Raw genomic sequence first — 215,256 nt, 5'->3', positions numbered from 1 at the left:
CACGCCGATTATCGCCGCCGGCAATGGCGTCATCGAGAAGGTCGGCTGGGCCGGCGGCTATGGCAAGCAGATCATCATTCGCCATGCCAATGGCTACGAGACTTCGTACAATCACCAGAGTGCCTTTGCCAAAGGTATGGAGCCGGGCATGCATGTGCGTCAGGGCCAGACTATCGGCTATCTCGGCCAGACCGGCCTGGCCACAGGTCCGCACCTGCACTACGAGTTGATCGTCAATGGCACCAAAGTCGATCCGATGCGCGTCCGTCTACCGGTCGGCAAGGTGCTGAAGGGCGACGATCTCGTCGCCTTCAAGCGCGAGCGCGAGCGCATCGACGATCTGCTGAAACAGGAAGATGGCAATTCGCTGAAGGTCGCCAGCGCCAAGATCGAAGGCTGAGACTCAGCCTTCGCCCTGCCGAGGTTCGGCGCGCCGCGACCACGGCAGCGCTTCGCCCGAAATCGTCATCCAGGCAATGACAGCGGAAAGCAGGCATAGCAGCGCCGTCACCAAGGAGACGGCGGAAAAGGCTGCGTCGCTGGCGGCGATCCTCGCCGCATCGAGTGCCGGCGAAAGTCCTGCTGGTGGCGGTTCGCCGAAGCCAGGCACGCCGGGCGCGGCATTTACCTCCAGGGCATTGGCGTAGATCCAGGCAGCGAGCGACCCCATCGCCGCCACCGCGATCAAGCCGCCGATGCGTGAGACGGCGTTGTTGATGCCGGAAGCCGCGCCGGTGTCCTTGTCTTCCACCGCCGTCATGATGGCGGTGGACAATGGCGATACGACCAACGCCATGCCGAGCCCCATCAGCGCCATCAAGGGGAAGATGCCGGTCCAGAAATGGTGAAAGCCGGCATAGGCGAGCAAGGCCAGCCCGGCGAAGGCAACCGCCACGATCAGGCTGCCGCAGGCAATGGGAAAACGGGGCCCGATCCGGTCCGACAGCTTGCCGACGGGCCCCGACAGAAGCGCGATCGCCGCCGACAGCGGCAGGAAGATGAAGCCGACCTCGGCGGTGCTCAGTCCCCAGCCTGCAATCAGCAGCATCGGCAGATAAAAAAGATTGGCTGACAGTGCGAAATAGAGAAAGAACGTCGCGACGTTGGCGCCGGCGAAAGCACCGATGCGAAACAGGCTGAGATCTATCATCGGCTCGCGCTGCCGCCGCTCGAACAGGATGAAGACGACAAGCAGCACGGCGCCGGCGGCAATGCTTGGACCGGCCATGTGGCTCTCGCCGCTGGCGCTCATTGAAGTCAGCCCATAGGCGAGCGCGCCGAAGGCCAGCGTCGCAAGCGCCCCGCCGGCAAGGTCAAGGCTGCGTTTCTCCGTCGGCGCATCGGCCGGAATCTTGGCGAGCAGCAGATAGATCGAGATCAGGCCGAGCGGCAGATTGACGGCAAAGATCGCCCGCCAGATGCCGCCGCCGAAAGCCGAGAGCACCAGGCCGCCGAGCACGGGGCCGAGAGCGGTGGTCAGCGCCGAGGCCGCCGCCCAGATGCCGATCGCCCTGCCGCGTTCCTTCTTCGGATAGGCCTTGGCGATAATGGCGAGACTGCCCGGCACCATGATCGCGGCGCCGATGCCCTGGAGCGCGCGAAATGCGATCAGCACGACAGCGTTCGGCGCCAGCGCACAGGCAAGCGAGGTCACGACGAACAGCGCAATGCCGGCCACGAAAGCATGGCGCAGCCCGAACCGATCGCCTGCGGCACCGCCGGCAAGGATCAGCGCTGAGAGTGTCAGCGCATAGGCATTGGAAATCCACTGCGCCTCGGCAAGGCTGGCGCCGAGGTCGACGCGGATCGCCGGCATGGCTATCGCCAGGATCGATCCGTCGATGAAGCCGAGCGCCGAGGCCAGGATCGCCGCGATCAACACATAACGCCGCTGCGATTGCGGGCAGAACGTGCCGTTCGCGACCGGAGCGGTCAGCGGAACGGCGGCGGCTTGATTGGGCGCATGCATGCCACCCTCATTAGACCGTCGGCGCGGCGGCAACAACCGGCCAGCGGCTTGTTGTCCTTGAAACCAGCCATATTGCCAGGGATTGCATCTGCCCCGATGCAAACCGCGGCAGTCATGCTAATGCATGTCGCGCAAAAGTGACCTCGGCTTTTGCGACAACGACATGCATCAGGCAAGATTTAAAGCGCGTCGCAGGAATCCGTTTCGACGAGACGCGCTTTAGGTTTTCCAGGACCCGCGGGCAGGAGAAATCGATGAAGCGTCCGCTCGAAGCATCGGTTGAGGGGCGCGGCCGTATTGTCGGTATCACCGATGGCGTGTTCGCCATCGCGCTCACCCTGATCGTGCTCGAGATCAGGGTGCCGGCGCATGACGTGATCCACTCCGAACATGATCTGCTCGCCGCCATCGCGGCACTCGCGCCACGCTTCCTCACCTATGCCTTGAGCTTTCTGACCCTGACCATCTTCTGGTTCGGCCAGCAGGCCCAGCATGGTTTGATCGCCAAATCCGACAGACGGCTGGCCACGCTGAACCTCTGCTTTCTCGCCTTCATCGCGCTCTTGCCGTTCTCGACCGACCTTCTGGCCGATTTTCTGGAATTCAGGACCGCTGTGCTGGTTTACTGGCTCAACCTCTTGATGCTCGGCATCACGCTGTTCGTCAGCTGGTGGTATGCGGAGAAGAGCGGCCTTGTCGCGGAGGACGTCGATGCGGAAACGAAACGCACGGTCTACCTGCGCATCGTCAAGGCACAGATCCTGTGGGCCGTCGGCGCCGCACTTTGCCTGATCACCCCGTTGGCGAGCGTCGGCTTCATTCTGGTGGTGCAGTTGATCTACGCGGCAACGCCGAATGTGAAGTGGGTGCGCAGGATCATTGGTTGAGATTTATGTTGAGATTCAGGTCAGGCCGGCATCGCTTGAATATCGACATACCCTACTCGACGAACTCCACCGGCACGCCCGGCGAGACCAGCTTGGCCAGTTCACGCGCGTCCCAATTGGTCAGGCGCACGCAGCCATGGCTCTCGGTCTTGCCTATCTTCGAGGGCTCCGGCGTGCCGTGGATGCCGTAAGTCGGCTTGTCCAGGGCGATCCACACCGATCCGACCGGGCCATTCGGCCCAGGCGGAATGGTCAGGATCTTGTTGTTCTCGCCCTGCTTGAAGTTGATGTTGGGGTTGTAGGTGTAGTTCGGATCGAGCGCGACACGCGACACGGCATGGATGCCGGTCGGGGACGGCGTGTCCGACGAGCCGATGGTGGCGGGGTAGGCCGCGACCAGCTTGCCGGACGCATCATAGGCAAAGACTTCCTTCTTGCCCTTGTCGGCGACGATGCGGGCAACCGGGGTAGAAACCAGTTTGCCGAAATTCGCGACCTTGATGATCGTGCCCGGACGATTGAAGTTGGCGTCCGGATTGAGCGCCTTGAGATAGTTCTCGTCCATGTGGAAGCGCTCGGCCAGCGCCTCGGTGACGGAGGTGAAGCCCATGCGGTCGAGTTGCGCCTTCTGGCTGTAGTCTTCCGGGATCGACGCGACGTAGGGGCCGGCCGCATCCTCCGCGGTGATGGTGTAGTTGGCGAACGCGTCGCCACCGGACTGCGACAATGCGGCCTGGATGCCGACCGAATCGGTCGATTTGAGGCTGCTGCCGTTGATCTGATTGTAGGCCGCCAGCGCCTTGTCGACATTCGAACCGAAGCGCCCGTCGATGACGCCAGGCGAAGCCCCGCCCCGGTCGAGCAGCACCTGCAGTGCCGCGACATCCTGGCGTGCGCCCAGCGAAAGCGACGGATCGACCGACGTCTTGCCGCCAGCCTTTGGCGGCAATGCCGCCTGGTCCGAGGGCGCTGCCTGGTCCGTCGGGTCTGCCGGCCGGACGGGGTCTATCGACGCCTCGTTCAGCGGTTGGCGCTTGATTATACCCGGCTGCGGCGCGTCGGGATAATTGTTGTCGTAACTGCCGTCGTCCTGCGGTGCCGGCGGATAGGCATCGACTGAACCACTTCCGTCAGGATCGTATTCGTCGGCGGGCGGTGGAATGACCCGGCCTTCCTCTTCCAGCTGTCTGCGGCGGAAGCGTGCCATATCCTGGGGGTCGTCGAGATAGTAGCGGTCATCGTCGGCGGGTGCGCGGCCAAGTTCGCGCATCCGGCTCTCTCGGCGCAGCGCCCGCCGGTCGAGCCGTGTCTGTGGCGGCTGGATGGCGATCACCTTGCCGGTGTCCGAATCGACGATGACGCGATTGCCCCTGGCATCGTAATAAATGTCGAGATTGCCGTCCTGCGCGAGCAGAATGCCGCCGCTCCCGGACGTGCGGACAGGCTGGGCGGCACCGTCATGCGTCGGCGCGGCGAACGCATTGGAAAACACCAGTCCCGCGGCAAGCGCCGAAAGGGTGAAGATACTGCGCAGCATCGTGCGAAACTCTCCGGTCCGTATGTGCCGCCGCCCGGCATTGTTCAGTTCGGCGAACCCTTCGCCAGCAAACCAGTTACCCATCATATGGTTCCAACATGAACCGGGCATGAAGATGGCGGTTTTCCGGCGCCTCGAGGAATATTGGCTAGCTTGCGCCAAGCCCCAATTCCTTGCGCGCCTGCTTCGTCAGCTTAAGGGCAACAAGGCGGTGGCTCTCGCGCAGATAGTCCTCCAGCGCACCATCGTCCATGCTCTGGCTTGTCTGACGCTGGATCCACTTCATGCCGCGGGAGGCAAGATAGGGCGCGGGGCGCAGGCCCGGCTGCTCCTTGAGCACGTCATAGGCGATGTCGGAGCATTTGAAGGTGACGAAGAGCTGCCGACCCTGATCCCAGCCACCGATCGCAAACACCTTGGTCCCGACCTTCCAGACATGGGCGCCGCCCCATTGCACCACGTGGTTCGTTGCAGGCAGCGAAGCACAGAAGCCGTTGTAATCGTCCAGCGTCATCAATCCCCCGCCAATTGCATGAAAACGCCGCGCGTCCGGTGGACGCGCGGCGTCTGAGTCAGGCCGCGACCTCGGCCGCGACGATCGCCGGCTTGGAGCGGAAATTCAGCCGGTCGGAACCGGCCGTGACCTTGACCGTCGAGCCGTCCAGTATCTCGCCGAGAAGGATCTTTTCCGCCAGCGGATCCTGCAGTTCCTTCTGCATCACCCGCTTCAGCGGCCGGGCACCATAAGCGGGGTCGTAACCCTTGGCCGCCAGCCACTCGATCGCCTCGGGATCCAGCGACAGCGTGATCTTGCGATCGGTCAGCAGGCTCTCGAGCCGCTTGAGCTGGATCTCAACGATACGGTCCATGTCCTTGCGGCGCAGCCGGTGGAACAGGATCACCTCGTCGACGCGATTGAGGAACTCCGGCCGGAACGATGCCCTGACCACGCCCATCACTTCGTCTCGTACGGCATCGACATCCTGGTCCTCGCCGAGATTGACGAGATATTCGGCTCCCAGGTTCGACGTCATGATGATCAGTGTGTTGCGGAAGTCGACGGTGCGGCCCTGCCCGTCGGTGAGCCGGCCGTCATCGAGCACCTGCAACAGCACGTTGAAGACATCCGGATGCGCCTTTTCGATCTCGTCGAACAGCACGACCTGATAGGGCCGGCGCCGCACCGCTTCGGTCAGCGCACCGCCTTCCTCATAGCCGACATAGCCGGGAGGCGCGCCGATCAGCCGGGCGACGGAGTGCTTCTCCATGTATTCGGACATGTCGATGCGCGCCAGCGCCGTCTCATCGTCGAACAGGAAATTGGCCAAAGCCTTGGTCAGTTCCGTCTTGCCGACGCCGGTAGGCCCGAGGAACATGAACGAGCCGATCGGCCGGTTCGGATCCTGAAGGCCCGCACGGGCACGCCGCACCGCCTTGGAAACGGCCTGCACCGCTTCGCCCTGGCCGACGACACGCTTGCCGATCTCGTCTTCCATGCGCAGCAGCTTGTCACGCTCGCCCTGCAGCATCTTGTCGACCGGAATGCCGGTCCAGCGCGACACGATATGGGCGACGTGGTCGGGCGTGACCACTTCCTCGACCATGCCGGCCTTGCCGTCCTGGGCTTCGGCCTCCTTCAGCTTCTTTTCCAGTTCCGGGATCTTGCCATAGGCAAGCTCGCCGGCGCGCTGGAACTCACCCTTGCGCTGGGCAATGGCAAGGTCGTTGCGCGCTTCGTCGAGCTGCTTCTTCAAGTCGGCCGCTAGCCCGAGCTTCTGCTTCTCGGCCTGCCACTTCGCGGTGATCTCAGTCGATTCCTCTTCCAGGCCGACAAGTTCCTTTTCCAGGCGGGCGAGCCGGTCCTTCGAGGCATCGTCCGTCTCGACCTTCAACGCTTCGCGTTCAATCTTGAGCTGCATGATGCGGCGGTCGATCTCGTCCAGCGCTTCGGGCTTGGAATCGACCTGCATCCTGAGCCGCGAGGCGGCTTCGTCGACGAGGTCGATCGCCTTGTCCGGCAGGAAGCGGTCGGCGATGTAGCGGTTGGACAATGTCGCCGCCGCCACCAGTGCCGAATCGGAGATACGCACCTTGTGGTGCTGCTCGTATTTCTCCTTCAGGCCGCGCAGGATCGAGACCGTGTCCTCCACTGTCGGCTCGTCGACGAAGACGGGCTGGAAACGGCGGGCAAGAGCGGGATCCTTCTCGACATGCTTCCTGTATTCATCGAGCGTGGTGGCGCCGACGCAGTGCAGTTCGCCGCGCGCCAGCGCGGGCTTCAGGAGATTCGACGCATCCATGGCACCATCGGCCTTGCCGGCGCCGACCAGCGTGTGCATCTCATCAATGAACAGGATGATGTTGCCACTGGCCGAAGTGACCTCCGAAAGCACAGCCTTCAGCCGCTCCTCGAATTCGCCGCGATATTTGGCACCGGCAATCAGCGCGCCCATGTCGAGCGCCATCAACTGCTTGTCCTTCAGCGATTCCGGCACGTCGCCATTGACGATGCGCAGCGCCAGCCCTTCGGCGATCGCCGTCTTGCCGACGCCCGGCTCGCCGATCAGCACCGGGTTGTTCTTGGTGCGGCGCGACAGCACCTGGATGGTGCGTCGAATCTCGTCGTCGCGGCCAATCACGGGGTCGAGCTTGCCCGCGCGTGCGTCCGCGGTGAGGTCGCGTGCGTATTTCTTCAGCGCGTCATAGCCCTGTTCGGCACTCGCCGAATCGGCGGTGCGGCCCTTGCGGACGTCGTTGATGACCTGGTTCAGCGCCTGCGCGGTGACACCGGCCTTGGCCAGGATTTCGGCCGTCTTGGCCGATTTCTCCATGGCAAGCGCCTGCAGCAGCCGCTCGACGGTGACAAAGCTGTCGCCGGCCTTCTTGGCCAGTTCTTCGGCGGTCGAGAACACCTTGGCCAGCGGCTGTGCCAGATAGAGCTGGCCATTGCCGCCCTCCACCTTGGGCATCGCCTCGAGCGCCGTCTCGACGCCGAGCTTGACATCGCGGACATTGCCGCCGGCGCGCTCGATCAACGACGCGGCCAAGCCTTCGTCATCGTCGACGAGCACTTTCAGAATGTGTTCGGGGGTGAATTGCTGGTGGTTGCGCGAGAGCGCCATGGTCTGCGCGGACTGGATAAAGCCGCGCACGCGCTCTGAGTATTTCTCAAGGTTCATATTTGTCTCCTTCCATCACCGGCCCGCTTTGCGGCACCGGATCAGATTGCGGTGACGGACCCGCCCATTCGAGCCGGATCCTGTTCAGGCCAGATATGGTGCATGGACCCTTGCCCCTCAAGATGTCGCAATATGGCAGGTGCATAATATTCCACGTCAGCCCAAACGAAAACGGCGGAGATTTCTCTCCGCCGCTCAAGGCCTTGAATGCCGTTCGCTCAGTTGTCGATGTCGGAAACCACGGGTTCGGCACCGCCGCTGTCGACCGGAGCCGCCGCTGTCTCGGCCGCGTCCCCATTTTCGCTGCCGCTCTGGACCTGATCGGCATTGGTGCGCGGACGGCGCGGACGCCGTGGACGGCGGGCAGCACCGCTTTCGCCGGCAGCCTCATTGAGTTCGGCCTGGGCGGCCAGACCTGCCGGTGAAAAATTCTCGAACCGTGGAGCCGGCTCGGCCGCCGCGACGGTCTCGGGCGGCGGAGCGGCCTCTGCCTGGACTTCCGTCTGCCCCGGGGCCTCGTTGCGCTGTTGCTGTCCGCCCTGTTCGGGTGAAGCGTGGTCGCGCTGGCCGTAGCCGCCATTGGGGCGGCGATCGCGATGGCGCCCGCCACCGTTGTCGCGGCCGCCATTGTTGCGACCGTTATTGTCGCGCCCGCTGTTGTCGCGCCCGCTGTTGTCGCGATTGTCGCGACCGTTTTCCCGGTTCAGCGCAACCTCCGCAGGCATGCCCTCGATCACCGGCTGCGGACCTGCGCCATGGTTGATTACGGGAAGCTGTGGATCGGAACCGGCATTGCCGCTGCTATTGCCGGCCCCACTGCCGGCATTGTCGAACTCATCGCGATCGTCATCGCCGTCCTCGTCGAACTCGTCGCGTGCCTGCTGGACGTTCTGGATCGGCATCTGCGCCTGCGCGGCGGCAATGATGCGATTGTAGTGTTCAGCGTGCTGGAGGTAGTTCTCCGCCATCACCCGGTCGCCGGAGCTGTGCGAGTCACGGGCAAGCGTGGCGTATTTTTCGGCAATCTGCTGAGCCGATCCACGGATTTTCACGTCCGGGCCGTTGCTCTCGTAATTGCGCGTAAGCGGATTCGGCCCCTTGCGGTTGTTGTTATTGTTGTTGTTATTGTTATTGCCACCGCCGCCGCCATTGTTGTTGCGACCGCGCATGCGCCTGTTCTGCTGTTGTGGCCTCATTCGACTCTCTTCATCTTGAAATTTTGAAAAACTCCTCACGAACGGAGGCGCTCATGCAGCCAGCCGTTTCGTTTCTTCACCGGCGTTCGCCCGCATCGATTGCGTTGGCGCCACGTGTCATCCTGTTTCCGGTTACATCACTTGCCGGACGATTCCCGCACGAAGCTTGGGCGTCGTTTGCGCAAGAAGGCAGCTATTTCCAAGGAAAAACCGAATCGCTAAGAGCACTGCCTGCTTCGTCTCATCCGGTTAGGCGACCCTAGCCGCATTCCCCGGTATTGCCAAGCGCTTTTTTTGCACTGCGTCAAGACGTTGCCCGTTGAAAAACAAGAACCCTGTCGTTTCCGCCGAGATCGCTAAAAACCTCGCCAGCCGCGTAACCGGCTGCGCGAAATATATCGTTGACGTCGTTGCTTTGCGTGTGGCCGATCTCGACCGCAATCCTGCCTTCGGCTTCCAGAAACCTTGCCGCCTCGGCGGCGATGATCCTGTAGGGGTTCAGCCCATCCACACCGCCATCAAGGGCAAGGCGCGGGTCGAAATCGCGGACTTCGTCCTGCAGATTTCCAATCTCTTGTGTTGGTATATAGGGAGGGTTTGCGGCAATTACATGGTACCGGCCGGAAACTTTTTCAAACCAGTCCGACTGAACCGCCGTGAACCGGCCGCCGAGGCCGAATTGCCCGGCATTGCGGGCCGCCGTGGCCAGAGCGCCGGCGGAGATGTCGACACCGGTGGCGGTCGCGGCCGGCACGACGCTCAGCAACGCCAGGGCGATCGCGCCCGTGCCGGTGCCGAGATCGAGGATGCGGCATGTGCCCTCCCGCGCGGCCATTGCCTTGACGAAGGGCAGCACCGCCTCGACCAGCGTTTCGGTGTCCGGTCGCGGCTCCAGCGTCTCCGGCGACAGCGACAAGCGCAAACCGTAGAACTCGCGATAGCCGAGGATGCGATGCACCGGCTCGCCACGGGCTCGCCGTCTCAGGGCGCCGTCGATCGCGGCGATGGCGTTCCCGTCGATCTTGCACGCGGGGTCGGCGATCGCCTGGGTGCGCGTCGTGCCTGAATAGTGTTCGACGATCAGCCGCGCATCGAGCGCGGGATCATTGATGCCGGCTGCGGCAAGCCGGGTCCGCGCTTCCCGCAGCAGCGGCCCCAGCGCCGCGGGCGGATGGTCAGCCATCGATGCCGATATCGGCCAGCAGCTTCGACTGATGATCGGCGATCAGCGCGTCGACGATTTCGTCGAGTTCACCCATCATCACCCGGTCGAGTTTGTAGAGCGTCAGGTTGATGCGATGGTCGGTGACCCGGCCCTGCGGAAAATTGTAGGTGCGGATGCGCTCGGAGCGGTCGCCGGAACCGACCTGCGACTTGCGCGACTCGGAACGCTCCTCATCCGCCTTGCTGCGCTCCATGTCATAGAGCCGGGCGCGCAGGATCTGCATGGCCTTGGCCCGGTTCTGGTGCTGCGACTTCTCCGCCTGCACCACCATGATGCCGGTCGGCAGATGGGTGATGCGGACCGCGGAATCGGTGGTGTTGACGTGCTGGCCGCCGGAGCCCGAGGCACGCATCGTGTCGATGCGGATGTCCTCGGCCCTGATATCGATGTCGACCTCTTCGGCTTCCGGCAGCACGGCGACTGTGGCGGCTGACGTGTGGATGCGCCCGCTGGCCTCGGTGGCCGGCACGCGCTGGACGCGATGCACCCCGGATTCGAATTTCAGATGGGCGAACACACCTTTACCGGAGATCGTGGCGATGATTTCCTTGAAGCCGCCGGCATCGCCGTCGCTGGCCGATACCGTTTCGAACCGCCAGCCGCGTTCGGCGGCATAGCGCTCATACATGCGAAACAGGTCGCCGGCGAAGAGTGCCGCCTCATCGCCGCCGGTGCCGGCGCGAATTTCAAGAATGGCGTTCTTGTCGTCGGCGGCATCCCTGGGCAGGAGCAGGATCTGGATGTCTTTCTGCAGCGTCTCGATGCGCTCCTCGACGCCGGGCAGATCTGCTTCGGCAAGCGCTCGCATCTCAGCGTCGGTGCCCTTGTCGGCGAGCATCGCTTCGAGGTCGGCCTGCTCGTGCTCGGCAGAGCGCAATTCCCTGACCTTGGCCACCATCTCCTGCAACTCGGCATATTCCGATGCCATCCTCACATAGGCATCCGGCGCCGGCCCGGCCGACATCTGCGCTTCGAGCATCTCGAAACGCTTGACGACTTGATCCATACGATCGCGGGGCAAATTGACCATGATGAGGGTGCTACAACGGGATCGAGCGGTCGTCGGCGAAGGCCTGCAGCAATGCCCGCATCGGCAGCCCTTGCGCCGGCGCCATCAGATTGTCGTCGAAGAAAGCCTTCAGCTCCTCCAGCGGCAGCTCCGTCAGCATGGCCTTGACCGGACCGATCGAGGCCGGCGACATCGAGATCGAGCGGAAACCGAGGCCGATCAGCGCCATCGCCGAGATCGGCTTGCCGGCGAGTTCACCACACAGGGTGACCGGCGTATGATTGCGGGCGCCGGCGTCGGCGATCTGCTTGAGCACGCGCAGGAATGGCGCCGACAACGTATCGAAGCGGTTGGCCAGTTGCGTGTTGCCGCGATCGACCGCCATGACGAACTGGAACAGGTCGTTCGATCCGACCGAGACGAAGTCGACCGCCTTCATCAGTTCGTCGAGCTGGAACAGAAGCGACGGCACTTCCAGCATGGCGCCCAGCTTGAGACTGGTCGGCAGATGATGGGCGAAGCGTGAGAGATGCCGCACCTCGCGGTCGATGATTTCGCGCGCCTGGGCGATTTCGCCGAGCTCGGTTACCATCGGCAGCATCAGCTTGAGCTCGCGCCCGCCGCTGGCCTTGAGCAAGGCGCGGATCTGGGTGCGCAGCAAGCCCGGCCGGTCTAGCGTCAGGCGGATTGCCCGCCAGCCGAGCGCCGGATTCTCTTCCTGGATCGCGCCCTTGAAATAGGGCAGCACCTTGTCGCCACCAATGTCGATGGTGCGGAAGGTGACCGGCTTGCCGCGCGCGGCCTCTAGCACGTCGCGGTAGAGTTTTTCCTGGGCTTCGGCGCGTGGAAAGGTCGACGCGACCATGAACTGCAGTTCCGTGCGGAACAGGCCAATGCCGGCGGCGCCCGCCTCCGCCAACTGCGGTAGGTCGACGGCAAGCCCGGCATTCATCAGCAGGTCGACCTGGACCCCGTCCCGGGTCGTCGACGGCTTCTTGCGCAGTTCGCGGTAGACCTCCTGCCGACGCGCCCGGAACCGCACCTTCTCGGCATAGGCGGCTTCAAGATCGGATTGCGGCCGCAGATGGATCGCGCCTTCCTCGCCGTCGACGATGATGGCATCGCCGTTTTCCGCCATGGAAACGGCGCCTTTCATCTGGCCGGCGACGGGAATGCCCATGGCGCGCGCGACGATGACGACATGGCTGGTCGCCGCGCCATCCTCCAGCACCAGCCCGCGCAGCTTGTCGCGAGGATAGTCGAGCAGTTCGGCAGCGCCCATCGAGCGGGCGACGATGATGGCGTCCTTGGGCAGCGAGGCCGCGACATCCTCGGGTCCACGTCCCATCAGCTGGCGCAACAGCCGGTTGGCAAGATCGTCGAAATCGCTCATCCGCTCGCGCAGATAAGGATCGGTCATGTGCAGCATGCGGGCGCGCATGTCGCTCTGAACTTTTTCGACCGCCGCCTCGGCAGTCAGGCCGTTACGGATCGCCTCTTCCAGCCGCCGTACCCAGCCCCGGTCGTTGGCGAACATGCGGTAGGCTTCCAGCACCTGGCGATGCTCGCCCTCGAAGGCGACATCGCGGCGCTCCAGCATGTCGTCGATGGAAAGCCGCAGAGAACCAAGCGAGGCTTCGAGCCGCCGGACCTCCTCCTCGCTGTCCTCGTTGAACAAATTGGTGACGACGATACGCGGCTCGTGCAGCACGACATGACCGAGCCCGACGCCATCGTTGAAGGACAGGCCGGTGAAGCTGACAGGCCGGCGCAGGTCGAGTTCGAGGCCAGGCCGGGTCAGCCGCGCCAGATCGCCGGTGGCGATCATCTCGGCGATGACCATGGCCGTGGTTTCCAGCGCCTCGACCTCATCGTCGCGGTAGTGGCGCATGGTCTTGTTCTGGACGACCAGGACGCCCAGCGTGCGCCCTGCCCTGAGCACCGGCACGCCGAGGAAGGAATTGTAGATCTCCTCCCCGGTCTCCGGCAGGTAGGCGAAGGCCGGGTGTTCTTGCGCGTTGGACAGGTTGAGCGGCCTGGCACTCGCGGCAATGGTGCCGACCAGGCCTTGCCCTAGCCGCAGCTGAGCCAGATGGACGGCGTTCGGGTTCAGACCTTCGGTGGCGTAGAGCTCCAGCACCGAATCGGCGCGCAGCACGTAGAGCGAGCAGACTTCCGCGACCATGTTGGAGGCGATGTCGCGCACAATCCGGTCGAGCCGCTCCTGCGGCTCCAGCGGCTCCTGCATGAGCTCGCGGAGCCGTTTCAGCAAAACGCGCGGGCCAACGGCCGTGTCACGCATCGCGGCTTCTTCTCCAATAGACTTCTTGCCGGGGCAGTTTCCGCCGCGCCCGGCAAGTGCGCAACAGCTGATTCAGTCCTGCTACTGCTTATCCAGACCGTAGACGGAATGCAAAGTGCGAACCGCAAGTTCCGTATAGGGACCGTCGATCAGTATCGAAATCTTGATCTCGGAGGTGGTGATGGCGCGGATGTTGATCGCCTTGTCGGCCAGCGCCTTGAAGGCGGTGGCGGCGACGCCGGCATGGCTCCGCATGCCGATGCCGATGACCGAAACCTTCGACATGCCAGCTTCCGACTGCACGACATCGTAGCCGATCTCGGCTTTCAGCCGGTCGAGCACGGCCAGCGCCTTGTCGACATCGCCCGACGGCACGGTGAAGGTCATGTCGGTCAGCTTGCCGTCCTCGGAAATGTTCTGGACGATCATGTCGACATTGATGTTGGCCTCGGCCAGCGGTCCGAAAATGCCGGCGGCGACGCCCGGCCGGTCGCCGACGCGGCGCAGCGAAATCTGGGCCTCGTCCTTGGCATAGGCAATTCCGGTGACGACCTGCTGTTCCACGATCTCTTCCTCGTCGCAAATGAGCGTTCCCGGAGGATTGAGCAAATCCCCCATTCCGGGCGCATCGGGATCGTCGAAGGACGACCGCACGAAGGTACGCACCCTGTGCACCATGGCAAGCTCGACCGAACGCACCTGCAGAACCTTGGCGCCGAGCGAGGCCATTTCAAGCATTTCCTCGAACGATATCTTGGCCAGCCGCCGCGCTTTGGGCTCGATGCGCGGGTCGGTGGTGTAGACCCCATCGACGTCGGTGTAGATGTCGCAGCGGTCGGCCTTGACCGCGGCGGCGATCGCCACGGCGCTGGTATCGGAGCCGCCACGTCCGAGTGTCGCGATGCGGTTGTCCGGCCCGATGCCCTGGAAACCGGCGATGACAGCCACCTGGCCTTCGCCGAAGCGCTTGACCAGGAAGGCGCCGTCGATGTCGAGGATGCGCGCCGCGCCATGCGCGTTGTCGGTCTTGATCGGAATCTGCCAGCCCTGCCAGGAGCGCGCATGCACGCCCATGTTCTGCAAGGTGATGGCGAGAAGGCCAGCCGTGACCTGTTCGCCGGAAGCGACGACCGCGTCATATTCGCGTGCATCGTGCATCGGTGAGGCCTCGCGGGTCCAGCCGACCAGCTCGTTGGTCTTGCCGGCCATCGCCGAAACCACCACAGCCACTTCGTGACCGGCGTCGACCTCGCGTTTGACGTGACGTGCCACGTTGCGGATGCGAGCGATGTCGGCGACGGAGGTCCCGCCGAATTTCATCACGATACGCGCCATGGAAGCGAAATGCCTTTGACTGGAGCCGGCCCGCGGCCGAAAATGGAAGAACAGCGTCCGGCTGCCGCCGGCCACTGAATGCGCGGCCTCCATAGCCAAATGAGGAAGGTTTCGCAAGGCTGACGGCGGATTGCGTAACAGCACGACATATTGCCTTCCGGGCCGGCGCCGCTTACCAAATGCTGCCTGCGGGAAATTGCTTTTGGTTCGGCATAACGGATGATTGCTCGGCTTCGGCGCGCCATGCGATTGCAATCGCTCCCGCTTGTTGCGGGCTTTGCGGTGCTGGCACTGATCGTCGGCACCCGTGCGGTGCTCGTCGAGAGCCAAAGGGCCAGTCGTGCCGCCGCACGTGAGACAATCGAGTACCAGGAGCAGCTTTCCGGGCTGCTTTCATTGGCGCAGGAGGCCCAGAGTGGTCAGCGCGGCTACCTGCTGACCGGTGAAAAATCCTATCTGGAGCCTTACCGGAAGGCCGTCGAGGCAATTCCGGGACAAGTGGCGCGGGTCGACAGCGCGACCGCTCCCGACGATCAGATCGCCCAGCAGATCGGCCACATCAAGGACGCGCTTTCGCAACAGCAGGCCGACCTGGCCGAAACCATAGCTCTTTACGAGCGAGGGGATGCGGCAAAGGCCCTGCAACTGGTCCGCAGTGGCCAGGGCAAGGCCGCCATGGACGAGATGCGGGCCAGCATGGACACAATCCGGCGTATCGGCGCCGCCGCGGTGGCCGCGCGCGACGAGCGTACCGACCGGGTCGAGGCCTGGTTGCGGATCGGCTCACTGGCCGCGTTGCTGGCGACTTTCCTGCTTGCCGCCTACACCATACGTCAATCCCGTCGCCGCTTCCACGAGGTGGTCGTCGCCCAGCAAGAGCTGATGCGCAAGAACATCGAACTCGGCAACGAGATCCAGACGCGTGAAAAGGCCGAATCCCAGATACGCCAGATGCAGAAGATGGAGGCTGTCGGACAGCTGACAGGCGGCATCGCCCACGACTTCAACAACATGCTGGCGGTGATCCTCAGCGCCATGAACCTTGCCCAGCGCAAGCTGAAGCGGGGCGAGCATGACATCGAAAAACTCGTCGAGGCCGCGACCGACGCGGCCAGCCGTGCCGCCAACCTGACCTCCCGCCTGCTTGCCTTCTCCCGCCTGCAGCCTCTGGCGCCGCAGGTTGTCGACATCAACGGGCTGTTGACCGGCATGTCCGATCTTCTGCGCCGCACCTTGGGTGAAGGCATCCGCATCGAGACAGTATTAGCGGGCGGCCTGTGGAAAACCCACGCCGATCCCAGCCAGATCGAGAACGCGATCCTCAATCTGGCCGTCAATTCCCGCGACGCCATGGACAATGAGGGCAAGCTGACCATTGAGACTGTCAACAGCCACCTCGACGACGGCTATGCATCGACGCACGCCGAAGTCACGCCTGGCCAATATGTGATGATCGCGGTAACCGACACCGGCGCGGGCATGTCGCCCGAGACCATCGCCAGGGCTTTCGAACCCTTCTTCACGACCAAGCCGGTCAACAAGGGCACGGGACTTGGGCTGAGCCAAGTGTTCGGCTTCGTCAAACAATCGGGCGGCCACGTCAAGATCTACTCCGAGCCCGGCGAAGGCACGACGATCAAGATCTACCTGCCCCGGTTTTTCGGAGCCGAGGAGCCGGCAGCGCCCGTCGGGCGCGACAAGAGCGCCGCCAAGGTCACCGAGACGATCCTCGTCGTCGAGGATGACCCCCGCGTGCGGGCCTCCACGACGGGTGTTATGCGCGAACTCGGCTACATCGTCATCCATGCGGGAAGCGGACCGGAAGCCCTTCAGAAGCTCGCCGCGACACCAGGCATCGCCCTGCTTTTCACCGACATCGTCATGCCGGTGATGAACGGCCGCAAGCTCGCCGAGGAAGCGCTCGCGCGCCAGCCCGAGCTGAGAGTGGTCTTCACCACCGGCTTCACCAGGAATGCCGTGGTCCACAACGGCATGCTCGATCATGACGTGCACTTCCTGGCCAAGCCGTTCACCATCGAGCAGTTGGCGGCCAAGCTGCGTGATGTTCTGGACACGAAATAAGCCGGGCCTTTGATCGCCCAGCCACTTTGTCAGCAGAGGAAAATGTTGCCTTGACATTCGATGCCTCACGCCCGACTTCCTAGCGCATGACCCCGAAATCGACTTCGATTTCGGAAAGGGATCATGCGCAGAATCAAAGTGCTACAGCGTCCTTTGCGCGTCCGAAGGACGCGCGGCGCTGTAGCGTCCGAGGAGACCAACCGATGCCTGAGCCCCGACGATCGACGATCGATGCCGGAGAGGTGGAACGCTTTTCCGCCCTTGCCGCCGAATGGTGGAACCCGAACGGCAAGTTTCGTCCGCTGCACAAATTCAATCCGGTCCGGCTTTCCTATATCCGCGACCAGATCGCGGCGCGCTTCGGCCGCGACCCGCGGGCGGCGCGGCCGTTCGAGGGCCTGCGCATCCTCGACATCGGCTGCGGCGGTGGCCTTTTGTGCGAGCCGATGGCCCGGCTCGGTGCCGAGGTGGTCGGAGCGGACGCGTCCGAAACAAACATCGAAGTGGCGAAACTGCATGCCGCCGAGGGCAATGTCAGCGTCGACTATCGTGCCACGACGGCGGAAGATCTCGCCGAGGCCGGCGAAAAATTCGATGTCGTCCTCAACATGGAAGTGGTCGAACATGTCGCCGATATCGACCTGTTCGTCGCCAAATGCGGCGAGATGGTCAAACCCGGCGGCATCATGTTCGTGGCCACCATCAACCGCACGCTCAAGGCGCTCGGCCTCGCCATCATCGGCGCCGAATATGTGTTGCGCTGGCTGCCGCGCGGCACCCACCAATTCGGCAAGCTGGTGCGCCCCGAAGAGCTGGAAAAGGCGCTACGCGGCGCCGGCCTGACCATCATCGACCGTACCGGCGTCACCTACAATCCGCTTGCCGACCGCTGGGCGCGGTCGAAGGACATGGACGTCAACTACATGGTGCTGGCGGAAAAGGGATCGATCTGACAGCCAATCCTCAGCCAGCCGGGGCCGAAACCCGGCGGTGACGCCGACGGCAGTGCGGCGTGCCTCGAAGCCTTCAGGCTTTCTGGCTCTGCGCCTTGGTGGTGATGAACACGCCCGCGGTGATGATGACGGCGCCGACCCAGGTCAGCAGTTGATAGTGTTCACCAAGGAAGATCGTTCCGGCAAACAGCCCGACCGCTGCCGCGACATAGCCGATCTGGCTGAGATAGACCGGACCGCCAACCGCCTGCAGCCGGAAGAAGAAAGCAAACATCGCCGATGCCGCGGCCATCTGCGCCACGACGATGAGCGGCACGACGCCAAGCTGGACGAAGGCCTTGCCTCCGAGCAAGGTCAGGATACCCACGAGCAGCATCGCCGCGGACGCCAGATGGCTGCCGACCGCGAGTTCGATCGGACCGGTTCCTTCCGGCCAGTCGATGGTGCGGTAGATGTTGCCGGCGGCAAGGCTGACCGGGATCAGCAGCCCCATCATCACCCAGAACAGATCGGCCGGCTGGCCGGCCTCGCCGCGCGTCGCCGCCACCATGACGGCGCCGACGAAGCCGACGGCGATGCCTGATATGCCCAGCATGTTGGGGCGCCGGACGCCGAGCAGGATCGAAAACACCAATGTGATCACCGGCGACAGCGTGAACATGATGCCGGTGTAGCCGGCGCCCAGATGCGGAATGGCCGAAAACATCAGGAGATTGGGGACGGCATAGGACACTGCCGCGGTGACGAAGAAATAGCGCAGTTTGTGCGGGGTGAGCCGGATGCGCTCACCACGCGCCAGGAGCACGCACAAAAGCACGCCGCCAGCGCCGAGCGAGATGACAAAGGCCCAGACCATGGCTGGCACGCCGGCCGCCGTGGCGAGCTTGCCGAAGGGCAGCGTCAGGCCCAGCAGGCCGCCGGTGACAACCAGCAGGCCTAGTGCCGAATCCCAGAGATATTTCATGATGGAATCCTATGGGTGGCACAGCCTCTTGGCCGGCGTTGAATATTGAGATAAGATAATGGAAAGATTCTTAACGTCAAGATATACATTATGGTGAGATAGATGGACCGCGCTGGGAAAGCCATCGAGCAATGGCAGCGGGAACGGCCGGACCTGGATGTATCGCCGATGGCCGTGATCGGGCGTCTGAATGAGGTCTCCTCGCTGATAGCACGCGATCGCCTCGCCCCGCTGTTTGCCCGTTTCGGACTGCAGGCGGGAGAGTTCGATGTATTGGCGACGCTGCGCCGCTCCGGCTCGCCTTACGCGCTGACGCCGACCGCTCTCTATGAAGCGACGATGGTGACATCAGGCGCCATGACCAACCGGCTCGACCGGTTGGAAAAGGCCGGATTGATCCTGCGTGCACCGCACCCCAACGATCGGCGCGGCATCGTCGTGCGGTTGACCGAAAAGGGGCTCGCCTTGATCGACGAGGCCGTTGCGGCCCATGTGGCGAACGAGCATCAGATCCTGTCCGGTCTGACACAGACCGAACGGGAAACGCTTTCGCACCTGCTGGAAAAATTGATCGGCAGCGTGAGCTGATCGCTCAGTTCCGGTCGTCCGGAAACACCGGGATCGGCATGAACTCGACACCGTCCTCGGCCAGGGCCTTGGCCTCCTCCAGCGTCGCCTCGCCATAGATGCCGCGCGCATCGGTTTCGCCGAAATGGATCTTGCGCGCTTCCTCGGCGAACTTGTCGCCGACATAGTCGGCGTTTTCGCGCACCTTCTCGGCCATCGCCTTCAGCTGCGCCAGCGCCTGCTTCTGCGCCTCGCCCATGGCAAGCGCTATGGTTTCCTGCTTGCGGGCCGTGGAAACGGCCGGGGCCATCAGCGCCTTCTCGACCTTGTGCGAGCCGCAACTGGGGCAATCGACAAAACCGCGCTTCTTCTGCGTGTCGAAATCGTCATTGCTGCGAAACCAACCCTCGAACTCATGCTCGTTTTCGCAGATCAGGGAAAAGCGGATCAAGATGCGGCGCCCCTGAGACGCGGCCCCTCGCCGGTATTGATGGTGAAATCCCGCGCATTCCTGAGATTGGGGATCTTCTTGCGCGCGGCAAGCGACTGCGCCGGGTCGATCTCCGCGACAATCACCGCTGGCTCGTCATGCGCGGCTTCGGCGATGATGCGGCCCCACGGATCGACGATCAGCGAATGCCCATAGGTCTCGCGGCCGTCCTCGTGCAGGCCACCTTGCGCGGCGGCGACGACATAGGCGCCGTTCTCAATGGCGCGTGCCCTGAGCAGCACATGCCAATGCGCTTCGCCGGTCTGGCGGGTGAAGGCCGCCGGCACGGTCAGCACCTCGGCGCCGGCCATCGCTTCGGCACGGAACAATTGCGGAAAACGCAGGTCGTAGCAGACGGCAAAGCCTAGTTTCGCATCGTTGATCGGAATAACGACGGCTTCGGTCCCCGGCTCATAGGCGGCGGATTCGCGCCAGCTTTCGCCGTTATCGAGGTCGACGTCGAACATGTGGATCTTGTCGTAGGTGGCGAGCGTCGCGCCATCGGGTCCGAACAGGAGCGCGCGGTTGGCGAGCTTGCCGTCGGCGCGCAGTATTGCGGTCGAGCCAACGTGCAGGAAGATGCCGAGCTCACTGGCGAGCTTCCGCGCGGTTGCGACAACGATGTCCTTGTCCTGCGAGGTGAAGGAGGCGGCACGCGCTTCCTTGTCGCGGATCAGCGCGCCGGTCATCTCCGGCGTCTGGATATAGGTCGCGCCCTGGCCCGCGGCCTCGCGCACCAGCCGCTCCATATCGGCCGCATTGCGCTCGGGGCTCTCGCCTGAACGCATCTGCACTGCCGCCGCCTTGAAAACACCCGCCGTCTTGAAAACACCCATTGTCATACCCCTCAAATCGACGAGCCGTTGGCGAGCAGTTTGTCCAGTCGGCCTTCTGCCTCCAGATCATGGAGGTCGTCGCAGCCACCGACATGTGTGTCGCCTATGAAAATCTGCGGAAAGGTCGTGCGCCCGTGGGCCCGCAACATCATCTCCTGGCGCAGTTCCGGGGAGAAGGAAGCGTCGTGCTCGGTATAGGCGACGCCTTTGCGCTCCAGCAACCGCTTGGCCGCCGTGCAGTAGCCGCACATCATGCGCGTATAGATCGTGACATCGACCATGACGAATTCCGCTTCCGTTGCCGACTTATATAGTCACGGACTCGTCCGCCCGGAAGTCCCCCGGCAACACACGGGCAAAGGTCAGCACGTCGACGGCGGCCGCACCTCCCCTTTTCAGCGCCTTGGTGGCGGCACGCACGGTGGCGCCGGTGGTGTAGACATCGTCGATCAGAAGAACCCTGCGGCCGGCAATCTCGATCTCGGCCTCTGCCGGCACGCGAAAGGCGGCGCGTACGTTTTCCTCGCGCTCCTGCCGCTCCAGTCCGACCTGCTGGCGGGTGAGTTTCACGCGCCGCATGGCGGAGGGCGAGAAAGGCAGCCCGCTGAGCTCGCAAACCGCGCGCGCCAGTTCCGCCGATTGATTGAACCGCCGCCTGAAAAAACGGCGCCAATGCAGCGGCACCGGCACCACCACATCCGCGTCGGCGATGAGCTCGGCGCCCACACGGACCATCCAGCGCGCCATCCAGGGTGCGAGATCCGTGCGGTCCTGGTATTTCAGCCCTTGCACCATCTGGCGGGCAACGCCGGAGTAGACGACTGCGGCCCGTACCCGTTCGAAGGGCGGCGGATCCGCGATCGCCTCCGCCGACAGAAAACCATCGCCCATGTGATGGGTGAACGGCGTGCCCATCACCGGACACCAGGGCCGCTCCAGCAGCCGCAGCTTCGGCCAGCAGTCGCCGCACAACACACCGGGCTGCGAGACCTGCCGGCGGCAGCCGGCGCAGACCGGCGGAAACAGGATGCGCGCCGGCCAGCCCAGAGCCGACCGGGCAGCAGACCCGGCTAGCTTACCGATCTCGACGGACTTGATCTTGGGCATCGGATCGGCCACGTGATTGGTTGCTCGGCACCACCATACCAACCATATCAGGGCGCCGACATACAAGGATCAATCCCTTGCAGCCTATAATGGACACCTCTCTGTGGCTGGCGCACAAGCGGCGCGCGCTCATCCATCCGGTTGACGGCGCCGACTTCCTCATGCGCCGTGCCGCCGAGGATCTCGCCGACCGGCTGGGCGCCGTCGAGCGAAAGTTCGCCAAGGCGGCGGTGCTGTTTTGCCAGACATCGGCCGCGGCCGATGTCCTTGCGCGGAGCGGCAAGGTGGCGGATCTCGCCCGTGTCGAGACGGCCGCGGCTTTCCTGAACGGTGCCGCCGGCCTGATTGCACCGCCGGAGACCGTCCCGTTCGAGCCGCAAAGTCTTGATCTGGTGGTATCGCTTTTGTCGCTGCAGGCGATGAACGACATCCCGGGCATGTTGATCCAGATCCGTCGCGCGCTGCGGCCGGACGGACTTTTCCTCGGCGCCTTCGCAGGCGTCGGCACGCTTGCGGAACTGCGCGAAAGCCTGCTTGCCGCCGAGACAGAGCTCTACGGCGGCGTCAGCCCTCGCGTCATCCCGTTCACCGACGTACGCGATGCCGGTGCGTTGCTGCAGCGCGCCGGTTTCGCGCTGCCGGTCGCCGACGTCGAGACGGTGACGGTGCGCTATGCCAACCTGTTTGCCCTGATGGCGGATCTGCGTGCCATGGGCGAAACCAGCGCGCTGGCCGATCGCAGCCGGCGGCCGGGCACGCGCCAGCTGTTTGCCCGCGCCGCGGAAATCTACGCCGAACGCTTTTCCGACCCCGACGGTCGTATCAGGGCAAGCTTCTCGACGGTCTGGATGTCCGGCTGGGCGCCCGATGCATCGCAGCAAAAGCCGCTGAAACCCGGTTCAGCCAAGGTTTCGCTGAAGACTATACTGGAGGGACCTGATGGGCATTGACCTGTTCGCAGGCACCAGCCTCATTGCGCAAAGGCGTTGGCAAGCCTGCTGGAGTTGTCGCTGAACAGCCAGGTCAGCGAGTTGAAGACCTGGCCGATACCGCCGATGATCGTCAGCGACAGCACGGCGATAATCAGACCATATTCGACGACCGTGGCGCCGTTTTCGTCCTTCAGAAAACGCAGCAGCACTGTTTTCATGACCTCGATCCCCGTTGCGGAAACTTTATCGCGGACCTGTTAAGAAAGGTTAACGGCAAAGGCTTAACAGGCGGTGAAGTCGCCGACCGTCGGAAATGTCCTGGCCTGGTCAGCAGTCGCCACTGCTTTTGCCATCGGAACGGATAATGCAGACGCCTCCCGGATCGGCCTGCAGCACGCTGCGGCGTACCGTATAGGTGCTGCGATGGCTGATCGAACCGGTAGCCGTCATGTCCAGGCCGGGGAAACCGTCTCGGGCCGTTTGCGAACGCGCCTGGTTGTCGAGGAAAGGGGTCGCGATCAACGCCAGCGCCACGGCGGCCGATCCGAACAGCAGCGTGAGGCGCAGGACGCCCATGCCCGCATCAGCGACACGAAAGCCGCGCTCGGGCCGGATCGAATCCCAATCCCTGTCCAGGCTCATTCTATCGCTCCCCAGCGAAATGGCGGCGGCCGCACGAAAAACGGCCATGCATCAATTTTTCATGATGAGATAAATCTTCCATTAACGCTGGCTGATATGGACGGTGGTCCAACCAGATCCTCAAAGGAGATCTATCAGGAAGGGGATCAGTGGCGCATCGGCCGGCGGCATCGGATAGTCGCGCATCTGTTTGGGCCGCACCCATTTCAGCGCCTGCCCTTCCCTCGGCTGGGCGATGCCGCGGAAGCGGCGGCAGACAAAAAGCGGCATCAGCAAGTGGAAGTCGTCATAGGAATGGCTGGCGAAGGTCAACGGCGCCAGGCATGGGATATCGGTCTCGATACCGATCTCCTCCTGCAGTTCACGGATAAGGCATTGTTCCGGCGTCTCGCCGGCCTCGACCTTGCCGCCGGGAAACTCCCACAGGCCTGCGAGTTGCTTGCCTTGCGGCCGCTGCGCCAGCAGCACCCGACCATCGGCATCGACCAGCGCGCAAGCGGCGACCAGGAGCAGGCGCTTGCCGCTGGATTTCACATCATTCATGCCCGACTTCACCCATGAACAGCGGGCCGGCGGTAGTGATAGCGATAGACTTCCTCGAAGCCGAGCGCGCTGTAGAGCGCCAGCGCCGGCGCGTTGCCGGCCTCGACCTGCAGCCAGGCTTCCCGTGCGCCGCGCAGCCTCGCCCATTTCAGCGCCGACAGGATCAGGTTGCGGCCGTGGCCCTTGTTGCGCGCCGCCTTGTCGGTAGCGACCTCGAATAGGCCGGCCAGATCGCCGTCATGCACGCAGATCAGCGTCGCCAGCGGCTCCGTCCCATCCTCGAGTGCGAACAGCCCGGCTTCAGGCTGGATAGCGCCGATGATCTCCGACAGGCCCGGCCGCAGCGACACGTCCGAGCCGCTGACCTTGAGCAATGCGCCGATGAAGCGGCTGATGTCCTTGAGCGGGATCTGGTCCATGGCGGCGTCGAGCTGCGCGTCGGCCAGCGGCAGCCGCATGACCAGCGATTCGTCGAACCGACTCCAGCCCTCCTTGTCGAGATGACTGGCAAGATCGGGACCCGACAATGGCGACATGCGGAACGTCAGAGGCCGGCCGTACGCGTCGAAACGGCGGCTCGCGCGGCCGATGCGGTCGGCGATGTGCTGGATGTCGCCGGGATCGAGCGGATTGACCGAGTTCAGCCGCTTGGCCGGATGACCGGCGGTCAGGCGCACCACCCAGGTGCCGTCATAGTGGACGGCGGCCGCGGGCCAGGCGCGAAAGCCGGCCGCCTCATAGCGGCGCACGGTCGCGAGCATGCTTGCGGGATGACGCGAAACCAAGGCGATCAGCTCCGGTAGTCGCCATTGATGGCGACATATTCCTTGGTGAGATCGCAGGTCCACACTGTCGCCTTGCCGCGGCCGATGCCGATATCGGCGCGGATGCGGATGTCGTCGCGCTTCATATAGGCCGAGGTCTTTTCTTCCGAATAGCTGGGGTCGCGCTCACCCTCATGCGCCAGCCTGTTGTCGCCGAACCAGATCGACAGCCGGTCGCGATCCGCGGGCTCGCCGGCCTTGCCGACGGCCATGACGACGCGGCCCCAATTGGCGTCCTCGCCGGCGACCGCCGTCTTGACCAGCGGCGAATTGGCGATCGACAGCGCGATGCGTTTGGCCGAGCGGGCCGACTTGGCCCCGGTGACGGTGACCTCGACCTGCTTGCGGGCGCCCTCGCCGTCGCGCACCACCTGCAACGCCAGCGACTTCAGCACCTTGCCGAGCGCCCGGCGGAACTGACCAAGGCGGGCGTCCCTGGGATCGGTGATCTCGGGCGCGCCGCGCCTTGCCGCCTTGCCGGTGGCAAACAACAGCAGCGTGTCGCTGGTCGAGGTATCGCTGTCGACGGTGACAGCATTGAACGTCTTGGCCGTCCCGCGCGACAACAGGTCCTGCAGGACAGGAGCCGCGATCGGCGCGTCGGTGGCGATGAAGGACAGCATCGTCGCCATGTCGGGCGCGATCATGCCGGCGCCTTTGGAAATGCCATTGATGGTCACATCGGCGTCGCCGAGCTTGACCGTCGCCGTCGCCACTTTCGGATACGTATCCGTGGTCATGATGGCCTTTGCCGCCTCTGTCCACAGGTCCGGCTTGCCGTCGCTGACCAGCCCGGCGAGCAGATGGCTGAACTTGGCCGTGTCGAGCGGTTCGCCGATGACGCCGGTCGAGGCCAGGAAAACCTCGCCTGCCGTGCAGCCCGCGGCCTTCGCCGCCGCTTCGCCCGTCAGCGCGGTGGATTCGCGACCCTTCTGCCCGGTGAAGGCGTTGGCGTTGCCGGAATTGACGACCAGCACCCGCGCCTTGCCCGAGCCAAGGTTCTGGCGGCAGAAATCAACCGGCGCCGAGGGACATTTCGACCTGGTGAACACGCCGGCGACCGCGGTGCCTGCATCGAACACCATGGCCAGCAGGTCGGTGCGGCCCTTGTACTTTATCCCTGCTTCGGCGGTGGCGATGCGCACCCCTTCGATTTCTGGCATTTTGGGGTATTTCTTCGGCGCAAGCGGGGAAATCGTCGTGGACATTCAGACCTCGGGCGGGAAAATCGCAAGGGAAGGCCGGTTTGCCCGATACGGCGAGCCGGTGCAAGCGCGTTTTCGTCGCTCCCGCGGAGGGCAAACCCGTTCAGGATCAAGCTTGCATTTCAAATCTGTTGGCGTCGCCGGGGTCCGTGGCGCTATGATCTTCCACATTGGCAGGCGGGATCACTTATCGTTGCCAGCGAATTGAAACGAGGACGAAAGGCATGGCCGAGGAGGCGGATACGGCGCGCAGATCGATCGGTGCGCGGCGCAATCCCGACAGCGCGGACGCCATTCTGGAGGCGGCCGAGGCAGTGCTGGTCGAAGGCGGCTATGCCGGCTTCTCGATCGAGGCCGTGGCGCGCCGCGCGCGCGCCGGCAAGCCGACCATCTATCGCTGGTGGCCAAGCAAGGCGGCATTGCTGCTCGAAGTCTATCAGCGCCAGAAACGCGTCGACATCCCAGACAGCGGAAGCTTGGAAGAAGACCTCGTCGGCTTCCTGAAAAACCTGTTCGCGCATTGGCGCGACACGCCTTCGGGCAGCGTGTACAGGTCGCTGATTGCCGAGGCGCAATCGGACGAGACCGCCGGCGCGGCGCTCGCCGGCTATGCCACGGGGCGCCGGACTCACAACAGCCAGATCGTGGACCGCGCCAAGGCAAGGGGTGAAATTGCCGACGATATCGATTCAGAGGTGGTCGCCGATCTGATCGGGTCCTTCGCCTGGAAGCATCTTTTGACCAACCGCCTCGACGTGGATGAAGCCACGATACGAACCGCTGTTGGCTATGTCACGCGAGGCATCGTCACGCCCAGGCGCTAAAAAACGGCAAAAAATAGGCGAGGCGAGCAATCACTCGCCGCGCCTTCGCGATTGCGTCCTACTTGGCGCTTTCCAGCGTGTCGACGGCCTTCTTCAGATTGGCGTCGGGGATCTCGACCTTGGCGCCGCCGCGCAACGACTTGACCAGCGCGAAATACTTGTCGCGGATGACCGCCTGCTTGGCCTGGTCCTTGACGTCGTCGAAGGCCGGCGGCTGCTTGGCGCGCTTGTCCTCGAGCTTGATGACATGCCAGCCGAACTGCGTCTGCACCGGCTCCTTGGTGTATTTGCCGACCTCGAGCGCGAAGGCCGCCTTGTCGAACTCCGGCACCATCTGGCCAGGTCCGAACCAGCCAAGATCGCCGCCATTGGACTTGCCCGAGGGATCGCTGGTGTGCTCGTTGGCGAGCTTCTGGAAATCGCCGCCGCCGTCGAGCTGCTTGATGATCGCCTCGGCCTCTTCCTTCGTCTTCACGAGGATGTGACGGGCATGCACCTCGTTGACCGGCGGCGTGTTGGCGATTTCCTGGTCGTAGCGGGCGCGAACCTCGGCGTCGGTGACCTTGTCGACCACACCCTTCTCGACCATCTCGCCATGCAGCGCGCGCTGCTGCAGGAAAGCCATGCGGCGCTGGAAGTCAGGATCCTTGTCGAGACCGTCGGTGACCGCCTTGGCTGCCATGACGCGGATTTCGATGGCCGCCGAAAGTGCCGCGGCGCGGCGCTGCTCGGGCGGCAACTGCGCGAACTGCTGCGACAGCTCGCCTTCGGCAAGCACCAGATCGGCTTCGGTCAAGGGCTGGCCGTTGACGGTGGCGATCACCGTATTCGGGTCGACCGGCGCCGCGGCCGGGGCAGCCGCATCCGCCGGGGCGGCGGGGGCGGCCGGAGCGGGAGCGGTCTCCTGCGCCGTGACAGGCGACAGGCAAAGAGCCGACAGGCCGAGGGCCAGGCCAAGGCTGGCAAGCGACGCACGGCTGAACAACAAGGACATAAGGATGACTCCGGTCAGGGATTGTAGGGAGGGTGGCTTCCAGATCAGCCAGATTGTGGCGGAATTTGGCGCGACCGGCAGGGCCAGCGCGGCGTTGACATCAGTTGAGCCCCCTCTTATCTGTCCATCGACTTGGCGTCCAGAACCGTTTTCCGGGCGCTTTTTGTGTTTGCCCGTATTCAGGCGGTGCGTTCACGTGGATGTGATGGGGCCGGCCGGCGCCTGTCTCAAGATTGAGAATTCTATCGAAAGGACCATTGGATGGTCAGTCTCGGCGGTCTCGCCCGTAAGGTTTTCGGTTCCTCCAACGACCGTCGGGTCAAATCGACCCGCCCCCGTGTCGAGGCGATCAACGCCATGGAAAACGAGATGCGGGCGCTCTCCGATGCCGAGCTTGCCGGCCGCACGGAAAAATTTCGCCAGGATATCGCCAACGGCGCCAGCCTCGACGATCTGCTGATCCCAGCCTTCGCAACCGCCCGCGAGGCCGCGCGCCGCGTGCTTGGCATGCGCCCCTTCGACGTCCAGCTGATCGGCGGCATGGTGCTGCACAATGGCGGCATCGCCGAGATGCGCACCGGCGAGGGCAAGACCCTGGTCGCGACGCTGCCGGTCTATCTCAACGCGCTCGCCGGCAACGGCGTCCATGTCGTTACCGTCAACGACTACCTCGCCACCCGCGACTCCGAATGGATGGGCCGCGTCTACAAGTTCCTCGGCCTCTCGGTCGGCGTTATCGTCCACGGCCTGTCGGACGAGGAGCGTCGCGTCGCCTACGCCTCCGACGTCACCTACGCCACCAACAATGAGCTCGGCTTCGACTATCTGCGCGACAACATGAAGTACGAGCGCGCCCAGATGGTGCAGCGCGGTCACAATTACGCGATCGTCGACGAGGTCGATTCCATTCTGGTCGACGAAGCGCGCACGCCGCTGATCATTTCCGGTCCGCTCGAGGACCGTTCGGAAATGTACAACACCATCGACACCTTCATCATCCAGCTGCAGCCGCAGGATTATGAGATCGACGAGAAGCAGAAGACCTCGATCTTCACCGAGGAAGGCACCGAGAAGCTGGAGAACATGCTGCGCGATGCCGACCTGCTCAAGGGCGAGTCGCTCTACGACGTCGAGAACGTCGCCATCGTCCACCACGTCAACAACGCGCTGAAGGCGCACCGGCTGTTCCAGCGCGACAAGGACTACATCGTGCGCAACGGCGAGATCGTCATCATCGACGAGTTCACCGGCCGCATGATGCCCGGCCGCCGCTATTCGGAAGGCCTGCACCAGGCGCTGGAAGCCAAGGAGCACGTGGCGATCCAGCCGGAGAACCAGACGCTCGCTTCCGTCACCTTCCAGAACTACTTCCGCCTCTACAAGAAGCTTTCCGGCATGACCGGCACGGCGCTGACCGAAGCCGAGGAATTCGGCAACATCTACGGTCTCGAAGTCACCGAGATCCCGACCAACCTGCCGGTCATCCGCAAGGACGAGGACGACGAGGTCTACCGGACGGTCGAGGAGAAGTACAAGGCGATCGTCAGGGAGATCCGCGAAGCCAGCGCCAAGGGTCAGCCGACACTGGTCGGCACGACCTCAATCGAAAAGTCCGAGCAGTTGGCCGAGCGCCTGCGCAAGGAAGGCTTCACGGATTTCGAGGTTCTCAACGCCCGCCATCACGAGCGGGAAGCGGCAATTGTCGCCCAGGCGGGCAAGCCCGGCGCCATCACCATAGCCACCAACATGGCCGGCCGCGGCACCGACATCAAGCTCGGCGGCAATGCCGAGATGCGCATTGCCGAGGAGCTGGGCGACATGCCGGAAGGCCCCGAACGCGAAGCGCGAGAAAAGGAAATCAATGCCGACGTCGAGCGCCTGAAGGAAAAGGCGCTGGCCGCCGGCGGCCTCTACGTGCTCGCCACCGAGCGCCACGAGTCACGCCGTATCGACAATCAGCTCAGAGGCCGCTCTGGCCGCCAGGGCGACCCCGGCCGATCGAAATTCTTCCTGTCGCTGCAGGACGATCTGATGCGCATCTTCGGCTCCGAGCGCATGGACGGCATGCTGCAGAAGCTCGGCCTCAAGGAAGACGAGGCCATCATCCATCCCTGGATCAACAAGGCGCTGGAAAAGGCGCAGAAGAAGGTCGAGGCGCGCAACTTCGACATCCGCAAGAACCTGTTGAAATATGACGACGTCTCCAACGACCAGCGCAAGGTGGTGTTCGAGCAGCGCATCGAGCTGATGGACGGCGAGGGCCTTTCGGAGACCATCGGCGAGATGCGCGCGGGCGTCATCGACGAGATCGTCGCCAAGGCCATTCCCGAGAACGCCTATGCCGAACAGTGGGACGTCGCCGGCCTGAAGGCCGAGGTCGCCGAATTCCTCAATCTCGACCTGCCGATCGAGGATTGGGTGAAGGAAGAAGGCATCGCCGAGGACGACATTCGCGAGCGCATCTCTCAAGCCGCCGACGCCGCGGCAAAAGAACGCGCCGACCGTTTCGGTCCCGAGGTGATGAACTATGTCGAGCGCTCCGTGGTGCTGCAGACGCTCGACCATCTGTGGCGCGAGCACATCGTCAATCTCGACCATCTGCGTTCGGTCGTCGGCTTCCGCGGCTACGCCCAGCGCGATCCGCTGCAGGAATACAAGAGCGAGGCGTTCGAGCTGTTCCAGGCGATGCTCGGCAATCTGCGCCAGGCCGTCACCGCGCAGCTGATGCGCGTCGAACTGGTCCGCCAGGCCGCCGAAGCGCCGCCGCCTGAAGCGCCCGACATGTTCGGCACGCATATTGACGGCACCACCGGCGAGAATGATTTCGAAGGCGGCGAAACGGCCCTTCTGGTACGCCAGGAAAGCACCGCCATCGTCGCTCCCGAGGACCGCGACCCGAACAACCCCGCAACCTGGGGCAAGGTCGGCCGCAACGAAGCCTGCCCCTGCGGCTCCGGCAAGAAATACAAGCACTGCCACGGGACTTTCGCGTAAAGACCTGCAGGATCGGTGTTCCCCGGACTTCTGATCCGGGGGCGGCTCCCATATTGTCAGATCAGCCCGGAATCGCGCGCCGCGGCGGTTGCCTCGCCGCGCGAAACGGCGTCCAGCTTGCCCAGCACCGCTGAGACATGATGATCGACGGTCTTCGGTGAGATGGTTAGGTGCTCGGCGATTCTCTTATTGGAGAAACCGCGCTCGATCAGGTGCAGAACTTCCATTTGGCGGAGCGTCAGGCCAGCGTGATTGGCGCGTGTGCTCTGCCGCGGTCCCCTGGCGATGTTATGGACGCCATTCTGCCGCATGACGGCGCGGACGTGCTGGGCCACCGGCCGGGCACCGAGCCCCTCGAATATGTCCAGGGCCAGGCGCAGCGCCGGCTCGTCGCCGTACAACAGGGCGAGCGCCCGTTCGAACGGAGCGCCCAGCCGGGCCCACAGCATCGCGGCACCACGCCAGTCGCCGGTGAGCAGCAGGCGATAGGGCTCCGCCATGCCGGTCGTGTCGCCAGGACTGCTTTCAGGTGACAAGAGCAGCCGCCAGACGGCCAACTCGGCGAACATTGCCCTCGTCGGCGACAGGCTTTCGGCCAGGTCGATCAGGCGAAGTGCCTCTTCGGTGTCGCCTTGCCCGAGCCATGCCAGTTCGGCCATCGATGCCGTGTAGGGGACCAGCCGCTGCAGCTCCATTCCCTTGTCTAGGAACCGCTTCATTTCGTCCAGCAAGGGCGCGGCCGGATCGCCTCGTCTTATGCGCAATTTCGCCAGCGCGACCAAGGATGGGTAGCGCACCAGGGCCGTGGTCGCACTATCGTCGATGACGTCGTGAGCCATCGCGGCCGCATCGTCCCAAAGGCCGCGTCGCAAAAGCAATTGCGCCTGCACGCCCCGCATATAGTCGCGCCAGGTCGCGAGATCATTCTCGACGCAATAGGCAATGCCCCGGTCGAGAAAGGATTGCGCCCGGACAAGGTCGAGCTGGTTCATTTCGGCGCAGGCGCAATTGGTGAAGCCGCGTGCGGCGTGCTCCTGGAAATTCTGCCCGAGCGCGATGTCAAGGCTGCGGGCGAGGTGCAGACGGCCCTTGGCCAGGTCAAGCCACTGCTCGGCGGAGCCAAGATTGTTGAGCGCATGACAGACTATCTCCGGCTTGTTCAACCGTTCGGCCAAACCGACTGCCTTGCAGCCGAGCAGCAGCGTCTCGTCGAGCTTCTCGGCGAGCATCGCCAGCTGCGAGAGATTGGAATAGGCCATGGCAAGCTCCGGACTGGCCGGCGCCTGTTCCAGCAATTCCACCGCCTGTGCCCCGAACAGGTCCGCCTGTTCTCGGTCACCCACCAGATAGGCGAAGCGCGACAGGCATCTGAGGCTGTCGCCCTCCCTGAGCGTGTCGCCCAACGCCTGCTGCAACCGCCGCGCCTGGCCCTGCGCCTCGATGGCCATATCGATGCGGCCGATCAGATGGCATTCAAAGGCATAGCCTTCGTAAAGCCTCGCCCGGTCGCCCATAGGCAGGCTGTCGGCGTGCCGCAGGGCGACCTCGTAATAGCCGGCCGCATCGCGATGCGCGCCGACGCGGGAAGCCTCGCGCGCCGCAAGCGGGGCAAGCTCGCGCACCGCTTCCAAATTCTGGGCCTCCACCGCATGGTGGACAAGTCTTGCCGTAGCCACCTCGGCGTTTTCCTGCAGTGCGGAAAGCGCGCGCTGGTTGAATTCGCGCCGATGGCTTGGCGTCAGCGCCATCTCGACGGCGCGACGGGCGATCTCGTGGCGGAAGGCATAGCCATCGCCGAGATCGTCGAGCAGGCCGTTCGAGACACATTCCGCCAGTTGGCCTGCGCTGGCGACACCACAGAGGCCGCGCAGCGCCCAGACATCGGCGCGGCGTGGAAACACCGACACCGCGTCGAGCATAGAGCGCCCGCCCGGCGACAGGCGCTCGGCACGCGCCAGCACAGCGTCGCGGACGCTGGCCGGCGGGATCATCTCGCTTTCGGCAGCCAGCAACTCGGTGACGAAGAAGGCGTTGCCCGCGGTGGCGCGATAGATTGCGCTGCCGTCGCGGTTGGCGGCTTCGGCAAGCGACAACACCGCCGCTTCGCTAAGCAGCGGCACTTCGATACGCTGGACGTTGGCGGCCGGAATTTCACCGAGCACCCGACGCGCGCGCATCTGCCCTTCGCTGCGGTCGGTGCGTGCCGTGAACAGCACCAGCATATGCGTGTTGGCGATGCGTCGGCCCAGGAAACGGACGAAATCCAGGGTCGCGTCGTCGGCCCAGTGCATATCCTCGATGACCAGCAGGCCCGGCCGAGACCTCGCCTCGAAAACCTCGAGAGCGTCTGAAAACAGGGGCAGCCGCTGGCCTTGCCGGTCATCGATCGCCCGGGGCAGTGCCCACTGCGCATCCCGGGCCAGATCGTAGAGCGGTCCCAGCGGATCGGGGATCGACAGATCCTCGCAGGCGCTGCGGAATATGGAAACGTGCTGCCCAACACCGCTTACGAACGCCTCGACGAGTGCCGTCTTGCCGGCGCCGGCCTCGCCCAGCAATGCCGCCACGCGGCCGCGACCGCGCGCCGCCGCCGCGAGCAGTTCCTCCAACTGATCAAGTTGCGCCTGCCGCTCCAGAAGCATCGTTACTGGCCCATGAGTATCGTCGTCTGCCCCATCCCCCAGGATACCCACGCTTCGGTATCCGCAGTGTGGCTCCAAGATCGAACGTCGAAAACATAGGGAATCGTCCCGCGAAATATGGGGAAAGGCTCCGATGCGCGCTTTCGAAGGCCATGGTTTTTCTCCGACCGCGCTCATTTCGAGCGTGAATCAATCGTAAAAGGAAGCCATTCCATGCCTCGCTATCTGATCGAACGGACATTCCCCGACGGACTCAACCTGCCGATGAACGACATCGGCGCAACGGCGCTTGGCGGCATCATCATGCGCAATGCCGAGAAGGGGGTCACCTGGGTGCAGTCCTTCGTCTCGCCCGACAAGAGCAAGAGTTTCTGCATCTACGACGCCCCCTCGCCGGAGGCCATCCGCAGCACGGCGCAGAAGAATTCCCTGCCGGTGGACAAGATCACGGAGGTGAGGGTCCTGGACCCCTACTTTTATCGCTGATCCAATGGAGCAAGGATGGAGCCATGAGCGTGAAATTGTCCTGGGCAATGATAGCGGGCGGTTTTCCCTGTTGTTCCCTCCCGAAACGGCCGCCGGCATGGCGTTCGACCCTGCACCCCACCGGCGCGGTCTCGCATCGCGGATTGTCTCCGCGCTGCTATCGCCATTGCGAGGCCGGCGCGGGCGCCTGCCTCCGCAAGACGATTATTTGAGACGGGACGTCGGTCTGCCGGAGCACGAGATGCGGCGGGACTACTGGGAATATTGGTGGTGGCACCAATGAGACCGCGGTCCGGTTAGACGGGATGGACGAGGATCGAACCCGTCCCGTACTGCCAATCCCATGCCGCGGGCGTCTGCAGCCAGGCCTGGCCTTGCTGGCCGGCCTGGGCGCCTGCCGGATCATCAACAATCAATGGAGAACAAAATGAACGTCAATTTCTGGCGCCTTGCCGCGCTGTTCATCACGTCGATCGCCTCCACCGCCGCATCGGCGGGGAAGGACAATCCGCTTGCCGACGAGGTGCGGGCGGCCAACAGCCGCTTCGCGAACGTCGCGGCGGCCACCGCCGAGGGCTATGCGCCGATTCCTTGCGCCAGTGGCATCACTGGCGGCGCCATGGGCATTCATTACGTCAATGGCGCCTATCTGAAGGACGATGCGATCGACCTCGCCAAGCCGGAGGCCGTGATGTACGAGCCGATGTCCGATGGCACGCTGAAGCTGGTGGCCGTCGAATACATCACCGCGAAGGGTCCGGCCTCGCTCGGAGGCCAGTTGTTCAACTTCAACAGCGCTCCCAACCGCTATGGCCTCGGCCCTTTCTACGAACTTCATGTCTGGGCCTGGAAGCAAAACCCGACCGGCGCCTTCGCCGACATGAACCCGAACGTCTCGTGCGACGCCATGAAAAAGGCCGACTGACGGCACCCGGCCTGCCGGTCCAGTCCCGGCAGGCCTTTCGCGCGCATCGCGAGGAGAAATCATGCCCGAAATCGATGTCGTCCTGGCGAGGCCGCGCACCCGGCCTTCGCGCCTGATGGCCGTTACCGCTTGGCTTGCACACGGATGGCACCTGCGGCATGGCCGGCGTCGCTTGGAGGCCATGCCCGGTTTCATGCTGAAGGACATCGGTATCAGCCGTTGCGCGATCGACCATGTCGCAACGCGCGGAGAGGCGCGCCGCCGGTAGATCCGACTGGGCGACAAACGGCGCCGCGCCTGTGCGGCACCTTCACCGTTCGTCGACCCTCAGCCATTACGCACGCCCTTCCCACCCACGCTTTCTTAAGGTGTCTTCGCTACACCAAAGCCTGAAAAGAGGCGGAAAACGGAGAGAAATCGGGGTGCGCTTTTCCGCGGCCACGACTGCCGGGCGGTTCTTGCCGCAGCGTTTGGCGCTGCGCGTGGAGCCTTTGCTTGGCCGTCTGGACGCCGTGCTGTTCACCGCCGACGAACGCGGCGAGGCCGGCCGCATGTCGGTCATCGCCTTCTCCATCCGCATCGTCAGTGCCGTCATCGCCTTCATCAGCCAGGTGCTGATGGCGCGTTGGATGGGTTCCTTCGAATACGGCATCTTCGTGCTGGTCTGGGTGACGATGGTCATCGTCGGCAACCTCGCCTGCCTCGGCTTCCACACATCGGTCATCCGCTTCATCCCCGAATACCGCGAGCGCGGCCTGATGGATGAATTGCGCGGCATCGTCGTTGCGAGCCGCCTGTTCGTGCTGATCGCCTCGACGGTCATCGCCGGGCTCGGCGCCCTCGGCGTCTGGCTGGCCGCGCCCTGGATCGAAAACTACTACGTGATACCGTTCATCCTCGGCGTCATCTGCCTGCCGATGATCGCGCTGTCGGATTTGCTGCAAGGGCTGGCGCGCGCCAATTCATGGGCGTTGTTCGCGCTGTCGCCGACCTACCTGATCCGGCCGGTGCTGATCCTGCTGTTCATGGCGCTGATGCTTTGGGCGGGCTACGCCGCCGACGCGCGGACGGCGATCTTCGCCTCGATCGCCGCTACCTACGCCACCACGCTGACCCAGCTCATCGGGGTCACCCAGCGCATGGAAAGGCAAATTCCGGCCGGCCCGATGAAAGTGCATTTCGCGCAATGGTTCGTCGTCTCGCTGCCGATCTTCCTGGTCGAGAGCTTCTTCTTCCTGCTCACCAACGCCGATGTGCTGATGGTCGGCGCCTATATGGATCCCAATGACGTCGCCGTCTATTTCGCCACGGTCAAGACGCTGGCGCTGGTGCATTTCGTCTATTTCGCGGTCAAGGCCGGCGTCGCCCAGCGCTACGCGCAGTTCACCCATGGCGAGCCGCAAAAGCTTGCCGCCTTCGCCCGCGAGACGGTATCATGGACCTTCTGGCCCTCGCTGCTGATGGCGTTTCTGGTGCTGGCGCTGGGCGAACCGATGCTGGTGCTGTTCGGCCCCGAATTCACATCGGGCTATCCGCTTCTGTTCCTGCTCGTCTTCGGCGTCGTGGCGCGCGCCGCCGTTGGCCCCTGCGAAAGCCTGCTCACCATGAGCGGCAACCAGAATGTCTGCGCCGCCGTCTATGCCATGACACTGGCCTTCAACATCGGGCTCAATGTGGTGCTGATCCCGCTTTTCGGCCTGTGGGGCGCAGCCATGGCCACCGCCTTTGCCATGATCTTCGAGGCCGGCGCACTGTCCTTCACGGTCTGGCGCAAGCTCGGCATCGTCATGGCGATCTTCGTGCCAGCCAAAGGAGCCGCCTGATGGCCGCCATCCCTCTGCTCGAGGAAACCAGCGGCGGTCCCGCCGGTGCCATGGTGTCCGGCCTTGCCGGGCTGGCGCGCGACGCCGATCCCGCTCATATCGAGATCCTCGCCAACAACCGGCCCGAGCGCAAACTCGCCATCTACCCGGCGTCGGCCGGCTTCGACCTGGTCGAGGAACTGGACTATCTCTGCGCCCGCACGATCGAGCCGAACGTCTTCTTCAACCCGCGTTTCCTGGCGCCGGCCATGCCCCGGCTGGAAGATCGCGAGGTGCGCCTTGCCGTGATCCGCGACGGCGATGAATACCGCAACCGGCTGCGGCTGCTGGTGCCGATCTCGGTGGAACGGCCGGTGGTGCCGCTCGGCGTGCCGGTCATGCGCACCTGGTCGAGCCCATTCGGCCCGCTCGGCACGCCGCTGATCGACCGCGACGATCCGGTCGGCGTGGTCGAGGACTTCTTCTCGATGCTGTCGCGCCCGCATCTCAAGCTGCCGAAAGTTCTGGTCCTGCCCGACATCAGGCTCGACGGTCCGGTGTCGAGCCTGGTCGCCACCGTGGCCGAGACGCGTGGCCTGGCGCTGGTCACCACGGGCCAGACTTCACGCCCCGTGCTGGAGAGCGAACTCGACGGCGACGATTATCTCAAGGCTTCGCTGCGCGCGCACCACTATCGCGAATTCCGCCGCCTGAAGCGGCGCCTCGGCGATCTCGGCAAGCTCGAACATGTCGTGGCACGCGGCCCCGAGGAAATCCGCCACGCCATCGAGCACTTCCTGACGCTGGAGGCGTCCGGCTGGAAAGGCCGCGAGCGCACCGCCATGGCGATCGACCGCTTCCGCGCCGCCTTCGCCCGCGAGGCGGTGCACCGGCTCGCCGAACAGGACATGTGCCGCATCCATTCGCTGACGCTCGACGGCCGCACCATCGCTTGCCTGATCGTCTTCGTCGAGGCTGGCGTCGCCTACACCTGGAAGACGGCCTATGACGAGACGCTGGCCGCCTATTCGCCGGGCACGCTGCTGATGATCGAGGTCACCAGGCAGCATCTCGACGATCCCAACATCATGATGACCGATTCCTGCGCCGTGCCCGACCACCCGGTGATGAGCCGGCTGTGGAGCGAGCGCAAGCCGGTCGGCACATTGGTGATCGGGTTGACAAGGGACGCCGACCGCCTCGCCCGCCAGGCCGCCTCGCAGCTGCATCTCTACCGCGAAACCCGCAACATGGCGCGCCTGCTGCGCAACCGGATGAAGAGTTTGCTCGGGCGGCGCTAGACCTGCGCTGGCGTGGGTGATGCAAAACCGTAGATTGCGACAACTGCCCTGTGGGCCGCGCTGCTGGTCGGCCTTGCAATCCCATTCAGAAATGTCTTCTGGCATGGCGGGCCTAGGACAGTCGAACGGCCGACATGCGTTCCAGCGGCTGTCGTGTCCGGGGACGGCCTCCGCAGGCCGTCCTGATCTCGCAAGTCCGTCATGTTGGTGCAACGTCGACCCTCCCGTTTGACTGAGAGCAGGCGTTCTCGGAAGGAAGTACCTTCGCCAGATAGTCACCGACCAGGGTGGAACTCGCGGCATCGAAAGTGGCGCCGACATAGCCGTCCGGCCGGATGAGCAGGCAGCCGCCCTCGGCCAAGCTGAGCTGATTGGAGGGGTCGCGCAGTTCCGCGCCTTCGCCCACCGTGACCACTCGCAGGCCCGCGCGCGCAGCCACGATCGGCCAGTAGTCAGGGCTCGATAGAAGCAGGGTCCAGTGCGTGCCGGTCATCACGTCGAACAGACGGCGGGGCTGTCCAGCGGCGCCAGTTAGGGTCGCGTCCGGCATGCGCTCACCGGCCCGCGGGCCAATCGTCCGACCACCTCCGTCGTGAGAAAGTGATGAGTGGGGATAGCCGATGTCGAGCTGATGTGTGTCGCGGCCGCGCCGCATGCCGCCTTGTTCGCGCTGACGGTCGAGCAACTGGGTCGAAAGCCCCAGGACATCCGCCGCAACGGCGCGTCGCTCCTCCTCATAGGTGTCTAACAGCGCTTCGGGGGCGCCAGCCAAGACTGCGGCCAATTTCCAACCGAGATTGTAGGCGTCCTGAACGCTGGTGTTGAGGCCCTGTCCGCCCGTTGGCGGATGGATATGCGCGGCGTCCCCGGTTAGCAAAACCCGTCCGACCCGGTAGCGGTCAGCCAGACGCGCGTTCATCGCGTAGGCGGATGCCCAGGCCACCGACTGAACATCGATGTCGCTACGGCCAGTCCGCTCGGCGATCATCCGCGTCAATCCATCCGCGGAAAGGTCAGGCTCGCCGTCCAGCGGGATCGGCGCCTGCACCTGGAACAGGTCCGTGCCCGCGAGCGGGCAGATCATGACGAGCCGCTCCATGTCGCCGTCATTGAATTGGTGCCAGGCAGCGCGGTCGAGTCCGCTCAGATGGGCATCCGCCACGATTGCATGGACACCCAGCGTCTTGCCGGGAAAGGCAATGCCGAGCGCACTGCGGATCGAACTGCGGCCACCGTCAGCACCAACCAGATAGCGCGTATGGACCCGCTCCTCGCCGTCGGGCGACTTGAGGCGGGCGCCGACGCCATCATCGTCCTGCTCGAAGTCGATCAATGCGGTGCCGAACTCGACACGATGGCCCAGCTCCGCGAGGCGCTCGCGCATCACGCCCTCTGTAAGGAACTGCGGGATCATGAGCGCGATGAAATAGGGGACGTCGGGCGAGGGTTCGGGCGCCTCGAAAACTGCCTTTTCGTCATAGCCGCCGTCGTTGCGATACTCCCTCATCGGCGGATAGACACCGCCGGCTGCCATGATGCGGTCGATTATGCCCAGATCCTCGAACACCTCCTGCGTGCGTGGCTGCAAGCCCTTGCCGCGCGAGCCGGCGAAGGGACGTTCCATCTGCTCAACGATGCGGAACAACACGCCTCGCCTCGCCAAGTCGATTGCAAGCGTCAGCCCGGCTGCTCCCGCGCCGCAGATCAGGACGTCAATTTCAGCTCGCTCTTCCATTTTCGGCTCCAATGTGCATAATGCACATATTAAAGGGAGCCAAGCCGGTGTCAATAAAGAAAGTGCATAACGCACATATTAAAGTGTTGTTGCCCGAGCTGCATCGCTCGCTGATTGACATCGTCACCATCATGAACCGACCCGAGCGGGATGTGGAATTGCTCACCAAGGCGGGCCTCACGCTCGAGCGTGCCCTCTTCCCGCTGCTCGTTCTTGTCGAGAGACTTGGCCCGATCGGCGTTGTCGATCTGGCTGGCCGCGTCGGTCGCGATTACACGACCGTCAGTCGACAGGTGTCACGACTGGAGGAGCTGGGACTGGTCACGCGGCGCTTGAGCGCTGCTGACAAGAGAGTTCGCGAGGCCGTTGTCACACCGCAGGGAAAAGCGGCGACGGACGCGCTGGATGCGGCGCGGGAGCAAATAGCCGTTGCGAAATTCGCCGACTGGGACCGCAAGGACTTCGACGATCTAGTCCGCTTGATGCGAATGCTCGTCGATACGATGAAGGATTAGACCATAACCCAACAGCAAGTGTCGCACGTTGCAAGGAACGACCTGCGCCCTCACTCAGTAATATGTGTCTTATACACACGTCTGATGAAAAGTACAGCAGGCGCGACATGTCTGCTTACGCTGCACTTTCTCGACAGAAGCGAGCGGCTGAAACCGGCGCGCGCCTTGTTGTCGCCCACCACAGCGTGCCGAACGGAACGGCGAAGCGCTGGTTGGCGCGTTCGTCCGCCTTCGCCGACGTCGATTGGGGAAGGCCGCGGCCTGGGCAGAAATGGCCGGCCGTTTGCCGCTGCTTTCCGGCGCCGAAGAGGATCTGGTTTGCGAGACCGGATTCTCGGATGTCGAGCTTCTTCTATGCCGCCTTCTCGTTCCGTGGCTAAGTGGCGGCGGCAAGCATGGCCTGAGCGCCTCCCGCGATAACTGCCCCAAAATGGCTAAGCTTTGCTCTGATTTTGAAGGATGGTGCCCCTAGCCGGGATCGAACCAGCACTCCTTGCGGAACTCGATTTTGAGTCGAGCGCGTCTACCAATTCCGCCATAGGGGCTCAGGCCGCGCGGCCTGGATGGGCGCGGACTATACGGTCGGAGGCCTGTTCGTCAACAGGCCAATTTCCAAACCAGCCTCTGCCGCGACCAGACGGCACCTTTCCAATTTGTAAGACCGCAGCCATTGTGCAGCGCGAAAAACCTTTCTAGACAGACGGGCCGTTCCATAGGAGAGCCGATGCTTCGCGGACTGTATGACTGGACCCTGTCGCTGGCGGCGCGCAAATCCGCCGAATGGTGGCTGGCCTTCATCGCTTTCGTCGAGAGCTCGGTGTTCTTCATACCGGCAGACGTTCTGTTCCTGCCCATGGCGCTGGCGCGCCCCGAACGCGCCTATCGCTACGCGCTGACCGCCACCGTTGCGTCCGTGCTGGGCGGCATCGCCGGCTGGCTGATCGGCTACTATGCCTACGACACAATAGCACGGCCGATCCTGGAGCACTTCGGCGGCCTTGCCACGTTCGAGAAGTGGCAGTCTTCCGGCACCGGGCTAATGCTGGTGCTGCTCGTCACATCCGGCGTTGCGCACCTGCCGCCGATCAAGGTGGTCACTATTCTGGCCGGCGCGCTCCACATCAACCTTGTTGTCTTCATCGTCTCGGCCATCATCGCGCGCGGCGCCCGCTTCCTGCTGCTGGCGTGGCTTTTGCGCCGCTATGGCGAGCCAATCCGCGAATTCATCGAAAAGCGCCTGGGCCTGATCGTCGGCGCCGCCGCGGTCGCCCTGATTTTGCTCTATATCCTGATCAAATACGCCCTCTGAGGTTTGATGCTTAAAACCGCGCAACGGTTTTGGCAGCGCGGCGAGCAGACTTTGCGGACGGCGAACACAACGGACGAAAGACGCCATGACAGCGACCATGAATGCCGATACCGGCCACCAGCGGACACGCGCGGCCCTGTTTCTCGCCGTCGCGATGGCCGCGACCGTTGGCTCGGCGCTCGGCTTCCAGCACATTGGCGGCTACATCCCCTGCCACCTCTGCCTGGAACAGCGCACGCCGTATTACATCGGCGTGCCGTTGATGGTGCTGGCGGCGATAGCGTCGATGCTGCGCGCACCCGCATGGCTGACGCGCGGCCTGTTGGCCATTGGCGGCCTCCTGATGCTGTACGGGCTCTATCTCGGCGTCTATCACTCCGGCGTCGAATGGGCCTGGTGGCAGGGTCCTGCCGATTGCACGGCGGGCGCCGGACCGGTCGACACCGGTGGCAAGGGCGTCCTCGACGCGCTCGACAAATTCGTGCCGCCCTCCTGCGACAAGGCCGCCTTGCGCATTCTCGGCCTGTCGCTGGCCGGTTGGAACGCCATCGCCAGCCTGATCCTCGCCGCCGTCGCCTTCCGTGGCGCGCTGGCCCGCGACTGATGTAGCGAACGCGCCGACTTGAGATCCTTCAAAGAATTCGGCAGGCTGGGTCGGATAAAGTGATTTTCGAGAACCGGAGCGGAGCGGCCATCAACTTCGTGAGCCCCGGAAGCGCAGACAATTTGCTCCAGACGGCCAACCTCCCGAATTCTTCGAACGAACTCAAGGCTCCAGTTCGACATCCCAGTAGAGATAATCCATCCAGCTTTCATGCAGATGGTTGGGCGGGAACAGGCGGCCGTTATTGTGCAGATCATGCACCGTCGGCTGAAACGGCTTCTGCAGCGGCCACATCTTGGCGTGAGCCGGCATCATGCCGCCCTTCCTCAGATTGCAGGGCGAACAGGCGGCCACGACATTCTCCCATGTCGTGGCGCCGCCACGGTGACGCGGGATGACATGGTCGAAGGTCAGGTCCTCGGGGGTACCGCAATACTGGCACTGGAAACGGTCGCGCAGGAAGACGTTGAAACGGGTGAAGGCCGGATGCCTGGACGGCTTCACATAGGCCTTCAGGCTAACCACGCTCGGCAGCTTCATCGAGAAGGTCGGCGAGGATACGGCGTGCTCGTATTCGGCCACGATGTTCACCCTGTCGAGGAACACCGCCTTGATGGCGTCCTGCCAGGACCAGAGCGACAAGGGGTAATAGCTGAGCGGACGGTAATCCGCATTCAGCACCAGCGCTGGAAGCCCATCCGGAGATACGGCAACCGTCACCTTGTTGACCTCCTAGTTCTAGAACCGTTCGGCGTGGATACTGTAAGCCTGACATGACAGGGATGTGAAGCGGATTGTCGCTGGCACGAAGCGCCAAAAACACATGATTTTTAGGCTTTCTTGCGGATTCAGGCCGGCGGCGCGGCGTCCCGGCCCCTGGTTTCGCGATAATAGGACCAGAAAAGCCGCGATGCGACACCTCGCCACGGGCTCCATGATTCGGCCAGCGCGATCAGTGTTTTCTCCGCTGGACGAGGGTCGATGCCGAGCGCATGGCCGACAGCGCTCTGCAGGGCGACGTCGCGCGCCGGGAAAATGTCGGGATGCCCGGCCGCAAACAACAGATACACTTCCGCCGTCCACGTACCGATACCGGGCACCGCCGTCATCCTGGCGATCGCCTCCATGGCATCGAGCGAACAGAGGTGATGCAGATCGAGCCCATCGGCCACGGCCTGGGCGACCGCGATCAGGCCGCGCTGCTTGGGCCGCGACAGGCCGGCCTCGCGAAACATGTCCTCGCCGGCGGCAAGGATCGCCCGCGGCGTCAGCGGATCGACGAGTTTCGTCAGCCGGCCGAAGATCGCATCGGCGCTCGCCCGCGACACCTGCTGCGAGACGATGATCGAGGCCAGGCTCCTGAAGCCCGGCTCCGAAAGCCTGAGCGGCACCTCGCCGGCCATGCCGCGCACTTTCCCCAGGCGCGGGTCGATGAGGCAAAGCGCGTCCAGCCCCCGCTCAACGTCGTCCAGTGTCGCGATGCGCTGCATGGTATCCTTGTCCGAAGATGTGCAGCAAGGTAGCAACCGCCAAAACCACAGCACAACCCGATTGCCGCTCGAGACATGACGCTCCTGACATTCCGCTTCGCGCCCAGCCCCAACGGCGAACTGCATCTGGGCCACGCCTATTCGGCGCTGCTCAACCAGAAGCTCGCAAATACCAGTGGCGGCCGCCTGCTGCTGCGCATCGAGGATATCGACACCACGCGCTGCACGCCGGAGTTCGAGGCGGGCATGATCGCCGATCTGAAATGGCTGGGCCTCGACTGGGAAAAGCCCGTGCGCCGCCAGTCCGAGCATTTTGCAGAATATGGAACGGTGCTCGGGCGCCTGATCCGCGAGGAACTCGTCTATCCCGCCTTCATGAGCCGCGGCGAGATACGTGCCTTCATCGCCGACGGCGAAAAGCGCGGGCGCGACTGGCCGCGCGATCCCGACGGTGTGCCGCTCTATCCCCCGGCCGACAAGGCGCTTTCGATGAAGGAACGCAACCGGCGGATTGCCGAGAATGCGCCCTTCGCCTGGCGGCTGGACGTCGGCGCCGCCATGGCGCGTGCCGGCAGGGACCTGGCATGGGCCGAATTCAGCGACGGGACGCTGTCCACGACGCGCTCCGTCGAGGCGCGTCCCCAGGATTGGGGCGACGTTATCGTGGCGCGCCGCGACATCCCGACCAGCTACCACCTCGCCGTAGTCATCGACGATGCCCTGCAAGGCGTCAGCCATGTCGTGCGCGGACAGGACCTGTTTTCCGCGACCGGGGTGCAACGCCTGCTGCAGGAGATTCTGGGATTGCAGCCACCCGCCTATTTCCATCATCGGCTGATCCTCGGGCCGGATGGGCGAAAACTGTCGAAGAGCTTCAGGGATACGGGCCTTGCCGCCTTGCGCGACGCAGGCGCCTCGCCGGAGGAAGTCAGAAGGATGATTGGGCTCTGACAGGAGAAACGCTCTCCGGACACGCCACCCGTTCAACCTCCTTGACGCATGGATCAATCGTTTCGTTTTGCGCGCGGGGTTGAACAGGACTAGAGCATCCTCACGGTCAATTCTCACCAGCGCGGCGATCCCGGAAAATGTCCAGCATCAAGCGGTTCATCCCCGCCACCTTCGTTGTCCTGTGGGCGACCGGCTTCATCGGCGCGCGTTACGCCATGCCATGGGCGGAGCCGTTCACCTTCCTCGCCGCGCGTTTCGTGCTCGCCGCCATCCTGCTGGCCGTGCTGATGCTGGTGCTGGGCTCGAAACGAGCCACCCGCGAGGAGGCTCTGCATGCCACCGGCGCCGGCGTGCTGATGCATGGCATCTATCTCGGCGCCGTCTTCTGGGCCATCCATCGAGGCATGCCGGCCGGTTTTTCGGCCCTGATCGTCGGCCTGCAGCCGCTGATCACCGCGGTGCTTGCCGGCAAGTTTCTGGGCGAGGCCATCCTGCCGCGCCACTGGCTTGGCCTCGCTATCGGGCTGGTCGGCATCGTCATCGTGCTGTGGCCGAAACTCGGGGCGCTCGGTGGCGGCGTGACGGCGGCGACACTGGCCGCCTCGCTGGTCTCGGTGCTCGGCATGAGCGCCGGCACGATCTGGCAAAAGCGTTTTGCGTCCGGAGGCGACCTCGTGGCGGCCACCATGTGGCAATATGTCGGCGGCGCTTCGCTGATGATCCTGGCTTCGCTTGCCTTCGAAACCCAAACCGTCGTCATCAATGGCGAATTGGTCTTCGCCATGGGCTGGCTGCTGCTGGTGCTGTCGCTCGGCGCCATCTTTCTCCTGATGGTGATGATCCGTGACGGCGAGATGTCGAAAGTGGCCTCGTTGTTCTACCTGGTGCCGGCGGTGACGGCCGTCATCGCCTGGGCCTTGTTCAACGAGCAGCTCAATGCGCTGCAGATCGTCGGCATGGCCATCACCACTTTCGGCGTGGGCCTGGCAACCGCCCGAACAGGCAAACTTCAGCCGACCCGGGCACGCGCCTCTAGATAACGGCTGATCGCGGCGTTGAGCTCGCCGCCGAGGATGAAGATCGCCGAGACGATGTAGAGGAAGACCACCGCGATCATGATCGAGGCGAGACCGGCATAGGTCGTCACATAGGACGAGAAATGGTCGAGATAGGTGGCGAACATGGTCGAGCCGATAAGCCATGCGGCCAGTGTGAAGATGATGCCGGGTATCAGCGAGACGAAACGGCGCTTGCCGGCCGGCAGCCAGTAATGGACGGCAAACAGTCCGCCGATGATGACGGTTGAGGCGATGACGTACCGCCACAGCGTGATCGTGCCCGTATAGGGTTTGATCCATTCGAAATGGGCTTCCGCCAGCCGCGCCAGCAGGGGCGCGAACACCAGCAGCACGCTTATCGCCAGGAACCCGGCGGTAGCGATCAGCACGAAGAAGATGCTTTGCACCCGGCGATAGATGATGCCGCGCGTTTCCGTGACCCGATAGGCGCGGTTCAGCGAGGTGCGCAGCGCCTCGATGCCGTTGGAGGCAAAGTAGGCGGCAAGCAGCACGCCATAAGTCAACAGATCACTGCGCCTGACGGTCAGCACGTTCAGCACCTCGTGTGCGATCGGCTTGGCGATCTGGTCCGGCCAGGTGTCGAAGACCAGGTGCACGGCTGTGTCGGCAAAGGCCTGGGCACCAAGGAAGCTGCCCAGCGTCGTGGCGAAGATCAGGAATGGAAACAGCGCCATCAGCGAAGTGATCGCCAGATGGCTGGCCATCGCCCAGCCGTCATCGGTATTGAAGTGGCCGAGCGCGTCGTAGAGCACGCGGCGCAGGGCGACAATGTTCCGCAGCAAGGACGCGCGCTCCCCTCGATTGTCTCGACGCCGCGAATATGGGAAATGAATGCGGCAAATGGCAACCCTTCGTCAAACCCCGAATTCTCCAGCGGCAGAGTTGCGCACCATCATCGTCACCGGTGCATCTTCCGGCATAGGCGCCTATTGCACCCGTGCATTGAAGGCTGAGGGCTGGCGGGTGTTCGCGACGGCGCGCAAGCCGGAGGACATCGCCGCCCTCGAAGTCGACGGCGTCGAGGCTTTTTACCTCGACTATAGCGAACCGGACTCCATAGCCGCTCTGGCGGCGGCGGTGCTCGACCGCACCGGCGGCAGGCTCGACGCGCTGTTCAACAACGGCGCCTACGCGCAGGCAGGCGCCGTCGAGGATCTGCCCGTTGCGGCGCTCAGGGAGCAGTTCGAGGCCAATTTCTTCGGCTGGCACGACCTGACCCGCCGCCTGGTTCCGGTGATGCGACGCCAGGGCCACGGCCGCCTCGTCCATTGCTCGTCGATCCTCGGTCTCGTGCCTGTGCGCTTCCGCGGCGCCTATTCGGCCTCCAAGCATGCCTTGGAGGCCCTGATGCTGTGCCAGCGCCAGGAACTGGCCGGCAGCGGCATCCATGTCTCGCTGATCGAGCCGGGGCCGGTGAAATCGAAGATCGCCAGCAATGGCCTGCCCTGGTTCCTCAGGAATATCGACCATGAGAATTCCGCGCATCGCGCCGACTATGCCGCGCAACTGGAGCGCATGCGCGCCGGCGGCAGCCAATCGGCGCGGAAGCCCGGGCCTGAAGTGGTCCACAAGGTGCTTCGCCATGCACTTCTGTCGCGGCGCCCACGCCCGCACTATGTGGTAACAATGTCGGCCAGGATCGGCGCCATGCTTAAACGCATCCTGCCGGCCTCGATGCTCCACCGCCTGCTCGCCAAGCGCGCCTGAACAAGCAAAGAACTGGAAACGCAAAAATGGCCACTGCCTTCAACATCCTTGCCATTCTGGTCATGGCCGCCGTGGTGGTCGTGCTGATCAGGGGGCTCATCAACATGATGCGCGGCGGCTCCGGTGTGACCTCCAACAAGCTGATGCAGGCCCGCGTCCTGCTGCAGGCCGTGGCGCTGGCGCTGATCCTGCTGGCCGTGTATTTCACCCGCAAGTGAGGCTTTTCGGGAGGCGATGTGGTCAAGCTCAACAAGATCTACACCCGCACCGGCGATGATGGCACTACGGGCCTTGGCACTGGTGAGCGGCGGCTGAAATCCGATCTCAGGGTGGACGCCTACGGCACGGTCGACGAAGCCAATGCCTGCATCGGCATGGCTCGCGTGCATACCGAACAGAGCTACCAGGCGATCGACGCCATGCTCTCGCGCATCCAGAACGATCTCTTCGACCTCGGCGCCGACCTCGCCGTGCCTGATGACGGCAAGCCGCTTGGCTACGAGCCGTTGCGCATCGTTGCCACGCAGACCGACCGTGTCGAGCACGATATCGACGTCCTCAACAAGAAGCTCCAGCCGCTGAAATCCTTCGTGCTGAACGGCGGCACGCCGGCAGCGGCGGCGCTTCATCTCGCCCGCACGGTGGCACGGCGCGCCGAGCGGCTGATGGTCGCCCTGGCTCAGGACCCGGCCGAACACGTCAACCGCGACGGGCTGAAATACATCAACCGCGTCTCGGATTTCCTGTTTGTCGCCGCCCGGGCGGTCAATGACAACGGAAATGCCGACGTGCTATGGGTTCCCGGCAAGAACCGCTGAACGGACCAGAGGCGGGAGGGGCTGGCGACCGATGTTCATCCCGCTTTACGACACCAACAGGCTGCGACACATCAGGCTGCAATATGTGACCATCGGTCTGATTGTCGCCAACGCCGTGATCCATTGCGCCACGGCGCTCGGCGGCGAGAACTTCACCAATGCCGCCGTGCTTGGTCTCGGCTTCATCCCGTCCGTCGTTCACGACACGGCCGAACTCGACCCCCGCTTTGTCATCATCCCCGAGAGCCTGAGCTATCTCACCTATTCCTTCCTGCATGCCGATATTTTCCATCTCGGCGGCAACATGCTGTTCCTTTGGGTTTTCGGCGACAATGTCGAGGACGCGCTCGGCCACATCCGCTACCTGATCTTCTATCTGCTGTGCGCCATCGCCGGAGCCGCCTTCCAGGGGCTGGTCGCCTGGGATTCGCAGGCGCCGCTGATCGGCGCGTCGGGTGCCATCGCCGGCGTGGTCGTCGCCTACCTGATCCTCTATCCCAGGGTGAAGGTGTGGGTGCTTGCCTTCGCCCGCATCCCTTTGCGCATTCCAGCCTTTATTCCGCTCATCCTGTGGGTGCTGTTCCAGATCGTGATGTTCGCGGCCGGCGGCGAGGATCAGATATCCTGGGCCTGCCACATCGGCGGCATCATTGCCGGCGCGGTTCTGGTGCTGGTCCTGCGCAGCCGCGGCGTGCCGCTGTTCGCACCCGCCGACGAGGATGCCGTGGTACCGAGCCCTGAACAGCCGCCGGTGGTCGGCGAACCAGCGGCGCCCCAAACGGCCGCCACCACGACGCGCTGGGGACGTGGAAATCCTTCTGGCCCAAACTGAACCGATTTGAGCGGCTTTCAGCGTATTGACGGCAGGGGTTGCCACAATTACGGAAACGTCTCCGCCGCGGCCCAAGGCGTTTAAGGAGCAGCCAGGGCGGGCAAAGACCAGAATTTCCATCCGGCCAGAATTCCGTCTGGCCGGAATTCAGTCAGGAATGTCGGCTTTCGACAACTCAGAAGGGGCGCAGGCTGCTATAGCGCGCCCAACTAGCGTGAAGAGGTGACAGGCAAATGAAGATCCTTGTGCCCGTGAAGCGGGTTGTGGACGCGAACGTCAAGGTGCGCGTGAAGGCTGATGGTTCGGCGGTGGAACTGGCCAACGTCAAGATGGCGATGAACCCGTTCGACGAGATCGCGGTGGAAGAGGCGATCCGGATCAAGGAAGCCGGCAAGGCCGAAGAGATCATCGTCGTGTCGATCGGTCCGCAGCAGGCGCAGGAAACCTTGCGCACCGCGCTCGCCATGGGCGCCGACCGCGCCATCCTGGTCAAGACCGACGAGCAGACCGAGCCGCTCGGTGTTGCCAAGGTGCTGAAGGGCGTCGTCGAGGCGGAACAGCCAGGCCTTGTCATTCTCGGCAAGCAGGCGATCGACGACGATTCCAACCAGACCGGCCAGATGCTGGCGGCCCTGCTCGGCTGGGCGCAGGGCACCTTCGCCTCCAAGGTCGTGATCGAGGGCGATCATGCCAAGGTGACGCGCGAAGTCGACGGCGGCCTGCAGACGGTGGAGCTGAAGATGCCGGTGATCGTCACCGCCGACCTTCGCCTCAACCAGCCGCGCTATGCCTCCCTGCCCAATATCATGAAGGCCAAGAAGAAGCCGCTCGACGAGAAGAGCCCGGCCGATTACGGCGCCGACGTCAAGCCACGCCTCAAGGTCATCAAGACCGAGGAGCCGAGCGGCCGCAAGGCGGGTGTCAAGGTCAAGAGCGTCGCCGAACTGGTCGACAAGCTCAAGAACGAAGCCGGCGTGCTCTGAGATCGGAAGGAACAGACAACATGGCAATTCTCCTCATCGCTGAACACGACAACGCCACCCTTTCCGACCAGACCGCCAAGGCGCTTTCGGCCGCCCTGCAGATCGGCTCGGACGTTCATGTGCTGGTGGCCGGCAAAGGCGCCAAGGCTGCCGCCGACGCAGCCGCCAAACTGAAGGGCGTGAGCAAGGTGCTGCTCGCCGAAGCCGACGAACTCGCCGAGCGCCTGGCCGAGCCGACGGCGGCACTGGTCGTCTCGCTGGCTGGCGCCTACGACACAGTCATCGCGCCGGCGACGTCGGCCGGCAAGAACATCGCGCCGCGCGTGGCGGCCCTGCTCGATGTCGCGCAGGTCTCCGAGATCATCGAAGTGGTCTCGCCCGATACCTTCAAGCGGCCGATCTATGCCGGCAACGCCATCCAGACGGTGCAGTCGAGCGACGCCAAGAAGGTCATCACCGTGCGCACCGCCTCCTTCCAGGCCGCGCCCGACGGTGGCTCGGCTTCGGTCGAGACGGTCAATGCGGCAGCCAATCCCGGCCTGTCCACCTTCGTCGAGAACAAGCTGTCGGAGACCGACCGTCCGGAGTTGACCTCGGCCAAGATCATCATCTCGGGCGGCCGCGCGCTCGGTTCCTCGGAGAAATTCCAGGAGGTCATCCTGCCGGTCGCCGACAAGCTCGGTGCCGCCGTCGGCGCCTCCCGCGCCGCCGTCGATGCCGGGTACGCGCCGAACGACTGGCAGGTCGGCCAGACCGGCAAGGTCGTCGCCCCCGATCTCTACATCGCGGTCGGCATCTCCGGCGCCATCCAGCACCTTGCCGGCATGAAGGATTCCAAGGTCATCGTCGCCATCAACAAGGACGAGGAAGCGCCGATCTTCCAGGTTGCCGACTACGGCCTCGTCGGCGACCTCTTCGTCATCCTGCCGGAGTTGCAGAAGGCGCTTTGACGCTTCCGCGCAACCGTATTAAATTGCGAAGGGTGGGGTAGACGAAGTCGCCCCACCCTTTTAGTTTGCACCGCACAATAAGCAGGCCACAAAGGCTGAAAGCAATTCCAGCAGCAGTGCGCAGGGGTTTTTGCGCCGGGAATTGCGGGAAAACAAAGAGATGGGGCGGTTCGCGATCCAGCGAAAAACGCTCCGGACGGGATCGGGTAATGAGCAAGATCGAGACGATCGGCATCATTGGTGCGGGCCAGATGGGCGGCGGCATCGCCCACGTCTCCGCGCTTTCGGGCTATAAGGTGCTGATCTACGATATATCGCCCGACCGCATCGAGAAGGGCATTGCCACAATCAGCGGCAACATGGCCCGTCAGGTGGGGTCCGGCAAGCTCGACGAGAAGCTGCGCAATCAGGCCATGGCACGCATCGCGTCGGCACCGACGATGGCCGATCTCGCCGGCGCCGATCTGGTGATCGAAGCGGCGACCGAGGACGAAACCGTCAAGCGCAAGATCTATGCGCAGCTCTGTCCGCAGCTCAATCCCGAAGCGATCCTGGCGACCAACACCTCGTCGATTTCGATCACACGGCTAGCTGCCCAGACCGACCGGCCGGAGCGGTTCATCGGCATACATTTCATGAACCCGGTACCGCTGATGAAGCTGGTCGAACTGGTGCGCGGCATCGCCACCGAGGACCAGACCTTCGAGGCGGCCAAGACCTATGTGAAGCAGCTCGACAAGACGATCACCGTCTCGGAAGATTTCCCGGCCTTCATCGTCAACCGCATCCTTCTGCCGATGATTAACGAAGCGATCTACACGCTCTATGAGGGCGTCGGCTCGGTCGATGCCATCGACACCGCCATGCGGCTCGGCGCCAACCATCCGATGGGACCGCTGCAGCTTGCCGATTTCATCGGCCTGGATACCTGCCTGTCGATCATGCAGGTGCTGCATGACGGCCTGTCGGATTCGAAGTACCGGCCTTGCCCGCTGCTGGTCAAATATGTCGAGGCCGGCTGGCTCGGCCGCAAGACCGGGCGCGGCTTCTACGATTATCGCGGCGAGCATCCCGTTCCGACGCGCTGACGTGATTGCCGCTCACGAGGCCGCGGCGAGTGGCTTGGGCGGTTCTGACCTGTCATCGTCGCTGACCTTGCCGTCCGGCGCCACCGAAACGCATCCCCGGCCGGCGGCCTTGGCTGCATAGCAAGCGGCGTCGGCCCTTGCGATGATCTCGTCGACTTCGCCGCAATTGGCGCAGATCGCCGTCAACCCGATGCTGGCGCCGATCCCGTGCGGCCGGCCATCCCAGGTGAAGTTCAGGCCCGCTATCGCATCGATGATGGAACGCGCCGCGATCCTCGCGCCGGTGATGGAAGCCGATTTCAGGATCACGGCGAATTCGTCGCCACCCAGGCGCGCGACGATGTCTTCAGGACCAAGCACGCCGCGCACGGCATCAGCGACCCGCTTCAGCAGGGCGTCTCCGGCAGCGTGACCTCCCGTGTCGTTGACCAGCTTGAAATGGTCGAGATCGATGAACATGAACTGATGGCGGCCCCCTGTCGTCGTGCCGTCCTTGCGCGCCTGATCGACCATCCCCTCCATGGCGCGGATGAAGCTCGAGCGGTTGGCAAGGCCGGTCAGTGCATCATGCGCGGCGGCATGGGCAAGCTGTCGCTGCAGGGCACGCGCATCGGTGAAGTCCTGGAAGACGATCACCAGACCGCAGAATTCGTTGCGTTCGTTGAGGATCGGCGACACGACCTGGCGGATGCTGCAGCGCGTGTCGTCGCGGCGGATGAGGACCGCGCGGCTGTTCTGGTCGGAGCGCGCCTCTTCGCCTGTCACCGGCCGCGTCATCCCGATCCTGTGGCCCGTCTCCTCGTCGACTGCCCAGTAGACATGGCTCAGCGTCTTGCCCAGCGCATCGTCACTGGAAACGCCGGTCAACTTTTCGGCCACCGGGTTCATGAAAGTGACGCGGTTCGCGGCATCGGTGCAGATGACGGCATCCCCGATCGATTGCAGCGTCACCCTCAGCCGCTCCTTCTCGTCGGCCAGCATCGCCGCCGAGACGATGAGCCGTTCTTCGGCCTGCTTTCGCCGGGTAATGTCCATCAAGCTGCCGATCGCTCTGACCAGGTGTCCGTCCGCATCGCGCTCGATGGCCTTGCCGCGGTCGAGGATCCAGATCCAGCGGCCGTCCTTGTGGCGCATGCGGAACTCGGCTTCGAAAAATTCCGTCTCGCCGGCGAGATGGGCGCGATCGGCCTCCGCGACCGTGGCGCGATCGTCTGGCTGGATCATCGTCAGCCAGCGATCGGGGTCGCCATCGAGCTCGCCATCCCCGTAGCCCAGCATCTTGACCCAGGTGGAGGAATAGGTGGTGCCCCCCTTGCGCATGTCGAAATCCCAGACACCTTGACCGGCGCCGGCCAGCGCGAAGTTCCAGCGCGTTTCGGCCTCTGTGATGCGCGCCTCGGCCTGTTTGCGCGCGTCGATGTCCTCGATCTGCGAGACGAGATAGAGCGGCCGGCCGCTTTTCTCGTCGCGAATAACCGAGCCGGCAAGATGAGCCCAGACGGGTGTGCCGTCCTTCTTGAGATAACGCTTCTCGAAGTGGAAGGCATCGACGGTGCCCGCCTTCAGGCCGGCCATCGTTTCGCTTCCGATCTGCACATCGTCGGGATGCGTGAGCTGGAAGAAGGTCAGCGCCTCGATCTCGTCGCGGCTGTAGCCAAGCATGGCGGCAAAGGCCGGATTGGTCTGGAGAATACGCCCGTCGAGACCGACGATAGCGATGCCGATCGCCGAGTCCTCCATGGCCCGGCGGAACCGCTGCTCGCTGTCCGTGATCTGCCGTCGATCCTCCGAGATTCGACCGATGAACAGATAGGCCGCGAAAAGCGCGCAGACCGTCACCGCGACCGATATTTGGAGGCAAAGTCTGAGGGCTTGCGCGCCAAGGTCCAGCCTTGACAGTACAAGCGAGGCGGCCACTACGGCCAGACCGGCCACAAGCAGCGTGAGAGCTGCATGCTTGTGCCGTCCCGGCCCGATGATACCTCGCAATGTCACGATTCGTGCCACCCCCGTGGGCAATCGCTTTTTCCCGTTAAAACCCTGAAGGATCGATTTTAAGGAAAGGTTGCGCCAAGGGCATAGGCGACATGGAAAACCGGCAAACAATTGCCGGCATGATTAAGGATCGGTATTCACGGGGTGTAGGCGTGGGTATCCTGCTACCAGCGCACGAAAAACCGCCCGCCGAGCGCACCAAGCAAAGCGAGAGCCGCGATGGCGATCGTGTACCAGGTGGCAACGAAAAGCGGCGAATCGTCGAAGCAGTGCGCCGCATAGAAAGTCGCCGCCAGCGCGCCGGCAAGCAGCCCCGCGACCGCGCCGGCAAGCACCGGCCGTGTCGGCGCGCCATAGCGCAGCATCCACAGGAAGATGGCCAGCGGGCCGATGCCGATCAGCGGGATGAAGCCCATGCAGATCATCATGTTCGAGCCGATCATGCGCGTGCTCCACAGGGCCTGCGGCACCACGAAGAGCTCCAGCACCACGGCCACCGCGACCAGCAGCGGCGCCGCGATCATCGCCGCCATAGCCCGGCCTGTCGCCGCGCCCGGCGTCGACAGGGCACGGATCAGGGCAAAGGCGCTGGTGGCGAGCACGATGGTGAAAACGAATTTGGACAGGAAACGCACCGTGTGCGCGGCCACCATGAAATCGGGGCGCGGCCCGATCGTCATCATGAAGACAGCGGCTGCGACCAAGGCGGCCGCACCAGCCGCCAGCCACCAGGCCGAGCGCAATGGCATCGCCTTGCTGCGGGCATCGGCGTCGAGCGCCTTGATGAGATCGTCGGTCTTCATGTCATTCCCGCCCGAACCGCCCCTGCCCGAATCGCCTGGCTATGGCGGTAAGTCCCCGGTGCAGCGACACCCGCACCGCCGTCTCGCTGATGCCGAACTTAGCCGCCGTCTCGCCGATCGAGCGGCCCTCAACGGATACGGCTGAAACCACGGAACGCTGTGCCGGCGGCAGCCCGTCGAGCGCCCGGTTGATGTCGCGCTCGCTGACGGTTTCCGTTTCGGGCTCGGCGAACGTCTCGGCGATGTCGTCGACATCGATCTCGATGCGCCGTCCGCGCCGCCGGAACGCATCGATCAGCTTGAAACGGGCAATCGCATAAACCCAGGGCAGCACCGGCGCGTCCTGGCGCCAGGTGTGCCGTTTCACATGAATGGCCAGCAAGGTTTCCTGCACGACATCCTCGGGATCGACCCCGCCCTGCACGATCTTGCGCCTGACGAAACCGCGGACCAGCGCGGCAATCCGGTGCAGAAAGTCGGCATAGGCCTTTTCATCCCCCGCGATCGCGGCCCGCATCAGCCGGGAAAGCTCGGCCTCGTCCTTGCCGCTCACAAGAGTTCACTCCCCGATCTTCGCGCCTCGGCACTGATTTGTTACGTGGCCGGCGAAATAATGTCCAAGCCAAACTACGGGCAAATCACGAAAGTTTGCGGGATGGCCCGCTAAATTCGCTGACGGGTTCTCTGGTTCCCAGCTCATGCGTGAGGAGCGGCGCGGGACCAACCTTCGATTGACGTAAGGTAAACCCTTCTGTAGCGTCAAAGGATCGGAGGGCGGCCGAAATGGATTTCATTGAACGCTTTTTTGGATTTTCTCCCGACAATGGCTCGGGAACTTTCGAGAGCAGCCTTGTCATTGCGGCCATGGTCCTTGTCGCCGCCGTCTACTTCTACAGAAGACAGGGATCACTGAAGAAATAGCCTCTGGACAACCGGTGGAGACAGGTCCGCCAGGAAAACATTACCGTTGCGTCCTCTCAGCGTGGGAAACACGACATGGCAGGATCTCTGGTCGACCACATCAGAACCGCGGCCTTGCTGTTGTTCGCCGCCGAATTCTGGAAGCGTCTGGCCACCGGGCTGAAGGTGCTGTTTGCCACGATATGCAGGCTGCTTTGCCGGCTGGCCAAGGGCCAGCGGCTGCCCAGCCCAGCGCAGAACGATTGCTGCATCCAGCTGCCGCCCGACATCTACAAGCGCGCCGATCCTCTTCTCTATGCACAGTACTATCTGATGGCGCAGGGGCTCGCGGTCACCTGGGACAACCCCGACATCGACATTTTCGACGGCACCCTGCCGGTCAGCGGCGCGCTTCAGCCAGCACATGCATATCGCGTTCGCGTGCGCGTCTGGAACGGGTCCTATGACGCCCCAGCGGTGGGCGTCGGGGTGGCACTGTCCTACCTGTCATTCGGCGCCCAGACCATTTCCCGTCCGATCGCCAACGTCGCCATAAATCTCGGAGCCAAGGGCACGATCGATTGCCCTGCCTATGCCGAGTTCAGTTGGACCACGCCCGCCACCGGCGGCCACTACTGCCTTCAAGCACAGCTTTCCTGGGGCGATGACGCCAACCCCAGCAACAACCTTGGCCAGAAGAACGTCAACATTGCCGAGATGCGCTCACCGGCGAAGTTCGTCTTCAGCGTGCGCAACGAGGCCTCGGTCGTCCGGCGTTTCCAGATCGAGGCGGACTGCTACGCTCTGCCGAAGCTGCGGCCATGTATCCCGTCACGCGGCCAGGGTCGAGACGAGCGCACGGACACCCCACAGCCGCGGCTCGCCGAAAGCAAGGCGCGCTGGGCCGAGGCCCTCGAGGAACAGGCGTATGGCCGGTTTCCCGTGCCGGACGACTGGTCGGTCAGGATCGTCCCAAGAACGCTTTTGCTGCAGCCGCGCCAGCTGACCGAGATCGCTGTCGAAATCGAACCGAAGGACACCGCGTTCCGCGGCTCAAAGACCTTCAACGTCCACGTCTTCACGATCGGCGAGAGTGGATCGCGCACCATGACCGGCGGCGTGACGCTCACCGCCACGAAAGGCTGAGGCGCTCCGATGGCTTACAAGCACTATACGAGCTGCTTTCTCTATCCGGTCGGTGGCAAGCCCTACAACGAGGACGATCGGCTGGCTTTCCTCGCCGGCCAGGCGCTGCAGATCATCGTGATCACCGGGTTGGCGGCCGCCTTCGGCCTGCTGCTGGGGCCGGTCGGTGCGGCACTTGCCGCGGCAATCGCATTTCTGGCGTCCGCCACCGCGACGATCGACAAGGCCGCCGGGGAATGGCTCAACCACCGCCTGGTCTGCCTCGACAAGGACAATCCGAAATGCGCCGTCGGCATCGTCTCCTACAATCCGTTCCGCAGCGATCTCGGCGCCTTCGACAACGACCAGTATTTCGACGTCATACTGATGCCGCATCCGACGACGGAAATTCTCAACGCCGAGACCAACGAGGCGGCCTTGGCGGCGGCCAATCGCTACAATGCCGACGGCACCGTCGCGGCGGAATTCGCCGCCAGCGTCGCGGCCCATCCGGCCAACGATATTCTCAATGACGGCTTTCAGGGTCATGAGCTGCTGCTGCCACGCGACGACCTGAAGACGGATCTGGGCTACGCACCGGCCGACGATCATGCCCGCTGGGGCCTGCACTGCGAGGCCGAGGGCGACTTCTGGATCAAGATGCGCCAATGGGCGCCGGCCATCGTCATCCTGCTGACGGCGGCCCTGGTCGTCACGGTGGCCGCGGCGGCCGCCGGCGCCAGTGCCGCAGCGGCTGTCGGCTGCGCCATAGGATCGTTCTTCCTGGGTGCGCTGGGCTGCGCCATCGGCTCGTTCCTGGGAGGATTGCTCGGAGCGGCCATTGGCGGCGCCATCGGCGGAGCGGCATCCTATTTCGGCGGGGTCAAGCCGGTCCTGCAGGGATTGTTCAACTGGAACCCCGGCAATGTCGAGGACGCCAATGTCGGCGACAAGGCGCTCGGCCCCATCAGGATGGGCGATCATGTCGCCGTCCTCGGCGAACATGTCTATGACGGCTACCACAAGGGCTGGCACGAGTTTCATCCGCTGATGGCGGTGGTCAAATTCGATGCGGCCGCCAGTGTCGACGCGAAACACTATCTGCAGTGGGATCCGGACTTTGCCGACACGGGCACGGTTCCGCCCAAACCGCCGGGCGAGACCACCGACCTGACCGCGCAGGATATCCGTGACGGGCTTGGCAGCGCGGCGTTCCGGACGCGCTGCGACAATCTGCGCAGGACCTGGTGCGCCATGCTGAACGAAGCGTTCGATCCCGAGACCAAACGAACACAGCAGGGGCTGGACCAGCGGTGGACCATTCATCCGATGGTCGATGGCTGCATCCCGCAGGAGCAGCCACCAGCCCCGCATATCACACGCGAAACCGTGATGATGCCCGTCGTCTTTCAATCTTGACTAGTGCATTCATGAATTGGTACTCGGACGCACCCCAGTGCGGGACAACCCGAGGAGTACCCTTATGAAATCCCCCCTTCTTGCCCTTGCCAGCGTAGCCGCGCTTGCAATCAGCCTCGCCGCTGGTCCGGCGACGGCCGAAGATGCCGGCATCGTCGTCTATAACGCCCAGCATGAAAGCCTGGCGAAGGAATGGGCGGAAGGGTTCACCAAGGAAACGGGGATAAAGGTCACCTTGCGCAACGGCGGTGACAGCGACTTCTCCAACCAGATCGTCGCCGAAGGTGCTGCCTCGCCCGCCGACGTGTTCCTGACGGAAAATTCGCCGGCCATGGTGCTGGTCGAAAATGCCGGCCTGTTCGCGCCAGTCGACGCCGATACGCTGGCTCAAGTCCCGCAGGACTATCAGGCCACCAGCGGCAAATGGGTGGGCGTGGCCGCGCGCAGCACCGTGTTTGCCTATAACACCACCAAGCTCAAGGCAGACCAGCTGCCCAAGTCGATGCTCGATCTCGCCGACCCGAGCTGGAAGGGCCGCTGGGCGGCTTCGCCTTCCGGCGCCGATTTCCAGGCCATCGTGAGCGCTTTGCTGCAGCTCAAGGGCGAGCCCGCCACGGCCGACTGGCTGAAGGCGATGAAGGAGAACTTCACCGCCTACAAGGGCAACAGCACCGTGATGAAGGCGGTCAATGCCGGTGAGATCGAAGGCGGCGTGATCTACCACTACTACTACTTTGGCGATCAGGCCAAGACCGGCGAAAACTCCAAGAACGTCGCGCTGCACTATTTCAAGAACCAGGATCCGGGCGCTTTCGTATCGGTTTCCGGCGGCGGCGTGCTGGCCTCGAGCAAGCATCCCAAGGAAGCCCAGGCCTTCCTGAAATGGGTGACCGGCAAGAACGGCCAGGACGTGCTGAAGAACGGAACCTCCTTCGAATACGCGGTCGGCAAGGGCGCGCAGTCCAATCCGAAGCTGGTGCCACTGGCCGACCTGCAGGCGCCGAAGGTCGATGCCACGACGCTGAACTCCAAGAAGGTCACCGATCTGATGACAGCAGCCGGCTTGCTTTAGTTGCCGTTCTTCCTAATAAGGACGTCAGATCGTGCTCCCGCGGGAATTCACCTTTCGCGGGAGCGTTTTGTTTCGAGATGCATTCGTCCATGACGACACGCTTCGTTCCTGACCGCGACCGTGGTCCCATGATTGCCGCTGCCGCGTCGCAACGGTATGGCGCCTGAACTGATGCAATCCGCGGTCGATCTCGCGCATCCCGGCCTGCCGCCCAAGATGCGTCGACGGGCGCAGCGGCGGGCGGCGCCTTGGCTTGTCGCCGCCGCCATATTTGTCTCCCTGCTGGCGCTGCTGCCGCTCGCTTTCATCATCTGGATCGCGGTGCAGACCGGCTGGGGGACGGTCTCGGCACTGGTCTTTCGGCCGCGTGTCGGCGAACTGCTGGTCAACACCGGCCTGCTCGTCGTGCTGGCGGTGCCGATCGCCATCACCTTGTCGGTGACGCTGGCGTGGCTGACGGAACGCAGCGACCTGCCCGGTGCCCGGCTCTGGTCCTGGCTCTGCGTGGCGCCGCTCGCCATCCCCGCTTTCGTGCACTCCTATGCCTGGATCACCCTGGTGCCCGGGCTGCACGGCCTGTGGGCTGGCGTGCTGGTGTCCGTGATCGCCTATTTCCCTTTCCTCTATCTGCCGGTGTCGGCGGCCCTGCGCCGTCTCGATCCCGCTCTCGAGGACGCGGCCGCGGCACTTGGCCATGGACCCTGGCGCGTGTTCTGGCGCGTCGTGCTGCCGCAGCTCAGGCTCGCAATATGCGGCGGCTCGCTGTTGGTCGGCCTGCATCTGCTGGCCGAATATGGCCTCTATGTCTTCATTCGCTTCGACACCTTCACGACCGCGATCGTCGATCAGTTCCAGTCGACCTTCAACGGTCCGGCCGCCAACATGCTGGCCGGCGTGCTGGTGACCTGCTGCTTCGTGCTGCTCGGCCTCGAAGTGCTGGTCCGCGGCGAGGAACGTTATGCCCGTGTCGGCTCGGGTGCCGCGCGATACCAGCAACGAATGAACCTCGGCCGCGCCACCCTGCCCAGCTTGCTGCTGCTCGCCGTCACCACATTGCTGGCGCTTGGCGTTCCGTTCGTGACCATCGGGCGCTGGCTCGCCGCCGGCGGCGCAGATGTCTGGCGCTTCGACGAGATCGGCCTGGCACTCGGCCAGACGCTGTTCCTGTCGCTCGCTGGCGCCCTGCTTGCCACTGTCGCGGCCATGCCGATGGCCTGGATCTCTATCCGCGCGCCGGGTCCGTTGCAGCGCTTGCTCGAGGGATGCAATTACATCGTCGGCTCGCTGCCGGGCGTCGTCATCGCGCTGGCACTGGTCACCATCACGGTGCGCATCGCACTGCCGCTCTACCAGACCTTGTTCACCATCCTGGTCGCCTATGCACTGATGTTCCTGCCGCGCGCGCTGGTCAGCCTGCGTGCATCGATCGCGCAAGCGCCGGTCGAGCTCGAACGCGCCGCGTCCAGCCTCGGCCGGCGACCGCTCAATGCGCTGTGGTCGACGACGATCCGCCTGTCGGCGCCCGGTGCGGCGGCTGGCATGGCGCTGGTGGCGCTCGGCATCATGAACGAACTGACCGCGACCCAGATGCTGGCGCCGAACGGCACCCGCACACTGGCCATGGCGTTCTGGTCCTACAGCAGCGAGATCGATTACGCCTCGGCGGCTCCTTACGCCTTCATCATGGTGGCGATGTCGCTGCCCCTGACCTGGCTGCTCTACGTCCAGTCGAAGCGGATGGCAGGACGATGAGCTTTCTCGAACTCGGCAATCTGCACAAGCACTACGGCCCGGTCGCCGCACTGGCCGGCGTCAACCTGAACGTCGCCAGCGGCAGCCGCACGGCGATCGTGGGACCTTCCGGCTGCGGCAAGACGACCTTGCTGCGGCTGATCGCCGGCTTCGAGGCGCCTGACCAAGGCCGCATCGTACTCGACGGCCAGGTGCTGGCCAATGGCGGCGCCGCTGTCCCGGCGCATCGCCGCGGCATCGGCGTGGTGGCGCAGGACGGCGCCCTGTTCCCGCACTTGACCATCTCGGACAATATCGGCTTCGGCATGGCACGGGACGACGACAGGCGCGCCGAGCGCATCGTCGAACTTGCCTACATCGTGGGACTCGACAAGGCGATCCTCAAACGCCGCCCGCACGAGCTCTCCGGCGGCCAGCAGCAGCGCGTGGCGCTGGCCCGCGCCATGGCGATGAAGCCGCGGCTGATGCTGCTCGACGAGCCGTTCTCGGCGCTCGACACCGGCCTGCGCGCCTCGATGCGCAAGGCGGTGGCCGAACTTCTGGAGGCGGCCGGCATCACCACCATCCTGGTGACGCACGACCAGGCCGAGGCACTCTCCTTCGCCAGCCAGGTGGCGGTAATGCGCGATGGGAAATTTTCCCAGGTAGGCACGCCGCGCGAGCTCTATCTCAAGCCGAAGGACAGGATGATCGCCGAGTTCCTCGGCGATGCCATCATCCTGCCGGCGAGCATTTCGGGCGGCTTCGCCAATTCGCCGCTGGGCCGCATCGCCGTCGACGCGCCGGACAGCCGCGATGTCGCCCGCATCATGCTGCGGCCGGAGCAGATCGGCCTGAAACGCACCTCGCGCGAGGGCATGTCGGGCACATCGGACATGCCTTTCGGCGAGGTAACGGAATCGGAGTTCGCCGGCTCGACATGCACGATCGCGGTGCGGCTCCTGAACAATTCCGATCCGCCCGACGCTGCGGCCATCGGCGGCACACCGCTGATCCTACGCAAATCCGGCATGGACGCGCCGGCGGTCGGCGAGATCGTGCGGCTGACCGTATCGGGCAAGGCGCACGTCTTCGCTTGAGCCCGACGATTTTAAGCCGCTGAACCCAAGCGAAGTGGCAAGCTTACGCCGTGATGCGTTCGCCGGTTTCGGCTGAATAGATCGGCCATTGCTCGATAAAATCGCAACCGTGCACCACCACGCACGCGTTGGCGCTGTCGATGAGGATGACGGCGTAGGACGGCGGCGCTTGTTCGACGATCTCGCTCGATCGCTCGAGGGCAAGCTCGAAGCGGGCATGCAGGCCGCGCTGCGCCGAGAACGGAATGCCGGCAACGGTGCCGGCAATGTCGCGATGCACATGGCCGAAGAAGATATGGCGGACGTTGCCATGGGCCCGCAACAGGCCGAGCAACCGATCGGGCTGTTGAAGCGCCAGCGGGTCGAGTTGCGGCAGGCCGAGCGCGACCGGCGGATGATGCAGGAATATGTAAGCGGGCCGCCCGCCCGACTGTTCCAGCCGGGCTTCGAGCCAGGCAAGCCGCCTGTCGCACAGTTCGCCCTCGATGCGCCCTTCCGCCAGGCAGTCGAGAAACAACAGCACTTCGTTGCCGGTATCGTGGACCGATTGCACGAAGCCGTTTTCGTCGACCGGAACGTCGGGAAACGCGGCGATGAGATTGGCCCGCCGGTCGTGGTTGCCCGGCAGCAGCCTATACGGCACCGACAGCGTGGTCAGGGCAGCGCGCAAATCGGCATAGCTCCGCGGCGCACCGGTCTCCGTCAGGTCGCCGGTGAAGACGCAAAGCGCGGCGTCGGCGTGATGCGCATTGATGTGCGCGATGCACTGATCCAGCCGCTGGTGCAGGTCGGCCCCAAAGCGGCGCTCACCTTGCCGACCGAGATGCACGTCGGTGACCTGGATGATTTTCATGTACGTCTCTTTGGCGGCGCGCGTGCTGGAAATCAAAGCGCTGGCTCTGGCACCGAAGCCTTGAAGACATCGAGACGGGTGCCTGTCTCCGACGAGAAGAAGTGCATGTCGTCAGGCGAGATCTTCAGGCCGACGGTGCTGCCGGGCTCGGGGTGAACGGGCTCCGAGGTCATCACCGAAAACGGCGCGCCGTCGAGGTCGACATAGATCACCCGCCCCGCGCCCAATTCCTCGACTAGGTCGACAGTGGCATCGAGCGCGCCGGCCGTGCCTGGTGCCACCAGCCGGACCGCTTCCGGCCGGATGCCCATCGCCACTTTCGTGCCGACCGGCAGGCCGGCGCGAGCCATCGCCAGGCGCCGACTGCCGCCGAGCAGCGACAATCCGTCGAGTTCGGCGGTGCCTTCGAGGATGTTCATGGCCGGCGCGCCGACGAAGGTGGCGACGAAGCGGCTGGCCGGGCGGGTGTAGATTTCACCTGGCGTGCCGACCTGTTCGACCCGTCCCCCATTCATCACCACCAGCCGGTCGGCCAATGTCATGGCCTCTACCTGGTCGTGGGTGACGAAGACGGAGGTGGCATTCAGCCGGCGATGCAGCTTGCGGATCTCCGAACGCATCTGCACGCGCAGCTTGGCGTCGAGATTGGACAGAGGCTCGTCGAACAGGAACACCTTCGGCTCGCGGATCATGGCGCGGCCCATGGCGACGCGTTGCCTCTGGCCGCCCGAAAGCGCCATCGGCTTGCGGTCGAGCAGTTGCTCGAGTTCCAGTGTGCGGGCCACCGCCTGGATGCGCTGGTTGCGCTCGGCCGAGGGAACACCGGCGACTTTCAGCGAATAGCCGATGTTCTGGGCCACGCTCATATGCGGATAAAGCGCGTAATTCTGGAACACCATGGCGCAGCCGCGCTCGCGCGGCTCGAGTTTGTTGACCACCGTGCCGTCGATGGCGATCGTGCCGTCGGAAATTTCTTCCAGCCCCGCGATCATCCTGAGCAGCGTGGACTTTCCGCAGCCGGACGGCCCGAGAATGACGACGAATTCGCCCGAGGCAAAGTCGAGATCCACGCCGTGCACGACCTGCGTCTTGGCATAGTTCTTCTTGACGCCGCGTATTGCGATGGAGGCCATTTTTTGTCTCCTTGTTACTTCTCGGTGGCGATCAGGCCGCGCACGAACCAGCGCTGCATCAGCACCACGACGATCATCGGCGGCAGCATAATGATGAGAGTACCGGCCATGGCGATATGCCACTCCGGAGTGCCGCCGACATTGGGGATGAGCTGCTTGAGCTCGGTCACCGCCATCGCATGCGACTGGTCGGTGGTGATGAGCAGCGGCCATAGATACTGGTTCCATGCCCACAGGAACATGATGGTCCCGAGCGCCGCCATGTTGTTGCGCGACAGCGGCAACAGGATATCGATGAAGAAGCGCAGTGGCCCGGCGCCATCCATGCGTGCGGCCTCCGTCAATTCGTCCGGCACGGTCAGGAAGAATTGGCGATAAAGGAACGTCCCGGTCGCCGTGGCGACCAGCGGCAGAATTAGGCCGGGATAGGAGTTGAGCAGCCCAACGCTGAGCTGGACCTGCACGCCCGAAACCGTTTCGATCAGCCAGCTCAGGCCGGTCACGTCCAGGATAGCCTGATACGGCTCGAGCACGTTGGCGACCACTGCGTAGGTCGGCACGATGCGCACTTCAAGCGGCAGCATCAGAGTGATGAAGATCAGCCAGAAGATCAGCGTGCGGCCGGGAAATCGGAAATAGACGATCGCGAAGGCGGTCAGCGCCGAGACGATCACTTTGCCTGCGGCAACGCCGGTCGCAACGATGAAGCTGTTCAGCAGCTTGGGACCAAGGTCGGCCGTCACCCAGGCGGTCTTGATGTTGATCCAGAAATCGCTGCCCGGCAGGAGCGACATCGGCACGTCGTTGACATCCCTGAGATTATGCGAGGCCGCGATCGCCACGATGGCGAACGGCGCCACGCAGAAAACGAAGCCGACGAACAAGATCAGGTGCGTGAAAAAATTGAGGAACGGGGTGCGCTCGACCATATCAGTCTCACCTGTAGTGGACGCGCCGCTCGATGAAGCGGAACTGGAAAATGGTCAGCACGATGATGAGCAGCATCAGGATGATGCTCTGCGCGGCGGCACCGGAGTAATCGAGGCCTTTGAAGCCGTCGGAGTAGATCTTGTAGACCATCAGATTGGTGGCATTCGCCGGCCCACCGGACGTCATGATGTCGACGATGCCGAAGGAATCCTGGAAGCTTTCCGTGATGTTGATGACAAGCAGGAAGAAGATGGTCGGGGTGATCAGCGGAAACTGGATGTCCCAGAAGCGCCTCATGACACCAGAGCCGTCCATCGCAGCGGCTTCGATCAGGGAACGCGGGATCGCCTGGAACGCAGCGAGGAAGAAGATGAAGTTGTAGCCGACATACTTCCAGGAAAAGGCGATGATGATCGAAGCCATGGCGTCGGCGCCGTCCAGGCCGGGATCCCAGAAGCCGGGCCAGACCTGGTTGACGACGGCCATGAAGCCGGCTTCCGGCGCCAGGATGAAGCGGAATGCCAGCGCCAGGGCGGGCGCGGCGATGCCATAGGGCCAGATCAGCACCACGCGATACAGCCATGAGCCGGCTAGCTGGCGGTCGGTGAGCGCGGCGAGCACGAGCGCGACGAACATCGCAAGCCCGGTGCTGATGCCGGCAAAGACAAGGCTGGCGGTGATCGAGTTCCAGTAATCGGCGTTGGCCAGGATCGAGCGGAAATTGTCGAGACCGACCCAGATGTTGCCGCCGCCCCAGGGCTGCTGCAGCGTCAGCGACCAGTATACGGCCTGGCCGGCAGGCCAGTAGAAGAAGGTGAAGATCAGCAGGAGCTGCGGCACCGCGAAAAGAATGCCGACTGTCCAACTGCCGAAAGTGACGCGTTTTTCCATCGGTCCGCCGTTGCCGCAGGGTGGTCAGCTTAAAGCAAGCGAGAGATTAATAACGAAATGCCCGCCCGTCGACCCAGGCATGATCCCGAAAACTGGAAACCGGTCTTCGGGATCATGCTCAAATGGGTCGGCGGGCGGTCTGGGAAATCCCTGGTCAGGGCAGGGTCTTGCCTGGATATGTCTGCTGGAAGCGGTCGAGGATGGCGTCGCCGTTCTTGACCAGCGTATCGAGGCCTTCCTGCACGCTCACCTTGTTGGCGAAGATCGCCTGCATCTGGGTGCCGAACTCGGCGCGGATCTGGGTGAAATTCCCCAGGCGGATGCCGCGGGTGATTTCGGTCGGCTCGGAGGCGGTCAGGCTGGCGATCGCGACTTCGCGGCCCTTGTAAGGCGCCTTGTCGTAAAAGCCCTGGCCCTTCATGTAGTCGAAGCCCGACTTGGTCACCGGGATGTAACCGGTGTTGGTCGACCAGAACAGGGCGGTCTTCGGATCGTGGATGAAGTTGAGGAACGCGGCCGCGCCCTTGTATTCAGCATCCGACTTGCCGGAGAGAACCCACAGCGATGCGCCGCCGACGAGCGAGTTCTTGCGCTCCGTGCCGGCATAGACGGGCAGTTCGGCGACGTCCCAGTTCATGCCTTCCTTCTGCGTACGGCCAACCGTGCCGTGATCGCCGACCGAGGTCAGGATGACCTGGCAGGTGCCGGTGGCAAAGGCCTGGACCATATCCTGGCCGAGATCCTTCGACTTGATCTTGATCAGGCCGGCATCATACCACTTCTTGAGGTCGGTGACGTACTGCACGAACTTGGTCTTGTTGACTTCGAGGCGGGCGTCGAGGCCGTCATAGCCATTGTTCTTGGTAGCGATCGGCTGGTTGTGAATGGCGGAGAACTGCTCCATCAGCTGCCAGCTTTCATTGGCTGAGATGTTGATCGCCATCGGGCATTCATAGCCGGCGTCCTTCATTGCCTTGAGGTCGGCGCCGACGTCTTCCCAGGTCTTCGGCGCTTCGGTCTTGCCGATCTTGGCGAAGGCGTCCTTGTTCCAGTACATCAACGCCGTAGACGAGTTGAACGGGAAGGACAGCATCTCGCCTTTCGAGGTGGCGTAATAGCGGGCGATGCCGGGGAAATAATCGGCGTAGTCGATCTTGTAGCCGTTTTCTTCCATGAGCTTGTCGGCCGGCTTGTAGGCACCCGACAGCATCATGGTGGCGGTGCCGACGTCATAGACCTGAACGACGGTGGGCTGCTTGCCGGCGCGGAAGGCGGCAATGGTGTTCTGCAAGGTGGCGTCGTAATTGCCCTGGCTGGTGCAGACGACTTCATAGTCCTTCTGCGAGGCGTTGAAATTCTTGCACAGCGTGTCCACGACCCGGGCGAGATCGCCCGAAAGACCAAACCAGAAATCGAATTTTGTCGGTTCCGCGAAGGCAGGCATCGCCAGCGCGGAGCTGAGCACGCCAGCGGCAAGGGCAGCAAAGCCCCGCTTGATGATCGTCATGATTTCTTCCCTCTTGAATGACTGTTGACAAGGGTCTTGCGCAAGTCCTTGCCCGCTCTCTTAGAGAAGGTATGTGACAGTTCTGTTGTGGCCTCCCGGGCCTGTGCACAGCTGGTCTTTTCTCCCCTCCGGCGGCTACAGCGGCATGAAAACGTCACACCGGCGCCTTAGGTAGCTAGGGCGACTTCCAAGGACGTAAAGGCCGTCATTGTTATCCGGCTAAAAGGGATGATGAAATGCTGGTGAAGCAGCTGGCGCACGTGCCCATCACCGACAGGCAGGCGATGCGCGAAGGCCCCCGCGACAGCGCCACGCATTTGCGGCATGCAGCCGCCATTCCGGCTCTTGGCCAGATCGAAATCGGCGGCAAGGCGTCGCGCGCGAACGTCGGCGAGGCCTTGAAGGTGGTGGCCTGGAACGTCGAGCGGCTCCGTCATGTCGATGCCATTGCACGAACGCTTGCCGGGCCGGCCCCCGAAATCGTGCTGTTGTCCGAGGTGGACAAGGGCATGGCACGCTCCGGCAACGGCCATCCGCTCAGCGTGCTTGCCGACCGGCTCGGCCATGCCTTCGCCTATGGTGTCGAGTTCGTCGAACTCGCTGGCGGCAACGAGGCCGAGCGCATGGCAACCGGTGAAGCCGCCAACGCGGAAGGCTTTCACGGCAATGCCGTGACCAGTGGCATGCCGCTGCTGCGACCCTTCCTGGTGCGCCTGGACGCCGCCGGCGGCTGGTTTCGGCCGGAGCGCGGCCAACCGCGCATCGGCGGACGCATGGCGATCGGCGGCCAGGTGCGCATCGGCGACCGCAGGATGACGGTCGTCTCGGTGCACCTTGAAAACCGAACCGATCCGGCTGGCAGGGCAGCTCAGACACGCAAACTCCTCGATGCAATCGACAACTATGATCCGCAAGCGCCAGTACTGCTCGGCGGCGATTTCAACACGCTGACGGCAAGCCACGAGGAGCGCCATGACGACCCACGGGCGTGGATGGCTCGGGTCATGGCCGAACCGGACCGGCTGATCCATGCCGAGCGTCACGAGCCGCTGTTCGCGGCCCTTGCCGAGCGCGGCTATGATTGGCAGGCCGCCAACAATTTGGACCTGCCCACCCAGCGTCGGCCCGCCGGCACCCCGGTTGGCCGAATCGACTGGTTCTTCACGCGCGGCCTCGCGGCCAGCGCGCCGGCGGTTCTTCCGGCGGTGTTGCCGGATGGCAGCCCAAGCTCGGATCATGACGCCCTGACAGTGACCGTCCGCCTGAAATAACCGTCGTCTTCAATCGATGCGGCTGACCTGGCCTGTGCTCTTGCGGTCAGCTTGCGCCGCAAAAGCACGCTATGGTTGCAGGCGGCTTTATCGATCCTTCAACAGCCAAGCATTAATCAGTCATATTTCTTTCTTTATTTCCTGCGGGCCAGGGGGAATAAGATGCTGACGGTCTATAACTGCATCGTGAACCAGCACGATCTGAGGCTGGTTGCACTGGCAGCGCTGATTTGTGGAATTTCCTGTTTTTCAGCCGTCAATCTTCTTCATCACATAGGCCGCTCGACGGATCGAAATCGGCTTGCCTGGCTGACGATCGCCTCCACCTCGACCGGTTTCGGCATCTGGGCAACGCACTTCATCGCCATGCTTGCCTTCACGCCGGGAATCCCCAACGCCTATGATCCCGGACTTTCAGTACTCTCGCTCACTGGCGCGGTGGCGGTTACGGCGGCTGGCATGTGGGTCGCCACCTTGCGCGACGAGCTTGACTACCATCTGGTCGGCGGCGCCGTTCTGGGCGGCGGTATTGCGGCCATGCACTACATCGGCATGGCGGCATTCGAGGTCGAGGGCCGGATCGAATGGAACCTGCTCCTCGTCGCCGTCTCCTTGCTGGCCGGCGTGACGCTCGCGGCGCTGGCTTTGCGCGTCGTCCTGCGCGGCTCGTCGCTGCCTGCGACGCTTGCCGGTGCGGTCTTGCTGACGCTGGCAATCTGCGGCCTGCACTTCATCGCCATGGCTGCCGTCTCGATCTTCCCGGATTCCTCGATCGCCATATCCCAACACACCGTCGCACCGACCTCGCAGGCCTTCGCCGCCGCTGCGGCCACTCTGGTGATCCTAGTGCTTTCGGCCACCGCGCTGTGGATCGACCTTCGCTTCCGCCGCCAAAAGCTTGAGGTCGACCGCATGCACGGCTTAGCCAACGCCGCGGTGGAAGGCCTGATCGTCTGCGATGGCAATCGCATCGTCAGTGTCAACGACAGCATGGCCAGGCTGACCGGCATGGTCGCCACGACACTGAACGGAAGGGAACTTGGCGACCTCTTCGATGAGCGCACCGCATCCGACCTGATCAACTTCCAGGGACAGCCGTGGGAGGCGGAACTGAGCAATCGCGACGGGATGAGAATTCCCGTCGAACTGATCGCCAGAAGCATCGACTATTGCGGCAAGCCTCACAATGTCGTCGCTGTCCGCGACATTCGCGAACGCAAGAAGGCGGAACAGGAAATCCTTCGCCTCGCTCATTTCGATCCGCTGACGGGGCTCGCCAACCGCCGTAGCTTTTCCAGCCGGCTTGATACCGAAATCGCCGCCACGAGCCGAGACGCAAAAGCCGGCAAGGGCGCGAGGGGCGGGCATCTTGCGCTTCTGCTGCTCGACCTCGACCGGTTCAAGGAGGTGAACGATCTTTATGGGCATGGCGCCGGCGACGCGATGCTTCAGAAGGTGGCGAACTGTGTCTCCGGCGTTCTTCGCCACGGACAGATGCTGGCGCGCCTGGGCGGCGACGAATTCGCCATCATCGCCCCCAACCTGCCCGACCCGCAGGCGGCGAGCCGGATCGCCGACGCGGTGCTCGCCGCGATGCGCGAGGAGAACCGGCTCTCGGCGGGTGGCGGGCTGGTATCGGGGAGCATCGGCATCGCGCTCTATCCGCTGGACGCGGAAGACCAGGCCAGCCTCATCAGCCATGCGGATACCGCGCTCTATCGCGCCAAGACCGAAGGCAGGGACACCTATCGCTATTTCGAGGCGTCGATGGGCGCCGAGGCTCGCGACAAGCGCGTCATGGAGCACGAACTGCGCCAGGCAGTAGCGCGCGACGAATTCTATCTCGTCTACCAGCCGCAGAAAGAGATCAGCAGCGGCAAAATGGTCGGCTTCGAAGCCTTGATCCGTTGGCGGCATCCCGAACGCGGCGATGTTCCCCCGTCCATATTCATTCCGCTGGCGGAGGACAGCGGCGCCATAGGCCAGATCGGAGATTGGGTGCTGACCGCAGCGTGCCAGGAGGCCGCCAGTTGGGAAAATCCACTGACGGTGGCCGTCAACGTCTCCGCGGTGCAGTTGCACAATCCGAACTTCAGCCGAAAGGTGCACGAGACCTTGCTCAAGTCCGGTCTCGCGGCAGCCAGGCTGGAACTCGAAATCACCGAGACGGCGCTGGTGAAGGACATGCCGCGCGCGCTGGCGAGTTTGCGACAGGTCAAGGCGCTTGGCGTGCGCGTGGCCATGGATGATTTCGGAACCGGCTATTCCTCCCTCTCCAACCTTCGCGCCTTCCCTTTCGACAAGATCAAGATCGACGGTTCCTTCATCAAGTCCGTCGACACCAACGGCCAGGTTGCGGCGATCGTGCGCGCCGTGCTCGGGCTGGGGCGCGGCCTGGGTCTGCCGGTGCTGGCGGAGGGCGTCGAGACGCTCGGCGAGTTGAAGTTCCTCGACGCCGAGGCCTGCGAGATCGGCCAGGGCTATTATCTCGGCAAGCCGGCGCCGATCGAGGCGTTCGGAGACCTGACCGGCCACGGCAAGCGTGTTCGGGCGCGAGGCGCCGACCGCCAGGATGGCAGCCTCGTATTGCTCAAGCCGAGCGTACGCTCGGCCTAGAGCTCTTTGTTTTTACGCAATTCCGGACGGAGAACCGTTACACACTATCCTGGAGGTGCTCTGGCTCACGACCCGAGCGCCGTCTCGACCAGCCGCTTTGCATCGGGGCCCGCCCATTCGGCTGGACCGTTCATGTGGGCGATCAGGCAGCCTTCGCCGTCGATCAGCATGGTGACGGGCAGGCCGAGCGCCAGACCGCGCGTCTTGAGGTCGTTGAACAGTGTCATCGTCGAATCGCGGTAGTAGCCGAGCGTGTGCACACCGGTATCGGCGAGAAACTTCTTCGGTTTCACGTCGTCGCCGGCATCGACGTTGACGGCGACGACCTGAAAGGCGTCGCTGCCTTTCTCCTTTTGCAGCGCATCGAGCGCCGGCATTTCGGCACGGCAGGGCGCGCACCATGTGGCCCAGAGATTGAGCAGCACGGTCTTGCCGGCATGATCGGCGATCGTCATCGGCTTGCCGTCGGGACCGTGGAAGGCGAGGCTCCTCATCGACTGCGGCGGATCGGCCGGCAAAAGTGCCGCGACCTCGCCGGTGGCCGCGGCCGCGACCTTCTTGGCGCGATCGCTCTTGGCGGCGCAGGCGACATCGTCCTTGCTGTCGCCGGCGGCTGCTTGGGGCGCGGCGTTGTTGCCAGACCGGCTCTCGCTGACATATACCGCGACCGCGCCGGCCAGCGCTCCCGCCACCAGGGCGGCGAGGATCAGGCGCCGGGCCGGGAAAAATCTGTTTCCGTCTGCCATATTCTCAAACTGCTCCGAAGCACGGGTTATAGCCATGAGCGACAAGAAGACCAGCAACCAGATGTGGGGCGGACGATTTGCCTCGGGTCCGGCCGCGATCATGGAAGCGATCAACGCGTCGATCTCGTTCGACCGCAAACTCTACGCGCAGGACATAAGAGGCTCGATCGCTCATAGCGAGATGCTGGCGCAAACGGGCATTATTTCGGCGGCCGATCAAGAAAAAATCGCTCACGGTCTGAACACGATCCTGAAAGAGATCGAGGGCGGCAGCTTCGAGTTTTCGACGCGGCTGGAAGACATCCACATGAACATAGAGGCCCGCCTTGCCGATCTCATCGGTCCGGCGGCCGGCCGGCTGCACACCGCCCGTTCGCGCAACGACCAGGTGGCCGTCGATCTGAGGCTCTGGGTCAAGGACGAATGCTTTCGTGTCGCCGAGGCGTTGAAAGGCTTGATCATGGCCCTCCTGGCGCGAGCCGAGGAACATGCGGCGACCATCATGCCGGGCTTTACCCACATGCAGGCGGCGCAGCCGGTGACCTTCGGCCATCACTGCATGGCCTATGTCGAGATGTTCGCTCGCGACCTGTCGCGCGTGCGCGACGCCATTGAGCGCATGGACGAGAGCCCCCTCGGCGCCGCCGCCCTTGCCGGCACCAGCTTTCCCATCGACCGCCACCAGACCGCCAGGGCGCTCGGTTTCCGCGAGCCGATGCGCAATTCGCTGGACAGCGTCTCCGACCGCGATTTCGCGCTGGAATTCCTTGCCATGGCGGCGATCAGCGCCACCCACCTGTCGCGGCTGGCGGAGGAGATCATCATCTGGTCGACGCCGCAATTCGGCTTCATCAGGCTGTCGGATAGCTTCTCCACCGGCTCCTCGATCATGCCGCAGAAGAAGAACCCCGACGCGGCCGAACTGGTTCGCGGCAAGACAGGCCGCGTCAACGGCCATCTGGTCGGCCTGCTGACGGTGATGAAGGGCATGCCTTTGACCTACGGCAAGGACATGCAGGAAGACAAGGAATCGGTGTTCGACGCGGCCGAGACGCTCGACCTGATGCTGGCCGCGATGACCGGCATGGTTGCGGACATGACGGTCAATGCCGCCGCGATGAAGAAGGCCGCCGGCTCCGGCCACGCCACCGCCACCGACCTCGCCGACTGGCTGGTGCGTACCTTGGGCCTGCCGTTCCGCGAGGCGCATCATGTCACCGGCCGCGCGGTGGCGCTGGCCGAACACAGGAAGGTCAGCCTGGAAAAGCTTTCGCTGGAGGATCTGCAGTCGATCAACCCAGGCATCACTTCCGACATATTCTCGGTGCTGGCGGTGCAGAACTCGGTCAAGAGTCGCACCAGCTTCGGCGGCACCGCGCCATCGGAAGTGAGAAAGCAGATCCGCTATTGGAAAAAGCGTCTCGCCAAGGCGTAATGCCGGATATCGCGATCAGCAATATCCGGGGTGCAATGCACCGAGAACTCGGCTAAAAGCAGCGGCGGACAGAGAGTTTCGGACGGATGGATCGATGACCGGAAGCAGGATTTTGGTGACGCTGACGCTGCTTGCGGCGCTTGCCTTCGTGACCGCCTGCGGCCGCAAGGCGGGCCTGGACACGCCCTATGAGGCGGCTGTCCAGGCACGCAAGGATGCCGAGAAGGCCCACCAGTCCGTGCCGCCGGAACCGGAAAAACCGGTCGTGGACAAGAAGTTCATTCTCGACCCGCTGATCTAGCTTCGATGAAGGCGGGATTGGTCTTTCCAAACCCGATCGCATCGTGCCTCAACTTCCGGAACCACACTCGTGAACCATTTCGACTACCGCGACGGCGTGCTGCATGCCGAGGACGTGGCGATCCCTGATATCGCCGCACAGGTCGGCACGCCGTTCTATTGCTATTCGACGGCGACCCTGACCAGGCACTACCGTGTCTTCGTCCAGGCCTTTGCCGGGCTCGACACACTGGTCTGCTACGCGATGAAGGCCAATTCCAACCAGGCGGTGCTGCGGACCTTGGCCAAGCTCGGCGCCGGCGCCGACGTCGTCTCGGAAGGCGAATTGCGCCGGGCTCTCGCCGCAGGAGTCCCGGCCGGCAAGATCCTGTTCTCGGGCGTCGGCAAGACCGCCCGCGAAATGGACTTTGCGCTCCAAGCCGGCATTCTCTGCTTCAACGTCGAATCCGAGCCGGAACTCGAGCTGTTGTCGGCACGTGCCGTGGCGCTCGGCAAGGTGGCGCCTATCTCGCTGCGCATCAATCCCGATGTCGACGCCAAGACCCACAAGAAAATCTCAACCGGCAAGGCTGAAAACAAGTTCGGCATTCCCTGGCAGCGGGCGCGCCAGGTCTATGCCCGCGCGGCAACGCTTCCGGGCATTAAGGTCACCGGCATCGATACCCATATCGGCAGCCAGATCACCGAGTTGCAGCCCTTCGACGACGCCTTCGCCCTGCTGGTCGACCTGGTCGGAGCGCTGCGCGGCGACGGCCACGCCATCGAGCATGTCGATCTCGGCGGCGGTCTCGGCATTCCCTACCGCGTCGACAACAACCCGCCCCCCTTGCCCGACGCCTATGCCCAGGTCGTCCGCAAGCATGTCACCAAATTGGGTCTGAAGGTGATGTTCGAGCCGGGCCGGCTGATCGTTGGCAATGCCGGCATCCTGGTCTCGGAAGTGATTTTCGTGAAGGAAGGCGACGCCAAGAATTTCCTCGTCGTCGACGCTGCCATGAATGACCTGATCCGGCCGACGCTCTATGATGCCTTCCACGAGATCAGGCCGGTCGTGCAGCCGCCGGCCGACGCGCCGCGCATGATGGTCGACGTGGTCGGCCAAGTCTGCGAAACCGGCGATTATCTCGGCCTCGACCGCGACCTGCCCCGGCTGATGGCGGGCGATCTCGTCGCCGTTTCCACCGCCGGTGCCTATGGCGCGGTCCAGGCCGGCACCTACAACACCCGCCTGCTGGTGCCGGAGGTGCTGGTCGACGGCGACCGTTTCCATGTCGTGCGTCCGCGCCCGACCTATGACGAACTGATCGGGCTGGATTCGGTGCCGGACTGGCTTGCGTAAGCCGCCCTGCCGCGACGCTATAACCGGTTCTGCGCTATAACCGGTTCTGGATGAGTGCCCTTGCGTCGGCGATCCTGTCCTCGTCGCGGCGGTAGAAGGTCCATTGCCTGATGCGCTTGGTTCTGAGCAGGCCGGCCTGGACGAGCACGCGCATATGCTCGGAAAGCGTCGCCTGAGTGATGCCGAGCTTCTCGGCGATCAGCAGCGCGCAGACGCCGTCCTCGACCAGATCGCCATCCGCCTGTGCCCGGAAATGCGCACGTGGATTCTTGAGCCAGTCGAGAATCTGCAGTCTGCGCTCGTTGGCGATCGCCTTGAAGACATCAACCTCTTGCATTTAGCCATTTTGCCAAGTTACTAATTAGTGTCAATCCCAAGGAGATTTTGATGTCGCAGGGCAACGTCGTCACACGCGAACGCATCGCCGCGATGGAACCGCGCATCCGCCCCCATATCAGGCACACACCGGTTCTGCGCGTCGACATGGCCGACTTCGATCGGGGGCCATTGGCGATCGACCTCAAGCTCGAATGCCTGCAGCATTCCGGCTCGTTCAAAGCCCGCGGCGCCTTCACCAACCTCCTGGAGCGGCCGGTTCCCGAGGCCGGCGTCGTCGCCGCATCGGGCGGCAATCATGGCGCTGCCGTCGCCTACGCCGCCATGCGGCTTGGCCACAGAGCAACCATCTTCGTTCCCGAAGTGAGCCCGCAGGCCAAGCTGGACCGCATCCGGGCCTATGGCGCCGACCTCGTTGTCGGCGGCGCCCGCTATGCCGAAGCGCTGGCCGCCAGCGAACGGTTCGCCGCGGAAACCGGCGCCTTGCAGATCCACGCCTTCAACCAGGAGGAGACGCTGGTCGGCCAAGGCACTCTCGGGCTCGAAATCGAACGCGATCTGCCTGAGATCGACACGCTGCTGGTCGCCGTCGGTGGTGGCGGCCTGATCGGCGGCATCGCCGCCTGGTATGCCGGCCGCATCCGCATCGTCGCCGTAGAGCCCGAGGGTGCGCCGACGCTTCATCGCGCCTTCGAGGCCGGCCATCCGGTGGACGCGCCGGCGGAAGGCATCGCCGCCGATTCGCTGGCGCCGAAGCGGGTCGGCGAGATGATGTTCCCGATCGCCGAAGCCTTCGTCGAACGCTCCATCCTGGTCAGCGACGACGACATCATCGCCGCCCAGAAGGCGCTCTGGAACCGCGTGCGCATCATCTCGGAGCCGGGTGGTGCCGCCGCCTTTGCCGCGATCCTGTCCGGCCGCTACGCGCCGACACCGGGCGAACGGGTCGCCGTGCTGGTCTGTGGGGCCAACGCAAACCCCGCCAATTTCTGATTGCAACCATTTCGGCAGGCTTCACGTTTTCTCAAACTGCCTCGCCTTTGCCGTGTTTACTGGTATTCTTCGAGTCGTGAGGCTTGGGCTATCCCGTCCGCCTCGCCGCATGATCCCAAAAGTGGAATCCAAGTTTCGGAACAGATCATGCCCAAAGAGATAGAGCCCATTGCGGTCCTTCAGGACGGAACAGGGCTCCAGGAAGGGCCGATGACCGAACGACCCACCTTCAGCAGCAATCGCGGCCTGGCCGGACGCCTGGCCTTGAGCCGGCTGGCGACGCGGGTCTCGATGGCGATCGAGCGTGGCTGGCCGCTGCTGCTTCCGCTCATTATCGTCGTCGGCCTGTTTCTCAGCGTCTCCTGGTTCGGTATTTTTCCCCGGCTGCCGGACGTGGTGCGCATCGGCCTTATCGCCATGTTTTGCCTGGCAGGTCTGGCGGCGCTTTATCCGCTGCGCTTTTTCCGCATGCCTGGCGCGGCCGAGATCGATCGCCGCATCGAAGCCGCCAACAGACTGCTGCACAGCCCGGTGCAGGTGCAGAGCGACCGGCCCAGCGGCCAGGAAAGCAGTTTCTCGCAGGCGCTCTGGCGCGAGCACCAGAAGCGAATGGCTGGAAAGCTCGACAATCTCGGCGCCGATCTGCCGCGCACGCGCGTGCCGGAGCGCGACCCGTGGGGATTGCGCGCCGTGGCGGCGCTCCTGCTGGTCACTGCCTTTGCCTTCTCCTTCGGGCCGACCGGCGGCCGGCTGACAGATGGGTTCAGCGCACATGGCACGCTCGACGCCGTACCGCCGCGCATCGACGCATGGGTGACGCCGCCGGCCTATACCGGCAAGCCGCCGATCTTCCTGACTGCCGACGCCAACCAGGCGACGCCGACTTTTCATGTCCCCGAGGGAAGCGACGTCTCCCTGCGCGTTACCGGAGGCTCGGGCGAGGAAACGCTTGCCTATGCCGACAAGGACGGCAATGCGCGCGCCATCGACCCCGCAAGCCCGCAAGCCGCCGCCAAGCCGGCAGCAAGCCCGGCGGTGTCGTCCGCCTCGCCTTCGAAGGTGCGCCAGTTCGCCAGCAAGCTGACCGGCGACGGGACGCTGACGCTGAAATCGGGGGAGGATCAGCTTGGCCGCTGGGCTTTCGCCGTCATCCCGGACAAGCCGCCGCAGATCCGCTTCGTCGGCGAGCCCAAGCGCGCCGCCAACGGCGCCTTCGAGCTCAACTATCAGATCGATGACGATTACGGCGCCGCCACCGCCAAGGCGGTCTTCGCGCTGGCCGACCCGCAGCCGCCGGGTGCGCATCCGCTCTATGGTCCGCCCGAAATGCCGCTGACACTGCCGCGCCGCGGCGGCAAGTTGAATGCCGCCAAGACCACGAAAGACCTGACCGAGCATGTCTGGGCCGGCAGCAGCATCAAGCTGACGCTGGTCGCCACCGACGACGCCGGCCACACCGCCTCAAGCGAAACCAAGACGCTCGCGATGCCCGAGCGGCCGTTCACCAACCCGCTGGCACGCGCGGTGATCGAACAGCGCCGCCTGCTTGCGCTCGACGCCAATGCCAAGCCGCGCGTGCTCGACCTGATGGAGGCCATCACGCTGCGGCCTGAAGACACGTTCGATACCATGTCCCACTACCTCGCCATCATGAGCGCAATGAGCCGGCTGAAGCTGGCGGTGAACGACGATCAATTGCGCAGCGAGGTTGCCTACCTCTGGGAGATCGCGCTTGGTATCGAGGAGGGCAACCTCTCGGCGGCCGAAAAGCGGCTGCGCCAGGCCCAGCAGGCACTGCAGGACGCCATCAAGAATGGCGCCAGCGATGCCGAGATCGAGAAGGCGATGAAGGAACTGCGCGAGGCGATGAACCAGTTCCTGCAGGAGTTCGCCGAACGCGCCAAGCAGAACCCGAACGCGCCGCAGATGCAGCAGAACGGCCAGGAGCTGCGCCAGAGCGACATCGACCGCATGATGGACCAGATCGAAAATCTGGCGAAGTCCGGCGATCGCGACAAGGCCCAGCAATTGCTGTCTCAGTTGCAGGACATGATGAACAACCTCCAGGCCGGCCGCCAGCAGCAGGGGGGCGAGCAGGACAGCCAGATGCGTCAGCAGATGGACAAGCTTGGCGAGATCCTGCGGCGGCAGCAGGAGATGATGAACGACACCTTCCGCATGGATCAGATGCAGCGCGGCGAGCGCCAGCGCGGCCGCAACCGCGACGAGCAGCTTGGCCAGAACGATGAGCAAGGTCAATCTGGCGAAAACGGCAAGCCCGGCGAGAATGGCGAGCCAAAGCCTATGACGCCGCAGGAATTCGCCGATGCGCTGAAGCAGCTGCAGGAGGGCCAGGGCCAGCTGAAGAGCGATCTGGAGCAGCTGAAGAAAGGCCTCGAGGGCATGGGCATGGAGCCCAATGAAGGATTTGGCGAGGCCGGCAAGTCCATGGGCAGCGCCGAGCAGGCGCTTGGCGAGGGCCAGGGCGACGAGGCCGTCGGCCACCAGGGCCGGGCGCTTGAGGCGCTGCGCAAGGGCGCCAAGGACATGATGAAACAGATGCAGGCCATGCAGGGCGATCAGGGCGGCAGCCAGGAAGGCGGCCGCCAGCAGGATGCCGACCGCGACCCGCTCGGCCGGCCGCGCGCCAGCCAGGGTCCCGATTTTGGCGATTCGGTGAAAGTGCCCGACGAGATCGACGTCCAGCGCGCGCGCCAGATCCTGGAAGCGATTCGCAAGCGGCTCGGCAATGCGCTCAGCCCCGACATCGAGCGCAGCTATCTGGAACGGCTGCTGGAGCTGAAATAGGAAGCGGCGAGAGGGATCAGCTTGATTTCCATGGAGCCGTCTACCTGTTGACGAACGCCTCGCGGATTGCCTCCTGCATGCCGTCGATTGCTTCGCCTGACGCATTCGGGTTGCGATGCATCACCACATTGGAGGAATCGATGTCGCCGAACCCGTCCGCGGACGTCAGCTCTCGGCAGTCCGCCGGAATGTTGCTGCGTGAGATCGGCGCGATCGCCAACCCTGAGGTGACGGCAAGCTTCAGGCCGCCATTGGTATCGCTTGTATAGGCGACGCGGTATGCAAGGCCGCGCTGCTCCAGCGATTTGATGGCGAAGTCCTTACACCAGCCGGCGCGGTTGTAGAGCGCGATCGGCACCGGGCGCTCCTCATGCATGTGATGCAGGTTCGACGTCACCCAGACCGTCGGATCATGCATCAGCACTTCGCCGCCGGAAGGATCCTGCCATTCGAACACCACGCATAAATCCAGCTCGCCGGCGGCGAGCGCCGCGATCTGCGCCTCCGAATGCGCGTAGCGTACGGTGACCTCGACCTTGGTGTGACGCTTCGAAAATGCGCCGAGCGCGCGCGACAGGATGGCGTGGCCATATTCCTCCGGAATGCCGATGCGAACCGGCCCACCGAGCGGCGCCGCCGCCATCGACGCCGCCGTTTCATCGAGCAGCGAAACGATACGGCGGGCATTGACGATGAGTTCGCCGCCACGCCGCGTCAGCGCGACGCCGCGTGAACCTCGCTCGAACAGGCTGTCGCCGACCAGCTCTTCGAGCTTCTTCATCTGCATCGACACGGCCGATTGCGTGCGGCCGGCCTGCTCGGCGGCCCTGGTGAAATTGCCGGCCTCGGCTATGGCGACAAAGGTACGCAGGAGATCACTATCGAGGGTTGGCCGCATGGCATCCATCATAAGCAGATTTGATCGCTGGCATCATTCCAATTCGTTTGCAACATGTCAAACGCCGAACGATAATCGCCTCACCCATTGGATATGCAGTCGCGAAATCGGCTGCGGACCAATCAAGAGTCCTCACTCGTGCCCGCTACCCGAAAACGGTGGCGGGTTCTTTTTGATCTGGTGAGCGTCGCCGGATCGGATGCGCGGGAGCCTGAACGGATGCAGAATAGGATGGTGCGCGGCATCCTGAGCCTGTGCCTGGGCGTGCTGGTCTTCTCGCTGCAGGATCCGCTCGTCAAAGCCGTGTCGAGCGGCTACCCTGTGACCGAGGTGATGGCGATCCGCTCGATCGTAGCCTTGCCGATTCTGATCGTTCTGGTTCACGCCGATGTCGGGCTGCGGGCAATCCTGTCGAAACGGTTCGGCCTGCTGACGATACGCGCCTTCATCCAGTTCACCTCCTACACGGTCTATTACCTGGCCATCGCCGCCCTCCCGCTGGCCGACGCCGTGGCGCTCTATTTCATGGCGCCGCTCTGCATCATGGCGCTGGCCGGCCCCTATCTCGGCGAGCGCGTTTCCTGGCGGACGCTGTCGACCGTGCTGATCGGGATGCTTGGCGTGCTGGTGATGCTGCGCCCCGGCGCCGGGCTGTTCGACTGGGCGGCCTTGCTGTCGCTGGGCTCGGCCGTGCTCTACGCCTTCTCGCAGCTGATGGCTCGCAAGATCGGCGATACCGAATCGTCCACTGTCATGGCCTTCTACCAGAACGGCGCCTATCTTACCGGCGCGGCCGTCGTCGCCGGCACGTTTCACATTGCGGGCATAACCCACGCCGTCCACCCGAGCCTCGAATTCCTGGTGCGACCATGGATCTGGCCGACGCTGCCGGATTTTCTCAAGATGGCCGCCTGCGGTTTCGTCGCCTCGGCCGGCATGATCCTGCTCTCGCAAGGCTACCGGCTGGCGCCGGCCAACCGCGTCGCCACCTTCGAATATACCGGCATCCTGTGGTCGCCGCTGTGGGGTTTCCTGTTCTTCGCCGAGGTGCCCAGGTCAGCGACGGTGATCGGCGCGGCGCTCATCATCGGCGCCGGCCTGCTGGCACTCAACACCGAGCGCCGCGCCAGCCCGGCACCGGCGCTTGTCGCGAGGGATCCAGCCTGATCAGGCGAAGCAGATCAGCGCCCGTTCGACGCGAGAGCGAATCTCGGCGAGCGTGAAGGGCTTTTGCACGACATCGAGGATGATGCCGTTCAATTCATCGGCGCGCTCGCGCTGGTCGGCATAGCCGGTCATCAGCATGATCTTCATCGCGGGAAAAAGCGCGGCTGCCGCAACCGCCATCTCGATGCCGTCCATCTCGGGCATGCGTATGTCGGAGACGACGAGATCGTACCCGCCTTTTGCGGCGCGGATCAGCGAAAGCCCCTGCGCGCCATCGGCGGCGATATCGATTGCGTGCCCGGCGCGTTCGAGCGCGCGGGCTGCGAGGGTGCGGACGGACTCATCGTCCTCGACGATCAAAAGCTTTGCCATGGCCGGCATATTTGGCGGCGAAACGTTGACTTTTCCTGAAAACCCCGGAGCTCGCCCAGACTAATTTTCCTGACACCGTTAAGGCCTTTTTCAGGATTCACCGGTGCGGGGCGCTCGCCTTACACATCGCCTTTCACCACACCCACGAACGGCAATTCACGGAAGGCATGCGCCACATCCATGCCATAGCCGACGACGAAATAATCGGGGCAGTCGAAGCCGACATAATCGGCATTCAGCGCGGTCTGGCGGCGCATGCGCTTGTCGAGCAGCACGGCGATGGAACAGCTTTTCGCGCCACGCGACAGCATCAGGTCGCGCGTGAAGCTCAGCGTCTTGCCCGATTCCAGAATGTCGTCGATCAACAGCACGTCGCGGCCGGCGACCTCGTTGTCGATGTCGCGCAGCACCCTCACCTCGCCGCTGGTTGTGCCGGCGCCATAACTGGAGATGAAGATGAACTCGACTTCCGGCGACAGGCCGACATCATGCATGGCGCGGATGAGGTCGGCGGCGAAGATGAACGAGCCTTTCAGCACCGAAATCACCAGGAGATCGTGATAGTCGTGCCCGGCAATCTCCTTGGCGAGTTCGAGATTGCGCCGCGCGATCGCCGATGCCGAAAACAGCACTTCGATGTCCTTGCCGCGCACGTTTGGCATTTCTCGCCCTCCAGTTTTTTTCCGAAACGCCTTCACACCGAGCGTGTGTTGAGAGTCAGATCAGACCGAGCCGAAAGCAGTGGTTTCCGAGAACCGGAGCGGAGCGTACGTGAGCACCGGAAGCGCAGGGAACCATCGTTTGCAGGCCGGCTTCACCTGAATATCGACACACGCTATTCGGCGAAGGTGACCAAAACGGTCCTTACCCCGTTCTTAGGCACGTCGAGCCGGCTGGCAAAGCCGAATCTTTCGCCCGATGCCAGCGAATGGCCAGATGTCCCCAGCGTATAGCGGGTTGTGCGGCCGTCATTGCCCGTCACCCGGATTTCGAGTGGCGGCATTGTCGCGGGCCTCGTCCCGTCATTGGCGGCCTCGCCGTCGACGAACAGCACCGGATTGGCGCCGGAGGCATCGATGCGTGACGTCACGCCTGAAATAGTCAGCGCCGACGCTTGCGCGCCGGGCAGGAACGGTGCCTGGCGCACCAGCGCATGGCCGCCCGAGACCCAGAAGGCGGCAAGGGCGGCGCCGATGCCGGCGATCCAGAAGATCGGACCGCCGCGCGAGGCCGGCGGCCGTTCCGCTGGCATTTCCGGCTTGCGCAGCATGTCCATGCCTTCGATGGCCGGGGGGACAATCGCACGCGGCAGCGGCGTCACATTTCCGACTGGTGGGGCCGGCCGCGGCAACACCATATAATCCGCATCGATGATATCAGCCGCCGGGGCGCGCAAGATCCGGTCCGCTGCGGCAATTGCCGCGGGATCGGTCATGATTTCGCCGGAAACCGGGCGCGCGGTTCGTTCGTCAGCCATCATGGCCCCAGTATTGCGCGTGTTCGCTTTTCGTTTCTTTTGCGTAAACACAAATGGTTAACCCTTCCCCACCGGAGCCCTCTTGAAGAGCCTAAACGAGCCAGGAATTAACCGCCGGTTAACCATGCCGGCCGATGGTCTTTTCACAAAACAGGCCGGTTCGCCGCGGCCAGGAAATTCAGGTCGTCGAAATTGATTCGCTTCGAAAATGTCGGCCTCCGCTATGGCATGGGTCCGGAAATCCTCCGCGACATCTCCCTGCACATACCGGAGCGCTCCTTCCAGTTCCTGAGCGGGCCTTCGGGTGCCGGCAAGACGACATTGCTGCGCCTTTTGTTCATGTCGCTGAAACCGACGCGTGGACTGATCACCATCTTCGGCAAGGACCGCTCGCGCATCTCGCGCACCGAACTGCCGCATCTGCGCCGCCGCATCGGCGTGGTGTTTCAGGACTTTCGCCTGCTCGACCACATGACCACCTATGAGAATGTCGCGCTGCCGCTGCGCGTGCGCGGGCGCGAGGAAGCGAGCTACCGCACCGATGTCACCGAGTTGTTGAAATGGGTGGGGCTGGGCGAGCGCATGCATGTGCTGCCGCCGGTCCTGTCCGGAGGCGAGAAGCAGCGCGCCGCGATCGCGCGCGCCCTGATCGAGCAGCCGGAGATCCTGCTCGCCGACGAGCCGACCGGCAATGTCGATCCGCCGCTGGCGCGGCGGCTGCTGCGGCTGTTCATCGAGCTCAACCGGCTTGGCACCGCCGTTGTGATCGCCACGCATGACCTTGGCCTGATGGAGCAGGTTGACGCGCGCCGCATGATCCTGGCCGGCGGAAGGCTTGATATCTATGACTGAGACCGAGCTATCGGCCGACCATTTCGAGGAGCAGGATGCCGAGGCGGTGGAGGCGAGGCCGCGCGCACAACGCAAGATGGCGCCGATCGTGCCGGCGCAGAACATTGCCGGCCGCGCGCTGGTGCTGGTCATCGCCATCATGACTTTCCTGTCCTGCCTGACTTTCGGCGCGGTGACACTGGTGCGCGACACAGCCTCGGTTTGGGAAAACCAGATCTCGCGCGAGGCGACGATCCAGATCAAGCCGGCCGACGGCCTCGACATGGAGGCGGCGCTTACCCAGGCCTCACGGATCGCCGGCGAATTCCCTGGCGTGAAGTCGACCCGGATCATCGACCGCGAAGCGACCGCAAGGCTGCTGGAGCCCTGGCTGGGTTCGGGCCTCAACATCGACGACCTGCCGGTGCCGCGCCTGATCATCGTCACCATCGACGAGAGCAGCCCGCCTGACTTCGCCGCCATGCGCGCCGCGATCACGCCGAAACTGCCGAGTGCATCGCTCGACGACCACCGCACCTGGGTCGACCGGCTGGTGGCCATGGCCCGCACCACGGTGACCATAGGCGTTGCCGTTCTGGCCTTGATGCTGTCGGCGACAGTACTGACCGTGGTGTTCGCGACCCGTGGGGCCATGGACGGCAACGGCCACATCATCGAGGTGCTGCATTTCGTCGGCGCCGAGGCGCGCTTCATCGCACGCGAATTCCGCCGGCATTTTCTGGTCACCGGCATGAAGGGCGCGGCCGCCGGCGGAGCGGCGGCGGTGCTCGTCTTCATCGTGTTCTCTTGGTGGTCGTCACGCAACATGGCAACGCCGCAGGCCGATCAGGCGACCGCTTTGTTCGGTAACTTCGCCATCGGCTCGGCGGGTTACGCAGGTGTCGTCCTGATGGTGCTGGTGATTGGCGCGCTGACGGCGGCAACCTCGCACGTCACCGTCGTTGCCTATCTCAGCGACATCGACGTTCGCCAACCCGATGCATGAAAGGACCTCGTCTTGGCTTGGACGGAAACAGGGCGATCACGGAGAAAGAATTCGCGTAACGCAAAGTGCGTCTTTTACCTATCAAAGGCCGCATTTGAGGATTAACTATATGACCATGGACGTGCGGGATTCGACCGGGACGGCTGGACAGTTGCCAGTGGTGGTTGACCGTTGGCGCGGCCGTGGCAGGGTTAGCCATCTAAGGACCGCCCTGCGCTTCTCCGCTCTCTCCCTACTTGTGCTTGCAACAGTGTTCGCTGGCGGCTTTGGCTGGTTCGCCAGCAAGGTTAGTCATCTGACCACGCCCGCCAACCCGGCCAAGGCCGACGCCATCATTGTGCTGACCGGCGGCCAGTCGCGCCTCGACGCCGCGATGGAGCTGCTTGCATCCGGCAAGGGCGAGCGGCTCTTGATCAGCGGCGTGCACCCCTCGGCCAGCCGGCGCCAGCTTCAGGCGGCCACCGGCGGCGACAAGAAACTGTTTTCCTGCTGCGTCGACATCGATCGCGCCGCGCTCGACACGATCGGCAATGCCGAGGAAAGCGCCAAATGGGTGGAAACCCATGCCTATGGCACGGTGATCCTGGTCACCAACAATTATCACATGCCGCGCAGCCTTTTGGAGATGGGCCGGCTGCTGCATGGCGCCAAGCTCGAACCCTACCCCGTGGTCAATTCCAACCTGGATAATGGAAGTTGGCTGACCAAGCCGCGGGCGGTGCGCGTGCTGTTCACCGAATACACCAAGTACCTGCTGGCGCTGGCTCGCGGGTTTATCCCGGTGAAGCCGACGCCCGAGGGAATCGCGCTGGCCGAGACCGCCGCCGGCGGCTGAGCCGCGTCATTGCTTGGCGACAGCCCCTGAAGCGCCCTTGAGGCGCGCGATCTCTTGTTCAAGGTCTTGGATGCGCCGGTCGCGCTCGCCAAGCGCGGCTGCCACATCAGCCGCCTCGAAGCGCTGCGGTATATGTTGCGGGCAATTGGCATCCCATGCCGAGACGGTGAACAGGATGATCTGCTCGGGACGCGCCTTGTAGTCCGACGGCATCAGCCTCGCCGTCAACTCGGCATCGTCCTCGACAACGCGCGCCGTACCCCAGATCTTGATGCGCTGGCGCATCATGTAGTCGATCAGGAACAGGAAGGCCCTCGGATTGTCGGCCAGATTGCCCTGCGTGATGAATTGCCTGTTGCCGGAAAAATCCGCGAAGCCGATCGTCTTCTCGTCGAGCACCTTGAGAAAGCCGGCAGGGCCGCCGCGGTGCTGGATGTAGGGCTGGCCATCGCCATTGGCCGTCGACAGGAAGATGCTGGTCTGCATTTCGATGAATGCGGCGAGGTCCAGTGTGATCGCCGACTGCCAGCCGCCGCGCTCCTCGACGCGGGCGTAGGACTGGCGCGAGCCCTTGCGCGCCTGGATGGCCTTGACCGTCGGCGTGAAGGCGACATCGCTGGTAAAAGCGTGTGCGTTCATCGAAACCTCCTTGGCTGAATGCTTCTAAAGACCGAGCTCCGACAGCGTCGGATGGTCGTCCGGCCGCCGGCCGAGCGGCCAGTGATATTTGCGCTCGGCTTCGGAGATCGGCAGGTCGTTGATGCTGGCGATGCGCAGCCGCATCAGCCCGTGCTCGTCGAACTCCCAGTTCTCGTTACCGTAGCTGCGGAACCATGAGCCGCTGTCGTCGCGCCATTCATAGGCGAAGCGCACGGCGATGCGGTTGCCGTGGAAGGCCCAGACCTCCTTGATCAGCCGGTAGTCGAGTTCGCGGCTCCATTTGCGCGTCAGGAACGCCTGGATGGCATCGCGGCCTTGCAGGAACTCGGCGCGGTTGCGCCAACGGCTGTCCGCCGTATAGGCGAGCGCCACCCGCGCCGGATCGCGCGAGTTCCAGGCATCCTCGGCCATGCGCGCTTTCTGGGCTGACGTCTCGGCGGTGAAGGGCGGAAGCGGCGGGCGGCTCTCAGACATGGGATTTCCTCTGCGGCATGAGGTGGGGACCGGCGGGCACCGCCGCTCCTATCCGGATTCAGGCAGCATTGCGGGCGGAAACAACCGGAAAATCGATCTCGGTCTGGGCAACCTCATTGATATAGTTGGTCCAGACGTTCAGGGCGACATGCTGGACAATCTCGATGATCTCTCCGTCGTCATAGCCCGCGAGCCTGGCAGCAGCGATGTCCTCCTGGGCGACATGTCCGCGGCTTTGCGCAACCCCGGCGGCAAAACGCACCGCCGCGGCTGCCTTGGGGTCCATGGAGCCGCCATGGCGATTGGCCATCATCTCGGCATCGTCGAGGCTTGCGAGCGTCTTGCCGAGATAGGTGTGCGCGCACAGGCAGTAGTTGCAGCCATTGATCTCGGCGATCGCCAGCGCGATGCGTTCGCGCGTCGGTGCCGGAAGCCGGCCCTTGGCGAGCGCTCCCATCATGCCGAGATAGCCTTCCAGCGCCGCCGGACTGTTGGCGACCATCCGAAACAGGTTCGGCACGACACCAAGCTGTTTTTCCACCGCTTGCAGCATAGGCTGCGCGGCGGCGGGAGCGGCGGCGGTGGACGAAGGCGTAGCGATGCGGGGCATAGGGATTTCCTGGTTGAGGTGTGCCCCACCATATGCAGCCTTCCATGTTGCGGATGTAGATGTCATATTTGCAATCAACCCTTCCATTTTCTGGAAAAAGTGATGGATCGTCTCGAAGCCATGTCTCTTTTCGTCGCGGCGGCGGAAGGCGGCAGCCTTTCCGCCGCCGCGCGCCATTCGGACGTTCCGCTGGCAACAGTCAGCCGCAAGGTCTCCGAACTGGAGCGGCACCTGAAAACACGCCTGTTGAACCGCTCGACGCGGCGGCTGACACTGACCGACGCTGGCCATGCCTATCTCGCTGCCTGCCGCCGCATCCTCGACGAGGTCGGCGACGCCGAACGCACCGCCGGCGGCGAATACAGCGCCCCGACAGGGGAATTGATCATCACCGCGCCGATCGTCTTCGGCCGTCTTCACGTGCTGCCGGTCGTCAACGACTTCCTCGCCGCCTATCCCCTGGTGGATATCCGCCTGACGCTCGGCGACAGGATAAGCCAGTTGGCCGAGGATAATATCGACCTCGCCGTCCGTATCGGCAGGCTGCCGGATTCGCGCATGGTCGCCATCAGGGTCGGTTCGATCGGTCATGTTGTCTGCGCGAGCCCTGCCTATCTGGCCGGACGCGGCATTCCAGAAACTCCGGGAGATCTCGAGGCGCACAGCTGCATTACCTTCGAGGGCCTTGGCTCGCTCGCCACCTGGACCTTCACCGTGGACAAGGCTGATTTTGTCGTGCCGGTCCGATCAAGGCTCCGGGTCAACACCGCCGAGGCGGCGATTGATGCGGCGATCGCCGGTGTCGGAGCGACGCGGGTGCTTTCCTACCAGATCGTCGTCGCCGTACGCTCGGGAACACTGCGCCCCGTACTCAGGGATTTCGAACCCGAGCCTTGGCCGGTAAACCTGGTGCATGCGGGCCAGGGCCGGCTGCCAGTGAAACTGCGCGCCTTCCTCGACTTCGCCGCCCCCCGCCTGAGGGAACGCCTGGCGCAGGCGACCTGGTAGGACGGGCAGTATCGCACCGTTTCCTTTTTCTCCGCGCTTGGTGTAACCAACGCACACTTCCTCACCGGACCTCCCCCATGCTCTATGTCAGATCGCTGGCGTTCAATTTCGTCTTCTACGTCAATCTGATCGTCCAGATGATCCTCTGGACCCCGTACTATTTCCTGTCGCCCCGCCACCGCGCCTGGTTCGTGCCGAAATTCTGGTCGCGCACCTCGATGTGGCTCTATGACAAGATCGCCGGCACCAAAAACGACATCACCGGGCGGGAAAACCTGCCCGAGGGTTCCTTCATCCTGGCGCCCAAGCACCAGTCTTTCTGGGACGCCATCGCCTTCTTCCCCTTCCTCCAGGACCCGCTCTACATCCTCAAGCGCGAGCTGACCTGGATCCCCTTCTTCGGCTGGTACATCTTGAAGATGCGGATGATCCCGGTGCATCGCGGCAGCCGCTCCAAGGCCTTGAAGGCGGTGGTCGCGGCGACCAAGGAAGAAATGGCGCGCAACCCGCGCCAGCTGATCATCTATCCCGAGGGCACGCGCCGGGCGCCGGGCGACGAGCCGGCCTACAAATACGGCATCGTCGAAATCTATTCGCAGCTCGGCGTTCCCGTCGTGCCGGTCGCCCATGTCGCTGGCCTCTATTGGCCGCGCCGCAAGTTCCTGCGCTATCCCGGCACCGTCAAGGCGCGCTTCCTGCCGCCTATACCGCCTGGCCTGGGCAAGGACGAGTTCATGGCGCGGCTGATCGGTGAGACCGAAGCTGCCTGCGACCAGCTTCTCCTCGAGGCATCTCGCGCATCCAACCCGCCGGCCCTGCCGCCAACGGCGGTGAAACGGCTTCGGGAGCTCGGCGCGAAGGCCTGAAGCCTCCTGACCACGGGCCGTCAGCCGTACACCGCCAGCACCGTGGTCAGCACCAGCGTCGCAGCCTCAGGCGCTGGCCTTGTCGAGTTCGGCCATATCGTCCGCGGACAGCTTCAGCGACGCCGCGCGGATCAGGCTGTCCATCTGCTCAGGCTTGGTCGCACTGGCGATCGGCGCGGTGACGCCGGGCCGCGCGATAACCCAAGCAAGCGCCACTTCCGCCTGTTTGGCCGAATGCCTCGCCGACACCGCGTCCAGCGCCGCCAGGATGCGCATGCCACGCGCATTGAGGTAGTCTTTCACCCCGCCGCCGCGCTCGCTTTGGCCGAGATCGGCCTCGCTGCGGTACTTGCCGCTGAGAAAGCCCTTGGCCAGGCTGAAATAGGTGATGACGCCGATATCCTCCGCCACGCAGAGATCGCGCAGCGGGCCATCGAAGGAGGAGCGGTCATAGAGATTGTATTCCGGCTGCAGCACCTCGTAGCGCGGCAGGCCGCGCAGGCTTGCCACGTCAAGTGCCGCGCGCAACTGGCCGGCGTCGAGGTTGGAACAGCCGGCATAGCGAATCTTGCCCTTGGCGAGCAGTTTCTCATAGGCGCCGAGGGTTTCCTCATAGGGCGTGGTCGGATCCGGCCAGTGCGACAGGTAAAGGTCGATGAATTCGGTCTGCAGCCGCTTCAGCGATGCATCGACAGCCTTTTCGATATAGGCGGCCGACAGGTCCTTGTGGCCCTGCCCCATGTCCGAGCCGACCTTGGTGACCACCACGACCTTGTCGCGATTGCCACGATCCTTCATCCATTTGCCGATGATGGTTTCCGATTCACCGCCCTTGTTACCGGGAACCCAGCGCGAATAGGCGTCGGCCGTGTCGATGGCATTGAGGCCGGCTCCGACAAAGCGATCGAGCAGATCGAAAGAAGTCTTCTCGTCGGCGGTCCAGCCGAAGACATTGCCACCCAGAACCAGCGGCGCGATGGAAAGGTCGGTGCGACCGAGACGGCGTTTCTGCAAGACGGATCTCCGTGGTGATTGGGACCGGGCGGATGCCGCCCGCTGGCTGGGTTCGGAGCCTAACCTAGGTCTTGCCGCATCGAGGTCAAAGGCCTGGCCACCCTTTTCCGCGGAGCCAGCGCTTCACAAAGTCGCTATCCGGTGCGCCACATCCTCCAGCCAGTGGTCGCGAATCTCGAGCGCTTCCAGATGCTTCAGCGTGCTCAGCACATAATCCTCGTTGTCGCCGGATCGGCCGATCGCGCCGCGCACCACGGCCGCCGCCTCCGCCGCGTCAAGCGCGCCCGCATATTGCTCATGCTTGCGGTCGACGATGTAGGCCACGGCTTCCACCGTGCCACCGCCGTCGAGGCGAACCTTGAGCGTCCGCTCGAGATAGACGCTGGTGACGAGTTCGCGCTCGCGCAGATAGGCAATGACCTCGTCGCGCAATTCGCCAGGGACGCGGTACGCAAGGCCGACGCAGGAGCCGCCATGGTCGAGGCCAAGCACCAGTCCGGGCCGCTGGCGCGTGCCGCGATGCACGAAGGAATAGACGCAGAGCGAGCGGCGATAGCCATGCAGGCGGGCGCGTCGTGTCTCGACATGAGCGAAACCCGGTCGCCAGATCAGCGAACCGTAGCCGAACACCCAAAAATCGCCCATATCACCGCGCCTGATTGCAAAAAGAATGGCAGCACCGCACCGGTAACCGGTGTTTTTTCCATCCGTCTCTGTCTACCTAGTGTTCGGAACTTGAGAATCCGTCCACACCATCCATGCGTTAATGAGAGCCAAAGCATGACGTCAAGTGACGAACGCCAACCGGGTAACCGTCGCCGTCTGTGGTGGCTTGCCGCGTTCATCCTCGTGCTGTTCGCCATTTACAGCGCCGGCTGGTTCTATCTGGCCAACAGGGTCCGGTCCGAGGCCGACAAGGCGGTTGCCACGCTCAACAAGAGCGGCATCGAGGCCGGTTGCGCCAACCTCCAGGTCGGTGGCTATCCACTGAGCTTTGCCGTCTCTTGCGACAACCTCGCCTACGAGGACGACGCCAAGAGCATTGCTGCCTCGGCCGGCTCCTTCAACGCCGTCGCCCAGATCGTCCAGCCCTTGTCGCCTGTTGCCAATCTACGCGGTCCACTCCGGACCTCCGTCCCCGGCATGATGCCGCTCTGGATCGACTGGGACAATCTGCAGGCCAACGTCAAATTGTGGTACCCGCTGCCCCGGCGTGTAGCGCTGCAGGCCGAGGGCCTGTCGGGCCAGACCGACCCGGCCGACGACACCGATCCGGTGCAACTGTTCAGTGCCGGCAAGGCGTCAGGCCAATTGCAGCCCAACAACGGCGATCTCGACTATGTCGGCAGCTTTGGCGATCTCGAGATCGATGCCGACGCGATCGGCGGGCGGGTGTTGCCGGCGCTCGATGCCAGCGGCGACGTGACACTGAAGAACGGCGTGGCGCTGATCGGCACGCAGGTGAAAAGCCTGCGCGGCCAGCGGATCGAAATCCGCAACCTCGATCTGTCGTCCGGCACGGCGCGGGTCACCGTTTCCGGGCCGCTGTCGGTCGATGCCGAGGGTCTCGTCGACGCCGACCTGATGATCAGGATCAAGGATCCCAAGGCGGTGGCATCTATTCTTGCCGGCGCCATACCCGAGCAGAAGAATGCGATCGAGCAGGGTTTTGGCGCCCTGGCGCTGCTTGGCAGCGAACCGTCGATGCCGCTGAAAGTGGTCAAGGGCAAGGCTTCCCTCGGCTTCATTCCGCTGGGCAAGATCAAACCGGTCAACTAACGGATGGCGGGGCCGGCAAAGCTGCTGAGCGTCGGCGCACTGACGCTTGACACCATTCTTCGTGTCGAATCGCTGCCCAGGCATCAGGGAAAATTCATCGCCTCGGACGGCATCCAGATCGCCTCGGGCATGGCCACGAGCGCGGCCTGCGCCGCGCATCGCCTGGGTGCCGAGGTGTCGCTATGGGCGAGCGCCGGCGACGATCCGGTCGGCGATCTGCTGATTGCCGGGATAGAGGCCGAGGGCGTCGATTGCAGCCATGTACGCCGCGTCAGCGGCGCCCGCTCGGCACTGGCCTCGATCCTGGTCGATGCGCATGGCGAGCGGATCATCGTGCCTTTCTACGACGCGCGCGCGCAGGCCGATCCCGAGGTTTTGCCGTTCACCGACATAACGGCATTCGACACCGTACTGGCCGACGTGCGCTGGCCGGGCGCCGCGGCGCTTGCCCTTAAGACGGCGCGGGCCGCCGGCCGCCCAGCCATACTCGATGCCGATACCGCGCCCCTGGCGGTGCTGGAACGATTATTGCCGCTGGCCTCGCACATCGTCGCCTCGGAGCCGGCGGTCCGCATCATATGCGGCCACGCGCTGGATCTGGAGACCGCCTGCATCGATTTGGCGTCCCGCACCGATGCGTTCGTCGCGGTCACCGGCGGCGCGGCGGGTACCTGGTGGTTCGACCGAAGCGCCGGATCATCCCGCCATGTCGAGGCACCGAGGATCAAGGCGGTCGACACGCTGGCCGCCGGCGATGTCTTTCATGGCGCCTTTGCCGTCGGGCTGGCGGAAGCCATGGCGGTCGAGCACGCACTGCGCTTTGCCAGCGCGGCCGCCGCGCTCAAGTGCCTGCGCTTCGGCGGCCGGCTGGGCGCGCCGGATCGGGCGGAGACGCTCGCCATGATGGCAACGGCCTGGCCGGTTGAAATCACCTAGCTCTTTGCCGGATGCTCGACCGCCTGGCGGCCAAAATCGGGCGCGTCGATATCCTGGCCCGCCTCGATGATCGAGCGGCGCACGGCGCGGGTGCGGGTGAACAGGTCGAAGAGCTTGTCGCCGTCGCCCCAGCGGATGGCGCGCTGCAGGAACGCCAGGTCTTCCGAGAACCGCGCCAACATTTCCAGGATGGCATCCTTGTTGTGCAGGCACACGTCCCGCCACATGGTCGGATCGGAGGCAGCCAGACGCGTGAAATCGCGAAAACCGGAGGCGGAATATTTGATCACTTCCGTCTTGGTCACCGATTCCAGATCGTCGGCGGTGCCGACGATGTTGTAGGCGATGATGTGCGGCAGATGCGAGACGATGGCCAGCGTCATGTCGTGATGCTGCGGGTCCATAGTGTCGATGTTGGCGCCGCAGCGGCGCCAGAATTCCGACAGCCGTTCCAGCGCTTCCGGATCGGTGCGCGGCACCGGCGTGAAGATGCACCAGCGGTTGTCGAACAGGTCGGCAAACCCGGCATCCGGGCCGGATTTTTCGGTGCCCGCCAGCGGATGGCCAGGAATGAAATGGACGCCTTCAGGCACATGCGGCTGCATCTGCGCGATGACCGAGGCCTTTGTCGAGCCGACATCGGTGAGGATCGCCCCCTTTTTCAGCGCCGGCGCGATTTCCTCCGCTACAGCGCCGGATGAGCCGACCGGCACGGAGACAATGACCAGATCGGCATCGCGCACCGCGTCCCCGGCATCGGTGGTGTAGGAATCGCCAAGGCCCAGTTCCTCGGCTCGCTTGAGCGTTGCCGCACTGCGCGTCGAGATGGCGACATGGCGAGCCAAGCCCTCGCGTCGGATGACGCGGGCCAGAGACGAGCCGATCAGGCCGATACCGACCAGCGCGATCTTTTCGAACATCGGTGATGCCATGGTGTTCCAGCTCTTTAGACGTTCTAGCTTTTCAGGAATGTCGTGAGCGCGGCGACAACGCCGCGATTGGCCTCTTCAGTGCCGACGGTCATGCGAAGCGCGTTGGGAAAGCCGTAACCTGAAACGCGCCGCAGAATATAGCCGCGCGCGCTCAGATAATCGTCAGCCGCCGCCGCGGAATGCTTCTGATCGTCGGGAAAATGAATGAGCAGGAAATTGCCGACGCTCGGCGTCACGCGCAGCCCAAGTCTGGTCATTTCGCCGCTCAGCCAGGTAAGCCAGGTCTCGTTATGCGCCACGCTACGCTCGACATGGGCACGGTCGCGGATCGCGGCGATGCCGGCCTCGATCGCTGTCGCATTGACGTTGAAGGGGCCGCGTACACGATTGATGGCGTCGACGATATGCAGGGGACCATACATCCAGCCGATGCGCGCGCCGCCGAGCCCGATCTTGGAGAAGGTGCGGGTCATCACCACGTTCTCGGCGCTGCCGGCCAGCTCGATGCCGGCTTCGTAATCGTTGCGGCGGACATATTCGGCGTAGGCCGCGTCGAGCACCAGAAGCACGTTTCCCGGCAGTCCGGCATGAAGGCGGCGCACCTCCTGGAACGGCACATAGGTGCCGGTCGGGTTGTTGGGATTGGCCAGGAACACGATTTTCGTGCGCGGCGTCACAGCCGCCAGCATCGCATCGATGTCGGCGCGCTCGTCGGTCTCCTTTACAGTCACCGGACCTGCACCCGCCGACTGGATGTAGATCTTGTAGACCATGAAGGCGTGGGCGGTGATGATGGCCTCGTCGCCCGGCGCGAGATAGGTCTGCGCCAGCAGGCCGAGGATCTCATCGGACCCATTGGAACAGATGATGTTCTGCGCATTTAGGCCATGCACCTCGGCGATCGCCTCCCGCAGACGCCGGGCAGTGCCATCGGGATAGATGTCGAGTTTGGCGGCGACTTCGCGCGCGGCCTCGATCGCCCTCGGCGACGGACCAAGCGGGTTCTCGTTCGACGACAGTTTGTAGACCTTGGCGACACCGGCCGGCGCCGTGCTCTTGCCTGGCACATAGGCGTCGATGTCCATGATACCCGCGCGCGGGGTTGGACGTGCCTGATTCGATGTCTGGTTCATTTTTGCAAAATCCGTCGAAAGTGCCTCCTGTTGGAGGCCGCAGCGGAAATACAAGCCATGGCCGATAATGTCGAGTGGTGGCAGAAGGAGCCCAGATGCCGGGTAGTGTCTCGGTTTGACTGGGCGTCTACTCCTGCCTCAACCACCAGTCTGACGCCCAAAATCCTAAGCCGAGCACAATCAACGTAACCGGCCAATAAGCGATCGCCCAGGTAAAGCCGATGATCGCCGCCCATAGGAAGCCCCCTCCATGGCGTTCTCCCATGAAAACTTGAAGGATAAGCACTCCCGCGAGTAACAGGCCGACCCATCCAAGAATGAGAAGTTTAACCTTCAGGACGCGTTCCCCCTTGCCTTCCGCGAGGTATAGGCGGTTTCGCCTGTGCGTCAAATCACCAACGACGTTCTCAATTTCAAACTGAGACACTCCCAGACGCCAGCATTGACGGCAGGGCGGGCGAGTTCTAGAAGGGCAGCGACAGTTCCGTGGTGATTTGGCCGGTCGGCTTGCAGCCACGTTAAACAACTTGCTAAAGGGCCGTTTGCATCCTGTGACCGGCTTTGCAACGGCAATGCCGGTTTTTTGTTGTCCGCGGCCTATGCGTGGATCAAGGTGTGAGATGGATGTTATGGCCGCTCCGCGCGCTGGAAAAACCAACAACGAGGCCGACAACCCGTCGAGCCCGCTGTTGCGCTTCGGCCCAGACAAGCCGCTCAAGCTCGACGCCGGCACGCTGCTGTCACCGTTCCAGATCGCCTACCAGACCTATGGCACGCTCAACGACGCCCGCTCCAACGCCATCCTCGTCTGCCACGCGCTGACCGGCGACCAGCATGTCGCCAGCACCAACCCGGTGACCGGCAAGCCGGGCTGGTGGGAGGTGCTGATCGGCCCGGGCAAGATCATCGACACCAACCGCTTCTTCGTCATCTGCTCCAACGTCATCGGCGGCTGCCTCGGCTCCACCGGCCCGGCCTCGACCAATCCCGCGACCGGCAAGCCCTACGGGCTCGACCTGCCTGTTATCACCATCCGCGACATGGTGCGCGCGCAGCAGATGCTGATCGACCATTTCGGCATCGAGAAACTGTTTTGCGTGCTCGGCGGCTCGATGGGCGGCATGCAGGTGCTGGAATGGGCGTCGAGCTATCCCGAGCGCGTCTTCTCGGCGCTGCCGATCGCCACGGGGGCGCGTCATTCCTCGCAGAACATCGCCTTCCACGAGGTCGGCCGGCAGGCCGTCATGGCCGACCCGGACTGGCATGGCGGCAAATATTTCGAACACGGCAAGCGCCCGGAGAAAGGGCTGGCGGTGGCGCGCATGGCCGCCCATATCACCTATCTGTCGGAAGCCGCCCTGCACCGCAAATTCGGCCGCAATTTGCAGGACCGCGAAGCGCTGACCTTCGGCTTCGATGCCGACTTCCAGATCGAGAGCTATCTGCGCCACCAGGGCATGACCTTCGTCGACCGCTTCGATGCCAACTCTTATCTCTACATGACGCGGTCGATGGATTATTTCGACCTCGCCGCCGACCATGGCGGCCGGCTGGCCGACGCCTTCGCCGGCACGAAAACGCGCTTTTGCCTGGTGTCCTTCACATCGGACTGGCTGTTCCCGACAGAAGAGAGCCGCTCCATCGTCCACGCACTCAACGCCGCCGGCGCCTCGGTATCCTTCGTCGAGATCGAGACCGATCGCGGCCACGACGCCTTCCTGCTCGACGAGCCGGAACTGTTTGCCGCCATCAACGGCTTCATCGGCTCGGCCGCGCGCGCCAGGGGGCTCAGCGCATGACCCCGAAAAGTTGCAGACGTTTCGGATCAAGCTCGTGCGCCAAACAGAACGGCGAAGCCATGACCCCGAAAAGTTGCAGACGTTTCGGACCAAGGCCATGCGCCGTCCACGAGGCGAAGCCATGAGCGTCAACCGCAGCCAACGCGTCGACCTCGAGGTCGTCGCCAACCTCATCCCGCCGCAATCGCGTGTGCTCGACGTCGGCTCGGGCGACGGCTCATTGCTCGAATTGCTGCAGGACACCAAGCAGGTCGACGGTCGCGGACTCGAGCTGTCGCAGCGTGGCGTCAACGAATGCGTGGCGCGCGGTCTCAGTGTCATCCAGGGCGACGCCGACACCGATCTCGAATTCTATCCCGACAAGGGCTTTGACTTCGTTGTCCTGTCGCAGACCCTGCAGGCCACCCGCAACCCGAAGCTGGTGCTCGACGAGCTGCTCAGGATCGGCAACCGGGCGATCGTGTCTTTCCCCAATTTCGGTCACTGGCGGGTGCGCCTGTCGCTGTTCGTCAAGGGCCGCATGCCTGTGACCAGCGACCTGCCCTATTCCTGGTACGACACGCCCAACATCCACTTCTGCACGATCCGAGACTTCGTCAATTTGTGCGAAGAGCTTGGCGCGACAGTGGAGAAGGCGACCGCGCTCGACGCCAACGGCCAGAAGATCGGCCTGTCGATGCCATGGTGGTTCTGGAATTTCTTTGGCCAACAAGCAGTGTTCCTGCTGAAGCGATAATGAAATGGGCGCCGCCCGCAGGCGCAACTGCCAATCCTTGAGGGTGGCCGCGCGTCTTTCAGCGGGTGCGAAAGTGTTGCAGTTGAAGCGCCATGAGCTGGAATTTATCATGCCTGGTCGGTCGAACGACGGCACGACGGGGTGACATGGCAGGTTGTTTTTTGTAGCGTCGCACCGAATCCGATGAGGCCCATCCAGGGGGAAGTCCGATCCATTTAGCCATCCCGATGATCAAAGGACCTGGCGCGAAGGGTGTTTACGCGCTGGAGGCGACCGACGTGATATGATCGGGAAGACCGAACAGGCGCCCCTCGTCACGGTGATCACGCCCACTCACAACCGGCGCGAAACAGTGCTCCGCGCCGTCGAAAGCGTGCTTTCCCAGAGCATGCCGCGATTTGAACATATCGTCGTCGACGATGGTTCGACGGACAGGACCGAGGCGGCGCTCGCCCGCATCCATGACCCCCGGCTGATCTATGTCGGCGCGAAGTGGCGCGGCGCCAATGCCGCCAGGAATGCCGGCATCGAGCTAGCCCGGGCGCCCGTGGTGACTTTTCTTGATTCGGACGATCTCTTCCTGCCGCACCGGCTCGAACGGACGCTGGCATGGTTCGACGACAATCCAGCGCTCGAAGTCCTGCTCTCCTCATATGTCTCGGTGAAGGGTGGCCGCGGCACCGCCTGCGTTAACCGCGGCGCTTTCCTGAACCCGCCAATGCTGGAGCGGGCGGTGGTCGCGCAGACGGCCTTCATAGCCGGATCGGCTATAACAGCCAGACGCGAGGCTTTGCTGGCCATCGGCGGCTATGACAGCGACATTCCCCGGATGCAGGACCGCGAGCTTCTGCTGCGCTTCGCACAGCGCTTCGGCGCGCAATTATCGGAAGATATCGACTGGACGAAGCACAATTCGCAGAATTCGATTTCAGGCCGCAGGGACGGCTATGTCGAAGCCTACGCGATCCTGATGAGTAAGCATCCGCACATCGCTCGCTCCTACCCCCATGTCCCTCCCTTTATGATCACGCGGCAGATCATCGCCGATATTCTCCGGGGGCGAATACCACAGGCATTTGCAGGATACATGGCCAACCGCTCGTCTGATGCGCTTGGTTATTCATTGCCGGAACTGATCAACGGTTATCTCCACGGCCGCCGCTGGCGGCGCGACCTCTACGACGAAGTTCGTGGCAAGTTTGGAATTCCACCGGCCTGACCGGCGACAGCTCAGCGATCGAGCACGGCGCGTTGCAGGGCGCATTCCTTCTCGTCCGGCAGCGAGATGCCGACCGCCAGGGCCTTGGCGGCCAGGCAACGGGCCGCAACGGGGGAAAAACTGCTACTTCCTGTGGTGGAGGCTTGCCGCGGCTGGCGGCGGCTCGATGGCACCCGCCCTGACGTGGGCAGGTTTCAGCGCGGGCGCGTCGGAATCCTTAACGATCGTCAGGGAACGCGGGAAGAACTGATTGTTGTGCTGGCCGCGCCCGATGTTGATGATCGCGGTGCCGGGCAGGCGCTTCTCCAGCAGCGACAGCACGCGCCGCAGCGAGGGTCCGTCGAACGCATCCATGGCTTCGTCGATGATCACCCATTTTGGCTGTCGCAAGGCGAGCCTGGCCACGCCAAGCAATCGCTGTTCGTCATCGCCCAACTCATGGTCCCAGCGTCCGACGCGGTCGAGCGACGACGACAGCCGTCCAAGACCGACCTCGGCAAGCACCGCTGAAATGTCGGCGTCGTTCGCCGGCGCATGCCCGTTCGGGTGATTGAGGACCTCGCGCAGCGTGCCGGCTGGCAAATAGGGCACACGCGGCACGAAGATGATGGTTTCACCCGCCGGCAGGCCGATCCGCCCGCTGCCCCACGGCCACAGCCCGGCAATGGCGCGGAAGAACAGCGTCTTGCCGGCGCCCGGTTCACCGGTGATCATGACGCGCTCGCCGGCATGGATTTCGACATGCTGGTCGGCGAGCTTGGTGCATCCGTCCGGCGATGCCACCTGAAGCTTCTCGAACGTCAGGTTGCCATTGGCGTTGTCGGCGAATTCGATGCGCTTCTCCTTGTCGTGCAGCACATCGGTTTCATCGAGCGCGATGCGGAAGTCGGCGACACGCATCAGCGTGGCGCGCCAGTCGGCAATGCTGCCGATGTTGTTGATGAACCAACGCAGGGAGGAGTGGACCTGGTTGAAGGCCCCGACCGCCATCATCAGCCCGCCAAAGCTGATATCCCCCGAGAAATAGACCGGCGAGGCGACCAGGATCGGCGCCACGACCGTGATCCAGCCATAGGTATCGGTTACCCAGGATAGATTGATCTGGGCGGTGTAGATGCGCCGCATGGCGCCCAGCACCGTGCCGAGGTCGAGTTGCAGCCGTCGCTTGGCGTCATCCTCCCCACGGTACAGCGCGATGGCATCGACATTCTCGTTGACGCGCACCATCGAGGAGCGCAGCTCCGCTTCGCGCGTATAGCGGTCGCTGTTGAGGCTGATGAGCGGCCGCCCGACCAGCCAGCTCAGCCACGAGGCGGTACCGGCATAGAGGAACGCGGCCCAAACCATGTAGCCCGGTATCGCCAGCGACCAGCCGTTGACGTGGAAGACGAAGCCCGAAGACAGTTCCCACAGCACACCGACAAAGGACACGAGCAGGATGAACGACTGCAGCAGGCCGACACCAAGATCGGTCGACAGGTCCGAGAGATGCGCGGCATCCTGTTGCATGCGCTGGTCGGGATTGACGCCGATGGCGCCGGCATTGGCCAGCCGGAAGGCGCGCGCCGGCCGCATCCATTGGTCGATCAGGTCCAGCGTCAGCGCCTCGCGCAACTTCAGCCGGATCATCTGGTTGAGCCAGGTCTGGCCGATATTGAGCACCAGCAGTCCGCCGGCGATCATGGCAAAGACCATCAGCTGATGCAGGAAGGCCGCCATGTCGCGGCGCGCGAGGGCATCGTAGAAGGGCTGGTTCCAGCGGTTGAGCAAGACCTGGCCGATCGACGTCGCGATAATGACGCCCATGATGCCGAGCGACGTCCACAGCAACCACTTGCGAACCGGCGATCCGATCAGCGCCCGCTTGATCGTCGCCACCTGATCGCGCAGGCTGCTGGCGACGGCGACCGGCTGAATGGTGGCCTGATTGTCCAATTGATCAGCCATGGCCGAGGTCCTTGCGTTCAGTAGCGAAGCTGAAACCGGATGAAGGGAGCCGACGGCGGCAGCCCCTCAACCACTCCGCGAGCCCAGCACGACAGATAGGTCGGAAAGACGCGGCGCGATGCAAGTTTCCATCGCGATCACGAAGGTGTCACTTGCCGGGGCGATGCCACACCCCTTGCCTCGGCCCGCCGGCCGAGCCGTGTCGCGCCATGCGGCGACAGCACCGGCACGAAGACGCGGCGGGACGCACGCTGGGCCACCGGCACGCCTTGATAGAGCCGTTTCTGCGCTTCGACGACAATGACGCCGGAAAAGATCGGCCACAGCCTCCGGCCGGCGCGCTCCAGCACATTGTGGAAGCGCATCATGAAACGCCGCCGCGATGGCGGGAAGAACAGCGCATCCGACCAGGCGGCGGGCGTGAAATTCGCCTCACGCAGCAATTCGGTGAGCTGCCCGCGTGAGAAGGGCCGCCCATTGCCGAACGGCGTATGTTCGAAGCGCGCCCAGACACCGCGCCGGTTTGGCACGACGATGACGACGCGCCCGGCCGGCGACAGCACCCGCCAGATCTCGTTCAGCGTTTCACGCGGGTTTTCGACGTGTTCGAGCGAATGGACGAGCAGCATGCGGTCGATGCAGGAATCGACCAGCGGCAGTTCCTCGTCGAACACCAGGGCCGTCGCCGTTGGCCCGGCCGCCGGCCAGACCACGGCGCCCTGGGTCGCTGGCATGAAGGCGAAGACCCGCTCGGCGTCGGTGCCGAAGCGTTCCAGCCAGGGCAAGGTATAGCCCAGGCCGACCAGCCGCTCATTGGGCACCGCGGCCCATATCGACGACAGCGCCATGGTGATCGAGCGCTCGGCGAACCGGCCGAGCGTTGTCGAATAGAAGGAACGAAGGTCGACGATGTCGGAATGCATGTCAGGGATGTAGCCGTGATGTCAGCCGGATTCAACAAAAGGCCAAAGCGGCCGGCACGGCGGATGTCAATTTGACATCCCACGATAACATTCGCTTTGCTTGTCATCCGGGATGACATTCGCTTTCTCATCCGGGATGACATTCACGCAGCGGCGCCCTATGTCTGCGGCGGCAAATGGAGAAATGCGATGCCGGTCGAAATCGAACAGTTCATGTGCCGCACCGACAATTTCGGCGTGCTGGTGCATGACCCCGAAAGCGGCCAGACCGCGATTATCGACGCGCCCGAGGAAGCGCCGATCCTGGCCGCGATCAAGCGCACCGGCTGGACGCCGACGATGATCCTGACGACGCATCATCATATGGATCACGTCGAGGCCAATCTGGCGCTCAAGGAGCGCTTCAAGCTGCGCATCGTCGGCCCGGAGGCGGAAAAGGCCAAGATCCCCGGCATCGATGAAACCGTCGAAGAAGGCTCCGTCCTGCATCTCGGCCATGAGCGCATCGAAGTGATCGCCACGCCCGGGCATACCGCTGGCCATGTCTCCTACCATCTGCCGTTATCGAAAGTGGCGTTCACCGCGGATACGCTGTTTGCGCTGGGTTGTGGGCGGCTGTTCGAATGCAAGCCGCCGGTGATGTACGAATCGCTGAAGAAGCTCGCGGCTCTTCCCGCCGAGACGACAATCTATTGCGGCCACGAATACACGCTCGCCAATGCCCGTTTTGCACTGAGCGTCGACCCCACCAATTCGGCGTTGAAGGAGCGCGCTGCGCGGATCGAGGCGCTGCGGGTCGACAACAAGCCGACGCTGCCGACGACGATCGGCGAGGAACTGTCGACCAATCCCTTCCTGCGCTGGCACGATCCGGCAATCCGCAAGCATCTTGGCATGGAAAAGGCTGGGGATGCCGAGGTCTTCGCCGAGATCCGCAAGCGCAAGGACAATTTCTGATGCCAGCTTTCTGCCGATGACCAGTTCCGCGGAAATCATAGCAACACTCGCCCTGAACCCGCATCCGGAAGGCGGCTGGTACGCGGAAACCTTTCGCGACGAAGCCGGCGGTGCGCGCGGCCATTCGACCGCCATCTATTTCCTGCTGGAACAGCATCAGGTTTCGGCCTGGCATCGGGTCAGGGACGCCGCCGAGCTTTGGCACTTTTATGCCGGCGCGCCTCTGGCGCTGTCGATGTGGGAAGAAAGCGGCGCCATTATCGAGCAGGTGCTCGGCATCGAGTTCGCGGCGGGTGAACGGCCGCAGATCGCCGTGCCGGCGGGCTGGTGGCAATCGGCGCGCACACTGGGCGAATGGACGCTGGTCGGCTGCACGGTGGCGCCGGGTTTTGATTTCGCCGCCTTCGAACTGGCCGAGCCGGGCTGGCAGCCGAAGCCGATTTAGCCCAGCAGGAATCCCAGCGTGATCGCCAGTTGGGCGGCATAGTACAGAACCCACACGGTGAAACGCATCCAGGCGCGATGCGGCGAGACGGCCGACACTAAGAATTTCTCCATGGCGAGCAGCCCGTCCGATGCCATGAACAGCACGGCGCCACCGATCACCCAGACATTGCTTGTCGTTAGCGCCGACATGCCCATCGTCAGGATCGTCACGACATAGACGGCAATCGGTACACGCAAGCCGGGACCAACGCGGCGCCAAAGCGCCGCCAGCATGACGATCGCGAACACCGCCATGGCCAGCGCGATCGCACCGCGCCTGGGCTCGGCGCCAAGCAACTCCAATCCGGCACCGCTGCGCAGCAACAACGCGACATAGACGATGTGGGCGACGAGAAAACTGGCCAGCCCACCCAGAAAGGCTTTTTCGCCGTCGCGTGACAAGAAGGCATCGCCAATGGCGCTCAGCGCAAGGGCGGCGACCAGCAGCAGCGGCCCGCCTTGTATTGCGGCAAGTACGGCGAGCATCGCGACGGCAAGTGTCTTTGCCGCCGAGCGGGCCAGCGTCGGCGGCGTGCCAAGCGTGAAGCCATAGATCACCGCCGCCACCAGCGAAAAGATCAGCGTCGCATTGGCGTTGCCGTCGATGCCCCCGGCAAACGGCATCGTCATACCCTGGCTCCGCCTTCGGATGCCCTGGCTCCGCCTTCGGATGTCCGGGCTCCGCTCTCCGTAGCCGGCTTGCGCAGGAACAGCGATTTTGCCGCTAGCGCCGCGCCGCCGGTGATGAGCACACAGGCGGCCAGAATGCGCAGCGACGGTTCGGCGACGCCGGCCGCGATCAGCACCAGCGTCGACAGCAGCGGCGCCGCGTAGCTCGCGGCACCCAGCACCTGGATGTTGCCGCGCTTGACACCGATGTCCCAGGCATAGAAGGCCGCGCCCACCGGCATCAGGCCGAGCCCGAGCACGGCCAGCCACTGGCCGGCGCCGTCAGGCAGAACCGTTTGTTCCAGCGCCAGGTGGCAGACGAGCGACAGCACGGCGGTTGCCGCGCAGAACCAGGTGACGATGCTGGTCGGCACCGACGGGAAACGTCGAGACAGCAAGGAATAGGACGACCATAGCAGGGCACAGACGGCGGCCATGGCGTAACCGAAGGCGTAGCGCGCATCGAAAGCCAGGCCGCCGCCCTTGGTGACGATCAGAACGGTGCCGGCAAGGCCGAGCAGCGCGCCGACGACATGGTTCCAGGCCAGCTTCTCGCCCGGCATCAGCGCCGAGCCCAGCACGATCAGCAGCGGCCAGAGATACGCAATCAGGCTCGCCTCGACCGCCGGCGCGTTGCGCAGCGCGGTGAAGTAGAAGAAGTGGTAGCCGAACAGGCCGGCAATGCCGATCACCCAGACCTGAGGAGGGGTCTTTTGACTCCTGTCGGTGGCCGGCATGAACAGTCGTGCGACAAGCCCTACGCCTGTGCCGATCGAGAAAGTGATCGCCGACAACAGGAATGGCGGCACCTTGCCGGACGCATCCGTCAGCAACGCCAGCAATGCCCACATGGCGACCGCCGAAAAGCCGATCAGTGTTGCGCGCCCCATTTTGTCTCCAGTGGCGCGCCCGTTCTGTCCCCGGTGGCGTGCCTTATTGTACCGCTTCGAACCGTCTGGCGCTGATGGTCAAGGTGCCGATCTGCGTTCCGACCGTGGCGTGGATCGGCGCATATACGCCGGTTTGGCCGAGCGGTGCAAACGTCACCATCATGCGGCTTTTGTTCTTGAGATAATTGAGCGCCTTGCGGCCCTTGCGATAGCCCGCCACCGGCTCGAAACCCATCTGGCAGGTGACGGTGTCGCCCTTGTAGCCCGGCACCGAGATCGTTCCTTTCGAGGCGTAGGTCAGCGTCAGGTCGGCGCGCATCTCACCATCGTAGAACTTGACCTTGCGGCCACAGACCTGGTCGAGGCTGTCGGCATGGATGACGGTCGCCGCCATCGGATCGAGCACCGATGCCAGGTCGCCGGCGCCGAGCGGCACCCAGGCCTTGGGATCGCGCTTGCCCGGAGCGGGGATCACCCGCGTCGAGGTCACGTTGCCATTGCTAAAGCGAATGTCGATCGAAGACGCCTTCTTGCCGGAAGTGTAGTCGGCCCGAAACGCCTGCGGCACCATTTTCTGGCCCGAAATCGTGCCTTTTGACGAGATCGTGCCCCGCGTGTCGTCGAACAGCTTGGCCAGACCCGCCGCCGAGACACTGCCTTCGATCGCGTAGGCACCGTTCTCATAATGGCTGGAAAAGGTCGATCTGGCGATCGAGAGACCAAGGAACGACACCGTGTATTCGCCCTTGAACGACTGCGGCGAGGCAGCGGACGCAGCGGTCGGCAAGGCGATGACAAGCGCGGCAACAAGCGCGTGAGACGAACGAGGCATGGCGGGATCGGATCCTTGGTTTTCGGCCGGAGGCGGGCGACTCCGGTCTGGCGTGTCCCTATGAGACCGCTTATACGGTGAAATCCGGCCTTAATATGAAAAGCCGGGCGCTTCCCTGCGGAAGCCGGAGCTTGACGACCCGGTGAAATGCAACTATGGAACGCCAACTTTTCCATAAGGCCGCCTGACCAGAACCGCGCGCCACCCGGCGCGGGTACAAAGGTTTGGCAGGCCCCGAGAGAACTGAAGGTTAGAACCATGTCCCGCACCTGCGAACTCACTGCCAAGGCAGTCCAGACCGGCAACAATGTGAGCCACGCCAACAACAAGACCAAGCGTCGCTTCCTGCCGAACCTCGTCAATGTGACGCTCATTTCGGAAGCGCTGAACCAGAATGTACGCCTGCGCATCTCGGCCAACGCGCTGCGTTCGGTCGAACATCGCGGCGGCCTCGACGCCTTCCTGGCCAAGGCCGACGTCAAGGAACTGTCGCAGCGCGCGCGTCTCTTGAAGAAGCAGATCGCCAAGAAGCTTGCCGAGCAGGTTGCTGCGTAACATCCAGATAAAGGCGGGGGACGACCGCCTGGCCAACCTCCTTGCTGGCCGCTGAGCATCGGATAGATCCGCAAGGTTCGACACTCCGATGCTCAAGTACCGAAGCGAGCGCTGCCTCGGCATGATGCTCCGCTGGTTCCATTACCCAGGATAAAAAAATGTCTTCTTTTTCGCGGTACCTGCCTTTCGTGGCTGCCATGGCGCTTGTCGTCGTGGCATCGAACGTCCTCGTGCAGTTTCCCATGCAAGGCCACATCGGTGGCCTGTCGCTCGCCGATGTTTTGACTTGGGGCGCTTTCACCTATCCCTTCTCTTTCCTGGTCACGGACCTCGCCAACCGCCGTTACGGGCCTGCCGTGGCGCGCCGGATCGTCTTTGTCGGCTTCATGACGGCGGTGGTCTGCTCGATCCTCGTCCCGCCCTTCCTGTTCCGCCATGGCCTGATCGAATTCGAGACATCAGCCGACCGGCTGGTGCGCATCGCGGCGGCTTCCGGAGCGGCGTTCCTGTCCGCGCAATTGCTCGATGTGACCGCGTTCAACCGTTTGCGCCGGCAGAGCTGGTGGCGGGCGCCGATCGTCGGCACGCTGGTCGGATCGGTGTTCGACACCCTCGTGTTCTTCGGCGTCGCCTTTTCAGCCGCCTTTGCCTTCGTCGGCCCAAGCGACGGTTTTGCGCTGGAGAGCGCCCCATTGATGGGCGTGTTTCATGTCGACGCCATGCGCTGGGTGTCCTGGGCGCTCGGCGACCTCAGCGTGAAACTGATCATCGCTGTCGTGGCTCTGATCCCTTACCGGCTGCTCGCCGCCCGCTGGAGCCAGCCGGCCGTTGCCGCGGCCTAGCCGTGATTCCCTGGATCCAGCTGGACTCCGCGAAAACGCCTGATGGCCGGCAGGAACTGCGGCTGAAACAGCGCGGTTCTGAATTCTCGATCATGCTTGGTACCAACGAGCTGATGAACAGCCGGCTGAGCGGCTCCGAGGAAGCGCTGGCAACACTGTCCTGCCAGCGGATTGCGGGTCATCGTCGGCCGAGAATCCTGATCGGCGGGCTCGGCATGGGTTTTACGCTGCGCGCTGCCCTCGCCGAATTGGGCGACAATGCCGAGATCGTCGTCGCGGAGCTGGTGCCGGCTGTCGTCGCCTGGGCGCGCGGCCCGATGGCCGAGATTTTTGCCGGCTCGCTCGATGATCCCCGCGTCACCATCCACGAAACCGATGTCGGTCAGCTCGTACGGTCCGCACCCATTGCCTGGGACGCGATCCTGCTCGACGTCGACAATGGCCCCGAAGGCATCGTCCACAAGGGCAATGACGCGCTCTACAGCGTGGCTGGCCTCGCCGCCGCACGCACCGCCCTAAGACCGGGTGGAGTCCTGGCCGTATGGTCGCAAGGGCCGGATGCCGGCTTCACGCGGCGGTTGAAACAGGCAGATTTCGCTGTCGAGGAAGTCAACACGCGCGCCAACGGCAAACGCGGTGCGCGCCATGTCATCTGGATCGCCACCAACAGCTCGCGGTCCTGACCAGAGCCGTCAGCAGCAGTGTTTGGATCTATCTGGACTTCTGGAGCCCCGCGCAACCCTTGGCTTGTCAGGGCAGGATTCTCGGAAATGGCCGACGCATAAAAACATCGCCAATGAGCGTCGCGAAGGGGCTGCCCCTCAATCCTGGTGCAGAATGAATTCCAGATAGAGATTGCGCTGCAGGATCGAGTGGTTGTCGTCGGAGATCAGCGACACCATCAACGCGCCGTCATCCCGGCTCCAGACATCGAGCCCTTCCATATTGTCGATCTGGTAGCCCATGTCGGCTTGCAGCAGCACCGGCCCGTCGGCGACCGCGCCCTTCTCGACGCTCTCTCCATAAATGCGCCGCAGCCGCATCTTGAGGCCCCCCGCCATCGTGAAACTGCGCTCCAGCAGCAAGAGGTCGCCATCCGGCAGGAAGGCGCCGTCGGTGATGTCGAAATCGTCGTTGCGCTTGACAGTGAAGACGCCCCTATGCGGGCCTTCGATAATGGCGGCGTAGATGTTGCCTGATTTGTCGAGGCTCTTCTCCGAGACCACGACTAGGCCGCCTTCATGCTGGCCATTGGCATTTGAATGGGTGACTGTCTCGAAGCCGCGGTTCTGCCGCAACTCCCACGCCGGCACCAGGAAATCCAGCTGCCTGAATGGCGCCTTCATGTTGTCCGGGTCGATCCTGAACTGGGAGACGCGGTGGTTGCGCTCGAAACCGACGGTGGCAATGCCGTCCTTGACCGCGAGGCCTTCGGCGTCGACTTCCCATTTTTCGTCGATCGGCTGCCCGCCCTGGTCGGCCATCTGCTGCATGCGAAAATTCTGGATGCCCACGGGGCGCCTGTCGGCATCGCGGGCCACAGTGCCGAAGAACCAGTAACCGGTATCGGCAACACCGATGAAATCGCTGCCGGCTTTCAGAAACCGAAAGGCCGACAACGCGCCGAAATCGCGCGATGGCGAGGTCATTTCCAGCCCACCGACGAATTCGAGCGGACCGAATTGCTTGTCGGCGCGGCCAATGTGGAATTCGGTGATCGGGCGTGCCGAGACGGCGACAGGTTCGACTGGAGCCGAGCCGGCCGAACCTGCCGGAGCCACACCGGCGAGCAGGACGATGGCGGCGAAAAGCGGTTGCCTAAACCCGCCTCGCGAAAAGATCATCCGGCGCGCCGCATGCCGCCGCGACGCGTATCCTTCGCGCTTTCCTCGGCAAACAGCGAAGCCAGTTGCTCGGTCATGGCGCCGGCCAGTTCCTCGGCATCGACGATGGTGACGGCGCGCCTGTAGTAGCGCGTGACGTCATGGCCTATGCCGATGGCCAGCAGCTCGACCGGTGAGCGCGTCTCGATCAATTCGATGACGGCGCGCAGATGCCGCTCGAGATAATTGCCCGGATTGACCGACAGCGTGGAATCGTCGACCGGCGCGCCGTCCGAGATCATCATCAGGATCTTGCGCTGTTCGGGCCGGGCAATCAGCCGGTTGTGCGCCCACAGCAGCGCCTCGCCGTCGATATTCTCCTTGAGCAAGCCTTCGCGCATCATCAGGCCAAGGTTGCGGCGTGCCCGCCGCCATGGATGATCGGCGGATTTGTAGATGATATGACGCAGATCGTTGAGGCGGCCGGGGTTCGGCGGCTTGCCGTCCTTCAGCCACTTCTCGCGCGCCTGTCCGCCCTTCCAGGCCCGCGTGGTGAAGCCGAGGATCTCGACCGAGACGCCGCAGCGCTCCAGTGTGCGCGCCAGAATGTCGGCACAGGTGGCGGCGACCGTGATCGGCCGGCCACGCATCGAGCCGGAATTGTCGAGCACCAGCGTCACCACCGTGTCGCGGAACTTGGTGTCGCGCTCCTGCTTGAACGACAACGGCTGCATCGGATCGATGACGACGCGCACCAGCCGCGCCGGGTCGAGATAGCCCTCTTCCAGGTCGAAATCCCAGGACCGGTTCTGCTGCGCCATCAGCCGGCGCTGCAGCCGGTTGGCGAGCCGTCCGACCACGCCCGACAGATTGGCAAGTTGCTTGTCGAGGAAAGCGCGCAGCCGGTCGAGTTCTTCCTCTTCGCAGAGCTCCTCCGCGCCGACCGTCTCGTCGAAAGCTGACGTGTAAACCTTGTAGTCGATTTCCTTCGGCAGATTGGTAAAGGGATTGTCGTTGCGCCTAGCCTCGCCGGGCGTCTCGGCATCGGCATCGTCATCATCGGACAGATCGTCGGCGGTGGCATCGGAGGCTTCGGTCTCGGCCGCCTGCTCGTCGTCGGCCGATGCCTCGGCGTCCTCGGACTGGGACTGCTCGGAGCCGGAAGCGTCTTCGCCGCCCTCCTCGCTCTGTTCCTCGCCTTGCGGCTGGTTGTCGTCATTGTCCTCGGAATCTTCGGTTTCCTGGTCGTCCCCGAGTTCCTCGGCCATTTCCATGGAGGCAAGCATCTCGCGCACGACGCGGGCGAAGGCCTGCTGGTCCTCGAGCTTTTCCGACAGGCCGTCGAGGTCGGCCTTGGCCTTCTCCTCGACCCAGGGCCGCCAGAGTTCGACCAGCCGCTCGCCGCTCTTCGGCACCGGCCGGCCGGTCAGCTTTTCGCGCACCATCAGCGCCAGCGCCTCCTCGATGGGCGCGTCGGCCTTGTCCTTGACGTCGACGAGGTTGGCCTTGGTGTATTTGTCCTCCAGCATCGAGCCGATATTGTCGGCGACGCCCTGCATGGCGCGGCTGCCGATCGCCTCCACGCGGGCCTGTTCGACCGCGTCGTAGATGGCACGGGCGGCCTTGCCTTCCGGCGCCAGTCTGCTGTGGATGCGCACATCATGGCAGGCGCGCTTCAACGCCATGGAATCGCCGAGCCCGCGGGTAATCGCGATGTCGGACTTCGATGCCTTCTTGGGCAGTTCGGGCAGCCGCGCACGGCTGCCCGCCAGCGCCGGCCTGTCCTTGGCGAAGCCGACTTCCATTTCCTTGTCGCCGGCAATGGCGCGCATGCAGACGGTGACGGCGCGCTTGAAGCTGTCGGCTTCAGACCCCGTCTTGGACTTGTTGCGCGTATTGTCGCCCGGACCCGCCATCGAGGCTCTGCTTAGCCCAGCACCACATTGGCCGCGCTCTCGGGCAGATCCTGGCCGAAGGCGCGCTGGTAGAACTCGGCAACCACCGAACGCTCCAGCTCGTCGCACTTGTTGAGGAAGGTCAGCCGGAACGCCATGCCGACATCGCCGAAGATCTCGGCATTCTCGGCCCAGGTGATGACGGTACGCGGGCTCATCACCGTCGACAGGTCGCCATTGATGAAGGCCGAGCGCGTCATGTCGGCGACGCGCACCATCTTGTTGACGATGTCCTTGCCCTTGGTGTCGCGATAATGCTTGGCCTTGGCCAGCACGATGTTCACTTCATTGTCGTGCGGCAGATAGTTCAACGTGGTAACGATCGACCAGCGGTCCATCTGCGCCTGGTTGATCTGCTGGGTGCCGTGATAAAGGCCGGTGGTGTCGCCCAGACCAACCGTATTTGCGGTCGAAAACAGCCGGAACGCCGGATGCGGGCGGATGACCCGGCTCTGGTCGAGCAGCGTCAGGCGGCCGGACGATTCCAGCACGCGCTGGATGACGAACATCACGTCCGGACGGCCGGCGTCATACTCGTCGAAGCAAAGCGCGACATTGTGCTGGTAGGCCCAGGGCAGGATGCCGTCGCGAAATTCGGTGATCTGTAGGCCGTCCTTGACCACGATCGCGTCCTTGCCGACGAGATCGATACGGCTGACATGGCTGTCGAGATTGACACGCACGCAAGGCCAGTTGAGGCGGGCGGCGACCTGTTCGATATGGGTCGACTTGCCGGTGCCGTGATAGCCCGACACCATGACGCGGCGGTTGTAGGCAAAGCCGGCGAGGATCGCCAAGGTCGTCGCCTTGTCGAACAGATAGTCGGGATCGACATCGGGCACATGCTCGCTGGTGACCGAGTACGCTGGCACCACCATCTTGGACTCGAAGCCGAATTTCTCCTTCACCGACACCGTCGCGTCGGGCAGGTTGGCGATGTCGCGATCGACCTTGTTCATATCTCTCAACGTCTCCACGGGCGAAACGTCGCGTTTCGCCGGCAATCCATTTTGTTCGGGGGCGGTCTTAGAGCCTTTTCCAACCTTATGAAAGTTGGAAAACGACACGAACCATAGGGTCGCTCAGCACAGGCCCGCCTGTTTGAGCACGCGATAGGCCTGAAGCACATCGCGGAACCGGTCTTCCGAACCTCTGTCGCCGCCATTCGCATCCGGATGGTGACGCTTCACCAGTTCCTTATAGCGCGCCTTGATGTCCTTGCCAGTCGCCTTTGTATCAAGGCCAAGCGTTTCCAGCGCCTTGGCCTCAAGCGGCTTGGCCTTGCGCTCGCGCGCCTCGCGCGGATCCTTCGGTCCCTTGAACAGGTCGAACGGGTCGCGCATGCGGTTGTAATAGCCTGCGCGGCCGGAGCGCATCTGCGCCATGTCGGGCGAGGAACGCGTCGAGGCGCCGTTGACGCCCATCTTCCAGGTCGGCCGGTGGCCGGTCATCGCTTCCTTCTGGAAGCGCGCCACCTCGGTGTCCGGCACGCCGGAGAAGTAGTTGAAGCCCTTGTTGTACTCACGCACATGGTCGAAGCAGAAGCGGAAATACTCGCCCTCCTTCATGCGGCCGACCGGCGCGCGATGCGTGCCCGCCTCCTTGCAGCCATCCCACTGGCAGATCGGCGCGTGCGCCTTCACCTCCGCGTCCTTGTCGGGGCGGACGCGAATCTTCTCGAAATATTTGGGATACGGCTTCATCTCACCCATTTATGGGGCGTTCGCAGATGCGAAACAAGAATTGACATTTTCGCGATGATCGCCCTAACCGCTGAATCGCGGCTTAAAGCAGGCGGATGACCGATTTTGTTGCGCGCCAACGGCCCGGCGAAACCTATTTCGGGTTTTCACGGCGGCGCGCCAACCATATGTGGTGAAGGGAGAAGACGATGTCCATACAGGCGACCATGGAAGACAAGCTCAACAAGGCATTTTCGCCCGAGCGGCTGGTCATCCTCAACGAAAGCCATCTCCACGCCGGCCATCATCATGTGGAATCCGGTCACCACGCTGAGTTCGATGGTACCGGCGAGACACATTTCCGTGTCCGCATCGTCTCGGCGAATTTCGTTGGCATGAGCCGCGTTGAGCGCCACCGCGCCGTCAACGAACTGCTGGCCGACGAGTTGAAGGCGGGCGTTCACGCGCTGGCTATCGAGCCCGCGGCGCCTGGCGAACAGACCCGCTGGTAAGCCAAGTCTCCGAGCTGGCTCTGTAGCTCGTCTCGCGCTGCTCAGATTATCGCTTCGATCAGGAATGGCCCGCGCCGCGACAAGGCAGCATCGAGCAGCGCGTCGAACCGCTCGCAGGTGTCGGCACGCGCCGCCTCCACGCCCATGCCTTTGGCCAGCGACACCCAGTCCAGCGCCGGATGGTCGAGGTCGAGCATGCGCCTCGCATTTTCGCCGATCGCGTTCACCCCGACATTGCGCATCTCGCCATGCAGGATCGCATAGGTGCGGTTGGAAAAGACGATCGTCACCACGTCGAGCTTTTCCCGCGCCTGCGTCCACAGGCCCTGCACCGTGTACATGCCGCTACCGTCGGCCTCCAGATTGATCACCTTGCGGCCGGGACAGGCGATCGCCGCGCCTGTCGCCAGCGGAATGCCGCCGCCGATCGACCCGCCCGTGCCCATCATGTAGTCGTGCGGCGCCGCAAAGGCCGACAGCGCGAAGAAACGTCGCGCCGAGGTGACGGCCTCGTCGCAGACGATCGCGTCGCCCGGCAGCTTTTTGGCCACCGAGAGTGCAATGGCATCTTCCGTCAAGCTGCCGGTTGGCGTTGCTTCCTCGGGAAAGGCGCTTGCAACCAACGCCGGCTGCGATTGCCTGACGCCCAGTTCGTCGCCAAGCGCCTCCAGTGCCGCATGCAGATCCTGACCATGGGCGGCGAGCGTCAGCACCTGGCAATCGTCACGAACAAGCCTTCCCGGTTTTCCCGGATAGGCGAAGAAGGCGACCGGCTCCTTGCCGCCGACCAGCACAAGGACATCGATATCCCTGAGCGCTGCCGTCGCCGCGTCGACCGGATAGGGAATGCGCGTCGGCGCGACACGCCCGCGCCCGCGCTGCATACGCGCAATCAAAACCTCGCTGAACAGCCTGACATCGCAGGCCGCTGAAATCTGGCCGGCGATCTCGAGGGCATCGGCCCGCGCCGCCCGCCCCCGAACGATCATGCCGACGCGCCCGGGAGCGGCACGGATCGCGGTAGCCACCGCTCGCACGGCGTCGATGTCGACGGCTGGCGGCGGTGCGAGTTCCACCTTGCCGGGCGGCGAAACCGGGTCGGCGTCGCCCCAGGCCGCGTCCGCCGGCAGGATCAGCGTCGTGACACCCGGCGGTGTCAGCGAGGCGCGAAAGGCCGCCTCCGTGGCCGGTTGGACATCGGCGGGCCCTCCGATGCGGCGCACCCACTTCGACATCGGCGCCGCCAGCCCCTCGATATCGCTGGTGAGCGGCGCGTCGAGCGGCAGATGGTAGGAGGCATGGTCCCCGACGATGTTGATCATCGGGCTGAAGGCGCGCCTTGCATTGTGCATGTTGGCCAGCCCATTGGCGAGGCCCGGGCCGGTGTGCAGCAGCGTCGCGGCGGGACGATCGGTCATGCGCGCATAGCCGTCGGCCGCACCCGTCACCACCCCCTCGAACAGGCCGAGCACGCAGCGCATCGACGGCTTGCGGTCGAGGGCCGCGACAAAATGCATTTCGGATGTGCCGGGATTGGCGAAGCAGACGTTCACGTCATTGGCCAACAGCACGTCGCACAGAACATCGGCGCCATTCATGCGAATTTTCTCCCATTCACGAAGAGCAATTGCACCCGCGGATATCGGCACGGCAATATCCCGCCGCCGTTTTTGGCATGATCCAGCCACGGAATGGGCGAGCGACGGTCGGCAGGATCAGGCGACCGTCGATTTCAGGAACGCTGGCGCGGCGGCGTTCGGTGCATTGCCGTCATCTCCGCCGAAATCGCGGTTGATGGACGGCCATTCGGGCCGGAGCGACGGAACAAACAATGCCTTCCCGCAGTTGAATATGCGAGCCCCATCAGAATGGCTCCGAAGGCAACGATCATGCGTGAGAACCAATCCGACGTCTTCCATCTCTTTTCGGAAATTTATGCGAACGCCGCCCAGGAAGAGATAAGTCTCCAGCAATATCTGCTCGCCTGCCGCGAGGACAAATCGATGTATGCCTCGGCGCCGGAACGAATGGTCGAGGCGATCGGCGAGCCAAACCTGGTCGACACCAGCAAGGACGAGCGGCTAGGCCGTATTTTCTCGAACCGGACCGTCAAGATATATCCCTCCTTCTCCGACTTTTACGGGATGGAAGATACGATCGAGCGCATCGCCGGGTATTTCCGCTATGCCTCCCAGGGCCTCGAGGAACGCAAGCAGATCCTCTACCTCCTGGGTCCGGTCGGGGGCGGCAAATCCTCCTTGGCCGAACGGTTGAAGAAATTGATGGAGGAGCGCCCGATCTACACGCTCAAGGTCGGCAACCAGATCAGTCCGGTTTTCGAATCGCCGCTTGGCCTGTTCCATCCCGATCGCATGAGCGATCTCCTGGAGGACAAATACGGGATAGCCCGGCGCCGCCTGAACGGACTTATCTCACCATGGGCGGCCAAGCGCCTCGACGAACTGTCCGGCGACATTTCCAAATTCAGCGTGGTCAAACTGATGCCGTCGCGGCTGCGCCAGATCGGCATCGCCAAGACCGAGCCTGGCGACGAGAACAACCAGGACGTCTCGGCCCTGGTTGGCAAGGTCGACATCAGGCAATTGGAAAATTTCAGCCAGTCCGACCCTGACGCCTATTCCTACAGCGGCGGGCTGAACCGAACGACGCAAGGCCTGCTCGAATTCGTCGAGATGTTCAAGGCGCCCATCAAGGTGCTGCATCCATTGCTGACGGCGACCCAGGAAGGCAGTTACAACGGCACCGAGAATTTTGGTGCCTTTCCCTACCAAGGCATCATCGTTGCCCATTCCAACGAATCCGAGTGGCAACAGTTCAAGAACAACAAGAACAATGAGGCGTTTCTCGATCGCATCCTCGTGGTCAAGGTGCCGTATTGCCTGCGCATCACCGAAGAGAGGCAGATCTACGAGAAGCTGCTGCGCGAGAGTGAATTGGCCGCCAGCCCTTGCGCGCCCGAGGTGTTGGATATCCTCAGCCGGTTCAGCGTCTCGACACGCCTTGCCGAGCACGACAATTCGCCGCTGCACACCAAAATGCGCGCCTATGATGGTGAGAACCTCAAGGAAGTCGACCCGAGGGCGAAGTCAGTCCAGGAATATCGCGACGCCGCCGGCGTCGACGAAGGCATGACCGGCGTCAGCACGCGCTTCGCCTTCAAGATCCTGTCGCAGACGTTCAACTACGATACCAACGAGGTCGCGGCGGACCCCGTGCATCTTATGTACATCCTGGAAGAGGCGATCAAACGGGAGCAGTTTCCGAAGGAGACGGAAGCCGCCTATCTCGAATTCATCAAGTCGGAACTGGCCGCCCGTTACGCCGAGTTCATCGGCCACGAGATCCAGAAGGCCTATCTGGAATCCTATAGCGAATATGGCCAGAACCTGTTCGACCGCTACATCGCCTATGCCGATGCCTGGATCGAGGACCAGGACTACAAGGACCCCGACACCGGCCAGATCCTCAACCGTGAGGTGTTGGACAACGAACTGTCGCAGGTCGAAAAGCCGGCAGGCATCGCCAATCCGAAGGACTTCCGCAACGAGGTGGTGAAGTTCACGCTGCGTGCCCGGGCGCGCAACCATGGCCGCAACCCTTCATGGACGAGCTACGAGAAACTGCGCGAGGTCATCGAAAAGCGCATGTTCGGCCAGGTCGAGGACCTGCTGCCGGTGATCAGCTTCGGCTCCAAGCAGGATAGCGTCACCGAAAAGCGACACAATGAATTCGTCCAGCGGATGGTGGAGCGCGGCTATACGGAACGGCAGGTGCGCCGGCTGGTCGATTGGTACATGCGGGTGAACAAGGCGGGCTGAGAGCAGTCCGAATGGTTGCATGCCGATCTTTATCGACCGCCGCCTGAATCCGAAGGACAAAAGCCTTGGCAACCGCCAGCGCTTTCTCAGGCGTGCCCGCGAGGAGCTCAAGCGCAGCATTCGCGACCAGATCCGCGCCGGGCGGATCGCCGACGTGGACGCGGAGCATGTCGTGCCGATGCCCGAAAGAGGCACTGGCGAGCCGACCTTCAACGACGCCAGGGACACCGGCCGGCGCCGGCACATCCTGCCGGGCAACAGGCAATTCTCCCAAGGCGACCTGATCCCCAAGCCCGGCCAGGGCGGAGGCATGGGCGGTTCGTCACCGGGAAAAACCGCGTCCGAGGACGACTTCCGTTTCGTGCTTTCGCGCGAGGAGGTGCTGGATCTCTTTTTCGAGGATCTCGAACTGCCCGACCTGGTCAAGCTCAACCTCAAGCAGATCCTTGCCTTCAAGCCGCGCCGGGCGGGTTTCGCCGCCACCGGTTCGCCAACCAACATCAATGTCGGCCGCACGATGCGCAACAGCCACGGCCGCCGCATTGCGCTCAGGCGCCCCAAGCAAGCGGCGGTCGACGCGATCATGCAGGAACTCGCCTTGCTGGAGGCCGCACCGCCTGATGCTCAAACGCGCGAGCGCGTCGTGGCGCTCAAAGAAGAGATCGAGCGGCTGGAGCGCCGGCGCCGGCGGATTGCCTTCGTCGACCCGGTCGACATCCGGTTCAACCGCTTCGACCAGCGCCCGGTGCCGAATGCGAAAGCGGTCATGTTCTGCCTGATGGATGTGTCGGGCTCGATGGGCGAGCGCGAGAAGGACCTGGCCAAGCGCTTCTTCGTGCTGCTGCACCTGTTCCTGAAGCGACGTTATGAACGCACCGAAATCGTCTTCATCCGCCACACGCACGAGGCGCAGGAGGTGGATGAGGAAACCTTCTTCTACTGCACGCAAAGCGGTGGCACCGTCGTTTCCACCGCGCTCGAGGAGATGCATCGCGTCATCGAGCAGCGTTACCCCGCGAGCGAGTGGAACATCTACGCCGCCCAGGCCTCGGACGGCGACAATTTCGCCACCGATTCCGAGCGCTGCATTGCCCTGCTGAACGGCAAGCTCATGCGCCTGTGCCAGTATTTCGCCTACGTCGAGATCATCGACGAACGCGAGAGTCACATCTTCGGCGCGACTGAAAACGGGACGTCGCTCTGGCGAGCCTACAGCGCCATCGAATCGAACTGGCCGAACTTCCAGATGAGCCGCATAGCCACGGCCGCCGATATCTATCCTGTCTTTCGTCAGCTCTTCGCCAAACAGCCCGCGCTCAGGAAGAGCGCCTGAGGGGAAACCATGGCCAGGACAGCCAGCAAACCGGGTTTGCTCTTTTCCGGATCCGACTGGGACTTCCAGAAATTGTCGCACGCCTACGAGGCGATCGCGGCAATCGCTATCGAGGAACTCAAGCTGGACACCTACCCGGTGCAGATGGAAATCATTTCCTCGCAACAGATGCTCGACGCCTATTCATCGGTCGGCATGCCGCTGATGTACCGTCATTGGTCGTTCGGCAAGCATTTCCTGTACCAGGATTTTCTCTACCGCAAGGGTGGACGGGGCCTGGCTTACGAACTGGTCATCAACTCCAATCCCTGCATCGTCTATCTGATGGAGGAAAACACCATGGCCTTGCAGGCCCTGGTGACGGCGCATGCCGCGCTCGGACACAATCATTTCTTCAAGAACAATCATCTGTTCCGGCAGTGGACCGACGCCGGGGGAATTCTGAGCTATCTGGAGTTCGCCAAGGGCTACATTGCCCGATGCGAGGAGCGGCACGGACTGTCGGCCGTGGAAAGCATTCTCGACTGCGCCCACGCGCTGATGGAACAAGGCGTATTCCGATACCACAGGCCGCCAAAGCTGTCGTCGGAGCGGCAGCGTGAAGGGCTGCGCGAGCGCCTGGAATATGAAGAACGCTCCTACAACGACTTGTGGCGCACGCTGCCTCCCTCGCAGGACAGCAGCAAGACCGGGAAGAAGGATGAAGGCTTGGCGGAGCGGAAGAAATCGCTCAACCTGCCCGAGGAAAATCTGCTCTATTTCCTCGAGAAGAACAGCCTTGTCCTGGAGCCCTGGCAGCGCGAGATCATCCGCATCGTGCGTATCGTCGCGCAGTATTTCTATCCGCAGCGGCAAACGCAGGTGATGAACGAAGGCTGCGCCACCTTCGTGCACTACACCCTCATGAACGCATTGTTCGACCGCGGCCAGATCAGCGAGGGCGCCATGCTCGAGGTCCTGCGCAACCATTCCAATGTGATCTTCCAGCCGGCCTTCGACGACCCCCGGTTCTCCGGTATCAACCCATACGCGCTCGGCCTCGACATGATGCAGGACATACAACGCATTTCGACCGCGCCGACGGCGGAGGACCGCGACTGGTTTCCCGACATCGCGGGCCGCGGTGACTGGCGCGATGTGCTCCTGGACGCCTGGGCCAACCACCGCGACGAATCCTTCATCCGCCAGCACCTCAGCCCAGCCCTGATACGGAAATGGCGGATGTTTGTCCTCGCCGATCAGGCCGACGACGCCCATTACGAGGTGGCCTCGATCCACAATGAGCGCGGCTACCAAAAGATACGTGCCGCGCTGGCCCAGAGCTACGACATCGGCGCGAGCCGGCCGGATATCCAGGTGGTGGATGTCGATTTGCTCGGTAACCGGCATTTGCGGCTGCAGCATAAGGTGAAGGAGGGCGTACTGCTCGACAGTGGCAGCCGCGACGCGACCCTGCGCCATGTCCGAAGCCTCTGGGGTTATGAGGTCAGCCTCGCTTCGGTCGACGCCGAAACCGGTGCGACGCTCAGCGAACGGTCAAGCAATGACTGTTGAATTTCCGCCCGGCCGCATCGGCGGGTGCCAGGCACAACGAGTGGAACACGCCACGGACAGCCGGTGCGCTCAACCGACCGTCGATTTCAGGAACGCCAGCGCAGCAGCGGTCAGCGCGTCGCCGTCCTCGCCGAAATCGCGGTTGATCGACATGTGCGTATAGGCACTGCCGTCGAACAGCGTCACCTCGGTGCCGCTGGCGCGCAGGCGCTGGGCAAAGGCCGTGGACTGCTCGCCGCGACCGTCGGCGCGGGAATACGCGATGAAGGTCGGCGGATGCTTGCGGCCGTCGACATAGCTCGCCGGTGACAGTGCCGCCCACTGCGAAGGATCGGAAAAGACACGCGAATAGGCCCTTACCATGCCGCCACTTCCGGCAAGGGCGGCGAGATCGTAGGCCCTTGTATCGTCGAGAAGCAGGCCAGCGACGCCGGGCAATCCGCCGCGCATGCCGGTCAGGGCAACCAGATGGCAGCCGGCCGAATGCCCCATGCCGACGATGCGGTCGGGATCGCCGCCATGTTGGGCGACGTTGGTCCTGACATAGGCATAGGCCCTCTCCACGTCGCCCGCCTGGATGGCGACATCAGCCTGCGGCAGCATGCGATAGTCGATGGAGACGAAGCAGAAGCCGTTGGCAAGCAGGAAGGCCGGCTTGGCGTTCACCTGGCTGCGTTTGCCGGTCCGCCAGGCGCCGCCATGGACGAAGAAGACCACCGGCAGGTCTTTCGCGCCATCGGGCGCGTAGATATCGAGCTTGGCCGGACCGTAGTCGACAGTTTCGGCGGATGGCGTATCTCGCGCCGCTCTCGTGCCGGTTGGCAACAAGGCAGCCACCGAGGCCAGGAGCAAGGTTCGCCGATTGATCGTCATCGGCGAAGAATGCATCCCGGCGGGCGGGAGTTCCAGCGAAGGATTGGCAAGGCGACGGCTCGATGGCAATTCCAGGAAAAGTGCGCAGCGGTTTCCCGTCTGGAACTGCGTAAGAACAAAGAGTTAGAGCGGCTCGGAGATCCTATCAAACACTGAAACGCTTTAACTGTCGCCGGCCGGCCGGATCCTGACCCTGGCAATCCGGTTCTTGTCGCGTTTCATGACGACGAAGCGCTTGCCGTGGAAGGTAAAAGCCTGCTTCTCCTCGGGGATCGATTGCGCCTCGTGGATGACGAGGCCGGCGATGGTCGTCGCCTCTTCGTCCGGCAGGTTCCAGTCGAGCGCCCGGTTGAGGTCGCGGATCGGCACCGTGCCTTCGACGACGACGGAGCCGTCCGCCTCCTGCTTGACGCCCTGGATGTCGACATCGTGCTCGTCGGCGATCTCGCCGACAATCTCCTCGATAATGTCCTCCAGCGTCACCAGCCCTTCGACCTCACCATATTCATCGACGACCACGGCAAAATGCGTCTTGCGGCGCAGGAAGGCGTTGAGCTGTTCCTGCAAAGTCGTGGTGTCGGGCACGAACCACGGTTTTGACGCGATCTTCATCACGTCGATCCGCGAGAAATCATTGCCGACTTCGTTCAGCGCGCGCAGCAGATCCTTGGCGTGCAGCACGCCGACGATGTTGTCGAGTGAACCTTTCCAAAGCGGCATGCGGGTGTGCGGGCTCTGCAGGATCTCGCGCACCACCGCTTCCGGCGCATTGTCGGCATTGACCGAGCGCATATTCGTGCGGTGGACCATGACGTCGGAAACTTCGAGCTCTTCGAGGTCGAACAGGCCGCCGACGCGGTCGCGATCCTCACGCACCACCTGGCCGTCGCGGCGAAAATCGTCGACCGCGCCGCGCAACTCGTCCTGGCTCGACCGCTGCGGCTCGATGCGCGACAGTTCATAGCCGAACATGGCAAGCAGGCGGGTGCGCACGGCAACGACCAGGATGACGAGGATGGCAAGAACGGCGAAGACGACCCAGCCAGTGTCCATCTCAGCCGGCTTTCCCGTTGCCTGGATGGTTTTCCCTGAGGAACGCCAGCACTTCCGAGGCCGGCACATCCTTGGCGATGAAGGCCTCGCCGATGCCGCGCGTCAGAATGAAGGTCAGCGCGCCGCGCGACACTTTCTTGTCCTGCGTGATGAATGAAAGCAGCGCATCCGCATCGGGCAAGTCGCCCGGAATGTCGGCCATCCGCCACGGCAGCCCGACGGCACGCAGATGCGCCTCGACGCGGGCCGCGTCGTCGGGGCTGGCGAGATTGAGCCGAGAGGAGAACCGGTACGCCAGCGCCATGCCGATGGCGACCCCCTCGCCGTGGACGAGGCGCGTCCCGTCATACTGCGTGGCGGCTTCGAGCGCGTGCCCGAACGTATGGCCGAGGTTGAGCAGAGCGCGGTCGCCGGTCTCGAACTCGTCGCGGGCAACGACATCGGCCTTGGCACGGCAGGCTTCGGCAATGGCCTCGACCCGCTCCGGTCCGCCGGCGAACACCTTTTCCCAATTCGTTTCCAGCCAGGCGAAGAAATCCGGCCGGTCGATCAGCCCGTATTTGGCAAGCTCGGCATAGCCGGCGCGAAATTCGCGGATCGGCAGCGTGTCGAGCACTTCGGTATCGGCCAGCACCAGCTTGGGCTGGAGGAAGACGCCGACGAGGTTCTTGCCGCGCGGGCTGTTGATGCCGGTCTTGCCGCCGACCGAGGAATCGACCTGCGCCAGAAGCGATGTCGGAACCTGCACGAAATTCATGCCACGCCGCACGATCCCGGCGGCAAAACCGGTGAGATCGCCGATGACGCCGCCGCCAAGCGCGATGACGACGTCGCCGCGCTCCAGCCTGGCGGCCAGGACGCCGTCGACAACCGCCTCGAGATGGGCAAAGCTCTTGGTTTTTTCGCCGGGCGGCATCGTGATGATCGCGGGCTGGATGCCACTCTTCTCGAGCCCCGCCCTCAGCGTATCGAGATGCGCGGCGGCGACGTTCTCGTCGGTCACCACAGCGGCGCGCGTGCCCGGCAGCCGGCGCGAAATCTCAACGCCGGCGCGCGACAGCAGGCCGGAGCCGATCAATATGTCGTAGGCGCGGTCGCCCAGACCAACTGTGACTGTGACTGGCTGATCCGCGCTCATGATTCGACCTCGCCCGTCGCGGCTATCGCATCGATGCCGAAATGCCGGCAGAGCGCCTCGATTACCTCGGCCGCGATGACCTCCTTGCGATCGTCGCGGGTCGGCACGGTGACGTCAGAGGTCGCATAGACCGGATAGCGTTCCGCCATCAGCCGCTCCAGCACGGCGCGGGGATCGGCGCTTTTCAAGAGCGGCCGGTTCTGCTTTTTGGAAACGCGGTCCATCAGAAGGTCGAGCTCGGCCTTCAGCCAAACCGAGACACCGTGCGCGGCGACGGCCTCGCGCGTCTGCGCATTCATGAAGGCACCGCCGCCGGTCGACAGAACCTGCGGGCCGTTTTCCAGCACGCGCAGGATGACACGCTGTTCCAGGGCCCTGAACTCGGTTTCGCCATAGCGCTCGAACAGCTCCGGAACCGTCATCCGCGACACGCTTTCGATCTCCTGGTCGCTGTCGATGAAGGGCAGCGAAAGCATGGTCGCCACCTTGCGGCCGATCGCCGTCTTGCCGGCGCCCATCAGCCCGACAAAGACGATGGACCGGCTGCCCAGCCGGCCAAGCAGCGCGGCATGGGTCTCGCCTGGGGGATTTGCCTGTAGCGCGTTCATCGGCTGTTTCTTTGGGCCTCTTTGCCGGCGTATCGACATGAAAAGCCGGTTTGCGTCAAGCGTGCCGAGTGCCATGGGCCGATATGGACAGAGCGACGCTTGCATCGGAAGTTGCTAACAGGGGTCCGCTTCTTCCTTGAATTGGCCGGATAGGCGTCCCATAAGGGCACAGGGTTTGGAAACGCAGAACAAGAAGACGGGCGAGAACTGAATGCCGACACTGTTTCGCTTTGTCGTGACCCTCGCGATTCTGGCCGGCATTGCCTACGGTACGATGTTCGCGCTGGTGATGTTCGTCGAGCCGAAAAAAGCCGAGATGAGCGTGCGTATTCCGCCGGAAAAGCTCAATCCGAAGAAAAACTGAACCCCAAGAAGACCGACTCGGAACCGCCTCAAGGACATGAACAGCGCCGCTCGCATCGAGGCCTTCCTGGAAATGATGAGCGCCGAGCGGGGAGCGGCGGAGAACACGCTTTCCTCCTATCGCCGCGATCTCGAGGATGCTTCCGGCGGGATCGATGGCGGACTTGCCCGCGCCGGCGCCGCCGACATCAGGGCCTATCTCGACGATATCGCCGCGCGCGGCTTCGCGCCGACCTCGCAGGCGCGCAAACTGTCGGCGATCCGCCAGTTCTTCAAGTTCCTCTACGCCGAGGGCCTGCGCGCGGATGACCCCACCGGCACGCTGGACAGCCCGAAAAAAGGCCGTCCGCTGCCCAAGACGATGAGCGAGGCCGAAACCGGCCGGCTGATCGATCGCGCCGCGCAGGAAGCCGGCGATGCCGGGCTCGGTCACGCCGACAGGCTGGCGGCCTTGCGCCTGCATGCGCTGGTCGAAGTGCTCTACGCCACCGGACTGCGCGTTTCCGAGCTGGTCGGCCTGCCGGTGACGGTGGCGCAGCGCGACGATCGTTTCTTCATGGTACGCGGCAAGGGCGACAAGGAACGCATGGTGCCGCTGTCGGCCAAGGCGCGTGCGGCGATGCGGAGCTGGCTTGACGCCCGGGCCAAGCTGCCCGCTTTCGCCAACAGCCCGTTCCTGTTTCCGGCGGCATCCGACAGCGGCTATCTCTCGCGCCAGGTCTTTGCCCGTGACCTGAAAGGATTGGCCGCGCGCGCCGGCATCGCCTCGGCCAAGATCTCGCCGCACGTGCTGCGCCATGCTTTCGCCAGCCATCTCCTGCAGAACGGCGCCGACCTGAGAGCCGTTCAGCAACTGCTTGGCCATGCCGACATATCGACGACACAGATTTACACCCATGTGCTGGAAGAGCGGCTGGTGCGGCTGGTCAACGATCATCATCCGCTTGCCGACTAGGCCTCATATCGCTATGTGAGGACGACATTTCACCGCCCGGAGCCTTGGTTTCAACGGTTCCGCGGTCATTGCCTTCCGACGTATCGGTCCGCCCACGCATGTACAATTACCTCGATTTCGAAAAGCCGGTGCAGGATCTTGAGCTCAAGATCCTCGAGCTCAAGAAGCTTGCCGAGAACGGCGAGGCGGTCGATGTCGCCGATGAGATCACCAGGCTCGAGAAGCGCTCGCGCGACGCGCTGCGCGAACTCTACAAGGCGCTGACGCCGTGGCAGAAGGTGCAGGTGGCGCGCCACTCCGACCGGCCGCACTGCATCGACTACATCAAGGGCCTGTTCAGCGACTTCACGGCACTCGCCGGCGACCGCAATTTCGGCGAGGACCAGGCGATCGTCGGCGGCTTTGCCCGTTTCCGCGGCGAGCCCATCGCGATTCTCGGCCAGGAAAAGGGTTCGGACACGGCGAGTCGCCTGAAGCACAATTTCGGTTCGGTGCGCCCCGAAGGCTATCGCAAGGCGGTGCGGCTGATGGAACTGGCCGACCGTTTCAAGATCCCGCTTTTGACACTGGTCGACACGGCCGGCGCCTATCCCGGCGTTGGCGCCGAGGAGCGCGGCCAGGCCGAAGCCATTGCCCGATCGACCTCGGCCTGCCTTGGCCTGAAAGTACCGTCCATCTCGGTGGTCATCGGCGAAGGCGGTTCGGGCGGCGCCATCGCGATTGCCACCGCCAACCGCGTCTACATGCTCGAACACGCCATCTATTCGGTGATTTCGCCCGAGGGTGCCGCCTCCATCCTGTGGCGCGACACGACGCGCTCCAAGGACGCGGCGACCAACATGAAGATCACCGCGCAGGATCTTTTGGAACTGAAGGTCATCGACGCCATCATCCCCGAGCCGATGGGCGGCGCCCAGCGCGCGCCCGAAACGGTGATTGCCGCGACCGGCGATCTCATCGCCAAGACGATGAAGGAATTCGCCGGCGCCAACATCGATTTCCGCGAACAGCGCCGCGAGAAATACCTGGCGATGGGCCGCAGCCTCTGACGCCGCTTGGGCGGCGGAACAGGGCTGACGGAAGCTGTCTGTCCACCCCAAATGTGGCGGCGATGAGCAGTTTCGCCACAAAAATGCCGCCCCATTCGGTTCAATGAAATCACCGCGGGAGATTGGCCGAGCCTTGCGGTAAGGAATTTTCAAGGTTAACGGGCTTAGGGTCCGTCAGTGTTCAGCACGCGGGTGTGGCCGTTTCGAAGCCATTGGCCCGAAAGAAAAGACATAGCCTTATCCATGTTTGCCAAGCTTGCTCGTACTGGAGTTCTTGCCGCCTCGATTGCCGTCGCGGGCTGTAACGATTCGTCGATGAAGGACTTTGCCCCGGAAGCCAACAAGCCGCTGCCCGACAAGATCCTTGCCGATATGAGAGCCAAGGGCATGGTCCGCACCTCTTCGGTAATGGCGCGCATCTTCAAGGAAGAAGGCAAGCTCGAGATCTGGAAGGCCAAGACCAACGGTCGCTACGACATGGTGGCGAGCTACGACATCTGCAAATGGTCGGGCAAGCTCGGGCCGAAATACACCGAAGGCGACCGCCAGGCGCCGGAAGGTTTTTACACGGTTCGCCCGTCGCAGATGAATCCGCGCTCGAATTACCATCTGTCGTTCAACATCGGCTTTCCCAACGCCTATGATCGTGCCAATGGCCGCACCGGCCAGAACCTGATGGTCCATGGCGCCTGCTCTTCATCGGGCTGCTATTCGATGACCGACGCCCAGATCGAGCAGATCTACGCCTTCGGCCGCGACGCCTTCCAGGGTGGCCAGACCGAGTTCCAGATCCAGGCTTTTCCGTTCCGCATGACCGCCGCCAACATGGCGCGCTACCGCAACGACCCGAATTACGAATTCTGGAAGATGCTCAAGGTCGGCTACGACAATTTCGAGGTCACCAAGGTGCCACCGAAAGTCGACGTCTGCGAGAAGCGCTACGTCTTCAACCAGGTCGCTCCCGATGGGCAGACCTTCAATCCGACCGGCCCCTGCCCGGCGACCACGCAGCCGGATTCGCTTAAGAGCGCCTATAACGCCTATCAAAGCACCTATGACGCGGCCTTCAATAGCGCGCTCAAGGCCAGCGTGCCGCCACCCAAGCCGACGATTGCCGGCATCAAGGAAGCCAGCATCGTCTCCGACTGGTCCAAGCGCCGGGCGCGTGGCGAGCGCGTGCCGATCGATCCGCCGTCGCTCAACACCGACGGTTCGGTCACCGAGACGGCGCGCATGGGCCGCATCGATTCGCCCGCCGGTCGCAAGATGGCCGCGCTCGAGGCCGAAAAGGCCGCCAAGGAGAAGGCCGAGCGAGAGCGGGTGGCGGCCATAGAAGCGGCAAAAGCGGCGAAGGAGGCCGCCAAGGCGCAAGCGTTGGCCGAAAAGGAAGCTGCCAAGGCGCAAGCCTTGGCTGCGAAGGAAGCAGCCAAGGCCGCCAAGGAAGCTCCGGTTGCCACCGCGACCATCGCGGCTCCGGCGGAGGCCGCGCCGGCAGCCGAGACGCAGGCTGCGAGCGCCGATGAAAGCCGGGTTACGAAGCTGAAGAACAAGCTGCTCGGCATGTTCGGCGGCTGAGGTTTTCACCTTGGCCGAACTGATAGCTATCTACGACCTCAAGGGGCTGAACTGCCCTTTGCCAGTCCTCAAGGCGAAAAAGCGCCTGGCCGGGATGCAGCCCGGCAGCAGGCTCTGGCTCGAAACCACCGACCCTCTGGCTGTTATCGATATTCCTGCCTTCTGCGCCGACAGCGGACATCAATTGATCGAGACGGCGGCGATGTCCGGTGGCCATCGCTTTCTGGTCGAACGCGGCGAATACCAATCGTAGGAGGCTAACGTCCGGCGATCGCCAGCGGATTGTTTTCCAGCGCCGCGCGGTCGGGCGTGTCGACCGACGGCCGGTTGGTGAAGGCGGCGAACAGCCGGCGCACATAGTCTTCCGGCATGTCGAGCGTAATCAGCACCAGCCGCGTGCCGCGCTGGCTGTCCGGCCAGGACGGCAATCGCACCGGCGGATGCAGGATCTTCTGGACACCATGCACGACCAAGGGCCGCGACGGATCCTCCTGCAATTCGATGACGCCCTTCATCCGTAGCAGATGCTCGCCATGTGTGGAACGCAGGAGATCGAGGAACATCTCGATGGCTGAAAACGGCACCGGCCCGTCATGCACCAGCGAATGGGTTTTTACGCGCTGATCGTGGCGATGGGCATGGTCATGCCCTTCATGGTCATGGTCATGCCCTTCATGGTCATGGTCATGGTGGTGGTGATCATGCGCGGCTTCTTCGCCGAGCCAGCGCCGCACGTCGGCGGACTTGGTCGCGGGATTGTAGAGACCGCAGTCGAACAATGCGGCCACCCCGGTTTTCGTCTCCCCGGCATCGAGCAGTCGCGCCCCGGGATTGATCTGCCGCAAGCGCGCCCTTAGCATGGCGAGGTCGCCGTGATCGGTGGCCAGATCGGCCTTGGAGAGCACGATGCGGTCGGCCACGGCGACCTGCTTGACCGCCTCGGCATGCGCATCGAGCGTAGCATTGCCGTTGACCGCATCCACCAGGGTGATGACGCCGTCGAGCCGAAAGGCCTGGACCAGCGCCGGATGGGCCATGATCGACTGCAGCACCGGCGCCGGGTCGGCCAATCCCGTGGTCTCGACGATGACGCGGCCAAGCCGGGCGATACGGCCGGTCTGCAGCCGGTCGACCAGGTCGGCCAGCGTGTCGACAAGTTCGCCGCGCACCGTGCAGCACAGACAGCCGTCGGAAAGCTGGATGATGCCGTCGGAGGCCTGCTCGACCAGCAGGTGGTCGATCGCCACGTCACCGAACTCGTTGATGATGACCGCGGTGTCGACGAGCGCCGGATCCTTCAGGAGCCGGTTGAGCAATGTCGTCTTGCCGGCGCCGAGAAAGCCGGTTAGCACCGAGACTGGGATCGGGAAACCGCTCATCTGGTTCTGCCTTCTAATTTGGGCATGATCTCTCGCGAAAGCCGGATTTCACTTTTTGGATCGTGCTCTAATTCGCGACCTTGGCCGGCTGGTCGCCTTGGGCGGCGGCACCCACGACTTTCGGGCCCGTGCCGGCGGGTACCGGCTTGTCGGGCCGCCAGGTCGGGATTGGCACGTCGGCATATTCCTGCGCGCCCTCGTCAAGGATCGCCTTCGGCGCCGGACCCGTGGCGCCGCCAAGGCCGACGGCAACCAGTGTCGGCACATGGTCGAGCTTCTCCCGATAGGGCGATTTAGGCTGGTCCTTGGCGGCGGCCGGCGGCGGCGCCTCGGACTGCTCCGCCTTCCTCTTCTTCTTGCAGACTTCGTCATGCATGTCGTTGGGCGAGATCAGATCACCGTAGGGAGCGAGCGTGGTGACGGTGGTGGACCCGGCGGCAGGTGCGTCAAAGCCCTGATCGAGCAATTTGGCCGCGGCTTCGGCGCGGCTGACCGCCGACTTCTCGCCAAGCACGACCGCCACCAGCGTACGTCCGTTGCGGGTCGCCGACCCGATCATGTTGAAGCCCGACGGGCAGACAAAGCCGGTCTTCATGCCGTCGGCGCCGGGATACCGGCCGATCAGGAGATTGTAGTTCGGAATGGCCCTATTGCCGACCGCGAGCCCCTCGATCGAGAACCACGGCGCATATTGCGGGAACTCGCGGCGGATCGCCATCACCAGGATCGAAAGGTCGCGTGCCGTCGTGTACTGGTCGGGCGAGTAAAGGCCGTTCGGGTTGACGAAATGGGTGCCGTTCATGCCGAGCCTGGCCGCCTCGGCATTCATCCTTTCAGCGAAGGCGGCCTGCGAGCCGCCGACATTCTCGCCGACCGCCATGGCGATGTCGTTGGCCGACTTGACCAGCATCATCTTCAGCGCATTGTCGAGCCGCATCACCGAGCCGGGCTTGAAACCCATCTTGCTTGGCGGTTCGCCGGCGGAATGTTTGGTCACTTTGATCGGCGAATCGAGCTGGACTTCTCCGGCCGCGATCGCCCGGAAGGTCACATAGGCGGTCATCAGCTTGCTGAGCGAGGCCGGATACCAGCGCTTGAACGCATCCTGGTGCTGCAGGATCTGGCCGCTCTTCAGGTCGAAGACCACCACCGGATTGGCCAGCGCTGGCCCAGCCAGGACGGACAGCATGATTGCGCCAGCCGGGAATAGTTTGAGGAAATGCCTGTACCGCATGATCGAATCCGAAATCGCCTCTTGCCCTGATTGCCCCTGGCTCCGTAAGATTTCATTACGTGACCGCCAGCATAAGGATCCGACCCTCAAAAACCGGACCGCATTATTGCGGTGCTATTTACCCTATGTGACGCCAACATGGCAAAGCGCCTGACAATCACAATTGCAAGGCACCCCGGGCCCAATTGCAAACCACCAGGCTGAAGCCGGCTGCACCAACAACGAAATGGAACCATCATGCCAATCCTCAACCGCGCCGCCGAAATGCAGGACGAAGTCGCCGGCTGGCGACGGCATTTGCACCAGACGCCAGAACTGAACTTCGATGTCTTCAAGACGGCGGCCTTCGTCACCGAAAAGCTGAAAGAGTTCGGCTGCGACGATGTGGTGACCGGCCTCGGCAAGACGGGCGTCGTCGGCATCATTCGCGGCCGTCAGGGGGAAGGTCGCACAATCGGGTTGCGCGCCGACATGGATGCACTGCCGCTCAAGGAGATCACCGGCAAGCCCTACGCGTCGACCGTTCCGGGCAAGATGCATGCCTGCGGCCATGACGGCCACACCGCGATGCTGCTCGGCGCGGCGAAATATCTCGCCGAGACGCGCAATTTCACGGGCTCCGTGGCGGTGATTTTCCAGCCGGCGGAAGAAGGCGGCGGCGGCGGCAACGAGATGGTCAAGGACGGCATGATGGAGCGTTTCGACATCGCTAAAGTGTTCGGCATGCACAACATGCCCGGCCTGCCGGTCGGCCAGTTCGCCATCCGTCCGGGCCCGATCATGGCGGCGACGGCCGAATTCACCATCACCGTGAAAGGCCGGGGCGGCCATGCGGCGATGCCGCACGGCACCATCGATCCGATCGTCATCACCAGCCAGTTGGTCGGCGCCTTGCAGACGATCGCCTCGCGCAGCACCGATCCGGTCGAGGCCGTGGTGGTGTCGGTGACCAAGTTCCACGCCGGCGACGCCTACAACATCATCCCGGAATCGGCCGAGATCGCCGGCACCGTGCGCACGCTGAAGAAGGAAGTGGCCAGGAAATCGGAAGAGCGGATCCGCGCCATCTGCGCGGGACTTGCCACCGCCTATGGCGCGACGATCGAGGTCGACTACGACGCGAACTACCCGGTGACGTTCAATCATGCGGATGAGACGGTCTTCGCCAGCGATGTGGCCGCCGACGTGGCGGGCGATGCCCAGGTGCACCGCGAGATCCAGCCGGTGATGGGCGGCGAGGATTTCTCCTACATGCTGGAAGCCCGGCCTGGAGCCTTCATCTTCATCGGCAATGGCGAGACCGCCGGTCTCCACAATCCGGCCTACGACTTCAACGACGAAGCCATCCCGCACGGCATGAGCTATTGGGTGAAACTGGCGGAGACGGCGCTAGCCGCCTGAGGCCGGTCTTATAAAGCGCCGGCCGAATTGCGTTCGGCCGGCCCTCTTGGCGAAACGATCCGAAGCGGCTATGTGTCGGGCCGCGTGGTCCCGTAGCTCAGTAGGATAGAGCGGCAGATTCCTAATCTGTAGGTCACAGGTTCGATTCCTGTCGGGATCACCATGCTTTCAATTTTACGATGGCTACGTGCAGTAAGCTGCCCGGTTGGCGACCCGCTTTCTACACGTCACTTGCCGACATAGGCGGCCAATTCATCGGGCGTCCCCATCGGGAATGCCTGCTTGAGGTAGTCGAGGAACGCGGACACCCGAGCGCTTAGCAGCCGCCTGGACGGGTAGAGCGCCCACAAGGTGATGTCGCCTCCCTCGACATCACCCCAATGTATCAGCGAGCCGTCGGCTATGTCGTGGCTGACAAGCGACACGGGGAGGCGGCCCGCACCGACCCCCGCTCGCACCGCACCCCGGACCATGATCAGCGATGACAGGGTCAGGACTGGCTGGATCGCGATAGTTGCCCGGCCAGTGGGCGTCTTCACGGCCCAGATCGGTCGATCGCCGGCCGTGCGCACGACCGCGGGAGCGGGGTGGTGCCCGGGCGGCCGCGCGAGGTCAGGGCTTGCCACGACCACCAGCCGATCGCGCAGGAAGACTCGTCCGACGAGGCTGTCATCCGGATCGGGATTGACCCTGATCACCAGATCAAATCCCTCCTCGATCATGTCGACGGAGCGGTCTTCCGTCGACACATCGAGCCTCACTTCCGGATACTTCAGCGCGAACCCGGCGGCGATCTTTCCCATCGCGGTCTGCGAAAAAACCAGTGGCGCGCTGATCCGCAACCTGCCTCGCGGCCTTTCACCTCCCGAGGAGATCGCTGCGGCTGTCTCGTCGAGTTCGGTAAGCAGCCGGCCCGCACGTTCGTACAGCGCGCGTCCTTCCTCCGTCAGCTTGAGCATGCGTGCGCCGCGTTCGAACAGGCGCAGACCAAGGCTGGCCTCAAGCTCCGCGACCCGACGCGACAGCGTCGCCTTAGGGCGAGCGGCAGCGCGGGCGGCACGCCCGAAGCCGCCGTGGCGCGCCACGATGACGAAATCAGCGAGAGCAACCAGATCCATGTGTTCCACCAGTGATACGCTGCGTTCAAATATCACAGCTATTGGCCCATGTGTGAACCACTCATATTGGGGTCGTCAAGCAACCCAACTCGGAGAAACAATCATGACTATCCTCGTTACCGGCGCCACTGGCCGTGTCGGCCGCCAAGTCGTCCAGCAGCTCGTCAAGCGCGGCGCCGATGTGCGCGTCCTCGTTCGCGACATCTCGAAGGCTGACTTTCCGGCCGTTGTAGAGGTCGTGCAAGGCGAACTGCTCGATATCGACTCGCTGCGCAAAGCGTTTGCCGGCGTCAACACACTGTTCCTGCTCAACGCGGTGTCGGGGGACGAATTCACCCAGGCGCTCATCACCCTGAACATTGCCCGCGAGTCGGGCGTCGAGCGGGTTGTCTACCTGTCGGTGATCCACAGCGATCGTTTCGTCAACGTGCCGCATTTCGCCGTGAAGTCCGGCGCGGAGCGGATGATCGAACAGATGGGCTTCAGCGCCACTATCCTGCGCCCGGCCTACTTCATCGACAATGAACTCATGATCAAGGATGTCATCTTCAACCATGGGATCTATCCGATGCCGATCGGAGCCAAGGGCATCGCCATGGTCGACGCCCGCGACATTGCCGAGGTCGCAGCCGTCGAGCTGGTCCGTCGTGACCAGGCCCCGGGCAAGCTGCCGATCGAAATCATCAATCTGGTCGGCCCCGATACGCTGACTGGCTCGGATGTAGCGGCGATCTGGTCGGATGTCCTGGGCCGCCCGATTGCCTATGGCGGCGATGATCCTACCGGGTTCGAGCAGAATCTGGCGAACATCATGCCCAAGTGGATGGCCTATGAAATGCGCCTGATGGCCGAGCGCTATGTCGCCGACGGCATGCTTCCTGGGGCCGGCGACGTCGAGCGTTTGACAGGGATCCTGGGCCGCCCGCTGCACTCCTATCGCAACTTCGCGACTGAGCTTGCAGCATCGGTCTGAGGCCAACCGCATTCGCGCTCAGCCTCAAGCAGCTGGTAGTTCTATGGCTGGAATCAATCCCTACTTGGGCTTGTCGCTCGGCGTCCATTTGAAGTGGTCGCCGTCTTTCTCGATCTGCCCAATACCGGGGAACGGAAAGTGCGGTGCGAAGATCATCTCGTGGTCCTTGGCCAGCGTGGCCAAGGTCTTGGCCCTGTTCTGCTCACCTTCCGGCTTGTCGCCGTCGAAGGCCACGGCCCAGTCCGGCTTGGCGAGCGAGATGATTGAGCTGTGCACCGTGTCGCCAATATCGAACAGCCGTTCTTTTCCGGACTTTATCTGATAGCCGACATGACCGGGTGTGTGTCCCTTGAGCGCTACCGAGGTGATGCCAGGCGCGACCTGGGCGCCGGCCTTGAACGGTTTCACATGGTCGGCGATGACCTTGACGATATCGGCCGCATCCTTGTTGGACTTGGCAAAATCCCACTCCACGTCAGACATCCTTATCGTGGCGTTGGGAAAAGCCAGTTTGTCGTCCTTGACCAGCCCTCCAATGTGGTCGGGATGAGAATGGGTGATCAATATCTCGCTGACGTCAGCGGGTTTGATGCCGGCCTTGGCTAGGCTGTCCTGCAGCGCGCCGCCGACACCCGTGTCGATCAACACGACACTGGTCTTCGATTTGACCAGTAGGGCGTCAACGCTCAGCGTGATGGTATCGGTCGGCGCTCCCGCCGCCTTGAGCAGCTCGCCGACTTCCGCGGGGCTGTGATCGAGGCCGAAGGTCTTGCCGTCGTTGGGCTTGACGAACTGGGCGTCGTGCAGGGCGACGATGTCGAGTGTGCCAAGTTTGAATGACTTGGCATCCGGCTGCTGCGCCGGCATCTGCGCCATTGCCAGCCCCTGATGAAGCAGCATCAAGGTCGTTGTGGCCAACAGCCTGGTGGAATTGAACCTTGTCATGCGGGTATCCTCTGGCCGCGGAGGCGCGATCGGTCGGAAGACAGCTGGTGCGGCGGACAATTCCGGGGTCGGGCCGAATTCCGGGGTCGGGCCGATCGCAAATGCGCTAGGGATATAGCTCTCGGGCGCGGTCCGGCAATGGCGACCCGTTGCCGATAGCCGCTTCCTGGGACGGCTCGGCAAGCTGGGCATGGCGCATAGCCCAGAGGGCCCTGTTCGTCCTCAAAAGCATCCCGAGCACCGAAGAATAGGCCGCGCCTCAGTGTCGGCTTACTTCGCCGGGACCATCGGCGACGCCCACGCGATGACGGTAGACCATTTCCCAGCCCTTCCAGCCCGTGAACAGAAGAATGAGAACCACGATCAGCGAGAGGACCAGGCCGGTGGGTACCACCGCCGTCTCGCCATGGGCATAGCGAGAGTACCAGTTGTAGAGTTCGATCAGGACGACGAGCACATTGCCGCCGGCGTGGAGCCACGCGTCACGTAAATTGCGGATTTGAACATCGCCAAGGACATCGGTCAGCCCGGCAAGAGCTGCCAAGGCGGCCATTATCAGGCCCGCCCCAAGCAGCCAGAGACTGGCGGTCACCCATCCCGGATTGCCTGTTCGCCAGAAGATCAGGTCGCAAACGAAGGTGGCGACGAAGAAAGCGATCGGGAAGGGGATCAGCATGGGATGGATCGGGTGGCCGCCAATGCTTGCCGTGCTTTGCGGGTTGCGGGGCATGGTAATGCCTCCAAAGGCAGTCGCGCGCGACTGCGGTGCATCTCTGAAAGACAGTGTGAAATAAAACGCCGGCTGCAGCTGAATGTTCCACGACCCGAAGCGGCAGAGCTCCGAAGCGGAGAGGCGCGCGGGAACAAACCGGTCAGGTGGCGGAGCTGGTTGAGTAGAGTGGTGGGGCGGATAGCTTGCCGCAATAGGCGCAAAGCAATCCGTGCTTACCCGCCATGGCGAATCATGGCGGGCTTGCTTCGGCTGTGATCGGGCCGGCTCAGCCGACCCGCACGACAAAATGCTTGGTCACCGGCTCGATGATCTTCCAGGTGCCCTTGAAATCGGCTTCCACCACGAAGGCGTCGCCGGGGCCGACCTCGACCGGCGTGCCGCCGTCAGGCGTGATGATGATGCGGCCGGCGATCATGTGCACGAACTCATAATCGGTATAGGTCGCATGATAGGTGCCGGGCGACGCCCGCCAGGTTCCCGATATCACCTTGCCATCCGAAGTCGTGTGCTGGACGGCGGTCTGCATGGTCGGTTGGCCCTCGACCGCGATCCAGCCAGGCAGATCGCCGGCTTCCGCGTGCTCGACCGCGCCAAATTTCAGGATGGTCTTGTTCGTCATGCCGGGCTCCGTTTGCTTCATGTGTCCTGCGGGTCGGATAGCCGATGCACATGACGGGAGCAATGCCGTGCCATGCGAAACAGGCGCGGCCGCGCATTCGGGCTGACCGGCGCGGACCTGGAGTGGTTATGGCTTGTGCCGTGCCGAGACCAGCTCTGCCTTGCGTTGCGCAGTCTCCAGCCCGAGGCCGATGAAGGCGCGCGCGTGCTTGGCGAGCGCCATGTTGTCGGTCCACAGATTGCGCCAGATCGCCGTCTTCTTCGACAGGTTCTCGTCGACAATCTCCGAGGAGAAGGATTCGAAGCTGAGATCGTCGGCATAGCCGATTGCGGTCAGCGCATCGAAAATCCCCGCGAAATCGATGTTGCCGGTGCCGAGGAAGCCGCGATGGCTTTCGCCGATATGGACATAGCCGATCTTGGCCGCGGCGTGGCGGATGGCGAGCCCGACATCGGCTTCCTCGATGTTCATGTGGAACGTGTCGAGATGCAGGAAGATGTTGTCCGACCCCGTGTCCTCGATGAAGGCCAACCCTTGCGCGGCGGTGTTGAGCAGGTTGCTTTCGAAGCGGTTGACGATTTCGAGGTTGAGCGTGACGCCGGCTGCCTTCGCCGTCTCGGCGACCTTTGCCAGCGTTGCCGCGCTGCGGTTCCATTGATCGCGTGTCGGTGCCTCGATCTGCAGGCCATGGCTGGTCGAAAGAATGCCGGCGACCTTGCTGCCGCCAAGGTCGCGCGTCAGCGCGACGGTGTCGCTGAGGATCTCGACGCCGCGCGCGGCGATCGCCTTGTCGGCGCTCGAAATATCGCCGTCACCAGGCAATCCGATGCTGATCGCGACGCCGAGACCAAGATCGGCGATGCGTTTGGCAAGCCCGTCAATATCGACATTGGCGGGGTCGAGATAGGAGAATTCGATCAGGTCGAAACCGGCCTCCCTGGTATTGGCCAGCGTGCGTTCGAGTTCGCCCTGCGCCGAGCTTGCCGACCAGACGAAGGAATGGATTCCGATGCGCGACATGATCGTCTCCGGTTAAAGCAATTCTCCGTCCGGAATTGCGTAAAACAAAGAGTTAAGCGGCGAGGAGAATGGTGCGGCCAGATCGCGCCGGCCGCACCGGCCTTGGGAGGCTTAGCGGGCCGCGGTCCAGCCCTTGTAGTCCTTCAGGTTCTCGGCCGTGATCAGCTTCGGGTCGAGCAGTACGGTGGCCTCGGCCGGCTTCTTGCCGGCGAGCAGGTCGGCCGCCATGGTGAGCGACTGGCCGGCCATCACATAGGGATCCTGCGAGGCCGAGGCCTTGATCATCGATTTGCCGGAAGAAAGTTCCTTCTCGATATCCGGCGCGCCGTCGACCGCGGTGAAGATGAACTCCGAACGGTTGAGCTGCTTGGCGGCGAGCTCCGCGCCGATCGCCGTCGGATCGTTGATGGCGAACACCGCGTCGATCTTGTCGAAACGGGTGAGCAGCGACTGGAACACTTTCAAGCCGCCATCGCGGGAGCCTTCGGCGTTCTGGTCGTCGGACAGGATCTTGATGTCGGGATGCTGGGCAAGCACGTTCTTGCAGCCTTTCACCCGTTCCAGGATCGACGACGACGCCGGCCCGTTGAGGATGACGTAGTCGCCCTTGCCGCCGGTGTGATCGACCAGGTATTGGCAGGCTTCCTCGCCGGCCTTGACGTTGTTGGTCATCACCGTGACGTCGGCACCGGGCGCCGAAACGTCGAAGGCCGCGACGATGATGCCGGCTGCCTGCGCCTTCTTCACCGCCGGAGCGATCGCCTTGGCGTCGACCGCGTTCAGCATGATCACGTCAACGCCGGCGGCGATGAAGGAATCGACCTGCGAGACCTGCTTGTTGAGGTCGTAGTCGGCCGATACCGACGTCACCTCGACCTTCGGATTGATCTTCCTGGCCGCGTCCTCGATGCCCTTGATGGTGGCGACGAAGAAGGGGTTGCCGAGCAGGCCGACCGAGATGCCGACCTTGTTGAGGTCCTTGGCCGATGCCGGCGCGATGGCGACGGCCGCAAGGGCGGCGCCGCAGAGCAGTTTGGCGATGGTCTTCATTACGCTTACTTCCTCCTGATGCCCCGCGCCTCTCACGGTGCGTTACACAAGCCGGTCGTTGATGCCGGCGACTAGGTCACTCACGTTCTTGCCCCTGCCTGGAGCCGGTAGCGGTCGAGGGCGACCGCCACGATGATGACCAATCCCTTGATGATGTACTGCCAGATGTCAGAGACACCGGCCAAGATGAGGCCGTTGGAGAGCACCGCGATGATCAGGCCGCCGATCAGCGTGCCCCAGATCGAGCCGACGCCGCCGACGAAACTGGTGCCGCCGAGAATGACGGCGGCGATGGCGTCGAGTTCGTAGCTTTGCCCGAGCTGCAGGCCGTTGGCGGCGTAGAGCCTTGCCGCCGACATGGCGCCGCCAAGGCCGGCCAGCAGGCCGGAAACGCCATAGACGAAGAGCAGCACCAGCGGCACCTTGATGCCGGTCAGTCGAGCTGCCTCGGCATTGCCGCCGACGGCATAAATCCAGGTGCCGAGCACCGTGCGCTTCAGCACCAGCCAGGACAGCACCACCACCGACAGGGCGATGACGACGAGCCAGGGAATGCCGAGTACCGAGCCGTTGCCGATGAAGTCGAACGGCAGGTCGGAGTTGAACACCGTCGTGTCCTGCCCGAGCAGGCGGGCAATGCCGCGCACGGCTGTCAGCGAACCCAGCGTGACGATGAACGGCGGCAGCCTGATATAGGCGATGAGCAGCCCGTTGATGAGCCCGAAGCCGAGCCCCGCCAGAATGGCCGCCGGCACGCCGAGCAGGCCCCAGTCCGGCACCAGCGACACCAGCACCGCCACCATCGCGGCCGCCGCGAGGATAGAGCCGACCGACAGGTCGATGCCGCCGGTCAGGATGACGAATGTCATGCCGGCGGCAAGCACGATGTTGATCGACGATTGCTGCGTGACGATGAGCAGGTTGGTGCCGGTGAGGAAGCGCGGGTTGATGAACTGGAAGCCGGCCGCCAGCAGCACCAGCACGGGCAGCATGCCAAGGGCGGCAAATGTGGTGCGCAGCCGCCGGCTCCTGACCGCCGCCTGATCCACACTCTTCGTCGCGGTCGTCCTGTCTGTCATCGCTGAGACGCTCCCGTCGCAAGTTCCATGATCGCTTCCTGACGAAGCGGCTCGCCTCCGGATGCCGTCACCTCGCCTGATATGGCGCCGTCGCGCATCACCAGCACGCGGTCGGCGACGCCGATCACCTCGGGCAATTCGCTTGATATCATCAGGATGGCGATGCCCCGGTTGGCGAGATTGTCGATCAGCCGATAGATTTCCGATTTGGCCCCGACATCGACGCCGCGGGTCGGCTCGTCGAGGATGACGACCTTCGGCTCGGTCTCCAGAAGGCGCGCGAGCAGCACTTTCTGCTGGTTGCCGCCCGACAGCGAGCCGGCATTGGCCTGCGCCGAGTTGGTGCGGATCGACAGGTCGGCAATGGCCTTTGCCGCACGCCTGTCGGCGGCCGTGAAATCGCGAAGGCCGCCGGCCCGCGCGTCCCTGACAAGTACGCCCATGCTGATGTTGTCCGAAATGGACATATCGAGGAACAGGCCGAGTTCCTTGCGGTCCTCGGTGAGGTAGGCGATGCCGGCATCGAGCGCCTCGCGCGGCGAGCCGATGGTTATGGGCTTGCCGTCGAGCTCCATCGTGCCAGCGCTGCGTTTGTCGGCGCCGAAGATCAGCCGGGCAAGCTCCGTGCGGCCCGAGCCGACGAGGCCCGCCAATGCCAGCACCTCGCCGTGATGGAGATCGAACGAACAGTTCTTCAGCAGGTGCGCGTCGGACATGCCGCGCACCGAGAGCGCGATGGCGCGTTTTCCGTCTGGAGGGCGATGATCCTTCTTGTAGAAGGCGGAGAGATCGCGGCCGACCATCATCGACACCAGGCGCGAGGCGTTGAGGTCGGCGCGCTCGAGCGTACCGACATAGCCGCTGTCGCGCAGCACGCTGACGCGGTCGGCAAGTTGGTAGACTTCCTCCATGCGGTGGCTGATGTAGATGATGGCGATGCCTTGCGCCTTCAGCGTCGCGATCACCTCGAACAGGCGGTCGGTCTCGCGCGAGGTGAGCGATGTGGTCGGCTCGTCCATGACGATGATGCGCGCATTGGTCGACAGCGCCCGTGCGATCTCGACCAGCTGGCGCTCGCCGAGCGACAGGCCTGAGACCAGTGCCCGCGCCGAGAAGGAGACACCGAGCCGATCGACGATCTCTGCGGCGCGCCGGTTGCACTGGTCGCGGTCGACGATGCCGAAACGGCGCGGCTCGTTGCCGAGGAAGATGTTCTGCGCCACGGTCAGATTGGGCGCCAACGACAGTTCCTGATAGATCACCGCGATGCCGGCAGCACGCGCCTTGATCGGATCGCCCGTCGCGGCGGGCGCACCATCGATCAGGATCTCGCCGCCGGGATCCGGCCGATAGGCGCCGGACAGCACCTTCATCAGCGTCGACTTGCCGGCGCCGTTCTCGCCCATCAGCGCATGCAGCTCGCCGGCGTGGACGCTGAGCGAGACGTCCTGCAGGGCACGGATCGCGCCGAAGGTCTTCGAGATGTGGCGCATCTCCAGCACCGGCTGGCGCGCCGCTAGCGTCCGCACCGCCGCGCTCATCGTGCACCACCCGCCGCCTTGGCGGCGGCACCATGCCGGGCAATGAGATCGCGCCAAGCGTCGCGATAGCCGGCAAGCCCGCCGAATCGTGTCGCCCGCACCGGCTCCGGCAGCTCGGCGGCGAAGTCGCGCCCCACGCTCTCGAAGGCGAGCGCGGCGGCACCCGTGGCGCTGCCTTCGAGCGAAGCACCTTGCAGGAAACCCTGGCCGGGACGCAGCTGCGCCAGCAACCCGGCGAGCAAGCCGCCAGTGTTCAGCCCGCCATCGACGATGACGGTATTGTCGGAATGGATGAGGTCGAGGCAGAGATCGATCATTAGCGCCACATAGAGCAGCGCCACGGCAGCGCGTTCACCAGCATCGGGCATGCGCCCGGCCAACCGGCCCGGGCGATCCGGCATCGGCCCGCCCGCCGCGAAGCTCGGCAGCGCCATGAGGCCGGCATCGATCGCCTGTTGGATCGAGCGATGCGGGATCGCGCCTTGCCAGTCGCAGCTTATGACGGCGAATTCGCGCCCGCCCATGAAGCGGATGGTCGGCACTGGATCACCGTCGACATCGACATTGACCAGCATGTCGCGCTCACGGTCGAGCGCTTCGAGCGGACAGTCGGGGTTGAGCACGACGACCCAGGTGCCGGTCGACACGACAGTCAGCGGGCCGAGCTCCTGGCGACGATAGGCATGCAGCGCCGCATTGGAGTCGTGAACGCCGTTGTGGATGGCGACCGGGCGCCCGGCACCACCGAAGCGCTGCTCGCCGATGACGGCGCCGGCACGTTCGAAAGCCGGCATCTGGCCACGCCAGCCCTCGGCGTCGACCAGCGAGGAGAAATCACGTTTGCGCGGGGCCCACAAATGCGAATGGCAGCCGAGATAGGAGACCTCGCAGACCGGCCGGCCGCCAAGGCGCCAGCTCCAGTATTGGGGATAGCCGAGGATCCATTTCGCCGCCGCGAACGCGTCGGGATCGACTTCCTGCAGCCATAGCATGTGACGGCCATAGTTGAAGCCGAGCGGCAGGCGGGGAGAGAACGTCTCGCCGAAATCCGGGATGCGGCGGTCGATCCGCGCGGCAATTTCGGCCGGTGGCTCCTGTTCGTAGTCGAGGATCGGATGGGTCAGCGCCTTGTCGTCGACAAGAGCGAAGGTACAGCCATGGCCCGACACCATCACCCCTTCGACACCATGGTTTTCGACCGCGTCGGCGACGGCACCGAACGCCCAGTTATGGAGGGCGGCCTCGTCGAGCACGCTGAAGCCGCCTTGGCGCGCCCATTTCGGTTGCGTCCGGCGCTCGTCGAGAATGCGTCCGTCCTGGCCGAAGACGAACAGCTTCGAATTGGTCTTGCCGAAGTCGAGCACCGCCACGTTCACGCGAGGGCTCCCGAGGTTGAAGCGATCCGCACCATGACGCCGGCATCCTCCAGCATGCGCGCATCGGCATCGGAGAGCCCGTCATCGGTCACCAGCGTGCCGATGCGCGACAGCGGCAGCGCGACGTTGCGCGCGTGGATCGACAGCTTGCGGCTGTCGGCCAGCACCACGATCTGGTCGGCGCACAGGCTGAGCTCGACGATGGACCGCACCAGCAGCGGATGCGATTCCAGCAGCCCTTCCTGGTTGAGCCCCTGTGTGCCGAGAAAGAATTTCGAGGCATAGAAGGACGTCGCCTGGGTCGGCGAATGGATGATGCCGGGTTCACGGTGCAGGTCGCCGCCGGCAACCGTCAGGCTGCAATGGCCATGGTCGCTGAGATAGGCCGCGAGCGGCATCGAATTGGTGTAGAGCCGGATGTTGCGGTCGGCGAGCTTGACGCCGAGATGGAAGCAGGTCGAGCCGCCATGGACGATGACCGCGTCGCCATCGCGCACCATGGTCGCGGCGACCGCCGCGATCTGCCGTTTGGCTTCGACGGCAAGGTCGCGGTTCTCGTCATAGGGCCGGGCATAGGCGACGCCCGCATGCGAGGCGCCATCGAGCGCCGAAATGCCGCCATAGACCTTGCGGGCCTCACCGGCCTCGTCGATCCGGTCGATATCGCGCCTGACCGTCGCCGCCGAAACGCCGAGCCGCTCCTGCAACTCGCGCACGGAGGCAAACGGGCGATCCCGCAGCAATTCGACGATCTGACGCTGGCGGCCGAGGTCGCTCAACCTTTCCTCCCTGACGCCATTTCTATGGCAATTGGTGCAACTTACTCAACATTAGTTGGATTGCAAGCTGCTTTTGACGATAGTAGATCACTATTGACGCAGATCACTCACATCTGCGATACCAACGCCAACACCGGTCCCGACGACGGGATTTTGTGCAAGCGTTGGAGAAAAGGGCCATGGCAACCCAAGCTGATGCACAGGAACTGGCCGCCTTGCGGGCGCTTTCGGCCAGCATCGGGCTGAACCCGCATATGACGCAGGCGGCGGGCGGAAACACCTCGCTGAAGGCCGGCGACACGCTGTGGATCAAGGCTTCGGGCACCTGGCTGAAGGACGCGCTCAGCGACGACATCATGGTGCCGGTGGCGATGGCGCCGCTGCTGGAGGCCGTCGACCGGCGCGACCCGGTCGCCGACAAGCCACAGGCTTTCGCCATCGAAGACCTCAATCCGCGTGGCCTGCGTCCGTCGATCGAGACCACGGTGCATGCCTTGATGCCGCAACGCGTGGTTCTGCACGTCCACTGCGTCGACACGATTTCGCTGGCCGTGCAAGCCGATGGCGAGGCCGAGGTCGCCAAGCGGCTGGGCGGCATCGAATGGGCCTGGGTGCCCTATTTCCGGCCGGGCCTGCCGCTCGCCCGTGGCATTGCCGAGAGATTACGACCCGGCGTCGACGTACTGATCCTTGGCAATCACGGACTGGTGGTCGCCGCGGAAACCGTCCCCGACGCACAGGCCTTGCTGCACCGCGTCCGGTCGCTGCTGGCGCGGCCGGCGCGCGCGACCGCCGCACCCGACATCGCCGCCCTGACGACGCTAGCCGGCGACTACCGGTTACCGGCGGATATCGAAGCGCATGCTGTCGCGATCGATGCGGAAAGCCTGCACATGGCCGAGGCCGGCAGCCTCTATCCGGACCATGTCATCTTCCTTGGCCAGGGCTCGGTCTTGGCGAGGCCGGGCGAGGACGTGGCCGGCGTCGTCGCGCGGCTCGGCGCGGCGCCACCGGCGATCCTGTTTCCCGGCGCCGGCGTGCTGATGCGCGGCGACGCCAGCGCCGGTGCCGACGCCATGCAGCGTTGCCTGGCCGACGTGACCGCGCGCGTCGATGGCAAGGCGCGGCTGAACTATCTCACGGCCGCCGAGAATGACGAACTGGTCAACTGGGACGCCGAGCAGTATCGCCAGAAGCTCAACGCCGCCGGCACGGCCTGACAAGGAACGGACGACATGACGCCACTTGTCGTCGGCATCGACATCGGCACCTCCGGCGCCCGCGCGGTCGCCATGCGCCGGGATTTTTTCATTGCCGCCCAATCCGCCGTGCCTCTCGACAGGTTCGGCCCGAACCCCCGCGATCCCCGGACATGGTGGCAAGCGGTCCAGGCGGCGCTGGCCGGGCTGCTTTCAAGCATAGACCGTGCCACGGTCCGCGCCATCGCCGTCGACGGCACATCGGGCACGCTGCTGCCGGTCGACACTGATGGGCGGCCCCTGGCCGAGCCGCTGATGTACAACGACAAGGTCGATGACGGAGACATCCTGGCCATCGTCGCCCGCGAGGCGCCGGAAACGAGCGCCGCCCACGGGCCGACTTCAGGCCTCGCCAAGGCGCTCCGATTCCAGCGTCTGCCCGGCATGGCGGCCGTGCTGCACCAGGCCGACTGGATCGCCGGCAACCTGTCCGGACGCTTCGACGTCAGCGACGAGAACAATGCGCTCAAGACCGGCTATGACGTCGAGGCTCGCCGCTGGCCGGATTGGATCGCGGCCACCGGCATGCGCATGAATTTACTGCCTGATGTCGTCGAGCCGGGCGAGGTCAGCGGCACGCTTACCACGGCCGCCGCCGCGCTTTTCGGCCTGCCGCGCGATGTGGTTGTGGTTGCCGGCACCACGGACGGCTGCGCCTCATTCCTGGCGACGGGCGCTGCGGCAGCCGGCGACGGCGTCACCGCATTGGGTTCCTCGCTGACCATCAAGATCCTGTCCGACCGGCCGATCTCGGCGCCGCGCTTCGGCATCTACAGCCATCGTCTTGGCGACACCTGGCTGGCCGGCGGCGCATCGAATTCCGGTGGCAAGGTGCTGGCGCGGCATTTTCCGCTCGCGCGGATCATCGAGCTCAGCACCATGATCGACCCCGCGACCGAGACCGGCCTCGACTACTATCCGCTTGGGACGACTGGCGAACGGTTCCCCATCGCCGATCCGGCGCTCCCCCCGCGCCTCGTCCCGCGCCCGGCGGATGATGCCGACTATCTCAAGGCGATGTTCGAAGGCATGGCCGCGATCGAAGCGCTCGGCTATCGCCGGCTTGGCGAGCTCGGCGCGCCGGCGCTGACTTCGGTCCGCAGCGTCGGCGGCGGCGCGGCAAATCCGGCGTGGAGCGCGATCCGGCAGCGTAAGCTCGGCGTTGCGTTCTTGCCGGCTTTGTCGGACGAGGCCGCTGCCGGAGCGGCGCGGCTGGCGTTGAAGGGTGCGAACGAGGTGGGGCTGCTATGAGCGGGAAACTGGCTGAACGCCTCGACGGCATCGGACCGCTGGAGGAGCGCTACCAGGTCTTCCTGGTCGACCAGTTCGGCGTGCTGCATGACGGCTCGGCCCCCTATCCCGGCGCGGTGGTGGCCTTGGCGGCACTGAAGCGCGCCGGAAAGACCGTGGTGCTGGTCTCCAACTCCGGCAGGCGCGCCAAGCCCAACGAAGACCGTTTGCTGAGGCTCGGCTTCGAGCCCGGAAGCTGGGATCATTTCGTTTCCTCCGGCGAGGTGGCGTGGCGATCCTTCCACGAAATGGCGGCGACCGGAGCGTTGCGGCCCGGCACGAACTGCCTGTTGATCAGCCGCGATAATGACCGCACAGCGATCGAGGGCCTGCCTTTTGTATTGACCGGAACCGGCGATACCGCCAACCTGGTACTGATCGCGGCCAGCGAGGGCGACCGCTACGACCTCGAGCATTATCGCCGCTTGCTGGCCCCGGCGGCGGCGCGAAAAGTGCCATGCTTCTGCACCAATCCCGACAAGATCATGCTGACGGCGGTCGGGCCCCGCTTCGGCGCCGGCGAGATCGCCGATCTTTACGAGAGCCTGGGCGGCAGCGTCACCCGCATCGGCAAGCCCGGCCCGGCGATCTTCGAAGCGGCGCTCGCGCTCGCCGGCGAACCAAAGCGCGGCAGCGTGGTCTGCGTCGGCGACAGCGTCGAACACGATATTGCAGGCGGCAATGGCGTCGGCATCGCGACGGCACTGGTGATGGGTGGGATATTGGCCGACACGCCTGACCTCGCCGCTGTCTTCGATGAGCATAAGGCCTGGCCGGACTATACGATGGGGTCCTTCAGCTTTCGCTGACCGCCGCCAGAATCCGCCTTGCACTCTCCTCGTCGGTGATCAGGATTGTGGGCGCAATCAGGTTCATTGCGCCGAGCAGGGCGTCGGTCTTCTCCGCGCCGCCGGAGGTCAGAATGCGGATTGGCGCCTTGCGTAGCCGGTCGACATCCACCGACATCACATGGTTGTTGACGGGATGATCGACCAGATCGCCATTGCGGTCGTAGAAGTGGAACAGGAGGTCCCCGACGGCGCCGCGCGCCAGCAGCGCCTCCCGGTCCGCTTCCCTGAGGAAGCCGCCGCGCGAGAAGGTGGTGGCCGAAGCGATCCCGCCGACACTCAGCAGAACGGCGTCGAGCGCGTCGGCCATTTCAAAAACCTCCTGCAGGCCGCAGCGTTCGATCAGCGCGATCTTGGTCTCGACGCTGTCGACGACGGCTGGCGTCGGCATCAGATAGCCGTCGCCCTGGAAGATCTGGGCGAAGCGCCAGGCGAACTCGGCCGGGTTGACCCGGCGCGCGACGCCGACGCCGCCAAGCAGCGAAATCACCTTGAAATCGGTCAGCGATTTGGCGCTGATGAACGGCAAGGTGTGGAACAGCGTATTGCCCCAGCCGACACCGACCTGCATGCCGGATTTCATAGCGTCGGACAGGAACATGCCGGTCTTGGCGGCTATTGCCGGGATCGGATCGGCACTGGCCGCCGTCAGCGGCGCCACCAGCGCCTGCTGGAGGCCGAAGGTCTTTTCCAGCGCGCGCTCCAGCCGCACGATCTCTAGAAGCTCGCTCTCGATGGTGATCTTGACCTCGTTGCGCGACCGCGCCTCCGCCAGCATGCGCACGATGGTGACGCGGCCGACGCCGAGCACATCGGCGATCTCGTTCTGCGTCATCTGCTCGACGAAATACATCCAGGCGGCGCGGATCCTGAGGCGGTCCGTGCGGCTCTCGCTGACGATCTGCTCGGTCGCTTCCGCTCCTGCCCGCCTTTCGTCGGTCCGCCTTTCCTCGGGCCGTCTTTCCACGATTTGTCGTCCCCTGGCCAATCATCCCTCCCCCGCGGCGGACGAGTGCGCCGTCGCCGATTCTGCATGCTGGTCTAGTATCGCCTATTGATCTACCAATCGATAGGAACAATGTAGAGTCGGTGGTGCCCGTCGCAGGTGGCGCCGCACGGCACATTCGAGGCTAACCGCGATGCTCCGACAAATCTCCGAAGATGTCCGCGTCAACCTCAAGGACCGGCTGCGGGAAGTCCGCGACATCATCCGCCAGAGCCGCCATGACGGCGCCAGCGAGGCCAGCCTGCTGCGCGAAGCAACCAGCCATCTGCCGCCATTTCCGGGCAAAGGCATCGAAGGCCTGCTCAGCCATGCCGCGAGTGCCGTCGACGAAGCGCTGTCGATCGCCGAATCCTTCGTCCCGCACGAGCGCCCGATAAGAGTGGACGGAACGACCGTAAAAGGCCTCGCCACCTATTTCCCGGCCGGTGACGAAGACCAGCAATTGAGCGCCGAGCGCCTGTTCCGGCGCGACATGTACTATCTGACCAAGGCAGTGCTTGCCGGGCTGAAGATCGACCACGCCCGTATCCATGAAGCCGGTTTCGCCGCCGTCCACGCGGCCATGCGCAAGCGCCATGGCGAATTGTTGGCTGCGCTGGCCGCGCCGGGTGCCGGACTGCAGGCCATCGCGGCCATCTGCGCGGCACTGCTGGTCGAGTTGCTCAACCAGCGTCCGGTCCGCTTTGGCGAAGCCGCGCCGGAAACGAGCGCTGCCGGCGGCCAGGCGCTCGACGTAAGCTGCCTGGCGCCGGTCGTCCTGGCCTGCGGCCTGGCGACCACCGGTCGTGACGGCGCGCCGGAGCCCGACATGCTGGAAATCGCGATTCTGGCGGCCGACATACGCCATGAGCGCATTGCCCAAGCCTGCGCCAAGGCGAGCCCGGTCGATGAATTGGCACCTGTGTTCGCCACCTTGCTTGCGCATCTGCCGTAAGCTCCAGCGGCGATTGCGGGAACTACTCCCCGGCTGCCATCGCCGTGATCGTCTTCTTGGCGCGCTGGATCGAGGCCGGGCTCATCGACAGCTCGGTCAGGCCCATCTCCAGGAAGGCCGGAATGAGATCCGGCCGGCCCGCCGCTTCGCCGCACATGCCGACCATGATGCCGGCGGCGACGCCGGCCTTGGCCGTCAGCCCGATCGCCGACATGACCGCCGGATTGGTGACGTCGTTGAGCTTCGCAACGGTCGGGTTGAGCCGATCGGCCGCCATGATGTACTGGGTCAGGTCGTTGGTGCCGATCGAGAAGAAAGCTACTTCCTTGGCCAGTGCCGGGGCGATCAGCACGGCGGCCGGGGTTTCGATCATCACGCCGAGATCGAACGTTGCATGCGGCACGCCTTCGGCCTTGAGTTCGGCGGCGCATTCGGCGACAAGAACGCGCGTCTGCCGCACCTCGCCAAGATCGGAGACCATCGGCAGCATCACCTTGATGTTGCCGTGCACGGCGGCCCTCAGCAGCGCCCTGAGCTGGCGCTTGAAGATATCGGGCCGGTCGAGGCACATGCGGATGCCGCGCCAACCGAGGAAGGGGTTCTCCTCGTCGGGGAACTCGATGCCGGCAATCGGCTTGTCGCCGCCGATGTCGAGCGTGCGCACGATGACCGGATAGGGTGCGAAGGCCTTGGCCAGCGCCGCATAGGTCTCGGCCTGCATGTCCTCCGACGGAAGGTGCATATGGCGCATGAACAGGAGCTCGGTGCGGAACAGGCCGACACCCATGGCGCCGGCCTCTTGCGCTGCCTCGATCTCTTCCAGCGAGCCGATATTGGCCGCGACCTCGATGACCCTGCCGTCCGCCAGCTTCGGCGTCACCGTCTTGAAAGCCGCCAGGCCGGCACGCTCCTTCGCCGCCGCTTCGACACGACCGGCGAAATCGGCGCGCGTCGCCGCGTCGGGGTCGATGAACACCTGGCCGCTGTTGCCGTCGAGCGCCACCTCTTGCGCCGTGCGCAAGAGGTGGATCCGGTCGCCAAGGCCGAGCACCGCCGGAATGCCATGCGAGCGGGCGATGATGGCGATGTGCGAGGTGGCGCCGCCATGGCCGCACACCACGCCGCCGATGCGTTTCAGCGGCGCCCGCGCCAGATCCCAGGCGCCGATATCGTCGGCGATCAGGATCGCACCTTGCGGGATGTTTTCGAGACTGACGTCGTCCTGGCCAAGCAGCACCAGGCTGATCTGCCGTCCGACCGCATGGACATCGTCCGCCCGCGCATTGAGATAATGATCGTCGACGGCGCTGAAATCGGCGGCGATGGTGGAGGCGGCGGTGATCGTGGCCGAGACCGCGTCATTGCCGCCCCTGATTGCCTTCTCGGCCTCGCCGGTCAGGCTGTCGTCGGCGGCGATATCCCTCAGCGCCGCGACGATGCCCCGGTCACCGGCCGACAGACTATCCTGCGCCAAGGCCCGGTCCATGCGTGCCTGGACGGCGGCGACGGCGGTGCGAAACCTGTCGATCTCGCCGGCGATCTCATCGGCCCGCAGCATGCGGCCCTGCCCGGCGATGTCAGGCGGGAAATGTGCAAAAGCCGGCCCGATGGCGACGCCCTCGCTTGCGGCGACACCGCGCAAACCACTGCTTGCTTCGCCTGATGCAGCCGGCGCGGACCGTGGCGCTGGCGCGAGTGCCGCTTCCTTGCCCTGGTCATTGGCTGGAGCGTGGGTGTCTTCGTCGTCGAGACCCGCCTTGGGGTTCTCGAGATAGCCGATCAGCGCCTCGATCGCCTCGATGGCGTCGGCGCCGTTCGCCCGCACGGTGACTTCCTGGTTTTCCTTGACCGCCAGCAGCATCAGCTTGACCGAGCTCTTGGCACTGACCGCCTTGCCGTCCTTGACCAGTTCGACGTCGGATTCGAAAGCCTTGGCGAGCTTGACGAAGCGCGTGGCGGGACGGGCGTGCAAACCTTCATGCACTCTGACGATGGTCGAGCGTTCCATGGCAAATACTCTGCTTTTTTGGGCGCCAAAGCCAGACTGGCTGGGCGCGAATGCTTTCAGGCGGCGATGGTGATGATCGCGCCTGTCTTCAGCGCAGCCACGAGGGCTTGCGTATCGACCTGCGATGCGCAGATCTCGCCCGGCCTTTCGGCCTCGCTGGCGCCGTTGAACGAGATGACGACGTGGCCCATCTCGAGCACCTTGCTCCAGGCGCTGGAGCCGACGGCGGTTATGACAGCCGAAACCGGGCCAAGGGTGATCGACGCGCCCTTTTCAGGCGCGCCGTCGCTAGGTCCGATCTCGGCCTTGTGGAGCACCGAGACCTCGGCAAGCTCCGGTGGCGAGCCATCCGCGAACAGGATGACCACGCCGCCCTCGGCGAGGTCCGCCACTTCGGGTCCTATTGCCGTGACCCGTGTCTTGAGAAGAACCGACATATGGCGAACCTCGTTATTTCTGCTGTTTAGAACACGATCAGGGAGACGACCCAGGCGATCAGCACCGAGACCGGACCCATGATCTGGCGGCTGATGAGCACCGCCGGCACGCCGATTTCGATGGTTTTCGGCTTGGCTTCACCCAGTGCGAGGCCGACGGGAACGAAGTCGCAGCCCACCTGGGTGTTGTAGGCAAACAGAGCCGGCAGCGCCATCGCCGGAGAGATCGTGCCGTTGGCAATCTGCGGGCCGATGATGGCGACGCCGATAACCTGCGCGATAACAGCGCCTGGCCCCAGGATGGGCGACAGGAACGGCAGGCCGCAAATAGCCGAGATGATCAGCAGGCCGACGATATTGTTGGCCAGCGGACCCATCGGCTGCGCCAGCACGTCACCGACGCCGGTATACAGGATCAGACCGATGAGCATGGTCACGAAGGCCATGAACGGCAGCACGTTGCGGATGACCTGGTCGATGGTGCGGCGGCCGGCATTGAAGAAGATGCCGACGACACGACCCATGACGCGGCCGATCGTGCTGATGAAACCGATCAGGCCACCCTCGCTGGGCAGCGCCGTCGGCGTCGCTGTGTTGTTGGTCGAACCCATCGATGCTGCTCCCCCTGCAGTCGTGACCGCCTCGGACCCGTCCGCCATTGTGACGTCGGCCGGCTTGACGCCCGAAACATAGATATCCTCGGTGATGAACTGGGCGAGCGGCCCGGACTGTCCGACCGGCGTCAGGTTGACGGTCGGGATACGCTTGCGCGGATAGACGCCGCATCGTGCGGTGCCGCCGCAGTCGACGACGACAACCGCCATTTCGCTTTCGATCGGCGGCGCCTTGAAGCCGTCGACGGCTTCAGCGCCGGTCATATCGGCGATGAGCTGCGCCACCGGATGAATGCCACCACCGGTGACGGAAACAACCTTGCTGCGCTGTTCGGTCGGCTCGATCACAAGCGGACCGCCCCACCCTGTTTTGCCCCGGGTGATCCGTACGGCTTTGTATGTCTTGGCCATGATGTCCTCCCCGCCCTTACAGCTCGACGCCCTGGCGGCGTGCCATGATGGCGGTGATGCGCTCGGTCAGCATGCCCTTGAGCAGGATGACGACGAGGCCGACGATGGCGTACCAGATGGCAACCTTGACATGGTAGCCGGCGGCGATGACGCCGCGCTTCTCGAGATCGAGCAAGGCCACGAGCATGCCTCCCCAGACGAAATATTCGCCAGGGTTGATGTGCGGAAAGAGGCCGAGCGGCGGATGCACGTAGGACACGGCCGCGTCATAGAAGGCCGGCTTGTGCTTTTCTTCCAGGAACGAGCCGAAGGTGTAAGCCATCGGGTTGGTGAGGAAGAAAACCGCCAGCAGCGGCAGCACGGTGTAGCGGGTCAGCGCGATGCGGCCAGCGCCACGCGCCAGACCGTGGACCCGCTCTTCGCCGACCAGTTCGGTGACGGCGTAAAAGGCGGTCATCAGCACCACAAGCGTCGGGATGATGCCGGTGACAAAGCCGGCGAAAACCTCGCCGCCCTTCTGGAAAATGCCGATGAAGTACTTGCCGATGGCAGTCAGCCAGCCAAGCTGCTCTTCCTGCTGCACGTTTTTCAGCTGCTCCTTCAGCTGATCGGCGGTGACCGGCCCGCTGTCGGTCTGCGCCTGCGCCAGGACCACGAGATGATCGGAAGCATGCTCGACGGCGAGCTTGCCATGCAATGCAGCATCCGAGACCATGGCACCCGCGACATGCAAATTGTGCACGGCCATGTCGGCATGCTGCGCCAACAACGAAAATACAGACATTTCTCCTCCTTATGCCGGCCCGCCGGTTGATCCCAGTCGGCGCACGGCCTCCTCTATGCCCTTGCTACATTCAAGCCGGCCAAACCCGGCTTCTTCCCCGGCTCCGACCGTGCTTTGTCGATCTGTTCGATCGCTCGCTTCACGGCCTCGGCCACACCGGGTTCCCCCTCCCCCATGATCGCAGGGTTGGACCGGAGTCGATCGAGGGGAACGCCCTCGAATTCTTCATGTCGCTTGAATTTGGTGAACACGGAACGGCCGCTCATCACCATCATTCGGCGCACGATCAAGTCGGGCGTAACCACGACCAGCGCGATCGTTCCCTTGGCAAATCGGCCGCGAAAATTGCCGGCTCCGACGAAGCCGTCCTTGTACTGGTCGGTGACGCCCCGGAAGACATCCGAATAGTGCCGCATCTGCAGCCAGACGCCGAGCGACTGCAACGCCCACACAATAACCAGCAGAAGCAGTCCCCACTGCCAAATCGCCATTCGGTTCTCCTCCCGAAGCCTCAGTCGAGGCGCACCTTGGACCGGCGCACGACAACAGCAAAGTGAGAACATTTGTTTCCGCGAATGTCAATATGTATGATATTGACCTCAACCACGGTCATCCACAGGGCCGCCGCGCGATTACGGCGGGGGCACGACTGTGCTAACCTGTGGGGAAACGGGATACAGGAAATGGAACTGCCCTTCAGGGATGAACTGGCCCTCATGCCCGACCTGCGCCACCGGCTGCGGCAGTTGCGCTGGTTCCGCGCCACCTTCCGCGGCAGCGCCAAGGTGGTCTCGGACACATTCGGCGTACGCTTCGAAATCGACGAGGCGAAGCTGACCCGGGCTTTTCTCGACTGGGTCGAGGTCATGGAAGCGCAGAAGCGCTTTGCCGCGATCGACCGCGCCGATTTCATCGTCTTTGCCGCCGGCCTCGTGCTGCGCGAACTGATAAAACAGGCGCCGGCAAGGGAAATCTCCGGCCTCACCCAGCTCATCGAAACGGATCAGAATGCCGGCACGCTGGACATCATCCGTTTCTGGCCGGAAGGCTTTCTCTACACCAACTACTGTGTCTCGGTGATTTCGGCGATCTACGAGCAGGAGTTTGGCTCGGCGCCCAGTATCGACAAATGCGCCGACGACCTGCGCACCTGGTGGTCCTATCGCGAGAACGTCACCGAAATGCCGGCCTATGCCGTGGCTTTCCTCGACCGCTTCCTGGGGGCGGAACCGAACTGGATCACGCCCGATCGCGCACAGTCGCGGCAGGCCATGCAGCGGGCGCTGGGGTCCTCCCGCGCCAGCGACGTCTTGCGCCAGCTTTGAATTGGCCTCTATTACCCCCTATCCACGAGGCCGAGCGCGCCCGCTATTGAACATTTGACTTTTTGTCGATAGCGATGTGCGAATTCTGACAGAGGCCGGGAGAAACGCGTGGCGCCCTCAAGACTGATCATTTTCGATTGCGACGGCGTTCTCGTCGACAGCGAGCCACTGGCCGCCAAGGCCTATGAACGTGTCTACGATAAGCATGGCATGCCGGGCGTTCACGGCGGCATCATCGCCCAGTGCGTCGGCATGAAACAGGCCGACATCATCGTCAGGATCAAGGAGTTGACCGGCCATCAGTTTCCCGCGTCGGCCGACGGCGATATCTGGGCCGAGACCAAGGTGCTTTTCACCGAAGAGTTGAAGCCAACGCCTGGAATAGGCTCGTTTCTGGAAACGCTTGCCGGCGACCGCTGCGTTGCCTCCTCGTCCTCCATCGAGCGTATAAACCACAGCCTGGCGGTGACCGGATTGGCACGCTTCTTCGGCGATGCGATCTACAGTTCCTCGATGGTCAAGAACGGCAAGCCAGCGCCGGACATCTTCCTTTTCGCGGCTGCCAGGATGGGCGCCAAACCAGCCGACTGCATCGTCATCGAGGATTCGCCTTTCGGCATCCAGGGCGCGGTCGCCGCCGGCATGACGGCGATCGGCTATACCGGCGGCGGTCATACTTATGCCGAGCATGCCGCACGGCTGACGGCGGCCGGTGCCGATCTCGTCTGCGCCGACTGGCATGAAGTTAGCCGGCAATTGGCTGGACTTGGTGTGCCAGCCTAAGTGGCAGAGACTAAAGAGGATGGTTTGGCGGCCATTCGCTGCGTGGAATCTCGGAGCCGACACGGAAGCCGAACGACAGGACCCTGGTCGCATCGGTATCCACCTCGCATCGGAAGCTCAGTTGGTACCATGTGGTTGTCGTGCTGAAGGCCGCTTCGGGGCGGTCGAGAACATTGCCGGCTTTCAGCGGAATTGTCGGCAGCCATTTGGGAGAATAGTCGGCACCTTGCAACTCCTGGTCCAGCACGTTGGCGCAAAGGGTCGCAACGCGCTGACTGCGAGGTACGCCGCTCATGGAACTCGTGGCCAACGCGTCGCCGGTAGCGCCCTGCGAGTAGAGCTTCCGAACCCCCGGAAGACCGGAATACATCGGTGATCCAGCACCTGCGTCGTTCGTGGAATTTGAGGCGGTGGCTTTTCCGGCCCGGGACTTCAGGGCCTTTTCGGACTTGAACTTCATCGTCTTGACGACTTTGGCCTTGGGCTTTTCGGCCGCGGCCCCGGTCTTGGCGTCGCTCTCGGCTGGCGACGGCTTTGGCTCTACGGCTGCTTGCTGATCGGCGGCTTTTGGCGCAGCCTGCTGTTGATCAGCGTCCTCCGTGACCTGCTTTTCCTCGCTCGGCGTGGGCTTGGCTGCAGTCGGCTCGGTTGGCGGATTCTCATCGGCTTTGCTCGCATCCGGCCGCTGCTCCGCGTTTGCCGTCGCTGCAGGCTTGTTCTCGGCGGACTTGGGCACGACCGGAGGCTTCGAGGCGTCATCCTTTGCAGGCGACGGCGCATTGTCCTTGGCCGCCCCCCCATCCAGGGATTTCTTCGGTCCGGTATCTTTGTCGCCATACTGAAAAACGCGCTTCAAAGCGGTGTCATCAGGTTGTTTGCGCGGCTGTTCGGGTGGCTTTTCAACCTTCTGCTCTGGGGGCTTCTCAGCTTTCGGTTCCGGCGGTTTCTCGGCTTTGAGCGGCTGCGGTTTTGGCTTGTCGGGCGGAGGCACGAGCGCGACGCTTATCGGTTGCTCCTGCTGGGGCTCTTGTGAGGCTTTTGACAGGCCATAGATGAAGAACGATGCGACAAGCGCATGCAGGACCAGCGATGCGGCCAAGGCCCACAGCAGATTCCGGCGCCATTCGCGTGTCTCATCCTTCATCTCTTCCGATGTGGAATGAAATAGCGGCGGCTTCAAGCATAAGCACCGGATTGACGCCATTTAGCCGCTGACAGCTTGGTGATCTGGAGGATGCTGCGCAGGAGATCGGCTAGCTTTGCCGCCAGCGTGGGATTCCGTCCAGAAATCCGTCGTCCAGCCGCGTTTCCCCAAACCAGTTCAGCCGGTTGATGCTGACGAAACCCGCATCGATCGCGGCGTTTTCATCCCCCGGTTCGCTTGCATGGGCTCGGCCACGCGGCACCATAATGATCGTGCGATCCCCGGCGCTTTCCACCACCTCGGCCGTGCGGCCGATCTTGTCGCGGCCGATGCGCGGCTGGCGGATTTCGGCCGGCAGCGCGATCGGCAGGTTGACGCTCAGCCAATGGCCCTCTGTCGCCCAATCGGCGCGCGATTGCCAGAGCGAGGCGATCAGCTTGCCAAGCCATTCGTCGTCGGCAGCGCCGAAGTCAGGATTTTTCACGCGCGAAAAGCCGATCGCCGGTACGCTCCAGAAAGTCGCTTCGCGGGCAATACCCAGCGTGCCGGAATAGGCGATATCCTCGGCGACGTTGCGGCCGTCATTGATGCCCGACAATACGAGGTCAGGCTTCGGTTCATCGGCGAATAGCCAAGTCATGGCGCTCACCACGCAATCGGCGGGCGTGCCCGAGCACGCATACCAGTTCGGCTTGACGCGCCGCATCGTCAGCGGCCCGGCGATGGTCAGCGACGAGCCGGCGGCGGTGCGCTTGCCGTCCGGCGCGACCACCCAGACATCGTCGTTCAACCCGAGGGCGGCATTGACGAGACGGGCAAGACCCGGCGCTTCGATGCCGTCATCGTTGCAGATCAGGATTCTCATGATGCGCTTCCTTGCCCCACCGTGATGCGTTGACCCGTATGGCATTGCGTGAGCAAGGACGGAATATGGCTTTTCAACTTGCCAAGAAGATCGGGGGCGCAGGAATGGCCCAGCGCCGTGGGGCGTCCCGCCTTCTCCCAGACGCCGACATTGCCCGACAGTGTCGGGTGGGTGGGCATGCGTATCCAGTCCGCCCGGCCGGCCTTGTGCATGAGATCGCCCGGAGAGCCCAAAGGCAGATGCCCGGTGAGCAGCACCGGAAACCCGGCATCGTCGGCGCGAGGCAAAAGGCGCGACGACGGGCCAGCCTCGCCCATGCCGTCATTGGCCAGCAGGGGCAGCGAAGGCAGCGGGTCGGCATCGCTCCAGTCGGCCGCGCTTCGCAGGCGGGCAAGCAAAAGCTCGGAAATGCCCGGCAACAGGGACGCGGTCGCGCCGATCTGCGCTTCCAGCGACGAACGCATGCCGGCATGGACGGCGAACGACCCCGGCAAGGCCGCGATCAGTTCCAGCGATCGGCCAGACAACGGCGTCGGCAAGAGGCATCCCTGCGGATGCCGCGCCACCCATTCGGAAATTTCTTGCGCCCGGGCAGCCCCCGGCACGGGATCCGCCCCGTAGGAGGCATCGAAGACCAGGAGATCGCAATGCGGGATCGTGTCCATGACAAACACATTGCTGTCAGGCACCACATCGGCCGAATAGGCGACGCGGCTTGTCCCGTCGTCGACGGCGAACCAGACCCCGCCGACGACATGACCGGACCGCCCGGTCCTGACCGTGAAATTGCCGCTTGTCAGTGTGTCGCCCGGTTCGAAGAGTTCGATGCGGTTTTCAGGCAAGGGAAATCGCCTGAAATCCTCCGGCTCGGCATAGGCGGCGAGCGTGGCCGGCGCCTCGGTGCGGGTCTCCGCCGTCATGAAGATCGGGCCGCTATAGCCCCGCGACAACAGCCAGCTCAGCGCGCCGACATGATCCTCATGGGCATGCGAAACGAAAACAGCATCGATGTCGTCGCTCGACCCGTTGAGCGCTGGGTAGTATTCCACCCCGGAAGCGCCGACCTTGATGCCGACATCGAGCAGGATGCGATCGTCGCCGCTGTTGACGGCGAGGCTGGTGCGGCCCTTTTCTCCGAAGCCGCCGGCAAGGTCCAGCATCATCACGAGGCCGTCCCCGCCGCCGGGATCAGCCAGCCGGATTTTATGCGCAGGCGCGCTTGCGCCCCGTTCTCCAGCGCAACCGGGTCGGGCTGCTCGAAATGCAAGGTGAGGTCGGGACCAGCGGTCGGCGCGAATTCAATCCGCGCCGCGCCGCCGTGGTAGATTGCCCGCTTTACGAGACCGTCGAAGCCCGAGGCATCGGCCGAAAGCTCGATATCGGCGGAGCGGCAGCAGATCTTGGCGCCGGCGCGTGGCCGCTCGCCAGGCCGGCAACGGACCACCAGCTCGGTTCCGAGAACCCGGACCTTGCAATGGCCGTTTTCCTCGCTGGCCAACACGTCCGCCGGAAGCAGAATGCCTTGCGAAATGAAGGAGGCGACCATTTCATTTGCCGGCTCATGATAAAGTTCACGCGGAGTGGCGAGCTGCGCCAGGCGTCCATGGTCCATCACAGCGATGCGGTCGGCCAGCGCCATCGCCTCGGCCTGGTCATGGGTGATGTAGACGATGGTCGTGCCCGTGCGCTTGTGGAAGGCGGCGAACTCGTCCTCCATCGAGGCTCTGAGATGGACGTCGAGATTGGCGAGCGGCTCGTCGAACAGCACCAGCGAGGGTGTCGCCACCAGGCAACGCGCCAAGGCCACGCGCTGGCGCTGGCCGCCGGAAAGATTGGCGGGCCGGCGCTCGCCCAGGCCCTGCAGATTGACAAGGGCGAGCGCATCTTCCACTTTTTGGCGTGCAAGCGCCTTGTCGAGCTTGGCCACCTTCAGCGAATAGCCGATATTCTCGGCGACGCTCATATGCGGCCACAGTGCGTAATTCTGGAAGACGATGCCGACGCGCCGCTTTTCCGGAGCGACGCTGCCGCCGCTGTTCGACACGACATCGCTGCCGATGCGGATTTCGCCCGAGGTCACCTTTTCGAAACCGGCGACCAGCCGCAGCAATGTCGTCTTGCCACAGCCGGAGGGGCCGAGCACCGCCAGAAACTCGCCGTCAGCGACGTCGATCGAGACATCCTTCACGGCGTCGAAATCGGCGAAGCTCTTGGTCACATGGTCCAGGGTCAATCGCGCCATGGCAGAACTCCGCTCGGAAGATGAGGGGCAAGCAGGTTGGTCACCAGCATCAGCACGAAGGTGACCGCGACCGTGATGACCGACATCGCCGCCGCGTAGTTGGAATCGCCGCCCTGCTCGAAGGAAAACATGACAACGCCGATGGTCTCCGAGCCCGACGACCACAGCAGCGCCGAGACGGTGAGCTCGCTGAGGGCCGTCATGAAGATCAGCAGGCCGCCGGCGATCGCCGCCGGCGCGACCAGCGGAAAGACGATGGTGCGCATGCGCGTGAACAGGCCGGCGCCCGCCACCTGTGCGGCTTCTTCGAGTGCTCGATCGATCTGGTGATAGCCGCTGACGGTCGGCCGCAAGGCCAGCACCAGGAAGCGGGCGAGATAGGCATAGAGGATGATCCACACGGTGTTGTAGAGCTGGACGCCGGTCAGCGGGATGGGGCGCAGGAACAAGAGCAGCGAGGCGATCGCCAGCACCACGCCGGGCAAGGCATACGGCAGTTCGACTGAAAGATTGAGCAGCCGCACCCAGCGCTGCTTGCCCCAAGCGATGAGATAGCCGATCGGCACGGCGACGAGGACCGCGAAGAAGGCGGCAGCGATCGACAGCCAGAAACTGTTGAAGAAGGCGCGGCTGGCGGCATCATGCTCGAACAGCACGAAACGGTAATTGTCGAGCGTCGCCGTCTTGGCGGTGAGCGCGATGCCGTAGCCCGGCACCAGCGAGGTCAGCACCAGCCCGAACAGCGGCAGGACCAGCACCAGCACGATGAGCAGCCACATGCCGGCCTGGACGACCGGCCGCCAGCGGCCCAGTTCATAAGGTTCGGCCGGCAGCGATGTCGAGGAGATGCGGTAGTCGCGGCGGCGGCTCATCACCTCCTGGGCAAGGATGCCGGCCATGGCGATGATGCCGATCAGCACCGACAGGAACGCGGTCTCGCCGAGTACCGCCGGGCCCCCGCCGGCCAGCTTCTGATAGATGAGCGTCGGCAGCACCAGATAATTGGCGGGGATGCCGAGAAAGGCCGGAATGCCGAAATTGCCGACGCAGGAGACGAAGGCAAGCGCGGCCGCCGCCATGATCGACGGCGTCATCAAGGGCAGCACGATGGTGATCAGTACGGTGAACCAATTCGCACCGCCGGCGCGCGCCGCCTCGACCAGTTCGCGCGGCAGCTTGCGCAGGCCTGCACGCACCAGCAGGAAGACCAGCGGCCCGTATTGGACGCCAAGCAGCAGGATGATGCCCGAGGTCGAGTAGAGCGGGTTTTTCGTGCCGAGCGGCGGCGCCGCTCCGAAAAGCTTGAGGAATGGGCTGGCAGGGCCGAACAGTTGCAGCCAGGCCAGCGCCGTCACCTGCGGCGCGATCATCAGCGGCATGACGTAGCAGAGCACCAGGGCGCTTCGGCCGCGTATGTCGGTCAGCGAGACAAGCACGGCCACCAGCGTTCCCGACAGCACCGCCAGAAGAGTGCCGCCGATGCCGACGACCAGCGTATGCCATGTCGCGATCCAGGTTGCCGGGCTTCTCAGCCCGGCCTCCACGGCCACCGTCGACAAGACACCGCCGGGTGCCACGATCTCCTTGACGAGGCGCAGCATGGGCAGCAGCGAAAGCAGGACGATGACGACGGCCACCACCGCCGTCAGGACCATTTCCTGGCCCCGGCTCTCCCTGATACGTGTCGGCATGATTGCCTTTCCTGGGATCGGTCAGCGGGGCGGCCGGGCTCACCGGAACTGACGAGATGCCGTCGAGACGGCATCTCGCGGGGATCGACGGCTCAGCCGCCGAACAGGTCCTGGAACTTCGCCTTGTCGGCGTCGGTCTCGGCGACGATCGCCTTGGTGTCGAACGGCATCACCTTGACCTTGACGCCTTCCGGCAGCCAGTCGGGACGACCGACCGAGGCGCGTGCCGGCAGGTAACCCATCGACAGCGCCAGCTTCTGGCCTTCATCGGACAGAATGAAGTCGACGAATTTTTTCGCACCGTCGACGTTCTTGGCGGTCTTCATGATGGCCACCGGTTCGGTCACAGCGGGCACGCCCTCCGAGGGGAACACGAATTCGACGGGCGAACCCTTCTTCTTGGCGTTCATCGCCATGAAATCGACGAGGATGCCATAGGGCTTCTCGCCCGACGCCACCGACTTCAGCACCGCGCCATTGCCGCGCACGCTGACGGTGTTGTTGGTCTTCAGCTTCTGGAAGAAATCCCAGCCATAATTGCTGTCGCCGGCGAAGCCCGAAAGCAGGTAGGCGGCGGCACCGGAATAGAGCGGGCTCGGCATGACCAGGCCATCGGCATAGGCCGGCTTGGCGAGGTCAGCCCAATGCTGCGGCTTTTCGGCGGCAGCGGTGTTGTAGACGATGCCGGTAGTGATCAGCTTGCTGCCGAAATAAGTCTTGTCGGCGTCATAGGCATCCGCCTCGATGCCGTCGAGCTTGGCCTCGGGATAGGCCAGCAGCCGGTCGTCCTTCTTCAGCAGTTCCATCGACACCGCGTCGGCGATCAGCAGCACGTCGGGCTGCGGGCTGCCTGCGGCGAACTCGGCCGCCATCTTGGTCAGGATGTCGCTGGTTCCGGAGCGATAGATGGTGACGTCGATGCCGGGCTGTGCCTTCTTGAAGGCATCCACGGTCTTGGCTGCGTCTGCCTCGGGCTGGGATGTGTAGAGCGTCAGTGTTTCGGCATTTGCCACGCCGGCAAACAAAGTTGCCGCGAGCGCCAGCTGGCTGGCCAGCAGCTGGATGAATAGCGTCTTCATGAGACCTCCTGTCTTGTCTGTGCATGACCGGTCTGGCCCCTGGCCAGCACCCCGTCTCTTCCTCCCTGCACGGCGCATATGACTGGTGGATGACACAGCGCGTGAAACCAACAAAATATGTTCATATGTATGATGTCAATTACAAATGATCACAGCTGTGCGATAATCGGCCTGCCGCGAACCCGGCATCCGATTGACATAAGAGCGGCCTTTTCCCGGATGAGGACAACGCCGTCGGCCATGACGCATGAGGGACGACAATCCATGCCCACGCAAAAGCCCGCACCGGCTCGCCTGCCGATGGTCTCGTCGGACCTCAGCGTCAAGACGGCATGGCTCTATTATGTCGAGGGTTTCACGCAGGAGCAGATTGCCGAAAAGCTCGATGTCTCCAGGGTGAAGGTCATGCGTACGCTGGCCGCCTGTACCGCCGAGGGCATCGTCGTTACCATGATCAACGCGCCGACAGCCGAACAGGTGGCGCTTGAGCGGGAACTGGAAAAACGCTGGGGCCTCAACGCCGCCGTCGTCATCCCGACACCTTCGGTTCACGACCATCTGGAGAAGGCCATCGGCCACGCCGTGGCGGCCTATCTCGGCGAGCAGATGCAGGATGGCATGACGCTGGCGATCGGCGGTGGCGCCACACTGCACGCCAGCCTGGGTTTCCTCGCCCGCCGGCACTTGAAGCGCGCCTCGGTGGTGGCGCTTGTCGGCAGCCTGCCGCATTCGCAATGGATCAACCCGTCGATCGTGGCCGCCAAGGTCGCCGATGTGTTCGAGGTGGACAGCTATCAGATCACGGCGCCGGTGATGGTGGACGACCCCTCGCTGCGCGATCTCCTGTGGGCGCAGCCGACGCTGCAGGATGTGCGCCGGCGCGCCGCGGCGGCCGACATCGCATTGCTCACCGTCGGCGACATATCGCCCGATGCCACCATCTTTCGGCATGACATCGTGCCTTCATCGCTGATTACACCCTTGAAGGCAAAAGGCGCGGTCGCCAACATGCTATGCTATTTCGTCGATGCCGCCGGCAGGCTCGTCGATCACGAAGTCAACCGGCGCGTCATGGCGATCGACCTCGATGTTGTCGCCCATGTGCCGAATGTCGTGCTGGCCGCCGGCGGAAAGCGCAAGGTGGCGGCAATCCTCGCCGCGCTCAAGGCTGTCGACACCAATGTGCTGATCACCGACAGCGACACCGCTATAGCGCTTCTGGCCAAGGCCGGCTGAGATGCCTGGGTTTAAATCAACCCGCGCTCGCGCAAAAAATCCTCGACGCCGACATGGGTCATGGATTCGAATTCGGCGATCGCTTCGGCCACGCGTCTGCGCTGCCCCGCCAGCAGCGTGAACACCTGCTTCATCTCGCCCGAAACGCCAAAACGGCTCCAGCGCTCGGCGATATGCGCGGGCAGGCCGATATCACTGCAGAACGCATCGAGGCTGTCATAGCCGAGGCTGACGACAAGCTGCCTTGTCTCTTCGGCCGACATGCGTGGCTCGAAAGCATGATCGTGCAGGCGCTGCGCCACCAGCTTGATGTCGGAAGGCGACGCGCCCATCACCCTGCCGAACAAGGTTTTGACGTCAGACGGGTCGAATGCAGGCATGTTGGCCTCCCTTGGTCGCGATCACCAGGGAACATGGGTCAAGGTTCGGTGCCTGACAAGTCGTTTCATCATAAGCCGGCGCATCATTGGCGCCGGCTTACCGCAGGAGACTAGACCAGCATGCCCATCGGATTCTCGATCAGCTTCTTGAAGGCGACCAGCAGTTCGGCCCCCAGCGCGCCATCAACCGCACGATGGTCGGTTGACAGCGTCACCGACATCACGGTGGCTATTCTGATCTCACCGTTCCTGACCACCGCCCGCTCCTCGCCGGCGCCGACCGCCAGGATCGTCGCATGCGGCGGGTTGATGACGGCGGCAAAGTCCTTGATGCCGAACATGCCGAGATTGGAGACGGCGGTCGTGCCGCCTTGATATTCTTCCGGCTTCAGCTTGCGGCTGCGGGCGCGGCTGGCCAGGTCCTTCATCTCGTTGGAGATGACCGACAGCGTCTTTTCGTCGGCATGCCGGATGATCGGCGTGATCAGGCCACCGGGGATCGAAACGGCGACGCCGACATCGGCATGCCTGTGCTTGACCATGGCGCTCTCGGTCCATGAGGCATTGGCATCCGGCACCGCCTTCAGCGCCATCGCCATCGCCTTGATGACCATATCGTTGACCGACAGCTTGTAGGCGGGCGCCTCGCCCCTGTCGGTCTTTTTCACCGGTGCCGCGGCATTGAGCTGAGTGCGTAAAGCCAGCAGCGCGTCGAGTTCACAGTCGAGCGTCAGATAGAAATGCGGGATGGTGGTTTTTGCTTCGACCAGGCGCCGCGCGATGGTCTTGCGCATATTGTCGTGCGGGACGAGGTCATAAGAGCCTTCCTCAAACAGTTTCAGCACGTCCCCTTCTCCCTTGAGGGGAGGGTGGCCGGCCGAAGGCCGGTCGGGTGGGGTCGCTTCGACGGGGCTCGGCGCAAAAGCGGTGCCTCCTGAGGCGACCCCCTCCGTCCGCTTCGCGGACACCTCCCTCTCGGGGAGGGAGGAGAGTACCGCATCGATATCCGCCTTTACGACGCGGCCATGTGGGCCTGTCCCTGATATGCCGGAGAGATTCAGTCCTGCTTCACGAGCCAATCGACGCGCCAAGGGTGTAGCGCGGGTTTTCCCCTCCCCCTCGAGGGGAGGGTGGCCGGCCAAGGGCCGGTCGGGTGGGGTCGGTTCGACCGGACTCAGCGCGAGGGCGGTACCTTCTGAGGCAACCCCCTCTGTCGACTTCGTCGACATCTCCCCCTCAAGGGGTGAGATTGGCGCCTTGTCCCCATAAGCCTCGCCGTCAGCATAAATCCAAGCCACTGCAGATCCGACCGCAATATCGACTCCTTCCTTGCCGGTCACGTCGCGCAACACACCGCTGGCCGGAGCGTCGATCTCCATCGCAGCCTTGTCGGTCTCGATTTCGAACAGCACGTCGCCCTTCTTGACCGTGGCGCCTTCCTCGGCGAACCAGCGCGAAATCTGTCCGGTCGCCATATCCATGTCGACCTTGGGAAGAATCACTTCGGTCGGCATGGATCAGCGAACCCCTTTGACGAGGTCGCGCGCGGCGGTGACGATATCGGGAACCTGCGGCACCGTGGCTTTTTCCAGCTCCGGATTGTAGGGGATCGGCGTTTCCGCACCGCCCAGCCGCACGATCGGCGCATCGAGATAGTCGAACGCTTCGCTCTCGGCGATCATGGCGCTGACCTCGGCGCCGATGCCCAGCGTCTTGACCGCTTCATAGACGCACATCAGCCGCGAGGTCTTCTTGACGCTGTCGATGACCGTCTGCTTGTCCATCGGCCGGATGGTCCGGAGATCCACGACTTCGACGTCGATGCCTTCGGCCTCAAGTGCGGCGGCGGCGTCGAGCGCCTTCTGCACCATGATCGAGGTGGCGACGATGGTGAGGTCACGGCCCTCGCGGCGGATATCTGCCTTGCCGATCGGCACGGTGTAATAGCCTTCAGGCACCGGGCCCTTCATCTTGTAGAGCAGCTTGTGCTCGAAGATCATCACCGGATCGGGATCGGCGACCGCAGCCAGAAGCATGCCCTTGGCATCATGGGGCGTCGCCGGCTGGATAACCTTCAGGCCCGGCACGTGGCCAAGCCAGGCTTCCAGGCTCTGGCTGTGCTGCGCGGCCGCCCCCGTTCCGGAGCCGGCGGGAAAGCGCATCACGACGGGCACCGAAACCTCGCCGCCCAGCATGAAACGCATCTTGGCAGCCTGGTTGACGATCTGCTCCATTGCCAGCGTGGCGAAATCGGAGAACTGGAATTCGAAGATCGGCCGCATGCCGGTCAGCGCGGCGCCGACAGCGACCCCCGCGCCCCCCAGTTCCGAGATCGGCGTGTCCAGCACCCGGTCCGCGCCGTAACGATCGACGAGGTCGCCGGTCACCTGGAAGGCGCCGCCATAGACGCCGATGTCCTCGCCCATCAGGAAGACGCGCTCGTCCATGTCCATGGCGATCGCCATGGCTTCCTGGATCGCCTGGGCGTAGCTCAGTTCACGCACCATCGCGTCCATCACGCCTGCTCCGTATACACGTAATTGCCGGTCTCGCTGACATTAGGCGACGGGCTCCCCTTGGCGAACTCGATGCCGTCGGCGATCTCCCGCGCCACCACCTCGCGGATGGCTTCGATGCCCTTGTCGTCGATGAATCCGAATTCCCGCAATTCGTTCTCGAACAGCGTGATCGGATCGCGGTTCGACATCCAGTCCTCTATTTCTTCCTTGGTCCGGTAGCGATTGCGGTCGCTCTTGGAATGGCCGCGATGGCGATAGGTCTTGGACTCGATCAGCGTTGGCCCCTCGCCCGCCCGCGCCCGCTCGACCGCCTTGTACGAAGCCTCGGCGACCTCGGAGAAGATGTTGCCGTTGACGATGACGCCCGGCATCGAATAGGCGGCGGCGCGGTCGGCGATGTTCTTGACCGCAGTGGACCGGGCAGTCGACGTCGACATGCCGTAGCCATTGTTCTCGCACACGAAAATGACCGGCAGCTTCCAGACCGCCGCCATGTTGAGCGCCTCGTGGAAGGCGCCTTCATTGTTGGCCCCGTCGCCGAAGAAGGAAACCACGACCTTGCCGGTCTTCATCATCTTGGAGGAGAGCGCCGCGCCGACGGCAATCGGAATGCCGCCGCCAACAATGCCATTGGCGCCGAGATTGCCCTTGGCGACATCGGCAATGTGCATCGAACCGCCGCGGCCCTTGCAATAGCCGGTGGTCTTGCCAAAGAATTCCGCGAACATGCGCTTCACCTCGGCGCCCTTGGCGATGCAGTGGCCGTGGCCGCGATGGGTCGAGGTGATCTGGTCGTCCTCGCCAAGCGGCATGCAGATGCCCATGGCGCTCGCCTCCTGGCCGATCGACAGATGCATGGTGCCGTGGATGAGGCCGCGCGTGTAGCTTTCTTCCGCGCCCTCCTCGAAGCGGCGGATCAGGTACATCTTGTAGAGCACCTGCTTCAGCTGCTCGGCGCTGTACTGGCGATAGACGAAGGGCAGGTTGGCGCGGCTGTCCGCGACGGCTTTGCTGGCTCCGGCCATGGTTACGCCTCCACGGTTCCGTAGACGAGCTTGTCCTGACGGGCGCGCAGTTCGGCGATCTTGGAGCCCGCCGCCGGGGCGGCATTGGCGTAGGTGATGAGCTCACCCTTCTTGATCGGCGCCGTAACCGACCCGCCCTGCAGCAGGCCGCAGGGAATGGCCCTCGCGGCATGCGCTTCCGGTGCAGTCATGATCCAGGCGCGGTAGCAATATTCGCCGATCGCATCGAGCTTCTCGCCGGGCTGCATGTCCTTCTTGGCCACGGCGGCCACTTCAGCTACCGGCTTGGCCAGCGGCACCATGTCGGCCTTGCCGTAGAGCACGACGCGGGCGCAGGTCAGCGGCACTTCGAGCGAGGTCAGGTGATAGGGACGATGGAACGTGAAGTACGGGCCCTTGCCCATCTTCAAATCTTCCATGCGCTCCGAAATGCGCGGATGCGACATGTCGGCGACGACGAAGACACCGGGTGCGACACCCTTGCCGATCGAATAGTCGACGACACCGACCCTCGACAGCACGCCGCCATCCTTCTGCGGCACCAGCACCTTGTTCAATTCGCCGAGCGTCGCGGCCGGGCCATGCATGCCGGCCTTGTCGGGCACCAGCCCGGTGGCGTTGGCGATCGCCGCCATCTCGACCATGGTCTTGGAGCCGTCGACGAACTCCACCAGCATGCGCACATTCATGTGCCGGCGCCTGGCCTCCTCCTCATAGGCGGGCGGCGTGGCGTCGATGTTGAGCGGGTTGTTCTTGCCCTTGCCGGCGGCGACGATCGGGTGGCCCATGGCCGAAACGAATTCGATCAGCTCCATGCAGGAGGAGGGTTCGTCGCCGGCGCCCAGCGAATAGGTGACGCCGAGCCGATCGGCTTCGCTCTTGAGATAGGCGCCGATGGTGACGTCGGCCTCGACATTCATCATCACCAGATGCTTGCCATGCTCCATGGCGCGCAAGCCGATTTCGGCGCCGACGGCGGGAACGCCGGTGGCATCGATGACGACGTCGATAAGATCGTTGTTGATGACCAGGCTGGCGTCGTTGGTCACCGCCACCTTGCCGGCTTCCATGGCGGCCGTCATCGCCGAGGCGTTCGATACCTCGCGCGCATGGCCGGTTTCCTGGAAGGCGATATCCACCGCCTTGCTGGCGGCGGGCAGGTTCAGCTCGGAGATCGCGCCGATCTCTATGCCCGACATATGGGCGACGCGGGTGACGATGTCGGTTCCCATTTCGCCCGAGCCGATCAGCCCGATGCGGATCGGCTTGCCCGATTTGCCGCGTTCCTCGAGATCGCGGGCAAGGCCCGTCAACGAAACATTGGACGCCATACCGCTCATTCCTCCCATAATGCAGGCTTGTTCAATTGCCTGACGGGTATTGAACATCTGTATTTCTGTCAAGACTAATGTCCAAATCTGCGTGCTTTTGCAACACTTACACAACTGGACAAAAGGCCGTTGCGGAGCCGGCAAATCGCGACTTTCCGCGTTGCCGTCGCGAGACAAGCACGCCAGCGGCGGCTCGACGCGCGGCGCACAGGACACTTGTTAGGGGCTCTCACCCTGCGTAAAAGCGTTAGCAGTGAACATCCGTCGGTTAGGGGCTTTTCCGATGAACGTCCAACAACGGGTTAGACCTGTGCCACCGCCGGGCGATGGACCGGCCCATGCGATTGCCGGCATCTTCGCCGCGGAATTGAAGGTGCCGGCCGTCGGCTTCGACGACAATTTCTTCGATCTCGGCGGCGATTCGCTGATGGCGGAGACTCTGGTGCTTGCCGTGCAGAAGCGGTTCGGCGTGAGATTGCAGACTTCCGTCCTGCTCGAAGCGCAGACACCGCGGGAATTCGGCCGGTTGATCGCATCGCTGGTGCCGGAGCATCCGGCCCGTGAGCTGATCGTGCCGGTGTCCGGCAGCGTCGGCCAGGAGCCGATCGCGATGATCCACGGCATCACCGGCTCGGCCTTGTTCGCCAATCGCTTCAGCAGGCGTCTGAAAGAGAAATACGCGATCATGGCGGTGCGCGGCATGGGCACGGAACTCGGCGAGACGCCCTATTCCACCATGGCCGAAATTGGCACCAACTATTTTGAAGCCTTCACCTCGGTAACAGGCAGGCACCCCGAAGTCATCGGCGGCATATGCGTGGGTGGCCTGCTCGCGATCGAGGTCGGCCGGCTGAGCCATGAGGCGACGGGCAAGCGGCCGGCGATCGTGCTCATCGATCCGCCGTCGCCAGGTTCGGCCTGGCTGAAGCCGATGCCCGACGATCGCCTCACGGAGAGGAGGAGGCGCGATATCGTGCGCAAGGTGGTCTACTGGCGCCTGTTGCGAGACACGCTGAAGGCGGTCGGTCTCGGACAGACACGCCTGGGGCGCCATCTGCGCAAGAAGGCATACAAGAGCGCGCTGCTGCAGGCCGCAGCCGGTTTTGTGCCCTCGTCCTACCCCTGCGACATCCTCATCCTCGCCAGTTCCGAATGGGGAGCCACTACCGTGAAGGACTACAAGGGCTGGGCGTCTAACGAGGCCAGCGTGAAAACGGTCGTCATGCCGGGTACGCACAACAAATTCCGCAAGGCCAACATGGACGCGATCGACGCGGAGATCTTGACGTTCCTCTCCGCCCGAAGCGAGGCCCCACGCGAAAACCCGCATCGTCAATGAGTTTTGGTCGGCAGATACTGGAGGCCTTCGCTGCCCATGGCGACAAGGTCGCGATGGTCAGCGGCCGTTCTGATATCACCTATTCCCAGGCCCTGACGCAGAGCGGACATCTTGCAGCCAATTTCGGCGCATCGGGCATCCGACCGGGCGACCGCGTCGGCCTCGCCATGCTCGACAACATCGACGTGATCCTTTCGATCCTCGCCTGTTGGAAAATCGGCGCGACCCCTGTTGTCGTCGACTTTCGAACGCCCAGGAGTCAGCGAGCCAGGCAGGCCCGCGACTTCGGTCTGAGCATCGTTTTTGAAAGCCGCGCCATGCCGGGCGATGAGGTCTATCCGAACGCCCTTTTCGACGCTGGCTGGAAATCGGCTTCGGCGCCGGGATCCGACGTCGGCCCCCCGGCGAGCGATGCCGTCCCGGCCTTTTTGATCTTTTCGTCCGGCACGACGGGCGATCCAAAGGCCTACACCCAGTCGCATGAGGCACTCGCCAGGCGCATCGCGGCGCGCCGGGGCGTGGTGGAGGGAACCGCCAAACGATTCCTGACGCCGATGGCCCTGTCATACTCGGCAATGCGTCACCAGGTCTTCGGCTATCTGCTTTACGGGGGAATCGTTCGGTTCTTTCCTCCCTTGTTCACCCCCTCGGAGCTCATCGAGGCGCTGCTCTCGTTCCAGGCAAGCGGCACGGCGCTGGCGCCATCAGTCATTGCCCGGATGGTCAAGGAGGTGGGCGAACGCGCAACCCACCTGCTTCCCCAACTTTCCGTTCTCTACAGCGTAGGCGGACCGGCCAGAGGCGAAGACAAGATCGCTGCCTACCGCTATCTCTCCTCTGGATACCGGATAAGCTACTCATCGAGCCTTACCGGCATCATATCCTCGCTATGGGGTGAGGATATTCTGGCAAAGCCCGAAAGCGCCGGCCGTCCGGTCGCCGGCGCACAGGTCGAAATCCTCGGTGCCGATGGCCGCGTGTTGCCGCAAGGTGAGCGCGGGCTGATCAAGGCATGGACGCCGACCATGGCATCCGCGGTCCTGATGCCCGGCAACCGCCTGTTCGTCGATCCGCAGATCATGAGCTCCGACTGGGGCATCCCCGGTGATATCGGATTTCTGCACGCCGACGGATTTATCACGATCGTCGATCGGGAGGCCGATATGATCGTTCGCGGCGGCGTCAGTGTCGCGCCGCAGGAGCTTGAAAAACTGATCCGCACCCATGCCAAGGTGCAGGACGTCGCCGTGGCCGGCTTTCCAGATGAGACCATGGGGCAGGAAATCGCCGCCTTCATCGTCTCCGACCGCGGAACCGTCGAGGAATTCCAGGCTTTCATGCGCACCAACATCGCGCCCGACCGGCGGCCGCGCGAGATCAGGCTGGTCGCCTCGTTGCCTTACAGCGGCAACGGCAAGCTGCTACGCCGCCAACTGGTCGAAACGCTGGCGCCGCATAAGGGTTCTTAGAAAATTCCGACGATGCCTGTGAGCCACGGAGTCGGCCAGGGCTGGGATGCCAGCATGTCGAAGACCGAATAGACGAAGGCCGTCGCGGCGGCAGCGATCACCAGGGATGACCGCCTCGACTTCGTCCCAAGCACCATGATGCTGCCGGCAACGAAGATGAAGGTCGCTGCCAGGTGACCGACCAACAGGATGAGAAAGGCGAGGGCCAGGCAAAGGCCGATGATCGCGAGATTGCCTTTCATGGTGGGTTCCGAAACCGGAGACCATTCGCCTGGTATCGCGGCAGGCGCGGATAGGACAGGCGTGGCCCGCCTGCGCCATCGCAGCGACGCCTGCACTGTGGTCACCAGCGAAAACACCATCAGGAATCCAGCCGTGATGACCGGGAAAATGGCGGCCTCGAAGGGAAAGCCGGTCACAGCCGTCACCAACGCCGCGAACGCCAGCAATGTCATGGTGGCACCTGCGACAATGTCGGGCAGCGCGGGGGGCAGCGGCCCGCCGGGATTTCTGGCCCTGATCCACGACAGCGTCTGCCTGACGAGACCGACCACGGCCAGTCCAAGCAGGATGAGCACCAGCGGCTGGGCAAGCCACGACCAGCCGGAAATCTGATAGGCGAGAAAGAAATAGTTCTCGAGGCTCGGGCCGATCACGAATCCCAATGAAAAGGCCGAGCGCGGCCAGTTGAGTTCCTTCATCGCCATGCCAACGGCGCCGACGCCGATGACCAGCGCGAAATCGAAGGCGCTCATATTGGTCTGGTATGCACCAACCACGATGAAGGTGACCACCAGCGGCACCAGTATGGCGGCCGGAACCTGCGCGACGCGCGCCAGAGGCCGGGTCAGCACAAGGCAGGTCACCGCGCCTACAATATTTGCCACGGCGATGCTGAACACCATCGACATGGTGAGCGCGGCATTCTTGCCCAGCATGTCGGGGCCGGGAACGAGCCCATGGACGACAAAGGCGCCGAGCAGGATGCTCATCGAGGCCGAACCCGGCACGCCGAAGGCGATGGTCGGGATGAGCGAGCCACCTTCCTTGGCATTGTTGGCGCTCTCGGGCGCGATGACGCCCCTGACATTGCCTTCGCCGAATTTCGGTCCCGAGCCAGGCCGCCGTGACGCATGGCCATAGGCGATCCAGTCCAGCACCGCGATGCCGACACCGGGAACTGCGCCCAGCAGCGAACCGATGCTGCTGCATCGCAGCACCAGCGGCCACTCCCGCAGCGTGTCCCTGATGCCTTGCCACATGCCCGCATAGGTCGGTCGCTCCGCATTGCCCTGGATGGAACCTCGCAACAGGAGCGAAGCCAGCTCCGGTAGGCCGAACAGGCCGAGAAACACCAGGGCCACCGGCAGACCGTCCCAGAGATAGATTTCACCAAAGGTCCACCGATCGATGCCGGCGATCTTATCGATGCCGACAAACGAGGCGAGCATGCCGAACATGGCCGCGGCCAGCCCCTTCAGCGGCTGGCTCCCGGCCAGCATCGCGACGATGGAGAGCCCGAAGGCGCAGATGGCGAAGAAGTCCGGCGTCTTTAGATAGAGGACAAGCGGTCGCATGATAGGAATAGCCGCGGCAAGCACCAGAGCGCCAAACACGCCGCCAATCATCGACGCCGAATAGGAGGCGCCGAAGGCGCGCGCGGCTTCGCCTTTCTTGGCCATGGCATGGCCGTCGAGCACCGTCGCCGCCGCTCCGACCGAGCCCGGAACCCCAAACAGGATGGCCGGGATCGTATCGGAGGTGGTATTGACCGATCCCATACCGAGCAGGAGCGCGAAGGCGGCATAGGCGTCCATGTTGTAGGTCATCGGGATGAGCAGGGCCATCGCGAACAGCCCGCCAATGCCCGGGACAACGCCGACGACGAGGCCGACGAAAACGCCGGTCACCAGCATCAGCATGCGAAACGGCTGGGCCATCTCGACGACGGCGGTGAGGATCAGATCCACCGTTGAGCCTCGCCGGGAATCTACTTCACCAGATTTCTGGCGGTCTCGAACACATCCGGATCCACCTTCAACTGCTCCGAGACAAGCCGGCTTATGTCTTCGCCGCTGGTGGCGTTGACGGTCATTTCGCTAAGCTTGCCGATGTCGGCCAGGAACGCCTTATCCCTGACCATCTCCATATATCCCTTGCGCAGCGTTTCGACCGTCTCCTTGGGCGTGCCCGGCGGGACAACCAACGGATGATGGAACTGCAAAGCCGTCTCGATCAGCGCGGCCGCTTCCCGGACCTTCGGGTCGTCGATCCTAGCAGTGAACTTCTCCTGGCCTGCAACGATGCCCTGGCCGAAGGTACCAATGAGGTTGAGCGCGTCGCGGTTTTCGGAGATGTTGTAACTGGAGACTCCGCACATTCCGGCGATCTCGCCTCGCTGCATCGCCAGTTCGATATCGGCTGTGCCTTCAAAGCCGGTGACGACCTTGAACTTTGCCTTCAAGCCGTTCTTGACCAGCGCCGCGAAAATATAGGTCACGCTGCTCTTGCCGGTCGCCCCAATCAGGAAATCGGACTGCAGGAACTTGTCCATCGTGTCGACGCCGGAACTCTTGGCCGTCAGGCAATAGGCCGGCTCGTTGACGAGCGAGCCAATCCATTGCAGGGCAAGCGGATCGAAATTGGCGTTCTGGGGATCGAGCACCGGCGCATATGACATGGCTTCGCTGACGGAAGCGATGACGCTGCCGTCGGCCGGCTCGCTGCCCAACACCATCTTGGTGAGCTTCAGGCTGCCGCCCCCGGGCACATTCTGGACGACTATATCCGGATTGCCGGGAAGGAACCGGCCGAAGTGGCGAGCGATCAGCCGCGATGTCTGGTCATAGCCCCCGCCGGGGCCATAGCCGACCTTGATCGTGATTGTCTTGAATTCGACCGCTTGCGCCCGGGCGCCCGTGGCAAAGACAATGCTGGCGGCAACGAAGGGAATGGCGCGCAATGCGCGGAAGATCGCAACCAACATATCAACCCCGTGCAGAACCCGGATGGCGTTTTAGCCCTACAATGTCGCGATTGATAGCGCCCGCGACCAGATCAGGCTGAAATACAGCATGCGTGTACGACAAGCCGGTGGTCGCAAAAATTCGCGGTTCAAGGCCGGGGTTGTGGGAAGATGAGCTTCGGCTTATGGGAGCATGCATCCGATTTGGAGCAATGGCGAAGTTTGTAATGAGCTGGAAGCCGGCCAAGGGCCTTGTTGATCTGCTGAACCACAACTGGCCTGTCAGAAAGGCCAAGGCTTTTCGCAACGCCTTGATTGAGCGTGATTTTCGCGGGCGCGGCGTTCCCGAAGGCCTGAAATTCACCGAGGAGCTGCTGCAAACCGGTTCCCGGCGCTTCTGCTTTGTCATAGCCTTCAACACGCCCTGGGTCATCGATGCGCTCACCCGAGCCTGGCAATTGTATTCCTCTGGGATGACGCTGGTGGTCATCGACAATTCATCCGATCGATCGGCAAGGGTGCGTATCGCGGACATCTGCCGGGCGCGAAAAACCGCTTATTTCGGTTTGCCTCGGAACCGGGAAAGCCATCCCAACCGGTCGCACGGGATATCCATGAACTGGATCTTCCACAACATCGTTCGGCCTTTGCGGCCGGAGCTTTTCGGATTTCTGGATCACGACTGCTTTCCGACCGTCCCCGTGGACATCGCCGCGACGATGGAGGGAAAAATCGTCCACGGCTCAAAGCGCCCAGCGCAAGCGGACCCCGAGGCCTGGTTCATGTGGGCTGGGTTCTGCTTCTTCCGCTTCAGCGCCGTGCAAGGACTGGACCTGGACTTCACACCGCGTTTTGTCAGCGGAATGGACACCGGCGGCGGAAACTGGAGCCTGCTGTATCGCGGACTTGGCGAGAACGATGTTTCCGATGCGCAAAAGACGGCAGCCGATCTCGATGTTGATGGGATGGAAGCGGACCATCGGATGCTGGGCGGCGCCTTTTTCCACGTCGGCGGCGCCTCGCACAGAAAATTGGTCATGACCCCACAGTATCGGCGGCTGATCTCCGATTATGTATGGGAGACCCATCTTGGCGGCGGCGAAAGCCGCCTCGTCAAGGATCCTTGACCGGCTCGGGCCGGCCCGTCTCAAAATCGTGGAAATGGACGACCACTCCATCCGCATCGATGAAGATGACGGCATAGGCGGGCGGCTCGTGGCCCAGCCGCCAGCTGTCCGAAAAATCGAGGGCGCTCTGATGATTGGTGCTGCGCAGCGTGCTGACCGGTATGCCGCGCCAGCTGCCGGCGATCAGCCTGTGGACATGGCCGGCAAAGATGTGGCCGACATTGCCGTGGCGCCGGAGAATGTCATGGAAGGCATCGGCGTCGGCGAGCCTGACCTCGTCGAGCACCGGCATGTGAATGCGGAACGGCGGGTGGTGCATGAAGAGGAAGACCGGCCTGTCGCGCGCTTCGTGCAGCTTCTCGTCCAGCCAGTCGAGACGGGCCGCGCACAGCCTGCCCTCGACATGTCCGCTGTCCAGCGTGTCGAGCAGGATCAGGCGGCCATCGCCGCCATCGAAAACGCTCTGGACAAACCCGCGCTCGGCCGGCGCTTCCGGGAACATTTCGAGAAAAAGCGCCCTGTCGTCGTGGTTGCCGAGCATCAGCCGGCAAGGCGGCACGAACCGCGCCAGCGCCCCTCGCAACGCCGCATAGGCCGCGCGCTCGCCATCATTGCTCAGGTCGCCTGATATCACCACCAGGTCGGCATCGGCATGGTTCCTGCCGATATCCGCCAGGCAGGCTTCCAGCCGCGCGAGCGGATCGGAACCGTAGAGAAGGCCACCCGGCGCCATCAGATGCGGATCGGAGAGCTGGATTATTTTCATTGGTCGCGCACTGCCTTCCTGCCGGCGCCCTGGCGTTGGCCTGAAGGCGGCATGTTTCGACCAATTTACTGTGCCGTCCAGCCGCCATCCATCGGTAACGTCGTGCCGGTGATCTGCCTGGCCGCATCCGAGCACAGGAACAATGCCAGTGCCGCAAGCTCTTCGACAGTAACGAATTCCTTGGTCGGCTGCGCCGCCAGCAGCACGTCGTGCTTGACCTGTTCCTCGGTCATGCCGCGCGCCTTCATCGTGTCGGGGATCTGCTTTTCGACCAGCGGCGTCCAGACATAGCCGGGCGCGATCGCGTTCACGGTGATGCCGTCCTGCGCGACTTCCAGCGCCACCGTCTTGGTCAGGCCTGATATGCCGTGCTTGGCCGAGACATAGGCCGACTTGAACGGCGAGGCGACCAGCGCGTGCGCGGAAGCCGTGTTGATGATGCGGCCCCATTTGCGTGCCTTCATGCCGGGCACCACCGCCTTGATGGCGTAGAAGGCGGCCAAAAGGTTGATGCGGATGATGGCTTCCCATTTGTCGTCGGGAAACTCCTCGATCGGCGCCACATGCTGGATGCCCGCATTGTTGACCAGTATGTCGAGGCTGCCGAGCGCCTCTTCCGCGTCATGGATCATGGCGGTGACCGCGGCGCCATCCATCATGTTGGCATCGGAATAGCGGCACTTGACGCCGAAATCCTTCTCGATGCCGGCGCGCTCCCGCTCGATGGCGGCAGCATCGCCAAGACCGTTGATGGTGACGTTGGCGCCCTCGGCGGCAAAGGCGCGGGCGATTGCCAGGCCGATACCGCTGGTCGAGCCGGTGACGAGGGCATTCTTCGAAGACAGGGAACCCATGGGAAATCTCGCGCGAGGTGGGAGGGAACATGACGATATAATTGTGCGTCGCAGCATGACAATGGCAGAGCCATGTGTCGATGCGATTACAGCCAGACGACAACGCCTGCTTGTCCTCGCCCGGTTCGGAAACCATGGTCGTTAGGCTGACACGGCACTGTCATGGTGCCGTGCAACATAACCGTTGCGCATTCGCGCGGTCCTTCCTGAATGAATTCGTCCGACAGAACCTTGGGGCACCAGCATGGAAATCGCCGATGTCGTGAAGCGCGCCTATGCGATGCCGCTCACCAATCCCTCATTCCCGCCGGGTCCCTATCGCTTCTTCGACCGCGAATACATCATCATCACCTATCGCACGACACGCGAGGCGCTCGAGGCCGTCGTGCCGGCGCCGCTGGAAATCGACGAGCCGCTGGTCAAGTACGAATTCATCCGCATGCCGGACTCCACCGGCTTCGGCGACTACACCGAGACCGGTCAGGTCATCCCGGTGCGCTACAAGGGCCAGCATGGCGGCTACGTCCATTCGATGTATCTCGACGATGACGCGCCGATTGCCGGCGGTCGCGAGCTGTGGGGGTTTCCAAAGAAGCTCGCCAATCCCAAGATCGTCCATGAAGGCGAGGTGATCGTCGGCACGCTGCACTATGGCAGCGTTCTGTGCGCCACCGGCACGATGGGCTACAAGCATCGTGAGGCTGATCATGACCAGGTGCTCGCCTCGCTCGCCGCCCCCAATTTCCTGATCAAGATCATCCCCCATGTCGACGGCACGCCGCGCATCTGCGAGCTGGTCCGCTACTACCTCACCGATATCACGCTGAAGGAAGCATGGACGGCGCCCGCCGCGCTCGATCTGCGGCCCCATGTCATGGCCGACGTGGCGAAGCTGCCCGTGCTCGACATCGTGTCGGCGGTTCACTTCAAGGCCGATCTGACGCTCGGCCTGGGCGAAGTCGTGCATGATTACCTCGCTGACCACAGCCGATCCGCTGCCAGCGCAACCCAGCTGGAGAAAGTCAGTGCTTGATCGTAACCGCAACAAGGCAGCCGCCGCCACCATCGAGGAAATCACGGCGCAGTATGACCGTATCGCGCTGGTCTTTCAGGGCGGCGGCGCGCTCGGCGCCTATCAGGCAGGGGTCTATCAGGCGCTGGCCGATGCCGGCTGCGAGCCGACCTGGCTATCCGGCGTCTCCATCGGCGCCATCAATGCCGCGATCATCGCAGGCAACGAGCCGAGCCGCCGGCTGCAGCGGCTGGAACAGTTCTGGCAGACGATTTCCGGCCGCAAGATCTGGTCCTATACGCCCGAAGGCGACATCTACCGCGATATTCGCAACCAGACCTCATCGTTGATGACGATGACGATGGGCCAGCCCGGCTTCTTCAAGCCGCGCAATCCCAATCCCTGGTTCCAGCTGTCGGGCGCCGAAGGCGCCACCAGCTTCTACGACACCGCCGAATTGAAGGACACGCTGGAGAGCCTGATCGACTTCGACGTGCTGAATGACGGCAAGAAGCGGCTGAGCGTCGGCGCGGTCAATGTCAGGACCGGTAACTTCGTCTATTTCGACACCGAGAAGGTGCGTATCGAGCCGGAGCATATCATGGCCAGCGGTGCGCTGCCGCCGGCCTTTCCTTCGATCCGCATCGAGGGCGAGTACTATTGGGATGGTGGCATCGTCTCCAACACGCCGCTGCAATACCTGCTCGACCAGGAAGAGGACCGTTCCTCGCTGGTCTTCCAGGTCGATCTGTTCAGCGCCCGCGGCGTGCTGCCGCGCGGCATGGCCGACGTGCTGTCGCGCCACAAGGACATCATGTATTCGAGCCGCACGCGGCAGAACACCGACAATTTCGAGCGCATCCATGCGCTGAAGATGAAGCTGCTCGATGCGCTGAAGCGCGTGCCGTCGGAGCAGCTAAGGGAAGGCGAGCAGGAGTTGATCGCCGACTATTCCAACGCCGGCGTCGTCAACATCGTCCACCTGATCTACCAGCACAAAGGCTATGAGGGCCACGCCAAGGACTATGAGTTTTCGGGCACCTCGATGCGCGAGCATTGGGAGATGGGCCTCGAGGACACCGAGCGCACGCTGCGTCACAAGAAATGGCTGATGCTGCCGACCAATGCCGACGGCGTCACCATCCACGACCTGCATCGCGAAGATCCGACCTGAGCGACCCAAGAGCGGTTCTCCGTTTCCTCGGAACGCAGAGCCGCTCTAGCTGTCTATTTTTGGCTCAGAACCTAAGATTGGCGCCGGCTCTCAGCAGGAGCCAGTAGAACAGGCCGGTCGCGCCCCCCGCGATCAACAGCGCCAGTTCGAATCCGCCCGGCGTTTGCGTAAGCGGCAGCCCGGCGGTGTTCATGCCGAACATGCCGACAATCAGCGAGCCCGGCAGAAGCAGCGCGCTCATTACAGCCAGCGCCTTAAGGCTGCGGTTGGATTCGTCCGCGAGCTCGGCGGCGACCTCCTCCTGCAACAGCCGTGCACGGTCGTTGACCATGACGACTTCGCGGTCGAGCCTTTCCAGCCGCGTGGTAAGCCGGCGCAGTATCTCGTGCGCCCCCGCCGACAGCTTCCAGTCCGAGCGGTCCTCGTCCTGGAAAAGTGCCGCCAGCGCCGAGATCGGGCGGTGCAGGGAGACCGCCAGACGGCGAACATCTTTCAGCCGCCGCCTTTCGTCGGCAAGCCGCTCGGTCACCAAATGATCTTCCACTTCGTCGAGCCGCTTGGTGGCGGCAGCGAGCCGCAGGCTGGTGCTGCTGCAGAACGCCAGCACGATCGCCTCGAAAAGTTCGAAGGCGGTGGCGGGCCGCAGCCCCGCGGCCAGCGCCTCGTGCACCTCCTCGACCGCTGCCAGCGAATGGCGGCGGCCGGTCACCAGCAGCCGCTCCGAGACCGCGAAGCGCAATCTCCCGATGGTGGTCGACTGACGCGCGATTTCGCTGTGCAGGTCGGCGGAAATGCCATGGACGACACCATCCTCATGCGCCAGCGCGGGGCTGTCCTCATGGCCTTCGAGGATTGCATGGGCAGAGGCCGGCAAGGCGCAGGCGTGGCTGACCCAGGAATGGGCGCGCTGGTCGACGAGATCGACATGCAGCCAGACCCAGCCTTCCGGCATCGCCAGTGCCGCGTCGATATCGCGCGGAGCAAGCGCCACTGGGGTTTTGCCTGGCAAGCCGTGATAGGCCCAGACCAGGCCAGGCGCCGGATGCTGGTCGTCGACGGCAAGCAGGGCCAGATGCGATGCGTCGTTCATGACTGCCGCCCGAAATCGTCGCGAAACTGTCGCCGGAAAACGAGACGGCGCCAATGTGGCGCCGTCGGTAGTGTTGTCGCTTCGCCCGCTCAGAACACCTGGCGGAAGATGATGAACAGCACGAAGGCCAGCGTGATCGAGCACGGCAGGGTCAGCACCCAGGCGAGCAGCAGGTTGCGCACCGTCGACCATTGCAGGCCCGAGCCGTTGGCCGCCATGGTTCCGGCGACGCCGGACGACAGCACATGGGTCGTCGACACCGGCAGACCCAGGCGGTCGGCCATGCCGATGGTGACCATCGCCACGAGTTCGGCGGCAGCGCCCTGGCCATAGGTCAGGTGGCTCTTGCCGATCTTCTCGCCGACCGTGACGACGATGCGTTTCCAGCCGACCATGGTGCCCAGGCCAAGCGCCAGGGCCACCGCGACCTTCACCCAGATCGGGATGAACTTCGTCGCGTTGTCGACGGCCTTGTGATAGTCGGTGACCGCCTTGAGATCGGCGGCCTCCATCGGCAGCAGCTGCTTCTTGTCGATCAGTTTCAGCGCCTCGCCGATCAGATAGATGTCGTTGCGGGCGTTGCTGACCAGATCGGTCGGCACGGTGTCGACCGAAGCGTAAGGCTGCAGCTCGGCCGTCGTGTTGTGGATGTAGCTCTGCAGAGCGACGGTCGTCTTGTCGCTCCAGCTCCGGGTGCGCACGGCATCCTGCACGGCAGCCTTGGCATCCTTCGCATCGGCGACGGTGACACCGGGCTTCACATATTTGCCCAGCGCGGTCTCCACGCTGACCGAGGCCGACTTGTAGGCTTCGAGATAGTTGATGTCGGGCGTGCGGTTGAGCGCGTAGGCCGTCGGCACCACGCCGATCAGGATCAGCATGATCAGGCCCATGCCCTTCTGGCCGTCATTGGAGCCATGCGCAAAGCTGACGCCGGTGCAGGTGAAGATCAGCAGCGCGCGGATCCACCAGGGCGGCGGCGCATTGCCTTTCGGCGCCTCGTAGAGCGCCGGATTGCGGACGAGAAGCTTCATCGCGTAGAGCAGGATCGCCGCGGCGAAGAAGCCGATGATCGGCGACACCAGCAGGGTCACGCCGACATTGGTCGCCTGCGACCAGTCGACGCCGCTGGTAGCGCTGCCGGCAGGTGCCATGAACTGGTTGGCGAGGCCGACACCGATGATCGAACCGACCATGGTGTGCGAGCTCGACGCCGGCAGGCCGAGGAACCAGGTGCCGAGGTTCCACAGGATGGCGGCTACGAGCAGTGCGAACACCATGGCAAAGCCGGAGGAAGAACCGACCTGCAGGATCAGCTCGACCGGCAGCAGCGACAGGATGCCGAAGGCGACCGCGCCGCTGGAAGTGAGAACCCCGAGGAAATTGAAGGCGCCCGACCACATGACGGCGAACTCCGCCGGCAGCGAGCGTGTGTAGATGACGGTCGCCACCGCATTGGCGGTGTCATGGAACCCGTTGACGAATTCGAAGCCGAGCGCGATCAGCAAGGCGATGCCGAGCAGGATCCACGGCACCGTCTTGGCCACCGCCAGGTCCTGGCTAAGCGCGTAGCCGACATAGACCACGCCGACCAGCACCAGCACACCGAAGACCGGCAGGAACCACTTCGCGCCACCCGAACTATCCAGCGGATGATCCGGCCTTGGAATGCCCGCCTCACTAGAAACTATGTCCACCATGTCCCACTCCTATTGCATTGCAGCAAAGAACTGGAAAAGACGCTATGTCCGGACGATGAACCCTGTGTGACGCCGGGAGAGGCTTGGCCTTACGCGCGGTCGCCTTCAGGCGGGACCGGAGCGTGTCTTCAGGATCGCCGAGAACAGCGGATCGAAGGCGCGGCTGATCGGCGCCGCTGCGGCTCCCAACGCAATCGACCAGGGATCGGTGGTGCCGAGCTGCAGGCGCGGCAAGGTCCGGCCTGGCCGGTCGGCGATCGACGAAAGCAGCGGATGCATGGCCTCGACGAGCCGGCGCGCCAGCGCTTCCGGCGCGCCGCTGGTCAGGATGACTGTCTGCGGGTCGAAGATGGTTTCGATGAGATGCACGCTCCATCGCAGATCATGGGCCGCGCCCTCGATCCAGCGCATGATCTTCACATCACCCGCCGCGGCCAGCGCGCCGATCTTTCCGTAGAGGTCCTCGTCGGCGGGATCGAGGCCAAGATGCTGGTAAAGCGAGGCGAGCGACGCGCGATGTTCGAGCGGTGTCGAGCCGGGACCGGCCGGCGACAGCAAGGCCATGCCGATTTCGCCGGCATTGCCATGGCCGCCGCTGTACAGTTCGCCGTTGAGGATCAGTCCGGCGCCAATGCCATAGCCGACATAAAGACACACTGCGTGGTCGACGCCGTGCGCGGCGCCGACGATGCGCTCGGCCGTCGCACAGGCGGCGGCATCGTTCTGCAGGCCGACATTCAGTCCCGTGCCCTTGGCCAGCATGTCCAGCAGCGGAAACTTCTGCCAGGCCGGCATCATCCATTTGTCATCCGAATTCTTCAGGCCAAACGGTCCGGGCATGGCGACACCCAGGCCGACGAGGCGTTTTTCCGACTGCAACGAGATACCGGCCAGTTCGCGCCGGACGCCATCGATCAGGCCGAGGATCACCTCGACGCCTCTGGACGGCTCATCGAAAGGCAGGTTCGCCTCGGCCCGCGCCAGCACGCTGCCCATCAGGTCGACCGCGACCGCACGCGTCAGGTGACGGTCGATCTGAAGGCCGATGGCGAAAGCGCCTTCCGGCACCAGCCTGTAGGGGGTCGACGGTTGCCCCCTGCCCTTGCGCACCGCATCGAGCGCAACGACCAGGCCGTCGCGTTCCAGGTCCTCGATGATGTTGGAAACCGCCTGCTTGGTAAGCTGCGTCGCCCGCGCCAAATCGGCCCGCGACAGCGCGCCATTGAGACGCAACGCCTCGACCATGACACGGCGGTTATGCGCGCTCGTGCCTTCCTGGTTGGTGCCGCTCTTGGCACGAATCGGGCTGATGTCGTCCACCGGCGTTTCCCCACTTGACACCATTAGAATATTGATCGACTAATTAAGTCAAGCGAGTTGACTTAATGTGAACCGAGCACCGCAAAACAAGATGGCCAAGGCTTCTGCTGCCGCCACTGGTCAGCCGGCACCATCAGGTCACGCGACATGGACCCGGGAAGACGATGCCAAACGTCTGGCAGCGCCGGCCCGTCAATGCTGCAATGGGAGAAGAAAATGCTTAAGACGATCACCAAGACACTGGTCGGCGCTGTTTTTGCCGGAGGACTGTTCGTCCCCCACGCTTTCGCCGAGACGACGCTCAACGCGCTTTTCATGGCGCAGGCCGCCTACAGCGAGGCCGACGTGCGTGCGATGACGGACGCCTTCACCAAGGCCAATCCGGACGTCAAGGTCAATCTCGAATTCGTCCCCTATGAGGGCCTGCACGACAAGACCGTGCTCGCCCAAGGGTCGGGCGGAGGCTATGACGTCGTCCTCTTCGACGTCATCTGGCCGGCCGAATACGCCACCAACAAGGTGCTGGTCGATGTGTCTTCCAAGATCACCGACGACATGAAAAAGGGCGTGTTGCCCGGCGCCTGGACCACGGTGCAGTATGAGGGCAAGTCCTATGGCATGCCGTGGATTCTCGACACCAAATACCTGTTTTACAACAAGGATATCCTGGAAAAGGCCGGCATCAAGGCCCCGCCGAAGACCTGGGAAGAACTCGGCGCACAAGCCAAGATCATCCAGGACAAGGGCCTGCTGAAGACGCCGATCGCGTGGAGCTGGTCGCAGGCGGAAGCAGCCATCTGCGACTACACCACGCTGGTCAGCGCCTATGGCGGCGACTTCCTCAAGGACGGCAAGCCGGACTTCCAGAATGGCGGCGGCCTGCTGGCCCTGAAATACATGGTCGACAGCTACAAGTCGGGTCTCACCAATCCCAATTCCAAGGAATTCCTCGAAGAGGACGTGCGCAAGGTTTTCGAAAACGGCGATGCCGCCTTCGCGCTGAACTGGACCTACATGTACAACATGGCCAACGACCCGAAGGACTCGAAGGTGGCCGGCAAGGTCGGCGTCGTGCCGGCGCCAGGCGTTGCCGGCACCAGTGGGGTATCGGCCGTCAACGGTTCGATGGGTCTCGGCGTCACTGCGGTCTCGAAGCATCCCGACGAAGCCTGGAAGTACATCACCTTCATGACCTCGCAGGCGACGCAGAACCAGTACGCCAAGCTCTCGCTGCCGATCTGGGCCTCGTCCTATGACGACCCTACGGTCACCAAGGGCCAGGAAGAACTGATCGCCGCCGCCAAGCTCGGCCTGGCCGCCATGTATCCGCGTCCGACCACGCCGAAATACCAGGAACTGTCGACCGCGCTGCAGCAGGCAATCCAGGAATCGCTGCTCGGGACGTCTTCGCCGGAAGACGCCCTGAAGACCGCCGCGCAGAACAGCGGCCTCTGAGACAAGCCAGTCGTTCGATACGGGCGGCACTACAGCGTTGCGTCCCTTATGACGCGCAAAAAAACCTGTAGCACTTTCTATCTTGCGCATGATTCTTTCCGGAAATCGGTCTCCGATTTCCGGGGTCATGCGCGATTGCGGCCCGTACTATGTTCAGATCACAGATGAGAGAAGAGAGGCTGCTCTGATGTCGAGCACCTGGATGACGACCCGCGCATGGCTCTTGATGCTGCCTTTGCTCGTGGTCATGGTCGCCGTCATCGGCTGGCCGCTGGTCGATACGGTCGGGCTCTCCTTCACCGATGCCAAGCTGGTCGGCACGGCTGGCAATTTTGTCGGCTTCGACAATTATTCCAACATGCTGTCGAGCACCAACTTCTCGCGCACACTGATCACCACGACCCTGTTCGCGATTATTTCGGTTGCCGCCGAAATGGTGATCGGCGTCCTCGCCGCCCTGCTGCTCAACCAGGACTTTCGCGGCCGCGCAATCCTGCGCGCCCTGATGATCCTGCCCTGGGCATTGCCTACGGTGGTCAACGCCACGCTGTGGCGGCTGATCTACAATCCCGAATATGGCGCGCTGAATGCCGCCTTGACGCAGTTGCACCTCATCGACGCCTATCGGTCCTGGCTCGGCGAGCCGGGAACGGCGCTGGCTGCCCTCATCGTTGCGGACTGCTGGAAGAACTTTCCGCTGGTGGCGCTGATCGCGCTCGCCGCCCTCCAAGCGGTGCCGCGTGACATCACCGCCGCCTCGCTGGTTGATGGAGCAGGACCGTTCAACCGTTTCCGCTTCGTCATCCTGCCCTATCTTGCCGGCCCGCTGATGGTGGCGCTGGTGCTGCGCACCATCGAGGCCTTCAAGGTCTTCGATATCATTTGGGTGATGACACGCGGCGGTCCGGCAAACACCACGCGAACACTCTCGATCCTCGTCTACCAGGAAGCGTTCTCCTTCCAGCGCGCCGGTTCGGGCGCGTCGCTGGCGCTGATCGTGACCTTGCTCGTCACGCTGCTCGCCGTCGCCTACGCCGCCCTGGTGCGAAAGACCGCCGGGAGCGCCGCCTGATGGAGCGCAAGAGCCTCGCCTTCACCGTCTTCATTTACGTCTGCGCGCTGCTGCTTGCCGCCATCATCCTGGCGCCTATCGCCTGGCTGTTCATCATGAGCATTTCGCCGGCCGCCGATCTTGCGGCCAAGCCGCTGCGCTGGTGGCCGCAGGCAGCCGACTTCTCCCGCTACCGGCAATTGCTGTCGACGGCCGAAAACAGCGCCGGCGCCGCCTTCACCTCGTCGCTGCGCAACAGTCTTGAGATCGCCGCCATGGCGACGCTGGCGGCACTCGCCTTGGCCATCCCCGCCGGCTGGGCGGTTTCGCGCACACCCGCGATCGGCTGGTCGCTGTCGATGGTCATCGCCACCTACATGCTGCCGCCGGTGGCGCTCGCCGTGCCGCTCTATATGGGCCTGTCGCATCTTGGCCTGCTCAACAATGTCTTCGGCCTGGCGCTGGTGTATCTCACCATACTGGCGCCCTTCACCACCTGGCTGATGAAATCCGGCTTCGATTCCATCCCGCGCGAGATCGAGGCGGCGGCGATGATCGACGGCGCCGGCCTGTTCCAGACACTGCGCATCATCACACTGCCGCTGGCCGCGCCCGTGATGGCGACATCGGCACTATTCGCCGTGCTGCTGGCCTGGGACGAATTCTTCTACGCGCTGCTGTTTACCTCCGACCAGCGCGCCAAGACGCTCACCGTCGCCATCGCCGATTTGGCCGGCGGCCGTGTTTCCGACTACGGATTGATTGCAACGGCTGGCGTGCTGGCCGCCTTGCCGCCGGTGCTGATCGGCCTCGTCATGCAGCGGGCGCTGATCTCGGGCCTGACCAGCGGCGGTGTGAAAGGATGAACATGACTGCAGATAAAGAACGGCCGGCCGGACTGACCGCCATCGACCGCGAAATGGCGCGCCAGCACGCCGATGCGCGTGCTTCGTTCGAGAACAACGCTGCCATGGCGGCAGACGTCGCCGCTTCGATCAGGAAGAGCGGCCGCCTGCTTCTGCTTGGCATGGGCGGCTCGCACGCGGTCGGCCGTGCCGTCGAGCCGCTCTATCGTGCACTCGGCATCGATGCGCTGGCGCTGCCACTGTCCGAGCAGCTCGGCCAACCATTGCCGCTGGCGGACCGGACGGTGCTTGTGACTTCGCAATCCGGCGAGAGCGCCGAAGTCGTCAGATGGTTTGCGCAGGCCGGCGGCAGCTCGGACGTTTTCGGCCTGACGCTCGAAGGCGGTTCTTTTCTTGCCCGCACCGCGCCTTGCCTTGTCGGCGCCGGCGGCACGGAGCTGGCCTTCGCCGCGACCCGCAGCCTGACCGTGACCCTGGCCCTGCACCTGGCCATCCTCGCGGCTCTGGGCGAGGATCCGGCTCCTGCCTTTGCCATGCTCGAAGCTCCGCAGCATTGCGATATCGCCCAAGCACTCGCCGCGCTTGGCAAGGTGGATACGATCGTCACCTCCGGCCGCCGCCTGCAGGGCGTGGCCGAAGCCCTGGCGCTTGGCTTGACCGAACTGTCGCGGCTGCCCTGCTTTTCGCTCGAGGGCGGCCAGTTGCGGCACGGGCCGATGGAGATGCTCGGCCCTCAGATCGGCGTCATCCTGTTTCGCGGTGCCGACCCGACTTCGGAGCTGGTAACCGCGATGGCACTTTCGGTGGTCGAAACCGGCGCGCCGCTGGTCATCTTCGACGCGTCCGGACAAACGCCGGTCGCCGGGGCCGTCACGCTCTCGTTCAAACCAGCCTCGGGGATGGCCGCTATCCTCGCAATGCTGCCGGTGGCACAGCGCCTGATGATCGCCTTCGCGGACGGTCGCGTCGACAATGCGGGCACGCCGGTGCGCACCACCAAGATCACCAGGAGCGAGTGATGCGCCCGCTGGCGGTGATCGGCAACGTCAATGTCGACCTGATCGTCGGCCCGGTCGCGCCATGGCCGAAGGCGGGAACCGAGACCGTCGTCGACCATGACGAATTGCGCGTCGGCGGCCAGGCCGGCAACACCGGGCTCGCCTGGCAAGCGCTGGGCGTCGACTTTGCGATTGCCGCCAATGTCGGTGACGACCAGTTCGGCCGCTGGCTTGGTGAGGCTTTTGGCGTCCGCGCCGAGAAATGGGCTATCCGTCCCGAAGGCACGACATTGTCGGTCGGGATGACCCACCCCGATGGCGAACGGACCTTCTTCACCACACGCGGGCACTTGCCACGCTTCGGCCTCGCCGATGTCTTGTCGGTTCTCGACGGCCCCGCACTCTCCGGTGGCTACGCCCTGCTCTGCGGCTCCTTCCTGACCGAAGACCTCACGCGCGACTACAATGCTTTTTTCGACTGGGCCGACAGCCACGGCGTTGCCGTGGCACTCGATACAGGCTGGCCGATCGATGGCTGGACCGCGGCCAATTGCGCCGCGACGAGGACGTGGCTGTCGCGCTGCGCGCTGGCGCTGTTCAACGAGGTTGAGACGGTGACCCTGGCGGGGCTGCCAAGTCCGGCGGAAGCGGCGCGTGAAATTCGATCCAGCATGAGGCAAGGCGCGACCTTCGTCGTCAAGCGCGGGCCACGTGGCGCCATCGCCATCGGCCCGGACGGCACTCTCGTCGAAGAAGCCGCGCCCGACGTCAGGGTGGTCGACACGATCGGTGCCGGCGACGTCTTCAATGCCGCCTTCCTGGCCGCATTGGCACAGGAACGGCCGCTGTCCGCTTGCCTCCGCGCCGCTACGCACGTCGCCTCGCGCGCCATTTCCACCTTGCCCCGCAACTATGGCGGGCCGATGCAGTTTGAGGGTCCCATGCATGAGCGCGCTTGAAATCCGCGGCATCCGCAAGAGCTACGGCAGCGTCGAGACGCTGAAAGGCATCGACATCGCGCTGCAGAGCGGTGAATTCCTGGTGCTGCTCGGCTCGTCGGGCTGCGGAAAATCGACGCTTCTCAACATCATCGCCGGCCTTGCCGAGGCGACCAGCGGCGACGTCCTGATCGGTGGCCACTCGATCCTCGGCGTCCACCCCAAGAACCGAGATATCGCCATGGTCTTCCAGTCCTACGCGCTCTATCCGAACCTGACCGTGCGCCGCAACATCGGCTTCGGACTGGAGATGCGCGGCGTCGCGGCCGACGAGCGCGACAGGGCGGTGAACGAAGCGGCAAGGCTGCTGCAGATCCAGGCTCTGCTCGACCGCAAGCCGAGTCAGCTTTCCGGCGGCCAGCGCCAGCGCGTCGCCATCGGCCGGGCCCTGGTGCGCAAGCCACAGGTCTTCCTGTTCGACGAGCCGCTGTCCAATCTCGACGCCAAACTGCGCCTGGAAATGCGCACCGAATTGAAACGCCTGCACCAGATGCTGCGGACGACCGTCGTCTACGTCACCCATGACCAGATCGAGGCGATGACGCTGGCCAGCCGCATCGCCGTCATGCGCGACGGCAGGATCGAGCAGCTCGGCACTCCCGAGGAGATCTATAACGACCCGGCGACACTCTACGTCGCCGGCTTTGTCGGCGCGCCGTCGATGAACATGCTGCAGGCCACCGTCACCGACGGCAAGCTGGCCATTGCCGGATCCGATGTATGGATCCCCGTGCCGGCACGCTATGCGAATGCGGCACGTGAGGGTGCACAAATGGTTGTCGGCATCAGGCCGGAAGCGCTGCGTGCGGCGACCGGAGCCGCCGCGGAGCTGTCACTGCCCGTGGAGATCGAGGTCGTCGAACTGACCGGCCCCGAGCTGGTCACCACGGCGCGGATCGGCACGCAACGGCTGACGGCCAGCTTGCCGCCGCGCGCCCAATTCGCCAAGGGCGAACAGCGCAACCTCGCCTTCGACGAGGCCGCGCTTCGCTTGTTCGATCCTTCGACGGGCAAGGCCCTGTAAGCGCCGTCGATTGAACGATCGCGGCAGCGTCGTCCTCCTCGCGCGCAGGCAAGCCTATTTGGCGATATCGAGAAGTGACGACACCAGCAGGTCCCGTTCGTCCTTTGACAGCACGTCGGAATCGAACAGGTTCATGCTGCGCAGCCCTTCGATGGCGAGATAGCAGACCAGAAGCGATTTGAGGTCCGGCGCCTCGCCCTTCAACCGCTCGAAAAGCTGCCGCTTGAATGTCTTGATCGGCATCATGAAATCGGGATCCTCGGCGATCGCCGAGAATATCCAGGATGCCGACGGCTGCTTCTCCTCGCAATCCTCGGCTGACAGCCTGATATAGACGGCGAGGGGATTTTTGCCCTTGTCGTTGCTGTTGGCGGATTCCAGCGCTTGCTCGAAATCGCGCAGATAGCCTTCGACCAGGCCTTGCATCAATTTCGCCTTGGTGGGGAAGTTGTAGAGCAGCCCGCCCTTCGACACGCCGGCGCGGTTGGCGACGGCATCGAGCGACAGGCTACCGGGCCCGGATTCCCGGGCAACATCAGCCGCCGCGGCGAGAATCTTCTCGCGCGAGTTCGGTCGTTGGGCTCTCATGGCGCCTCCCATCGCAAGCTTAGGCCCAATTGACAAGACCGTCCAGACGGTACAGTAAGACCGCCACTATTTGAAATCGGGACCCGCAGTCGATATGTGTCCCGATGTCCGCGCTTCGCGCCGGATTTTCGACTGAGGGGACTTCCTTGTTCAAGCGCATACTCCGTGTCTTTATCGTTATTGTGGTCCTTGCCGTGCTCGTCATCGTGGTCGGCGGGATAGTCGGTTTCAACTTCCTGCGCGACAACGGCATCAAGCAGTATTTCGCCACCATGAAGCCGCCGGCGGCGACCGTGTCGACAACCATCGCCAAGCCGTCGAACTGGACACCGGGCGTCGAGGCGATCGGTACGGTGCGGGCCGTGCGCGGTGTCGACCTGACGGTCGAGACCGCCGGCATCGTCAAGGAAATCCCCTTCCATGCCAACCAGAAGGTGGCGGCCAACGCAGTGCTGCTGCAACTCGACGACGCCGTCGAGCGCGCTGATCTCGATGCGCAGAAGGCGCAGGCGGCACTCGATCAGACCACGCTGACCCGCGCCGTCGAACTGACAAGGCGTGGTGTTGGCTCCGACTCGACGCTGGACACGGCGCGTGCGGCGGCCTCCGCTTCGGCGTCCCAGGTCACCAGGCTGCAGGCCGTGCTCGACCAGAAGCAGCTTACCGCACCTTTCGCCGGCACGGTCGGCATTCCGAGGATCGACCTCGGCCAGTATCTGGCACCCGGCACCGCGGTGGTGACGCTGCAGGACCTCGACACGATGCGGGTCGACTTCTCGGTTCCCGAACAGCAGCTGCCGCTGCTCAAGATTGGCCAGACGGTCCGCCTGGGCCTTGGCGGCAGCGACGACATGCCCTTTGCCGGCGCCATTCGCGGCATCGACCCCAAGATCGACCCCTCCAGCCGGCTGGTGAACATCCGGGCGGAAGTTGCCAATCCCGAAGGCAAATTGACCCCAGGTCAGTTCGTGCAGGTGCGTGTCGAACTGCCCGAGGAGCAGAACGTGCTGTCACTGCCGCAGACGGCACTGACCACCAGCCTCTATGGCGACTACATATTCGTGGTGCAGCCGGCGAAGCCCGCCGGGGCAGCCCCGGCGCAGCCAGCCAAGCCGGACGAAAAGCCGGCGGCGGCCACCGACAAGCCCGCGGATGCCAAGCCTGCGGATGCCAAGGCGGCAGACGCCAAGCCGGCCGACGCAATGAAGCCCGCCGCCGATGCCATGAAGCCGGCCGCTGACGCAGCCAAGCCAGCGGACAAGGCCGCTGCCGATGCCGCCAAGCCAGCGGCGGCCGATCCGGCCAAGCCGGCGGCGGAAGGCGACAAACCGGCGCTTGTGCTGTCACAGGTCTTCGTCAAGCCCGGCCGCCGCAATCAAGGCATGGTCGAGATCGTCGAAGGGCTGAAGGCCGGCGACGAGGTCGTTACCGCGGGCCAGAACCGCCTCTTCAACGGCATGACCGTCAACGTCGACAACACGATCGACCCGACCAAATCGGCGAACAAGCAGGCCGACCAGCAATGAGCTTTTCCGATCTCTTCATCCGCCGGCCCGTCCTTTCGACGGTTCTTGCCTGCATGATCCTGCTGCTCGGTTTCCAGGGCATATTCAACCTGTCGATCCGGCAGTATCCGAAGGTCGACGAGACCGCGATCACAATCACGACAGCCTATCCGGGCGCCAGCGCCGACCTGATCCAGGGCTTCATTTCCGCCCCGATCGCGCGCGCCGTCGCCTCGACCGAGAACATCGACTACGTAACCTCGTCCAGCCGTCCCTCCTCCAGCACCGTGACGGTGCAGATGAAGCTCGGTTCCAACCCAGACGTCGCGTTGACCGAAGTACTGTCCAAGGTCCAGGGCGTGCGCGGCACCTTGCCGGACGCCTCCAAGGACCCGGTCATCGTCAAGGGTACGGGTCAGCAGTTCGCGATGATGTACATCTCGATGCAGAATCCGAACATGACCAAGGAGCAGCTGACCGAGTATATCGAGCGCGTCATCAGGCCCCGCATGTCGACGGTCGAAGGCGTCGCCGACGTGCAGATCTTCGGCGCCCAGGAATACTCTATGCGCGTCTGGATCGACCCAGTCAGGCTTGCCGCGCGCGGCGTGACGGCGGCCGAAGTGCTGACGGCGATCAACAATTCCAACTTCCTGTCGGCGCCCGGCAACACCCAGAACGAATATGTCGTCTCGTCGATCACCGTGCGCTCGACGCTGCAGACACCGGAAGCCTTCGCCGCGCTGCCATTGCGCTCGACCGACGGCAATGTCGTGCGCCTGCGCGACGTGGCCCGCGTCGAACTGGCGGCCGCGAACACCGACACCAGGGTTTCCTTCAACGGTAAGCCCGGCACCTTCCTCGCCATCTTCCCGACCCCGGCAGCCAATCCGCTGACCACGGCGGCGGCACTCACCAAGCTCGTCCCGCAGATTCAGGAGACGCTGCCGAAGGGCATGACGATCGAAGTCGTCTACGACGCGACCGGACAGATCAGCGCCTCGATCGACGAGGTGTTCAAGACCATCGGCGAGGCGGTCGCCATCGTCGTTGTCGTTATCCTCCTCTTCCTCGGTTCGTTCCGCTCGGTGCTGATGCCGATCATCACCATCCCGCTGTCGCTGATCGGCGTCTGCTTCCTTTTGTTCGCGGTAGGCTATTCGATCAACCTTCTGTCGCTGCTGGCCATGGTGCTGGCGATCGGCCTTGTCGTCGACGACGCCATCGTGGTGGTGGAAAATATCCACCGCCACATGGAAGAGGATCACATGCCGCCCATGCAGGCGGCCTTCAGCGGCATGCGCGAGATCGCGTCGGCCATCGTCGCCATGACCATGACGCTGGCCGCCGTGTTCGCGCCGCTGGCCTTCACCGGCGGCCTGACCGGCGCCCTGTTCCGCGAATTCGCGGTGACGCTCGCCGGATCGGTGGTGCTGTCTGGCATCATTGCCATCACCATCACGCCGATGATGTCGGCGCGCCTCCTGAAGCCCGGCAATGCCGGCCGTTTCCAGCGCATCGTCGACGGCACTTTCGCGCGCGTCGAGCATGTCTATGAGCGCGCCGTCACCGGATCTCTTAACTATCGCCCGCTGACGCTGCTCATCGTGCTGGCGCTTGTCGGCGTGACTGGGTTCATGTTCACCAAAACCTCGACGGAACTGGCGCCGGAAGAAGATCAGGGCTTCCTGCTCTCGCTGGTGACGGGGCCGCGCTATGCGACCTCCGATTACACCGAGACTTACGTCAATCAGATCCTGGGCCTGGTGAAGGACATTCCCGAGACCCGGGCGCAGTTCTCGGCCGTCGCCTTTGGCGGCACGACCAACAGCGCCTTCGTCGGTTTTGCCTTCAAGGATTGGGCGGAGCGGAAGCGCAATTCGAAGGAGCTGCAGGCCGACATCACGGCTCGTATCGCCAAGGTGGCGGGTGTCCAGGCCTTCGTCTTCGCGCCGCCGACTCTGCCGGGCTCCGGCGGCGGCTTGCCAATTTCCATGGTGGTGCGCTCGACCGGCGATTCCGCTCAGGTCTACGAGGAAGCCGAGAAGATCAAGAACAAGGCGCAGGCCTCGGGCCGCTTCATCGTCGTGCAGAATTCGATGGCCTATGACGCACCGCAGGTGACGGTGACCATCGATCGCGACCGCGCCGCCGCGCTCAACCTGCCGATCGCCGATATCGGCCGGACGCTGACGCTGCTGGTCGGCGGTGCCGAAGTGGCGCAATTCGACCGCGACTCCAACTCCTATGACATCATCCCGCAGGTGCCGCAGGAATTCCGCGACAACCCTGAAAAGCTCGGCGAATATTTCGTGCGCAGCGTGACGGGAGAGATGGTGCCGTTGTCGGCCGTGGTGACGATTTCGAACAATGCGTCGCCGGCGGCGATCGAGCAGTTCAACCAGCTGAATTCGTCGACGATCTCGGCGCTGCCGCTGCCCGGCGTCACCACGGGCGACGGTTTGAAAGTGCTCGAGGACATCGCCAGGGAGAGCCTGCCCGACACTTTCTTCATCGATTATTCCGGCCAGTCCCGGCAGGAGAAGGAACAGGGCAACACGATCCTGATCGCTTTCGGCGCGGCCGTCATCGTCATCTACCTGGTGCTGGCGGCGCAGTTCGAAAGCTTCCGCGATCCGCTGATCATCATGATGGCGGTGCCACTGTCGATCTTCGGCGCGATCGTGCCGCTCAATCTGGGCCTCGGCACGCTCAACATCTATACCCAGGTCGGACTGATCACGCTGATCGGCCTGATCACCAAGCACGGCATCCTGCTGGTCGAATTCGCCAACCAGCAGCGAGAACTGCATGGCATGCGGCGGCGTGACGCCATCATCGCCTCGGCCAAGGTGCGCCTGCGGCCGATCCTGATGACGACGGCGGCGATGGCGCTGGGCGTGGTGCCGCTGATCGTTTCCAGCGGCGCCGGTGCCGCGGCCCGCTATTCGATGGGCCTGGTCATCTTCACCGGCATTCTGGTCGGCACCATGTTCACACTGTTCGTCGTGCCGATGTTCTATACTTTCATCGCCAGCAAGGACCTGCCGCATCTGGCGGAAAAGCCGGATCCCAAGCTGATGCCGGCGCTGCCGAGCTGAGGCACGGGGCGCAAGACACAAAAAGAGGCCGGGATTTCTCCGGCCTTTTTTTGGCGATCGCTCCAGCAACTCCGGCACATGGCCGAATGCGGCGACCTTCCTGCTACTTGACGATGACGATGCTGGTGTTGGCCGCTCCGAACGTCTCGACGAGCTGGTAGAAATCGGCGGCGTTGTCCGGGTGCAGCCGTACGCAGCCATGCGAGGCGGGCTGGCCGAGGCGCTTGATGGCATAGGTGGCGTGGACCGCGTAGCCGCCGCTGAAAAACACCGAATGCGGCATCGGCGCGTTGTCGTATTTCTTCGAATACCACATCTCATGCATGCGCGTCGGCTTGAACGAGCCGGTCGGCGTCACGTGCGCCCTGTCGCCGGTGGAAACCTTCCAGGCGAAAGTCGGCCGGCCGTCGACCGAGACTTCCATGACCTGCTGCGACAGCGAAACGCGAGCAACGACGCTGTTGGCGGCATGGGCGGCGTTGGCGCCGAACAGAAGTGCACTGCCCATGAGCGCGGCGGCGGTGATGTTGATGAACTTTGCGGAAATGGTGGTGTGCATGAATGTCCCCTCTCTCTGCCGGTCCGGCCGGCTCCAATTCGATGAGGCGGCTTATCCCAGCGGCATGTTTCGGAAAGATTTCGTGAAATGCTCGTTTGTGTTTCGAATCTGTTTCCGCTGATTAACAGGACAATCACCCTGTTTGATGGCGCTCCATTCCGACACGGGGGCCAAGGATGAAGGACACAGGCATTCACCCCGAAACGAAAGTTCGAATTGTCTCCTACATGAAAGAGTTTGTCTCAATCCGAAACCAATCTGCAACAAAGTGCGGTTTTGGGCGGCATGATCCGGATACCGACCGGATGCAAAAGTTGACGCAACGAAAGCAGACGGCAACGACCAAGGGAACGAAAACGAACATACGCTCCTGGCTATCCAGGATCAGCATCACGGCGGCGGCTGTCGGCGGCGGCACCATTGCCGGCGGCCCCGTGCGCGGCTGGCGGCGATGAGTTCGAGCGAGATTTCGACCCTGCACGTCGCCCTGTTTGCGCCACGGTCTGGATCGTTTCCAGCCTGCGCATCGCCCAGTTGAAGGCCCTCTGGCGGGTTGGCCTTCGGCTGCTGGCATTGCGCGGCCCCTCCGGCAACTTGCTGCCGAGAGGACCGAAGGCCCGCGCCGCGACGGGGGGCTCCGTGGGCGGCGCGGGCACTTCGGGAGTTCCTGAAGCGACCCGCTACACAGTCATCTTTTTGGGGAATTCAGATCATGAAGACAAAATTCGCGGCTTCCGTGCTTTCCGCACTGCTCTATGCGCAGGGCCTGCTCGGCTTTGCCGCACTCGCCAGCGTGCTGCTCAAGGAACGCGCTCACGCAAGCGAGTTCGCCGTCGGCGGCGAAATGGCCTCGGGCCCGTCATTGCTGGTGGTGCGCTGAACCTCGCGGGCATCGGCGCGGGAAAATGGAAAGTCCGATGCTCATCCGACGAACCAGCAGGAAAACACAGCCGTCAGTCGGCGAATTGCCGTGGCGGATCGAACCTGTAGCCGGCGCCGCGTATGGTGGTGATGGTCTCGGTGTCGAGCTTGCGGCGCAGTCGCACGATGCGCGAGTCGATCGAGCGATCGAAGGCGTCGGCATTCTCGGCCGGCGCGGCTGCGATAATGTCGTCCCGCGTCAGTACCTTGCGCGGGCTCGCCAGGAACAGCCTGAGCAGCGCCACCTGGCCGGGCGAGAGCTGCTCCTGCGTACCGGAGCGATGCATGACCATCGCCGATCTCAGGTCGACGGTTGCGTTCTCCAGCACGATCAGCTCCTGGGTACCCCTGCCGCGCCGCGAAAGCAGGCCACCGACACGCGCGGCGAGTTCCCTGACATTGAGCGGACTTTCGACGACGTCGGCGGCGCCGAGCTCGAGCGCCAACACCTTGTCGAGGAGATCGGCCGGCCGGCATATCAGGATGAAATCCGGTCCATGCTCCCCACCCCCAGCTTGGCCGCCAAAACGCCTGAGCAGATCCCGCCCTTCCGCCTGGCTGAGGCTGTCCCCGACAACGACAACGTCGATACCGCCGCCCGACAGCAGCGATTCCGCCTCCCAGGGCTGCCGCGCCCGGCGCACGTCGTGGCCGCGCCGCTCGAGATGGTCGGCAAGCTCGCTCGCGACGACCTCGGCGACGGAAACAAGCGCAATGATGGCTCGTGCGGCCATGTTTTCCAACCGTTCCCTGGCAACCGGATATGAGTGCTGGACATCATGTTTATACCCAATCTACTTTCCACTGAAAGTGGGAGCGAGAGCATCGTGCGGGCAAGAATTGTCATCGTCGAGGATGAGCCCGACCTGAGGGACGCGGTCGCCGAATATCTCGGCGCCGCCGGCTATGATGTTTCGACCGCTGAAACCGCGGCCGCCGCGCGCCGCCTGATCGAGACGCAGTCCTTCCATCTGGCTATCCTCGACATCGCCATGCCGGGCGAGGATGGCTTGTCGCTTGGCCGCTGGCTGCGCTCGAAAATGCCGATCGGCATCATCTATGCGACCGCCGCCGGCACCGCGCTCGACCGCATCGTCGGACTGGAACTCGGCGCCGATGACTATATCGTCAAGCCGTATGAACTGCGCGAGGTGCTGGCCAGGGTGCGCAGCGTGCTGCGCCGTGTTCCCCAGCCGACGGAGCCGCAGGACAGGAAGGCCAGCACGGATCGGCGCTCCGTCGCTTTCGGCCCCTTCCAGGCCGATCTCGACGGCAGGATGGTCACCGGCGCCAACGGCACAGTGATCGACATGGCCAAGAGCGAATTCGACGTGCTGGAGGTTTTCCTGACCCGCGCCAACCGGCTGCTGACCAGGGCCGCGATCTCCGAGGCGATCGGCTTCACCGAGGATCCGGAATCGTCGCGCGCCGTCGATATCCGCATCATGCGCCTGCGCAAGAAGATCGAGACGGACCCGGCCAACCCGAAATTCCTGCGCACGGTGCGTGGCGAAGGCTATATTTTCTCGCTGCCGGCCGGCGACGGCAGCTGAGCGTCAGACCGAGGAAGTCCGCTCCGCAGCCGTTGCCAGCCGATCGATTGGCGTGACTCTGGACTAATGGCTGACAATGATGGGCGACACGGCAAGCACGGACATGCAGGGTTTCAGGCAGGGCGCGGCGATGGCCGCCGTGCGTGTCGTGCGCCGGCTGCGCGAGGCCGGCGACTGGCAGCGCGAAATGGACGGCATACTGGAGACGCTATGCCACGCCATGGAGTGCCAGCGCGGCATCCTGTTCCGCCTGCGCGAATTGCCCGGCCAGGGTTTCGCCCAGTCGGTCGCTGCCTACTGGATCGATCCTGACTTCGGCGGCGAACTGGCCTCACCGACCGTCATCATGCAGTCGATCGTCAATTCGGATCCGCTGCTTGAGCGGCTGGCCGAGGATGAGCGGCAGGGCAAGATTTTCGCCGGCCATACGCGCGACCTCGAAGGATTCCTGAGGGCCGATTTCGAGAAGCAGAACATCAAGTCGTTCCTGTCGGTGTCGGTCTTCGCGCACGGCCATTTGTGGGGGACGCTGGCCGTCAATGACTGCGTCGAAGAGCGGGAATGGACCGACGAGGAGGAGGCGACGCTGCACATCATCGCCCTCGCCATAGGCGACGCCATCGAACACTCCCCCTCGGACGCCCATGCCAGCGAAGTGATCCGCCGCACCATGCTGCAGGCCTCGCTCGACGCCATTATCGTCATCGACGAGGCCGGGTCGATCATCGAATTCAATCCGGCCGCCGAGAAGATGTTCGGCTTCCTGCGCAGCGATATCCTCGGCAAGGACCTGCTCGACACGGTCGTTCCTGAATACTACCGCAAGGGCTATGCCTCGGGCGCCGACTACATGTCCGGCCGTGGCGCCCCGATGGTCGGCCAGCGGCTCGAGACCGTGACGCAGAATGCCGCCGGCGAGGTGTTTCCGATCGAACTGACGGCGACCGAGATGCGGGTCGCCGACCGCCGCCTGATCTTTGGCTCGATCCGCGACCTGCGCGACAGGCTGCGCGCCGAGGAAGAGATCAACCGGCAGCGCGAGAAGCTGCACCAGAACGAGAAGATGGCGGCGATGGGCTCGCTGCTTGCCGGCGTCTCGCACGAACTCAACAATCCGCTGGCCGTCGTCGTGGCCCAGTCGACGCTGCTGCATGAATTCTCCTCGGATCCGCAGACCAAGGTCCGGGCCGAAAAGGTTCGTGCCGCCGCCGAGCGCTGCGGGCGCATCGTCAAAAGCTTCCTGTCGATGGTCCGCCTCCATCCGGCGGCACAGGCCGAGACCGATCTCAACCAGGTGATCCGCGCCGCTCTCGAAGTGACCGCCTACGGCGCGCGCTCGAGCGGCATCGTCATCGATACCGATTTCGCGCCAGGTCCGCTGCTCGCCATGGCCGATGCCGACCACGTGACACAGGTGGCGGCCAATTTCCTCATCAACAGCCAGCATGCCCTGGCCGGCGTCGCCGGCGACCGCCTGATCAAGGTGCGGAGCTTCCGCAGCGATCGGGGCAATCCCGGCTTCTCGGTCGAGGACAACGGGCCCGGCATTCCCGAAGCCATCCGTTCGCGCATTTTCGAATCCTATTTCACCACCAAGCCGGTCGGCGTCGGCACCGGCATTGGCCTGTCGATCTCGAAATCGATCATCGAACGGCACAACGGCAATGTCTGGTTCGAGGAGGTGTTGCCGAGAGGCGCGCGTTTCGTCGTCCAGTTTCCGGCGATCTCTGCGGGCATCGCCGCCGCCGGCGAAAGCCAGCCACGATCGAGCGGCCTGCGCCATGCGCTGATCATCGATGACGAGCCTGACGTCGCCGGTTCCCTGTCCGATATTCTCGAACTGATGGGCATCAAGTCGCGGATCGCGCCGCTCTGGGAATCGGGCGCCGCCACCTTGGGTGGCCACATGCCCCCCGATATCGTCTTTTCGGATCTGCGCATGCCCGGCATATCAGGCATTTCGATCTACCGCGAACTGCTCGCCGAACGGCCCGACCTGGCGCGGCGTTTCGTGCTCGTCACCGGCGACCTGATCGGCGCGAAGGCGGAAGTCGAAGCCTTGCCGTCGCAGCAGCGGCCACAGATCCTCGAAAAACCGTTCAGCACGCTGGATGTACGCAGTGTGCTTTCGACCATCGCCGAGCAGGCCGCGTTGAAAGCATAAAAAAGGCTCCCGGCCGACATCGCGGCGGGAGCCGAAGCGAGCGCCGAGAAGCGCTCGGGGAGGTAGGGCATGATCCCCAAACGGGAACCGGTTTCGGGATCATGCCCCGGCAGAAACGCAGAGGCAGAAATCAGAAGATGTTGGGCGTGCTGGTCAGCGGCGCGGCGTTGGCGATCATGCGGATCGCGCGGGTCTTGTGCGTTCCGGACTGCTCGGCAATGGCGCGCAGGCAATCCACGCTCTCGGCGCCCCAGGCCTGCCCCCTGCAGGCGAAATCGATTGCCGGCATAGGCAGGCGGGCGGTCGTGGTCGGCGCGCCTTCGATGACGTTGGCGGGCGGGTTCAACGAAGCGAAGGCTGGGCCGACCGTCGGCGTGAACGCCATGCCGGCGAAGGCGCAAGCAGCCAGCGCCATGAACATTCCCATCGGGTGGTCGCTGGCGCGCTGGCGAAGGGCCAGCTTCGGGCGGCGGTCAGCGCGCTCTGGAGCTTGAAAGCGGTTGCCGCTGGTGATCTGGACTTTCGCATGCATCATCATCCCCTTCGTTGATTTTCTTTTTGCGATTAAACGAATTTAATCGCGCCTTGTAACGGTGCAAAGGTGACGAGAGCTTGGCAATGTAACCGGATTGAAACATCGATACGGGCAAAACCGGGCAGGGTCGGTCATTGGCTGTTTTGGCCCGAGGGGTGGCGGGTTGCAAGACGTGCACGACCGGTAGCCGCGTGAACGATTGGCGGCGCGAGCCAGCGATCGGGGGCAGTTACGGAACTCTGGCTAAGATCCGGATTTTCCGGGGTTTTCGAAGCCCGCAACGGCGCGGGATTCCCATGGAACCAGCGCCGACATTTTCGCTGCGGAACAGTCACATTTCCACAAGCCATTGCATTTCAATGCAAAATATGATTATATTGAATGCATATTCAATAAAAGAAGAGACGTTTTATGAACCCGCACCTCCGTGACGTGGCAATCCCGAACGATTGGGACCGGCGGGGACTGCCGGGCTGGAGCTACCATTCCGACGCCCTTCTCGAACTGGAGAAGGAGCATGTGTTCCGCAATCATTGGCAGATCGTCGGGCATGTCTGCGACATACCGGACGCCGGCGATTACCTCACCATGGATGTCATTGGCGAACGCGCCCTGATCGTGCGCGGCAAGGACGGCGTGGTACGCGGTTTCAACAACATGTGCCGCCATCGCGGCAGCCGCGTCGTCGCCGACAGCCAGGGCAATTGCAAGAACGCGCTGGTCTGTCCGTTTCACGGCTGGGTCTACAATCTCGACGGCACGCTGCGCGGCGCCGCCCGCCCGCGCTCCTTCCCCGACCTCGACAAGACCGAGTTTGGCCTGATGCCGCTCGACCTCGAAATCTGGATGGGCTTCATCTTCATCCGCTTCCGCAATGGCGGGCCACAGCCCTCCGTCGCCGAGCTGCTGAGGCCGATCGAACCCGAATTCGCGCATTACAAGGCCGCCGACATGGTGCCTTCCTGGGGTATTTGGACCCAGAAGACGCCGGTCAACTGGAAGTCGGTGCGCGATGTCGATAATGAAGGCTATCATGTCGCCATGGCGCATCCGGCCTTGCAGGATCTCTATGGCGCCACCTATTTCGACGAGCCCTTCGTCAATGGCGTCTCGCGCTCCTTCGCCACCTACAACCCGCATGCCGGCCGCCGCTGGAGCGTGAAGAACTACGTCAAGATCGCGCCGGAGCCGACGCATCTGCCTGACCATCTCAGGAAGGCCTGGGTCTATTACGGTATCTTTCCCAACGCCGTTCTGTCGGTGATGCCGGAATCAGTGCAGTTTTATCAGGAGTTCCCACTGTCGACGGGTGAGACGCTGCTGCGCGGCGCCATCTATCGTTACCGCGACGAGAGCCGAGAGCAGGCCGCCGCCCGCTACCTCTCCTTCCGCATCGATCGCGACACCATGTCGGAAGATGTGCAGCTCTCGGTCTGGTCGAACGAATCCATGCTGTCCGAGGCTTTCGAGGGCTTTTATCTCTCCGACCTCGAATATGGCGTCCGCACCCACCACGACCACCTGCGCAAGCAGGTTCCGGTGCTCGGCCTGGAAACGGCGCCGGAGGAGAAGGACATGTGGGATTTGAACGACGCGCTGAGGTCGCGGGCATGACAACCCTGCTGGTTGGTGAAGTCCCCGTCAGCGCTGCCCATCATCCGCCCTTCGGGCACCTTCTCCCCGTGAAAACGGGGAGAAGGAGAAACTCACCCCTGCCACACACCCTCTTTCCTGAGATCTTCCATCGTGCGTGAAATACCCTCGCGCAGGATGCCGACCATGTCGTCGATCTGCTCGCGCGTAATGACGAGCGGCGGCGACATAACGCACATGTTGATCAGCGGCCGCACCAGCAGGCCAAGCTCGTGGCAGTGGGCGTCGATGCGTTTGCCGACATCCTTGTCGAGCTGCAGCGGATCCTTGCTTTCGCGATCGGCGACGCATTCGACACAGCCCATCAGCCCGACGCCGCGCACTTCGCCGACCAGCGGCAGCTCTTCCAGCGTCTTCAATTGCGCCTGGAAATAGGGCGCGACCGCCTGCGTGTGAGCAAGCACGCTCTCTTCCAGCAGGTCGAGATTCTTCAAGGCCACGGCACAGCCGACCGGATGGCTGGTGTAGGTCAGGCCATGGCCGAACATCGCGTCGGGATGGTTGGAACGGCGTAATTCCTCCAGCAGCCGCTCCGAGATGATGACGCCGCCAAGCGGGAAATAACCCGAGGTGACGCCCTTTGCGAAAGTGATCATGTCGGGGTCGATGCCGAACACGTCGCCCGAGGCAAAGACATGGCCCAGACGTCCGAAGCCCGTCACCACCTCGTCGGAGATATAAAGAATATCCTTGGCGCGGCAGATCTCGCGGATGCGCCTGAGGTAGCCGTCCGGCGGAATGATGACGCCACCGGACGCCTGTATGGGTTCGCCGACGAACGCGCCTATTCTGTCGGCACCGACACGCGCGACCGTATCGCGGAACTGGTCGACAAGGAAATCGGTGAAAGCGGCGATGCTCATGCCTTTCGGCCGGCGGAACGGGTCGGGGGAGGCGAGCTTGACCACCAGATCGTCGGCGCCATCCATCCAGTCGCGGTCGCGCGGGCGGCCATTGAGCGAGGCCGAGAGATAGGTTGAGCCATGATAGGCGCCGCCACGGCTCAGGATCAGCTTCTTTTCCGGCCGGCCGCGCACATTGTTGTAAAACTGCATGAAGCGCAGCGCCGTCTCGACCGCCGAGGAACCGCCCGTGGTGTAGAAGACGTGGCTGAGGTCGCCTGGGGCATGGCCGGCGATGCGCTTGGCAAGCTCCGCCGACGGCGCGTTCATCGTGTACCAGGGCGTGTTGTAGGACAGCGCCATCGCCTGGTCGTACATCACCCTGGCGAGTTCCTCGCGGCGATGCCCGACATTGACGCACCACATGCCGGCCGGGCCGTCGATCAGCCGCTTGCCGGTGCTGTCGGTAATGTAGATGCCATCGCCCTCGCCGATCAGCGCGCGCGCCTCCGAACCGACGGAACCGGCGTAAGGCCAGGGCTGGATGAGATGACGCTTGGCCAGCCCGACCGCATCGTCGCCAGGGCCAGCCGTTTCGCGTGCCTTCAGATCCCTCACCGCCGCCATCATCGCCTCCACATCATCCCCGAATTTTCCGGGCATCAATCCGGTTCGCCATGGCCGAAATCGCCGCCCTGCTCACACGATTTTGAATGTCCGTTCAATCAATATTGCAGAATTAGCGCTTGATTTCAATCCGCGGATGCGCGCATGATGAAAGAAAGCCGGCAAGGGGAACAATAGCCGGCGCCAGCCCAATGGGATGCCGTATGGCGGGACAGTCCAGGCCAGCAATCGAGATCGCACCCGGAGCCCGTCCCCCCGGAGTCTGGCAATGACGGTGGCTGCGGAAGGGTCGCCCCCGTTGGGCCTGACGCGGGCCAGACGAAATGCCCTTCTGCAATCCGAGCCTGTACAAGGCTTTGCCCTGATCAGCCCGACCTTTCTCTACGCTCTCATCCTTCTGGTCCTGCCGATCCTGGTCGTCATCGCCCATTCCTTCTGGACGCAGCACTACCTGACCATCGACCGCACCTTCACGCTGGAAAACTATCGCGTCGCACTGACCGAGCCGATCTACCGCGATCTGTTGTGGCGCTCGCTCTACATCTCGCTGACGGTCAGCCTGTTCACCGTCGTCCTCGCCTACCCGATCGCCTATTTCATTTCCTTCCATGGCGGCCGTCACAAGAGCCTGTGGCTGTTCCTCATAACCATCCCGTTCTGGACCAGCTATCTCTTGCGCGTGATGTCGTGGAAGGTCATCCTGGGCTATAACGGCGTCTTGAATTCCGGCCTGATGGGTCTGGGCATCATCGACGAACCGTCGACCGCCCTGCTCTACAATTCGAGCGCCGTCATCATCACGCTCACCCATGCCTGGGCGGCCTTCGCCATCCTGCCGATTTTCGTGTCCCTGGAGAAGGTCGACCGCACGCTGGTCGAAGCGGCCACCGACCTTGGCGATGGACCCTTCCGGTCGTTCCTGCGCGTGACCTTGCCGCTGTCGGCGCCAGGCATCATTTCCGCGGCGCTGATCGTCATGATCCCGACTGTCGGCGACTATGTCACGCCAAAGCTCGTCGGCGGCAAGGATGGCGTCATGATCGCCAATGCCATCCAAGCGCAGTTCGGCAAAGCCGCCAACTGGCCGCTCGGTGCCGCACTTTCCGTCACCACCATGCTGATCGTCTCTCTGATGGCCGGCGCCACGGTGCTGATCATCCGCGGCTTGCAAAGGATGGCGCGATGAAGGCGCGGCGCTTCCTGCCGGGCGGCTGGCTGTCGGCCTATGCGTTCCTCTATATCGTCTTCCTCTATCTGCCCGTCATCTTCCTGCCGATCTTCTCGGTCAACACGGCGGCGACGCCGAAATTCCCGCTGACCGGCTTCACCCTGCAATGGTACGAAGACCTGCCGCGCACGCCGGCGCTGCTCGATGCCGCCTGGAACAGCCTGATCGTCGGCGTCTCGGCAGCCATCCTCTCCACCGTACTCGGCATCCTCGCCGCCCGCTCGATCACCCGCTACCGCTATCCCGGCCGCCGCGCCATCAACGGTCTGATCATGGCCCCGCTTGTGCTGCCCGAAGTGATCGTCGCCATCTCGATGCTGCTGGTGATGCTGCAGTTGGGCCTCGGTCTTTCGCTGTTCACTGTCGTGCTCGGCCACGTCCTGGTCTGCATTCCCTATTCGATGACGGTGCTGACTTCCGGCTTCGAGGGTTTCGACCGCAGCCTCGAGGAAGCCTCCGCCGATCTCGGCGAAAGCGCCTTCGGCACTTTCCGGCGTGTAACGCTGCCGATGGTGGCGCCGGCGATCATTTCCAGCCTTCTGGTCTGCTTCACCATCTCGCTGGACGAATTCATCATCGCCTTCTTCCTCACCGGCACCGAGGCGACGCTGCCGATCTACATCTGGGGCCAGTTGCGTTTCGCCTCGAAACTGCCCGGCGTGCTGGCGCTGGGCACGCTGCTTTTGGTTGCCTCTTTCCTGTTGATGACAATTGCTGAAATCCTGCGTCGCCGCGCGGCCAGACGCACCCAGAACGAGGGAGGCCTCTATGCCTGAGCAGCCGCGGATCGAGCGCCCTCACGCGGACAGGATCCAATCCGAAAGATCGATGATCGAGATCCGCAATGTCACCCGCAGCTATGGGGCGTTCAAGGCGCTGGACGACGCCTCCCTGACCATCAGGGAAGGCGAGTTCTTCTCGCTGCTCGGCCCGTCGGGCTGCGGCAAGACCACGCTTTTGCGCATGATCGCCGGCTTCGACAATCCGACCAGCGGTTCGATCGCGGTTGGCGGCCAGCCCATGGAAGGCATACCGGCTAACCGCCGGCCGACCAACATGGTGTTCCAGAGCTACGCGATCTTCCCGCACCTCAATGTCGAGCAGAACGTCGCCTACGGGCTGAAGCGGTTGAAGCTGCAGGGTGACGAAGAGAAGCGCCGGGTCGAGGAGGCGCTGGCGCAGGTCTCGCTCACCGGCCTCGGCAAGCGGCTTGCCACGGAGCTTTCCGGCGGCCAGCGGCAGCGCGTCGCGCTCGCCCGCGCCCTGGTGATGCGACCTAAGGTGCTTTTGCTCGACGAGCCGCTGTCGGCGCTCGACAAGAAGCTGCGCGAGCAGATGCAGGTCGAACTGCGCCGCCTGCAGCAGGCCGTCGGCATTACCTTCGTCCTGGTCACCCACGATCAGTATGAAGCGCTCGCAATGTCCGATCGCATCGCCGTGATGTTCGGCGGCAAGATCGCGCAGGTCGCCTCCCCGAAGGAAATCTACCAGCGCCCGGTAAACCGCCAGGTCGCCGACTTCCTTGGCGGCATGAATTTCGTCAAGGCCGAGATCGTCGAGGAGAACGGCGCCTCGCTGATCGTCGACACGCTGGGTTTCGGCCGTATCAAGACCGACAAGCCGAAGGCTTTCGTGCGCAATGGCGGCGGCGCGACGCTCGGCATCCGACCGGAGCGCCTGCGCGTGCTGTGGGACAACGCGACAGCCAAGTTCGAGGTCGCCGGCAAGGTGGTGGAACGCCACTATTTCGGCGAGATCACCCATCTGATCGTCGAAATCCCTGGCCTGGAGAAGCCGCTCTCGGTGACCGAGACCAACGATTTCGGCGCCGATGACATTCCAGTCGGCACCTCGATCCGCCTCGCCTATGATCCGGAAGCGTTGGTCGCGATGGCCGACTGAACTCCGGCGATGATCCTGCGCGCCGCGATACGCCCGGCCACGATCGCGCCCTCGACATAGCCCGGGAATGACGGCGCCAATTCCGACGACGCGAAATGCACCGGCGGTGCGCCGGCAAGAATGGTGGCCTCGGCACCCCTCGCCGACACATCGACGATCAGGTCGCTATAGGCACCGCCGCTCCAGCGATCATGCGTCCAGTCACGGCGGTTGAAATCGAGAACATCCGCCGCCTCCGGACCGAGCGCCTCCACAAGCTCCGTCGTCACCTGCGTCCGCAGATCCGACTCGCCGAGTTCGTGCCAGCGCAGCGCCAGCGGTCCGCCAACGAAGACGACAAGCGCCGCATGATCGGGATCCCTGCTGGCGTCGCAGGCAAACAGCCCCGGCAGATCGCGCCACATCACCATCCCGCTCAAATCCCGCTCGCGCCAGAACGGCTTGGGATAGCGCACCAGGACCTTGATCACCGCGCCGCTTTCCCAGGCGCCGAGCGCCGCTTCCAGGGCTGCCGGCAAGGCGGGCGTAAAATCGAGCTTCGCGGCTGTCGCCGGCGGCACGGCGACCAGAACTTCTCGCGCTTCGATCACGCTATTGCTCGAGACGACACGAACCCCTGGCGGACCGTATTCGATGCGGGTGACAGGTTCACCGAGCCTCACCCGGCCGCCGAGGTCCTCCGCCAGATCATCGGCCAACGACTGCATGGTCTCGCGTAGGGAATATTGCAGCTCCGGCACCTCATTGGTGATACGCCGGTCATTGTCGATCAGATACCAGAGCGGCACCCTCTCCAATGCCAGGCACCACAGGCCCTCGATCATCGACCGGAAGGCCGCCTTGACCTCGCCCACGTCATCCTGCCGCTCCAGCCACTCGGCAACGGTCAATCCCGCAATGGCGGGATCGTTGGGCTCGATGCTGTTCATGCGTTCACGGATCGCCATCGAGGCGTGATAGGTCCGCTCGGCCCGGCCGACCGACATTGACGGGCAAGTGATGAAATCGCCCTCGACATAAGTCTCGACGAAGGTCTTGCCGCGAGCCTGGGCCAGTTCCATCAGCTGCGGCATGTCCTCGCACAGGAACTGGCCGCCGCTGTCGATGCGCTCGCCAAGCCCGTTCCACATGGCCTCGACCCGCCCACCGACGCGGTCGCGTGCCTCGAGCAGCAGGAAGCCGACGCCGGCCCTCTTCAGCTCGAGCGCCGCCGACAGCCCGGTGAAGCCGGCGCCGACGATGACGACGTCGGTTCTTTCTGTCTTGTCGTTCAATAGCCAGCCTTGATCTTCTCGAACTCGGCGATCATCTTGAGCTTGAGATCTGACGGGAGCGGCTGCTGGAACAGCGTCTTGTCGACGAATTTCTGCACGTCGTCATAGCCCTTTTCCTTCAGGATGGCCTGATCGACGCCGGCCATGCCCTTGGCGTTGGCCTGGCCGTAGCCCCAGTCCTTGACCAGCACCTTGGCGGTCTCCGGATCGTTGACCGCGTTGAGATAGTCATAAGCCTTGTCGGTATTGCCGGGCGCATCCTTGAACAGCACGTAGCCGCACACCCAGGTCGAGATGCCTTCCGCCGTGTCCTTCTTAGACTTGATCGGCACGCCGGCAGCGACCGACTGCACGGTCGCATCGTTCCAGGCCCAGGCGAGATCGACCTCGCCGCCGCTCAGAAGCTGGACGACGTCGGTGGTATCGGTCCAGTAGGAGCGCACGTTCTTGTGCACCTGGCGCAGGAAGTCGGAGGCCTGCTTGAACTGGTCGTCGGTCATCTTGGTCCAGTCCTTCAGGCCGATGGCGAGGCTCGCCAGCGCATAGGCATCGTCGACATTGTCGCCGATCGAAACCCGGCCCTTGAACTTCGGATCGGCGAACGCCTTCAGCGACTGCACGTCCTTTTCGTCGATCTTGGAGGAGTTGTAGGTAAGCTGCGTGTTGCCCCAGTCCCAAGGCATGAACCAGGCTTTCCCGTCCTCGGTCGTGGCGAGATTTTTCATCGCCATGATGCCGGGATTGAGGTCTTTCCAGCCCGTGATCTTCGAGGTATCGAGCGGTTGCAGCAGGCCCGCCTCGCGCCACTTCGTCACGCTCTGCGAGCAGGGATGGCCAAGGTCGGCCTTGAAGCCGGAACGGATCTTTTCGAACGCCTCGTCCTCATCGCCGAAGAAGGCAAAGGTCGGCGAATCGCCGTTTTTCTCGACATATTTCGGGTGGAAGCTCGGATCCTCATAGCCTGACCAGTCGAACACGATCAGATCCTTGTCGGCCGCGATCGCCAGCGCCGCGGCCGAAGCCGCCAGTGTTCCCGCCAGCGCGAGCGTCAGCGTCAGGCGCCTTGTCAGTGTCTTCATTGCTGTTCCATCCTCTGCGGTTTCTTATGGTTTCGTCTCTTCTTATGATCTCGTTGGGCTAGCGGCCTTCAGCGGGTAGTGTTTCGGAAAAGCCGCCGACAGGAATTCATTGGCCGCCTGCAAGGAGGTCTCCCGCGTGGTGTCCTCGGTTCCCATCATCAACCGCAGCCACAAGCCTTCCAGCATGGCGCTGAGCGCCAGCGCCATGACCTGCGGCTCATAGGCGTAGCCGCCGCTCTGTTTCAGAGCCGCGCACAGGTCGATGAATATATTCTGGTAAACGGCATCCCGCGCGCTGCTCAGCGCCTGGTAGGTCGGCCGCGACTTGGCCTCTCCCCAGAAGGCGCACCATGCGGCAAGCTTGCGCTTGTTGCAGATGGAGCGGTCGAAATCGGCCGCGACGAGAACCTGGAGTTGACGCGCGGGATCGTCTCCTGCCTTTTGCAAGGCATTGCGCCAGTGCGCGGAATACTCGTCGTACATATATTGCAGCGTCGCGACGAGCAGCTTTTCCTTGCTCTCGAAATGGAAATTGACGATGCCGCGCGACAGGCCGGCGCCGTCGGCGACATCGGCCATCGTCGTTTCCGAATAGCCGCGCTTGGCGAGCGAATCGATCGTCGCCTCGATGAGCTGAAGCTGCCTGACCTCCTTCGAGGCCTTGCGCCCGCGCTTCTCGGATTCGGCTTTCCGCGCCGGTTCAAGAAGCGCGTCCCTGGCGTCTGCCGTTTTCATGCGTGTGATGGTCTCCAGCATCGCCGGCTATCCCTTTGCATCCGGCTTCCACCCGCGAAGATGAGTGGGACGGTGCTCGCACTGTCAAGCACCTTCTGCATGGCCTCCCAGCTCATGATGGCGGCCTCGTCATATTCCGGGGTGGCGTCTGCCATTCAAATCATCAGCCTCGGTTCCCAATGGACGGATTACTGGGTTCGAACGTCGGCAAAGCGTAACTCATGTCCGGAAAAACGCAACATCATTTGTTGAACATTCATTCAGTATGGCTGGACACAATGGCTGGTGCCGTGCCAAATTCCACGCATTAGGGGACAGATCACGCAGAAATGAAGAGCGGGAGCAGATGAGCACTGGGCCACAATGAAAGCTTGGGATGCGATCATCATCGGCGGCGGACACAACGGCCTGGTCAACGCCTGTTACCTGCAGCGCGCCGGCCTCGACGTGCTGGTTGCGGAGAAGAACGACTGGGTCGGGGGTGCGGCCACCAGCCGCGAGCTGACGCCGGGCTTCCTCTACTCCAACTGCTCCTACGTCTGCTCGCTGTTCCGGCCCGAGATCATGCGCGATCTGGAGCTCCCCCGCTTCGGCCTGCAAGTCATCTCCTATGAGGGCGGCGCGGTGTTCACCCGGGATGGCGATTACCTCGCCAACTACCGCGACCACGACGCGCACCGGCGGGAATTCGCTCGTTTCTCCAAAAGGGACGCCGAGGCCTATGACCGCTACGCCCGCGACGTGACGCGGCAGTGCCGCTTCATCCAGCCGCTGTTGATGCGCACCGCGCCGGATCCGACCAGTCTGCGCCCGCGCGACCTCGGCGAACTGCTCTATCTCGGCAAGAAATTCGCGGGTCTCTCCGCCGAGGAAATGGCGCTGACGCTGCGCTTCTGGACCATGTCGATCTCGGAGTTCCTCGACGAATATTTCGAGACTGACGTCATCAAGGCGAACTTCGCCCTGTCCGGCATCATCGGCACGGCACTCGGGCCGATGTCGCCTGGCACCGCTTACGTGCTGCTGCACCACTATATGGGCGAGGTCGACGGATCGGTCGGCGCCTGGGGCTATGCGCGCGGCGGCATGGGCGCCGTGACCAAGGCGCTGGCCGCCTCGTTCAAGGCCTCGGGTGGAATCATACGCACCGGCGCCGAGGTCGACCATGTGCTGGTGAGCCGTGGCAAGGCCAGGGGCGTCGTGCTGGCCGGCGGCGAGGAGGTTTACGGCAAGCTGGTCGTCTCCAATGCCGACGTGAAGCGCACCTTCCTGAAGCTGGTCGAGGAGAAGGAACTGCCCGACATCTTCCTGCGCCGGGTGAAGAACTTCAAGATTCGCGGATCCTCCGGAAAGGTCAACATAGCACTCGATTCGCTGCCGGAATTCCCGGCGCTGCCGAAGGATTCGCCGGTCTATCGCGGCGACATGCATTTCACCGATTCGATGGAGCGCATGGAGCGCGCCTATGACGACTGGAAGGCCGGCCGCTGGTCCGCCGATCCGTTCCTCGACATGGTCATCCCGACGACGCTCGACCCGACCATGGCGCCGCCAGGGAAACATTTCATGAGTTGCTTCGTGCAGTACGCTCCGCCCAAGATCGCTGGTCGCGAGTGGACGGACGCCGATCGTGACGGTTTTGCTGAAAGCGTGATTGCGCAGATATCGGATTATTCACCCGGGTTCCGCGACCGCATCGTCCATATGGAGGTGCGCACGCCACGCGAGATCGAGGCCGAGGTCGGCCTCACCGAAGGCAACATCTTTCAGGGCGAGCTGACCTTCGACCAGTTGCTGTTCAACCGTCCGGTGCCCGGTTATGCACAATATCGGTCGCCGGTCGGCGGCCTCTATATGTGCGGCTCCTCGACCCATCCCGGCGGCGGCGTCATGGGTGCGCCCGGCCGCAACGCAGCCGCCGAAATCCTGCGCGATCTCGCAAAATCCACCTCGCATATGAGCCCGGCCCATGACGTCATCTGATGCCATCGTCATCGGCGGCGGCCACAACGGGCTTGTCGCTGCCGCCACGCTGGCGAAGGCCGGCCGCAAGGTGCTGGTGCTGGAAGCAGGAGCCGAACCCGGCGGCGCCGCGCGGACCGAGGAATTTGCGCCCGGTTTTCGCGCTTCGTCCATCGCGCATGTGTTGAACCGGCTGCATCCCGATGTGGTGAAAACGCTGGAGCTGGAAAAGCACGGGCTGCAGATCGCTCGCGCCGACTTCCTGCCGTCGGTCGCATTGTCGAAAGATGGACCGCCGCTTGTCCTGCATGGCGCTTATGGCGAGGTGCTGACCGGCGCCAGTTCGTCGGAACAGTCCGCCTGGAAGGAATTGCGCGCACAACTGCTGCGCTATGCCGGCATCCTGAAACCCTTCCTGTCGCGCCGGCCGCCCGATCTCGGCGGCATGTCGCTGCTGGAGGCCGCTTCGCTCGGCCATACCGCGGTGGCGTTGAAGAAACTTGGCAAGGAAGACATGCGCGACTTTCTGCGCGTGCTTTTGATGAATGTTGCCGACCTGCTTGACGAACAGCTCGCCGATATCAGGCTGAAGGGGCTGCTCGCCTTCGACGCCACGCTCGGCAGCCATCTCGGCCCGCGCTCGCCGACCTCGCTGCTCGGCCTCTATTATCGTCTGAGCGGAGAGAGCGGCGGTGCGGCCGGAGCGCAATTGCTGCCAAAGGGCGGCATGGGCGCGGTGGTCGCCGCCATCCGCACGGCTGCCGAAAAGGCCGGCGTCACGATCCGCGCATCGGTGCCCGTCGCCAGGATCATTGTCGAGAAAGGCCGCGCCGTCGGCGTTGCCCTCGACAATGGCGAGGAGCTTCGCGCCCGAACGATCGTCTCGGCCATCAATCCGACGACCACCTTCCTCGACCTCGTCGGACCGCGCGAGATCGACACCGGCTTCGTGCGCAAGGTGAAAAACATCCGCATGAGGGGCGATGCCGCCAAGCTCCATCTGGCGCTCGACCGGCCGCCGCGGTTTGCCGGTGTCGACGCCGCCGGCCATAAGGGCCGACTGGTGATTGCGTCCTCTCCCGACCACGTCGAACGTGCCTTCAATCCATCCAAATATGGCGAGTTCTCGCCCGAGCCGGTGATGGAAATCACGCTGCCCAGCATCGCCGATCCGTCACTCGCGCCCGACGGCGCCTGCGTGCTGTCCGCCGTGGTGCAATACGCGCCCTATCGGTTGAAAGAGGGCTGGGATACCGGCAAGCCGAAATTCCTCAAGGCAATCATGGCCCAGTTGGAAGCCTATGCGCCTGGCGTCGGCAAGACGGTGATTCATGCCGAACTGCTCACCCCTGCGGACATCGAGAAGCGCTACCGCATGCCGGGTGGCCACTGGCACCACGGTGAATTGCAGGCCGATCAGATGCTGATCTCGCGTCCCGTGTCCGGCTGGTCGGGCTACGACACGCCGCTCGACGGGCTGTTCCTGGCCGGCGCGGGTTCGCATCCTGGTGGTGGAGTTTCCGGTGCGCCAGGATTGAATGCCGCGCGGCGCGTCATTGCGATGAAGGGGTGACTTGATGTCTCAACTGGCCGACGCTGCACTCCATGGCGCCATCATGACCCATCAAGCCTCCATTCCGTTGACAGCCCGCATCGCAGCCCAATCCCACTTCCGCACGCTGCGCCTCGGCACGCCGTTCCAGCCGCGCATCGATGCGCTGGCCAAGACCCAGGACTGGTACAATTGGGCCGGTTACCGCGCGCCGCATTCGCTTTGGGACGAGGAGCTCGAATACTTCGCCATCCGCAGTCAGGCAGCACTCTTCGACATCTCGCCGATGACCAAATACCGGATCGAAGGACCGGATGCCCAGGCCTTCCTCGACCGCGTCACCTTGCGCGATGTCACCAAGCTCAGGACCGGCCGCGTTCATTACACCGCTTGGTGTGACGACGAGGGTTTTGTGCTGGACGACGGGACGCTGTTCCGACTTTCGCCGACCCGCTTCCGGCTGTGTTCGCAGGAGCGGCGTCTGCCGTGGCTGCTGGACAGCGCCCTTGGTTTCGACGTCCTCGTCGAGGAAGAGACCGAGGCCGTCGCCGGGCTCGCCTTGCAGGGGCCCACATCCTTTGCTGTGCTGCGCGACGCCGGTTTTGCCGGTGTCGAGAGGCTGAAAATATTCGACCTTGCCGAATTTCCGCACGACGGCGGCACGGCCATAATTTCACGCACCGGCTTTACCGGTGATCTCGGTTACGAACTGTTCGTTCCGGCCGAAAAGGCGCTGAGCCTGTGGGACCGGCTGATGACAGCTGGGGAACTGCACGGCATCAGGGCGATCGGCTACACCGCCCTCAACCGTGCCCGTCTCGAGGCTGGGCTGATCGTCGCCAATGCCGATTTCACCACCGCCGAACACGCCATCCGCGCCGACCGCTTGCGCATGCCCGACGAGATCGGGCTCGGCTTCATGATTGACCTGGACAAGGGCCATTTCAATGGCCGCCGCGCCATCCTCGAGGCCCGCGCCAAACGCAAGCTTCGGCATGTCCTCGTCGGACTGGAGATCGAAGGCAACATCCCGGCCGAACACGCGATCGTCTATCACAGGAAGAGCCAGGAGGTCGGCCTGGTCAGCGCCGCCATGTGGTCGCCGATGGCCAAGCGCAACATCGCCGTCGCCTCGCTGGCGCGGCCCTATGGCGATACCGTCGTGGAAGACCTCTGGGTCGAGATCTACGCCATGCGCGAGCTGCAGTACCAGAAGCTGATGAAACGGGCCAAGGTGGTGGCGCGCCCCTTCATCAAGCTCGACCGCCGTACCGCCAATCCGCCGGCGGATTTCTGACCATGACCGAGGGAGCGGGCAAGCAACAGGAAGAAGGTGAAGCCGCCGAACAGTGGGAGCTGGTCAACACGCCGCTCGGCGAGAAATGGTCTGGCCGCACGCGCTATGCCGCCGCCATGTTCTTCTACAAGCGCGGCGAGATGAGCGCCGAGACGCTGGAGGTCTATCGCATTTGCGCTCGGCTCGATGCGGAAAACCCGCTGCCGATCATTCGCGATCGCGGCGTCGGCAAGGACTGGCTGAAGCGCATGGGCTTCGAATAAGGCGTCCTAACCTATCGTTCTTTCCAGCATGCTTAGCCAGTTGCGGTAGGCAATCTTTTCGATCAGCGCGCGGCCAAAACCGCGCGCCGCCAGCGCATCGATGAGTTTCGGCAGGCCGGCAACGTCGCCGATGACCGCCGGGATCATGGCGCCGTCGAAATCCGAACCGAGACCGACGCCATCCTCACCCAAAGCCTGCAGCAGGGAATCGATATGACGCACCATGATGTCGAGGCTGGTGTCGGCATTCATGCGGCCGTCCTCGCGCAGGAAGCCGGTGGCGAAGTTCAACCCGACCATGCCGCCGGAGTCGCGGATCGCGCCGAGCTGCCAGTCGGTGAGGTTGCGCGAATGGCCGCAGATCGCATGCACGTTGGAATGGGTGGCGACCAGCGGCGCATCGCTAAGCGCCGCGACGTCGCGAAAACCCTTCTCGTTGAGATGCGAGAGATCGATCATGATCCTCAGTTCATTGCAGGCCTTGACCAGCGCCTTGCCGGCATCGGTCAGGCCCGGACCGGTGTCCGGCGAGGACGGAAAGCGAAACGGCACGCCGTGACCGAACGCATTGGGCCGGCTCCAGACGATGCCGAGCGAGCGCAGGCCCGCGGCATGCAGCACGTCGAGCATGGTGAGTTCGGGATCGATCGCCTCGACGCCTTCGATATGGAACACCGCGGCGATCGTGCCTTGCGCCATGGCATTGCGCACATCGCCGGCGCTGCGGCAGATCGCCAATGCACCGGCGCGCTCCAGCCGGAAGAGGATGGACGCCATCGCGATCGTCGAGTTGAGCGCATCGGCGCGCGGCACCTCGGGCGGCAGCGGTTCGCTGTCGCTCGGCGCCGAAGGCACGGCGCTGCGCCGCGCTTTCTCGACCGGCGGCGGGAAGATGGCGAACATGCCGCCGGCGAATCCGCCGGCCCTGGCGCGCGGCAAGTCGATATGGCCGCCCGATTTCCCTTCGAT

Annotated in this window: 203 protein-coding genes, 2 tRNA genes and 1 riboswitch (2 of these 206 only partly in view); of the genes, 98 read left to right on the top strand and 107 right to left on the bottom strand. The window is 63.7% G+C overall.

Annotated elements, in window-relative coordinates; all coding sequences use genetic code 11:
* A protein-coding gene (locus FJ936_RS20895) for a M23 family metallopeptidase (protein WP_181171066.1) crosses the window boundary here: on the top strand, nt 1–400 show its final stretch. 1,571 nt of this gene lie to the left of the window's left edge; the window shows 400 of its 1,971 coding nt (coding positions 1,572–1,971); its start codon lies beyond the left edge, outside the window; it ends in the stop codon at nt 398–400.
* Nucleotides 401–403: 3 nt separating this feature from the next.
* Here FJ936_RS20895 and FJ936_RS20890 read toward each other — a convergent pair whose 3' ends face one another.
* Nucleotides 404–1,969, bottom strand: a complete 1,566-nt coding sequence (locus FJ936_RS20890; RefSeq protein ID WP_140787785.1) for an MFS transporter — start codon at nt 1,967–1,969, stop codon at nt 404–406.
* A 254-nt stretch (nt 1,970–2,223) separates the two neighbouring features.
* Between FJ936_RS20890 and FJ936_RS20885 the strand changes: the two genes are divergently transcribed.
* Entirely contained in the window at nt 2,224–2,856 is a 633-nt protein-coding gene (locus FJ936_RS20885; protein WP_140787783.1) for a TMEM175 family protein, read from the top strand.
* Between the two features lie 52 nt (nt 2,857–2,908).
* Here the strand turns inward: FJ936_RS20885 and FJ936_RS20880 are convergent, their stop codons facing one another.
* The 8 genes from FJ936_RS20880 to FJ936_RS20845 form a co-directional block, all read right to left on the bottom strand.
* Nucleotides 2,909–4,393, bottom strand: coding sequence for a L,D-transpeptidase family protein (locus FJ936_RS20880; protein ID WP_140787933.1), 1,485 nt, complete (start codon nt 4,391–4,393; stop codon nt 2,909–2,911).
* A 148-nt stretch (nt 4,394–4,541) separates the two neighbouring features.
* Nucleotides 4,542–4,907 (bottom strand): MmcQ/YjbR family DNA-binding protein, encoded by a 366-nt coding sequence (locus tag FJ936_RS20875; protein WP_015315606.1) that lies wholly within the window; start codon nt 4,905–4,907, stop codon nt 4,542–4,544.
* 58 nt (nt 4,908–4,965) lie between these two features.
* Complete coding sequence (clpB, locus tag FJ936_RS20870) at nt 4,966–7,572, bottom strand: ATP-dependent chaperone ClpB (protein WP_140713109.1); 2,607 nt, start codon at nt 7,570–7,572, stop codon at nt 4,966–4,968.
* Nucleotides 7,573–7,790: 218 nt separating this feature from the next.
* Nucleotides 7,791–8,768 carry a DUF4167 domain-containing protein gene (locus FJ936_RS20865; RefSeq protein WP_140787781.1) on the bottom strand — a complete coding sequence of 326 codons (978 nt, stop codon included), beginning with the start codon at nt 8,766–8,768 and terminating at the stop codon, nt 7,791–7,793.
* A 304-nt stretch (nt 8,769–9,072) separates the two neighbouring features.
* Entirely contained in the window at nt 9,073–9,951 is an 879-nt protein-coding gene (prmC, locus tag FJ936_RS20860; protein ID WP_140787777.1) for a peptide chain release factor N(5)-glutamine methyltransferase, read from the bottom strand.
* Complete coding sequence (gene prfA, locus FJ936_RS20855) at nt 9,944–11,023, bottom strand: peptide chain release factor 1 (RefSeq protein ID WP_015315602.1); 1,080 nt, start codon at nt 11,021–11,023, stop codon at nt 9,944–9,946. The genes prmC and prfA overlap by 8 nt, the downstream gene beginning before the upstream one ends.
* Before the next feature lie 10 nt (nt 11,024–11,033).
* Nucleotides 11,034–13,304 carry a phosphoenolpyruvate--protein phosphotransferase gene (gene ptsP / locus FJ936_RS20850; protein WP_015315601.1) on the bottom strand — a complete coding sequence of 757 codons (2,271 nt, stop codon included), beginning with the start codon at nt 13,302–13,304 and terminating at the stop codon, nt 11,034–11,036.
* A gap of 81 nt (nt 13,305–13,385) precedes the next feature.
* Nucleotides 13,386–14,639: an aspartate kinase gene (locus tag FJ936_RS20845; protein WP_015315600.1), complete on the bottom strand. Its 1,254-nt coding sequence runs from the start codon at nt 14,637–14,639 to the stop codon at nt 13,386–13,388.
* Between the two features lie 243 nt (nt 14,640–14,882).
* On the opposite strand from FJ936_RS20845, the gene FJ936_RS20840 reads away from it, so the two are divergent.
* Nucleotides 14,883–16,721, top strand: coding sequence for a CHASE3 domain-containing protein (locus tag FJ936_RS20840; RefSeq protein WP_140787774.1), 1,839 nt, complete (start codon nt 14,883–14,885; stop codon nt 16,719–16,721).
* A 203-nt stretch (nt 16,722–16,924) separates the two neighbouring features.
* The gene (gene ubiG / locus FJ936_RS20835; protein WP_140787772.1) at nt 16,925–17,674 is read left to right on the top strand and encodes a bifunctional 2-polyprenyl-6-hydroxyphenol methylase/3-demethylubiquinol 3-O-methyltransferase UbiG; all 750 of its coding nucleotides are present in this window, start codon (nt 16,925–16,927) and stop codon (nt 17,672–17,674) included.
* A 73-nt stretch (nt 17,675–17,747) separates the two neighbouring features.
* Here ubiG and FJ936_RS20830 read toward each other — a convergent pair whose 3' ends face one another.
* Nucleotides 17,748–18,638 carry a DMT family transporter gene (locus FJ936_RS20830; RefSeq protein WP_140787769.1) on the bottom strand — a complete coding sequence of 297 codons (891 nt, stop codon included), beginning with the start codon at nt 18,636–18,638 and terminating at the stop codon, nt 17,748–17,750.
* 102 nt (nt 18,639–18,740) lie between these two features.
* On the opposite strand from FJ936_RS20830, the gene FJ936_RS20825 reads away from it, so the two are divergent.
* Nucleotides 18,741–19,226 (top strand): MarR family transcriptional regulator, encoded by a 486-nt coding sequence (locus tag FJ936_RS20825; protein WP_015315596.1) that lies wholly within the window; start codon nt 18,741–18,743, stop codon nt 19,224–19,226.
* 4 nt (nt 19,227–19,230) lie between these two features.
* On the opposite strand, the gene FJ936_RS20820 is transcribed toward FJ936_RS20825, so the two are convergent.
* The 4 genes from FJ936_RS20820 to FJ936_RS20805 are packed head-to-tail and all read right to left on the bottom strand — an operon-like array spanning nt 19,231 to nt 21,650.
* Nucleotides 19,231–19,656, bottom strand: coding sequence for a DUF1178 family protein (locus tag FJ936_RS20820; RefSeq protein WP_140787767.1), 426 nt, complete (start codon nt 19,654–19,656; stop codon nt 19,231–19,233).
* On the bottom strand, nt 19,653–20,531 hold the full coding sequence (locus FJ936_RS20815) for a carbon-nitrogen hydrolase family protein (RefSeq protein ID WP_140616865.1): 879 nt from the start codon (nt 20,529–20,531) through the stop codon (nt 19,653–19,655). Before FJ936_RS20815 ends, FJ936_RS20820 begins: the two co-directional genes overlap by 4 nt.
* An 11-nt stretch (nt 20,532–20,542) precedes the next feature.
* On the bottom strand, nt 20,543–20,812 hold the full coding sequence (gene grxC, locus FJ936_RS20810) for a glutaredoxin 3 (RefSeq protein ID WP_015315593.1): 270 nt from the start codon (nt 20,810–20,812) through the stop codon (nt 20,543–20,545).
* Nucleotides 20,813–20,837: 25 nt separating this feature from the next.
* Nucleotides 20,838–21,650 carry a ComF family protein gene (locus tag FJ936_RS20805; protein WP_141906900.1) on the bottom strand — a complete coding sequence of 271 codons (813 nt, stop codon included), beginning with the start codon at nt 21,648–21,650 and terminating at the stop codon, nt 20,838–20,840.
* Nucleotides 21,651–21,715: 65 nt separating this feature from the next.
* Between FJ936_RS20805 and FJ936_RS20800 the strand changes: the two genes are divergently transcribed.
* Complete coding sequence (locus FJ936_RS20800) at nt 21,716–22,588, top strand: methyltransferase domain-containing protein (protein WP_140787761.1); 873 nt, start codon at nt 21,716–21,718, stop codon at nt 22,586–22,588.
* Between the two features lie 20 nt (nt 22,589–22,608).
* Here FJ936_RS20800 and FJ936_RS20795 read toward each other — a convergent pair whose 3' ends face one another.
* The 5 genes from FJ936_RS20795 to argJ all read right to left on the bottom strand — a co-directional run bounded on the left by FJ936_RS20795 (nt 22,609) and on the right by argJ (nt 25,787).
* The gene (locus FJ936_RS20795; protein WP_140787759.1) at nt 22,609–22,788 is read right to left on the bottom strand and encodes a Flp family type IVb pilin; all 180 of its coding nucleotides are present in this window, start codon (nt 22,786–22,788) and stop codon (nt 22,609–22,611) included.
* Nucleotides 22,789–22,897: 109 nt separating this feature from the next.
* Nucleotides 22,898–23,212, bottom strand: coding sequence for a hypothetical protein (locus FJ936_RS20790; protein ID WP_140787757.1), 315 nt, complete (start codon nt 23,210–23,212; stop codon nt 22,898–22,900).
* 120 nt (nt 23,213–23,332) lie between these two features.
* Nucleotides 23,333–23,755, bottom strand: a complete 423-nt coding sequence (locus FJ936_RS20785; protein ID WP_140787755.1) for a (deoxy)nucleoside triphosphate pyrophosphohydrolase — start codon at nt 23,753–23,755, stop codon at nt 23,333–23,335.
* An 8-nt stretch (nt 23,756–23,763) separates the two neighbouring features.
* Complete coding sequence (locus FJ936_RS20780; RefSeq protein ID WP_140787931.1) at nt 23,764–24,516, bottom strand: GNAT family N-acetyltransferase; 753 nt, start codon at nt 24,514–24,516, stop codon at nt 23,764–23,766.
* Nucleotides 24,517–24,545: 29 nt separating this feature from the next.
* Nucleotides 24,546–25,787, bottom strand: a complete 1,242-nt coding sequence (gene argJ, locus FJ936_RS20775; protein WP_140616861.1) for a bifunctional glutamate N-acetyltransferase/amino-acid acetyltransferase ArgJ — start codon at nt 25,785–25,787, stop codon at nt 24,546–24,548.
* A 221-nt stretch (nt 25,788–26,008) separates the two neighbouring features.
* Here argJ and FJ936_RS20770 point away from each other — a divergent pair, with 221 nt between their 5' ends.
* A complete protein-coding gene (locus FJ936_RS20770; protein WP_140662787.1) occupies nt 26,009–26,608 on the top strand; it encodes a TetR/AcrR family transcriptional regulator in 600 nt (199 codons plus the stop codon).
* Between the two features lie 58 nt (nt 26,609–26,666).
* Here FJ936_RS20770 and FJ936_RS20765 read toward each other — a convergent pair whose 3' ends face one another.
* Nucleotides 26,667–27,602, bottom strand: a complete 936-nt coding sequence (locus FJ936_RS20765) for a peptidylprolyl isomerase (protein WP_140787753.1) — start codon at nt 27,600–27,602, stop codon at nt 26,667–26,669.
* A gap of 261 nt (nt 27,603–27,863) precedes the next feature.
* Here FJ936_RS20765 and secA point away from each other — a divergent pair, with 261 nt between their 5' ends.
* Complete coding sequence (gene secA / locus FJ936_RS20760; RefSeq protein WP_015315583.1) at nt 27,864–30,596, top strand: preprotein translocase subunit SecA; 2,733 nt, start codon at nt 27,864–27,866, stop codon at nt 30,594–30,596.
* 56 nt (nt 30,597–30,652) lie between these two features.
* Here the strand turns inward: secA and FJ936_RS20755 are convergent, their stop codons facing one another.
* On the bottom strand, nt 30,653–33,238 hold the full coding sequence (locus FJ936_RS20755; protein WP_140720275.1) for an AAA family ATPase: 2,586 nt from the start codon (nt 33,236–33,238) through the stop codon (nt 30,653–30,655).
* Between the two features lie 213 nt (nt 33,239–33,451).
* Between FJ936_RS20755 and FJ936_RS20750 the strand changes: the two genes are divergently transcribed.
* The 5 genes from FJ936_RS20750 to FJ936_RS20725 all read left to right on the top strand — a co-directional run bounded on the left by FJ936_RS20750 (nt 33,452) and on the right by FJ936_RS20725 (nt 37,752).
* Complete coding sequence (locus FJ936_RS20750; RefSeq protein WP_023770749.1) at nt 33,452–33,724, top strand: DUF4242 domain-containing protein; 273 nt, start codon at nt 33,452–33,454, stop codon at nt 33,722–33,724.
* Nucleotides 33,725–34,151: 427 nt separating this feature from the next.
* On the top strand, nt 34,152–34,649 hold the full coding sequence (locus tag FJ936_RS20740; RefSeq protein ID WP_140787749.1) for a hypothetical protein: 498 nt from the start codon (nt 34,152–34,154) through the stop codon (nt 34,647–34,649).
* Between the two features lie 61 nt (nt 34,650–34,710).
* Nucleotides 34,711–34,917 (top strand): DUF1127 domain-containing protein, encoded by a 207-nt coding sequence (locus FJ936_RS20735; RefSeq protein WP_015315579.1) that lies wholly within the window; start codon nt 34,711–34,713, stop codon nt 34,915–34,917.
* 154 nt (nt 34,918–35,071) lie between these two features.
* Nucleotides 35,072–36,472 (top strand): lipopolysaccharide biosynthesis protein, encoded by a 1,401-nt coding sequence (locus FJ936_RS20730; RefSeq protein ID WP_015315578.1) that lies wholly within the window; start codon nt 35,072–35,074, stop codon nt 36,470–36,472.
* On the top strand, nt 36,472–37,752 hold the full coding sequence (locus FJ936_RS20725) for a GNAT family N-acetyltransferase (RefSeq protein WP_140662796.1): 1,281 nt from the start codon (nt 36,472–36,474) through the stop codon (nt 37,750–37,752). Before FJ936_RS20730 ends, FJ936_RS20725 begins: the two co-directional genes overlap by 1 nt.
* Nucleotides 37,753–37,951: 199 nt before the next feature.
* Here the strand turns inward: FJ936_RS20725 and FJ936_RS20720 are convergent, their stop codons facing one another.
* Nucleotides 37,952–39,487 (bottom strand): FAD-dependent oxidoreductase, encoded by a 1,536-nt coding sequence (locus FJ936_RS20720; protein ID WP_140662798.1) that lies wholly within the window; start codon nt 39,485–39,487, stop codon nt 37,952–37,954.
* Nucleotides 39,488–39,534: 47 nt separating this feature from the next.
* On the opposite strand from FJ936_RS20720, the gene FJ936_RS20715 reads away from it, so the two are divergent.
* Nucleotides 39,535–40,002 (top strand): MarR family transcriptional regulator, encoded by a 468-nt coding sequence (locus FJ936_RS20715; RefSeq protein ID WP_015315575.1) that lies wholly within the window; start codon nt 39,535–39,537, stop codon nt 40,000–40,002.
* A 460-nt stretch (nt 40,003–40,462) separates the two neighbouring features.
* Here FJ936_RS20715 and FJ936_RS20710 read toward each other — a convergent pair.
* Nucleotides 40,463–40,547 (bottom strand) — tRNA-Leu (locus FJ936_RS20710).
* Nucleotides 40,548–40,726: 179 nt separating this feature from the next.
* On the opposite strand from FJ936_RS20710, the gene FJ936_RS20705 reads away from it, so the two are divergent.
* Nucleotides 40,727–41,311 (top strand): YqaA family protein, encoded by a 585-nt coding sequence (locus FJ936_RS20705; RefSeq protein WP_015315574.1) that lies wholly within the window; start codon nt 40,727–40,729, stop codon nt 41,309–41,311.
* A gap of 85 nt (nt 41,312–41,396) precedes the next feature.
* A complete protein-coding gene (locus tag FJ936_RS20700; RefSeq protein ID WP_140616849.1) occupies nt 41,397–41,915 on the top strand; it encodes a disulfide bond formation protein B in 519 nt (172 codons plus the stop codon).
* Nucleotides 41,916–42,077: 162 nt separating this feature from the next.
* Here the strand turns inward: FJ936_RS20700 and FJ936_RS20695 are convergent, their stop codons facing one another.
* A complete protein-coding gene (locus FJ936_RS20695; protein WP_006328497.1) occupies nt 42,078–42,635 on the bottom strand; it encodes an HNH endonuclease in 558 nt (185 codons plus the stop codon).
* A gap of 128 nt (nt 42,636–42,763) precedes the next feature.
* Nucleotides 42,764–43,405, bottom strand: a complete 642-nt coding sequence (locus FJ936_RS20690) for a DNA-3-methyladenine glycosylase (RefSeq protein WP_140616848.1) — start codon at nt 43,403–43,405, stop codon at nt 42,764–42,766.
* Between the two features lie 75 nt (nt 43,406–43,480).
* On the opposite strand from FJ936_RS20690, the gene gluQRS reads away from it, so the two are divergent.
* Both gluQRS and FJ936_RS20680 read left to right on the top strand, forming a co-directional pair.
* Nucleotides 43,481–44,356 (top strand): tRNA glutamyl-Q(34) synthetase GluQRS, encoded by an 876-nt coding sequence (gene gluQRS / locus FJ936_RS20685; protein ID WP_140787747.1) that lies wholly within the window; start codon nt 43,481–43,483, stop codon nt 44,354–44,356.
* Between the two features lie 137 nt (nt 44,357–44,493).
* A complete protein-coding gene (locus FJ936_RS20680) occupies nt 44,494–45,396 on the top strand; it encodes an EamA family transporter (RefSeq protein ID WP_140662803.1) in 903 nt (300 codons plus the stop codon).
* Here FJ936_RS20680 and FJ936_RS20675 read toward each other — a convergent pair.
* Entirely contained in the window at nt 45,366–46,217 is an 852-nt protein-coding gene (locus FJ936_RS20675) for a YihY/virulence factor BrkB family protein (RefSeq protein WP_015315569.1), read from the bottom strand. The two genes, FJ936_RS20680 and FJ936_RS20675, sit on opposite strands and share 31 nt — an antisense overlap.
* Before the next feature lie 58 nt (nt 46,218–46,275).
* On the opposite strand from FJ936_RS20675, the gene FJ936_RS20670 reads away from it, so the two are divergent.
* The 7 genes from FJ936_RS20670 to FJ936_RS20640 all read left to right on the top strand — a co-directional run bounded on the left by FJ936_RS20670 (nt 46,276) and on the right by FJ936_RS20640 (nt 51,813).
* Nucleotides 46,276–47,142, top strand: coding sequence for an SDR family oxidoreductase (locus FJ936_RS20670; protein WP_140787741.1), 867 nt, complete (start codon nt 46,276–46,278; stop codon nt 47,140–47,142).
* 26 nt (nt 47,143–47,168) lie between these two features.
* Nucleotides 47,169–47,360 (top strand): twin transmembrane helix small protein, encoded by a 192-nt coding sequence (locus FJ936_RS20665; RefSeq protein WP_015315567.1) that lies wholly within the window; start codon nt 47,169–47,171, stop codon nt 47,358–47,360.
* A gap of 18 nt (nt 47,361–47,378) precedes the next feature.
* Nucleotides 47,379–47,960: a cob(I)yrinic acid a,c-diamide adenosyltransferase gene (locus FJ936_RS20660; RefSeq protein ID WP_015315566.1), complete on the top strand. Its 582-nt coding sequence runs from the start codon at nt 47,379–47,381 to the stop codon at nt 47,958–47,960.
* A gap of 31 nt (nt 47,961–47,991) precedes the next feature.
* Complete coding sequence (locus FJ936_RS20655; protein ID WP_140787736.1) at nt 47,992–48,792, top strand: rhomboid family intramembrane serine protease; 801 nt, start codon at nt 47,992–47,994, stop codon at nt 48,790–48,792.
* A 233-nt stretch (nt 48,793–49,025) separates the two neighbouring features.
* Nucleotides 49,026–49,775, top strand: coding sequence for an electron transfer flavoprotein subunit beta/FixA family protein (locus FJ936_RS20650; RefSeq protein WP_140787732.1), 750 nt, complete (start codon nt 49,026–49,028; stop codon nt 49,773–49,775).
* Between the two features lie 20 nt (nt 49,776–49,795).
* The gene (locus tag FJ936_RS20645) at nt 49,796–50,725 is read left to right on the top strand and encodes an electron transfer flavoprotein subunit alpha/FixB family protein (RefSeq protein ID WP_140662810.1); all 930 of its coding nucleotides are present in this window, start codon (nt 49,796–49,798) and stop codon (nt 50,723–50,725) included.
* A gap of 209 nt (nt 50,726–50,934) precedes the next feature.
* Complete coding sequence (locus FJ936_RS20640) at nt 50,935–51,813, top strand: 3-hydroxybutyryl-CoA dehydrogenase (RefSeq protein ID WP_015315562.1); 879 nt, start codon at nt 50,935–50,937, stop codon at nt 51,811–51,813.
* A 12-nt stretch (nt 51,814–51,825) separates the two neighbouring features.
* Here FJ936_RS20640 and FJ936_RS20635 read toward each other — a convergent pair whose 3' ends face one another.
* From FJ936_RS20635 to FJ936_RS20625, 3 genes are all read right to left on the bottom strand, one after another.
* Entirely contained in the window at nt 51,826–53,808 is a 1,983-nt protein-coding gene (locus FJ936_RS20635; RefSeq protein WP_181171064.1) for a PAS domain S-box protein, read from the bottom strand.
* Between the two features lie 164 nt (nt 53,809–53,972).
* A complete protein-coding gene (locus FJ936_RS20630) occupies nt 53,973–54,611 on the bottom strand; it encodes an NrsF family protein (RefSeq protein ID WP_140787730.1) in 639 nt (212 codons plus the stop codon).
* Nucleotide 54,612: 1 nt separating this feature from the next.
* Nucleotides 54,613–55,164 carry a sigma-70 family RNA polymerase sigma factor gene (locus tag FJ936_RS20625; protein WP_015315559.1) on the bottom strand — a complete coding sequence of 184 codons (552 nt, stop codon included), beginning with the start codon at nt 55,162–55,164 and terminating at the stop codon, nt 54,613–54,615.
* 230 nt (nt 55,165–55,394) lie between these two features.
* Here FJ936_RS20625 and FJ936_RS30560 point away from each other — a divergent pair, with 230 nt between their 5' ends.
* From FJ936_RS30560 to FJ936_RS20600, 6 genes are all read left to right on the top strand, one after another.
* Nucleotides 55,395–55,532: a hypothetical protein gene (locus FJ936_RS30560; protein WP_181171062.1), complete on the top strand. Its 138-nt coding sequence runs from the start codon at nt 55,395–55,397 to the stop codon at nt 55,530–55,532.
* 75 nt (nt 55,533–55,607) lie between these two features.
* Complete coding sequence (locus tag FJ936_RS20620) at nt 55,608–56,657, top strand: hypothetical protein (RefSeq protein WP_140787727.1); 1,050 nt, start codon at nt 55,608–55,610, stop codon at nt 56,655–56,657.
* A gap of 9 nt (nt 56,658–56,666) precedes the next feature.
* Nucleotides 56,667–58,055: a hypothetical protein gene (locus FJ936_RS20615; protein ID WP_140787725.1), complete on the top strand. Its 1,389-nt coding sequence runs from the start codon at nt 56,667–56,669 to the stop codon at nt 58,053–58,055.
* Between the two features lie 64 nt (nt 58,056–58,119).
* Complete coding sequence (locus FJ936_RS20610) at nt 58,120–59,127, top strand: iron ABC transporter substrate-binding protein (protein WP_140787722.1); 1,008 nt, start codon at nt 58,120–58,122, stop codon at nt 59,125–59,127.
* Between the two features lie 171 nt (nt 59,128–59,298).
* On the top strand, nt 59,299–60,879 hold the full coding sequence (locus tag FJ936_RS20605) for an iron ABC transporter permease (RefSeq protein ID WP_181171060.1): 1,581 nt from the start codon (nt 59,299–59,301) through the stop codon (nt 60,877–60,879).
* Nucleotides 60,876–61,958, top strand: coding sequence for an ABC transporter ATP-binding protein (locus tag FJ936_RS20600; RefSeq protein WP_140787718.1), 1,083 nt, complete (start codon nt 60,876–60,878; stop codon nt 61,956–61,958). The genes FJ936_RS20605 and FJ936_RS20600 overlap by 4 nt, the downstream gene beginning before the upstream one ends.
* Before the next feature lie 43 nt (nt 61,959–62,001).
* Here the strand turns inward: FJ936_RS20600 and FJ936_RS20595 are convergent, their stop codons facing one another.
* The 5 genes from FJ936_RS20595 to FJ936_RS20575 form a co-directional block, all read right to left on the bottom strand.
* Nucleotides 62,002–62,811 carry a phosphodiesterase gene (locus tag FJ936_RS20595; RefSeq protein WP_140787717.1) on the bottom strand — a complete coding sequence of 270 codons (810 nt, stop codon included), beginning with the start codon at nt 62,809–62,811 and terminating at the stop codon, nt 62,002–62,004.
* A gap of 32 nt (nt 62,812–62,843) precedes the next feature.
* Nucleotides 62,844–63,944 carry a sn-glycerol-3-phosphate import ATP-binding protein UgpC gene (locus tag FJ936_RS20590; RefSeq protein ID WP_140787715.1) on the bottom strand — a complete coding sequence of 367 codons (1,101 nt, stop codon included), beginning with the start codon at nt 63,942–63,944 and terminating at the stop codon, nt 62,844–62,846.
* 14 nt (nt 63,945–63,958) lie between these two features.
* Entirely contained in the window at nt 63,959–64,873 is a 915-nt protein-coding gene (locus tag FJ936_RS20585; RefSeq protein ID WP_140712884.1) for an ABC transporter permease subunit, read from the bottom strand.
* Between the two features lie 7 nt (nt 64,874–64,880).
* Nucleotides 64,881–65,765, bottom strand: a complete 885-nt coding sequence (locus FJ936_RS20580; protein ID WP_140787713.1) for a sugar ABC transporter permease — start codon at nt 65,763–65,765, stop codon at nt 64,881–64,883.
* 154 nt (nt 65,766–65,919) lie between these two features.
* On the bottom strand, nt 65,920–67,272 hold the full coding sequence (locus FJ936_RS20575; RefSeq protein WP_140787711.1) for an extracellular solute-binding protein: 1,353 nt from the start codon (nt 67,270–67,272) through the stop codon (nt 65,920–65,922).
* 236 nt (nt 67,273–67,508) lie between these two features.
* On the opposite strand from FJ936_RS20575, the gene FJ936_RS20570 reads away from it, so the two are divergent.
* Both FJ936_RS20570 and FJ936_RS20565 read left to right on the top strand, forming a co-directional pair.
* Nucleotides 67,509–68,543: an endonuclease/exonuclease/phosphatase family protein gene (locus FJ936_RS20570; protein WP_140787709.1), complete on the top strand. Its 1,035-nt coding sequence runs from the start codon at nt 67,509–67,511 to the stop codon at nt 68,541–68,543.
* Nucleotides 68,544–68,705: 162 nt separating this feature from the next.
* Nucleotides 68,706–71,159 (top strand): EAL domain-containing protein, encoded by a 2,454-nt coding sequence (locus FJ936_RS20565; protein ID WP_141906899.1) that lies wholly within the window; start codon nt 68,706–68,708, stop codon nt 71,157–71,159.
* A 65-nt stretch (nt 71,160–71,224) separates the two neighbouring features.
* On the opposite strand, the gene FJ936_RS20560 is transcribed toward FJ936_RS20565, so the two are convergent.
* Nucleotides 71,225–71,905 carry a TlpA disulfide reductase family protein gene (locus tag FJ936_RS20560; RefSeq protein ID WP_140616834.1) on the bottom strand — a complete coding sequence of 227 codons (681 nt, stop codon included), beginning with the start codon at nt 71,903–71,905 and terminating at the stop codon, nt 71,225–71,227.
* A gap of 34 nt (nt 71,906–71,939) precedes the next feature.
* On the opposite strand from FJ936_RS20560, the gene argH reads away from it, so the two are divergent.
* From argH to lysA, 3 genes are all read left to right on the top strand, one after another.
* Nucleotides 71,940–73,340, top strand: a complete 1,401-nt coding sequence (gene argH, locus FJ936_RS20555) for an argininosuccinate lyase (protein WP_140787707.1) — start codon at nt 71,940–71,942, stop codon at nt 73,338–73,340.
* Between the two features lie 94 nt (nt 73,341–73,434).
* Nucleotides 73,435–73,641: a lipoprotein gene (locus tag FJ936_RS20550; protein WP_140787705.1), complete on the top strand. Its 207-nt coding sequence runs from the start codon at nt 73,435–73,437 to the stop codon at nt 73,639–73,641.
* Between the two features lie 69 nt (nt 73,642–73,710).
* On the top strand, nt 73,711–74,979 hold the full coding sequence (gene lysA, locus FJ936_RS20545; protein ID WP_140787703.1) for a diaminopimelate decarboxylase: 1,269 nt from the start codon (nt 73,711–73,713) through the stop codon (nt 74,977–74,979).
* A 34-nt stretch (nt 74,980–75,013) separates the two neighbouring features.
* Here the strand turns inward: lysA and FJ936_RS20540 are convergent, their stop codons facing one another.
* On the bottom strand, nt 75,014–75,316 hold the full coding sequence (locus FJ936_RS20540; RefSeq protein ID WP_015315541.1) for a metalloregulator ArsR/SmtB family transcription factor: 303 nt from the start codon (nt 75,314–75,316) through the stop codon (nt 75,014–75,016).
* A gap of 50 nt (nt 75,317–75,366) precedes the next feature.
* Between FJ936_RS20540 and FJ936_RS20535 the strand changes: the two genes are divergently transcribed.
* Together FJ936_RS20535 and FJ936_RS20530 are read left to right on the top strand one after the other, a co-directional pair.
* Nucleotides 75,367–76,308 (top strand): threonine/serine dehydratase, encoded by a 942-nt coding sequence (locus FJ936_RS20535; RefSeq protein ID WP_141906898.1) that lies wholly within the window; start codon nt 75,367–75,369, stop codon nt 76,306–76,308.
* Between the two features lie 210 nt (nt 76,309–76,518).
* The gene (locus FJ936_RS20530; RefSeq protein WP_140790657.1) at nt 76,519–79,116 is read left to right on the top strand and encodes a TIGR02302 family protein; all 2,598 of its coding nucleotides are present in this window, start codon (nt 76,519–76,521) and stop codon (nt 79,114–79,116) included.
* Nucleotides 79,117–79,156: 40 nt separating this feature from the next.
* On the opposite strand, the gene FJ936_RS20525 is transcribed toward FJ936_RS20530, so the two are convergent.
* Nucleotides 79,157–80,014 carry a LysR substrate-binding domain-containing protein gene (locus FJ936_RS20525; RefSeq protein ID WP_015315538.1) on the bottom strand — a complete coding sequence of 286 codons (858 nt, stop codon included), beginning with the start codon at nt 80,012–80,014 and terminating at the stop codon, nt 79,157–79,159.
* A 219-nt stretch (nt 80,015–80,233) separates the two neighbouring features.
* On the opposite strand from FJ936_RS20525, the gene FJ936_RS20520 reads away from it, so the two are divergent.
* Nucleotides 80,234–81,181 carry a DMT family transporter gene (locus tag FJ936_RS20520; RefSeq protein ID WP_140790659.1) on the top strand — a complete coding sequence of 316 codons (948 nt, stop codon included), beginning with the start codon at nt 80,234–80,236 and terminating at the stop codon, nt 81,179–81,181.
* Here the strand turns inward: FJ936_RS20520 and FJ936_RS20515 are convergent, their stop codons facing one another.
* From FJ936_RS20515 to FJ936_RS20505, 3 genes are all read right to left on the bottom strand, one after another.
* A complete protein-coding gene (locus tag FJ936_RS20515; RefSeq protein WP_015315536.1) occupies nt 81,182–81,553 on the bottom strand; it encodes a response regulator in 372 nt (123 codons plus the stop codon).
* A gap of 119 nt (nt 81,554–81,672) precedes the next feature.
* A complete protein-coding gene (gene hpt, locus FJ936_RS20510) occupies nt 81,673–82,215 on the bottom strand; it encodes a hypoxanthine phosphoribosyltransferase (RefSeq protein ID WP_015315535.1) in 543 nt (180 codons plus the stop codon).
* Between the two features lie 173 nt (nt 82,216–82,388).
* Nucleotides 82,389–83,033, bottom strand: a complete 645-nt coding sequence (locus tag FJ936_RS20505) for a cadherin-like beta sandwich domain-containing protein (protein ID WP_140616825.1) — start codon at nt 83,031–83,033, stop codon at nt 82,389–82,391.
* Nucleotides 83,034–83,222: 189 nt separating this feature from the next.
* Here FJ936_RS20505 and ftsE point away from each other — a divergent pair, with 189 nt between their 5' ends.
* From ftsE to FJ936_RS20490, 3 genes are all read left to right on the top strand, one after another.
* A complete protein-coding gene (gene ftsE, locus FJ936_RS20500; RefSeq protein WP_010911739.1) occupies nt 83,223–83,882 on the top strand; it encodes a cell division ATP-binding protein FtsE in 660 nt (219 codons plus the stop codon).
* Entirely contained in the window at nt 83,875–84,867 is a 993-nt protein-coding gene (locus FJ936_RS20495) for an ABC transporter permease (RefSeq protein ID WP_140662845.1), read from the top strand. Before ftsE ends, FJ936_RS20495 begins: the two co-directional genes overlap by 8 nt.
* A 109-nt stretch (nt 84,868–84,976) precedes the next feature.
* A complete protein-coding gene (locus tag FJ936_RS20490; RefSeq protein ID WP_140790661.1) occupies nt 84,977–85,702 on the top strand; it encodes a YdcF family protein in 726 nt (241 codons plus the stop codon).
* Between the two features lie 6 nt (nt 85,703–85,708).
* Here the strand turns inward: FJ936_RS20490 and FJ936_RS20485 are convergent, their stop codons facing one another.
* Genes FJ936_RS20485 through FJ936_RS20475 form a run of 3 tightly spaced genes read right to left on the bottom strand, consistent with a single transcriptional unit; the run spans nt 85,709 to nt 87,446 of the window.
* Nucleotides 85,709–86,341: a pyridoxamine 5'-phosphate oxidase family protein gene (locus FJ936_RS20485; RefSeq protein ID WP_140790663.1), complete on the bottom strand. Its 633-nt coding sequence runs from the start codon at nt 86,339–86,341 to the stop codon at nt 85,709–85,711.
* Nucleotides 86,342–86,365: 24 nt separating this feature from the next.
* Nucleotides 86,366–86,836, bottom strand: a complete 471-nt coding sequence (locus FJ936_RS20480) for a DUF1348 family protein (RefSeq protein WP_140790665.1) — start codon at nt 86,834–86,836, stop codon at nt 86,366–86,368.
* A gap of 58 nt (nt 86,837–86,894) precedes the next feature.
* Nucleotides 86,895–87,446, bottom strand: a complete 552-nt coding sequence (locus tag FJ936_RS20475) for a carboxymuconolactone decarboxylase family protein (protein ID WP_140790667.1) — start codon at nt 87,444–87,446, stop codon at nt 86,895–86,897.
* 102 nt (nt 87,447–87,548) lie between these two features.
* Between FJ936_RS20475 and FJ936_RS20470 the strand changes: the two genes are divergently transcribed.
* Both FJ936_RS20470 and FJ936_RS20465 read left to right on the top strand, forming a co-directional pair.
* Nucleotides 87,549–88,454 (top strand): LysR family transcriptional regulator, encoded by a 906-nt coding sequence (locus FJ936_RS20470; protein WP_140790669.1) that lies wholly within the window; start codon nt 87,549–87,551, stop codon nt 88,452–88,454.
* Nucleotides 88,455–88,531: 77 nt separating this feature from the next.
* Nucleotides 88,532–89,320 carry a 1-acyl-sn-glycerol-3-phosphate acyltransferase gene (locus FJ936_RS20465; RefSeq protein ID WP_140790671.1) on the top strand — a complete coding sequence of 263 codons (789 nt, stop codon included), beginning with the start codon at nt 88,532–88,534 and terminating at the stop codon, nt 89,318–89,320.
* A gap of 66 nt (nt 89,321–89,386) precedes the next feature.
* Here FJ936_RS20465 and FJ936_RS20460 read toward each other — a convergent pair whose 3' ends face one another.
* Both FJ936_RS20460 and FJ936_RS20455 read right to left on the bottom strand, forming a co-directional pair.
* Entirely contained in the window at nt 89,387–90,334 is a 948-nt protein-coding gene (locus FJ936_RS20460; protein ID WP_140662851.1) for an aldo/keto reductase, read from the bottom strand.
* Between the two features lie 123 nt (nt 90,335–90,457).
* Nucleotides 90,458–90,979 (bottom strand): gamma-glutamylcyclotransferase, encoded by a 522-nt coding sequence (locus tag FJ936_RS20455; RefSeq protein WP_140790673.1) that lies wholly within the window; start codon nt 90,977–90,979, stop codon nt 90,458–90,460.
* A gap of 135 nt (nt 90,980–91,114) precedes the next feature.
* Between FJ936_RS20455 and FJ936_RS20450 the strand changes: the two genes are divergently transcribed.
* A complete protein-coding gene (locus FJ936_RS20450) occupies nt 91,115–92,113 on the top strand; it encodes a DUF2125 domain-containing protein (protein WP_140790675.1) in 999 nt (332 codons plus the stop codon).
* 3 nt (nt 92,114–92,116) lie between these two features.
* Nucleotides 92,117–93,049: a sugar kinase gene (locus FJ936_RS20445; protein WP_140790677.1), complete on the top strand. Its 933-nt coding sequence runs from the start codon at nt 92,117–92,119 to the stop codon at nt 93,047–93,049.
* Here the strand turns inward: FJ936_RS20445 and FJ936_RS20440 are convergent.
* The 3 genes from FJ936_RS20440 to FJ936_RS20430 all read right to left on the bottom strand — a co-directional run bounded on the left by FJ936_RS20440 (nt 93,046) and on the right by FJ936_RS20430 (nt 95,541).
* Nucleotides 93,046–93,981 (bottom strand): prephenate/arogenate dehydrogenase family protein, encoded by a 936-nt coding sequence (locus tag FJ936_RS20440; protein WP_181171296.1) that lies wholly within the window; start codon nt 93,979–93,981, stop codon nt 93,046–93,048. The two genes, FJ936_RS20445 and FJ936_RS20440, sit on opposite strands and share 4 nt — an antisense overlap.
* 23 nt (nt 93,982–94,004) lie before the next feature.
* Nucleotides 94,005–95,114: a histidinol-phosphate transaminase gene (gene hisC / locus FJ936_RS20435; protein ID WP_140790679.1), complete on the bottom strand. Its 1,110-nt coding sequence runs from the start codon at nt 95,112–95,114 to the stop codon at nt 94,005–94,007.
* 127 nt (nt 95,115–95,241) lie between these two features.
* Nucleotides 95,242–95,541, bottom strand: coding sequence for a hypothetical protein (locus tag FJ936_RS20430; RefSeq protein WP_140790681.1), 300 nt, complete (start codon nt 95,539–95,541; stop codon nt 95,242–95,244).
* A gap of 49 nt (nt 95,542–95,590) precedes the next feature.
* Nucleotides 95,591–95,668: riboswitch (SAM riboswitch) on the top strand.
* A 75-nt stretch (nt 95,669–95,743) separates the two neighbouring features.
* On the opposite strand from FJ936_RS20430, the gene FJ936_RS20425 reads away from it, so the two are divergent.
* The 3 genes from FJ936_RS20425 (at nt 95,744) to FJ936_RS20415 (ending at nt 98,868) form a co-directional block, all read left to right on the top strand.
* Nucleotides 95,744–96,913, top strand: a complete 1,170-nt coding sequence (locus FJ936_RS20425; RefSeq protein WP_141906897.1) for a homoserine O-acetyltransferase — start codon at nt 95,744–95,746, stop codon at nt 96,911–96,913.
* A gap of 121 nt (nt 96,914–97,034) precedes the next feature.
* Entirely contained in the window at nt 97,035–97,649 is a 615-nt protein-coding gene (metW, locus tag FJ936_RS20420) for a methionine biosynthesis protein MetW (protein WP_141906896.1), read from the top strand.
* Between the two features lie 283 nt (nt 97,650–97,932).
* Nucleotides 97,933–98,868 carry a glycosyltransferase family A protein gene (locus tag FJ936_RS20415; protein WP_141906895.1) on the top strand — a complete coding sequence of 312 codons (936 nt, stop codon included), beginning with the start codon at nt 97,933–97,935 and terminating at the stop codon, nt 98,866–98,868.
* 123 nt (nt 98,869–98,991) lie between these two features.
* Here FJ936_RS20415 and FJ936_RS20410 read toward each other — a convergent pair whose 3' ends face one another.
* Both FJ936_RS20410 and FJ936_RS20405 read right to left on the bottom strand, forming a co-directional pair.
* Nucleotides 98,992–100,815, bottom strand: a complete 1,824-nt coding sequence (locus FJ936_RS20410; RefSeq protein WP_141906894.1) for an ABC transporter ATP-binding protein/permease — start codon at nt 100,813–100,815, stop codon at nt 98,992–98,994.
* 137 nt (nt 100,816–100,952) lie between these two features.
* Nucleotides 100,953–101,738 carry a methyltransferase domain-containing protein gene (locus FJ936_RS20405; RefSeq protein WP_015315516.1) on the bottom strand — a complete coding sequence of 262 codons (786 nt, stop codon included), beginning with the start codon at nt 101,736–101,738 and terminating at the stop codon, nt 100,953–100,955.
* A gap of 189 nt (nt 101,739–101,927) precedes the next feature.
* Between FJ936_RS20405 and gloB the strand changes: the two genes are divergently transcribed.
* Both gloB and FJ936_RS20395 read left to right on the top strand, forming a co-directional pair.
* Entirely contained in the window at nt 101,928–102,695 is a 768-nt protein-coding gene (gloB, locus tag FJ936_RS20400) for a hydroxyacylglutathione hydrolase (protein ID WP_140720215.1), read from the top strand.
* 16 nt (nt 102,696–102,711) lie between these two features.
* Nucleotides 102,712–103,140 carry a cupin domain-containing protein gene (locus FJ936_RS20395; RefSeq protein ID WP_141906893.1) on the top strand — a complete coding sequence of 143 codons (429 nt, stop codon included), beginning with the start codon at nt 102,712–102,714 and terminating at the stop codon, nt 103,138–103,140.
* Here the strand turns inward: FJ936_RS20395 and FJ936_RS20390 are convergent.
* The 3 genes from FJ936_RS20390 to FJ936_RS20380 are packed head-to-tail and all read right to left on the bottom strand — an operon-like array spanning nt 103,137 to nt 105,572.
* Entirely contained in the window at nt 103,137–103,811 is a 675-nt protein-coding gene (locus FJ936_RS20390; protein ID WP_140720211.1) for a lysoplasmalogenase, read from the bottom strand. The two genes, FJ936_RS20395 and FJ936_RS20390, sit on opposite strands and share 4 nt — an antisense overlap.
* Complete coding sequence (locus tag FJ936_RS20385; RefSeq protein WP_141906892.1) at nt 103,808–104,740, bottom strand: EamA family transporter; 933 nt, start codon at nt 104,738–104,740, stop codon at nt 103,808–103,810. The genes FJ936_RS20390 and FJ936_RS20385 overlap by 4 nt, the downstream gene beginning before the upstream one ends.
* A gap of 43 nt (nt 104,741–104,783) precedes the next feature.
* Nucleotides 104,784–105,572, bottom strand: coding sequence for a DUF3108 domain-containing protein (locus tag FJ936_RS20380; RefSeq protein ID WP_015315511.1), 789 nt, complete (start codon nt 105,570–105,572; stop codon nt 104,784–104,786).
* 258 nt (nt 105,573–105,830) lie between these two features.
* Between FJ936_RS20380 and rpmB the strand changes: the two genes are divergently transcribed.
* From rpmB to FJ936_RS20365, 3 genes are all read left to right on the top strand, one after another.
* Nucleotides 105,831–106,127, top strand: a complete 297-nt coding sequence (gene rpmB, locus FJ936_RS20375; protein WP_010911765.1) for a 50S ribosomal protein L28 — start codon at nt 105,831–105,833, stop codon at nt 106,125–106,127.
* 158 nt (nt 106,128–106,285) lie between these two features.
* Nucleotides 106,286–106,969, top strand: coding sequence for a queuosine precursor transporter (locus FJ936_RS20370; protein ID WP_141906891.1), 684 nt, complete (start codon nt 106,286–106,288; stop codon nt 106,967–106,969).
* A 2-nt stretch (nt 106,970–106,971) separates the two neighbouring features.
* Nucleotides 106,972–107,652 (top strand): hypothetical protein, encoded by a 681-nt coding sequence (locus FJ936_RS20365; RefSeq protein ID WP_141906890.1) that lies wholly within the window; start codon nt 106,972–106,974, stop codon nt 107,650–107,652.
* Nucleotides 107,653–107,790: 138 nt separating this feature from the next.
* Here FJ936_RS20365 and FJ936_RS20360 read toward each other — a convergent pair whose 3' ends face one another.
* From FJ936_RS20360 to FJ936_RS20345, 4 genes are all read right to left on the bottom strand, one after another.
* Nucleotides 107,791–108,813 carry an esterase-like activity of phytase family protein gene (locus FJ936_RS20360; protein ID WP_141906889.1) on the bottom strand — a complete coding sequence of 341 codons (1,023 nt, stop codon included), beginning with the start codon at nt 108,811–108,813 and terminating at the stop codon, nt 107,791–107,793.
* On the bottom strand, nt 108,810–110,708 hold the full coding sequence (gene cobT, locus FJ936_RS20355) for a cobaltochelatase subunit CobT (RefSeq protein ID WP_141906888.1): 1,899 nt from the start codon (nt 110,706–110,708) through the stop codon (nt 108,810–108,812). The genes FJ936_RS20360 and cobT overlap by 4 nt, the downstream gene beginning before the upstream one ends.
* 11 nt (nt 110,709–110,719) lie before the next feature.
* Nucleotides 110,720–111,706 (bottom strand): cobaltochelatase subunit CobS, encoded by a 987-nt coding sequence (gene cobS / locus FJ936_RS20350; RefSeq protein ID WP_140616804.1) that lies wholly within the window; start codon nt 111,704–111,706, stop codon nt 110,720–110,722.
* A gap of 123 nt (nt 111,707–111,829) precedes the next feature.
* Entirely contained in the window at nt 111,830–112,459 is a 630-nt protein-coding gene (locus FJ936_RS20345; RefSeq protein WP_032922426.1) for a J domain-containing protein, read from the bottom strand.
* 179 nt (nt 112,460–112,638) lie between these two features.
* On the opposite strand from FJ936_RS20345, the gene FJ936_RS20340 reads away from it, so the two are divergent.
* Nucleotides 112,639–112,941 carry a BolA family protein gene (locus FJ936_RS20340; protein ID WP_015315504.1) on the top strand — a complete coding sequence of 101 codons (303 nt, stop codon included), beginning with the start codon at nt 112,639–112,641 and terminating at the stop codon, nt 112,939–112,941.
* A 41-nt stretch (nt 112,942–112,982) separates the two neighbouring features.
* Here FJ936_RS20340 and FJ936_RS20335 read toward each other — a convergent pair whose 3' ends face one another.
* The gene (locus tag FJ936_RS20335) at nt 112,983–114,539 is read right to left on the bottom strand and encodes an acetolactate synthase large subunit (protein ID WP_141906887.1); all 1,557 of its coding nucleotides are present in this window, start codon (nt 114,537–114,539) and stop codon (nt 112,983–112,985) included.
* A gap of 291 nt (nt 114,540–114,830) precedes the next feature.
* Between FJ936_RS20335 and FJ936_RS20330 the strand changes: the two genes are divergently transcribed.
* The 3 genes from FJ936_RS20330 to FJ936_RS20320 are packed head-to-tail and all read left to right on the top strand — an operon-like array spanning nt 114,831 to nt 119,667.
* Nucleotides 114,831–116,780 (top strand): PrkA family serine protein kinase, encoded by a 1,950-nt coding sequence (locus FJ936_RS20330; RefSeq protein ID WP_140616802.1) that lies wholly within the window; start codon nt 114,831–114,833, stop codon nt 116,778–116,780.
* Nucleotides 116,781–116,799: 19 nt separating this feature from the next.
* Nucleotides 116,800–118,113 (top strand): YeaH/YhbH family protein, encoded by a 1,314-nt coding sequence (locus tag FJ936_RS20325; protein WP_140790705.1) that lies wholly within the window; start codon nt 116,800–116,802, stop codon nt 118,111–118,113.
* Nucleotides 118,114–118,122: 9 nt separating this feature from the next.
* Nucleotides 118,123–119,667, top strand: coding sequence for a SpoVR family protein (locus FJ936_RS20320; RefSeq protein ID WP_140790707.1), 1,545 nt, complete (start codon nt 118,123–118,125; stop codon nt 119,665–119,667).
* 69 nt (nt 119,668–119,736) lie between these two features.
* Here FJ936_RS20320 and FJ936_RS20315 read toward each other — a convergent pair whose 3' ends face one another.
* From FJ936_RS20315 to FJ936_RS20300, 4 genes are all read right to left on the bottom strand, one after another.
* Nucleotides 119,737–120,540 (bottom strand): alpha/beta hydrolase, encoded by an 804-nt coding sequence (locus FJ936_RS20315; RefSeq protein WP_140790709.1) that lies wholly within the window; start codon nt 120,538–120,540, stop codon nt 119,737–119,739.
* Nucleotides 120,541–120,702: 162 nt separating this feature from the next.
* Nucleotides 120,703–121,593: an HlyC/CorC family transporter gene (locus FJ936_RS20310; protein ID WP_141906886.1), complete on the bottom strand. Its 891-nt coding sequence runs from the start codon at nt 121,591–121,593 to the stop codon at nt 120,703–120,705.
* 1 nt (nt 121,594) lies between these two features.
* A complete protein-coding gene (aroB, locus tag FJ936_RS20305; RefSeq protein ID WP_140662880.1) occupies nt 121,595–122,731 on the bottom strand; it encodes a 3-dehydroquinate synthase in 1,137 nt (378 codons plus the stop codon).
* On the bottom strand, nt 122,728–123,339 hold the full coding sequence (locus FJ936_RS20300) for a shikimate kinase (RefSeq protein WP_140790711.1): 612 nt from the start codon (nt 123,337–123,339) through the stop codon (nt 122,728–122,730). Before FJ936_RS20300 ends, aroB begins: the two co-directional genes overlap by 4 nt.
* A gap of 211 nt (nt 123,340–123,550) precedes the next feature.
* Between FJ936_RS20300 and FJ936_RS20295 the strand changes: the two genes are divergently transcribed.
* The 5 genes from FJ936_RS20295 to FJ936_RS20275 all read left to right on the top strand — a co-directional run bounded on the left by FJ936_RS20295 (nt 123,551) and on the right by FJ936_RS20275 (nt 127,534).
* A complete protein-coding gene (locus FJ936_RS20295) occupies nt 123,551–123,703 on the top strand; it encodes a hypothetical protein (RefSeq protein WP_015315495.1) in 153 nt (50 codons plus the stop codon).
* Between the two features lie 36 nt (nt 123,704–123,739).
* On the top strand, nt 123,740–124,657 hold the full coding sequence (locus FJ936_RS20290; protein ID WP_015315494.1) for a site-specific tyrosine recombinase XerD: 918 nt from the start codon (nt 123,740–123,742) through the stop codon (nt 124,655–124,657).
* Between the two features lie 98 nt (nt 124,658–124,755).
* On the top strand, nt 124,756–125,706 hold the full coding sequence (locus FJ936_RS20285; protein ID WP_140790713.1) for an acetyl-CoA carboxylase carboxyltransferase subunit alpha: 951 nt from the start codon (nt 124,756–124,758) through the stop codon (nt 125,704–125,706).
* Nucleotides 125,707–125,949: 243 nt separating this feature from the next.
* On the top strand, nt 125,950–127,281 hold the full coding sequence (locus FJ936_RS20280) for a murein L,D-transpeptidase family protein (protein ID WP_140790715.1): 1,332 nt from the start codon (nt 125,950–125,952) through the stop codon (nt 127,279–127,281).
* Nucleotides 127,282–127,291: 10 nt separating this feature from the next.
* Nucleotides 127,292–127,534: a sulfurtransferase TusA family protein gene (locus tag FJ936_RS20275; RefSeq protein WP_015315491.1), complete on the top strand. Its 243-nt coding sequence runs from the start codon at nt 127,292–127,294 to the stop codon at nt 127,532–127,534.
* 4 nt (nt 127,535–127,538) lie between these two features.
* Here FJ936_RS20275 and FJ936_RS20270 read toward each other — a convergent pair whose 3' ends face one another.
* Together FJ936_RS20270 and FJ936_RS20265 are read right to left on the bottom strand one after the other, a co-directional pair.
* Nucleotides 127,539–128,660 (bottom strand): GTP-binding protein, encoded by a 1,122-nt coding sequence (locus FJ936_RS20270; protein WP_140790717.1) that lies wholly within the window; start codon nt 128,658–128,660, stop codon nt 127,539–127,541.
* Between the two features lie 67 nt (nt 128,661–128,727).
* The gene (locus FJ936_RS20265; protein ID WP_015315489.1) at nt 128,728–129,894 is read right to left on the bottom strand and encodes a D-alanyl-D-alanine carboxypeptidase family protein; all 1,167 of its coding nucleotides are present in this window, start codon (nt 129,892–129,894) and stop codon (nt 128,728–128,730) included.
* A 237-nt stretch (nt 129,895–130,131) separates the two neighbouring features.
* On the opposite strand from FJ936_RS20265, the gene FJ936_RS20260 reads away from it, so the two are divergent.
* On the top strand, nt 130,132–131,295 hold the full coding sequence (locus tag FJ936_RS20260; RefSeq protein ID WP_140616792.1) for a M20 aminoacylase family protein: 1,164 nt from the start codon (nt 130,132–130,134) through the stop codon (nt 131,293–131,295).
* Between the two features lie 86 nt (nt 131,296–131,381).
* Nucleotides 131,382–131,458, top strand: a tRNA-Arg gene (locus tag FJ936_RS20255).
* Between the two features lie 64 nt (nt 131,459–131,522).
* On the opposite strand, the gene FJ936_RS20250 is transcribed toward FJ936_RS20255, so the two are convergent.
* Entirely contained in the window at nt 131,523–132,413 is an 891-nt protein-coding gene (locus FJ936_RS20250) for a LysR family transcriptional regulator (protein WP_140616791.1), read from the bottom strand.
* A gap of 103 nt (nt 132,414–132,516) precedes the next feature.
* Here FJ936_RS20250 and FJ936_RS20245 point away from each other — a divergent pair, with 103 nt between their 5' ends.
* Nucleotides 132,517–133,386 carry an NmrA/HSCARG family protein gene (locus FJ936_RS20245; protein WP_140713278.1) on the top strand — a complete coding sequence of 290 codons (870 nt, stop codon included), beginning with the start codon at nt 132,517–132,519 and terminating at the stop codon, nt 133,384–133,386.
* 60 nt (nt 133,387–133,446) lie between these two features.
* On the opposite strand, the gene FJ936_RS20240 is transcribed toward FJ936_RS20245, so the two are convergent.
* The 9 genes from FJ936_RS20240 to FJ936_RS20200 all read right to left on the bottom strand — a co-directional run bounded on the left by FJ936_RS20240 (nt 133,447) and on the right by FJ936_RS20200 (nt 142,528).
* The gene (locus FJ936_RS20240; protein WP_140790719.1) at nt 133,447–134,331 is read right to left on the bottom strand and encodes an MBL fold metallo-hydrolase; all 885 of its coding nucleotides are present in this window, start codon (nt 134,329–134,331) and stop codon (nt 133,447–133,449) included.
* 259 nt (nt 134,332–134,590) lie between these two features.
* On the bottom strand, nt 134,591–135,061 hold the full coding sequence (locus FJ936_RS20235; RefSeq protein WP_140790721.1) for a DUF2231 domain-containing protein: 471 nt from the start codon (nt 135,059–135,061) through the stop codon (nt 134,591–134,593).
* A gap of 268 nt (nt 135,062–135,329) precedes the next feature.
* A complete protein-coding gene (locus FJ936_RS20230) occupies nt 135,330–135,683 on the bottom strand; it encodes a cupin domain-containing protein (RefSeq protein WP_015315483.1) in 354 nt (117 codons plus the stop codon).
* A gap of 126 nt (nt 135,684–135,809) precedes the next feature.
* Nucleotides 135,810–136,703, bottom strand: a complete 894-nt coding sequence (locus tag FJ936_RS20225) for a sugar phosphate isomerase/epimerase (protein ID WP_140712809.1) — start codon at nt 136,701–136,703, stop codon at nt 135,810–135,812.
* 111 nt (nt 136,704–136,814) lie between these two features.
* Entirely contained in the window at nt 136,815–137,753 is a 939-nt protein-coding gene (locus tag FJ936_RS20220) for an ABC transporter substrate-binding protein (RefSeq protein ID WP_015315481.1), read from the bottom strand.
* Nucleotides 137,754–137,833: 80 nt separating this feature from the next.
* Entirely contained in the window at nt 137,834–138,832 is a 999-nt protein-coding gene (locus FJ936_RS20215; RefSeq protein ID WP_140720180.1) for a ribose ABC transporter permease, read from the bottom strand.
* Nucleotides 138,829–140,373, bottom strand: coding sequence for a sugar ABC transporter ATP-binding protein (locus FJ936_RS20210; protein ID WP_140790723.1), 1,545 nt, complete (start codon nt 140,371–140,373; stop codon nt 138,829–138,831). The genes FJ936_RS20215 and FJ936_RS20210 overlap by 4 nt, the downstream gene beginning before the upstream one ends.
* Nucleotides 140,370–141,749: a carbohydrate kinase gene (locus FJ936_RS20205; protein WP_140790725.1), complete on the bottom strand. Its 1,380-nt coding sequence runs from the start codon at nt 141,747–141,749 to the stop codon at nt 140,370–140,372. The genes FJ936_RS20210 and FJ936_RS20205 overlap by 4 nt, the downstream gene beginning before the upstream one ends.
* Nucleotides 141,746–142,528, bottom strand: coding sequence for a DeoR/GlpR family DNA-binding transcription regulator (locus tag FJ936_RS20200; protein ID WP_015315477.1), 783 nt, complete (start codon nt 142,526–142,528; stop codon nt 141,746–141,748). The genes FJ936_RS20205 and FJ936_RS20200 overlap by 4 nt, the downstream gene beginning before the upstream one ends.
* 179 nt (nt 142,529–142,707) lie before the next feature.
* Between FJ936_RS20200 and FJ936_RS20195 the strand changes: the two genes are divergently transcribed.
* The 3 genes from FJ936_RS20195 to FJ936_RS20185 are packed head-to-tail and all read left to right on the top strand — an operon-like array spanning nt 142,708 to nt 145,886.
* Complete coding sequence (locus tag FJ936_RS20195; RefSeq protein ID WP_140790726.1) at nt 142,708–143,748, top strand: class II aldolase/adducin family protein; 1,041 nt, start codon at nt 142,708–142,710, stop codon at nt 143,746–143,748.
* A 15-nt stretch (nt 143,749–143,763) separates the two neighbouring features.
* Nucleotides 143,764–145,038, top strand: a complete 1,275-nt coding sequence (locus tag FJ936_RS20190; protein WP_140790728.1) for an FGGY-family carbohydrate kinase — start codon at nt 143,764–143,766, stop codon at nt 145,036–145,038.
* The gene (locus FJ936_RS20185; protein ID WP_015315474.1) at nt 145,035–145,886 is read left to right on the top strand and encodes a TIGR01459 family HAD-type hydrolase; all 852 of its coding nucleotides are present in this window, start codon (nt 145,035–145,037) and stop codon (nt 145,884–145,886) included. The genes FJ936_RS20190 and FJ936_RS20185 overlap by 4 nt, the downstream gene beginning before the upstream one ends.
* Here FJ936_RS20185 and FJ936_RS20180 read toward each other — a convergent pair.
* Nucleotides 145,873–146,892: a sugar-binding transcriptional regulator gene (locus tag FJ936_RS20180; protein WP_051041246.1), complete on the bottom strand. Its 1,020-nt coding sequence runs from the start codon at nt 146,890–146,892 to the stop codon at nt 145,873–145,875. The genes FJ936_RS20185 and FJ936_RS20180 overlap by 14 nt on opposite strands.
* A gap of 172 nt (nt 146,893–147,064) precedes the next feature.
* Here FJ936_RS20180 and FJ936_RS20175 point away from each other — a divergent pair, with 172 nt between their 5' ends.
* Nucleotides 147,065–147,865, top strand: coding sequence for a hypothetical protein (locus tag FJ936_RS20175; RefSeq protein ID WP_015315472.1), 801 nt, complete (start codon nt 147,065–147,067; stop codon nt 147,863–147,865).
* 22 nt (nt 147,866–147,887) lie between these two features.
* Here the strand turns inward: FJ936_RS20175 and ptsP (FJ936_RS20170) are convergent, their stop codons facing one another.
* From ptsP (FJ936_RS20170) to FJ936_RS20150, 5 genes are read right to left on the bottom strand one after another with little or no spacing between them, the layout of a single operon-like run.
* The gene (gene ptsP / locus FJ936_RS20170) at nt 147,888–149,873 is read right to left on the bottom strand and encodes a phosphoenolpyruvate--protein phosphotransferase (RefSeq protein WP_140790730.1); all 1,986 of its coding nucleotides are present in this window, start codon (nt 149,871–149,873) and stop codon (nt 147,888–147,890) included.
* Nucleotides 149,874–149,929: 56 nt separating this feature from the next.
* Nucleotides 149,930–150,310, bottom strand: a complete 381-nt coding sequence (locus FJ936_RS20165) for a PTS glucitol/sorbitol transporter subunit IIA (RefSeq protein ID WP_140662903.1) — start codon at nt 150,308–150,310, stop codon at nt 149,930–149,932.
* A gap of 26 nt (nt 150,311–150,336) precedes the next feature.
* The gene (locus FJ936_RS20160; RefSeq protein WP_015315469.1) at nt 150,337–151,335 is read right to left on the bottom strand and encodes a PTS glucitol/sorbitol transporter subunit IIB; all 999 of its coding nucleotides are present in this window, start codon (nt 151,333–151,335) and stop codon (nt 150,337–150,339) included.
* A 16-nt stretch (nt 151,336–151,351) separates the two neighbouring features.
* A complete protein-coding gene (locus FJ936_RS20155) occupies nt 151,352–152,119 on the bottom strand; it encodes a PTS glucitol/sorbitol transporter subunit IIC (RefSeq protein WP_140616781.1) in 768 nt (255 codons plus the stop codon).
* 53 nt (nt 152,120–152,172) lie between these two features.
* On the bottom strand, nt 152,173–152,610 hold the full coding sequence (locus FJ936_RS20150; RefSeq protein WP_015315467.1) for a transcriptional regulator GutM: 438 nt from the start codon (nt 152,608–152,610) through the stop codon (nt 152,173–152,175).
* 192 nt (nt 152,611–152,802) lie between these two features.
* Here FJ936_RS20150 and FJ936_RS20145 point away from each other — a divergent pair, with 192 nt between their 5' ends.
* Both FJ936_RS20145 and FJ936_RS20140 read left to right on the top strand, forming a co-directional pair.
* The gene (locus FJ936_RS20145) at nt 152,803–153,444 is read left to right on the top strand and encodes a hypothetical protein (RefSeq protein WP_140616780.1); all 642 of its coding nucleotides are present in this window, start codon (nt 152,803–152,805) and stop codon (nt 153,442–153,444) included.
* 108 nt (nt 153,445–153,552) lie between these two features.
* Complete coding sequence (locus tag FJ936_RS20140) at nt 153,553–154,227, top strand: HAD family phosphatase (RefSeq protein WP_140616779.1); 675 nt, start codon at nt 153,553–153,555, stop codon at nt 154,225–154,227.
* A gap of 10 nt (nt 154,228–154,237) precedes the next feature.
* Here FJ936_RS20140 and FJ936_RS20135 read toward each other — a convergent pair whose 3' ends face one another.
* From FJ936_RS20135 to FJ936_RS20110, 6 genes are all read right to left on the bottom strand, one after another.
* Nucleotides 154,238–155,371 carry a DUF930 domain-containing protein gene (locus FJ936_RS20135; RefSeq protein WP_140790732.1) on the bottom strand — a complete coding sequence of 378 codons (1,134 nt, stop codon included), beginning with the start codon at nt 155,369–155,371 and terminating at the stop codon, nt 154,238–154,240.
* Nucleotides 155,372–155,480: 109 nt separating this feature from the next.
* A complete protein-coding gene (locus tag FJ936_RS20130) occupies nt 155,481–156,236 on the bottom strand; it encodes a 5'/3'-nucleotidase SurE (protein ID WP_140790734.1) in 756 nt (251 codons plus the stop codon).
* Entirely contained in the window at nt 156,233–157,399 is a 1,167-nt protein-coding gene (locus FJ936_RS20125; protein ID WP_140790744.1) for an MBL fold metallo-hydrolase, read from the bottom strand. Before FJ936_RS20125 ends, FJ936_RS20130 begins: the two co-directional genes overlap by 4 nt.
* A complete protein-coding gene (locus tag FJ936_RS20120) occupies nt 157,399–158,478 on the bottom strand; it encodes an ABC transporter ATP-binding protein (protein WP_140790736.1) in 1,080 nt (359 codons plus the stop codon). The genes FJ936_RS20125 and FJ936_RS20120 overlap by 1 nt, the downstream gene beginning before the upstream one ends.
* A complete protein-coding gene (locus tag FJ936_RS20115) occupies nt 158,466–160,169 on the bottom strand; it encodes an iron ABC transporter permease (RefSeq protein ID WP_140790738.1) in 1,704 nt (567 codons plus the stop codon). The genes FJ936_RS20120 and FJ936_RS20115 overlap by 13 nt, the downstream gene beginning before the upstream one ends.
* A gap of 92 nt (nt 160,170–160,261) precedes the next feature.
* Nucleotides 160,262–161,248 (bottom strand): ABC transporter substrate-binding protein, encoded by a 987-nt coding sequence (locus FJ936_RS20110; RefSeq protein WP_015315459.1) that lies wholly within the window; start codon nt 161,246–161,248, stop codon nt 160,262–160,264.
* Nucleotides 161,249–161,512: 264 nt separating this feature from the next.
* Between FJ936_RS20110 and FJ936_RS20105 the strand changes: the two genes are divergently transcribed.
* Nucleotides 161,513–162,484, top strand: coding sequence for a sugar-binding domain-containing protein (locus tag FJ936_RS20105; protein ID WP_140790740.1), 972 nt, complete (start codon nt 161,513–161,515; stop codon nt 162,482–162,484).
* A gap of 11 nt (nt 162,485–162,495) precedes the next feature.
* Here FJ936_RS20105 and FJ936_RS20100 read toward each other — a convergent pair whose 3' ends face one another.
* The 5 genes from FJ936_RS20100 to FJ936_RS20080 all read right to left on the bottom strand — a co-directional run bounded on the left by FJ936_RS20100 (nt 162,496) and on the right by FJ936_RS20080 (nt 167,739).
* Nucleotides 162,496–162,864 (bottom strand): hypothetical protein, encoded by a 369-nt coding sequence (locus tag FJ936_RS20100; RefSeq protein ID WP_015315457.1) that lies wholly within the window; start codon nt 162,862–162,864, stop codon nt 162,496–162,498.
* 110 nt (nt 162,865–162,974) lie between these two features.
* A complete protein-coding gene (locus FJ936_RS20095) occupies nt 162,975–164,378 on the bottom strand; it encodes a pyruvate dehydrogenase complex dihydrolipoamide acetyltransferase (protein ID WP_141906885.1) in 1,404 nt (467 codons plus the stop codon).
* A gap of 3 nt (nt 164,379–164,381) precedes the next feature.
* Nucleotides 164,382–165,380: an alpha-ketoacid dehydrogenase subunit beta gene (locus tag FJ936_RS20090; RefSeq protein WP_023774165.1), complete on the bottom strand. Its 999-nt coding sequence runs from the start codon at nt 165,378–165,380 to the stop codon at nt 164,382–164,384.
* The gene (locus FJ936_RS20085; protein ID WP_140789847.1) at nt 165,380–166,408 is read right to left on the bottom strand and encodes a thiamine pyrophosphate-dependent dehydrogenase E1 component subunit alpha; all 1,029 of its coding nucleotides are present in this window, start codon (nt 166,406–166,408) and stop codon (nt 165,380–165,382) included. The genes FJ936_RS20090 and FJ936_RS20085 overlap by 1 nt, the downstream gene beginning before the upstream one ends.
* 2 nt (nt 166,409–166,410) lie before the next feature.
* Nucleotides 166,411–167,739, bottom strand: a complete 1,329-nt coding sequence (locus FJ936_RS20080) for an NAD(P)H-dependent oxidoreductase (RefSeq protein ID WP_015315453.1) — start codon at nt 167,737–167,739, stop codon at nt 166,411–166,413.
* 283 nt (nt 167,740–168,022) lie between these two features.
* Between FJ936_RS20080 and FJ936_RS20075 the strand changes: the two genes are divergently transcribed.
* The gene (locus FJ936_RS20075; RefSeq protein ID WP_140616771.1) at nt 168,023–169,078 is read left to right on the top strand and encodes an acyl carrier protein; all 1,056 of its coding nucleotides are present in this window, start codon (nt 168,023–168,025) and stop codon (nt 169,076–169,078) included.
* Nucleotides 169,075–170,547 carry a class I adenylate-forming enzyme family protein gene (locus tag FJ936_RS20070; protein ID WP_140789844.1) on the top strand — a complete coding sequence of 491 codons (1,473 nt, stop codon included), beginning with the start codon at nt 169,075–169,077 and terminating at the stop codon, nt 170,545–170,547. The genes FJ936_RS20075 and FJ936_RS20070 overlap by 4 nt, the downstream gene beginning before the upstream one ends.
* Here FJ936_RS20070 and FJ936_RS20065 read toward each other — a convergent pair.
* Together FJ936_RS20065 and FJ936_RS20060 are read right to left on the bottom strand one after the other, a co-directional pair.
* Nucleotides 170,544–172,517: a tripartite tricarboxylate transporter permease gene (locus FJ936_RS20065; protein ID WP_140789842.1), complete on the bottom strand. Its 1,974-nt coding sequence runs from the start codon at nt 172,515–172,517 to the stop codon at nt 170,544–170,546. The genes FJ936_RS20070 and FJ936_RS20065 overlap by 4 nt on opposite strands.
* A gap of 20 nt (nt 172,518–172,537) precedes the next feature.
* Nucleotides 172,538–173,533: a hypothetical protein gene (locus FJ936_RS20060; protein ID WP_015315449.1), complete on the bottom strand. Its 996-nt coding sequence runs from the start codon at nt 173,531–173,533 to the stop codon at nt 172,538–172,540.
* Between the two features lie 206 nt (nt 173,534–173,739).
* Between FJ936_RS20060 and FJ936_RS20055 the strand changes: the two genes are divergently transcribed.
* A complete protein-coding gene (locus FJ936_RS20055; protein WP_041163309.1) occupies nt 173,740–174,639 on the top strand; it encodes a hypothetical protein in 900 nt (299 codons plus the stop codon).
* Here FJ936_RS20055 and FJ936_RS20050 read toward each other — a convergent pair.
* Both FJ936_RS20050 and FJ936_RS20045 read right to left on the bottom strand, forming a co-directional pair.
* A complete protein-coding gene (locus FJ936_RS20050) occupies nt 174,626–175,405 on the bottom strand; it encodes a phosphodiesterase (RefSeq protein WP_140712769.1) in 780 nt (259 codons plus the stop codon). The two genes, FJ936_RS20055 and FJ936_RS20050, sit on opposite strands and share 14 nt — an antisense overlap.
* 65 nt (nt 175,406–175,470) lie before the next feature.
* Nucleotides 175,471–176,259 carry a 3-hydroxybutyrate dehydrogenase gene (locus FJ936_RS20045; RefSeq protein WP_140662924.1) on the bottom strand — a complete coding sequence of 263 codons (789 nt, stop codon included), beginning with the start codon at nt 176,257–176,259 and terminating at the stop codon, nt 175,471–175,473.
* Nucleotides 176,260–176,503: 244 nt separating this feature from the next.
* On the opposite strand from FJ936_RS20045, the gene FJ936_RS20040 reads away from it, so the two are divergent.
* Together FJ936_RS20040 and FJ936_RS20035 are read left to right on the top strand one after the other, a co-directional pair.
* The gene (locus FJ936_RS20040; RefSeq protein WP_140616765.1) at nt 176,504–177,292 is read left to right on the top strand and encodes an acetoacetate decarboxylase; all 789 of its coding nucleotides are present in this window, start codon (nt 176,504–176,506) and stop codon (nt 177,290–177,292) included.
* Entirely contained in the window at nt 177,285–178,445 is a 1,161-nt protein-coding gene (locus tag FJ936_RS20035; RefSeq protein WP_140616764.1) for a patatin-like phospholipase family protein, read from the top strand. The genes FJ936_RS20040 and FJ936_RS20035 overlap by 8 nt, the downstream gene beginning before the upstream one ends.
* A 64-nt stretch (nt 178,446–178,509) precedes the next feature.
* Here the strand turns inward: FJ936_RS20035 and FJ936_RS20030 are convergent, their stop codons facing one another.
* The 3 genes from FJ936_RS20030 to FJ936_RS20020 all read right to left on the bottom strand — a co-directional run bounded on the left by FJ936_RS20030 (nt 178,510) and on the right by FJ936_RS20020 (nt 182,555).
* Nucleotides 178,510–179,535: a transporter gene (locus FJ936_RS20030; RefSeq protein ID WP_181171239.1), complete on the bottom strand. Its 1,026-nt coding sequence runs from the start codon at nt 179,533–179,535 to the stop codon at nt 178,510–178,512.
* An 89-nt stretch (nt 179,536–179,624) separates the two neighbouring features.
* Nucleotides 179,625–181,235, bottom strand: a complete 1,611-nt coding sequence (locus tag FJ936_RS20025; protein WP_015315442.1) for an inorganic phosphate transporter — start codon at nt 181,233–181,235, stop codon at nt 179,625–179,627.
* Between the two features lie 105 nt (nt 181,236–181,340).
* On the bottom strand, nt 181,341–182,555 hold the full coding sequence (locus FJ936_RS20020) for an ROK family transcriptional regulator (RefSeq protein ID WP_140662930.1): 1,215 nt from the start codon (nt 182,553–182,555) through the stop codon (nt 181,341–181,343).
* Nucleotides 182,556–182,771: 216 nt separating this feature from the next.
* Here FJ936_RS20020 and FJ936_RS20015 point away from each other — a divergent pair, with 216 nt between their 5' ends.
* The 6 genes from FJ936_RS20015 (at nt 182,772) to FJ936_RS19990 (ending at nt 188,947) form a co-directional block, all read left to right on the top strand.
* Entirely contained in the window at nt 182,772–184,010 is a 1,239-nt protein-coding gene (locus FJ936_RS20015) for an extracellular solute-binding protein (RefSeq protein ID WP_140789836.1), read from the top strand.
* Between the two features lie 187 nt (nt 184,011–184,197).
* Nucleotides 184,198–185,082: a sugar ABC transporter permease gene (locus FJ936_RS20010; RefSeq protein ID WP_140720142.1), complete on the top strand. Its 885-nt coding sequence runs from the start codon at nt 184,198–184,200 to the stop codon at nt 185,080–185,082.
* On the top strand, nt 185,082–185,927 hold the full coding sequence (locus FJ936_RS20005) for a carbohydrate ABC transporter permease (RefSeq protein WP_140789834.1): 846 nt from the start codon (nt 185,082–185,084) through the stop codon (nt 185,925–185,927). The genes FJ936_RS20010 and FJ936_RS20005 overlap by 1 nt, the downstream gene beginning before the upstream one ends.
* Entirely contained in the window at nt 185,924–186,946 is a 1,023-nt protein-coding gene (locus FJ936_RS20000) for an SIS domain-containing protein (protein ID WP_141906884.1), read from the top strand. The genes FJ936_RS20005 and FJ936_RS20000 overlap by 4 nt, the downstream gene beginning before the upstream one ends.
* The gene (locus tag FJ936_RS19995; RefSeq protein WP_140789830.1) at nt 186,946–187,884 is read left to right on the top strand and encodes a PfkB family carbohydrate kinase; all 939 of its coding nucleotides are present in this window, start codon (nt 186,946–186,948) and stop codon (nt 187,882–187,884) included. Before FJ936_RS20000 ends, FJ936_RS19995 begins: the two co-directional genes overlap by 1 nt.
* Entirely contained in the window at nt 187,871–188,947 is a 1,077-nt protein-coding gene (locus FJ936_RS19990) for an ABC transporter ATP-binding protein (RefSeq protein WP_140789828.1), read from the top strand. Before FJ936_RS19995 ends, FJ936_RS19990 begins: the two co-directional genes overlap by 14 nt.
* 54 nt (nt 188,948–189,001) lie before the next feature.
* Here FJ936_RS19990 and FJ936_RS19985 read toward each other — a convergent pair whose 3' ends face one another.
* Complete coding sequence (locus tag FJ936_RS19985) at nt 189,002–189,535, bottom strand: TetR/AcrR family transcriptional regulator (protein ID WP_015315434.1); 534 nt, start codon at nt 189,533–189,535, stop codon at nt 189,002–189,004.
* A gap of 146 nt (nt 189,536–189,681) precedes the next feature.
* Between FJ936_RS19985 and FJ936_RS19980 the strand changes: the two genes are divergently transcribed.
* Both FJ936_RS19980 and FJ936_RS19975 read left to right on the top strand, forming a co-directional pair.
* A complete protein-coding gene (locus FJ936_RS19980) occupies nt 189,682–191,061 on the top strand; it encodes an efflux RND transporter periplasmic adaptor subunit (protein WP_140789826.1) in 1,380 nt (459 codons plus the stop codon).
* Complete coding sequence (locus FJ936_RS19975; RefSeq protein WP_140712747.1) at nt 191,058–194,141, top strand: efflux RND transporter permease subunit; 3,084 nt, start codon at nt 191,058–191,060, stop codon at nt 194,139–194,141. The genes FJ936_RS19980 and FJ936_RS19975 overlap by 4 nt, the downstream gene beginning before the upstream one ends.
* Nucleotides 194,142–194,244: 103 nt before the next feature.
* Here FJ936_RS19975 and FJ936_RS19970 read toward each other — a convergent pair whose 3' ends face one another.
* Nucleotides 194,245–194,700 (bottom strand): L,D-transpeptidase, encoded by a 456-nt coding sequence (locus FJ936_RS19970; RefSeq protein ID WP_140720134.1) that lies wholly within the window; start codon nt 194,698–194,700, stop codon nt 194,245–194,247.
* Nucleotides 194,701–194,876: 176 nt separating this feature from the next.
* Between FJ936_RS19970 and FJ936_RS30940 the strand changes: the two genes are divergently transcribed.
* Both FJ936_RS30940 and FJ936_RS19960 read left to right on the top strand, forming a co-directional pair.
* Entirely contained in the window at nt 194,877–195,155 is a 279-nt protein-coding gene (locus FJ936_RS30940) for a hypothetical protein (protein ID WP_246671826.1), read from the top strand.
* A gap of 257 nt (nt 195,156–195,412) precedes the next feature.
* On the top strand, nt 195,413–195,580 hold the full coding sequence (locus FJ936_RS19960; RefSeq protein ID WP_015315429.1) for a hypothetical protein: 168 nt from the start codon (nt 195,413–195,415) through the stop codon (nt 195,578–195,580).
* Nucleotides 195,581–195,653: 73 nt separating this feature from the next.
* Here the strand turns inward: FJ936_RS19960 and FJ936_RS19955 are convergent, their stop codons facing one another.
* Nucleotides 195,654–196,355, bottom strand: a complete 702-nt coding sequence (locus tag FJ936_RS19955) for a response regulator transcription factor (protein WP_140662945.1) — start codon at nt 196,353–196,355, stop codon at nt 195,654–195,656.
* Nucleotides 196,356–196,400: 45 nt separating this feature from the next.
* On the opposite strand from FJ936_RS19955, the gene FJ936_RS19950 reads away from it, so the two are divergent.
* Entirely contained in the window at nt 196,401–197,174 is a 774-nt protein-coding gene (locus FJ936_RS19950; RefSeq protein WP_181171238.1) for a response regulator transcription factor, read from the top strand.
* Between the two features lie 76 nt (nt 197,175–197,250).
* Complete coding sequence (locus FJ936_RS19945) at nt 197,251–199,338, top strand: PAS domain S-box protein (protein ID WP_181763154.1); 2,088 nt, start codon at nt 197,251–197,253, stop codon at nt 199,336–199,338.
* A 130-nt stretch (nt 199,339–199,468) separates the two neighbouring features.
* Here FJ936_RS19945 and FJ936_RS19940 read toward each other — a convergent pair whose 3' ends face one another.
* A complete protein-coding gene (locus tag FJ936_RS19940) occupies nt 199,469–199,870 on the bottom strand; it encodes a hypothetical protein (RefSeq protein ID WP_140789824.1) in 402 nt (133 codons plus the stop codon).
* 414 nt (nt 199,871–200,284) lie between these two features.
* On the opposite strand from FJ936_RS19940, the gene FJ936_RS19935 reads away from it, so the two are divergent.
* Entirely contained in the window at nt 200,285–201,487 is a 1,203-nt protein-coding gene (locus FJ936_RS19935) for an aromatic ring-hydroxylating dioxygenase subunit alpha (protein ID WP_140662947.1), read from the top strand.
* A gap of 92 nt (nt 201,488–201,579) precedes the next feature.
* Here FJ936_RS19935 and FJ936_RS19930 read toward each other — a convergent pair whose 3' ends face one another.
* On the bottom strand, nt 201,580–202,995 hold the full coding sequence (locus tag FJ936_RS19930; protein ID WP_140720382.1) for an aminotransferase: 1,416 nt from the start codon (nt 202,993–202,995) through the stop codon (nt 201,580–201,582).
* A 268-nt stretch (nt 202,996–203,263) separates the two neighbouring features.
* Between FJ936_RS19930 and FJ936_RS19925 the strand changes: the two genes are divergently transcribed.
* Genes FJ936_RS19925 through FJ936_RS19915 form a run of 3 tightly spaced genes read left to right on the top strand, consistent with a single transcriptional unit; the run spans nt 203,264 to nt 206,125 of the window.
* Nucleotides 203,264–204,181: an ABC transporter permease gene (locus tag FJ936_RS19925; protein WP_015315422.1), complete on the top strand. Its 918-nt coding sequence runs from the start codon at nt 203,264–203,266 to the stop codon at nt 204,179–204,181.
* On the top strand, nt 204,178–204,999 hold the full coding sequence (locus FJ936_RS19920; RefSeq protein ID WP_140616749.1) for an ABC transporter permease: 822 nt from the start codon (nt 204,178–204,180) through the stop codon (nt 204,997–204,999). Before FJ936_RS19925 ends, FJ936_RS19920 begins: the two co-directional genes overlap by 4 nt.
* A gap of 52 nt (nt 205,000–205,051) precedes the next feature.
* The gene (locus tag FJ936_RS19915; RefSeq protein ID WP_041163306.1) at nt 205,052–206,125 is read left to right on the top strand and encodes an ABC transporter ATP-binding protein; all 1,074 of its coding nucleotides are present in this window, start codon (nt 205,052–205,054) and stop codon (nt 206,123–206,125) included.
* On the opposite strand, the gene FJ936_RS19910 is transcribed toward FJ936_RS19915, so the two are convergent.
* The 3 genes from FJ936_RS19910 to betI are packed head-to-tail and all read right to left on the bottom strand — an operon-like array spanning nt 206,089 to nt 209,234.
* A complete protein-coding gene (locus tag FJ936_RS19910) occupies nt 206,089–207,399 on the bottom strand; it encodes a flavin monoamine oxidase family protein (RefSeq protein ID WP_140662951.1) in 1,311 nt (436 codons plus the stop codon). The genes FJ936_RS19915 and FJ936_RS19910 overlap by 37 nt on opposite strands.
* Nucleotides 207,396–208,478 (bottom strand): ABC transporter substrate-binding protein, encoded by a 1,083-nt coding sequence (locus FJ936_RS19905; protein ID WP_140789822.1) that lies wholly within the window; start codon nt 208,476–208,478, stop codon nt 207,396–207,398. Before FJ936_RS19905 ends, FJ936_RS19910 begins: the two co-directional genes overlap by 4 nt.
* A 42-nt stretch (nt 208,479–208,520) precedes the next feature.
* On the bottom strand, nt 208,521–209,234 hold the full coding sequence (betI, locus tag FJ936_RS19900; RefSeq protein WP_140662953.1) for a transcriptional regulator BetI: 714 nt from the start codon (nt 209,232–209,234) through the stop codon (nt 208,521–208,523).
* Between the two features lie 342 nt (nt 209,235–209,576).
* Between betI and FJ936_RS19895 the strand changes: the two genes are divergently transcribed.
* The 4 genes from FJ936_RS19895 to FJ936_RS19880 are packed head-to-tail and all read left to right on the top strand — an operon-like array spanning nt 209,577 to nt 214,287.
* Nucleotides 209,577–211,196 (top strand): NAD(P)/FAD-dependent oxidoreductase, encoded by a 1,620-nt coding sequence (locus tag FJ936_RS19895; RefSeq protein ID WP_140616744.1) that lies wholly within the window; start codon nt 209,577–209,579, stop codon nt 211,194–211,196.
* Complete coding sequence (locus tag FJ936_RS19890) at nt 211,183–212,748, top strand: NAD(P)/FAD-dependent oxidoreductase (protein ID WP_140789820.1); 1,566 nt, start codon at nt 211,183–211,185, stop codon at nt 212,746–212,748. Before FJ936_RS19895 ends, FJ936_RS19890 begins: the two co-directional genes overlap by 14 nt.
* Nucleotides 212,749–212,791: 43 nt before the next feature.
* Nucleotides 212,792–214,024, top strand: a complete 1,233-nt coding sequence (locus FJ936_RS19885; RefSeq protein WP_141906914.1) for an aminomethyltransferase family protein — start codon at nt 212,792–212,794, stop codon at nt 214,022–214,024.
* A gap of 2 nt (nt 214,025–214,026) precedes the next feature.
* Nucleotides 214,027–214,287, top strand: a complete 261-nt coding sequence (locus FJ936_RS19880) for a hypothetical protein (protein ID WP_140616742.1) — start codon at nt 214,027–214,029, stop codon at nt 214,285–214,287.
* 6 nt (nt 214,288–214,293) lie between these two features.
* Here the strand turns inward: FJ936_RS19880 and FJ936_RS19875 are convergent, their stop codons facing one another.
* A protein-coding gene (locus tag FJ936_RS19875) for a dipeptidase (RefSeq protein WP_140616741.1) crosses the window boundary here: on the bottom strand, nt 214,294–215,256 show its 3' portion. It continues 96 nt past the right edge of the window; the window shows 963 of its 1,059 coding nt (coding positions 97–1,059); its start codon lies beyond the right edge, outside the window; its stop codon occupies nt 214,294–214,296.

The organism is Mesorhizobium sp. B2-4-13 (assembly GCF_006658535.1).
Classification (GTDB): domain Bacteria; phylum Pseudomonadota; class Alphaproteobacteria; order Rhizobiales; family Rhizobiaceae; genus Mesorhizobium; species Mesorhizobium australicum.
The sequence above is the reverse complement of the archived record's forward strand: the minus strand, read 5'-3'. Positions and strand labels throughout refer to the sequence as shown.

What these genes read in the sequence shown, in the direction of transcription:
- FJ936_RS19905 (WP_140789822.1), bottom strand. Translation starts at nt 208,478, where the DNA reads ATGAAGACACTGACAAGGCGCCTGACGCTGACGCTCGCGCTGGCGGGA.
- FJ936_RS20360 (WP_141906889.1), bottom strand. Translation starts at nt 108,813, where the DNA reads ATGATCTTTTCGCGAGGCGGGTTTAGGCAACCGCTTTTCGCCGCCATC.
- FJ936_RS20600 (WP_140787718.1), top strand. Translation starts at nt 60,876, where the DNA reads ATGAGCTTTCTCGAACTCGGCAATCTGCACAAGCACTACGGCCCGGTC.
- FJ936_RS20580 (WP_140787713.1), bottom strand. Translation starts at nt 65,765, where the DNA reads ATGGAAAAACGCGTCACTTTCGGCAGTTGGACAGTCGGCATTCTTTTC.
- FJ936_RS20145 (WP_140616780.1), top strand. Translation starts at nt 152,803, where the DNA reads ATGGAACTGCCCTTCAGGGATGAACTGGCCCTCATGCCCGACCTGCGC.
- FJ936_RS20455 (WP_140790673.1), bottom strand. Translation starts at nt 90,979, where the DNA reads ATGGGCGATTTTTGGGTGTTCGGCTACGGTTCGCTGATCTGGCGACCG.
- clpB (WP_140713109.1), bottom strand. Translation starts at nt 7,572, where the DNA reads ATGAACCTTGAGAAATACTCAGAGCGCGTGCGCGGCTTTATCCAGTCC.
- FJ936_RS19950 (WP_181171238.1), top strand. Translation starts at nt 196,401, where the DNA reads ATGTTTATACCCAATCTACTTTCCACTGAAAGTGGGAGCGAGAGCATC.
- FJ936_RS20345 (WP_032922426.1), bottom strand. Translation starts at nt 112,459, where the DNA reads ATGGGTGAGATGAAGCCGTATCCCAAATATTTCGAGAAGATTCGCGTC.
- FJ936_RS20790 (WP_140787757.1), bottom strand. Translation starts at nt 23,212, where the DNA reads ATGAGCCTGGACAGGGATTGGGATTCGATCCGGCCCGAGCGCGGCTTT.
- FJ936_RS20090 (WP_023774165.1), bottom strand. Translation starts at nt 165,380, where the DNA reads ATGGACGCGATGGTGCGTGAACTGAGCTACGCCCAGGCGATCCAGGAA.
- FJ936_RS20340 (WP_015315504.1), top strand. Translation starts at nt 112,639, where the DNA reads ATGTCCATACAGGCGACCATGGAAGACAAGCTCAACAAGGCATTTTCG.
- FJ936_RS20720 (WP_140662798.1), bottom strand. Translation starts at nt 39,487, where the DNA reads ATGGAAGAGCGAGCTGAAATTGACGTCCTGATCTGCGGCGCGGGAGCA.
- FJ936_RS20270 (WP_140790717.1), bottom strand. Translation starts at nt 128,660, where the DNA reads ATGAGCGGTTTCCCGATCCCAGTCTCGGTGCTAACCGGCTTTCTCGGC.
- FJ936_RS19975 (WP_140712747.1), top strand. Translation starts at nt 191,058, where the DNA reads ATGAGCTTTTCCGATCTCTTCATCCGCCGGCCCGTCCTTTCGACGGTT.
- FJ936_RS20320 (WP_140790707.1), top strand. Translation starts at nt 118,123, where the DNA reads ATGGCCAGGACAGCCAGCAAACCGGGTTTGCTCTTTTCCGGATCCGAC.
- FJ936_RS20765 (WP_140787753.1), bottom strand. Translation starts at nt 27,602, where the DNA reads ATGTCCTTGTTGTTCAGCCGTGCGTCGCTTGCCAGCCTTGGCCTGGCC.
- aroB (WP_140662880.1), bottom strand. Translation starts at nt 122,731, where the DNA reads ATGAGCGCGGATCAGCCAGTCACAGTCACAGTTGGTCTGGGCGACCGC.
- secA (WP_015315583.1), top strand. Translation starts at nt 27,864, where the DNA reads ATGGTCAGTCTCGGCGGTCTCGCCCGTAAGGTTTTCGGTTCCTCCAAC.
- FJ936_RS20690 (WP_140616848.1), bottom strand. Translation starts at nt 43,405, where the DNA reads ATGCAGCGCATCGCGACACTGGACGACGTTGAGCGGGGGCTGGACGCG.
- gloB (WP_140720215.1), top strand. Translation starts at nt 101,928, where the DNA reads ATGCCGGTCGAAATCGAACAGTTCATGTGCCGCACCGACAATTTCGGC.
- FJ936_RS20700 (WP_140616849.1), top strand. Translation starts at nt 41,397, where the DNA reads ATGACAGCGACCATGAATGCCGATACCGGCCACCAGCGGACACGCGCG.
- FJ936_RS20885 (WP_140787783.1), top strand. Translation starts at nt 2,224, where the DNA reads ATGAAGCGTCCGCTCGAAGCATCGGTTGAGGGGCGCGGCCGTATTGTC.
- FJ936_RS20815 (WP_140616865.1), bottom strand. Translation starts at nt 20,531, where the DNA reads ATGGGTGTTTTCAAGACGGCGGGTGTTTTCAAGGCGGCGGCAGTGCAG.
- rpmB (WP_010911765.1), top strand. Translation starts at nt 105,831, where the DNA reads ATGTCCCGCACCTGCGAACTCACTGCCAAGGCAGTCCAGACCGGCAAC.
- FJ936_RS19920 (WP_140616749.1), top strand. Translation starts at nt 204,178, where the DNA reads ATGAAGGCGCGGCGCTTCCTGCCGGGCGGCTGGCTGTCGGCCTATGCG.
- FJ936_RS19890 (WP_140789820.1), top strand. Translation starts at nt 211,183, where the DNA reads ATGACGTCATCTGATGCCATCGTCATCGGCGGCGGCCACAACGGGCTT.
- FJ936_RS20045 (WP_140662924.1), bottom strand. Translation starts at nt 176,259, where the DNA reads ATGGGTTCCCTGTCTTCGAAGAATGCCCTCGTCACCGGCTCGACCAGC.
- FJ936_RS20265 (WP_015315489.1), bottom strand. Translation starts at nt 129,894, where the DNA reads ATGCGGTACAGGCATTTCCTCAAACTATTCCCGGCTGGCGCAATCATG.
- FJ936_RS20795 (WP_140787759.1), bottom strand. Translation starts at nt 22,788, where the DNA reads ATGAAAACAGTGCTGCTGCGTTTTCTGAAGGACGAAAACGGCGCCACG.
- FJ936_RS20495 (WP_140662845.1), top strand. Translation starts at nt 83,875, where the DNA reads ATGACTGAGACCGAGCTATCGGCCGACCATTTCGAGGAGCAGGATGCC.
- FJ936_RS20665 (WP_015315567.1), top strand. Translation starts at nt 47,169, where the DNA reads ATGGCCACTGCCTTCAACATCCTTGCCATTCTGGTCATGGCCGCCGTG.
- grxC (WP_015315593.1), bottom strand. Translation starts at nt 20,812, where the DNA reads ATGGTCGATGTCACGATCTATACGCGCATGATGTGCGGCTACTGCACG.
- FJ936_RS30560 (WP_181171062.1), top strand. Translation starts at nt 55,395, where the DNA reads ATGGATTTCATTGAACGCTTTTTTGGATTTTCTCCCGACAATGGCTCG.
- FJ936_RS20845 (WP_015315600.1), bottom strand. Translation starts at nt 14,639, where the DNA reads ATGGCGCGTATCGTGATGAAATTCGGCGGGACCTCCGTCGCCGACATC.
- FJ936_RS20120 (WP_140790736.1), bottom strand. Translation starts at nt 158,478, where the DNA reads ATGGCGCGATTGACCCTGGACCATGTGACCAAGAGCTTCGCCGATTTC.
- FJ936_RS20610 (WP_140787722.1), top strand. Translation starts at nt 58,120, where the DNA reads ATGAAATCCCCCCTTCTTGCCCTTGCCAGCGTAGCCGCGCTTGCAATC.
- FJ936_RS19960 (WP_015315429.1), top strand. Translation starts at nt 195,413, where the DNA reads ATGAAGACAAAATTCGCGGCTTCCGTGCTTTCCGCACTGCTCTATGCG.
- FJ936_RS20505 (WP_140616825.1), bottom strand. Translation starts at nt 83,033, where the DNA reads ATGATGGCTGACGAACGAACCGCGCGCCCGGTTTCCGGCGAAATCATG.
- FJ936_RS19880 (WP_140616742.1), top strand. Translation starts at nt 214,027, where the DNA reads ATGACCGAGGGAGCGGGCAAGCAACAGGAAGAAGGTGAAGCCGCCGAA.
- FJ936_RS20150 (WP_015315467.1), bottom strand. Translation starts at nt 152,610, where the DNA reads ATGGCGATTTGGCAGTGGGGACTGCTTCTGCTGGTTATTGTGTGGGCG.
- FJ936_RS20085 (WP_140789847.1), bottom strand. Translation starts at nt 166,408, where the DNA reads ATGGCCGGAGCCAGCAAAGCCGTCGCGGACAGCCGCGCCAACCTGCCC.
- FJ936_RS20465 (WP_140790671.1), top strand. Translation starts at nt 88,532, where the DNA reads ATGCTCTATGTCAGATCGCTGGCGTTCAATTTCGTCTTCTACGTCAAT.
- FJ936_RS19940 (WP_140789824.1), bottom strand. Translation starts at nt 199,870, where the DNA reads ATGCATGCGAAAGTCCAGATCACCAGCGGCAACCGCTTTCAAGCTCCA.
- FJ936_RS20395 (WP_141906893.1), top strand. Translation starts at nt 102,712, where the DNA reads ATGACCAGTTCCGCGGAAATCATAGCAACACTCGCCCTGAACCCGCAT.
- FJ936_RS20015 (WP_140789836.1), top strand. Translation starts at nt 182,772, where the DNA reads ATGCTTAAGACGATCACCAAGACACTGGTCGGCGCTGTTTTTGCCGGA.
- FJ936_RS20535 (WP_141906898.1), top strand. Translation starts at nt 75,367, where the DNA reads ATGTCGCAGGGCAACGTCGTCACACGCGAACGCATCGCCGCGATGGAA.
- gluQRS (WP_140787747.1), top strand. Translation starts at nt 43,481, where the DNA reads ATGACGCTCCTGACATTCCGCTTCGCGCCCAGCCCCAACGGCGAACTG.
- FJ936_RS20115 (WP_140790738.1), bottom strand. Translation starts at nt 160,169, where the DNA reads ATGCCGACACGTATCAGGGAGAGCCGGGGCCAGGAAATGGTCCTGACG.
- cobT (WP_141906888.1), bottom strand. Translation starts at nt 110,708, where the DNA reads ATGGCGGGTCCGGGCGACAATACGCGCAACAAGTCCAAGACGGGGTCT.
- FJ936_RS20680 (WP_140662803.1), top strand. Translation starts at nt 44,494, where the DNA reads ATGTCCAGCATCAAGCGGTTCATCCCCGCCACCTTCGTTGTCCTGTGG.
- FJ936_RS19970 (WP_140720134.1), bottom strand. Translation starts at nt 194,700, where the DNA reads ATGCACACCACCATTTCCGCAAAGTTCATCAACATCACCGCCGCCGCG.
- betI (WP_140662953.1), bottom strand. Translation starts at nt 209,234, where the DNA reads ATGCTGGAGACCATCACACGCATGAAAACGGCAGACGCCAGGGACGCG.
- FJ936_RS19885 (WP_141906914.1), top strand. Translation starts at nt 212,792, where the DNA reads ATGACCCATCAAGCCTCCATTCCGTTGACAGCCCGCATCGCAGCCCAA.
- FJ936_RS20105 (WP_140790740.1), top strand. Translation starts at nt 161,513, where the DNA reads ATGCCCACGCAAAAGCCCGCACCGGCTCGCCTGCCGATGGTCTCGTCG.
- FJ936_RS20190 (WP_140790728.1), top strand. Translation starts at nt 143,764, where the DNA reads ATGACGCCACTTGTCGTCGGCATCGACATCGGCACCTCCGGCGCCCGC.
- FJ936_RS20380 (WP_015315511.1), bottom strand. Translation starts at nt 105,572, where the DNA reads ATGCCTCGTTCGTCTCACGCGCTTGTTGCCGCGCTTGTCATCGCCTTG.
- FJ936_RS20475 (WP_140790667.1), bottom strand. Translation starts at nt 87,446, where the DNA reads ATGCCCCGCATCGCTACGCCTTCGTCCACCGCCGCCGCTCCCGCCGCC.
- FJ936_RS20155 (WP_140616781.1), bottom strand. Translation starts at nt 152,119, where the DNA reads ATGTCTGTATTTTCGTTGTTGGCGCAGCATGCCGACATGGCCGTGCAC.
- FJ936_RS20585 (WP_140712884.1), bottom strand. Translation starts at nt 64,873, where the DNA reads ATGGTCGAGCGCACCCCGTTCCTCAATTTTTTCACGCACCTGATCTTG.
- prmC (WP_140787777.1), bottom strand. Translation starts at nt 9,951, where the DNA reads ATGGCTGACCATCCGCCCGCGGCGCTGGGGCCGCTGCTGCGGGAAGCG.
- FJ936_RS20390 (WP_140720211.1), bottom strand. Translation starts at nt 103,811, where the DNA reads ATGACGATGCCGTTTGCCGGGGGCATCGACGGCAACGCCAATGCGACG.
- prfA (WP_015315602.1), bottom strand. Translation starts at nt 11,023, where the DNA reads ATGGTCAATTTGCCCCGCGATCGTATGGATCAAGTCGTCAAGCGTTTC.
- FJ936_RS20005 (WP_140789834.1), top strand. Translation starts at nt 185,082, where the DNA reads ATGGAGCGCAAGAGCCTCGCCTTCACCGTCTTCATTTACGTCTGCGCG.
- FJ936_RS20100 (WP_015315457.1), bottom strand. Translation starts at nt 162,864, where the DNA reads ATGCCTGCATTCGACCCGTCTGACGTCAAAACCTTGTTCGGCAGGGTG.
- FJ936_RS20310 (WP_141906886.1), bottom strand. Translation starts at nt 121,593, where the DNA reads ATGGACACTGGCTGGGTCGTCTTCGCCGTTCTTGCCATCCTCGTCATC.
- FJ936_RS19945 (WP_181763154.1), top strand. Translation starts at nt 197,251, where the DNA reads ATGATGGGCGACACGGCAAGCACGGACATGCAGGGTTTCAGGCAGGGC.
- ubiG (WP_140787772.1), top strand. Translation starts at nt 16,925, where the DNA reads ATGCCTGAGCCCCGACGATCGACGATCGATGCCGGAGAGGTGGAACGC.
- FJ936_RS20825 (WP_015315596.1), top strand. Translation starts at nt 18,741, where the DNA reads ATGGACCGCGCTGGGAAAGCCATCGAGCAATGGCAGCGGGAACGGCCG.
- FJ936_RS19930 (WP_140720382.1), bottom strand. Translation starts at nt 202,995, where the DNA reads ATGGCGGCGGTGAGGGATCTGAAGGCACGCGAAACGGCTGGCCCTGGC.
- FJ936_RS20750 (WP_023770749.1), top strand. Translation starts at nt 33,452, where the DNA reads ATGCCTCGCTATCTGATCGAACGGACATTCCCCGACGGACTCAACCTG.
- argJ (WP_140616861.1), bottom strand. Translation starts at nt 25,787, where the DNA reads ATGTCCACGACGATTTCCCCGCTTGCGCCGAAGAAATACCCCAAAATG.
- FJ936_RS20280 (WP_140790715.1), top strand. Translation starts at nt 125,950, where the DNA reads ATGTTTGCCAAGCTTGCTCGTACTGGAGTTCTTGCCGCCTCGATTGCC.
- FJ936_RS20705 (WP_015315574.1), top strand. Translation starts at nt 40,727, where the DNA reads ATGCTTCGCGGACTGTATGACTGGACCCTGTCGCTGGCGGCGCGCAAA.
- FJ936_RS20830 (WP_140787769.1), bottom strand. Translation starts at nt 18,638, where the DNA reads ATGAAATATCTCTGGGATTCGGCACTAGGCCTGCTGGTTGTCACCGGC.
- FJ936_RS20485 (WP_140790663.1), bottom strand. Translation starts at nt 86,341, where the DNA reads ATGAACGCACACGCTTTTACCAGCGATGTCGCCTTCACGCCGACGGTC.
- FJ936_RS20295 (WP_015315495.1), top strand. Translation starts at nt 123,551, where the DNA reads ATGCCGACACTGTTTCGCTTTGTCGTGACCCTCGCGATTCTGGCCGGC.
- FJ936_RS20030 (WP_181171239.1), bottom strand. Translation starts at nt 179,535, where the DNA reads ATGAACGACGCATCGCATCTGGCCCTGCTTGCCGTCGACGACCAGCAT.
- hpt (WP_015315535.1), bottom strand. Translation starts at nt 82,215, where the DNA reads ATGCCAAACGTGCGCGGCAAGGACATCGAAGTGCTGTTTTCGGCATCG.
- FJ936_RS20040 (WP_140616765.1), top strand. Translation starts at nt 176,504, where the DNA reads ATGGAAATCGCCGATGTCGTGAAGCGCGCCTATGCGATGCCGCTCACC.
- FJ936_RS30940 (WP_246671826.1), top strand. Translation starts at nt 194,877, where the DNA reads ATGAAGGACACAGGCATTCACCCCGAAACGAAAGTTCGAATTGTCTCC.
- FJ936_RS20605 (WP_181171060.1), top strand. Translation starts at nt 59,299, where the DNA reads ATGCAATCCGCGGTCGATCTCGCGCATCCCGGCCTGCCGCCCAAGATG.
- metW (WP_141906896.1), top strand. Translation starts at nt 97,035, where the DNA reads ATGAGCGTCAACCGCAGCCAACGCGTCGACCTCGAGGTCGTCGCCAAC.
- FJ936_RS20240 (WP_140790719.1), bottom strand. Translation starts at nt 134,331, where the DNA reads ATGACAAGGTTCAATTCCACCAGGCTGTTGGCCACAACGACCTTGATG.
- FJ936_RS20370 (WP_141906891.1), top strand. Translation starts at nt 106,286, where the DNA reads ATGTCTTCTTTTTCGCGGTACCTGCCTTTCGTGGCTGCCATGGCGCTT.
- FJ936_RS20210 (WP_140790723.1), bottom strand. Translation starts at nt 140,373, where the DNA reads ATGAGCGCGGCGGTGCGGACGCTAGCGGCGCGCCAGCCGGTGCTGGAG.
- FJ936_RS20415 (WP_141906895.1), top strand. Translation starts at nt 97,933, where the DNA reads ATGATCGGGAAGACCGAACAGGCGCCCCTCGTCACGGTGATCACGCCC.
- FJ936_RS20010 (WP_140720142.1), top strand. Translation starts at nt 184,198, where the DNA reads ATGTCGAGCACCTGGATGACGACCCGCGCATGGCTCTTGATGCTGCCT.
- FJ936_RS20575 (WP_140787711.1), bottom strand. Translation starts at nt 67,272, where the DNA reads ATGACGATCATCAAGCGGGGCTTTGCTGCCCTTGCCGCTGGCGTGCTC.
- FJ936_RS20385 (WP_141906892.1), bottom strand. Translation starts at nt 104,740, where the DNA reads ATGGGGCGCGCAACACTGATCGGCTTTTCGGCGGTCGCCATGTGGGCA.
- ptsP (WP_140790730.1), bottom strand. Translation starts at nt 149,873, where the DNA reads ATGGAACGCTCGACCATCGTCAGAGTGCATGAAGGTTTGCACGCCCGT.
- FJ936_RS20630 (WP_140787730.1), bottom strand. Translation starts at nt 54,611, where the DNA reads ATGAAGACCGACGATCTCATCAAGGCGCTCGACGCCGATGCCCGCAGC.
- FJ936_RS20220 (WP_015315481.1), bottom strand. Translation starts at nt 137,753, where the DNA reads ATGAAGACCATCGCCAAACTGCTCTGCGGCGCCGCCCTTGCGGCCGTC.
- FJ936_RS20025 (WP_015315442.1), bottom strand. Translation starts at nt 181,235, where the DNA reads ATGGTGGACATAGTTTCTAGTGAGGCGGGCATTCCAAGGCCGGATCAT.
- FJ936_RS19925 (WP_015315422.1), top strand. Translation starts at nt 203,264, where the DNA reads ATGACGGTGGCTGCGGAAGGGTCGCCCCCGTTGGGCCTGACGCGGGCC.
- FJ936_RS19935 (WP_140662947.1), top strand. Translation starts at nt 200,285, where the DNA reads ATGAACCCGCACCTCCGTGACGTGGCAATCCCGAACGATTGGGACCGG.
- FJ936_RS20670 (WP_140787741.1), top strand. Translation starts at nt 46,276, where the DNA reads ATGGCAACCCTTCGTCAAACCCCGAATTCTCCAGCGGCAGAGTTGCGC.
- ptsP (WP_015315601.1), bottom strand. Translation starts at nt 13,304, where the DNA reads ATGCGTGACACGGCCGTTGGCCCGCGCGTTTTGCTGAAACGGCTCCGC.
- FJ936_RS20315 (WP_140790709.1), bottom strand. Translation starts at nt 120,540, where the DNA reads ATGACGATCAATCGGCGAACCTTGCTCCTGGCCTCGGTGGCTGCCTTG.
- FJ936_RS20165 (WP_140662903.1), bottom strand. Translation starts at nt 150,310, where the DNA reads ATGTCGGTTCTTCTCAAGACACGGGTCACGGCAATAGGACCCGAAGTG.
- FJ936_RS20735 (WP_015315579.1), top strand. Translation starts at nt 34,711, where the DNA reads ATGCCCGAAATCGATGTCGTCCTGGCGAGGCCGCGCACCCGGCCTTCG.
- FJ936_RS20620 (WP_140787727.1), top strand. Translation starts at nt 55,608, where the DNA reads ATGGCAGGATCTCTGGTCGACCACATCAGAACCGCGGCCTTGCTGTTG.
- FJ936_RS20755 (WP_140720275.1), bottom strand. Translation starts at nt 33,238, where the DNA reads ATGCTTCTGGAGCGGCAGGCGCAACTTGATCAGTTGGAGGAACTGCTC.
- FJ936_RS20175 (WP_015315472.1), top strand. Translation starts at nt 147,065, where the DNA reads ATGCTCCGACAAATCTCCGAAGATGTCCGCGTCAACCTCAAGGACCGG.
- FJ936_RS20770 (WP_140662787.1), top strand. Translation starts at nt 26,009, where the DNA reads ATGGCCGAGGAGGCGGATACGGCGCGCAGATCGATCGGTGCGCGGCGC.
- FJ936_RS20740 (WP_140787749.1), top strand. Translation starts at nt 34,152, where the DNA reads ATGAACGTCAATTTCTGGCGCCTTGCCGCGCTGTTCATCACGTCGATC.
- FJ936_RS20550 (WP_140787705.1), top strand. Translation starts at nt 73,435, where the DNA reads ATGACCGGAAGCAGGATTTTGGTGACGCTGACGCTGCTTGCGGCGCTT.
- FJ936_RS20215 (WP_140720180.1), bottom strand. Translation starts at nt 138,832, where the DNA reads ATGACAGACAGGACGACCGCGACGAAGAGTGTGGATCAGGCGGCGGTC.
- FJ936_RS20330 (WP_140616802.1), top strand. Translation starts at nt 114,831, where the DNA reads ATGCGTGAGAACCAATCCGACGTCTTCCATCTCTTTTCGGAAATTTAT.
- FJ936_RS19955 (WP_140662945.1), bottom strand. Translation starts at nt 196,355, where the DNA reads ATGGCCGCACGAGCCATCATTGCGCTTGTTTCCGTCGCCGAGGTCGTC.
- FJ936_RS20230 (WP_015315483.1), bottom strand. Translation starts at nt 135,683, where the DNA reads ATGACGAACAAGACCATCCTGAAATTTGGCGCGGTCGAGCACGCGGAA.
- FJ936_RS20525 (WP_015315538.1), bottom strand. Translation starts at nt 80,014, where the DNA reads ATGCGGCCAACCCTCGATAGTGATCTCCTGCGTACCTTTGTCGCCATA.
- FJ936_RS20785 (WP_140787755.1), bottom strand. Translation starts at nt 23,755, where the DNA reads ATGAATGATGTGAAATCCAGCGGCAAGCGCCTGCTCCTGGTCGCCGCT.
- FJ936_RS20080 (WP_015315453.1), bottom strand. Translation starts at nt 167,739, where the DNA reads ATGGCGTCCAATGTTTCGTTGACGGGCCTTGCCCGCGATCTCGAGGAA.
- FJ936_RS20440 (WP_181171296.1), bottom strand. Translation starts at nt 93,981, where the DNA reads ATGGCATCACCGATGTTCGAAAAGATCGCGCTGGTCGGTATCGGCCTG.
- FJ936_RS20470 (WP_140790669.1), top strand. Translation starts at nt 87,549, where the DNA reads ATGGATCGTCTCGAAGCCATGTCTCTTTTCGTCGCGGCGGCGGAAGGC.
- FJ936_RS20250 (WP_140616791.1), bottom strand. Translation starts at nt 132,413, where the DNA reads ATGGATCTGGTTGCTCTCGCTGATTTCGTCATCGTGGCGCGCCACGGC.
- FJ936_RS20050 (WP_140712769.1), bottom strand. Translation starts at nt 175,405, where the DNA reads ATGAAAATAATCCAGCTCTCCGATCCGCATCTGATGGCGCCGGGTGGC.
- FJ936_RS19895 (WP_140616744.1), top strand. Translation starts at nt 209,577, where the DNA reads ATGAAAGCTTGGGATGCGATCATCATCGGCGGCGGACACAACGGCCTG.
- FJ936_RS20060 (WP_015315449.1), bottom strand. Translation starts at nt 173,533, where the DNA reads ATGTTGGTTGCGATCTTCCGCGCATTGCGCGCCATTCCCTTCGTTGCC.
- cobS (WP_140616804.1), bottom strand. Translation starts at nt 111,706, where the DNA reads ATGAACAAGGTCGATCGCGACATCGCCAACCTGCCCGACGCGACGGTG.
- FJ936_RS20450 (WP_140790675.1), top strand. Translation starts at nt 91,115, where the DNA reads ATGACGTCAAGTGACGAACGCCAACCGGGTAACCGTCGCCGTCTGTGG.
- FJ936_RS20490 (WP_140790661.1), top strand. Translation starts at nt 84,977, where the DNA reads ATGACCATGGACGTGCGGGATTCGACCGGGACGGCTGGACAGTTGCCA.
- FJ936_RS20880 (WP_140787933.1), bottom strand. Translation starts at nt 4,393, where the DNA reads ATGCTGCGCAGTATCTTCACCCTTTCGGCGCTTGCCGCGGGACTGGTG.
- FJ936_RS20595 (WP_140787717.1), bottom strand. Translation starts at nt 62,811, where the DNA reads ATGAAAATCATCCAGGTCACCGACGTGCATCTCGGTCGGCAAGGTGAG.
- FJ936_RS20135 (WP_140790732.1), bottom strand. Translation starts at nt 155,371, where the DNA reads ATGAAGGATGAGACACGCGAATGGCGCCGGAATCTGCTGTGGGCCTTG.
- FJ936_RS20640 (WP_015315562.1), top strand. Translation starts at nt 50,935, where the DNA reads ATGAGCAAGATCGAGACGATCGGCATCATTGGTGCGGGCCAGATGGGC.
- FJ936_RS20425 (WP_141906897.1), top strand. Translation starts at nt 95,744, where the DNA reads ATGGCCGCTCCGCGCGCTGGAAAAACCAACAACGAGGCCGACAACCCG.
- FJ936_RS20325 (WP_140790705.1), top strand. Translation starts at nt 116,800, where the DNA reads ATGCCGATCTTTATCGACCGCCGCCTGAATCCGAAGGACAAAAGCCTT.
- FJ936_RS20095 (WP_141906885.1), bottom strand. Translation starts at nt 164,378, where the DNA reads ATGCCGACCGAAGTGATTCTTCCCAAGGTCGACATGGATATGGCGACC.
- FJ936_RS20875 (WP_015315606.1), bottom strand. Translation starts at nt 4,907, where the DNA reads ATGACGCTGGACGATTACAACGGCTTCTGTGCTTCGCTGCCTGCAACG.
- FJ936_RS20590 (WP_140787715.1), bottom strand. Translation starts at nt 63,944, where the DNA reads ATGGCCTCCATCGCAATACGCGGCGTCAAGAAGAACTATGCCAAGACG.
- FJ936_RS20520 (WP_140790659.1), top strand. Translation starts at nt 80,234, where the DNA reads ATGCAGAATAGGATGGTGCGCGGCATCCTGAGCCTGTGCCTGGGCGTG.
- FJ936_RS20195 (WP_140790726.1), top strand. Translation starts at nt 142,708, where the DNA reads ATGGCAACCCAAGCTGATGCACAGGAACTGGCCGCCTTGCGGGCGCTT.
- FJ936_RS20055 (WP_041163309.1), top strand. Translation starts at nt 173,740, where the DNA reads ATGAGCTGGAAGCCGGCCAAGGGCCTTGTTGATCTGCTGAACCACAAC.
- FJ936_RS20335 (WP_141906887.1), bottom strand. Translation starts at nt 114,539, where the DNA reads ATGAATGGCGCCGATGTTCTGTGCGACGTGCTGTTGGCCAATGACGTG.
- FJ936_RS20285 (WP_140790713.1), top strand. Translation starts at nt 124,756, where the DNA reads ATGTACAATTACCTCGATTTCGAAAAGCCGGTGCAGGATCTTGAGCTC.
- FJ936_RS20185 (WP_015315474.1), top strand. Translation starts at nt 145,035, where the DNA reads ATGAGCGGGAAACTGGCTGAACGCCTCGACGGCATCGGACCGCTGGAG.
- FJ936_RS20445 (WP_140790677.1), top strand. Translation starts at nt 92,117, where the DNA reads ATGGCGGGGCCGGCAAAGCTGCTGAGCGTCGGCGCACTGACGCTTGAC.
- FJ936_RS20515 (WP_015315536.1), bottom strand. Translation starts at nt 81,553, where the DNA reads ATGGCAAAGCTTTTGATCGTCGAGGACGATGAGTCCGTCCGCACCCTC.
- FJ936_RS20840 (WP_140787774.1), top strand. Translation starts at nt 14,883, where the DNA reads ATGCGATTGCAATCGCTCCCGCTTGTTGCGGGCTTTGCGGTGCTGGCA.
- FJ936_RS20780 (WP_140787931.1), bottom strand. Translation starts at nt 24,516, where the DNA reads ATGCTCGCGACCGTGCGCCGCTATGAGGCGGCCGGCTTTCGCGCCTGG.
- FJ936_RS20650 (WP_140787732.1), top strand. Translation starts at nt 49,026, where the DNA reads ATGAAGATCCTTGTGCCCGTGAAGCGGGTTGTGGACGCGAACGTCAAG.
- hisC (WP_140790679.1), bottom strand. Translation starts at nt 95,114, where the DNA reads ATGAACCAGACATCGAATCAGGCACGTCCAACCCCGCGCGCGGGTATC.
- FJ936_RS20070 (WP_140789844.1), top strand. Translation starts at nt 169,075, where the DNA reads ATGAGTTTTGGTCGGCAGATACTGGAGGCCTTCGCTGCCCATGGCGAC.
- argH (WP_140787707.1), top strand. Translation starts at nt 71,940, where the DNA reads ATGAGCGACAAGAAGACCAGCAACCAGATGTGGGGCGGACGATTTGCC.
- FJ936_RS20260 (WP_140616792.1), top strand. Translation starts at nt 130,132, where the DNA reads ATGCCAATCCTCAACCGCGCCGCCGAAATGCAGGACGAAGTCGCCGGC.
- FJ936_RS20160 (WP_015315469.1), bottom strand. Translation starts at nt 151,335, where the DNA reads ATGGCCAAGACATACAAAGCCGTACGGATCACCCGGGGCAAAACAGGG.
- FJ936_RS19990 (WP_140789828.1), top strand. Translation starts at nt 187,871, where the DNA reads ATGAGCGCGCTTGAAATCCGCGGCATCCGCAAGAGCTACGGCAGCGTC.
- FJ936_RS20410 (WP_141906894.1), bottom strand. Translation starts at nt 100,815, where the DNA reads ATGGCTGATCAATTGGACAATCAGGCCACCATTCAGCCGGTCGCCGTC.
- FJ936_RS20890 (WP_140787785.1), bottom strand. Translation starts at nt 1,969, where the DNA reads ATGCATGCGCCCAATCAAGCCGCCGCCGTTCCGCTGACCGCTCCGGTC.
- FJ936_RS20290 (WP_015315494.1), top strand. Translation starts at nt 123,740, where the DNA reads ATGAACAGCGCCGCTCGCATCGAGGCCTTCCTGGAAATGATGAGCGCC.
- FJ936_RS20565 (WP_141906899.1), top strand. Translation starts at nt 68,706, where the DNA reads ATGCTGACGGTCTATAACTGCATCGTGAACCAGCACGATCTGAGGCTG.
- FJ936_RS19985 (WP_015315434.1), bottom strand. Translation starts at nt 189,535, where the DNA reads ATGAGAGCCCAACGACCGAACTCGCGCGAGAAGATTCTCGCCGCGGCG.
- FJ936_RS20125 (WP_140790744.1), bottom strand. Translation starts at nt 157,399, where the DNA reads ATGATGCTGGACCTTGCCGGCGGCTTCGGAGAAAAGGGCCGCACCAGC.
- FJ936_RS20075 (WP_140616771.1), top strand. Translation starts at nt 168,023, where the DNA reads ATGAACGTCCAACAACGGGTTAGACCTGTGCCACCGCCGGGCGATGGA.
- FJ936_RS20235 (WP_140790721.1), bottom strand. Translation starts at nt 135,061, where the DNA reads ATGCCCCGCAACCCGCAAAGCACGGCAAGCATTGGCGGCCACCCGATC.
- FJ936_RS20725 (WP_140662796.1), top strand. Translation starts at nt 36,472, where the DNA reads ATGGCCGCCATCCCTCTGCTCGAGGAAACCAGCGGCGGTCCCGCCGGT.
- FJ936_RS20225 (WP_140712809.1), bottom strand. Translation starts at nt 136,703, where the DNA reads ATGTCGCGCATCGGAATCCATTCCTTCGTCTGGTCGGCAAGCTCGGCG.
- FJ936_RS20560 (WP_140616834.1), bottom strand. Translation starts at nt 71,905, where the DNA reads ATGGCAGACGGAAACAGATTTTTCCCGGCCCGGCGCCTGATCCTCGCC.
- FJ936_RS19915 (WP_041163306.1), top strand. Translation starts at nt 205,052, where the DNA reads ATGATCGAGATCCGCAATGTCACCCGCAGCTATGGGGCGTTCAAGGCG.
- FJ936_RS20655 (WP_140787736.1), top strand. Translation starts at nt 47,992, where the DNA reads ATGTTCATCCCGCTTTACGACACCAACAGGCTGCGACACATCAGGCTG.
- FJ936_RS20480 (WP_140790665.1), bottom strand. Translation starts at nt 86,836, where the DNA reads ATGTCTGAGAGCCGCCCGCCGCTTCCGCCCTTCACCGCCGAGACGTCA.
- FJ936_RS20110 (WP_015315459.1), bottom strand. Translation starts at nt 161,248, where the DNA reads ATGAAGACGCTATTCATCCAGCTGCTGGCCAGCCAGCTGGCGCTCGCG.
- FJ936_RS20530 (WP_140790657.1), top strand. Translation starts at nt 76,519, where the DNA reads ATGACCGAACGACCCACCTTCAGCAGCAATCGCGGCCTGGCCGGACGC.
- FJ936_RS20540 (WP_015315541.1), bottom strand. Translation starts at nt 75,316, where the DNA reads ATGCAAGAGGTTGATGTCTTCAAGGCGATCGCCAACGAGCGCAGACTG.
- FJ936_RS20000 (WP_141906884.1), top strand. Translation starts at nt 185,924, where the DNA reads ATGAACATGACTGCAGATAAAGAACGGCCGGCCGGACTGACCGCCATC.
- FJ936_RS20405 (WP_015315516.1), bottom strand. Translation starts at nt 101,738, where the DNA reads ATGCATTCCGACATCGTCGACCTTCGTTCCTTCTATTCGACAACGCTC.
- FJ936_RS19995 (WP_140789830.1), top strand. Translation starts at nt 186,946, where the DNA reads ATGCGCCCGCTGGCGGTGATCGGCAACGTCAATGTCGACCTGATCGTC.
- FJ936_RS20645 (WP_140662810.1), top strand. Translation starts at nt 49,796, where the DNA reads ATGGCAATTCTCCTCATCGCTGAACACGACAACGCCACCCTTTCCGAC.
- FJ936_RS20300 (WP_140790711.1), bottom strand. Translation starts at nt 123,339, where the DNA reads ATGAACGCGCTACAGGCAAATCCCCCAGGCGAGACCCATGCCGCGCTG.
- FJ936_RS20570 (WP_140787709.1), top strand. Translation starts at nt 67,509, where the DNA reads ATGCTGGTGAAGCAGCTGGCGCACGTGCCCATCACCGACAGGCAGGCG.
- FJ936_RS20245 (WP_140713278.1), top strand. Translation starts at nt 132,517, where the DNA reads ATGACTATCCTCGTTACCGGCGCCACTGGCCGTGTCGGCCGCCAAGTC.
- FJ936_RS20865 (WP_140787781.1), bottom strand. Translation starts at nt 8,768, where the DNA reads ATGAGGCCACAACAGCAGAACAGGCGCATGCGCGGTCGCAACAACAAT.
- FJ936_RS20130 (WP_140790734.1), bottom strand. Translation starts at nt 156,236, where the DNA reads ATGAGAATCCTGATCTGCAACGATGACGGCATCGAAGCGCCGGGTCTT.
- FJ936_RS20615 (WP_140787725.1), top strand. Translation starts at nt 56,667, where the DNA reads ATGGCTTACAAGCACTATACGAGCTGCTTTCTCTATCCGGTCGGTGGC.